Genomic DNA, 203968 nt, shown 5'->3' on the forward strand with positions numbered 1-203968 from the left:
GGGCCCGAACGGGGGCACCGGGGCGGCCCCGCCGCCGGGCCGCGCGGCGGCACCGGTCGGCGGGGCCGCGGCCGTGGGGCGCGCGGCGTCGTGCTGCGTGGTCATGACGGGTCCTCAGCTGCTCGCCGCGGCGTGGACGAGGTCGCGCAGGCCGTCGTAGCCGGCGACCGGGTGCAGCTGGTGGCTCTCCGGCGGCCGGTAGTGGTCGGCGTGGTAGGAGCCGGAGCCGTGCACGAGTACCTCCGGCAGGTCCAGCAGGTCGCGGTCGACGGCGTTGAGGACACCGGTCAAGGCCATCACCAGGGACCATTCGCGCAGCTGCCGCGGGTCGGCGGGCAGGTCGACGCCCGCGGGCTCCAGGAGCCGCCGGATGTGCGGGTACCGGTCGAGGCACTCGGCGAGGGACACGACGATGCCGCCGCCGCCCTGCTTGCGGATGATCTCGTTCATGCGCGGGGACGTCGCGGGGGTGCGGGTGTAGAAGGTGGGGTCGAGCCGCTCGTCGGGGGCGTAGGTCCGCTGCGGGAAGTGCGGGTCCGCGTGCTGGGTGTAGACCCCGTCGCCGTGCTGCCACGCGGGCCGGTGGTCGAATGCGCCGTGGTAGTAACTGGCCACCATGTCGGCCGTGTCCAGGTGCTGGACGAGGAAGTACTGGGCGCCGGTGTCGGGCCATGCGCGCCCGGTGTGCTGCTGCTGGCCGTAGAAGTGGCCGAGGAGGCCGAACGCGCTGGACACGGCGTGGGCGTGGACTCGCGGCACCGCGGGCAGGCGGTCGCGTTCGAACAGGGCCCTCGCGGTGTCCGCGACGACGTAGTTGTCGAGGTCCAGGGTGTGCCACAGACGTAACCCGTGCCGGGCGAACACCGCGTCGGCCTCCTGGTCGGCGACCGCGCGGGCGAGCTCCTTCACCTCGTGGGAGCCCGCGCTGTCGCGCACGGCGAGCGGGTTCCTGGCGCTGAGGGCCGGGTCGTCGGTCAGGGACGAGCGCCACACCTTGTGGCTGGAGGAGGTGGGCAGGACGCACACGATGCGCAGCTCTTCGGAGTCGGCGAGGCCGCTCTCGTGGGCCCGGCGCACCGCGTCGCGCAGCGCGGTGGCCTTGTTGGCGCTCGACGGGGTGATGATCATGACGGATTCGCCGGTGCGCCGGATGTGGGCGGCCGCTCGGGCCACGATCATGAGGGAGGCCAGTGTCTTGGTGGTCCGGGTCGCAGGGTTGTGCATCAGGTTCAGCAGAGTCAGCCGGGTGTCGCGGTGTGTTCCGAGGGCCTGGGCGCTGATCGTGCCCGGGGCGAAGAAGTCCTCCAACGCGGGGGTCAGGGGCGGCAGTTGCCAGCCGGGACTGAAGGCGTCGGTCCGGCTGCGCCGGCCGGTGGCGTCGAGGGTGCGGGAGAGCTCGTCGTAGTAGTGGACGAGGACGCGGAGCGGGTCGGCGTCGCCCGCCCGGGGTGCGGCGGCAGGCCGGGAGTAGGTGGTCGTCATCAGACGGCCTCCTGGGCGAGGGTGTCGCCGCGCAGGAGCGGGGACGCGGCCGGAGTGTCGGGCACATGGGCCGGGTCGGCGCCGATGTCCAGCGGGCGGTTGTTCTCGTCGACGAAGACGATGTGCGGCTGGAGCCGCTGGGCCGTCTCCTCGGGGACGGTCTTGTAGGCGATGAGGATGACCAGGTCTCCGGGCGATATGAGCCGGGCCGCCGCGCCATTGATGCCGACGACACCGCTGCCGCGCTCGCCCTCGATGACGTAGGTGCTCAGCCGGTTGCCGTTGTTGATGTCGACGACGTCCAGTTTCTCGCCCGGCAGCAGGTCGGCGGCGTCCATGAGGTCGCGGTCGAGCGTCAGGGAACCGACGTAGTGCAGGTCCGCCTGGGTCACGGTGGCCCGGTGGATCTTGCTGTGCAGCATGGTGCGGTACACGGATTCTCCTTGGGGAGGGAGACGGCTGGGGGGGAAGGCAGGCCCCCGGGGAGGGGCAGCCGGAGTAGGGGACAAGCCCCGGGAGAGGGCTGCGGGAGGAGGACGTGCGAGGGAGGGCAGCCGGTGGGGCCGCGGCTCAGGCGGCGATCTGGATGCGGCGCAGATGGCGGCTGCGGTCGCTGAAGGCGTTGCGCGCGTGCAGCAGACGCCAGTTGTCCCACACGAGCATGTCCCGCTCGGTGTAGTCGATGGCCACGTGCTCGCGGTCGAAGGCCGCGTGCCACCGCTTTTGCAGTTCCACGGCCGGGTCGTCGTCGTCGCGGATCAGGTTGTTGCAGCTGAAGCGCACGATCAGCCCGCCCTCGTGCTCCTCCAGGAGGGGGTGGCGGGTCTTGAGGTCGAGGCCGAGCCGCTGCACGCCCTCGGTGGTCTTCCAGTCGTAGGCGTCCGTCGTCATGCGCTCGCGCTCGGCGGGGGCCAGGGACTGGACCCAGGGCCTGGTGTCGGCGAGCGTCGTCTCGCCGCCGGGGCCCTCGGCGGGGGTGACACACCACAGGGCGATGTAGCGCGGCGGGACGACGGCGAAGTCGTACCCTTCCGAATGCGGGGTCAGCGGTCGGGTGTTGCCCGCGTGGTAGACGTCGTCCATGCCGGGTTCGGGGCGCACGTCGCCGACGACGGCGCCGGTGTAGTTGGGCACGAACCTGCCGAGCCGGCGGCAGAAGCGCACCGGGTCGAACTCCTCGGGGACGTTGCACATCAGGACGTAGCCGTGCTCGTCCATGAGCTGGTGGAACGTCTTCATGAGCAACTCGTCGGTGAGCGGCTCACCGTTGAAATCGACCTGGGAGAGAATGCTGATCGGAGAGTGTGCCATTTCTGCTCCGGTGAAAAGGCAGGGCTGCGCGCGGCTCGGCGCGCAACCGGGGGTGGGGGGATTGTCAGGCGGGCCGACCGACTGTCGAGTGCCTGATCATTTCGTGGCAATTCTGTGCTGCGTCGCCACGATAGCGGGCTTTAACGCGCTCCTGTCAAGCTGTCCCGAATTTTCACCCGGCGTATGCGGGCGGTGATTTCGGAATCCGTAATTCCGTAGAATCTGCTGGTCAGAGTGTTACCGACTGGTAGCTTTAGATCGTCCAAGGGGTACGGAAAGTAATCCCGTTTACCGCTGGAGGCCAGGGGTACTCGCGCTCCGTTCTTTGTGGCCCGCACGCGATGGCGACTTCCCGCGGCCGAAACAATGCGGCCGGGAAGGCGCGAAAATGGCCTCGTTCCCCTCGGGGCATGACGTACATCGCGGTGTCGGCCGTATCGCCGTGCGCGCACGCGGAAACATGAGGAAGAAAGGGCGCCTGCATTGAGCCGAGAACCCGCTCGCGAGGACACGGGCGAGCACGCCGGTGGTGACACGGGCGAGCACGCCGGTGGTGACACCGGTGACCGTCCGACCGTCCGCCGTCTCCTGCTCAGCGAAGGGGTGACCGCGTTCGGGGACGGCCTCTGGTTCAGCATGTGGGCGGTCTATCTGACGGTGATTCAGGGAGTACCAGCGGCCTCCATGGGGCTCGCCATGGGCATCGGCGGCGGCATCGGCCTGCTGGTCGCGCTGCCCATCGGCACCCTCACCGACCGCCTCGGCGCCCGCGAGGTGCTGCTCGCCGTCACGGTCCTGCGCGCGGTCTTCTCCCTCACCTTCCTGGTGCTGCACAGCTTCTGGCCGCTGCTCGTGGCGGCGGCCCTGTTCACCTCGATGGAGACCGCGGCCAAGGGCACCAAGGTCGCGTTCGTGTACCTGCTGATGCCGGCGGGCGCGTGCATGCCCGTCCTCGCCCGCGCCCGTGTGGTGCAGCATCTGCTGTACGCGGCCGGCGCGGGGGCGGCGGCCTGGGTGCTCTCCCGCTCGGACGCCGCCCCTTACCACGGTGCCGTCGTCGTCAACAGCCTGACGTTCGTGGCGGCGGCGGCCGTCCTCATGCGGCTGCCGCACGTCCCGCCCGTGCCCGCCGCGCGCCGCCCCGCCGGGACGGTGGCGCTCCGCAATCTGCCGTTCGTCGCCATCATGAGCAGCACCGCCCTGCTCGCCCTGTGCTGGGCGCTGCTCTCCAGCGGGCTGCCGCTGTGGCTGAAGGACGACACCGCCGCCCCCGTGTGGATCGCACCCCTCGCGGTGCTCGTCAGCTCCCTGCTGATCGCCCTGTTCCAGATCCGGGTCACCCGCAGCGGGCAGCGCCTCGTGGGCGCGGTGCGCTCGTCGCGGCGGGCGGGCCTCGCCCTCGCGGGCTGCTGCCTGGTCTTCGCCGCGGCGGCTTGGCCCGCGAGCCCGCTGGTGGCCTGCCTGCTCGTCCTGGGCGGCCTGGGCCTGCACGTGGTGGGCGAGCTGTACTACGTCGCCGCCCGCTGGGGCCTGTCCCTCACCCTCATGGCGCCCGGGGCCCAGGGTCAGTACCAGGCCGTCGCCGCCAGCACGGAAGGAGCGGTCGTCGCCGTCGGCCCCGCGTTCATCACCACCCTGGTCACCGGCGCGGGCGGCACGGGCTGGAGCGTCCTCGCCCTGGTCTTCCTCGTCTGCTCGCTCCCGGTGGCACGGCTGTGCCGTCCGGCGCTGCGCCGGGCGGCCGATCCGGCGGGCGCGCGGGAGCGATCCGCCGCGTGAGCACTGTGTGGCCCGAGCAAATGTCAGTCCATGAACCAAAATCAGGTGGTTCCTGACGGGGGCAGATGAGGTCGTACGGGTCTACGGTGAGGGCGGCCAATCGCCGCCCCTCCCCGCGATTGGTGGGCCGCCCGGCGCTCGCCCCCCGACGCCGGGCGGTCATGATCCGCCCGGGGCCGCCCCGTACGCGGCGACGGCGATCTCGACGAACGAGCGGATCAGGGGATCGCCGTCGCCCGCGTGCCACGCCACCACCACCCGGCTCGGCGGCATGTCGGTCAGCGGCACCACGGCGAGCCCGGGGACGGGTGCGTGGTCCAGGGTCGTCACGCCGACCGTGCCGTTCCACAGGACCGCCTGCCGGCACTCCACGACGGCGCGCACCACGGGCCCCGAACGGGGCTCCCCGCCGTGCCAGTACGACTGCCAGGCGGAGTCGGTGCCCTCGGGGAAGCGGAACCAGCGGCGTGCCGCCAGCTCGTCCTTGCGCAGGCTGTCGCGGGCGGCCAGGGGATCGTCGGCGCGCAGCAGCGCTCCCACCGGGTCGGCGCGCAGCGTGCGGACGGTCAGGCCGGTCGTGTCGAAAGGACCGCGCGTCAGGGCGATGTCGACCGCACCGGCGTGCAGCCCGCAGGTGGGATCGCTCAGGTCGGTCTCACGGACGCGGACCTCGACGTGCGGGTGCCGCCGGCGGTAGGCGTCGGCCAGCCGGATCGCGGCCGGGTCGGTGGCGTCCCCGAGGAACCCGACGGTGACGGTCGAGGCGCCTGCCGCGCCGGCCACGCGCTCCCGCGCGCGCTCGGCCCGGTCGAGCAGGGCCCGCGCCTCGTCGAGCAGCACCGTGCCCGCCGCGGTGAGCGCGACACCGGCCGAGGTCCGGTCGAGGAGGACGGCGCCGAGCTCCGTCTCCAGCTGCTTGACGGCCCGGCTCAGCGGCGGCTGGCTCATGTGCAGCCGGGACGCGGCCCGGCCGAAGTGAAGTTCCTCGGCGACCGCCACGAAATACCGCAGCGTGCGCAGCTCCATGCCGCGACGATACTCGTACACATGTGCTGAGCGCATACCCCCCAAGGAACGGGCATTACCCGGATCGCGCCGACCGCTCATACAGTTAAAGCGGCCCAAGACGCAATGCATGTCCGTGCAAACCTGTAGCAAGTTTTCAGCGAGCCTCCGGCCGGTCCCCCCTGTGCATTCCCGCGGGAGGCGTGCGCGAGAACCCTACGAGAGGAGCAAGGCGGCAATGCCCGTTTCTGTCCCGGGCGACCAGCAGGAAATACAGAAGCTGGTCGTCGACTGGTTGTGCGAGTACCTAGAGATCCCGGAAGTCTCCTTGACCGACAACTTTCTCGACCTGGGCGGTCACTCCCTTCTCGCCATGAACATCAACGCGCGTGTTCAGCAGCAGTACGGTCAAGAGCTCGACGTCAAGACCCTGTTCGAGCAGTCGATCGGCGAGGCCGTCGCCGAACTCCACACGCGGTTGACCGCCGCGAAGACCGCCGCGTGAACCGTTCGTCAAGACGATTCCGACCAGCAGCTGGAGTAGCCGTGGGTGACCAGACGTCCGACTTCCGACTGACCCCCGACGAACTCGCCAGGTTCGAGGAGCAGGGATTCATAGGGCCGGTCAAGATCTATGAACCGGAGGAAATGGAGAAGCGCTGGAACGAGATACGCCGGGCCATTCCCGACCGGTCCCGGGCCATCTATCCGGAGGACTCGCTCGGCGCGGTCACCAATCTCTCCAACTACGACCGGCACCTCGACATCGATCTGCTCAGCGAGCACATCATGCAACGGGCCATCGTCGAACGGGTCTCGTCCATCCTCGGCCCGGACCTGCTCTGCTGGCGCACCGAGTTCTTCCCGAAGTACCAGGGCGACGAGGGCACGGACTGGCACCAGGCGGCGACGTTCGCCCACTCCAGCGGCAGCCCCCAGATCCAGTGGCCGTCGGAGAACGACGCCCCGGCCTTCGGCGGCACGATCACCGCCTGGACCGCGTTCACCCACTCCACCAAGGAGAACGGCTGCCTCCAGCTCATGCCGGGCACGCACCGGGTGATGAACTACGACGAGTCCCTCGGCATGGACTACAACCCCGAGACGATCAACCAGCGGGAGAAGGGCAGCGTCAAGCGCGGGTTCTTCGGCTACGACTACCGCGAGCTGCAGAAGGACCCCGACTGGCGCCCCGACGAGTCGAAGGCGTTCTCCCTGGTCATGCAGCCCGGCGAGTGCGTCATCTTCTGGTCGACCCTGATGCACGGCTCGCTGCCGCACACGGGCAGCAAGAGGGACTACCGCATGGGGTTCGCCACGCGGTACGTGCCGACCCAGGTCAAGGTCTACCCGGGCAGCCAGGACGTGTCCGAGTACGGCGGCACCATCCCGCTCGACAACTACGGCGCGGTGCTCGTCTCGGGCCGCGACGAGTACGGCCACAACCGGCTGACCGACCAGAACCGGCGCGGCCACCAGTTCACCCCGTGGAACTTCGCGCAGCCTGTCGCCGGCTGACGTCCCGCGACCTTCCGTCGCGGCGCACTCGTCCACGCACGTCCGCGTGCACACGTACACGTACGCCCACAAGCACACGTACACGTACACGTACGGCTGTACGCACACGTACACGTACGGCTGTACGCACACGTACACGTACGCCTGCACGCACCCGCACGAGCGCACGCACGAGCCCCGCCCCGGAGCCGTGCGACCGGCCGCGTCCCTCCCGGCGCCGGTCGCACCGCTCCGGGGCCCCTCCCCGCATCCCGGAAGGCCCCCCCGATGGCCGTGCTCGCCCTGTTCCACCACGCCGGCGGTTCGGCGGCCGTGTTCCGCCGGCTGATCCGGCTCCTGCCCGACCACATCAGGCCGGTGGCGGCCGAACTCCCCGGCCGCGGCCGCCGCTGGCGCGAACCCACCCTGCACACCGCCGACGACGCGGTGCGCGACCTCACGGATCTGGTGGTCCGCGAGGTCGGCCCCGACGAGGACCTGGCCCTCTTCGGCCACAGCATGGGCGCCTACCTCGGCCTCGGCGTGGCGGCGGCGCTCGAACGGCGCGGCGGACCGCGCTGCCAGGTGCTCTTCGCCTCGGCCAACCTCGCGCCCCAGCTCGCCTCGCCGCTGTTCGCCGACGACACCGCTCCCCCGTCCGACGAGGAAGTGCTCGACCGCGCCGCGCGGTTCGGCGCCCTCGACGCCGGACTGCTGCGCGACCCGCACATCGCCGCGCGCGCCGCCGACCTGCTGCGGGCCGACTTCGACATCTGCGACTCCTTCGTCCGCACCATGTCCTGGACGGTGACCGAGAGCCCCGTCGTCGTCTGCCGCGGCCAGGACGACGCGTTCGGCGACGAGCACACCGACCTGTGGCAGTGGAGCAGCGTCCAGCCGCTCACCACCTGCACCTTCCCCGGCGGCCACCTCTACCTGGAGTCGGCGGGAGCCGAACCGCTCGCGGCGAAGATCGAGTCCGTCGTCACCGAACCGGCGCAGTCCCGCACCTGATCCCCGGCCTGGGAGCTCCCGATGACCGACCTGACGACATCCGACGCGAGTCCCCCGCTCGCCCACGAACTCTTCGAGGCCCGGCGCGCACTCCACCCCGACCTGCCCGCCGTGATCTGGGGCGACAAGGACCTGACCTACGACGATCTGGGGCGCGACTCGGACAGGCTGGCCCGCGCGCTGCGTGCGGCGGGCGTCGCGGACGAACCGGTCGGGGTGTTCTTCGACCGCGGGTTCGCCGTCGCCGTCGCCGTCCTCGGCGTGCTCAAGGCGGGCTGCGCCTACGTACCCCTCGACCCCGCCTACCCGGACGAACGGCTCGCCGCCATGCTGCTCGACAGCGGCGCCCGGATCCTGCTGACCGACAAGGCCGTCCTCGACCGGATCCCGGTACCGGACGGCACCCGCGCCACCGTCCTCGAGGACGCCCTCGCGGCCGTCGGGGACGCGCTGCCGGGCGTCGCGGACGCGCCCCGCACAGCGGCGCCCGCCGTCGGGCGGGACTCGCTCGCGTACGTCATCTACACCTCCGGGTCCACCGGAGTGCCGAAGGGCGTGGCCATGCCCCACGGCCCGCTGGCCAACCTCGTCGACTGGCAGTGCGGCCACTCGTCGTGCGGCACCGGCGACCGCACCCTTCAGTTCTCCGCGCTCAGCTTCGACGTGTCCTTCCAGGAGATGTTCAGCACCTGGGCGTCCGGCGGCACCCTGGTGGTGGCCGACGAGGCGACCCGCCGCAGCTGCCAGGCACTGATCGAACTCATCGACCGCGCCTCGGTACGGCGGATGTTCCTGCCGTTCGTCGCGTTGCAGGCCCTGTCGGAGCACGCCCGCGCGGCCGGGGTCTGGCCGACGTCCCTGCGCGAGGTCGTCACGGCCGGCGAACAGCTCCAGGTGTCCCCGGCGGTGCGCGCCCTGTTCCAGCACCTGGACGGCGCCGTCCTGGTCAACCAGTACGGCCCGTCGGAGACCCACGTGGTGACGTCGCTCGAACTCGGCGGCGACCCCCGGACCTGGCCGGACCGGCCCAGCATCGGCCACCCCGTCACGCACGCCGAGGCCTACGTCCTCGACGAGGACCTGCGACCGCAACGGCCGGGCCTGACAGGGGAGCTGTGGATCGGCGGCCCCGTGCTCGCACAGGGCTACCTCGGCATGCCCGAGGCGACCGCCGAACGGTTCCGGACGGTGCCGGGCGTGGCCCGCGGCGGCCGGATCTACCGCACCGGCGACCTGGTCGCAGTGCAGCCGGACGGTGCCATCCAGTTCCTCGGCCGGGCCGACGGCCAGGTGAAGATCCGGGGCCATCGTGTGGAGATCGGCGAGGTCGAGGCGAGCCTGCGGGCACTGCCGGAGATCGCCGACGCGGCCGTGGTCGTACGGGAAGGGCCGGGCGGCGGCAAGCAGTTGGTGGCGTTCTGCGTACCGGCGCACGGCGCCGAGGTGGGGGCCGCCGCGGTGCGCCGCGGCCTGTCGGCGCGGCTTCCGGGCCACATGATCCCGTCCTCGTTCCGCGCCCTGCCGTCGGGCCTCCCGCTCACCCCGAGCGGCAAGGCCGACCGGAGGGCACTGGCCCGGCAGCTGTGACCGCCGGTTCACGGCCCGTTGGCCCTCACCTCGCACGCGTGTCCTGACGGCTGCGGCCGTCCCCGTCCCGAAGAGGCAGGAGGAGAAGAGTGTCGACGCACGGCTCGGCCATCGGCGCGGGGGAGAGCGGCAGCGTATCCGGAGTGGTCCTGGTGGACCTGGCTCTGGTCCTGCTCACCGCCCTCCTCTTCGTCAGCTTGGCCAAGCGGGTCAGACAACCCGCCGTGATGGGCGAGATCGTCGCCGGGGTGGCACTCGGGCCGAGCCTGCTCGGACTGCTGCCCGGCGACCCGCACGAGGTCCTCTTCCCCCCGGAGGCCCGCCCCTACCTGGAAGTCCTCGCCCAACTGGGCCTGGTCCTCTTCATGTTCGGCGTCGGCTACCAGCTGAGCCTTGCGCACGTGCGCGGCGTCGGCAGGCACATCGGCCTGGTGTCGCTGAGTTCGGTGGCGCTGCCGTTCGCCCTCGGGGCCGGTCTCGCGCTGCTCCTGTACCCCTGGCTCGACCAGTCCCAGCTGACGACGGACGGGACGCTCGGCCCGGCGCTGTTCCTCGGCGCGGCGATGTCCATCACCGCCTTCCCGGTCCTCGCCCGGATCATCACCGAACGGGGCCTGCAGAAGCACCGGGTGGGCACGGTGGCCCTGGTCAGCGCCGCCATCCAGGACGTCATCGCCTGGAGCGTGCTCGCCGCGGTCGTCACGATGGTGTCCGCGGCAGGACCCTGGTCGTTCGCGCGCACCGCCGGTGGCGCGGTGCTCTTCGTCCTCGTGCTGCTCCTGGTGGTGCGGCCGGCCCTCGCCTGGCTGCTCGCCCCGGAACGCCGGTGGGCGGGCAACGGCATGACCGTCCACGTCGTGCTCTGCTCCGGTCTCCTCGCCGCGGCGTGGGTCACCGACGAGATCGGGCTGCACGCGGTGTTCGGCGCGTTCCTGTTCGGCGCCGTCGTGCCCCGCCACCACATCGACGTGACCGCGCCCGAGGTGCCCGAACGCATCGACCAGACCAGTCTGCTGCTCCTGCCGGTGTTCTTCACCGTGACCGGGCTCTCGGTGGACCTCACCGCGCTCGGCGCGCAGGGGCTCGTCATGGTGCTCGCGATCGTCACGGTGGCCTGCGCGGGCAAGTTCCTCGGCGCGGTGGGCGCGGCACGGCTCACCGGGACGGGCGGCCGGGAGGCCACGGTCCTCGGCATCCTGCTCAACACGCGCGGTCTCACCGAACTGGTCGTCCTCAATGTGGGCCTGAGCATGGGCGCACTGGACACCCGCCTGTTCACCGCCATGGTCGTGATGGCCCTCGTCACCACGCTGATGACCGGACCGCTCCTGAGCCGGTTCCCACCCGGCGCCGAGCGGCCCGTGAAGGCCGTGCGGCAGCCGGTGGAACACGCGGGGGAGGGCGCGGTCCGATGACGGCGATCACCATGAGCGACATCACGACGGCACCCCCCTCGCCCGTACCGGCACCCCCTTCATCCGTGCAGGCACCGTCCTCCTCCGCGTCTCCACCGTCCGCCCCCGCCCCCGGCCCGCCCGCGGACGCCCCACCGCCCCCGCTCCGGCTGCCGCTGCGCGGCCGTGCGGACGAGATGGCGCGGGCGCTCGCGGCCCTGGAGTTCGGCGCCCGCGGCGGCTGCGCCCTGGTCGCGGTCGAGGGCCCTCCGGGGTCCGGGAAGAGCAGATTCCTCGACGAGTGCGTGAGCGCGGCGGAGCGGCTCGGCTTCGTCACGGGGCACCGGTGCCCGGTCTTCGGCCCGGCCGCCCCCGCGGTCGCCGACGCGACCGACCGGCCCCGCCTGATCGTGCTCGACGACGCCGACTTCCTCGGGGAGGAGGCGAGCGACACGCTGCTCGCCCGGCGGCACGCCCAGTACGGGAGCAGGGCCGTGGTCTGGCTGGTCGCCCGCCGGTGCGGGACGGGGGCGCGGAGCCTCGACGCGCTGGTCGCGGGGTCGAGCGGGCACACCGAACGGATCACGCTCGACGTGCTCCGCCCCGCCGCCGCGCACCAGGTGGCCGCGGACGTCCTCGGCGTCCCCCCGTCCGCTCCGCTCGCCCGGGTCCTGAACGGCGCGGGCGGCCACCCGAAGCTCCTGGTGGAACTCCTGTGGGGCATGCGCGAGGAACACACCGTCCAAGTCGGCGCCCACGAGGCGCACCTGGTCGAGGAGCGCATTCCGCAGCGGCTGCGGACGCTGCTGCGGGACATGCTCCAGGACTATCCGGACCAGTGCCGCCACCTGCTGCGGGTGGCGGCAGTGCTGGGCCGGGAGAGCACGGTCGACGACCTCCTGCCGATCCTGCACATGCCGCCGTCCGCGCTGCTCCTCGTCCTGGACCGGGCGTCCACCACCGGAGCGCTCGCCGTCGGCAGCACCCGGATCAGCTTCCCCAACGAACTCCTGTGGCGGCTCATCGCCGACTCGGTGCCGGTGACGCTGCGGCAGGCACTGCGCCGCCAGGTGGCCGCGGCCCGGCCGCCGTGCCCGCCCGAGGCCCGGCCCGCCCCTCCCGCGCCGGAGCCGGCCGGGCCGCCGGACCTCAACGGCCAGGAGCACGAACTCGTCCGCCTCGTCGCCGAAGGGCTGACCAACAAGCAGATCGCCCGGCGCCTCGCCATCTCCCCGCACACCGTCAACTACCACCTGAAGAAGCTGTTCCGGAAGGCCGGGGTGAACTCCCGCATCGCCTTGCTGCGCGAGATCGCGGAAGGGCACCCCGGACTCCCCGGTCACCCCGGTGACACACCCGGGACACCGCGGTGACTCACCCGGCCCGCCCCGGTGCCGCACCAAGGCGGGGCCGTGCCGCCGCCCACGGCCGGGCCCGTTCGAAGGCGGCGGCGAGGCGGAGCAGCCGGTCCTCGGCCCCGGGAGCGCCCACCAGTTGGACGCCGACGGGCAGATTCCCCGCGGCCCACCCGGCGGGCAGCGACACCGCGGGCTGCCCGGTGATGTTGAACGGGTACGTGAACGCCAGCCAGTCCGCGTACTCGCGCCACCGCTCCTCGAACCCCGAGCCCGCCGGGGCCTTCCCGAGCGGCGGGGGGAGCACGGTGAGCGTGGGGGTGAGCAGCACGTCGTACCGCGACCAGAAGCGCACCACCTCCGCCGCGCGGCCCTGCGCGGCGGCGAGGGCCGCGCAGTAGTCGGCGGCCCCCAGCCGCTCCCCGTACAGGGCGATGTCGAGGGTCGTCGACTCCAGGTCGGACAGGTGCTGCGGCGGCACGCCCCGGACCATGGCGGCCACGTTCGCCGCGATGACCGTCAGGAGGGGGTCCAGGAGCCCGCCGAGGTCGGGCGCGGCCTCGGTCACCTCGGCCCCCATGGCCTCGAAGACTGCCACCGCCTGCTCGAACAGCTCCCGCACCGCCGGATCGACGGTGCCGTGCGGCGGCGCGGCGGTGAACGCCACCCGCAGGCGCTCCGGCGGCCGGTCGCAGACGGCCAGGAACGAACCCGGGGGCTCCGGCAGGCCGTAGGGCTCGCCGGCGACCGGGCCCGCGAGCACGTCCAGCATCAGGGCGGCGTCGTCGACGGTGCGGGCCATGGGGCCGTTGATGACGTACCCCGCCCACTGCTCCTGGGACGCCGGTGCCCACGGGGTGCGCCCGCGGGTGGGCTTGAGCCCCACGACCCCGCAGGCGGACGCGGGCGCGCGGCCCGAGCCCATCCCGTCGGCGGCCAGGGCGAGCGGCCCGATGCCCGCGGCCACGGCGGCGGCCGCGCCGCCACTGGAGCCGGCCGGGCCGTGCGCGGTGTTCCACGGGTTGCGGGTGGCGGGGAAGGCCCGGTTGTCCGTCGTGATCCGCACTCCGAACTCCGGCATGTTGGTGCTGCCGATGAGGATGCCGCCCGCCCGCCTCAGCCGGGCCACGACCTCGCTGTCGAAGCCCGGCCGGTATCCGGTGAAGGGGAGCGAGCCGTAGGCGACCGGCAGGTCCGCCGACTCGTTGACGTCCTTGATGGTGAACGGCACCCCGTGCAGCGGACCGTGTTCGTCCGGCGGTGTCGCGTCCGCGGCGCGCGCGTCCGCGAGCGCGGCCTCCGCGCGCACGGCGACCACCGCGTTCAGGAGCGGGTTCACCGCTTCCAGGTGCGCGAGGACCGACTCGGTGACCTCGACGGCGGACAGTTCCTTGGTCCGTACGAGATCACGCAGCTCGCACGCGGAGGTGAAGACCGGCGCCGTCATCGACTGCTCACCTGCTCTTCCACGGGGTCGGGTGCCAGGAGGGCGAGGACGGTCTCCACGCACAGGTCGGCGAGGCGCGCCGCGCGCTCGTCGGAGACGATCCCCTCGGCGTACGTGAAGTTCCAGACGAGCTGGTGGTGGCTGGAGTTGACGGTGGCGACGAACGCGCCCACCACCGACAGCGAGGCGACGAACTGCGCGCCCGTGAGCCGCCACGGCCCGATCGTGTCCGGGAACGGGAACCGGCCGATGTTGGAGACGCAGAAGTTGATCGGCCCCTTCTCGTCCAGGTGCCGCACGAAGGGCATGCTGTCGGCCAGGGCCACGGGCCCGGCGGCGCCGAGCAGACGGATCATGGAGAACTGCTCGCCCCGGTCCTTGCGCTCCCTGAGGTCGGCGCTGATCTCCCGGGCCGTCGACCACAGCGGCCGGGCGGCCTCGTGCTCCACGAGGGAGGGCAGGGTCGCCACATAGCTGCCCACGTCGTCCGGTGCCACCGGCGGGTCGAGGTCGTCGCGGAAGTCGACGGGGGAGCCGATCGAGAACCACGTCGCGTCGGGGGCCCCGGCGTCCGTGGCGACCGCGCGCACCATCGCGGCGGCGAGCACACCGTGGATCGTGACCCCGTGCGCCCGGCAGGCCCTGGCGAGACGGTCGAGCGCGGGGGCGTCCAGGGACCGGTGCAGGAACCGGGTGCGGCGCTGCTCGAAGGGCACGGCCAGGTCGGCCTCGACACGGTGCGGCCGCAGCCGCAGCAGGTCGCTCTCGTCCCGTTCGGCCTTCGCCTTCGCCGGTACGTCGCCCGCCGCACCGGCGTGCCCCGCCGGGAAGAGTTCCTCGGCCGCGGGCAGCACGGCACGCGCCGCGACCGCCTCGCCCGCGGCGAGTTCGACCCACTGCCGGAGCAGCGAGACCAGTGTGGTCCCGTCCGCGACGACGTGCAGCAGGCTCAGGATCAGGTCGTGCACGTCGCCGTCGGGCCCCGGGCCCGAGAGCACGGTGGCCGTGGCGAGCGGCCCGGCGCGCCAGTCGATCGGGCCGTTCACCAGCTCCGCGTCGATGACGTGCGCCCAGTCGTGCTCCGCGTCCGCCGCCGCACGGCGGACGCGGTGGTCGAGCGGCACGGGCCGGTCGGGTACCGGCACGAACCGCGGATCCCGCCCGGCCGCGTCGTCCTCGATCGCCACCCGCAGCAGCGGGTGGCGGCCCTGGAGTTCGGTCAGCGCCGCGCGCAGCGCCGTCGCGGAGAGCGGGCCGTGCACGCGGACCCGCCCGATGACGTTCAACGGTGAGATCTGGTCGGCTATCCAGTACCAGCGCTCCAGCGGGCTCAGGGCCCGCCGCACCACTCGTCCGGACGGGGGTGTCGAGGTCATGGGTGCTCCCACGGGTCAGTCGACGGGCGATCCGGGCAGCGGCCGGAACATGGCCGCGCTCGCCCGGGTCGCCTCGGTGGTCTGCCAGGGCGGGTTGGTGCCGAAGGCGAGCAGGACCTGTTCGCCGTCGGCCCGGAACGCGACCGGGTCGCCCTCCTCCACCCACACCAGCTCGTGCGGGCCCGCGGTCACCGAACCGCCCTCGAAGTCCACGGCGAACCTGCCGGACAGGACGACGATGAACTCGTCGTAGCTGGGCACCCACTCCATGACGTCGCCGGGGTGCAGCACGGCGAATCCGGCGCCCATCGACTTCGGGACCCCGTCGTCGGCGAGGTCACCGATGTAGATCTTCGTGTCGGCGAACTGCTGCCAGTTCGCCCGCTGGGTGTCGTACGTGTACGCGGCCATGACCGTCTCCCGTCTGTGGACCGAGCGTCCTACCGGTGGCGAGCTCCTGAAGTGCTCCGCTGCGCAGTTCCGCTCCCGGGCGTCACACCAGCGGAGAGATCTGCTCCTCGACGCCGAGCAGCGCCTTGCCGTACAGCTCTTTGATCACCGCGGGCTGGAGGATGGCGTGCCGGGCGGCGATGCCCGCGTCCCGCCAGATCCGCTGCAACGGGGCGGAGTCGGCGAAGCTGCCCGCGCCGTGCGCGGTGAGCAGGAGGTCGATCGCCTCGGTGACCTGCCCGGCCGCGTGGCTGAGGCCCGCGCGCGCCCGGGTCCTGCCGAGGGCGTCCAGGGCGGTGCCGCGGGCCGCCGTGTCGATGGCGTCGACGGCGTGGTGGACGTGCAGCCGCGCCGTGTCGATCTTGAGCGTGGCCTCGGCGATCTGGAGCTGGAAGGCCGTCGAGTCGCGCTGCTTCTCGAAGAAGGTGAAGGTGACGGCCTTGTCGGCGGCCTTGCTCCTGACCAGTTCGAGGGCCGCGCGCCCGAGGCCGAGTTGCGGGGCCACCAGCGGAGCGCCGGTGAGGAACTGCGTGAAGGCCGCGCGGGCGAGGGGCGTGCCGGACCGCTGGACCGGGTAGTCGCCGGCCAGCGCCTTCGGCACCGACAGGAGGCGGTGCTCCGGTACGAAGACGTCCTCGGCCACGACGGTGTTGCTGCCGGTGGCGCGCAGGCCCGCCACGAACCAGCTCTCCTCCACCGTGTAGTCGGCGGCGGGGATCAGCGCGATGCCCTGGTCGACGATCTCCCCGGTGGCGTCGGGGACCGGGAAGCCGATCACGGCCCAGTCGGCGTGCCAGGCACCCGACGCGTAGTGCCACCGGCCCGAGACCCGGAAGCCGCCCTCGACCCGCCGGGCGGTGGCGCTCGGCGTGAGCACCCCGGACACCTTCGCCTCCGGGTCGGCCCCGAACACCTCGTCCTGCGCCTGTTCCGGGAACAGACTGACGATCCAGGCCACCGAGTTGCTCACCGCGACCACCCACGAACTGCTGCCGTCGCCCTCGGCGAGGACGTCGGCGACATCGACGAGGGTGCGCAGGGGCGCCTCGTGACCGCCGTACCGCTGGGGCACGGCGAGCTTGAACAGGCCCGCGTCCGCGAGGGCCTTGACGGATTCCTCGGGCAGCCTGCGGTCGCGCTCGCCCTGTTCGGCGCCCCGCGCGAGCAGCGGCACCAGGTCGCGGGCGGCGGACAGCACGTCGGACGAGGTGGGGGACGCGGGGTCGGACGGCTCGGGGGACGTCGGTACGGGGCCGGCCTGGGTGACGGTCATGGGGCTTCCTCTCAGCGGGCGAACGCCGCGATCTGATCGGTGATGGACAGGGGCTTCTTCGCGGTGAAGGCGGAGTGCGTGCCGAACGTCCGGTGGCCGTGGACGAGCGGTGCGGCGGTCCCGGGGCCGGAGACGTGCCCCACCAGGCTGAGGATCAGCAGGTGGTCCCCGCCCGCGACGAACCGCTGGGGGTGGCACACGAGCCAGCCCGGCGCGGCCCGCAGGCGCGGCAGGCCGGTGTCCGCGTACCAGTCGACCTCGCCGAACCGGTCGGCGGCCGGAGAGGCGAAGACGGCGGCCACGCCCGCCTGTCCGGCCCCGAGGAGGTTCACCCCGAACCGCCCGGTGCGCCGGATCCGGGGCAGCAGCTTCGATCCGCGGTCGAGGGCGATGGTCACCATGGGCGGGCGCAGCGACAGCGAGGTGAGCGAGCCGACCGTGGTGCCGTGGGGCACGCCGCGCTCCATCGTCGTGACGACGGCGACCGGGGTGCAGACACCGGCCATGAAGTCCTTGAACTCCCGCTCCGAGACCATCACTCACCCCCGGCGGGGGACGCACCGGTGGCGGGCACGGCGGCGCCCGCCGCACCGGAGCCCGCCGCTCCCACGGAAGCGGTGATCCCGCCGAAGCGCCGGTCGAGGAGCGCGTCGGGGAGCAGCCGCGCGAGGCGGCCCATCCGCCGTGCGTCCGCGCCGACCCAGTACCGGGCGCGGGGCCGGGTGTCGGTCAGGGCGCGGGCGACCGCGCGGGCGAAGTCCTCGGGCGACGTCCTGCTCGCGAGGGCCTGCTGCCCATTGCCCTCCATGAACGCGAGGAAGGAGGCCCGGTAGCGCTCGGCCACCCCGGCGGGCGCGTCCCGCAGCACCTGCTCGCCCGCCGCGGACACCTTGGACCAGATCGGCGTGAGGATGGCGCCCGGCGCCACGACCGACACGCGCACGCCGCTCGGCCCCAGTTCGCGGCGGAGCGCGTCGCTCAGCGCCTCCTTGGCGAACTGCGCCGTGGAGTAGGCCCCGAGGTAGGGGACCGCCGCCTTGCCGAGGCCGGAGGTGACGTTGACGATCCGCCCCCGCGACCGGCGGAGCAGCGGCAGATGCGCGCGGACCACCCCGAGGTGGCCGACCACGTTGACGTCGAGCTGGCGGCGGAACTGCTCGCTGTCCACGCACTCCAGCGGTCCCGGGACACAGATCCCGGCGTTGTTGACCAGGCCGCGGAGGGCGCCGTACGCGCGCTCCGCGAACTCCGCCGCGGCCCGCACCGACGCGTCGTCGGTGATGTCGACGACCGTGTAGTGCAGCCTGCCGTGCAGCGACTCGGCGAGGAGCTTCTCGCCGTCCTCGTCCCGTCGCACCCCCGCGAGGACCTGGAAGCCGCGGTTCTCCAGGTCCAGGGCGCACTCCCGGCCGAGGCCGGAGGAGGCGCCGGTGACGAGCACCGCTCCGCCCGCAGGGAGCCGCCCGCGCACGGTACGCCCGCTCATCGGCCCGCCCTTCCGCCCGCGCCGGGGAGAGGACCGGCCCCCGGTGAGCCTGCGCCGGGAACAGCGCCCGCGCCGGGAACAGCGCCCGCGCCGGGAACAGCGCCCGCGCCGGGAAACGTCAGCGCCGGTTCGAGCTTGCCCACCAGCGTCCGGTGCGGCATCAGCCGGAAGTACGCGTCGCGGAACCTGCGGCGCAGCGGACCCTGCGACTGCTCGAACTCGCTGATCGACCGGGTGGCTTCGACGATCATCCGCGTACGGTCGTACCGCGCCGCCTCGTAGGAGCGCAGACCACCGGCCACGTCCGGGGCGTGCTGCACGTGCCGGGCGAGGACGGCGGCGTCCTCCATCGCCATGGCGGAGCCCTGGCCGAGGCTGGTGAGCATCGGGTGGGCGGCGTCCCCGAGCAGGGTGACGGGGCCGGTGCCCCAGGGCCGCAGGAACGGGCGGTCCCGGGTGTTGAGCGTCAGCAGATCGGCGGGCGGCGTCACCCGGATCGCCTCGCGCACCTCGTCCGGCCAGCCGGAGTAGGCGTCGAGCACCCCGGCCTTGCCACCGCTCCAGGTGCTCGACTCCGCGTACGGCATGTTCTTGGTGCCCCACCAGTACAGGCGCCCCCGGCCGATGTCGACCAGGCCGAACCGCATCCCGTCGCCCCACAGGTGCACCACCGAGCCGGGGGCGAACCGCGGATGGCTGTACTCGGTGATGCCGAGCCACGCGATGTACCCGCTGTCGCGGACGGTCTCGCCGGGCCCGGTGAGCTGGCGCCGGATCGCCGAGTTGAAGCCGTCGGCGCCGACCAGGAGATCGGCCTCGGCCCGCCGGCCGTCCGTGAAGTGGACGCGCGCCCGGTCGCCGACGACCTCGAACCGCTCCGCGGCCGCGTTCAGGGTGACGGGGATGTCCGCCGCCGCGTCGAGGAGCGCGGCCAGCAGGTCGGCGCGGCTGATGCACACGCACGGCACCCCGATGCGCCGGGTGATCTCGGGGAACGGGAACTCCCGGATCAGCCTGCCCTTGTGGTCCTTGACGTGGTACGTCTCCATCACCCGGCCGCGCTTCTCCAGGCCGAGGTCGATGTCGACGGTGGCGAGCGCGGCCGTCGCGTTGCTCATCACGGACAGGCCGAACCCGGCCGCCCGGAGCTCCGGGGCCCGCTCGAACACCTCCACGTCGAAGCCCACCTGCCGCAGCGCGACGGCCGCGGTGAGACCGCCGATCCCCGCGCCGACGACGACGGCTGTCCGCCCTCCCGGCCGCTTCGCTCCCGTGCTGCCCATGTCAGTCCCTCCCGCTGTCGTCGGCCTGGAGTCCGATGGCCCTGAGCACCTCGCCGACGATGTCGGCCACGCGCGGTTCCTCCATGATCGTGAGATGGTCGCCCTCGACCTCGATCACCGACAGGCGCCCCGCGGTGCGTTCCTGCCAGCCGTTGGTGGGGTCGGCGTGCATGCTGTCGATGGCGGTGTGCATGTCCAGGAGCACGCCGGGCAGCGGATCCCTGGCCCGCACGAGGACCACGTCGTGGTCCACGACCTCGGGGCGGTAGTCGAAGGCGGAGCGCCAGTTCGCCTCGTACAGGCGGAAGAGGCGGCGTACGACGGCGTCGCCGCTGCCCGCGGGCAGCACGCCCTCGGCGACGGCGAGGCCGGTCATGAACGCGAACTTCTCGTCCAGGGTGGTCAGGTCCGGTGGCAGCAGGTCCCCGGCCGTGGCGCTGCCGTGCTGGAGCCAGAGCAGCTCCCAGAAGAACCAGCCGAGCAGCGCCTCGTCGTCGGTCCAGGGCCGCCGCCCCGGGTTGAGCGCCGTCGTGTCGAGCAGGACGAGCCCGCCGACGCGCTCCCCGGCGGCGTGCAGCTGGCGGGCCATCTCGAAGGCGACGAACCCGCCGAACGACCAGCCGCCGATGTGGTAGGGCCCGTGCGGCTGCACCCGGCGCATCGCCGCGATGTAGTCGGCCGCGAGGCGCTCGATGCCGCGCACCGGCTCCGTGCCGACGTCCGAACCGGCCGCCTGGAGCGCGTAGAAAGGCTGGTCCTCCGGCAGGTGCTTGGCGAAAGGGACGTAGCAGAGCACGTTGCCGCCCATGGGGTGCGCGAAGAACAGCGGCGGCCTGGTGCCCTCGGGCCGGATCGCCACCAGCGGGTCGAACGCGGCCGGCACGGTGCCCGTCGCGCGGAGCCGCTCGGCCAGTTCGGCCACGGTGGGCGCCACGATGAAGTCCGACAGGGGGATCGCGGTGCCGAACCGCTCCTCCGTGAGGACCACGAGACGCATCGCCGTGATCGAGGAGGCCCCGAGGTCGAAGAGGTTGTCGTGCACGCCGACCTCGGGCACCTGGAGCAGATCGGCCAGCATCTCCGCGAGAGCCCGTTCGTGGACGTCGCGCGGGGCGACGCGGTCGCCGCGCTCCTCGCGGGCCAGCGGCAGGTCGCGCAGCGCGGCCTCGTCGCGCTTGCCGTTCGGCGTGAGCGGGACGGCGGGCAGCCAGGCGAAGTGCGCGGGCACCATGTACTCCGGCAGCTTCGCGCGCAGGTGCCGCCGCACCGCGTCCAGGTCCGTCCGGGCGGGGTCGCCGACCAGGAACGCCGCGAGGAAGACGTCGCCCGCCGTGTTCCGCCGGGGCACCACGGCGACGTCGGTCAGGGCGTCGGGATCGCCCGCCGCGGCCTCGGTGACGACCAGTTCGACCTCCGCGGGCTCGACCCGGTAGCCGCGGACCTTGACCTGCCGGTCGGCGCGGCCGAGGCACACCACGTTCCCGTCGGGCAGCACCATGCCGACGTCACCGGTGCGGTAGAGGCGCTCGCCGCCGTCCGGGGCGGTGACGAAACGCTCCTCCGTCAGGTCGGGGCGCCCCGCGTACCCGGTGGCGAGGCCGGCGCCGCCGACGTAGATCTCGCCCCGGCACCCGACGGGCACCGGGCGCATCCGGGCGTCGAGGACCAGGAGCCGGGCCCCGTGGATGGGCCGCCCGACCGGGGGCAGCGCGGGGAAGGACCGCGGGTCGCCGGTCATCTCGTAGAAGGCCGCAGCGTGGGTCTCGGTGGGGCCGTAGTGGTTGTCGAGGACCACCTCGCCGAGGGACGCGCAGAAGCGGCGGATCTCGTCCGTCATCCGGAACTGCTCGCCCGAGGAGCACAGGACGCGCAGGTCCCGGGGCACCAGGCCGAGGGTGTCGGACGCCTCCGCCATCTGCTGCAGCGCCACATAGGGCAGGTGGACCCGGTCCACGCGCTCCTTGTCGATCAGGCGGAGCAGCCCCGGCATGTCCCGGCGCAGTTCCTCTCCGACCAGGACGAGGGCGCCCCCACCGCACAGGGTGGCGTACAGCTCCTGGAACGAGACGTCGAAGCTCAGCGGGGCGTACTGGAGGGTCCTGCTGTCCTCGGCGGTGCTCGGTATCGCGTTCTGCCAGGCCACCAGGTTGGCCAGCGAGCGGTGCGGTGCCGCGACGCCCTTCGGCCGTCCCGTCGAGCCGGAGGTGAACAGCAGGTACACCTCGTCGTCGCCGCCGATCTCCGGCAGCGCGGACCCGGCACCGGGGTCGGTGTCCGCCGCGGCCAGGGACTCGTACGATACGAGGCGGGCCGTGGTGTCGAGGGCGTCGCGGTGCGCCTCGTCGACGACGACGCACGCGGGCCCGCTCTGCTCGATCATGTCCCGCAGCCGGGCCGCCGGATACGCGGTGTCGAGCGGCACCGTCGAGCAGCCGGCCTTCGCGGTGGCGAGGGTCGCGGCGACCGTCTCCGGCGTCCGTCCCATCGCGACGCCGACGCGCTCGCCGGGGCGCACGCCCGCGGCGAGGAGGCCCCGGGCGATCCGCGTGGCGGTCCGGTCCAGTTCCGCGTAGCTCCACGTACGGCCGTCGGAGACCACCGCCTGCGCCTGCGGTGACCGGCGTGCCCGGTCCTCGAAGGCGCGCACCACATCGGTCAGGGGCTCCGTGGCCCGCGCGGCGGGCGCGGCGGGCGCGAGCGGGCTCAACTCGACCGCGCTGTCCGGCTGTTCCACGATCCAGCGCAGGATGCGCAGGTACGTGTCGGTGTACAGCTGCCCCTGCGTGGCGGTGAACGACCGGCCGGAGAAGTCGAGGCGGAGCCGGATGGAGCCGTCCACCGGGTCGACCATGGCGTTGACGACCAGGGAGAAGTTGGTCTCCTCCCAGACGCCGAAGCCGCGGCTGCTGATGCCCGGTGTGCGGAAGACCGCGCCGAGCTGCTGGAAGTGGATGTAGTTGAACAGCGTGTCGACGAGCCCGGGGCGGCCGAGGTCCTCCTGGATGACGGCGAGCGGCACCCGCCGGTGCGGGTGGCTCTCCCGCTCCCTTTCCACCACGTGCCGTACGACGTCGAACCAGGTGGCCCCCTCCGCGTCGACGCGCACGGGCAGGGTGTTGAGGAAGAGGCCGCAGGTGCGTTCGGCGCCGTCGACGTCCGGCCTGCCGTGGGTGACGAGCCCGGTGGTGACGTCCGACCGGCCGGAGAAGGCACGGAGGAGCAGGACGTGCGCGGCGAACAGGACCGCCTTCACCGGGACGCGCCGGTCGCGCGCGGTGGTGCGCACGGTGTCGACGAGCTCGGCGGGCAGCGTCAGGTCGTACTCGATCCGTTCGTCGGAGGCGGGGGCCTCGTACGGGCGGAAGCTCTCCAGGTGGGGCTGCGCGGCCCCGGTGAGTTCCTTGCGCCAGTAGGCCCTGCCCGACTCCGACTCGACGGCGGCACGCTCCGCGGCGACGTGCAGCGCGGCCGAGGGCGGCAGGGTGTCCGGCACCGGTTCGAGGTCCATCCCGAGGAGGTGGCCGTAGTCCCGCAGGAGCTCCGACACGAGGTTGGCGACGCTGCCGCCGTCGAGGATGGCGTGGTGGAAGCTGAGGACGAGCTCGACCGTGTCGGGCAGGACGAACGCCCGGAAGTGGTACAGCGGCGCCTCGTCGAAGCGGTAGTCGTGGCGCCGCCGCCGCGCGACGTGCTCGTGGATGGGCGCCTCGGCGCCGTCCGGCGTCGAACCGCGCAGGTCGGCGACGCTCAGCCCGCCCTCGACGGTGGCGTGGACGATCTGGAGCGGCTCGGAGTGCCCCGCGAGCGCGAACGACGAGCGGAGCACGGGATGACGTCGGACGAGGCGGGCGAAGGCCTCCCGGAAGGGGGCCTCCTGCCACGGCATGGCGAGGCTGTAGCGGAAGACGTCCTTGTACGTCGCGGAGTCCTGCCGCTCCCGGCTGTGGAACAGCAGGCCGAGCTGGAGCCGGGTCAGCGGATAGGCGTCCTCGTACGTCTCCAGGCGGGCGCGGTCCACGGGGGAGACCAGGGCGAACGGCTCCGGCGCGGCGGCGACCGCGTCCGGGTGGCCCGCGCCCGGCGCCGGTGCCGCGGAGATCTCGGCGGCCGCGGCTAGGGCCGCCACGGTCGGGTTCTGGACGAAGTCGTCCATCGTGAACCGGATGCCCGCCTTCGCCGCGAGGGCCCGTACCCGCAGCACACTGATCGAGTCGCCGCCGATGACGAAGTAGTCCGCGTGCACACCGACCCGGTCGGTGCCGAGCACCCGCGCCCAGATGTCGGCGAGCACGGCCTCGTGCGGAGTGCGCGGCGCGTCGTCCTCGCCCGCGTACGCGCCGACGGCCGGAGCGGGCAGCGCCTTGCGGTCGGCCTTGCCGTTCGGGGTGAGGGGGAGGGCGGCGAGCCGTTCGAAGTGCGCCGGGATCATGAAGCCGGGGAGCACCTCGCCGAGGGCCGAGCGCAGCGCGCCGGTGTCGAGGTCGTCGTCGGCCGTGCAGTAGGCGACGAGGACCGGGCCCCGGCCGCCGCCGGGCCGGTGGTCGACGACCACGGCGTCGCGGATCGCGGGCAGGGAGACCAGGGCGTTCTGCACCTCGCCCAGCTCCACCCGGTTGCCGCGGATCTTCACCTGGTCGTCGGTCCTGCCGAGGTACTCGACGGTGCCGTCGGCGAGCAGGCGGGCAAGGTCCCCGGTGCGGTAGAGGCGCCCGCCGGGGCTGAAGGGGTCCTCCACGAAGCGCTCGGCGGTCAGTTCGGGGCGGCCCAGGTAGCCGCGGGCGACCTGGACGCCGCCGACGCACAGCTCGCCGGGGACGCCGACGGGCTGCGGCCGGTCGTGCCGGTCGAGTACGTACAGCGTGGTGTTCTCCACCGGGCGGCCGATGGGCACCCGGGTGACGGGCCCGTGCGCGGCGGGCGGGCAGTCGAAGTACGTGACGTCGACGGCGGCTTCGGTGGGCCCGTACAGGTTGACCAGGCGCGGCGCGTCCTCGTCGCCGAAGACCCGCTGGAACTGCGTGACCCGCTCCGGCGGCAGTGCTTCGCCGCTGCAGAACACCGAAGCCAGCGAGGCGGCTTCGCGGGACCGGTCCGGGCTCTCCTCCAGGAGGTCGAGGAACGGGCCGAGCATCGACGGCACGAAGTGCAGGACGCTCACGCGGTGTACGCGCACGACCCGGGCGATCTCCGCCGGGTCCTTCTCGCCGCCCGGCGGCAGCAGCACCACTCGGGCGCCCTGGACGGCCCACCACAGCAGCTCCCACACCGAGACGTCGAAGGAGATGGGCGTCTTCTGCAACAGCGTGTCGCCCGGACCGACCGGGTAGCGGCGCTGCATCCACGTCAGCCGGTTGACCACCGCGTGGTGTTCGACCATGACGCCCTTGGGGCGGCCGGTGGAACCGGAGGTGTAGATGACGTAGGCGAGGTCGTCGGAGCTTGAGGTCGGGCCGAGCGGCTCGGCGGAACCGCGGTACAGCTCGGAGATCCGGAGCACCGGGGCGTCCGTGTCCGGGGCCGCGGTCCCGGCGGCGGCGCCGTCGCCGCGCAGCACCAGCTTCGCCCGGCAGTCCGCCAGGAGCAGCTTGATCCGCGCGGGCGGGTAACCGGGGTCGACGGGCACGTAGGCGGCGCCCGACTTCAGGATGCCGAGCAGTCCTGGCAGCAGCTCCGGGCCGCGCTCGGCGAGGATCGCGACCCTCTCGCCGGGGCCCGCCCCGTGCGCGCGCAGCGCCCGCGCCACCTGGTTGGAGAGGCGGTCGAGCGCGGCGAAGGTCAGGGTGGTGCCGGAGACGTCGTCGACCACGGCCGTCAGGTCCGGGGTGCGCGCCGCCTGCTCGGCGAAGAGCTGGTGCAGCGTCTTCTCCCGCGGATAGGGCGCCGTCGGGCCCTGGCGGCGGCGCACGACGTCCTCGTACTCGGCGGCGGTCAGCATGGGGAGCGCCGACAGCGGCCGGTCCAGGGGTTCCAGGCCGTGCCGGAGGATCTCGTCGACGTGTCCGGCCAGCGCCTCCGCCGTGAGGTCCCCGTCGAACACGTCGTCGGCGTAGTCCAGGTCGACGCGCAGACCGGGCTCGTCGTCGAAGGCCTGCACCATGACCGACAGCGCGTCGGCCGCGTGGACGGGGGCCATGACGGTGGTCGTGCGGGCCACCCCCGGTATCTCCCGCGGCCGGGGGAAGCGCAGATAGGACACGGTCACGTCGAACAGCCTGCGTCCGTCGGCGCCCTGCGTGGGCGCCTGCCGGAGGATGTCGCCGAACGGCAGCCGCTCGTGCTCCTTGAGCGTGTCGACGCGTGCGCGGACGCGCTCGGCGAGGGCTAGGAGGGGCTCGTCGTCCGCCACCGCGATCCGCACCGGCAGGTTGTTGGCGAACTCCCCGACGGTCGCGCGCTCCTCGTCGGTCCTGCGGTTGGAGAACGGCACACCGAGCACGACCTCGTGCTCCCGGTGGTAGCGCGAGAGGCACACCGCGATCGCCGAGAGCAGATACGGGAAGGGCGACGCCCCCGCGTCGACGACGCGCCCGACGACTTCCTCCCCGACGGTGAAGGAGTGCCTGCCGCGGCCGGGTTGCCGCGCGGTCCGGGAACGCGGGAACAGTGCGGGCGCCACCCCCGCCAAATAGTCGCGGTAGAACGCGCGGTCGCGCTCGCGGTCCGCTTCCGCCGCCGTGTCGGACGGCGCGGCCAATTCTGCAATGGATTCCCAGTACGAGGATTCCTGGTACGAGGGTTCCGGGGTCGGCGATTCCTGGGCCGACGATTCCTGGGCCGGTGATTCCTGGCTCGAAGAATCCGGGTGCGCGGGCGATTCGGTCTGCCGCGCCGCGCGCTCACGGTAGTCGGAAAGTATCTGCGAGGTCACCGCGTTCAGTGCCCAGGCATCGGCCACGATGTGGTGCGCGGTGAGGACGAGATGGACGGCGTCCGGCCCCTCGCTGAGGAGCGCGGCCCGGAACAGCGGGCCGCCGCCCCGGACGTCGAGCGGCCGGCCGAGCTCGTGCTCGCACCAGGTCAGGGCGGCGCGGCGGGGGTCCGGCCCGCCCGAGAGGTCGACACGCTCGAACGACGGCGCCCAAGCCGCGGGTCCTGCGGGGATCCGCCGGACCCGGGGCACCCCCTCGTCGTCCTCGCCGAACCGCAGCCGGAAGGCGTCGTGCCCGCCCAGCGCACGGACCAGGCAGGCGCCGAGCAGGTCCCGGTCCACCTCGCCCGTCAGCCGCTCGTGAATCGTCACATTGAATTGGCAGTTCCCCGGTGTACGCGCTTCCGCCGCCCAGATGTCCCGCTGCTGGCCGGTCAATTCGAGAGTTCTGGATTCCGCTGCGATCCCCACGAACGCCACTCCTTCGCCTGCCATTCGTGCGCGAATAGACAACGCCTGCGGACAGGCTAGGCGAGACATACTTTTAGCGGCTACTGCGTGATCGAGTAGGGCGTCCGAACAAACGGGTAGTCGCCGAATGGCGGGCGGCCACCGGTGCCGCGCGCGTACTCGCGGGGGCTCGCGGGGACCCCGCGGGCCTGCGGGGCGGGCTCGGGCACGCAGGGGTCTCGCGCAGCGGGTTCAGGCCCGCGGGGATCCTGCGGGGCGGGCTCAGGCCCGCGGCACAAGACGCAGTTCCGCGAGCGCGGCCGCGGCACCGGCCGCGTGGCCCGACGAACAGCCCTTGGCGAGCGCCCGGTTCAGATGCCGCTTGGCGGCCTCCCGGTCGCCGCGCAGACGCGCGGCGAGCCCCAGGCCGGTCTCGGCGCGGATCTCGCCCCGGCTGTAGGCCCGTTCGGCCGAGACGGCGAGCGCGCGCTCGTACAACTCCGACGCCCGCTCGGCGTGCCCTGCGGCGAGGGCGGTCTCGCCGAGCCACGACAACGCCTCGACGACCTCGGTCCACAGCCCGAGCTCCTCGGCGACGAGGAGCCCTTCCCGGTGCAGGCGCTCCGTCCGGGCGTGGTCGCCGTCGCGCTCGGCGGCCAGCGCCAGGGACCGGGTGGCCCGCAACTGCCCCCAGCGGTCGCCGACTTCGTGGAAGAGGGCGGCCCCCAGCTCGGCGTGCGACTCGGCGCGGTCACGCACGTGGCCGGCCAGCTCGACCAGCGCCGCGGCCTCGCCCCAGCGGTCGTCGGCGGCACGCGCGCCGGCCAGGCTCGCCTCCACCAGGACGCGCCCCTCGCGAGTGCGGCCGAGGCCGGTCAGGCCGGTACCGACGAACCACTGCAGCCGGGCCCGCAGCACCGGATCGCCGAGACCGGCCGTCGGGTCCGCACCGGGCTGCACCGGCGCGGTGCCGGCCGACGACGTGCGCAGCTCGATGCCGGCCAGCCAGGACCGAGCGGTCAGACGCGCGAGGGGGGCAACGTCGCCGGGGGCGGCGAGGGCCGACTGGAGCGACCTGCGGGCCTCGGTGAGCCGTCCCCGCAGGAACCAGTACCACGTCAGGGCGTTCACCAGGCGCAGCGCGTACCCGGTGGCGTTCTCGGCGGCCGCGAGGTCCAGGGCGCGGCGCAGGTTGACCGTCTCCGCGTCCAGGCGCTCCAGGCAGTGCCGCTGCTCCGGGCCGCGCAGGAGCTCGGCCTCCCGTTCGGCGAGTTCCGCGTAGCACCGCAGGAACCGCGCGCGGACGGCGCCGGCCTCACCGGCCTCCGCGAGGCGCTCGGCGCTGTAGGCGGCCACCGATTCGAGCAGCCGGAACCGGTCCGACTCCCGTACCACCAGGGAGCGGTCCACCAGGCGCGACAGCAGGTCGGGCACCCGCTCGGCGGGCAGGTCCGGTCCGGCGCAGACGGCCTCGGCGGACCTCAGGGTGCAGCCGTCGGCGTGCACGGACAGGCGCCGCAGCACGGTCTGCTCGTCCGGGGTGAGGAGCTGCCAGCTCCAGTCGAGCATGCCCCGCAGGGTCTGCTGCCGGGCGGGCAGGCCGCGCGCCCGGACCTCGGGCCGGGTGAACCGGGCGTCCAGGCAGGCGGCGAGCTCCTGCGGGCTGAGCGTGCGCAGCCGCGACGCCACGAGTTCCAGGGCCAGCGGAATGCCGTCGAGGCGGCGGCAGATGGTGGCGACGGCCGGTGCGTTGTCCGTGTCGAGGGCGAAGCCGGGCGCCGCCGCCGCGGCCCGCTCCAGGAACAGCTCGACGGCGCTGGACCGGGCGACCGCCGCCGGATCGCCGGTCTCCGGCAACGCGAGCGGCGGCACCGGATGCACCACCTCGCCGGGGATGTCGAGGGCTTCCTGGCTGGTGACGAGGAGATGCCCGCCGGGCACCGTCGACAGGACGGCACCGGCGAACACGGCGACCGGCTCGACGAGATGCTCGCAGTTGTCGAGGAGGATCAGCAGGCGCTTCCCGGCCACCGCCTGGCACAGCCAGCCCACCAGGTCGTCCAGGTTCGGCTCCGTCGCCGCGGTGTCGCACAGACCCAGCGTCGTGATGACCCGCTCGGCGATGTCGTCGGGAGCCGACGTCCCGCCCAGACCGGCCAGTTCGACCAGCCACACCCCGTCGGTGAACCGCTCCGTCATGCCGCGCGCCGCCGCGATGGCGAGCCGCGTCTTCCCGACCCCGCCGAGCCCCGTGAGCGTGACGAGACGGGTGTGCGCGTCCGCGCCGAGGCGTGCCCGGACCTGCCCGACCGCCTCCCGCCTGCCGATCAACGAGGTCAGCGTCGTGGGCAGATTCGTACGGCACGACGACGACTCGACGGACGGCGACGCCAGGTGCGGCTCCTGGCGCAGGATCGCCTCGTGCAGCGCGGCGACCGCGGGACCGGGCGACGCCCCCAGCTCCTCCACCAGATGGCGCCGCAGCTCCTGGAAGCTCTGCAACGCGTCGCTCTGCCGTCCCGACCGGTACAGCGCGCGCATGTGGGCCATCCGCAGGCGTTCCCGCAGCGGATGCCGCGCCACCAGGTCGCCGAGCTCCGCGGCGAGCGCCGTGTGGTCGCCGAGGGTAAGCCGCACCTCGGCCTGGTCCTCCACCACGGTCAGCCGCAGCTCCTCCAGACGGGCGATCTCACTGCGGGCGAAGAGGGACTCGGCGACGTCGGCGTAGGCCGGGCCCCGCCACAGCGCGAGCGCGTCGGCGAACAGGTTCCCCTTCACCGCCGGTTCCTCGTGGGCGCGGGCACGCTCCGCCAGTTCCTGGAACCGCACGGCGTCGACCACGCCGGAGGGCCCGCCCGACCCGTCCGTGCCGTCGGCGCCCCGGGTGCTGCCGGCGAGGAGCAGCCGGTAGCCCGCGGGCTCGCGCACGACCTGCTCCCGGCCGAGCACCCGGCGCAGCTGGGAGACCTTGGTCTGCAGCGTGTTGACCGACCCGTCCGGCGGATTGCCCGCCCACAGGTCGTCGATGAGCCGGTCCGCGGGGACGGGACCGCCCTCGTGGATCAGCAGGTTCGCCAGCAGGGCGCGCACTTTCACTTCGGGGACTTTGACCGGCCGCCCTTCGGCGTCCCAGACGGCCAGCGGGCCGAGCACCCCGTAACGCATGGGCGCAGTGTATCGGCCGGGGACCGTCAGGAAATCGTGCGCGCCGCTCGGCACAGTGCCTCCGCAGGTTGTAGACATCGCCACGCTTGGGAGTGCCATGAGCCCATCGACCGCAATCAAGGCCGGCCCGCGGGAGTGGGGAGGCCTTGCCGTCCTCTCGCTGCCCACGGTGCTGCTCGGTCTCGACGTCACCGTGCTGTACCTCGCGCTTCCCTCGCTGGCCCAGGACTTGCGCCCGAACGGCACCGAAGAGCTGTGGATCATGGACGCGTACGGCTTCCTGATCGCCGGTTTCCTGATCACCATGGGCACCCTCGGTGACCGGATCGGCCGCCGCAAACTGCTGATGATCGGGGCCGCCGCGTTCGGGGCCGTGTCGGTGGTGGCCGCCTACTCGGGCAGCGCCGAGATGCTGATCGCCGCGCGCGCGGCCCTCGGGATCGCCGGTGCCACACTGATGCCGTCCACCCTGGCCCTGATCAGCAACATGTTCACGGATCTGCGGCAGCGCTCGCTGGCCATCGGGGTGTGGGCGACGAGCTTCGCGCTCGGCATGGCCCTCGGCCCCGTGGTCGGCGGCGCGATGCTCGACCACTTCTGGTGGGGCTCGGCGTTCCTGCTCGCCGTGCCGGTCGCGGTCGTCCTCCTGGTGGCGGCGCCGGTCCTGATCCCCGAGTACCGGGCGCCGCAGAACGGCCGGTTCGACCTGCTCAGCGTCGGCCTCTCGCTGCTCGCGATCCTGCCGGTGATCTACGCCGTGAAGCGGTTCGCCAAGGACGGCATCGGTGTTCCCACGCTCACCGCCACGGTGCTCGGCCTGGTGTTCGCGGTGCTGTTCGTCCGGCGCCAGGGCAAGCTGGAGAGCCCGCTCCTCGACGTGCGGCTCTTCACCAACCGTACGTTCAGCGCGGCGCTGAGCGTGCTGCTCGTGGGCCTGGTGGGCGTCGGCGGCTCGATGCTGCTGATCACGCAGCAGCTCCAGCTCGTGGAGGACCTGGCGCCGGTCGAAGCGGGGCTGTGGATGGGGCCGCCCGCGCTGATGATGTTCGTGGCCGCGATCGGGGCGCCGCTGGTCGCGCGCCGGGTGCCGCCGGGGATCGTCGTCGCCGTCACCTTGGTGCTGTCCACGGTCGGATACGTGCTGCTCACCCAGGTGGACTCCTCGGGCGGCATCGCCCTGATGGTGATCGGTTTCGGCCTCGTCTACCTCGGGCTCGGCGCGATCGCGGCCCTCGGTACGGACCTGGTCGTGGGAGCCGCGCCACCGGAGAAGGCCGGTTCGGCCTCCGCGATGTCGGAGACCGTGCAGGAACTCGGCCTCGCCCTGGGCGTGGCCGTCCTGGGCAGCCTGGCCACCGCGGTCTACCGCGGCCGCATCGACGACAAGATCCCCGCCGGTACGCCCTCCGACGTGGCCGACACGGCGGGCGACAGCCTCGCGGGCGCGTCCTCGGCGGCGGACCGGATGCCCGCGGGCTGGTTCGACCAGGCGAAGGAGGCGGCCACCTCGGGGCTGAACGTCGCGATGCTGGTCGCCGCGGTCTGCACCCTGGTGCTCGCGTTCCTGTCCGCCGTGGTGCTGCGGCATGTCGGCCTCATCGGTGACGAGGAGTCGGGAGACGTGGCGGGGGACGGGTCGGACGGACCGGGTGACCGGCCGGACGGGTCGGGCGACGAGCGCGGGACCGGCTCCGGCTCCGGCATCGGCTCCGGGTCGGGCACCGAGTCCGTGTCCGGGGCCTCGCCCGGTGACGGGTACGGGACCGGGCGGCGTGCCGACGAAGGCGGCGCCGCGGTGGGCGGGCCTGCCGCCAGGTCGGAGGTCTGACTCAGCCGGACCCGCACCCATGACCACGCCGCGCCTCCTCCCCTTCCCGTTCCTCTCCCGCCCTCGGCTACTCGGCGACTTCCGCCACCACGTTCCGCGCCAGCTGGATGAAGGAGTGCAGAGCCGGATGCCGGTTGTTGGACGCCCAGACCAGATAGACCGGCACCGGCGGCGCGTCGGGAACGGGGAGGTAGCTGATCTCGGCGTGCGGGTGCATCCAGGCGGTGGAGGCCGGTGTCACCCCGATACCGACACCGGCGGCGATGTAGCTCTGCCAGTCGTCGATGGTGTCGACCTCCACCGCCACCACGGGCTGTCTGCCCTCCTGCCACAGTTCGAGGTTGGTGGTGCCGGAGAAGGAGTTGATCACCAGCGGGTAGTCGGCGAGGTCCGGCAGGCATATCTTGCCCCGCCCGGCCAGGGCACTGCCCGCGGGCACGGCGACCACCCGCGGCTCCATCACCAGGAGCTCCTCGCGCAGGTTCCGGCGCTGGGCGTGGGTGCGCATGATGGCCACGTCCGAGAGGCCGCTGGTGAGTCCGCCCGCGGGGTCGTCGACCCGCTTCAGGCGCACCATCACGTCCGGGTTGACCTCCTGCCACCGGCGCAGGATCTCGCTGGTGTACACACCGGCGGCCGACCAGGCGTAGCCGACGCGCAGGGCGCGCACGCGGTGCATGTCGGTGCGCATGGCGTCGTCGAACGCGGTGACGGCGGCGTCGGCCTTGGCGCAGAACATCTTGCCGGCCACCGTGGGCTGCACGCCTTCCGCGGAACGCTCCAACAGGGGTTGTCTCACATGCCGTTCCAACTCCGCGAGCCTGCGGGAAACCGCCGACTGGGCCATGTGGAGCCTCGTGGCCGCCTTCGAGATGCTGCCTTCGTCGACCGCCATGAGGAACGTCCTGAGGTGGTGAATTCCAACGGCCATGAAGCCGGTTTCCTTTCGCGGAGGAAGTCGTGGGGGCGCGCGGAAGCCGTTCTGCGCATGTCCGCGCTCGGCGTCGTTTCCTCGGTGCGGATTCGCCGGGCCGGGCGGCCGGGGGAAGGGCTCGGTGGCGGCGGCGGACAGGTGGGAGCTCGACAGGACCTTCCCGGCCCCGGGCGGCGGCGGGCGCACGGCGCTCGACGCACCCCGCGCAGGGCCCAGGGGCCCGGGGTCCAGTGCTCCCGACTCCGGGCTCAGGCGGTTCTTCGGGTTCTCCCGGGCGTTCCCCGGACTGCCGGTGGCCGCGGTGGGAACCCCGCGGTCACGGCGCGGAACGCTGTCCGCGGTCCCCGCCCGGCTCGGCGAGGAGTGCTGTCGGGCCGCAACATGGAATCCCTGGGAACGGGCCGTACCCATGCCCCACGAAGGACCGGGCGACGCCCCCGGCACGTGCCTCGGCGTCCGCGCACTGGACTCCGGTCATGTGCCTGCTCTCCTCTCGGTACCACCGCTACCCACGTCAGCTGTCACTCGCGCGCCACAAGGCGCGGAGGAGGCCGTCGGTACCGTCCTCCGACCGGAGAGTCGTCCACATGTGACACCCCGCCATGGGCACAGAGAAATGACGATTACCGGGCCGTGGCGGACGAGAGAGCCGTCGTGCCCCAGCCTGTGCCAATGGCGGCCACGAACATCAGTGTGGCCTGTGAATTTTGCGGGTTCAACAGCGCTTCATGGAAGGGCTGATACGCACCTAGGTGAAGCGCTGATGAAGGGCTGCGCGGAAGTGACGAGCGAGCTGCCCGACGCAGGTGAGGTGCGGAGCGCTGTGGGGAAACGGAATGGATCTACGGCGCCGCGAGAGCCGTTCCGGGTGGCGAGATGCGCATGGTTTCGCGCGCGGGATTCCTGTGCGAAGCCCGCACTCGGATCCTGTTCACGCACCCGCTCATATGCGCGCCAGAACCTCAACGGCAGCCGTGAGATTACCAGTTTCCCAGCGGCACGAGCCCCGCTCGGCCATTGTCGGCCGAACGATGCGGTCGAGGGCCGCAGCCGACTCCCGCCCCCGGCCCGATCGCCGCCGCCACCCACCGGCAGGCCCCCATGGGCACGGCGGGCGGCAGTCGTGCTCGTCCGTGCGGCGACCGCGCCGAAGGCGCCGCGGGCAGCGGTTTTCGGCCGAGTCGGGTGAATGTCGCCCCACGCCCCAGGCCCCGCGCCAAGGTGGTGGTCCGGGGCCCTGCGGACCACTGTCGACGACTGTCGAGGCAGCGGGTCGTCGAAGGGAGCGCCGGGGCGGAGGGTTCGATGCCGTGGCCGTGCGGTTCACGTTGCTCGGAGACATCGAGGTGCTGCTCGACGGCCGTCCGCTCGCGGTCGGGCATCTGAGGAAGCGCGGTGTCCTCGCGGCACTTGTGGTGGACGCCCCGCGCGTCGTGCCGGTGGACCGGCTGGCCGACCGCGTCTGGGCGGACCGGCCACCGCAGCGGTTCCGCTCGACGCTCTACAGCTACCTCTCACGCCTGCGGCAGGCCCTCGCAGCGGTCGAGGAGCACGGCGTGCACATCGGCAGGGAGCCCGGCGGGTACCGTCTCACCGTCGACCGGTCGACGGTCGACCTGCACCGGTTCCGGGACCTGGCGGCACAGGCTCGGGCCGCGCGGGACGCCCAGGACGGCGAACGCGCCGCGGGACTGTTCCAGCGGGCGCTCGGGCGTGGCAGGCGGAGGCCTTCGCCGGTAGGGACACGCCCTGGTTCAACGAACTGCGCGACACCCTCGCCCGCGAACGCCTCGCCGCGGAACTCGACGGCAAGGACATCGCGCTGCGGCAGGGACGCCACAGCGAACTCCTGGCCCCGCTCACGGCGCGCGCCGCCACGTACCCGTTGGACGAGCGGCTCGCGGGCCAGCTCATGCTCGCCCTGTACCGCGCGGGACGGGCGGCCGACGCCCTGGCGCACTACCGGAACCTCAGGGAACACCTCGCCGAGGAACTCGGCGTGGACCCGTCCGGCTCCTTGCGGGACCTGCACCAGCAGCTGCTCACCGGAGATCCCGGCGCCGCCGCGCCGGGATGGCGTACCTGGCCGTCTGGCGCACCGCCCTGACCGCCGCCGAACGCCACGGCGACGCCCCTTCCCCCCAGGGCGCTCGCCCACTGGCGCTACTGCCACGCCCGCGCACTGACCGGCGACCACAGCGAGGCCCTCGACCACCTGGGCCGGGCCCTCGCGGTCGCCGGGAGCACCGACGACCTCGCCGGGCAGGCCCACATCCGCCGCACCCTCGGCCGGGTCTGGGAGCAGCACGGCGACAACGAACGAGCCCTGGAGCACGCACAGCACGCCCTCGCCCTCTACCAGCGCCTGGACCACCCGGTCTGCCAAGGCCAACCAGCTCAACGCCGTCGGCTGGATGCACGCCCGACTCGGCGGCTACGCCGAGGCCGAGGCCCACTGCGAGGAGGCCCTGCGCCTCTTCCACGTCCACGGCCGCCCCACCGACACCGCATCCACCCTCGACAGCCTCGGCTACATCGCCCACCGCACCGGCAGACACACCGAGGCCCTGGACCACTACCGGCGTGCCCTCGCCCTCTTCCGCGCGTACGCGGACGCGACGAACGAGGCCGACACCCTCGCCAACCTGGCGGAGACCCACCACGCCATGGGCGAGCCCGCCCCCGCCCGCGAGGCCTGGCAGCAGGCCCTCGCCCTGTACGAGGCGCAGAACCGCGGCACCCAGGCCGAGCGCGTCCGCGCCCGACTCCGGTGACCGGCAACGGAGTCGGCCGGTGTGCCCCGGCGGCCCGCTGCCGCGTCCGGACGTTGGTTAGGGTGGGCGAGTGGTCAACGACCGGCACATGACCGAACGGCCAGAGCCCGCGGTGCTGCCCTCATCGGTGCTGCCCCCGTCGCTGCGCGCGAGCCTCGCGGCGCTCGCCGCCCTCGCCGCGCTGGTGGTCGTCGTGATCGGGGTCCTGTACGCGGGGCACAGCGAGCCCGGCAGGGTGGACAGGTGGTTCGTCGACCCGACCGCGGACAGCGTGCGACCGCCGTGGCGGAACGTGGCTCTGGCCGTCGACTTCTGGGGGGAGCCCGCCGGAGCGGCGCTCCTGGTCGTGGCCGCCGTCGCGGGCTGTCTGCTGCTCAGGCACCGTCGAGGAGCGGTGCTCGTCGTCGCCGGCGCCGTCCTGGCCGTGGGCGCGACGACACTGGTCAAGTCCCTGGTGGGGCGCACCATTCACGGACCCGACAACCTGTCCTACCCGAGCGGGCACACCGCCTTCGCCACCGCGCTCGCCGTCGCCGTGGCGCTGCTCGCGACCGGCCGCCTCGGTCTCGGCACGGCGGCGGGCACCGCACTCGTGCTCGCCGCCGCGCTGGCCGCCGGAGCCGCCATGGGCTGGGCCCAGGTGTCCCTGAGCGCGCACTACCCGACCGACGTCCTCGGCGGCTGGTGCACCGCTCTCGCCGTGGTCCCGGCGACCGCGTGGCTGGTCGACCGGGTCGCCGGCACCGGCCGGCGCGAGCGGCCCTGACGTCACGCCAGGCGGCGGAACACGGGCTTCACGGGGCGCCCGCCCAGCCAGGGAGCGGGGCCGCCCGCGTCCAGCGCCTTCCGGTACACCGCGCAGGCCTGCGCCACCACATCCACGGTGTGCTCGATGTCGGTGTCGTCGAGCGCGTCGCTCACCACGAACGACGGGGCGAGGACCCCGCCCGCCAGGAGCTGCCGCAGGAACAGGGTGCGGTACTCCTGCGACGGCCTGCCGTGCTCGTCGAGGGTCGCGAACACCAGGTTGCTGGCCCGGCCGCGGACGACGACGTGGTCACCGACGCCCATGCCGGCGGTGGCCTCGCGGACCCCGGCGGCCAGCCGCTCGCCGAGGGCGTGCAGCCGCGCGGTGACGCCCTCCTCGACATAGGTGGTGAGCACGGCCGCCGCGGCGGCCAGGGAGTGTGTCTCCGCGCCGTGCGTGGTGGACAGCAGGAACACCCGCTCGCCCGCGTGGCGCAGACCCCCGCGCTCCATCAGCTCGCGGCGCCCGGCGAGCGCGGAGACCGCGAACCCGTTGCCCAGCGCCTTGCCGAACGTGGAGAGGTCGGGGACGACGCCGTACAGGCCCTGCGCGCCCGCCTCTGACCAGCGCAGACCGGTGATCATCTCGTCGAAGACCAGGACGCAGCCGTGCCGGTCGGCCAGCTCCCGCAGGCCCGCGAGGTAGCCGGGCGGCGGTTCGGTGTGGGTGGCGGGTTCGAGGATCAGACAGGCCACCTCGCCCCGGTACCGGGTGAGCAGCTCCTCCGTGGCGGCCAGGTCCCCGTAAGGGAACGTCACCGTGAGGTCGTTGGTCGCGTCGGGGATGCCCGCGGACATCGGTGTGGAGCCGATGAACCAGTCGTCGACGGAGAAGAACGGGTGGTCCCCGCAGAGCGCCACTCGCGGGCGCCCGGTGGCGGCGCGGGCGAGGCGCACCGCGGCGGTGGTGGCGTCGGAGCCGTTCTTCGCGAACTTCACCATCTCGGCGGTCGGCACCGTGGCCAGGAAGCGCTCCGCGACCTCGACCTCGACGACGGAGGGCCGGACGAAGTTGCTGCCGCGGTCCAGTTCACGGCGCACCGCCTCGGTCACACGCGGGTGGACGTGCCCGAGGCTGACCGACCGCAGCCCCGAGCCGTACTCGATGTAGCGGTTGCCGTCGACGTCCCACACATGGGCACCGCGGCCGTGGCTGATGACCGGAGCCAGGCCCTCGGGGTACTGGTCGTCGCCCTTGGCGTAGGTGTGCGCGCCCCCGGGGACCAGGGCGTGCAGCCGCTCGTTGGCCCGCCGCGACCTGGGCAGGCTGAACTCCGCGGTGCTGCCGTCGCCTTCGGCGGCTTCGTTGCGTTCGGTGTCCACGGCGGGCCTCAGTTCTCTCGGTGCTTCAGGACCTCGGCGAGGCTCGGTGCCTCCCGGTCCCGTTGCGACATCAGGGTGACCGGCAGCGGCCACGGCACGGCGAGCTCCGGATCGTCGAAGGCGATCGTCACGTCCTCGGCCGGATCGTGCGGGCGGTCGATCCGGTACGAGGTGTCGGCGGTCCCGGTCAGCGCCTGGAAACCGTGCGCGCACCCCGCCGGGATGTACAGGGTCACCTGCGTCTCGCCGGACAGCTCGAAGGTCGCCACGCTGCGGTACGTCGGCGAGTCCGGCCGCAGATCCACGACCACGTCGAAGATCTTCCCGTACGAGCACCGCACCAGCTTGGCCTCCCCGGCGCCGGAGCGCAGATGCAGGCCGCGCAGCACGCCCCGGACCGAGCGGGACACGCTGTCCTGGAGGAAGGCGTGCGGGTCGAGCCCCACCGAACGGACCACGTCGGCGTCGAAGGTGCGGCAGAAGAAGCCGCGTTCGTCCGCGTACGGCGTCGGCTCGAACAGGTACGCGCCGGCGATCGTCGGGACTTCGGTCGCTCTCATCGGTTCTCCCGCTGGTTCATCGCTTCTCCCGCTGGTTCATCGGTTCTCCCGCCGGGCGGTCGACGGACGCGTCGACGGGGACGACGGGAACAGGGTCGTGGTCAAGTCGGCGAACTGGCGGTCGAGTTGCCGTGCCGCCTCTTCGTTGCGGTGGGCGAGGGCACGTCGGGTCTCCGCCGCATGCTTCTCCAGGGACCGGAACTGGTCGAGGAGCCGGTCGGCGTCGACGTCGCGGGCCGGGTGGCAGTACGCGCCGAGGCCCATCCGCTCCATGAGCGCGTCGCTCTTCGCCGCGTAGCTGAGGGCGAGCGTCGGCGTGCCCGCCTTCAGGGCGCAGACCAGGTTGTGGTAGCGGGTAGCCACCACGGTGTCGGCGGCCGCCGTCTCCTTCATCAGGTCGGCCAGAGAAGCCGCTTCGGAGGCGGTGACCAGCGGCGAGTCCACCGCGTCCAGGATCGCTTCGACCACCGACGCGTCGCAGGCGTCGCCGGTGAGCAGCCGCACAGTCCGGCCGTCCTCGACCAGCGCGCGGACGAAGGCGGTCGTCCCGTCCAGGTAGCGCCGGTGGATCTCCTCGGCGCGGGCCCGGTCGTCGTTGCCGCCGTGGAAGTCCATGACGCCGACGCAGACCGTGCCGGGGGACGGGGCCGCCGAGGGGGTCGGCAGGGCGAACGCGAGATCCGGGTAGACCTCGTCGCGCGCGGTGTCCACGCCCGTCGCCCGCATCGCGTCGCGGGACAGCGTGTCGCGGTACGAGCGGTACGCGGCGAGCCGCGCCGAGAGGCGCACCAGGGCCCGGGTCGGCCGGTCGCGGATCGGGGCGGCGCCGACGCCGACCAGCGCCACCCGGGTGCCGAGCAGACGGCCGCTCGCGCAGAGCAGGAACAGCGAGTACGGGAAGCCCCAGGGCCGCAGCGGCAGCGTGGCCTCCAGGACGCCCATCCCCGGCACGATCACCACGTCGTGGCGGCGCACCCAGGCGGCGGTGCGGAACACGTCGACGAGCTTGCCGAGCCCCTTGCCCGCGATCGCGCCGAGGCGTGACGCGGTCCGGTACTCGCCGCGGTACCAGTGCAGCCGCGTCGCGGGAATCCCGTACCGGGACGCGACGACCTCCGGCCCGCCGCACAGCGCGTCGACGGCCGCCCGCGGATGCTCGGCGCGGAGATAACCGAGCACGGCCTCCAGGGACCCGTCGTTGCCGAGGTTGCCGGAGCCGAGCAGGCCGAACACCCCCACCCGCGTACGGGGCGTCACGGCTGCCGCCCCTCGCGGCCCGCGACGAGGTCGTCCACGGACACGGCGAGCGCCGCCGGGTCGACCGGGGCGCGGTCCTCGACCCGCTCGCCCGCGCCGGGCCGGGCCCTGCTGGTCATCCACGCGGCCAGGTGGCGGTAGCAGGCCTGCCGGTCGGCCGCGGACAGCGGCGCCCGCCGGATCGCCGCGACGAAGCCCCACACGTACTCGGCGAGGAGCCGGGGCGTCGGGTGCAGCAGCCCTGCCCTGCGCGGGTCCAGGTTGACGCACCGGGAGCGCTTGCCCGGGTTCGCCCGCTCGGCGCGCGTGGGGTGGTCGCGGCGGAAGTAGAGCAGCTCCGGCACCTGGTGGAAGGGCCCGTGCAGGCCGATCTCCGCGACGAACGTGCGGTCCGCGTGGTGGTAGCTGTCGTGCGGCTTCACCCGGCGCAGCACGTCGGCGCGTACGACCCCGTAGAAGTCGTCGCCGCCGGGCTCGAACAGCATGCTGCGGAAGCGCTCCGGGGCGCGCGGCGAGGCGGTGGCGAGCGTGTACTCGTAGGGCACCTTCACCTTGCCCTCGCCGTCGATGACCGCCTGGTCGGCGTGCGCGAGAATCACCTCGGGACGCTCGTCCAGGGCCTCGACGCAGCGCCGCAGCAGGTCGCGGGCGTACAGGTCGTCGTGCGATGCCCACTTGAACAGCTCGCCGCGGCACTGGGTGAACACATAGTTGTGGTTGGGCGCCGCGCCGACGTTGCGGGGGAGCCGCAGATAGCGGATCCGCGCGTCCTGCGCTGCGTACTTGCGGCAGATGTCCTGCGTCCCGTCGGTCGAGGCGTTGTCGGTGATGACCAGCTCGAAGTCCTCGTAGGTCTGGCCGAGCAGCGCGTCGAGCGACTCGGCGAGGTACTCCTCGCCGTTGTACACGGGCAGGCCGATGCTCAACCGGGGGTGGGCGTTCATGGGGTCCTCACTTCGGGGATGGAAAGGCGGTGGTGCTCGCGCAGGGCGGACCGCAGCTGAAGCCACCACACGGCCGAGCCGCAGGCCGTCGCGGCGGCGACGCCCCAGGCCGAGCCGATCGTGCCGGCCGCGGCCGCACCGCCGAGCCCGCCGCCGACGTAGCAGGCGGAGGCGAACAGTTGGCAGCGCAGGCTGCGCCGGGCCGCGGCGAGCGCACGCAGGCCCGCCGCCGCGCCGCTGCCGAGCCCCGCGCCCGCGACGGCGAGCGTGGCCGGCACGATGAGCTCCGACGCGGAGGGCCAGACGTCGCCGAGCACGAACTCCCCGGCCCGGTCCGGGAGCAGCAGCAGCGCGCCGCCCCACAGCAGCGCGGCGACGGCCTGCCCGCCGCCGAGGAGGAGACAGAACGTGCCGAGGCGGTCCGGTGCCCGCCGCAGCACCCGTGCCGCCTCGGCGACGGTGACCAGCGAGAGCCCCATCAGCAGGGCGAGGAACGGGCCGAGCAGCAGCTCCGCGCCCCGGACCGCGCCGACCGCGCCGACACCGACGATCGCGCCGAGGCCGTACGCCCGCAGCTGGCCCGCGCCGCTGAGGCTGACGTTCTCGACCAGGTACCGGTAGCCGAGGTCGCGCTGCTCGCGCAGCCACTCGCGCGCCTGCGTCACCCGCGGCCGGATGCCGGACTGGAAGCAGCCGAACACCGCGGCCACGGCGGCGGCCGCGCCCCAGGCGAGCACGAAGGCGGCCACGCTGTCCACGCCGCCGTCGACGCGCGCCGCCAGCACCATGGCGGGGACGAGCGCGACGCCCCACACCACGTCGTTGACGAACGCCTTGCGTCCCTGCCCGGCGGCGAAGAACGCGAACCGCCAGGCGTCCTGGAGGAGCAGCGCGGGCAGGACGACGCCGAGACAGACGAACGCGGGCCCCACCCGGCCGCCGACACCGAGCCCGACCAGCAGGCACACCGCGCCGACGGCGGTGCCGACGCCGAGCGCGGCACCCGAGGAGCGGGCCGCCGCCGCCCGCCAGGACGCCTCCGGCACACCGCTGAAGCGCACCACGAGCGGGTCGGTGGCAAGGCCGCGGGCGACGTTGAGCACCACGCCGTAGGTCAGCCAGGCCAGGCTGAACACGCCGAACGCGGAAAGCCCCAGCGAACGGGCCACGTAGATGCCCACCGCGAAGTTGGTCATGCTGGAGGCCGCCTGGTCGGCGAGGCCCCAGGACAGCCGGCCGACCATGGCCCGCTTGCCGGTCCGCGGGGTCGTGCCGTCCCCGTCCGCCGGCGTCGTCGGCTTCTCCCCCTCGGTGGGCATCGTGGTCATTCCTTGATCAGCCCGGCGTCGTGCAGGGCGTCCGCCGCGGCGGCGACGGTCGCGAACGGCAGCCCGGACCGCTCGGCGACGTCGAGCAGACCGTGCTCGCCGTCGGAGAGGCTGAGCACCCACAGCATCGCCATCTGGGCCTGCTTCGCGTCGCTGCGGCCACCGAGCGAGTCGTACAGCCCCCTGCGCCCCAACTGCGGCTCGCCGTAGGGGCTGAGGTTCACGTACCGCCGGTTGCGGTCGAGCACGCCGAACGCCTCGCGGCAGACGGCGAGCGTATCCGTCATCGCCTCCGGGGAGACGAAGTCCGGGTTGTCCGCCGACGTGTGGTACTCGGGGTACCCGGCGTAGGGGGTCCGGCTGAGCGAGCCCACTCCGAGGTCGAAACCCGGCGAGCAGTACTGCCGCTCGTCGTATCCGTACGGGGTGAACTCGGTGACCCGGTGCGGGCGTTCGGAGGCGGCGAGGACGTGCCGCAGGACCCGGTCGATCTCCGCGTCGCCGCGCCTGCTCTGCTTGTACGTCAGCTGCCCCGAGTCCCCGGCGCAGGCGAGCACGAGCCCGTGCTTGACCCGCTCGATCCGCTCCGCGTTGCGGGCCAGCCACGTGATCGCCCCGATGGTGCCGGGCGCGTAGACGAACCGGTAGGTGTAGTACGGGGATTCCTCGGCGAGCGCCCGCGCCAGGTACGTCGCCACCGCGATCCCGGCGAGGTTGTCGTTGGCCAGCGACGGGTGGCAGACGTGGCAGGAGACGATCACCTCGTCGGGCACCCGCCCCGGGACGACGTGCTCGGCGTAGGTGAGGTGCCCGTCCTTGAGGGTGGAGTCGATCCGCACCTCGTAGTCGCCTTCGGGCAGCGCGTCCAGGGTGTCCTGCGCCAGGCAGAACCCCCACTCCGGCTTGTAGTAGCTGGTGCGGTACGGCACCCAGGACGGACGATCCGGCAGGGTGTGCAGATGGGCGCGCAGCTCCGCCAGCGGCATGGTCCGCGCCACCGGCACGCTGTAGCCGAGGACGTGCAGGCTGGACGCGGCGAAGTCGACGACGCGGTTGCCCGCGCCGTCGGCGACGTAGGCGTCCCGGATGTTCCACTCCTGCGGGACCGTCCAGTCGAGGACCTGCGTCCCGGTCGGCACCTCGTGCACCTGGAGCGGAACGTACTCGCCGACGATGTCCAGGGTGGCGCGCACCCCGTCGCCCGTGATGCTCCGGCAGAGCGGGTACAACCGCTCCACCAGGGCGTGCATCTCCTCGCCCGCCGAGGTCATCGGCGCCACCGCAGGGTGTCGTCGACGGCCCCGGCCTCGGACGCCGCGCGCAGCACGGCGAGGCGGGTGAAGCGGTCCTCGAAGTCCTCCCGGGTCAACCCGTGCTCGCGGTAGGCGTCGGCGAGTTCGACCGCCCCCCGCGCGACCGTCCACTCGCAGTCGAAGCCGGGGATCGCCGCGCGGAACCGGGAGAAGTCCACCCGGTAGGACCGCGGGTCGGCCCCCGTCTCGCCGGTGATGACCACCTTGGCGCCCGCCACCGCGTCGGCTACCTGCTCGGCGATCTCGGCGACGGTGACGTTGTTGGCCTCGCTGCCGATGTTGAACGCCCGGTCGTGCACCGCCTCACGGGGCGCGGTCAGCGCGGCCGTGAAGGCCCGCGCGATGTCGGCGGCGTGCACCAGCGGGCGCCAGGGCGTGCCGTCGGAGAGCACGAGGACCTCGCCGGAGAGCAGCGCGTGGCCCACCAGGTTGTTGAGGACGATGTCGGCGCGCAGCCGCGGCGAGTAGCCGAAGGCGGTCGCGTTGCGCATGAACACCGGGGTGAAGTCGTCGTCGGCCAGGTCGTGCAGGTCGTCCTCGACCCGCACCTTGGACTCCGCGTACGGGGTCACGGGACGCAGCGGGGCGTCCTCGCCCACCAGCTCCTCGCCGCCCGCGGCCCCGTACACCGAGCACGTCGACGCGTACAGGAAGCGCCGCACCCCGGCCTCCCTGGCGAGCCGGGCGAGCGTGACCGACGCGTGGTGGTTGATGTCGTAGGTGAGGTCCGGCGCGAGGGCGCCCAGCGGGTCGTTGGACAGCGCGGCCAGGTGGATCACGGCGTCCACCCCGGCCACGTGCTCGGCGGTGACGTCCCGCAGGTCCACCCGGTGCCCCGGCGGGTCCGCGGGCGCGGGGCCGAGGACGCAGTCGGCGAACAGGCCGGAGTCGAGACCGACGACCTCGTGCCCGGCGGCGGCGAGGACCGGGGCCATCACGGTGCCCAGGTAGCCCTGGTGGCCGGTCAGCAGTACGCGCATGGTTCAGTTCCCCAGGTTCAGAGTGAGTTTGGTGACGGCGAACGCCTCGGCGTAGCGCGCCTGGCATTCGATTCCGCGGATCCGGGCGAGGCCGAGGAAGGCCTCCCGGTCGTACCAGGGCCGGTGCCGCTGTGAGGGGTAGTGCTCCTGGAGCAGCCGCACCTTCTCTTCGGCGGTCTCCGGCGACAGCGGCTGGTACGCCACCGGGCGGCCGAGGTCGCCGTCCCACTTGACGATCTCGTAGCCGAGTACGAGGTGGTCGCGGAACGCGGTGGTCATCAGCTGCGCCAGGCCGCGGTGGTCCTGGTGCGCGTCGTCGGTGCGCGGGGCGAGGATCAGGTCGGGGTCGGTCCGCTCGCGCAGCTCCTCGACCGCGGCCTTGGCCTCCTCCCAGTGCGCCGGCATCCGGCCGTCCGGCAGCTTGAGGACGGTCAGGCGCAGGTCGGCGCCGGGGCAGAAGGCGGCGAGCGCGGCCTGCTCCTCCTGCTCGCGCTCGCTGCCGCCGCCGGAGAGCACCAGCGCGTCGACGCGCAGGCCCGGCCGGGCCGTGCACAGCGCGAGGAGGGTGCCGCCCGCGCCGATGGCGATGTCGTCGCAGTGCGCGCCCACCGCGGCGATCCGGTCCAGGCGCGCGGCCCCGAGCCCGATCACGCGCGCGCTCCCGCGGTGTCCCCGCGGCCGGCCGCGCCCGCCCCGGCGGCGTCCCGTTCCCACACGGCCCACGGGCGGTCGCCCACCGCGTACGCGGCGTCCAGCGCGGCGCGCTCCTTCACGGTGTCGGTAGGCTTCCAGAAGCCGCGGTGCTGGTGCGCCACGAGCCGTCCGCGCTTGGCCAGTTGGGCGCAGCCGTCGGCGACCAGGTCCCCGTTCTCGGGGATGTGGTCGAAGACCTCCTGGCGGAGCACGAAGTAGCCGCCGTTCTCCCACAGCGGCAGCTCGCTCACCGCGGTGATGCCGCCCACCAGGCCGTCCTCGCCCAGCTCCACGCAGTGGAACGAGGACTGCGGCGGCACCACCATCATCGACGCGCCCGCGTCACGCCGGGAGAAGGAGTCGATCATCTCCGGCAGCGGGGCGTCGGTGAGCACGTCCGCGTAGTTGGCGAGGAACATCTCGTCGCCGTCCAAGTGGTGCCGCACCCGGCGCAGGCGCTCCCCGATCGGCGACTCGATGCCGGTCTGGGCGAACGTGATCGTCCAGTCGGCGATGTCGGTGGAGAGCAGCTCGGTCTGCCCGCCGCGCAGCACGAAGTCGTTGGACGTGGTCTCCTCGTAGTGCAGGAAGAAGTCCTTGATGTGGTGGGCGCCGTAGCCGAGGCACAGGATGAACTCCTTGTGCCCGAAGTGCGCGTAGTAGCGCATGACGTGCCAGATCAGCGGGCGCGGGCCGACCATCGCCATCGGCTTGGGCACGTCGTCGGACGCGCCGCTGCGCATCCGCATCCCGTAACCGCCGCAGAACAGGACGACCTTCATGCTGTGACCTCTCTCACGCCATCGGTCTCGACGATGCTCAGTTCCGGGATGGGGAAGACCAGGCGGCCGCCCCACTCGTGCACGAAGGACAGCTGCTCGACCAGCTCGGTCCGCAGGTTCCACGGCAGGACGAGCACATAGTCCGGCTTGTCGGCGGCTATCTGCTCGGGCGGCAGGATCGGGACGCGGGTGCCCGGCGTGAACCTGCCGTGCTTGTAGGGGTTGCGGTCGACCGTGTACGCGAGCAGGTCGGGGCGGATGCCGCAGTGGTTGAGCAGGGTGTTGCCCTTGCCGGGGGCGCCGTAGCCGACGACGGTCTCGCCGCGTTCGGCCGCCCCGACGAGGAACTTGAGGAGGTCCCGGCGCACCTTGGCCACGCGGGCGGAGAACTCCGTGTACCCGGACAGCTCCTGGAGCCCGGCGGCCTTCTCCCGCGCCAGTACGTCGGTGACCTGCCGGGACGGCTCGCCCGCCACCTCGGCGGGGCGGGCCCACAGCCGGATGGAGCCGCCGTGCGTGGGCAGCAACTCGACGTCCACGAGCGTGAGTCCGCCGCTCGCGAGGGCCCGGATCGCGGACGCCACCGTGTAGTACTGGAAGTGCTCGTGGTAGATCGTGTCGTACTGGTTCTCCTCGATCAGGGTCAGCAGGTGCTGCACCTCGATGGAGACCCAGCCGTCGTCGGCGACCAGGGCGCGCAGCCCCTTGGTGAAGCCGACCACGTCGGGGATGTGCGCGTACACGTTGTTCGCCACGACCAGGTTCGCGGGGCCGTGTTCGGCGCGGACGGCCGCGCCGGTGTCCGGGTCGAGGAACTTCGTGAGCGTGGGGACGCCCGCCTTGCGTGCCGCGGCGCCGACGTTCACCGACGGCTCGATGCCGAGGCAGCGGATCCTGCGCTCCACGACGTGCCGCAGCAGGTAGCCGTCGTTGCTGGCGACCTCCACCACGAAGGCGGCGGAGCCGTCGGCGCCGAGCCCGACCCGCTCGACGGCGTCGGCGACGAACGTGCGCGCGTGCTCCACCCAGGAGGTGGAGAAGGAGGAGAAGTACGCGTACTCGCTGAACGTCTCCTCCGGCGTGATCAGCGGCGGGATCTGCGCGAGCCAGCAGTCCGTGCAGACCCGCAGGTGCAGCGGGTACGTCGGCTCCGCCCTGTCCAGTTGGTCCGCGGCGAGAAAGCTCTCGCACGGCGGGGTCGCCCCCAGGTCGACGACGCTCGCCAGCGCCGTCGAGTCGCAGAGTCGGCATCGTGTCATCTACGTCCCCCATTTCTGCTCGCGCGGTGCCCCCACCGCGAGCCTGTGCTTCCATCCCCTGCCGGCGGCGGGACGTCCCCGCCGCCGGACCGACCCGCGATCGCGGTGCGGTACCCGTCCGTCAGGCGCTCAAGGCCGACAGCCGGGCTGAAACCCTTCTCGTAACGGAGCCGGGCCGCCTGGCCGAGCTCCCGGTTGCGTACCGGATCGGCCACGATCCGGCGCAGACAGGACGCGAGCGACGCCGCGTCCTCCGGCCGGTGGAGCAGGCCGGTCACCCCGTCGTCGACGAGTTCGACGAAGGCGCCGTGGGCGGCGGCGACGGCCGGTACCGCGGCCGCCATGGCCTCCGCGACCACCAGGCCGAACGTCTCCTTGGCCATCGAGGGAGCCACCACGGCGACCGATCGCGCTACGGCGTCCCGGCTCTGGACCGGGTCGTACAGGCCGACGAACCGCACGTCGTCGCGGCCCGCGGCCCAGGCCCGCACCTGAGCCTCCAGCGGCCCCGCCCCGGCGAGCACGAGCGGCACGCCGATCCCGCCGTCCGCCGCGATCAGATCCCACGCGGCCATGAGCAGCGGTATGCCCTTGGTCTCCGCGAGCCGGCCGAGGAACAGCAGGTGTTCGCCGTCGCCCACGCGGCGGGCGCCCGGGTCCGGCACGAAGTTGTGCTTCACCGCGAGGCGCTCGGCCGGCATGCCGGACCGCACCAGGATGTCGCGCTGCGCCCCCGAGATGCAGAAGAACCGCTCCACGCCGGACCACCACCGGCGCCGGTTGACCGCCATGCTGAGGGCGAGCGGCACCGTCGCGAGACGGGAGTTGCGGTAGCAGCCGTGCCGGACGGCGGGCAGCGCCGTCCTCGACCCGACGCACTCGGTGCACTGCCGGCCGTCGCGGTGCAGCGTGCCCGGCGGGCACACCTGCGTGTAGTTGTGCAGCGTGGCGACGGCGGGCACACCGGCGTCGGCGCAGGCGGCGACCACCGCGGGCGACAGGAGCGGGAAGACGTTGTGGATGTGCACCACGTCCGGCCGCTCGGCGCGCAGATGGGCGGCGAGCTCCGTGCGGACCTTCGGGTTCCACGGCACGAGCAGCGGCACCGCGGCCTTGCCGGGCAGGGACCGCGCGGCGATGTCGTCGCTGCGCCGCTCGAACACGTCGACGCGGTGACCGGCCGCGCGCAGCAGCGCCACCTCCTCGTCGACGACTCTGTTCTCGCCGCTCGGCTGCGTCGAGGAGTAGCGGTTGTGCACCACGAGTACGTGCAGATCGCGCGTGCTGTGCGCGTCGCGTGTGCGGTGCGAGTCGCGTGTGCCGTGCGAGTCGTGCGTGCTGTGCGAGTCGTGCGTGCCGTGCATGCTTGAGGTCACCTCCGGGCCCATCTCGGGATACGTCGTCCAGGGACTGCGGCCGCCGAGAGGGACGGGGCCCCGGCAGGGGCCGCCGCGGATGGCTCGGTGGGCACCGCGAGGAGCGCGGCGGCCAGGGCCAGGTGCAGCAGATACGGCGAGGCGTCGCCGAGGCCCGCCTCGGTGTACGAGGAGATCGCGCAGTAGCTGATCAGGAAGATCGCGCAGGCCCGCGGCAGCGACGGCGGCCGCAGCAGCGCGACACCGCCGAGAGCGACGATCATCAGCGCCACGAGGGTGACACCGATCAGGCCCTGCTCGTGGTAGACGGCCAGCCAGCTGTTGTCGATGGGCAGGCCGCCGAAGGACTTGTCGCTCAGGCCCACGCCGAACACCTTCTCGCCGGTCGACCGGGGCGCCGCGAGGAGGGCGTCCCAGACCTTGGCCCGGCCGGTGAGGTTGGAGAGGCTCTCCTGGTCCTGTCCGCGCAGGAACCACGCCTGCACCGCGGAGGCGAACACCACAGCGGCGACCGTGGCGCACAGCACCGTCCAGGCGAAGAACCGGCGGGCGGCGGCACTGGTCAGGACGAGCGAGCCGATGGCCAGCGTCAGGCCGACGAGCAGACCGACCGTGGCCGTACGGGTGTGGGTCAGCGCGAGCAGGACGAGCGAGACCACGATGACCAGGGCGGCGCTGCGCCCGGTGGTCCTGCGGCCGAGCAGGAGCAGCACGGTGAGCCCGATGATCACCGCCGAGTACTGTCCGATCTGCGGCGGGGTGAGCGGCCACAGCGCGCCCACGAGGCGCCCGCCGTAGTACTCGGGCATCGCCGTGCCCGGCGCGACGATCAGTCCCGCGGCCACCAGGACGAGCACCGCGAAGTACATCCGGATGTGGTACCGGACGAACGTCAGACCGCCGTCCCACCAGCGGCTGAGCAGCCACAGCGTGCCGACGAAGAGGGCGAGGCGGAAGCAGCGGAACAGCGCGCCGTACCCGACCTCCAGATTCGCGCTGGCGATCACGCTCGGCACGAGCAGCAGGGTGAGCAGGAACACGAAGGCGCTCGGCCTGATCCGCAGCCGCAGGTTGAGCACGAGCGCCAGCGCGAACGCGGACACCAGGGCGCCCATGGTGGCCATCTGGATGAGGGAGCGGGGCAGCGGGACGACGGTCTTCGCTCCGGCGGAGCCCAGCGTGTTGAGGCCGAGCAGCGCCCAGGCGATCCCCACGGCCTTGGGCGTGCCGCCGGGGTGTGCCGCGGCGGCGGGCCGGGCGCCCGCCACGTCCGGACTGCCCGGCGGCGGCCCGGCGTAGCGCAGGTCTCCGCTCATCTCACTCACCGGCCTGTGCGTCGAAGGTGCTGCCCTCGTCCTGGTGGTAGGGCGTGCTCTGCCACCGCCCGGCGTCGAGCTTGCGGCTGGTGTCCCCGGCGACGAAGTTCCACGGTCCGCGGTAGACGTTGCCGTGCCAGCGGTTGCGCTGCTCGTGCGTGATCGCCTCGGCCACCCGCTTGCCCTTGTACGGCGACCAGTCCGGATAGGTGCCGTAGTTGGCGAGGACCGCCATGCGGCCGCACTCGTCCGTGCACTTGACGACCCTCGGGTCCAGGACGAAGCGGTTGTCGTGGATGTCCACCCGCTGGGTCTTCCACCGGCAGTCGGAGTAGAGCGGAGCGGAGGCGATCGCGGGACGCTTGCAGCGGGCGGTGTCCCGCACCAGCAACGTGCAGTAGCCGGTGGAGGTGTTGGCCGGGCTGTTGCAGAACCGGTCGGCGTTCTCCCACAGGGTGATCCCGTTCCAGTTGTTCTCGAAGACGTTCCGGTAGATCTCGACCTTGTCCGTGCGGGCCCGGATCCGTGGCTCGCCGCCCGCCTCGGACACATAGACGGTCGCGTACGGGAAGTCGTCGCCCCGGTCGGCGTTCCTGCGGCCCTCGACCCAGTTGTTGCGCCGGATCGTGTTGTTCCGGACGATCGCGTTGTAACTGGTCTCGTACATCAGCGCGGCACCGTCGTTGGCTTCGATGACGTTCTTCTCGATGCGGAAGTCGTTGTTGTTGTTGTCCGCCCACAGCCCGGCCCCGCGGTTGTCGTGCACCCAGTTGCCGCGGACCTCGGCTCCGTTCACGGCCCAGAACTTGACGCCTCCGGTGCAGCCGCAGCCCGGCCGCCGCCGCTCCCAGCCGTCGGTGTTGTTGCCCACGATCTCGTTGCGCTCGACGACCAGGTCCTTGATGGAGTCCCCGGTCTTGTACGCGTTCATCCCGTACTGCCCGTTGTCGCGCAGGCAGTTGGAGCGGACCCGCTGCCGGGCACCGGCCATCAGACCGGCACCGGAGTTGTACTGGATCTTCGAGTGCTCGATCACCCATCCGTCGGCCATGTCGTGGTTGACCACGCCCTCGTTGTGCGGCGCGACGAATCGCTGCACGGTCAGATGGCGGATGGTGACGTCACGGGCGGTGCCGCTGAACGCGTACTGGTTGACCTTCCGGCCGTCGAGCACGGCGCCGGGCGCGCCGAGGTAGCGGTTCCCCTTCTTCGGCTCGACCTGGGCGTAGCGGTCGGGGTCGAGCCTGTGCTTGCCGGGGCGGAGCCAGAACGTGGTGTGCGGAGGGTTCTTCCTGGTCTTCGCGGCCAGGTCGCCGACCACCGCGGGGTCGACCGGCACCGCGCCCGCCGGTGCCTTCGCGGGCCCGGCGGCGGGCGCGGCGCACATCCGGGCCACGGAGGCGGCGGGCGCCCCGGACGAGGGCGTACCCGTCGACCCCGCCGGGGAGTCCGACGTGCCCGTACAGCCGGTCGCCGCCAGCAGGACCGCCGCCAGCGGTGCCGCCGGCAGGCCCCACCGCCGCCACTTGAATCCCACGGGTTCTCCCCCCCTCTCCCTCTGGTGCTCTCTAGCCGCGGAACCCGAGTACGGTGGTGAACCCCTGTGCGCCGCCGGTGAATCCGGTGCCGACCAGCGTCGTGGTGGGTTCCTTGCGCCCGAAGCCGGGGGAGTACCAGCCGAGCGGCGGCCCCGTCTCGCCCCGGTGCGCCCGCCAGCTCAGCTCCCCGGGCAGGTCGAGCACCGCGGCGCGGTCCTCGCCGTCCCTGGCCCAGGTCAGCGCCGCCCGGTTCCCCGCCAGGTCCGCGGTGACGGTCGGCCCGAGGTGGAACGCCAGGCGCACGGCCCGGCGCGGGCCGCGCACCTCGTCGAGGACGCGCACCTCCCGGCTCGCGGCGACCAGCTCCACCTGGCGGCGGTGCACGGCGTCCTGATAGCCGTCGTGCTCGGCACGCCAGCAGGACGTCCCGCCGTCCGCCGCGCCGGTGGTGTCCGCGACCAGGACGCGGCTGCGGGCGTGCCGCGTCCACAGGAACGGCCCGCCGGAGACGGACTGGTCGGTGCCGTCGAGCTCCAGGGTGTTGTGGCCGAGGGTCGACCGGAAGTACTGCCGCCACTCGGGCTCCCCGTGGTAGCAGAACGTCCCGGGGTCGGCGAGCACGTCGACCCCGTCGTGCCGCACCTCCACGGACAACGCGTCCGCGTGGGCGTGCGCGGCGATCGACAGGAAGCCGTGCGGGCCGCCGTCGCAGCGGCACCAGATCTCCCCGGGCCCGCGCAGGATGGTCATGCCCGCGTCGCCGAAGTGGGCGGGCCTGCTCGCCGGGCGGGACACCGCGGGCGCGGTGCCGTTCCTCCCGTACGGCCGGATCAGCGCGGCGAGCAGCGGGGTGCGCACATCGGTGCCGGTCGCCCGCGGCCACCAGGCGAGCCGCCCGAACACGGCGTCACCGGTGGCGAGGAGCGAGCCCCAGCGGTCGGTGCCCGCGCCGTCCACGACCAGACCGTGCCCGTCGTCCGCGTCCCCCTGGCGCGGCGGCCGCAGCCGGTTGTCGACCACGGCCGCGAGCGCGTCGCACATGCGCAGCAGCACGAGCCGGACGGACGCGGGGACCGGGACCCGCGCGGCATCCGCCTCGGCCAGCGCGGCCAGACCGAGTTCGAGGACCAGTCCGTGGTACTCGGTGGCCAGCTCGCGGTTGAGGCCCGAACGGAAGGTGTTGTTCCGTAACTGCCGTTCCAGGGACCGCAGCGCGTCGGCCCGCCAGCGCCCCGAAGCGGGGAACCACCCGAACGCGCAGGCCGCGGCGAACTGCCCGGCGGCCTCGGCGACGACGTGGTTGTTCGCCGATGACCCCCGGCTGGGGAACGCGGCGAGCCAGCGCTGGTGGTGCCAGATCTGCGTCCGCGCCACCGGGTTGTCCTCGAAGAGCGAGGCCGCGCCCGGCCAGCCGTCGAGCAGACGGCGGATCCACACCCACGAAAGGAGACGGATGCCCAGCTCGATGCCGCTGATCCAGTGCACGCCGCGCAGCGGCGGATTGGCCGCCCACCACGACCGCAGGTGCGCGGCCACACGCTCGGCGTACCGCTCGTCCCCGGTGACCGCGTAGGCGGCGGCCAGCACGGTGAGGTACTGGTGCCGGGACGGCTCCCAGATCTGCTTGATGTCACCGACCGCACCCTCGTCGCGGTACGGCACGTCGAAGGCGTAGCCCGACGGGGCCCGGCGGCCGGTCTTCGGGTCGTACCACCAGTCCGGGTCCGCCAGGTCGTCGCGGTCGACGCCGAAGAACTCGGCGTGCCCCGCGAGGAGCCGGTCCGCCTGTGCGACGAGGCGCTTCGCGGCGTCCGGCGGCACCGCGGCGATCGTCCCGGCGGGCAGGACCGCGGTGAACCGGGTACCGGTCACGGCAGGGACGGCCGGTTGCGCCGTCCGCCACCGGCGCCTGCGCACCGTGTCGCCCACCCGGCCGCCGACCTCCCGCGGCCGCATCCTGGAGAGCCGCCGCAGGTACCAGCCCGCGCTCCCCGATCGCACGGTCATCGGGCCTCCGCCAGCGTCACCGGTACGCCCGAGGACAGGCCCGCCCGCACGGCGAGCGTGGCCGCCGTGGTGGCGGCGAGCGACCGCAGCGGCACCGGCATCGGACCGCCGGTCCGCACGGCCTTGACGAACGAGGCGAGCTCGGCGTTCTGCCCCTTGTCGCGGGCCTTGGGCAGCCGCGAGCTGACCCACCGCCTGCGGCCGACCCCGCCGTCCGCGAACACCGAGGCACGCACGAAGTCGTCGAGCCGCAGCACCTTGCCGTCCGCGACGAGGTCCAGGGTCTCCTTGGGGTAGGAGGCCGCGCCGGTGGTGACGTAGCTGATGGCCGCGGTGGACCCGTCCGGGTAGCGCAGCACGACCTGGAGGTCCTCGTTGCCGGCCGGGGCGGTCGCGTACACCGACACCGGGTCGGCGCCGAGTAGCCAGCTCGCCGTGTCGATGAAGTGCCCGCCCTCGCCCGCGAACCGCGAGCCCTCGGTGCCCTGCTGGAGATACCAGCTGCCGTGCTGCAAGCGGCCCGCGTTGATCAGGTAGCGCAGGCTCGCCGGGCCCGTCCTGGCCCCGAACCGCTCCTTCGCCTCCTGGAGCAGCGGCGCGAACCGGCGGTTGAAGCCCACCTGAAGCCGGTCGTTGCCGGTCTCCGCCACCGTCGCGAGCACCCCCGCGAGCTCCTCCTCGGTGAGGGCCAGGGGCTTCTCCACGAACACGGCCTTGCCCGCTTCCAGCGCCTTGCGGGTCAGCTCGGCGTGCGAGCTGTGCCGGGTCACCACGAACACCGCGTCGACGGACTTGTCACCGAGGACGGCGTCGAGGTCGGTGGTGGCCTCCGCGAAACCGAACTTCCGCTTCGCGTTCGCCGCGGAGAGCGCCGTCGTCGTGACGACCGTCGACAGCTCCACGCCCTCGCGCCCGGCCAGGTGCGGAAGGAGCATCGACGTCGCGTAGTTCCCCGCGCCGACGAACGCGACGCGCACCGCGCCGGTGCGCCGGGCCGGTGCGGACGAGGTGCCGCCGCTCCGCACGGCGGGCACCGTCACCACCGGGGCCGCAGTCTCCGTGGCCTCCGCGGTCTCCTCGGTGTGCCCGGGGTACCGGAACAGCACCGCCACGGCCTTCAGGTCGCCGTCCTTCAGCCGCTGGTACGTCCCGACGGCGTCGTCGAAATCGGCGACGTGGGAGATCAGCGGCTCCACGTCGACCCGGCCGCGGGCGGCGAGGTCGAGGAAGCACGCCAGGTTGCGGCGCTCGGTCCAGCGCACATAGCCGATGGGGTAGTCGCGGCCCTGCAACTCGTACTCCGGGTCGTAGCGCCCGGGACCGTACGACCGCGAGAACCGGACGTCGAGCTCCTTCTCGTAGTACGCGTTCCACGGCAGGTCCAGGCGGCACTTGCCGATGTCGACGACCCGGCCGCGGTCCCGGCAGAGCCGGGCGGCCAGCTCGACGGGCTGATTGCTGCCGCCGCCCGCCGCCAGGTACACCTGGTCCACGCCGTGGCCGTCGGTGAGTGCGGCGACGGCGGTCTCCACGGCCGTGGATGAGGGATCACCGCAGGCCGCGGCGCCGAGCCGCTCCGCGAGCTCACAGCGCTTCGGGTCGGGGTCGGCGCCGACGACGCGGACGCCCGACGCGGCCAGGAGCTGCACCACCAGCTGCCCGATCAGGCCGAGGCCGATGACGAGGGCCACCTCGCCGAGCTGCGGCTCGCCCTGGCGGACGCCCTGCATCGCGATCGACCCGACGGTGCCGAAGGCCGCGTGCTGCGGCGCGAGGCCGTCCGGGACCGGGGCGTAGAGGTTCTTCGGCACCCAGTTCAGCTCGGCGTGCAGCGCGTGCTCGTTGCCCGCGCAGGCCACGAGGTCCCCGGCCTTCACGTCGTCGATCCCGGCGCCGACCTGCTCGACCACCCCGCACAGCGAGTAGCCGAGCGGCGTGTAGGAGTCCAGCTTGCCCATCACCTTGCGGTACGTCGCCGGAAGCCCGTTCGTGGCCACGCTCTGCGCGACCTTGGCCACCTGGTCGGGACGCGAACGGGCCTTGCCCACCATCGACATGCCGGCCTCGGAGACCTTCATCATCTCGGTCCCGGTGGATATCAGCGAGTAGGCGCTGCGCACCAGCACACCGCCGGGCTTGCAGCCCGGCACCGGCACGTCGAGCAGCGCCAGTTCGCCGCTCTTGTAGTTCTGTACGACCTGCTTCACCCGAACTCCTCTGAATTTCCTAAGCCGTCAACCGAGTGCTCTGGCCGGACCCAGAGGTCGCGCCGCGATACCAGTACTCGAGAGTCAGTACGTGCCACAGATGCTTGGAGAAGTCCCGCTGCCCGGCGGCGTCCTCGGCGACCATGCGCGCGAGCGCGTCCCGGCGCAGCAGCCCGGAGCCGACGAGCACCCCGTCGTGCACCACCTCGCGCACCAGCGGCGCCAGATCCCGGCTCATCCAGGCCCGCAGCGGGGCGCTGAACAGGCCCTTGGGCCGGTACACGATCTCCCGGGGCAGGACCGAGACGGCCGCCTCCTTCAGGACGGCCTTCCCCTGCCGTCCGACGATCTTGCGGTCGCCGGGCACGGCGAACGCCGCCTCGACCACGTCGACGTCCACGTACGGCACCCGGACCTCGGTCGACGCGGCCATGCTCGACCGGTCGGTGTACGCGAGGTTCAGGCCCGGCAGGAACATCCGGGCGTCGCCCAGGCACATGCGGTTGACGAAGTCGTCGAGGTCGTTGTCCTCGTAGACGTCCGCGTGCTCGGTCAGCACGTCCTCGACCGCCCCCGCCAGGTCCGGATCGACCAGGGCGAGCAGCTCGTCCTGGTCGTACATGGTGTAGCTGCGCCGGAACGCGGTCTCCTCCGGCAGCTCGGCGAAGGACAGGAACCGCTTCGCGAACCGCACCGACCGGTAGCCGCGGCGGGCCGTGGCGACCGGCAGCCGGTCCACGGCGCTCGACAGACCGCGCCGCAGGGGCCGCGGTACGCGCTGGTAGCGCAGCGCGAGCAGGTTCGCCAGATGCTTGCGGTACCCGGCGAACAGCTCGTCGGCCCCCATCCCCGACAGCATCACCTTCACCCCGGCCTCCCGGGCGGCCGAGCAGATCAGGAACGTGTTGATCGCCGCGGGGTCGCCGATCGGCTCGTCCAGGTGGTACGTCATCTCCGGGAGCAGGTCGAGCACGTTCGGGGCGATCTCGATCTCGTGCAGATCGACGCCGAACCGCCCCGCGACCTGCCGGGCGTAGCGCAGGTCGTCGGGCATCGCCTCGAACTTGGCGTCCTCGGCGCGGAACCCGATCGTGTACGCGGAGATCCCGGGCTGATGGCGGGCGGCGAGCGCGGTCAGATAGCTGGAGTCGAGACCGCCGGAGAGGAAGGTCGCCACGGGGACGTCGGACAGCATGTGCTGGCGCGTCGACTCCTCGACGACGGCGGCCAGGTCCGGCAGCGCACCGCTGCGGGCCCGCTCCCGGCCCGCGGCGGCGACGTCCTTCAGCCGCCAGTAACTGCCGCGCTCCTCCCGGCCGTCGGGCCGCAGCCGCAGCCAGCTCCCCGGCGGCAGCTTCTCCGCCTCGCGGAACGCGCAGCGCGAGTCCGGCACCCAGTAGTAGAGGAGCGAGGCCACGAGCGCCGCGTGGTCCACCTCCAGGGACCCGCCGGTCACCGCCGCGAGCGCCTTCAGCTCGGAGGCGAACACCAGGCCCGCGCCGCGCCGGAGCAGGAACAGCGGCTTGATGCCGAGCTGGTCGCGGGCGAGCACCAGCTCACCCGTGCGCTCGTCGAAGACCGCGAACGCGAACATGCCGCGCAGCCGGGGCAGACAGTCCGTGCCCCAGCGCCGCCAGGCCTCCAGGAGCACCTCGGTGTCGGAGGTGCCGCGGAACCGCACCCCCGCCGCGACCAGCTCGGCACGCAGCGCGGGCGCGTTGTACAGCTCACCGTTGTACGTGAGGGCGAGGCCGTCCGAGACCATCGGCTGGGCGCCCGTCTCGGACAGGTCGATGATGGCGAGACGGCGGTGCCCGAGGTGCACCTCGCCGTCACCGGCGGGGTGACTGTACCGGCCCGTCCCGTCCGGGCCCCGGTGGGCGAGGACGTCGGTGAGCCGGTCGGTCACCGCCTTTCCGTCCGGCCACCGGTAAGTGCCTGCGATGCCACACATGATCTACCGCGCCTCCTGGTCGCTGTTCGGGACCCGTGCGGCAGGCACCGACGGTCGTTCCGTACGCGGCTGCCCCGTCCCGTTCTGCCGGGCCGGCCGCTTGAAGGGGCCGCGCAGCGCGGTGTGCAGACCGTCCCAGAGGGTGCCGTCGGTCCTGTCCCGCGGATCGGGATCGACAAGCACCACACCGATCACGGGAATGCCGAGGTCCGCGAGCTGCCGCGCCACCGTGTGCAGCCATGCGGTGCTGCCGTGCCCGGCCTGGACGACGAGCACGGTCTGGGTGCCGAGGAACCGCAGGTCCGTCCACGCCGTGCCGGGCGCCACCGAGCCGACGCCGAGGCGCCGCCCCTGTCGCGGCACGGACTCGGCCTGCTCACCGCTGACCACGTCCGGGTCTCCCGGCTCCTTGCGGAGGTTCGTGAGCTGCGGCCCCGGCAGCCCGTCGACGATCTCCACCGCGCCGTCCGCCGCCAGGGCCCTCGCGACGTCCAGGGCGATCGCACCCGCGCTGTGCGCACAGCCCAGTTCGAGGAGCGACACCGGTTCCGACGAGCCGCGCACGGCGCGGGCCAGTGTCGCCGTGACCCTGGTCCGTTCCGCCCGGACCCGCCGGCGCCGCCACGGCACGACCGGGCGGCGGGACACCCGGCCGAGCTCCCCGATGACCGAGGCCCCCAGATTCCCCGCGATCTCCCGGCGCAGCACGGGACGGTCCGCCACCACCGTGCCGACGGCGGCGAGCGCGAGCCCGAGGACGAGCCCGAGGACGAGCCCGATCACCGCGCCGGTGGCGGCGGCCCTGGGCAGGGAGTGCTGCACCGCGCGCGCCGCGTCCACGATCTGCGTCCCGGCGACGAGCTGGGGCGTGCCGACGCGCGCCTCCTCGGCCCGCTGGTCGAAGTCGGCGATCCGCGAGGTGAGTTCGGCCCGGCGGGAGAACAGCGACTCGATGCTCGCCGAGGACTTCGGGTCGCTGTCCGGCGACCGGTTCCCGATCGACTTGTTGACCCGGACGAGTTCGTCCCGCATCCGGTCGCGCTGGTCGAGCAGGGCCTCGGCCTCGGCCTTCGCGGAGTCCCGCATCCGCCGCACATGGTCGGCGACGAACGCCTCGGCCAGCGCCCTGGCCCGCGCCACCGCTTGCGCGTCGGTGTCGGCCGTCACCTGGATCTGCAGCAGGTTGTTGGTCACACCGGTGCCCTGGTAGGTCCCCATGAAGTCCTCGGGCTTCTCGGAGGACTTCAGGGCTTCGAGGGCCTTGCCCGCGATCCGGGTGGTGCTGAGCAGCTCCACGTCGGTGCGGATGAGCGTGCCGGTGTCGTTCGGCTGGTCCGCCTTGTGCGCGACGAGGACCTTGGTCACCGCGGTCGGCGGGGGCGGCCGCAGGACCGCGAGGGCCGCGCCGACGAGGAACCCGACGAGCGCCAGGGACGTCCAGAGACGGCGGCGTCTGCGCACCGCCACAAGGAGTGCCCGCAGGTCCACCAGCGGAGCGCCCGCCGACGATTCCGTAGTCGTGCTCATGACTCGGAACCTCCCGTCGAGGGACCGCGCACCGCGAGCGCCAGCTTGGCGTTCTCCGGCGGCCGGGCGTCGGACCGCGCCGGACGGGCCCGGACCGTGTCGGCGACGACGATGCCGACGACCTCGTGTCTGCCGTCCGCGCACGCCCCGGCGACGGCGGCGAGCTCCGCGGCGGTCCAGTTGCCCGCGCTGATCACGACCAGGGCACCGGACTCGGCCTCGCGGTCCGGGACCATCGGCTGGGACACCGACACTTCCACCACCCGCAGTTGGGGGTCGCTCTTGGCCTCGGCGGCGAGCTGCCCGGCGGCCCGGAGCGCGACCTCGTCGCCCTCGGGTACGACGACGAGCAGGCGCCGCGGGGCCGGGAGCCGGTCCCGCAGGCGGGCGCACACCCGCCGGTAGCGGGTCCGTCTGCTCGTCTCGTCGCCGGAGCTCCGCGGCGCGGGCAGGTCCCACCGGGTGTCGAGGCCGAGGAACCGGCGGACCCCGGCCCGCGGACCACTGCCCCGCGGCCGGTCCGCTCCCCGTTCACCGGGCACGTCGACGGTGCCGATGAGCGCCGCGCCGAGAGCCGCCGCGATCTCCGGTTCGGTACGCGGCCGACGGTTGACCCGGGCGGCGCCCAGGTGCCCGATGACCGTGAGCACGAAGGACAACAGCGCCCCGCCGGCGACGAGTTGCGTCCGTGTCGGCGGCGCCTCGCCGGTCGGCCGGGGCGCGGGCCCCATGACGACCAGGCCCGCCCTCTCGGCCGCCGGGTCGGCCTCTTCCAGCTTCTTCATGGCCTCCGCCAGCTCGATGCGCAGCTTCTCGAGCGCGGTACGGGCCTGCACGCTCTCCACGGTCCGTCCCGGGTCGGCCGACTCGGCCAGGTCGGTGATGCGGCGGTTGGTCTCCTCCACCTTCCGCCGCAGGGCCTCTGGGCCCGTGGCGCCGCCGGAGTCGCTGCCGTCACCCGCGATCCGCGCGGTGAAGCCCACGAACTCCTTGGCGAGCCGGTCGGCGAGCTGCTGTGCGCGCTCCGGGGTCCCGGCCGTACCCGAGATCTTGAGGATGTTGCCTTCGGAGGCTGTGGCGCTCACCTTGCCCCGCAGCTCGCTGCCGCTGCCCGCCCAGCCGAGCGTGGCGGCGGCACGGTCGACCACCGACGAACTGGTGGCGATCTCGGCCTGCGTCAGCAGTTCCCGTTCCTCCCACTGTCCCGGCAGCAGCACCGACGCCGACGCCGTGTAACGCGGCGGGAACAGCACCGAGGCACCGAACCCGACGAGTGCGCCAAGGACGGCGATGGCGGCGAGCAGCCGCCAGCGCCGACGGAGGATCCGCCCGATCGTGACCAGGCGAATCGTGTCCTCGCTCAACCGCGCGGCCTCCAGCCTGTGCGGACCTGGCGGCCCGCCGCCACCGGAGTGCGGCCACGGCAGGCGGCGTCGTAGGCGGCGAGCAGCGCGGCTTGCGAGTTCCGCCAGGACAGCGGACCGCTGACCCGCTCCTGGCCGATCTTGCCCATCCGGGCCCGCTGCTCCGGGTCGTCGAGCAGCAGCGTGATGAGCCGGGCGAACTCGGCCTCGTCGTTGGCGGGCGCGTACACGGCGGCGTCACCGGCGGAGACGCGCGCCTCCCTGAGGTCGAACGAGACGATCGGGCGGCCCATCGCCATGTACTCGAGGACCTTGTTCATGGTGGACACGTCGTTGAGCGGATTGCGCGGGTCGGGGGAGAGGCACACATCCGCGGTGGACAGATAGCGGACCAGGTCCGCGTCCGGTATGCGCCCGGTGAACTCCACCTGCTCGGTGAGACCGAGCTGCCGGGACAGGTCCCTCATCGCGTCGAAGGCGTCGCCCGCGCCGACGAACACCGCGTGCCAGTCGCTCCGCCCGAGCTCGTCACGCAGCTTCGCCAGGGCCCGCAGGGCGTAGTCGACCCCGTCCTGCGGCCCCATGACACCCAGGTAGCAGAGCAGATGGGGCTTGCCGCGCTTCAAGTCCGGCTCGGGCGGCACGGGTTGGAACCGGTCGACCGCGGGCGCGCTGCGCACCACGAAGACATCGCCGGGCCGCTTGCCGCCACGGCTCACCGCGACGTCCCGGTAGCTCTCATTCGTGGCGATCACGATGTCGGCGGCCCGGTACGTCAGCCGTTCCAGGGCGCACACGGCGCGGTAGAGCAGGTCCTTGCCGCGGTCGAAGCGGGACAGGTACAGCTCGGGCACCAGGTCGTGCTGGTCGAAGACGAACCGTGCGCCGCGCCGTGTCAGCCACCGTGCCGGCAGGAACAGCAGATCCGGTGGATTGCAGGCGTGCACCACATGGACCGGGCCGACCCTGCGGGCGAGCCGGGCCGTGTGCCACAGCGCCGCTCCGTACTCCCGCAGATAGCCGGCCGGACCGCCGGTGGCCGCGCGCAACGGGTAGCGGTGGATCCGCACCCCGTCGATCACCGCCTCCGGCTCCGTGTCCCGCTTCGTACCGCGCGGGCAGATGACGTCCACCGTCCAGCCCGCGTCGCGCAGTGTCGTGCACTCCTGCCACACCCGCCGGTCGAAGGGCACCGACAGGTTCTCCACCAGGATCAGCGCGCGCCGGTTCGGCTTGTCGCTGTCTTCTGCATTACCAAGCAAGGCCCATGTACCCCGGTTCGGTCCGGCGCTTCTCGGCGTCGGGTAGGCGGATGAGATCGACAATCACTGGTCCGTCGCCGTGCGGCAGCGCCGCGAGGACGGCCGGATCCCTGGTCCCGACCAGGCACACCTCGGCGTGGTCGAGCACGTCGTCGACGGAGTCCGCGAGCAGCTGCGCGAGGTGCGGAAGGCGGGTCTCGATGTACTCGCGGTTCGCACCGATCAGGCGGGACAGGCTCACGTTGGCGTCGTGGATCTTCAGGTCGTAGCCCTTGCCGAAGAGCCGCTCCGCCAGTTCGACCAGCGGGCTCTCGCGGAGGTCGTCGGTGCCGGGCTTGAAGGAGAGACCGAACAGGCCCACCCGGCGCTTCCCGGTGCGCTCGACCAGCTCCACCGCGCGCTGCAGATGGTCGGCGTTGGAGGGCAGCACATGGGAGAGGATCGGCACCGAGATGTCGGCCCGCCGCGCCGCGTGGACCAGGCTGCGCAGGTCCTTGGGCAGGCAGGAGCCGCCGAAGGCGAAGCCGGGGCGCAGATAGGCGGGGCTGATGTTCAGCTTGCGGTCGGCCAGGAACACGTCCATCACCTGGTGCGAGTCGACGCCGAGCGCCTGGCACACCGCACCCAGCTCGTTCGCGAAGCCGATCTTGAGGCCGTGGAACGCGTTGTCCGCGTACTTGATGGCCTCGGCCGTCGGGACCGGCACCCGGAACACCTCGCCGGGCAGCCCCTCGTACAGCGCGAGGACCGCGTCGCCGCTCGCCGGGTCGAGTTCGCCGACGACGGTCTTGGGCGGGTCGAAGAAGTCCCGCACGCTGGTGCCCTCGCGCAGGAACTCCGGGTTGACCGCGACGCCGAAGTCCACCCCCGCGGTGCCGCCGACGTTCTTCTCCAGGATGGGCACCAGCAGATTCAGGCAGGTGCCGGGAAGCATGGTGCTGCGGAACACGACGGTCTGCCGCCCGCCCCGCTCGGCCAGGGCCTTGCCGATCTGCTCGGTGACCCGCTCCAGATACGTGGTGCACAGGGCGCCGTTGGGCTCCGACGGCGTGCCCACGCAGATGAGCGACACCTCACTGCCCATGATCGCCTCGCGGACGTCGGTGGTGGCGCGTAACGCCCCGGTCCGTACGACCTCGGCGGTGAGCTCGCCGATCCGCTCCTCGACCACCGGGGCCTTGCCGTCGTTGACCAGGTCGACCTTCACCTGGTTGACGTCCACCCCGATGACTTCGTGCCCCATGCTGGCCAGGCACGCGGCCGACACGCAGCCCACGTAGCCGAGCCCGAACACGCTGACTCTCATGACTCGTCCCTCCCCCCAGGCAGGCCCTTCGGGCCTGCGGTCCGTGTGCCGCCCGGTCGACGGATCGCGCACATCAGTAGGCCCCCTGACCGTGGATCACCGCACGCAGCGTCTTCCACAAGATCACTGTGTCCAGGGCGAGCGACCAGTCCTCGACGTACCGCAGGTCGAGGCGGACCGCCTCCTCCCACGGCAGGTCGCTGCGGCCGCTGATCTGCCACAGGCCGGTGAGCCCCGGCTTGACGAGCAGCCGCCGCCGGATGTCCGGACCGTACGCGGCGGACTCCTCCGGCAGCGGCGGCCGCGGGCCGACGAGCGACATCGATCCGGTGAGCACGTTGAAAAGCTGCGGGAGCTCGTCGAGCGAGTACCGGCGCAGGACCGCCCCCACCCGGGTCACCCGCGGATCACTGCGGAGCTTGAACAGCAGCCCCGCGCCCTCGTTGCGGTCGGCGAGCTCGGCACGTACCGCGTGCGCGTTGCTGACCATGGTGCGGAACTTGAAGATGGTGAACTCGCGGCCGTCCTTGCCGACCCTGCGCTGACGGTAGAGCGCCCCGCCGCGGCTGTCCACGAGCACCATCAGGCCCACCAGCACCATCAGCGGCGCAAAAAGAACCAGCAGGATCGCCGCGCCCAGCCGGTCGACGACGCCCTTGACGGCCCGGCGGCCCCCGGTGAAGGTCGGCATGCTGACCCGGAGCAGCGGGATCCCGAGTACCGCGTCGACGTGCAGCCGCGGCCCCGCCACCTCCATCAGCACGGGCGCCACGACCATCTCGGTGTCGCAGCCCTCCAGGTTCCAGGCGAGACGCTGCAGCCGGTCCGGCGACCAGTGCGGGTCCGGGGTGACCGCGAGGACCCGGTAGCCGTCGCGCTGCACATGGGTGGCGACGTCCGTCAGCCGCCCGACGACGGGAACACCGTCCAGCTGGTCACCGTCGACCCCGAGGCCGTCCGTCGTGCACACCGCGTCCACGCGCCAGCCGAGGTGCGGGAACTTGCGGGCACGGGCGATCAGGTCGCGCACGGTCTCCGGGCTCCCGGCGGCGAGCACCGGTCTCAGGCACCGCCCCTGGTTGCGGTGTCTGTGCAGGCGCAGGCGCAGCAGATACCGCGCCGTCATGGTGACGAGCGCGATCGCGGGGATCGCGACGAAGATCCAGAGCTTGATGTTGCGCGAGGTGAGGGCGATCCCACCCAGCGCCAGGACGACGGCCGCCATGAACAGGGACCGGCCGAGCCTGCGGAACTCCTCGGCGCCCTGGCCGAGCACGGCCGGGGCCCACGAACGGCTCACCGCGAGCGCCCCCAGGACGAGGATCTCGGTGCCGCACGCGAGGATCGTCCACTTCTCGTGCCAGTTGGCGGCGTCCCGGGCGCCGAAGAAGGAGCCGATCGACGCGACCACGAAGGCGGTGGCCACGGTGTCGCTGGTGATGACAGTACGGCGGTATCGCTGCTCCCAGTCGCTAGCGGGCCGGCTGACTCCTCCGTTCGTCAGACGCCCGCGCGCCGACGGAAACGGGCTGGCTAATTCCCCCTGCTGCACAGAACCCCCCCAGGTCGCCAGAGGTTGGCCGTGTTCGCCCAACCCTGTCCATCAGGGAGCCCCTCGCCCCCCGTGTCGCCCTGTTCCTCCCCCTCGGGAAGCCCCCGCCCCCCGCGCCGCGCCGCTCCTCCCCTCGGCAGGCCCGCGCCCTCCGCGCAGGCCTCCGGGATGATTGAGCGCACAGTGCAACTCGCCCTGACGGCACCCGACTTCGCGAGCACAGCCAAGATCGTGAGCTGCGTGGAAACCCCTCGAAACCTGGGTGTCCCCGCACCCGGTTCCCCCCTCCAGGGCCCCTGGAATCGACCACCCCCACGGTCGGCGCCCAAGACGTGACTCCTGGCTTTTCTCAGGCTCCGAACCAATAGATCATTATTTGTCGCTTCGTGTCCGCATAGCTGAAGCACGGTCAATTTAGACCATCGAGGCGGGTGTGTAGAGGGGGTGTGTGTAATTTGTGGTCAAGCTTTGAGACCCGGTACATCCAGCGGTTTCCGAGCGCGGCAGCTCCGCTGATGTGCATATGCCGCGTGACCTGGGGTTACGGGAGTTCCACGGGCAGTTGCGGCGGGCGTGCCCGGGGCGGCCAGAAGCTGGCAACTGGTTCCCGAGTCGCCCCTGTTGGGGGGAGCTGCTGGGGTGTGCGATGCGTAAGTTGCGGCTGTGCGGCCCTAGTTGAGGCTATTTGCGTCAACCTTGAGCCGTGCGGCCGCCAGCGGTGTTGACGGGAGAGTGGCGACGCCGCTCGCGGGCGCCCGCCTCCCGTCAATCGGGGTTGACGCGCTCGCTCATGTCAACGTACGTTGACGCCATGACCGAGGCAACGGATCTCGCAGAGCGGGCCGGGGATCACGATCCACGCATCGGGCTGCGGGCGGTCGCCGCGCTGCGGCGGCTGCTCGAACAGCTCGAGACCGTCCAGGTGCGCAGCGCCCGCAACCAGGGCTGGTCGTGGCAGGAGATCGCCGCCGAGCTCGGCGTCAGCAAGCAGGCCGTGCACAAGAAGTACGGGAGGCGATGATGTTCGAACGGTTCACACAGGGCGCCAGGGACGTGGTGGTCGGAGCGGTCGCGCACGCCGAGCGCGCCGGTGCCGCCACCGTCACCGACGAGCACCTGCTGCTCGCCCTCCTCGATGCCGAGGGCACCAAGGCGGCCTTCGCCCTCACCGCTCTCGGTGCCCCCGACCGCCGCGACGCGATCACGGCGGCACTCGCCGACGCCCGCCGTCGCGGGGGCGTCTCGCGGGCCGACGAGGAAGCCCTGGCCGGGCTCGGCATCGACGTGGACGCGATCGTCTCCAGCGTCGAACAGGCCCACGGCGAAGGCGCGTTGGCCCACACGGGCGTCCCCGGCCGCGCCCCCCCGCCGCGGCCGCCGCCTCCTCGGCCGCACCGGCCACCGCCCGTTCGCCCCCGAGTCCAAACGCGTCCTTGAACAGGCACTGCGGGTCGCACTCGGCCGGGGCGACCGCAGCATCGGCGACGAACATCTGCTTCTGGCGCTGACTGCGCGGCCGGGGGTTGTGCGGGATGTTCTGCGGGGGCGGGGGGTTTCTTATGAGGGGGTGGTTCGGGTGCTTGGGGGGTGAGCTTTTCCCTGCCGCCGGGTGTCTTTCCGCACCGCCGCGTACGCGGCATCGACACTCGGCGTGAGGGGCACCGGCCATGTGCGAGGAAGTTCCCTGCGCCACGTGAGCCGCAACATCTGCACCGGCACGCCTACCCCCGACGCTCCTCGCCTCGCACCGCGGACGAAGCTCGCCGACTCCGCTGTCGTCGTCGAAAGCTCCTGAAGCCCCACCCGTCATACAAGTGGGGCTTCAGGTTTTCTGAAGCAATGGCTCCGAGATGCGGTCAGGGCTGATCAACCCTGTTCTGGGTGCCCTGCGGGTGTCGGATCACCTACCCGCCAGCGGCCCGAGCTTGATCCCGCAGTTCTGGCGACAGCACCTGCGAGGCAGCCATTTCGAGAAGAAGCTTGCGAGTGATCTCTTATTTGAACTCCTCTCGCCGAACCATCTCGGTAGCCCAAACTGTAGCCAGCTCCATCCAGTACGACCGACCGGATTTCCACGCCGTCTCCACTGTCCGTTCGATGAGATTTTCAGGGGTCGGAACGCCGCCTTGGCCGAGGTGCTCCCACGAGCGGCAAAAAGCGGCCAAGCATGAGGGGAGGTCACGCTCCAGGTATGGCCACATGGGAACGAATCCCGATCCCTCGAGAGAGGACCGGCCTTCTGACTCCACGCCTACGCCGATACGACCATCGGGCATGATCCCAATCCAGGCCCCGTCCCCCCGATACACCACTGGATTCCAGTTCCCCATCTCAACCCCACGGCCTGTAGTCGAAGTCGATCCCTTGATCGCTCATGAACTGCTAAAAGTGCTGGAACTGCTGGAATTGCTGGAATTGCTGGCGTGTAGAGTCCGTCCACCTGTGGCCGTAGCGACCGCTGTTCTCCGTGAACACCAGGCAGCCGTTGTTGGGAAAGAGCGTGCCACCCAGCACTGTTCCTCTGTCCATACAGTGCGACGCCACCGACGCCCTCGGTGCCGTGCTCGTCGGCCGGGAGGCCACCAAGACGGCACGCTCCGACGCCGACGAACCGCCACCCTGCGCCTCAGTCGTCTGCTGACGTTGCCGTCAACCACTGCTGTCAGACCGCGCAGAAGCCCCGTCAGGACGCATCTGACGGGGCTCCGCTTTACTTGCGCGAACCTGCAACAGCTATTCGAATAGCTCCGCCTCAATGCGATATTCGCGTCTCAAGTCCTCCACCAGCCGCCTACGCGCAAATTTCACCACGCCGCGCGCCCACCAGTATTCCGCGGGGATCCTTGGAAACGCATCCGGAATGAGGAGTACACGGAATCTTGAGTCTACCGCTTCCACTTCTACGCGAAGTAGCACAAGCTCGGGAAAGCTTTGCAGTTCCGCAGAACCCAAGGCCCTTGCCAGAGAATCCCTTGACGTCAGATCATTGAAGTAGTCTTCGGCGTCACCCCGATATCCCTGTTCGCACTCTTCGACGAACGTCCTCCAGCGGGACAGGAGCGCCTCCGGTTCGACGTCACGCCACCGACCTGACTCTCTGACAAAGCTGGAGAACGCGTCGCGGAAGTTCTCGGTGTCATGCGTCACCGGGCCGCCTCCCGCTGGAAGTATGCGAGCGGATCATCTGGCCGGAAATAGGTGGTGATGGTATTTCCGTTCCTCATTCCTATTCTTCCCTGGGAATCCATTCGAATGATGACGCCGTCACTTCTGACAGCTTCACGAGCGGCGGCAGGGCAGCTACCGGGACACATCAACGCCTGCGCGTCCGCGACGTACCTTTCAAACCCATCATCCGTGTCATATTCCGGCATATCAGGCCTACGGGTGGGGTTTCCGGAATCATCGAGACCCAGGACATGTTTGTCGTACTTCTCGTCCGCAACACCAATCTTGAAGTCGCAGTTGCTGTTGTGAACCAATACTGGAGTCCTGCCCGCCAGTACATAATACGTGTGCAACCCCTGAACAGTGAGGTTGTACGTCCGCTGGCGGTCCAGGTACTGGCGTGCAGCCGTCACGGTGACGGTATCGCCGTCGTCCGTGCGGAGGGTCATGCCGGGCCTCAGATCTCCGGCTTCGACCCAGTCCTGCTCGGAGACCGACCAGAACGGATGCTCGTAGGTGGCGGTCAGTTTCTCTGGGCCGTCGGGGGTGGCGATGGTGAGTTCGGTGAATCGCTTGTCGTCGTCGGTGACGATCGTCGCGGTGACCTCGCGCTCACTGGTCTCCCCGGTTTCCGGGTCGGTCGCCCGGACCTTGTCGCCGAGTTCGATGTCCTCGATCTTCTTGGTGGAGCCGTCGGCCATGACGACGCCGGTGCCGGCGAGGAAGCACTTGCAGCCGGACGGGAGGCTCCTGCCTGCCCTGCCTGCCGCTTCCTCCCCCTTCGCTGCCTTCTTCAGCCCCTTGATCGCGCCCTTGAGCGGTTTGAGGACCTTCCCCCACGGGAGGAGATCCATGGCGGTCTCGCCGCACTCCATGGTGACGCCGGGGTGCGTACCGCAGGTCTTCCACGAGTTGAGGTCGGGAAGCATCATCTTCGGCACGTCTTTTGCACCACCGGCGCCGAAGAATCCCCTGAGGTGGGAGAAGATTCCCTTGTCGAGCGGAGCGAAAGGATTGATCATCCCTGCCGGAGCCATGCGGCTGCTGCGGCCACCGGTGTACAGGGCATTGGTTGTGTAACCGCCTCCACCGCCGTAACCGCCGCCGCTGTACCCGCCGCCCCCGCCGTATCCGCCGCCCCCGCCGAAGCTGCCGCTGGACTGGCTGTCTGCCCGATTCCGGGCGATAACTCGGTCGTATATTTTCTTGCCCGTCTTGTACAGGCCGATGATGTCGAAGATCGAGAACTTGCCCGACGGGTCGGAATACACCAGCGGGCTGTTGTTGCCGTAGGCGTACCCGTTCATCTGCTGCGAGTCCGACAAGTCCATGACCGGGTCGACGGAGATGAACCGGCCGATGGCGGGGTCGTACTCGCGGGCGCCTAGGTGGGTCAGGCCGGTGGAGGGGGTGTCGTCGGTGCCGCCGACGAAGCTCTTGGTCCCCGGCCAGGACGTGGGGCTCTCGCCGCGCTGCCCACCGAAGGGCAGGGTGCGGCGCTGGGCGAGCTTCAGATCGGCCGCAGCGACCGAGAGCTGGCCGGTGCCCTGGTGGTCGGCGGTGATGAAGGAGACGGAACCGTCGTCCTGCGTGACGGCCTCGTGGCCGCCTCCGAGAGGTGTGTAGCGCGTGGCTCTGGTCTTGGCCGCCCCCTTGGGGAGCGTGACCTCCGAGTGGCCGAGATAGAGCGTGGTCTCCGAGGGTGTGCGCGCGATGAGGCGGTTGCCCTCGGTGTCGTACAGGTACTCGGTGACCTTGGTCTTCTTGGTGCTCTTCCTGTTCTTCGTCTCCTCGGCGGGCTCGGTGACCTTGGTCAGGTGGCCTTCGGCGTCCCACTGGAGTGACTGGGTGGTGCCGCGCAGGGTGCGGCTTACGGTGTTGCCGGTCTCGTCGTAGGTGTAGGAGTCCTTGGTGGCGGTTCCGCCGGGCAGCTGCGAGGTGACGGAGGTCAGCGTGTGCGGCTGCGGGGTGCCCGGCTTGGGGTACTCGTAGCTGCGCTTGGTGTCCTTCGCCCGGTCACCGACGGCGCCACTGGTGTCGTGCAGGGTTTCGCCGAGGCGATTTCCCGACTTGTCGTAGGTGTAGGAGTGCCAGTACGGGGCCGGGCCGCCGATCTTGTCACCGGCCGGGGCGTCGGCGCAGTTCTTGTCGCCCTGCGTCCAGGCCTCGGTGAGACGGCGGAGGTAGTCGTAGCCGAAGCACTGGGTGTCGGTTCCCGTGCGGGACACGTCCGAGACGGACAGGACGTTGCCGGCCTGGTCGTAGCGGTAGGTGTCGTGCTGGTCGACGCCGGGCTGATCCTCGCGGTCGACGCGGGAGGTGGCCAGGCGCTGGGTGCCCCACTCGTAGGTGTTGGTGACCCAGGTCTTCTTGCTCGCGCCATTGGCTCCCAGGGCGTACTGGAGCGGCTTGCCGGTCAGCGAGTAACTGGTGTCGGCCTGGAACCCGCTCGCCAGGATGGACGTCGGACGAAGGGTCTCCTTGTCGTAGGAGGTCGAGTACCCACCGCCCGGCAGGTTACCGGCCGCCGAGTAGCTCACACCGCCTACCAGGCCGGAGGGCAGATAGCGGGTGCCGCTCTGGTACGTTCCGGCCAGTGCGCCTTCCTTCTCCGGGATCTCCAGTTCGGTCTTCATGGGCCGGTAGAGCCGGTCGAACATGGTGACCTTGCTGGTGTAGGCCGCGCCGTCCACATAGCGGGTGGACTCGGCCAGTTGCCCCTTGGCCTCCTCGACGGTGTCGTAGACCCACTTCGCCCGCAGGGCTCCCGTGGAGCTCTTGTCACGGAGCTCGGTCTTGCGGCCCAGGTTGTCGTAGACGCTGGCCAGAACCGTGCCGCGGGCGTCCTCGGTGGTCGTCAGCTGCCCGCGGTCGTCGTACGCGCTGCGGGTCGTTCCCTTGTCGGGGTCACTGGCCTTGGTCTGGCGGCCCAACTGGTCGTACTCGTACCCCCAGGTGTTGTCGGCCGGGTCGGTGACCCGGGACAGCTCACCGCGTGGGCTGTACTGGTACTTCGTGGTGTCGTACGGCGCGTTTGCGCTGCGGCTGTGATGCTGACGCAGTTCGGTGGTGCGCCCACGGGCGTCGACGAGGCTGGTCGTGGCGTTCTCGCCCACGGGCGGGACGACCGTGGTGCGGTCGCCGCCGTAGGTCGTCCGGGTAGTGGCAAGGACCTTGCCGCCGTCGCCGTTGCCGGCGAGCCGCTTCTCCTCGACCGGGCGGCCGAGGCCGTCGAACTCGGTACGGGTCTGGGACTCCACGCTCAGGGCGTTGTCCGGTGTGAACAGAGTCCGCTGGGGCGGCCCTTCGGTGTAGTAGGGCGCGAAGGCCTTGGCCGCGAGCCCCCGTTCGTCGTAGAAGACGTCCGTGAGCAGTCGGCCGCCGTCGGGGCCGACCGCCTGGGTCTGGCGTTCGCGCAGGAAGCCGTCGTACAGCGTGTACGACGGGATCTGCCCCCCGTTGTTGTTCAGTGTCTGGGTACGGACCGCGACCGGCTTGCCCTCGTCCACGAAGTACGTGAATTCGTAGCTGGGCACCTGGCTGGTCCTGCGGTCCGCCAGCCACACCTTGTGCGAGCGGCCGAGTGCGTCGTACGTGAGATCGGTCCGCTTGTCATTGGCGTCGATTTTCGCCTGCGGCTGGCCGCGCAGCGGCTCCAGTTCCGTGACGGTGGTCAGCGCCGATCCGGGCTCCGCCGCCTTCGTCGGTGGCGATGTCTCCGTCACCTTGGTGGGAAAGCCGGTGGCCGGTGTGTAGGACGTGGTGGTGGTGCGGCCGTTCTTGCGCGGAGTGCGCACCGGATCGCCGTCGCCGGTGACGGTGACGTCGGCGGTGAGGTCGGTGGTCGTGAGCTGTCGCCCGTAGTCGTCGAAGGTGGTGCCGGCCTCCAGGTAGGTGGCCTTGGTGCCGTCGTGCTTCTTGAGCGTGGCCGTCGCGGTCGCGTCACCCCTGGCGGGCGCTGCGCCGTAGGCGCCGCCGTCATAGGCGGTGCGCACATCCGTGACCACGTCCTTGGCGCGGTCGGGCGTGTCCGCGCATGCCCCGGTCACCGTTTCCTCGCGTGCGGGCAGCGTCAGGATGTTCTTGTCGGTGTTGGTGGCGTACGTGGTACGGGTGCACTGGTTGTCGGAGGCCGTGTTGCTGTCCCCGCGGTCGTCGACCTGGACCGGGCGTCCTGCGACCGTGTCGTATTCCGTCGCGACGGAGGTGGTGCGCCAGTCCTTGCCCGCGCCGTCGTCGAGTGAGGTCCAGGTCTTGGAGTGGGAGGTTCCGGTGAAGTTGGACGTCACCGTCCCCCAGTCGCGGACCTTCTTCGCCGTCTGGTGGTGCCAGGGGCGCTCCACGGTCTTGGACAGGACCTTGCCGCCCGGTCCGGAGTAGGCGACGGTCTTGTAGGGGAAGCCGGCCGCGGACTCGTGGTCGGTGATGGCGTCGCCCTCGCCGTCGTCGAGGGCGACGCTGACGGCCTTGGTGCCGCCGGAGGGTTCCTTGCGGTCACCGTCCATACCGCGCAGAAAGTAGGTGTCGGCCTGCGTCTTGAGGGCCGCGTCACCGCCCTGGCCGCCTGTCTTGACCCGCACGTGACCGTAGCCGCGCCACTGGGACCAGGTCTTGAACTTCTTCTTCGTCAGGCCGTCGTCATCGTCGAAGTGCCAGGCGGCGTCGCCCAGGTACTCGTACCGGGTGACCGCGTCGGGTGCACCGCCGGTGCGGTCCGTGGTGGTCGTGGAGGTGACGACGTACTTGTTGAACCACTGCTTCTCGGGGTCGTCCTCGGAGTCACCGCCGATGAACTGGGGGAAGCAGCGGGTGGGGTTCGACTGCGGGCTGGGTAGATCGCCCCACTTGCACGCCGGAGCCGAATAGTTGACGTCGACCTGGCCGCCGGACTCGTCGGCGATCGTGGACAGGCGAGCCTTGATGAAGGGGGCGTAGCCGTCGCCGGTCTTGTCCAGACGATTTTCCAACTGCGTGTAGTCGAAGGTCGTCCTCGGCAGGGTCACGGCCGGTTCGGCGGTGTGGCCGGTGCGCTCCACGGAGTCGAGCAGGAGCTGGTAGTCGACGTCCGCCTTGCCCCAGCGGTGGGAGAGCTTGAAGGAGTCGACCTGGTGGTAGGCGTCGCCGTCGAGGACCTGGGTGGTGACGCCGGTCAGGCGTTTGCGGGTCCAGAAAGAGGGAGCGAGGCGTCCCTTGTCACACTTGCTGCCCGCCTTGCAGTTCAGGTCCCACGGCGTGTCGTACCAGTAGAAGGAGTCCTTGTCGATGTCCTTGCAGTCCGTCTTGTTGTCCACGATGCAGCGCTCAGCGGTGGTGAAGTCGACCTTCGCCAGCGGCTTGCCGCCGTACATGGACGAGGACTTCAGGCCGTACTCGATACGGTCGAGGGAGCCGCCGCGCGTGTAGGGAGTGTCGTCCTCGGCCTTGAGGTTGCGGCCGTAGGAGTTCCTCTCCTGGTCGTAGTAGTACGCCATCGCGTTGCCGCGCGGGTCCACGACGTAGTCGAGGTTCCAGCGCCACGCCTGCTGGCACCAGGAATCGGCGAAGGAGTCCTTGTGGCACGGTTCGCCGCTGTTGTTGCCGAAGACCGGCAGCGTCCAGGTCGAGTCGGTCGTCGGTTTCCCGTCCTTCCAGCCGGGCAGGCGGTGGTAGCCGAAGTAGTAGCGCACACCCTCGGGGTCGGTCAGGCGCCAGTACTCGCCGTCGTCGTCACCGTTGCCACGGTTGGCGGAAGCCAGTCGCGTGATCAGGGTGCCGTCGTCCTGCTTGAGCTTGAACTCGTCCTTCTTGCCGGTCGGAACCAGTTCACCGCCCTTGCCGTTGAGGGTGAGGAAGGCGTTGTCGTAGTCCCAGCACTGATCGCCGGGCTTGACGCCGTCGGAGTGCTTCTCACCGTCGTCGGCGCACGGCTTGTAACGGCGCTCGATGAAGCCGGACCACAGGTCGAAACCGTCACCGACCCAGGACGACTGGTTGTTCGTGTTGCCGGTCCGGCCGTCGACGTTGCCGGAGGAGTACGACAGGCCCACCTGGGGCTGCAGCCCGCCCGGTACGTCGGGCACCGGCATGTCGTAGGACCAGTCGAAGTCGCCCGTGTTGAGATTGGTGTCCCACGTGGCCGACGCGGACAGCGAGGTCGCCTTGTAGTCGCTGTTCTCGCTCTTGTCCGCGGTCACTGCGGCAAGGACCGTGGGAGCCGCAGCGCGCACAGGGACCGCGGCCGCCGTCAGGGTCTGCTTCTCGGTGTCGTTGACCGTCTGGACGGGCCGCGCCGTGCGGCACCGCTCCTCGGCCGGAGTGCGCAGAGCGCACGCCGGGAGTTCGACGAGGGTGAGCCGCGAGGCGTAACCGCCGCCGAAGGTCCCGGCAAAGCTGGAGTAGTCGAGTTCCGCCCGGACCGTGCCCGGCTTGTCGCGCTGCCTCTCTCCCGATGCGAGGGTGAACACAGGGCCGTTGACGCCTGCCTGCTCGGCCGCCTGCCGGCTCAGCACCCGCGCCTTCACCGTGCCCGTCGCCGCCGGAGCCGATGGCGGTGACGCCTTCGCCGCGCGGGCCTTGCCTCGCGGTGCAGCCGCCTCCGGTGCGGCCAGCGAGAGCGGCAGCCCTTTCGCCCGGACGGGACGGGTGTCGGCCCGACGCTCGGAACCGGGGATGCTCACCACGGTTGAGCCGGCCTTGGGCCAGTGTGCTCTGGGTCGCTGAGCAGGAGTCCTGGGGCCCTTGGCCACCTTGCGCGGCCGGAGTTTCGCTCCGTCGCGGCCCTCGACCGGCTGCTCCGCCGACGGGAGTCCGGGTCGGCCCCGCCCGTCGGCGTTCGCCTCCGGTGCCAGCACCGCCTGGAGCAGCGTGCCCACCATCACGGTGGACACGGCCAGGGCGATCCTCCGCCGCAGCGCGAGGCCGCGGGGTGGTCCAGCTATGCCATTCATGTGTGTCAGATCTCTGATAGGCCGCCGTGGGGCGGCATGACGGATTGCGCCGCGCAGCATGAACCGCTGCGTGGCCTGCTGAGATGAAGTGAGATGTGCGGCCCGGGCGGGCCCTGTGCACCAGGACCCGCCCGGGTGGGGAATCAGGCCGCGGGGATGTCGCTCGGTACGTCGGACCACTGTCCGGCGAGCCACTCGACCTGGGCGTCGGTCAGGGCACCCTGGAAGGTCCACACGTCGTCGACCGAGCCGGGGAAGTACGCGCCCCACGTACCGTCGTTCCTCGCGCGCCCGACCTGGAACGACTTGGTCGCCTTGAAGGCGAGAGTGTCCTCCGACCAGGAGATGAGGTCCTCGCAGCCGGTCTCGTCGGACTCGCCGTCGCCGTCGTCATCGCCGCAGGCGACCTCCTGCAGTTGCCCGTTCACGTACAGGCGGGCCTCCTTGGCGAACCCGTCGTAGACGACCGCCAGGTGATTCCAGTCGTTCACATCGAAGAACTCGCTGTGGGCGACGGTTTTGACGGACGCGTCGGTGTCGTCCTTGTCCGGCACCGCCAGCTCCCAGCGACCGAGGCTCTCTGGCTCCCTCCTGTCGGGCTTCTCGGGAACGAAGCGCACGGTGAACGCGCTCTGCCGCGAGCCCTCCGCGCTGACGAGTGCGGCCGTACGCTTGGGCAGCGCGGCCGCCTTGGCCCACGCGGTCACGGTATAGCTGGCATCGGTGTTCATCGGCACACTGCTGGTGGACGCGTACCCGCTGGTGCCGTTCAGCTCCAGACCGCCGTCATCGACCATGCCCTTACCGGCCTCGGCCCCGCCGTGAAGGATCATCGACCGCTCCTCGTCGGACGAGTCCGGAGTGGTGACCGGGTTCGTGCCGGTGACGGTCTCGAAGTTCCAGCGGCCCTTGACCAGCGGCCGCTGCTTGAACATCTGGCGGACTTCGCCCGCCGAGACCGGACGGTCGAGGAGGCGCACGTCGTCGATGGTGCCGGGGAAGTGGTTCGCGACCTTGCCGTCGTAGGAACCGGCGCCGATGTACATGGACTGGTCGGCGTAGAAGGCTCCGGCCAGCTCGGTCTCGCCGGCTTCCGTTCCGTTCACGTACAGGGTCAGGGAGTCGGCGACCGTGTCGTGCACGCCCACCAGATGCACCCACTCACCGACGTGTGCCCTGTCCCCTTCGGGCTGCATGGCGCGGATGGGTTTGGCGTCGGTCGCGTCGGCGGAGTACTGGTTGACCGCCCACCGGTCGTAGGCGGCGGAGTAGTACAGCTCGAACCCGGGAGCCTTCTGGCCCGCCTGGGCGGTGATGATCGCCGCGCCGTCCGGCCTCTTGCCGAGCTTGGCCCAGGCGGAGACGGTGAAGCTGCGCGAGGTGCTCACGTGCGGGCCGCTGCTGCGACCGATCCTGGCGTAGTCGTCGCTGCCGTCGAACCGGGCCGCCTTGCCCGCGATGCCGCGTACGCCGGTGGTGACGCCGCCGTGGTACTTCGCGGGCAGCACGCCGCCGTGTCCGGCGATCTCCGTCGCGTCGGCCGGCTCGTCCAGGCCGAAGACGGCGAGGGCGGGACGGCCGGGGTCGCCGACGCTGTCGTGGGAACGGAGCTTGTCGACGTCGTCCTGGCCCAGCGGCTTGTCGAAGAGCTGCACCTCGTCGATCGCGCCCGGGAAGAAGTTCGCGGGCGCGCCGCTGTAGGAGCCTGCTCCCAGCTGGAATCCGCGCCGGGCCTCCCACGGATCGGCGTACGGGGTCTCGCCCACGAGCTTTCCGTTGACGAACAGCTCCAGGACGTCGCGCACCGAGTCGTAGGAGCCCACCAGATGCGTCCACTTGCCAATGCTCACACCGCCCGGCTTGTCCGCCATGACCCGGGCGATACCAGGGTCCTTGCTGTCGGCCTTGTACTGGTTGAACGCCCACCGGTCATAGGTCTTGGTGTAGTACAGCTCGAAGCCCGGGGCGTGGTTGCCCGGCTGGGTCGCGATCACCGCCGCCCCGTCGGGCATCTTCGACAGCTTCGCCCATGCCGAGACCGCGAATCCGCGGCCGGTGTCCACGACCGGGATGTCGGTGGCCGCGTAACCGTCCGTACCGTTGAACGACAGCGCCGAGCCGTGCGCACCCGTGACACCGGACGTGGCTCCGCCGTGCAGCCGCGCGGTGCGCGAAGGCGTCGACCCCTCGGCTTCGTCCGCCCCCTTGGCCTCGTCCAGCTGCCAGGTGGCGCGCTCGGGCCGGCCGGCCTTGACCCGGTACTCGTAGGTCCGGATCTCGCTGCCGTTGCCCGCGGCGTCGAAGGCCTGGGCGGTGACGAAGTTCAGCCCCGGCGCACCGGGCAGCACGTTCACGCTCTTCGCACCGCCGTCGGACGTGGCCACCTTGTGCTTGGAGCTGGGGTCGCCGTTGACGCCGTACCGGTAGGACACCACGTCCTTGTCGGCGCCCTTCAGCTCGAACGAGCCGTACTTGCCCACCCCGTCGAACCAGGGGTCCTCAGGATCCTCGGAATCGGACGCCGGATACTCGCCCGAAGAGATCGCCGGAGCCCTGGGGACCTTGGTGTCGTACACGAAGTAACACCCCGTCGGGTCCCCGGCGTACGACCACGACGAGTGCTGTGCGCCGTCGTAGGAGCGCACGTACCAGTGCACTTCCTTGTTCGTCGGAATCGACTTGGGAAGACCGATGACGAAGTCCGAGCCGGACTTCTTCGCCGATGTGCGCTCGGGCTTCCAGCGGGCGATGGTCCCCTTGCCGTCACCGGCATCCCACTTGGCCTGGAACTCCACCGACACCTTGTCCTTGTCGGGGTCGGTCACGTTGTTCGCCCGTATCCTGCCCAGCGTGCGCACCCGTGCCGCGGATCCGGGCTTCTTGCAGACGCCGCCATACTCCATCGTCAGCTGCGACATCTTCACCTGCGGCGGCGGACGGTTGTACTTCACCCGTAGGAACGCCTTGTCCGAGAAGCGCTTCCAGCCGTAGGCGTCCGACTCGCTCCCGGCCCGCAGACCGAACGTCATGCTGTTGTCCCTGCCGTCGGCGGCGTCCTGCACGGCCGACTTCACCGAGAACTCGGCGTCCTTGGCCGCACAGCCGTCGAATCCGTACGCGAAGGACTTCGAGGACAGCTCCTTCTTCCAGAACCCGGAGTCGTTCTGTGAGTTCCACGTGGTGGACGAGGAGATGTCCTTGGTCTGCCACAGTTCGACCGAGCGGTCCGAGCAGGACGCCGACCACGTGTTCTTCACCACGAACTCGGCCGAAAGGATCGACTTGCCCGCGAATTTCGACACCGGGATGCGGTAGAAGAGCCGCTTGGTGTCGAACGGCTTGCAGTAGTACCAGTTGCAGTAGCCCATACCTGCGGTGCTCTCACCGTTGAACTTCCACTGCGGCGAGTCGGCCCAGTACTTCGACGCCATCGTCCACGCCGTCGCCCGCGGCGAATACCACTGCGGGTCGATGAACACCGGATACTGCGTGTCCCTGCCCTTCAGCACGTCCTCGTCCGGGGTGAGCACCAGCTCCTGTCCGCTCTCGGGGACCTCCACGTCCACGGGCGCGAGCTTGCCGGACTCCGCGGCCTCGGGCTCCGAGTGCTTCTGCGAGGCGACGCCGCGCAGCGCCTCGGCCCGGGAGCCGGTGGCCTTCCGCTGCCCCGGGTCATCACCCAGGCTGGAGTCCCACATCATCGGACGCGGGGCCTCGAAGACCGCTCCCTGTGCGCCCTTGTCCGTCGCCTCGAGTCCGCCCTCGACGGTCTCCTTCACGTCCATGCCGTCCGCCGCGAGCTTCAGACGCACCGTGGCGAGTTCCGAACCGGCCGCCGCCTCGGCGGACTTGACGACGAGGAGTTGGGTGAAGCCATCCTCCTGCGCACCCATTCGCAGGTCCACATCCGGCAGTACGTCCTTGTACGTGGCGGTGTCGCCGTCGAGCGTGGGCTCCGGCAGCTTCCCGGGCCAGGAGAGGGCGAGCTCGCGGCCCACCTTCGTCATCCGCACCAGCGGCCCGTCGCCGCCACCGGAGAACGCAAGACCCACGGTGGTGACCTTCGGAGTCACCGTCCCGTCCGCGGCCTTTACCAGATCGGTGTCGACGGGCTTCCAGCCGTCGCCAGTCCGGGCTCTCACGGGACGCACGTACTCCCGCGCTTCCAAGTTCCCGTCAGCCGTGGCGTAGACGTCGCTCGCCTCGCCGCGCAGCGAGGTCACCTCGACCGGCTCGCCCGTGCGCCTGGCCCGGTCCTGCGCGGCTTCCGCGGTCGCCGCTCCCTCGGATGCCCCTGTCCTCGTGGCTTTCGTCGCCGTCTCTCCTGCCGCAACCGGATCCGCTTGCGCGACCGGTGCGACACCCGTCAGCAAGGCTCCGGTCAAGAGCCCCGCCAACGTCCCTGCAACTCCGCGCGAGCGCGCGCGTCTCCACATACTGAACCCGTTTCGGACACAAAGATGAAGATTCCCTGAATGGGTAATCGGGCGACGACTCTATGCAGTCGACGCGGGAAGATCGGCGGGGACTGTTGGGGTGTAACGGGGATAACGGGCTTCCTGGATGTGTCATTGATCATGGTTGCCCATGGTGCGGGATCAGCTTCATAACAGTTGCCATATGCAAGGGAGTTGCGGAATGGGTACCTCCACGGGCGTAGCCCGGCCGATACCCATACGGCATCGACCCCACCGAACAGGTCTTGGACAGCCCCACCACCCCTGCCGTGAAATCGAGGCATGACCGACACGACGCAGACCAGCGCGCAGACGAGTGCGCACGCCAGTGCGCAGACCAGCGCGGCCACCAGTGAGTCGACCGTCCTCCCAGCCGACCCGGCCGTGTCCGTGGTCCGCCCGGGGGAGGGGGAGACGATTCTTCTGGGCAGCACCCGTATGCGGGTGCTCGAGGACGGGAGCAACACCGGGCACCGCATCGGCATCGCCGAGTCCGTTCTCGCCCCGTACACCCCCGGGCCGCCGCAACACCGGCACGCGCGGCACGACGAGGGTTTCTACGTCGTCTCCGGGACGGTGCGGTTCACGGTGGGGGAGGAGGACCACGACGCCGCCGCGGGCACCCTCGTGATGGTGCCGCGCGGAGCCCCGCACACGTTCGCCAACGTGACCGGCGAGCAGGCCGTCATGATCAGTACGTTCACCCCGGATCTGTACGTGCAGTACTTCCGGGACCTGCGGGACATGGCCGACGGCGAGCGGGAACTCACCCCCCGGACGAACGTCGACGCCATGCGTCGGTATGCCACCGAGCCCGCCGTCGAGCTCGTCCCGCAACCCGGCCCCGGGCCCGCCCCCCGACCCGCCGCCGATGCCCTGTGAACGTGGACGTCGTCCATGGGGACGTCGTCCACGGGGCCGTCGCCGGGCTGCTCGCCCTCTTCTATCTCTACGGAGGCGGGCTCAAGCTGGCGCGGAGCCAGGAGGAGCTGCGGCCGATGATGGCGTGGGTGGACAGCACGCCGATGCCGGCCGTACGGGCCATCGGGGCGGTCGAGGTGCTCGGCGCGGCCGGGCTGCTCCTGCCGCCGCTCACCGGCATCGCGCCCGTCCTCGCCCTCGCTGCCGCCATCGGGTTCGTGGTTCTGCAGATCGGTGCCATCAGCGTGCATGTGCGGCAGGGTGACCGGCAGGTCGCCATGAACGTCGTCCTGCTGCTCGCGGCGGCCGTCACCGCCCTGCCGGCGGTCGTCCGGCTCTGACGGCACGCCGTTCCGGCCGCTCCGGGGACGTAGGGTGGCGGTGTGTTCGACTCGCCCGACTTCGACCTGGCCCCGTACGCGGGCGTCGTCACGGAGAAGTCCGTACGGCGCACCTACTGCAGCTGGCACGACGCGGGCTGGCGGTCGCTGCTCGTGCAGTGCTTCACGCACGCCCAGGAGGCGGCCGAACTGCCGCTGCCCGGGGTGGCCGACCTGCATCTCGTGCTCTGCACGGGCGGCGACGCGGACATGCGGACCCGCAGCGGGGGCCGGGCGAACCGGCGGCGGTGGGTCCCCGGCCGCCTGGAGCTCATGATCCCCGGCCACGCGACCGTGCGCAGTTACCGCGCGGCCTCGGCACTGCGCACCGTGCAAGTGCACATCCCGCGGGCCACGGTCGAGCGGACCGCGGCCGAACTGGGCGGGCACGAAACGGACTTCGAGGCGCTCTTCGCCGTCCTGGGCGCGGGCGACCCTCTCGTCGAGCACCTCGTGCGCGCCCTGCCCGCCGCCGGGGCCGACGCGGACGACCTGTACGCGGAGGCCGCCGGGGCCTTCCTCGTGACGCATCTGCTGACCCGGGGACGGGAGCACCGGGACCACCGCTCCTCGCGGGCCCCAGGCCACGAACACGCCGCCGTCCGCCAAGCCGTCGCCGTCATGCGGGAACGCCTCGCGGAACCGCTGACCCTCGCCGAGGTCGCCGCCGAAGTGCGGCTCAGCGTCTACCACTTCATCCGCGTCTTCCGCGAGGCCACCGGCGAGACACCGCACCGGTTCCTGACCCGGCTGCGGATCGAGGAGGCACGGCGACTGCTCAGCCGCACCGGCCTCACCGTCGGCGAGATCGCCGAGCGCTGCGGCTTCGCCGGGCCGGGGAGCCTGTCCACCGCCTTCCTCGCACACGTCGGCGTCCGGCCGTCCGCGTACCGGAAGTCGTGACCGCGCCTGCGACGGCGGGTCCCGACCGCAAGATATGACCGCCAGGACGGCAATCCGGCGCATTCCCACCCCGGCGGCAGCTTCATAGCGTGGCGCAATGCCGTACAACTACGCCGTCACCGCACACTCCCCGGCACGTCCCACCACTGTTTTCGACGTGCTCCTGCGACCGGGGACCTGGCCGTCCTGGTCGCCGATCGAAGTCGCCGAGGTCGAGGGCGACGGCGACCCGGACCGCCGCCAGCAGATCGGTGACACACGCATCTTCAGCATCGGGCGGAACGCGGCGCGAGAGCGCATCACCGGACTGGTGCCCGACCGCACGTTCAGCTACGAGAACCCCGGCGCCCCCTTCCGCACCTACCACGGCACCGTCGCACTGGCCGAGGCACCAGGCGGCGGCACCGACATCACCTGGAGCGCGGTCTTCGAGCCGAGACTGCGGTTGGCGGGCCCCTTCTGGCGGTGGTACCTGAAACGCTTCATGCAGGGGATGGCCGACGGCCTCGCCGCGTACGCGGGAAAGGCGGCGGACCAGGACACCGCTCCCTGAGCGCACCCGGACCCTCGGCCACGGGGCCGCGCGCGGAACGCCGCACAATGGGTGCCGGTTGCCCGCTCCCGGTAAGGAACCCCGTGAACAGACCCCGCACGTTGATCGTCGGTGCCGGAATCTCCGGTCTCGCGCTGGCGAAGGCCCTCACGGACCGAGGAGCGGAGGTGGAGGTCGTCGAACGCCGCGCCGACGGCGGCGGGGCCATCGGCGCCGGTCTCTACCTCCCGGCCAACGCCGTCCGGGCGCTCCAACGGCTCGGCGTGGGGGACGAGGTGGCCGCGCGGGCGGCGCCCGTGACGCGGCAGCGGATCCACGACCACCACGGGCGCCCGCTCACCGAGTTCGAGGTCGGCCGGATATGGGGCGAGGTCGGTCCCTGCCGGGCGATCACCCGGGGCGACCTGCACGAGGTGCTGCGCACGGCCGTCGACGAGGGCCGTGGCGCCCCCGTCCGCCCCGGCACCGATGTGACCGGGGTGACCGACGAGGGGGCGGTGACCTTCGCCGACGGCACCACCGACACGTACGACCTGGTGGTGGGCGCCGACGGCATCAACTCCACGGTCCGGCGCACCCTGTTCGGCGGCCCAGGACCACGCTTCCTCGGCCAGCTGTGCTGGCGGTTCATCGCCGACGACACCACGGTGCCCGGCATCACCGACTGGACCGCACGCGTGGGGGACCGGGGCCGCACGTTCCTGACCGTGCAGCTCGGCGGCGGCCGCGTCTACTGCTACGCCGACATCAACAGCCAGATGTCCACTCCTCCGGCCGGCGACTGGCGCGCCCTCTTCGCGGACTTCGGCGCGCCGGTGCCCCAACTCCTCGCACAGGGGGAGGGCGCCTACTTCGCCGCCCTGCACGAGAGCGAGAGCACCGTGTGGACCCGTTCGCGCACCGTCCTCGTCGGTGACGCCGCCCACGCGTTCTCGCCCAGCATGGCCCAGGGCGGTGCGATGGCCCTGGAGGACGCCCTGGTGCTCGCCGACACCCTCCGCGCGGAGCCCGACGTCCCCTCCGCACTCGCCGCCTACCAGGCCCGGCGCGCCGGCCGGGTCGCCTGGGTGGTCGCGCAGAACCACCGCAGGGACAAGGCCCGCAACCTGCCCACACCGCTGCGCAACCTCACCTTCCGGCGCGCCGGTGAACGCCTCTTCCGGTCCAATCACGCGCCCCTGCACGCCCTTCCGTAGAGTGGCCGGATGCCGCTCGTCGAAGTCACCCACGCTGCCGATGTCGCCGACTCCACGCTCCGCGAGCTGGGGTCCGTGCTGCCCCACTTGGTCTCCGTGGCCGTGGAGTGCCCCGAGGAGCCGTACGACCACGATCTGCAGCCGGGCGACATCGAGATCCGCTTCCGGAAACTGGGTCCGCTGGACCGCAGCGGCCTCGACGTCGTGATCGAGGTGCGGTCCAAGTACTTCGAGAGCCGGGCCGAGAACCGGCAGGAACGCGTGGACGAACTGCACGAGGCCGTCACGGCCGCGACCGGACTCCGGGACTTCGGCATCTACTTGTCGCTGCCGGTCGCCGCGTGGTCCCAGGGGGACTGAGCGGGACGCAGCGGGGTTGAGCCGGACCGAGGCGCGGCTGGGCGGTATCGAGGATCGGTATCGGGGGGCGGTATCGGAGGCCGGTATTGAGGATCGGGACTGGATCGAGACGACCTGCACTCCGGATCGAGGCGACCTGTACTCCGGATCGAGGCGACCGACACCCCGGATCGAGCCGACCGGCGTGGCGGGACGGGCTGTCCCGCCGTACCCGGGCGGCCTGATCCGGCTCTTGACGGAACTCCGACCCGCGGCCGATCCTCCGTTCGATCGAGAGTCGATCGAGAGTCGATCGACTGCGATCGACTTCGCACAGCGAACGGGAGATCCGCAGCATGTCCGCTCCGCACGCCGATCGGTACCCCGACCAGCCCTCCACCTCATCGATGTCCCGGCGCGACGCAGGCCGCCTCTTAGGAGCCGCGGCAGCCGGTTCGCTGTTCGCCGGTGCGACGTCGACAGCAGCATCCGCGTCCACGGCGGGCAAGGCCGACCTGGTCCTGCGCAACGGCGACGTCCTCACCATGGACCCGAAGCACCCGAGAGCGTCGGCTGTGGCCGTACGGGCGGGCAGGATCGTGTACGTCGGGGACGACGCCGGGGTCCGGGCGTTCGCCGGGTCCCGCACCGACGTCGTGGACCTGCGGGGCCGCAGCCTGCTCCCCGGCATCAACGACACCCATCTGCACGCCGCCGTGTACCGGCTCAACCTGCCCCCGTACGCCCTGGACTGCGGACCGGCCGCGGTGAAGTCCGTCGCCGACATCGTCGCCGCGGTGGCCGCGGAGGCGGGCCGCACCCCGGCCGGGGAGTGGATCCGCGGCGCCGGGTGGAACCCCGGCCGGCTCGCCGAGGGACGCGAGCCCACCCGGGACGACCTCGACGCGGTCTCGCCCGACCATCCGGTCTTCCTCCAGGACAGCGGCTACCACGTCAGCGCCGTGAACTCCCGCGCCCTCGCGCTCGCCGGCATCACCGACGTCGGGCCCGGCGATCCGCGCAAGCCCGGCGTCGACTACGACCAGAACGGCCGCCCCACCGGAATCCTGCGGTACGGAGGGCAGGCCCTGGTGCAGCTGCTGCTCCCGTCCCGGCCGGGGAAGCAGTTGCGGGACGCGGTCCAGGACGTGGTCGCCCGGCTGCACGCGCAGGGCATCACCAGTTTCACCGACCCGGGCCTCGGCCCCGGCGGCGAGGGGCTCGGCGGCGGCACGCAGGGCACGGCGACCCTGGACGCGTACGCGGACCTGGCGAGGGCCGGAGGCCTGCATGCGCGGGTGAGCGCGCTGTTCCTGCCCTGCTCCCAGTCCGGCGGCTCCGCGGCCGCGGTCGACGCGGCGCTGCGCGCGTTCACACCCCCGGCCGGCGTCGACCCCCGGCGGCTCGCGGTGCGCGGGGTCAAGCTGTTCTCCGACAGCGGCGGTGAGCTGCTGGTCGCCGGGGACACCCACGAGGAGCGGGTCGCCGAGCTCACCGAGATGATCCGTGTGGCGCACGCCGCCGGATACCAGGTGGGTGTGCACTGCTACCGGTGGGTGCCCACCGTCGTCGACGCGATCGTCGCTGCGGGGCGGCGCCATCCGCGGGCCGGTGCGCGGCACGTCGTGATGCACGGCCCGTTCGTCCCCGTGAGCCTCCTGCCCACCATGGCGGAGCACGGGATCGGCCTCGGCCCGCAGGCGCAGAGCTGGGCGAACGTGGTCCACCGGGCCGCACAGGGGCCCGAGGGCGACGCGTTCCTGCCGTGGCGCTCGGTCGTCGACGCCGGGGTGCCCCTCACCGGCAGCTCGGACACCCCGGTGAACGATCCGGACTGGCGCGCCGGTGTGCGGGCCCTGATGACCCGGCGCGGCGCCTGCGGCGAGGTGCACGGACCGGAGCAGCGGCTGAACCTGGACCAGGCCCTCGCCGCCTACACGACCGCGGGTGCCTGGCAGGACGCCGCCGAGTCCTGGAAGGGCTCGGTGACCGTCGGCAAGGTCGCCGACCTGTGTGTGCTCGGCGGCAACCTGCGGACCACACCCGCCGAGGAGATCACCTCGGTGCCCGTGGAGACGACCGTCTTCGACGGCAGGATCGTCCACTCGTCCTGACCGGGCGGACGCCTCGTACCGCCATCTGCTTGCTGCGCGCAGGCAGTTGTGTGACACCGCGTCCGGGGGGAATGTGCTGCTCGAACCGGCACCTCGTACATTTCTCCCCAGAGGTCGTTGTTTCCGGATCCCAGACCCTGAACCGGAGAGGACAGTGTGTGACTCGCAAGACACTCGAGCCGAGGAGCCCGCGCAGGTGCCGCGGGAGCAGCTTGTCCGACTCGAAGAGGAGGTCGATCACCTCAAGCAGGCCGTGACGTCGCACGCCACGGTCGACCAGGCGATCGGAGTGATCCTCGCCGTGGGGCAGCTGACGCCCGCGCACGGGTGGGACGTGTTGAAGGAGGTATCCCAGAACACGAACATCAAGCTCCGGCACATCGCGGAGCTGATCGTGACGTGGGGGCGCACCGGCGAGCTGCCCTCGGAGGTGAGGTCCCAGCTCGAGTCGAGCATCGATCGGCGTTCCGGTCCCTCGGCCGAGGACGGCGCGGCTTCCTGAGCGGACCCCCTTCTGCCTCCGGGCGGGAGGGGGCTCCGTCGTCCCGGTAGTGGTCGTCCCTGGCCGTGGCGCCCCTCGGTGTTGGCCGTCCCCGGTCGTGGGGGCCGGGTCAGGCCGGTCAGCGGGGCTCGGGCGGCGGGGGACCGGCGTGGCGCATGCTGTCCGCGGCCTCGTCGGTGAGGGCGATGTGGGCGGTGACGCGCTTGCCGTCCGGCACGGGGGAGACCTGGAAGTGCCGGGCCACGGCCGTGACGATCTCCAGGCCGTGCTGCCCGACCCTGCGCGGGTCGACGGAACGGGCGGACGGACCGGCGCGGACGCTGTCCTGCACGGTCACCTGGACGGTGCCGCCCCGGATGCACAGCTCCATGAGCAAGGGCCCGGGGGCGTACTTGCACGCGTTGGTGACCAGCTCGCTGACCACCAGCTGCGTCAGATCCATGGCACGCGCGGAGACGGCCACGTCCTGGTCGGCGCGGGCACAGCTCAGGAAGTCGGCCGCGAGGTGCCGCGCGGTGGCGATGCAGGCGTCGTCGCCGCTCAGCGCCACCGCGGTGGCAGCGACAGCGGTGCCGCCCGGCACCGCTGTGTCGTCCCTCCCGGCTGACTCCACGCGTTGATCACCCTCGTTCCCGTTGTCCGCCAGCTACCCCGCCCGGCCCGTAACATGCTGTTCTTTTTTCCCGCCGTCCACCATCGCTTCGCGCGGCTCCCCGCGGGGTGTCCGGTCAACGGGAACGGGGCCCTGTTCACGCCCTGCGCAGATGGCCGATTTGCGGCGGTATCCGGTGAGACAGGCGGCACTGACCGACCGGACTTGATGCGGTCATGGACGTGGTACTGATTCCATTGACAGGTCCACGGACCATACTGGTCGCGTCCCGATCACCCACAGAACGACTCCATGGCCAAGAACAGCACCTCACCGAACGCCGCCCCCGACACCGCGTGGCTGGGGCGCGGGCGCCACCTCGGGCCCGAGCCCGAGCAGGACGTCCGGCGCAACCTGATCGCCCTCAAGGCGGCCGGGGTGCTCGACGACTTCCTGGACCTCGACCCCGTCGAGGCGGCGCGCCCCACCGTCCTGCACCCGCGGGACGAGTCCGCCGACCCCGGTCCGGCGGCCCGCCGCCTCTTCGAGGCCCGCTGGCGTGCGGCCGACGACGTCACGGTCCGCGCGCAGCTGACCACGTATGACCCGGAGGCCCGCCGCAAGGAGGGCGAGGGCGTCACCTGGGTCGTCGCCGCCGAGGCGGACCGGGCCTGGGAGGCGCACTGGCCCTCGCCCGCCACCATGTTCTGGCCCGACAGCGACCGCGTCCCCTGGGACAACGACACGGTGCCCGGTGTGCGGCTGCGGACGGCGAACCATCTGCCGAAGGACGACGACGAGCTGCGCCGCCTGCTGCGGGACTGCACCCGGCAGAGCTGGTACGTGCACGTCGTGGTGCACGAGGCGATGACACCGGACGCGGCGGGGCAGCAGCCGGTCTCCGCGTTCCTGCCGCCGAGCCTGCGGCACCGGGTGATCGAGCACCGCGGAACGCCGGAGCAGGCCCAGATCGCCGACTTCGCGATGAAGCGCGAGCTGAGCGTACGGATGCCGCGCGGCGGCGCCGTCGTCCTGCCCAGGGCGCCCCATGACCCCGACTACGACGCGGAGCGCTTCACCGTGCGCAGCGTCTTCCTGGACGGCTCGGAACCGACCGAACTCCTGGACCGCGTCGAGGAGTTCGCGGCCCTGCCGCGACCGCTGCCCGAGGAGGCCGAGCGGGCCCTCACCCGGCTGCGCCAGGGCTGGCACCTGCTCACCCCGGACGAGGAGCTGGTGCACGCCCAGGACATGGTCGCGAAGTACGCGGAGGCGCTCGACAAGATGACGACGTCCCGCGACCTGTACCGGGAGGCCGCCGAGGCGGCCCAGGCCGCGCTCGCCGAGGTGGGCCACGGCTCGCCCGGCTCCGCGGCGCCGGGGGCGGCCAGGGCGGAGGGCTCGCCGCTGAAGGCGTTCACGAAGGCGTTCGGGCGGTTCCGGGACTCCGGCAAGTAGGGCGGTTCCGGGCTCCGGCAAGTAGGGCGGTTCCGGGCTCCGGCCTGCCGGGGCGGAACCCCGGCAGGTGGCGCGCGGCGCCCGGAGCCCGTCATCGGAGGTCAGGACGCCCTTGAGGACGCGTACGTGGCCGTGCGGGTCCTTCAGGACGCGTACGTGGCCGCACGGCAGGTCCGCGTGGAACACGCCCTGCTCCCCGCCGACGTCACAGGTCGCGGCCGAACTCCAGCCGATCGGCGAAGTTGTCGTAGCCGGCCCGGGTGAACGCCTTCACCATGGCGATGTTCGCGGCGTCGCAGTCCCCGCGGATCTCGGTGGCGCCGTTCGCCGCGAGGACGCGCGTGCCGCGGATCGCGACGGAGGTCGCGTATCCCTTGCCGCGGTGGGCCGGTGCGACGCCGACGAAGCCGAGCACCGGCATGGACGGGTTCTCCGCGGGAAGGCTGATCACTGCCGGTGAGCCGTCGGCGTCGTAGCCGATCTCCCACCACCGCGGGTCGTACCGGAACTGCCCCATGTGCTCGAAGAGCTGCTCGGCCGCCCCCCGCGCCCCGAACCGCTCGACGTCGGCGCTCAGCCGGGCGTCCGCGGTCCGGGTGAGCAGGCTCTCCAGGAGGTCGATGAACGGGCAAGGGCCGAGGTCGGCGAGGCTGCGGAAGGTCAGCCTGGGGTCGTCGGCGGGCAGCTCGGCGGGCACCCGCAGACGGAATCTGCGTCCGTCCCGCAGGACCCGGAAGCCCGCCTGCCGCAGCAGCTCGCCCCGCCGCCGCGGGTCACGCTGGAACTGGGGCGGCTGCGCCGGTGAGTCGACGACGTGCCCCAGCTCCGTCGCCCCGAGGGCACGCGCCTGCGCCATCGCCGCGTCCAGGAGGGCGGGTGCCACTTCGGCCGGGTCCGCGGGCGCCTCGAACAGGACGACGGAGTCGGGTACGTCCTGCCCCGGCAGGGACCACAGGACCACGCTGCCCACGAGACGCCCCCCGCCGTCCTCGGCGACCAGGCACCACTCGGGCCTCGTGCACTTCGTGTCGAGCAGCTGGACGAGGTACGCGCTGGTCGCCGCGTTGCGCTCGGCGTCTCCGGGGTGTTCGACGAGGGCGGGGATCTCATGGGGGCGGGCGGGACGTATCAAGGTCATGGCAGCCTTTGCAGCATAGGGGCAGGGGGTGTGGGGCCGGAGCGCGTCAGACGGCGGTGAGCAGATCGTCGAGCGGTGCGGGGACGCGGTCCGGGTCGAGGGCTTCCACGAGGACACGGCCGTAGTTGATCTTACGTCCCTTCTTGGTGCCGAGGAAGCGCCGGAGCTGCTGGTGCGGGGTGCGGTCCTGCTGGGCGGGCTGGCGCTGGAAGGTCGCGAGGGCGCGCAGGTCGCCCTCCGCCGCGACCAGCTCCCGCACGCGGGCCACGCCGAGCGCGCGGATGAGCTCGTCCTCCAGGTCCGCCGCGCAGACGAAGAACTCGGGCTCCGCCGCGCCGGCCCCCTCAAGACCGCGGGCGTAGTAGCGCCGCTCCGCCTCGTCGCACAGTCCGGTGAGGCGCAGGCCGAGGCCCGGCGGGCCGAGGAGCCTCGCGAAGCGGGCGACGCTCATGGCGCCGCCCATCGACAGGACGCACACTCCTTCGGCCGCCAGGTCCCGGCCGCGCCCGGCGGCGAGCGCGTCGACCGCCGCGACGTCGCTCGGCCCTTCGAGCAGGACGACCGTCCGCACACGCAGCCGGTCGGCGGACTCGCGCGCGGGGGCGTCCGGGCCACCGGCCGCCCACGCGGTGACCGCGTCGCAGAACGATCTCATGTCAGCCATGAGAGGAGTCTCCGCCCTTTGCGGCCACCGCGGTAGGGAATTTCCTCCGGGCGGGCCGGCGCTCCGCGTGTCTCAGTGGCTCCGCGTGGCTCGGCGGCACAGAGCCCCGTCCACGAGCCCGTCCACGCGCTCCATGACCCTCTTGTCGCTGGGCTGCGTGGTCACCGCGATATTTGCGGCGGCCCGCAGGTCGCCCCTGACACCGCCCCGCGTCTCGTATCCGGTGGTGCTGCCGCCGTGGCCCCAGTAGCGGCCGCCGCACGACAGCGGCCTGCTCACGATGCCGAGGCCGTAGCGGGCCCCCGGCCCGAAGTACTCGGCGGGGACGGTGGTGCGCATCTGACGGAGCTGGGCCTTCGGGAGGAGATCACCGGACAGCAGCGCCGTGTAGAACCGGTTGAGGTCGGAGTTGGTGGAGATCATCTGACCTGCCGCCCAGGCCCAGGAGGGGTCGAGCTCCGTGCCGTCGCGCAGCGGCGCGCCCGGGGACTCCTGGTAGTAGCCCTTGGGGTGGGCTTCCCGGATCTTCACGTCGCCGGGTGCGGGGAAGTAGGTGTGGCGCAGCCCGGCGCGCTCGATGACGCGGCGGTGCAACTCCTCGCCGAGGGGGCGCCGGGTGACCTTCTCGATGATCATTCCCGCCAGTACGTAGTTGGTGTTGCTGTACTGCCAGTCCTCGCCCGGTGCGAAGACGGCCTCGTGCCGCAGGGCGATGTCGACGAGGTCGCCGGGAGTGTAGGGGCGGACGTCGTCGTCGAGGTACGGGACGTAGTCGGGGAGTCCGCTGGTGTGCTGGAGGAGCCTGCGGACGGTGATGCGGTTCCCGTCGATCCCCTTCCCGTGCACGAGGCCCGGCAGATAGGTCTCGACCGAGGTGTCGAGGCCGACCTTCCCCTCCCCGACCAGTTGCAGGACGGCCACCGCGGTGAACGCCTTGGTGTTGCTGCCGACCCGGACCTGGCCGTCCCTCGGCACCGCCGAGCCCGTGGCGAGGTCGCCGACGCCCGCCGTGTAGGTACGCGTGTGACCAGCGCGTTCCCTGACTCCTGCCAGAGCGGCGGGCACCCCGTCGGTACGCACCAGCGCGTTCAGGCCCTCCTGCACGGCGTCCGCCCTCGCGGAGCCCGTCCTGGCCTGGTGGGGCCCGGTGGTGGCCGACGCGGCGGGCACCACCAGGGCGCCCGCCGCCATGACGCCCGCGGCCACCGCGGCCGCGGCCGCCACGACACCACGCTTCTGCCTTGCCTGTTCACGCACGTGCTGACTCCTACGGAAAGAGGGACCGGTGACATGTGCTGCCGGGCTCCACGTTTCCGGACGTGATCACTCGGTGCGATCCTGCTGACCGCCCGTTCCGGGTGGGGCTAGCCCCCGGTGCCCGGTCGGCCCGACGGCGGCGTGATGGTGGCGCCGTACGCGGTCAGCGCCTCGGTGACCGGCTGGAAGTAGATGGGGCCCTTCCTGCCGCCCCCGCAGCCGACCGTGCCGCCGGAGGCCAGGCCGAGCGCGGTGTCACCAGCGAACATCGAGCCGCCGCTGTCGCCCCTGTCCGCGCAGGTGTCCGTCTTGATCAGGCCGGTGACCTTCCGTCCGCCCTGGTAGGTGACGGTGGCGTTCAGCGCCGTCACCTTGCCGCCGCGCAACTGCGTGGTGCTGCCGCTGCGCTGGATCCGGAGGCCGACCGTCGCCTCCCCGGCCCTGGTGATCCGCTGGGTCGTGCCGTTGTAGAGGTTGACCTCGCTGGGGTGCGGGACGTCCTGGGTGTAGCGCACCAGGGCGAAGTCGTCGCCGGGGAACCGCGAGTCCTCGGTCACGGCGACCGCGGAGTCGCGGGTGGGACCCCACTTGGTGCCTGCCTTGCCGCAGTGCCCGGCGAGGAGGAAGTGCGGCTTGCCGTCCTTGACGACGTTGAAGCCGAGGGAACAGCGGCCGCCGCTGCTGTACACGGCGTCGCCGCCCGACATCAGCGGGGTCAGCTCGCCGGATATGCGGGTGAGAGTCGCGCGGTCCCCGAGCCCGGCGACGAGGTGCCGCAGCCTTGCCGAAGTGCTGCCGGTGACGGTGCGGTCGGCCTCGACGGCGATCCGGTTGGTCCTCGGGTCCATGGCCCAGGAGGTGCCGGGAACGACGGGCGCGTCGTCCAACACCCGCTGCGCGGAGTCCAGTTCGGCGAGGGAGTTGTCGACGAACCGGGCCCGCGCGCCCGCGTCCTCGGCCCGTGCGGCGGCGGCCCGGTCCAGGACGTTGACGACGAGGGTCCTCCGTTCGGCGTCGTAGTACGAGCCCGCGTCGCGCGCGCCGAGGGCGTCGTCGAGCCGGTCGGCGAGGCGGGCGGCGGCCGCCGCCGACAGGGCGTCGGGGCCGTCCGCGGCGGGCGCGGAGAGCGCGGCCGAGGCGCTCGCGTCGGGCACCGCCGACACGCCACCCAGCAGGGCGAGAGAGGCGATGCCGGTCAGCGTCGCGCGCCGCACGGAGCGTGGGTTCCGGTGCAGGTCGGACATGGTGGTGACCTCCGAGGAGAGGGAGACGGAAAGAGACGTGCGGGAGTGCGGGAGTGGCCTGGGACCCGTGGGACCGCGCGCTGAGGCGCGGTGAAGTGAGGTGAAGTGCCGTGAGGGTGAGGGCAGGCGCCGGGGCGGCTCGTCGCGACGGGCGGGGCTCAGCCCGTGGTGACCGTGGGGGACACTCCCCGGAACATCCGCCGGGGACTGCCGGACCCGTCGGCCGGTACGGCGAAGACCGTGGGCGCGCCGTCCGCGCGCTTCGCGTACGCCACCGTGCGGTCGTCGAGCCAGGACGGCTGGTCGTCGACGGTGGCGGATTCGGCGAGCGCGGTGTCCGTGCCGCGGCGCAGATCGAGCACATGCAGGCGCCAACGCCCCTCGCCCAGACGCTTCTTGTAGGCGACGCGGTGGCCGTCGGGGGCCAGTGAGGGGCACTCGACGCCCTCGCGCACGGCGGTCAGCGTCCGCTCGCGCAGATCACCGCGCATGAGCCAGGTGCGGCCGCGAGATCCCATCGTGGCGTAGAAGGTGCGGTCGTCCCGGGCGAAGGTGACGCCCCAGTGGTTGACGTCCTCGGCCGTGTAGGGCTTGCCGTCGACGAACGGCCGGAAGTCCTCCAGGGAGCCGTGGTGGGTCCCGTCGCGCAGGTCGTAGATCCCGGCCGTGGTGGAGAACGTGCCGGTCTTGGCGTACGAGTCGCCGGAGCGGAAGACCGTCCACGCGACCAGGTTCCCCGACGGCGACACGCGCGCCCGGCTCGGGTCGCCCCACACGGAGAGCGTGACCTCGGGCTCGTCCTTCCGCCCGGTGTGGACGCGGACTTGTGAGGTCATCGGGCCGGACAGGGCCCGGACGCAGATCAGCGTCGAGGCGGCGACCGCCGCCCGGTGGCAGGCGGGCCCGGCGCCCACCTCCCGTCCCGTACGCGTCACTTGACGCACCCGGCCGTCGTCCCGGTCGACGTACACGACGGTGCCGGCGCGCCCGAAGCGCAGGTGCTGTGCGTCCTGCCCGTGGGCGACCGCGCCGCGCCGCCACAGTACGCAGCCCACGGCCGTGGCGACGAGGGCGACGATGAGCAGGGTCCCGAGGAGGGTGCGTGCGCGGGTCATCGGTTCCTCCAGGGTGATTGCAGTGCGCTCGCCGTGAGGAGGGCGAGCAGCAGGGCGAGCGCGAAACCGCCGAACGCCGTGCCGAGGCCGCCCAGCGCGGCCGCCGCCCCGAAGGCGACGGCGCCACCGGACCGCGCGAGGGCCTGGGCGGTCTGCACGACGGCGAGCCCCGTGGTGCGCACCCGGGCGGGAATGGCGGGGCCGATATGGGCCATCAGGACGCCGTCGCTGGCGGCGTAGAACAGCCCGTGCAGGGTCAGTACAACGGCGGCGGTGGCGGCACCGGGCCAGGACCGCGGGGCACCGGCGACCAGCAGGTAGCCGCACAGGAGCAGGAGGTGGCCGAGGAGGAAGAGGCGCCAGCGGCCGACGCGGTCGGCGACGCGCCCGAGGGGCACGGCGGCGCTCATGAAGACCAGCGCGGTACCGACCGGCAGCAGCGGCAGGAGTCGCGACGACAGGTCCATGCGCTGCTGGAGCGCGACGTAGAAGAACATGTCGCCGACGGTGGTCAGGCCGAGGAGCGCCGCCGCGAGCACGGTGCGGCGGTTGCCGGGGATCCACAGCGGGGCCAGGCACGCGCGCAGCCCGCGGACCCGGGCACGAGCCATCGCCGCACCCCGGCTGCGGGCTGCCGCACTCCCGCCCGCAGTCGGCGCACCCCCGCGCCCGCCCCCGTGCGGTCCGCACAGGTCGTAGGGGCACTCCGGCCGGTCGGCCCGTACGAAGAACGCCAGCAGGACCATCCCGGCCGCGGCGAGGCAGAAGCTCACCAGGAACACGGCGTCGTAGTCGCCGGGCAGGGCGAGCAGGACGGCGAAGGCAAGGAGCGGACCCAGCATCGCCCCGAGGGTGTCCAGCGCCCGGTGGACTCCGAAGGCGCGCCCCAGGTGCGCCTCCGGCGCCGCCAGGGTGATCAGGGTGTCCCGGGGCGCGGTGCGGATGCCCTTGCCCGTGCGGTCGGCCGCGAGGAGCAGGCCGACGCTGCCCGCGGAGGCGCCGATCAGCGGGAGACCGAGCTTGGTCGCGGCCGAGATCCCGTAGCCGCAGGTGGCTACGGCCTTCGGGCGGCCGAGGCGGTCCGCGGCGTAGCCGCCTGCGAGGCGGAAGAGCACGGTGGCGCCGGTGTAGAGGCCGTCGAGCGCGCCGAGTTGGAGGTAGCCGATCCCGAGGCCGTACATGAGGTACACCGGCAGGATCGCGGTGACCATCTCGGCGGATGCGTCGGTGACCAGGCTGACGAGGCCGAGCGTCACGACGGTGGCGGGTACGCGGGCCCCGGCCCGCCCTCCGGCCCCGGCACGGGGCCCGGGGGAGTTCCCGAGGCGGTGGACGGCGTCGGCCGTCCGTGTGTGCGAGAGATACATCGATCATGCTCCGATGCGCGGTGGGGGAGGGCGGGGCACGGCGCCCGCGGGCACCGCGCCCCGCCGGTGAGGCGGGCTCGGAGTGGGAGGCGGAGCCTGCCCCTGTCGGGGGAGCCGGGCCCTGTGGATGAGCCGGGCCCGGTACGGGAGCAGGCCCTAGGGTCGGGGCTTGGCGTGGCAGGTGCCCTGGGCGGAGTCGGTGAAGGTGCGGCCGTCGACCGGCCGGAAGGTGAACTTGTAGCCCGTGGCGGACAGGTCGAACTGGCCGACGCCGAACGTCTTGTTGTTGAAGACCTCGGACGGTCCCTTCGACTTGTGGGTGCTGCTGTAGAGGCCGCGTCCGCCGGTGCCGATGACGAACTGGCGCAGGCCGTTCGCCTCGTCCTTCTTCCCGTCGACCGTCGCGGGCGCGAAGCGCTCGTAGTGGTGGTCGTGCCCGTTCACGACCACGTCGGCCTTGTGGTCCGTCAGGATCTTGTAGAGGTCGGCGGAACCGCTCTGGTCGCCGTGGTCGCCGGAGGAGAAGCGCGGGTGGTGCCAGTACGCCATGGTGCAGGGCTTGGTGCTGGCGGCCAGGTCCCGCTTGAGCCAGGTGCCCTGGGCGCTGGACGCCGAGCGGGAGATGTTGGAGTTGAGCGCCACCAGGTGCCAGTCGCCGACGTCGAAGCTGTAATAGCCCTTGCCCCGGCCGCCGGTGGGGGCGCCGGCCGCCTCGTAGTAGCCGAAGTAGCCGGACGCGCCGCTGGTCCTGTACTCGTGGTTGCCCGGCGTCGGGCGCACGATCTTGTTGAACCTGCCCCAGTGCGGGTCGTAGTTCTGCCGGTACTCGGAGGACGAGCCCTTGTCGTACGCGTTGTCGCCCGCCGTGATCAGCGCGGCCGGGTTCATCCTGGTGACCACGTCGTCGGTCTGGTTGCAGGCGGACCCGCAGATGTCCCCGACGGCGGCCAGCACGACGTCCGCGCGGGCGAGGGGCTGCGCACCGGCCTGGTAGGACGCGATCGAGTAGCGGCTGCCGGTGTCGTCGACGCGGGGCGTCAGGGTCACGCAGCCGCCTTCGAGGGCCTTCGTGTAGAAGGCCTTGCCCTGGGCGTTCCGGCTCGTCAGGACGGTGCTGCCGGAGCCGGAGCCCTTGAGGGTGAGCGTGTCGTCCCCGCGCAGGGCGAGGTCGTCGAAGCCGATGCGCAGCCACTTCGCGCCCTCGTGGCAGACGCGCCGCGCACCGGCCGCGGGGCCGTCGGCGGCGACACGGGTACGGACCGTCCGTACCCCCGGCTCGGCGGTCTGCCGCACGTACCGGGACGTGGCGACGGTCCTGCCCACGTTCTCGTCGGGTGCAGCGGTGGCCGCGCCCCGGTCGGTCCCGGCCGACGGCAGGGTCACGGCCAGGCCGCCTCCCACCACCGCGATTGCCGTGGTCATGACAAGTAGATGGCGCGTGCGTGTGTGCGGGGTCATCGATCGCACCTCCGTCAGGGCCCTGAATGGCTGCTGCGAGGTAGGCAACTACCGACTGCGCGGTAGGTAAAGAAATTCTCCGCCGGAGGCTGGATAACTCTGGACGGGTTCCGCTTGGATACGGCGCCATGGAATTCCACGGGGCTCTCCGGCTGGCGCTGACGACCAGCGGGCAAAGTCTGGACCAATTGGCATGCCGACTGCGGGAACGGGGGACACCCGTGAGCGCGAGTACGCTCAGCGCTTGGCAGACCGGCCTGAGCCGACCGGAAAGGGCGAGTTCTCTCGCGGTGGTCTCCGTCCTGGAGGAAATCCTGGAACTCCCTCCGGGACGCCTGCTCGGCACGCTGCCCCCGCGGCGCCCGCGCGGACGCCGGGCCACCGCGTTCGAGGCGGGCACGGTCCGCGACCGGCAGTGGGGGAACCGCGCGGATTCCATCGGCGCCGCCCTCGCGCGGCTCGGCGCCGACTGGGGCGACCTCGCGAGTCCGCCGGTGCTGTCCTACCGCGTACGGATGCAGGTGGGCCCCGACGGCGGTGAACTGGCCCTCCACGTCACGCGGATCCTCCACGGCGGCTCCCGCGGCGGCGCGCGCATGGTCTACGTCACCCGGTACGCCTCGATGCCGCACGCGCCGCTCCTGACCATGACGCACGGCTGCCGGCTCGCCCGGTTCCGGGGCGACCCGGCAGCGGGAGTCGCCGCCTACGAATTCCTGCTCGATGATCCGTTGTCGCCGGGGGAGTTGGCGCTCACGGAGTTCCGTATCCAATACCCCCCGAGGCAGACGGAGAAGTACACCGATATCCGCGTCTATCCGGGGACACGGGAGGTCGTCCTGGAAACCGTCTTCGACGCGGCGTACGCGCCCGCCGCGTGCCAGGCGTTCCACAGGGCGTCCCCCGCGGCACCGGTCCGGATTCTCAAGGAGCGCTCCGGTTCCGAAGCGCGCGGCGGCTTCCAGTACATCCAATTCAACCCGGCACCGGGCATTTACGGGATCCGCTGGGAGTGACCGGACGCCCCTTCCCCGGGGGTCGAGTAGCCTCGGGGCCCATGAGCACCGAGACACTGCAGATCCCCACCCCCCACGGCCCGGCCGACGCGTTCGCCGCGTTCCCCGACGGCGGCGGGCGGCACCCGGGTGTGCTGCTCTATCCGGACGCGTTCGGCGTGCGGCCCGTCATCGAGGACCGGGCCCGCGAACTGGCCGGGCACGGGTACTACGTCCTCGTACCGAACTTCCTCCACCGGCACGGCCCCGCACCGGTCGTCGACGTCCCCGAGCACATCGACGCGGCGGCCCGCCCCGGCCTCTTCGCGCGGCTGATGCCCATGATCGAGGAGCTCACCCCCGCACGCGTCCGCGCCGACGCCGACGCCTACCTGCGGTTCCTCACCGCCCGGCCCGGGGTCGGCGCGGGCCCGGTCGCCACGGTCGGCTACTGCGTCGGTGCCGTCCTCGCGCTGCGCACCGCGACGGCCCACCCCGACCGGGTGGCCGCCGTCGCCGGATTCCACCCGGGGCAACTGGTCTCCGAGGCGCCAGACAGCCCGCACCGCGGCGTCCCCGAACTCACTGCGGAGGTCCATCTCGGCCTCGCCGAGGGCGACATGACGGACGAGGCGCTCACCGAGTTCACCAAGGCGCTGGACGCCGCGGGCGTCGACTACACCACCGAGCTGTACCCCGACACCGTCCACGGCTTCACCATGCCCGACACCGACGCCTTCAGCCCGACCGCGCTCCAGCGCCACTGGGACCGGCTGCTCCCCCTCCTGCACCGCACCCTCTCCGACGACTGAGACCCCTCCGGCCGCCCGCGGGTCAGACGGTGGTGACGTGCACCGGAAGGTGCTTGATGCCGTTGACGAAGTTGGAGCGGACCCGGCGGACGGGACCGCTGAGGCGGATGTCGGCGATGCGCGGGACGAGTTCCTCGAACATGATGCGGATCTCGGTGCGCGCGAGCAGGTTGCCCAGGCACAGATGCGGGCTCGACTTGCCGAAGGTGAGGTGGTCGTTGGGGGTGCGGGTGACGTCGAAGGCGTACGGGTCGGGGAAGACGGTCTCGTCCCGGTTGCCGGAGGCGAACCACATGACGACCTTGTCGCCCTCCTTGATCTGCTTGCCGCCGAGTTCGGTGTCGCGGGTCGCGGTGCGGCGGAAGTGGTAGACGGGCGAGGCCCAGCGCAGGAACTCCTCGACGGCGGCGGGGATCAGGGCGGGGTCCGCACGGAGCCGGTCGAGCTGGTCGGGGTGCTCGATGAGGGCGAGCGCGGCGTGGGAGATGGCGTGCCGCGTGGTCTCGTTGCCCGCGACGACGAGGAGCAGGAAGTAGTTGTCGAAGTCCTGCGGGGAGAGCGGCACGCCGTCGCGGGGACGTTCGTTGACGAGACGGGAGACGAGGTCGGTGCCGGTGCCCCCGCGGCGCTGGCGGGCCAGCTCGCGGCCGTAGGCGAAGACCTCGGTGGCCGCGGGGGAGCGGAAGGGGAGGTGCCGGTAGCGCTCGCTGTCCGCGCTGTCGAGCAGGACGTCGGCGTAGTCCGGGTCCGTGTTGCCGATGAGGCGGTTGCCCCAGGCGATCAGGCGCTTGTTGTCCTCGGGAGGCACGTCGAGGAGGCGGGCCAGGACGTTGATGGGGAAGTCGGCCGAGACGTGCGTGACGAAGTCGAACGTGCCGCGGGGCAGGGCGGCGTCCAGCGTGCGGGCGGTCAGGCCGCGCAGGAAGTCCGTGTAGCCGCTGATGACGCTGTGCCCGAACTGCTTCTGGAGCAGGGCGCGCAGGGCCCGGTGGCGGGTCCCGTCCAGTTCCAGGATCGAGGCGCGCAGGGCGATCTGGTCGTCGTCGACCTCTTCGAGGTTGACGAACCTGGTCGAGGTGAACGTGCCGGGGTCGCGGTCGACGCGGGTGATGTCCTGATGACGGGTGAGGGCCCAGAAGCCGGAGTTGGGCGCGGCCTCGGGCTGCCAGTGGACGGGGTCCCGCAGGCGCAGGGTGTGGAACATGCGCCAGGGGCTGAGGCCATCGGTGAAGCGGTCGAGGTCGGTGAGGTCGACGTCGCCGAGGGGCAGGGGCTCCACGGCCGGGGGCGGTGCCATCGAGGGCTCCTTCTGGGCGTGCGCGGTCCCGCCGCGTCGGGCGGGGCGCGGGTGCTGACGGTTACCGGTGACTGGTCACAGGTGGTAGGCGTATTCGATGAACTCCCAGTCCGTCACGTACTGCTGGAACCGTTCCACCTCGTTGCGCTTGTAGGTCAGGTAGGCGGCCACGAAGTCCTCGCCCAGGAGGCGGGACAGAGCGGTGTCGGCCTCCAGGGCGTCGAGCGCGGCGGGCAGGCTCGTGGGCAGCAGGGCGGCTCTGGCCGTGTCGTAGCCGTAGCCCCGCAGCGGCTCGGGCGGCTCCCGGGCGGCTTCGACCCCGAGCAGAACGGCGGCAAGCGCGCCCGCGACCAGGATGTAGGGGTTGGCGGCGGCATCGCCGAGGCGCAGTTCGACGCGGGTGCCCTCGCCCCGTTCGGGCGGGATGCGGATCATGGCGCTGCGGTTGTCGAGGCCCCAGTCGATCAGCCAGGGCGCCAGGGTGTCGGGGCCGAAGCGCTTGTAGGAGTTGATGGTCGGATTGAGGAGTGCGGCGAGGGCCGCGGCGTGGTCGAGCAGCCCCGCGACGGCGTGCCGGGCGAGGCTGGAGAGGCCGTGCGGGGCAGTGGGGTCGTCGAAGGTGTTGCGCCCGCCCGCGTCCCCCGCGTCCTTGCGGGTGCGCCCGCCTGCCGTCCCGTCTCCGTCCGCGGGGGTGCACGACTCTCCGTCCGCGGGAGTGCACGACAGGTGGAGATGGAAACCGGAGCCGCCCGCGTCGTTGAAGGGCCTGGCCATGAACGTGGCGAGGCGGCGCTCCTTGCGCGCGAGTTCCTTGACGGCGCACTTCAAACGGAAGGCGCGGTCGGCGGCGGCCAGGGCCTCGGAGTGCCGGATGTTGATCTCGAACTGCGCGCCGTCGAACTCGTGGTTGCCGGCCGTGACGCCGATGTCCAGGTCGCGCAACAGCCGCAGGAGGCGGAGCAGGTGGTTGTCGGGGTCGGCGCGCAGCCCCGCCGTGTAGACGGCGCCCTTGGCCGCGGAGTAGCGGCGCCAGCCGCCGGGGGCCGCGGGATCGGCCTCGCAGAGGAAGTACTCCAGTTCGGGTCCCACGAGGGGGCGCAGACCGTGCTCGGCGCAGCGGGCGAGCACCGCGCGCAGCAGGTCGCGGGGTGATTCGGGGGCGGGCCCGCCGCTCTCGGGGTCGGTGACGTCGCCCAGGCAGGTGGCCACGCCCGGTTCCCAGGGCAGCGCCTGCAGGGTCGTCAGATCCGGTCGCACGAGCACATCGGGCAGGCCCGCGTCGAGACCGCCGGCGACCGGGACGACATCGCCCTGCGGGGTGGTGTGGAAGACGGCACGGCAGAAGGCGAGGCCGTGCGCGCAGGCCGTCGGCAGGTGTTCCAGCAGCACGTCACGGGCCCGGTCGGAGCCGAGGAGATCGGGATAGACCACGCGGACCACGTCGATGCCCTCGTTGGTGAGCCGGTCGATGTGTCCGCGGATCACGGAGGGGTCGTCAGCGCTCACCGCTGCCTCCTCGACGCCATTTGTTTGAGGTCAAACGATGTCCTGACGGTAGAGGCGGCGATGGTGTCCCGCAAGGCCGCGTGCATCAACTCGGCTTGCGGAACGGGGCATTGACCACCGTGTGGCCGCTCTCTATGTTGTTTGGTACCAAACGACATACCTCAGAAGGGCCCGTGAGCATGCGGCGAGCCCGGAAGGACGGTCCATGAGGGTCGTAGTCGACAAGAACAGCTGCCAGGACCACGGGCAGTGCGTGTTCGCGGCGCCCGGCGTCTTCCGCCTCGACGACCAGGGCCACCTCGAGCACCTCACCGACGCCGACGAGGCGGTGCGCGAGGAGGTCGAGGACGCCGCGGACGTCTGCCCGATGCAGGCCATCCGGATCGAGGACTGAGCAGATGGCCGGGCCCGTCCTGGTGGTCGGTGCTTCCCTCGGCGGCCTGCGTGCGGCCGAGCAACTGCGCGCCGCGGGCTGGCGCGGACCCGTCAGCGTGGTCGGCGATGAGCCACACATGCCGTACAACCGCCCACCGCTGTCGAAGGAAGCCCTCGTCGGCGCCGCCCCGTTCGCCTCCCTGGCCTTCACGCCGCGTTCGCACGCCGCCGACGTGCGGTGGCTGCTCGGACACCGGGTGGCCGCGGTCCGGCTGCGCGACGGTGTCGCGGTCCTTGACGACGGTGCGGAGCTCGGCTTCGCGGCCCTGGTCGCCGCGACCGGACTGCGGCCCCGGCGGCTGCGCTGCCCCGGCCCGGCCGGCCCCGCGAGCGGCCGCCATGTGCTGCGCACCCTCACCGACGCCCGGGCGCTGCGCGCCGAACTGCTGCGGCCCGGGATCCGGCTGGTGGTCGTGGGGGCCGGTTTCATCGGATGCGAGGTCGCGTCGGCCGCCGTGCGGTCGGGGGTGCGCGAGGTCGTGGTGGTCGACCCCGAGCCGCTGCCGATGCTGCGGCCGCTGGGCGAACTCCTCGCCCGCGCGCTGCTGCGCCTGCACCGCGCACACGGCGTCCGTTTCCGGCTCGGCGAGGGCGTGGCGGCGTTCGAGGGGGACGGCCGGGTGACCGGCGTGGTCCTGGACGGCGGACAGGTCCTCGCGGCGGACGTGGTGGTGGAGTGCGTCGGCGCGGTTCCCAACACCGAATGGCTCGCCCACAACGGCCTCGACCTCAGCGACGGGGTGCTCACGGACGGGCAACTGCGTATGGGAGGCCTGCCGGACGCGTACGCGGTCGGCGACGTGGCCCGCTTCCCCGACCTCCGCCACGGCGGACTGCCGCGGCGGGTGGAGCACTGGTCCATGCCCGGTGACAGCGCCCGGCACGCCGGGCGGGCCCTCGCCGCCCGGCTCGCGGGGACCGATGCGGGCCTGGCGCCGTTCGCGCCGCTGCCCAGCTTCTGGAGCGACCAGCACGGCATCCGGATCCAGGCCTTCGGCGCCCCCGAACTCGGCACCGGCGACGTCCGCGTCCTGGACGGCGACATCGACGGCGATGTCGTGGCGGGCTACCACGCGGGCGGCAGGCTCGTCGGCGTGGTGGCGCTCGGCGGACCCGGCACCGCCGCCGCGGCGGCCCGGCACCGCGCCCGGCTCCTGCGGCTGCCCCTCTCCCCGTCACCTGAGGAGCATCGCCCATGACCCGTGCCCGCGGCTGCCCCCACCCCGAGACGGCGACCGATGCCGCTTCGGTCGTCCGGGCGCCTCCCTGGCGCTGCTCGGGCGACCTGCCGACCGCCGAGCCGGACCGGCAGCACCGGCCGTGACCCGAAACACCCTCCGCGCCTGCTGCCCGGCCCCGCCGGGGAGGCAGACATGACGCGGCACACAGCGCTCGTCGCGGGTACCGCCGTCGCCACCCGGCACTGGATGACCGACCGCCGCGTGGACTCCGCCGCCACCTTCGTGGACACCGCCGCCACCTTTCCCGACCGCTCGCCCGGCGACGGCGGCCTCCTCGCCGCAGTCGTACGCGGCACCGCGGCCGAGACCGACGCGGCCGGTGAGGCCTCCCCCGAGTGGGCGGCGACGCCCCGCGAGGAACGGGCCCACGCCCTGCACGCCGGCGCCGCCGGAGCGACGGAGCGCCTGGCCGAGCCGGCCCGGGGCGAGACCGCCGACAACGGCTCCCTGCCGCACGCGCACCTGCGCTCCGTCATGCCGCGCGTGGCGCACCACTTCCGGTTCTTCGGCGGCTGGTCGGCGACCCTCGACCGGCCGGACGCCACGACGAGCACGCGTGGTTCCGCCGCGCCCCGGCACCGCAACCACGCCTCCTGGAATCCGGCAGGGCCCCGCGCGCCGATCACCCCGGTCGGCGACCCGTACCTGCCCGTCCACTACGCCACGCCGCATCTCTCGAAGTTCCTCGGCGACGGTCCGCCCGGCAAGCGGTGGGTGCCCATCGGCGTGTGCCGGACGGCCGACGCGGAGGACCACCTGCGCCCGGGCCGGGCGCAGGCCGACGGCGTCGCCGCCACCCCCGGCCGCCCCACCACCCACATCGTGAACGGGCCGACCCCCCTCCGGCGCGACGCCGGAGTGGAGCCCACCGCATCGCGGGAGGTCCACGCGACGTCGCTCGGCGGCGGTTGGCGGGACCGGGGTGTCCGGCCGGCACGCTGCTGACCCTGCGGACGGGCGGCCGTACCGGGCCTGCCACGGGGAAGCCCGGCACGGCCGCGCCCCGTCCGCGCCGACCACACCCCCCCACATTCGAGGCCCACGCCCGACACCCCCGCCCCCCGACTCCGACGTCCCCCCACCCCTGAGGAACCCGCCGTGAACCGCCCCGCACGTCCCCTGATCGCGATTCCCGCCCGCTTCTCCGCATCCTGCTCCGCCCTGCGCTACGGAGCCGAGGTCAACGCCCGAGCGCTGATCGAGGCCGTCTGGCGGGGCGGTGGCGAGCCCGCGACCATCCACCCCCACGCGCCCGGCGGCAGCGCCGACCCGGGCCTCGTGGCCGACCGTCTGTCGCGGTTCGACGGCATCCTGCTGCCCGGCGGCGGCGATCTCTCCCCCAGCCGTTACGGAGTCGACCCTGTGCACGGCAGTGTTCACGACATCGATGCCGAACAGGACGGCTTCGACCTGGCGGTCGCCCGGCAGGCCCTGCACGCCGGGCTGCCCCTCCTCGCGATCTGCCGGGGGGTGCAGGTCGTCAATGTCGCCCTGGGCGGCACCTTGGCGGAGCACCAGGCGGGCTGGCGGCGCGAACACCGCAACCTCGTCCATCAGGTCGACATCCAGGCGGGCAGCGCGCTGCACGGCATCACGGGCTCCGCTGTGGTGACCGCGTCGTGCTACCACCACCAGCGGGTGGACCGCATGGGCGCGGGTCTCACGGTCACCGCCAAGGCCGCCGACGGCACCAGCGAGGCCTTCGAACTACTGGGCAGACACGCGTGGTTCATCGGAGTCCAGTGGCATCCGGAGGACACGGCGCTTCCGGACCCCGTGCAACAGGCTCTGTTCAACGCCCTGGTGCAGGCCGCTCGGCAACGCTGGTGAGGTGCGCGGTGCTCGCACGCGGTTCCCGCTCAGCCCTCGGCGCGGGGCCGCCGGCCGCTGCGCCGGGGCGCGGGCTCGGCACCGTCGAGGAGCGCGCGGCGCCGTTCCTCGCCGTGCTCCTCGACCTGGAGGACGACCTGCCGGAGCCCGGCGGCGACGCGACGGCACTCGGTGTCCCCGAGCCGTCCGGCGACGAAGGCCTCCTCCGCGTTGAAGCGGGGGAACAGGTCCTGCATCAGCTCCGTCCCGGACTCGGTGAGCCGGAGCAGCACGAGCCGGCCGTCGTCCGGATGCCCGCCACGCCTGACCAGGCCCCTCGCTTCCAGGGTGCGGACGACTCCGGTCAGGGTGCCCTTGGAGATACCGGCCTCCTCCGCCACGTGCCGTGTCTCCGACTCGCCCCATATCCACACCACCCACAGCACGACGAACCCGGTCCAGGACAGGTCGCAGCCGCGCAGCACGGAGTTCTCCAGGTGCTGTCGGACGGCGGAGGCGGCCCGGTAGATGTTGGCGACCATGGCCATCTGGTCGTGCTGGATCGGCGCACCGCCGAGCTTGTCCCACGCCAGCTTCTCGGCTTCGGTGATGGACCGCTGACCGGGCACGGGCACCCTCTCCTTCGCTGCCGCGGGGACGCACGCCCCAAGTGTATCGTTCGGGATCAAACCACATGGGGTGCGAGATCTGCGCGTACGCGGCGCACGTACCGAACAAGAAGCGGCACTGCGGGAGTTGAGCGCCACTCGCTCGGCCCGCTCGGTCAGTACGGCCGGCACGGCCCGCACGGCGCGCTGGCCGAATCGTACGCAGTGGCCGGTCGGTCCGCGGTCGGGCGCCCGTACCCGGTGCTAGCGTCGAACGACGCGCCATTTCGTCCGCCTTCGGCCCCGGCGCGGCCTGTGTCGCCCGGGAGCCGGCGGCGAGGTGCGCGATCACCCACCATCCACTCAGGCAGAGGGGAAGAACCGTCATGAAGCGCGCCCTCGTGGTCATCGACGTCCAGAACGAGTACGTCACCGGCGGGCTGCAGATCGGCTACCCGGATCCGGCGCTCAGTCTGGCCAACATCGGCGCCGCCATGGACGCCGCCACCCGGGAGGGCATACCGGTGGTGGTCGTCCAGCACGTCGCGCCCGCCGGTGCGCCCCTCTTCGGCCGGGACGGCCACGGCTTCGCGCTGCACGAGGTGGTCGCCTCCCGCCCGCGCGACCATCTGGTGGAGAAGACCCTGCCTTCCTCCTTCGCCGGCACCGACTTCGGTGACTGGCTGGAGCGGCAGGGCATCGACACCCTGACCATCGTCGGCTACATGACCCAGACCTGTGACGAGTCCACGGCCCGTGCCGCCGTCCACCGCGGCTACTCGGTGGAGATGCTCTCCGACGCGACCGGGACGATCCCGATGTCCAACCGGGTCGGGACGCTGTCCGCCGCCGAGGTGCACCACGCGATCCTCGTGGTGATGCAGTCGTTCTTCGCCGCGGTGTCCACCACAGCCGAGTGGATTGAGGCGGCCCGCACCAAGTCCTCCCTGGGCCGCCCCGACTTCGCGGCCGCCACCGACGCCGGTCAGCTCTGACAGGTCACCCGATCCGGACTCCACGTCCGGTGCCACGGCACGGTCCTCGCGCACCGTCCGCCCGCTCCGGAGGCTTCGGCCTCCGGAGCGGTTCGTATGTGAGCGCCCGAAGTTCATGGCCGGAACGGCGTATCGAACTGATGGCCGCCGGAGAAGGCGTGGGGCGGGCGCAGTTCTGCCGGTACCGCTTTCATGCCGATGGCGGGAAACGGGTCACGGGTATTTCTGGATTCCGGGCCCATGTGTGGTGGCTGCCTGGGATTTTTGTGGGGCGCCAGAGGCAAACCTGCCCGGCGGGATTGGCCCGAACTCGGCCCGTGGTGCTCCGTCACTTCAGATGCGAGTGCAGTCGAGTGTGACGGAGGGTTCTCCGAGGTTACCAGATAGTTCGTACCCACTTTCGGACAGGCCGTCAGGAACCCTCCACCGGAGGGACGCGAAGTCCTACGGTGGTTCCCACGCCAGACCACTCCCCGCGTTTGCATTCCTTGGCATGCCTGAATTCAACATTGGGTTGAACGGAACATCTCGAAGGAGACCTCCGTGACGGAATTGCTCCAGAGCGGTCTATTGCTCGAGGCGTTCGAGGCGCAGCGGTTCCGCGAGAACGCCGAAACCGTGCTCTCCAGGCTGGAGAAACACCTGTCCGATCTCTCCATCCGTGGTCTGGAGCTCGCCGACCCGGCGCGGTTGACCGAGGCGGCACGGGCACTCATGACCACGGAACGCGAACAGTCCACCGCGTTCGACGAGGAGCGGCTCGCGGCGATCGTCGACCTCTACGTCAGGACCGGCATCCAGGTCCATTCGCCCGGCTACATGGGGCGGCAGTTCTCGGGGGTCGTGCCGCTCTCGGGAGTCATCGACTTCGTCAGCTCGGTCGTCAACCAGCCGTCGTCGTTCTACGAGGCGGGACAGTTGCCCATCGTCGCCGAACGGATCATGGCCGACGAGCTCAATCAGTTCATCGGCTGGGATCCGGGCCGCTTCGCCATGCTGACGACGTCCGGTGGCTCCCTCGCCAACCTGACCGCGCTGCTCGCGGCCCGCAACCGGGCCTTCCCGGGCATTCTGTCCCGGGGCAACTCGGCCCTTCAGGCCCAGGTCAGGCCCGCCGTCGCGGTGGGTGCCGACGTGCACTACAGCGTCGCGCGGGCGGCCGGTGTCATGGGCATCGGGGAGGACCGCATCGTGCGACTGCCGCTGGACCGCCGTCGGCGGATCGACGCGGACCGGGTGCGTCCGGCCCTGGACGAGGCCGAGGAGGCGGGCCTCACCGTCTTCTGTCTGGTGGCTTCCGCCGGTACCACGTCGGTGGGCGCCTTCGACCCCCTCGACCGGCTCGCCGCCGTCGCTCAGGAACGCGACCTCTGGTTCCACGTGGACGGCGCGCACGGCGCGAGTCTGCTGGTGTCGGACAAGCTGCGGCACCGGCTCCGTGGGATCGACCGGGCGGACTCGCTCACCTGGGACGCGCACAAGATGATGTTCGTGCCCGCACCGTGCACCCTGCTCTTCTACCGCGACCGCGAGCGCAGCCGCGGGGCGTTCCGGCAGACCGCCAGCTATGTCCTCGACGAGCGGCAGGACATCAACAGCGCACTCGACAACGGCGACAAGAACTTCGAGTGCACCAAGCGGCCCATGATTATGCCGCTGTGGGCGCTGTGGGCCATCTACGGGAAGTCCCTGTTCGCCGACAAAATCGAATATCTGTGCCGGTTGACCCAGGAAGCGCACGCGATTCTGGAGAGTCTGCCCGACTTCGAGACGATCCATCGCCCGGAGGCCAACATACTGTGCTTCCGGTACCGTCCGGAGAGAATCGGCGACGACCGTGTCCATGAATTCCAGGTGGACGTCAGAAACCGGGTGAAGGAGCAGGGGAACTTCTTCATATCCAAGGTCGACGTCGACGGAGTCGCGGCACTTCGCGTGGTCATGATGAACCATCACATCACTTCCGGACACTTTCATATGCTTCTCGACGAGATACGAAAGGCAGGCCAGCCGCAGTGATGACCTCGCAGACCGCAGCGGCACCACCGGGCGGCACCCAGGAACTGGTGAACTGGCTCATTCCCGAATGGGAACTCGTGCCGAAGTCCATCGACGACGTCGTCCGGCTTCCGTCGTTCGCGAGCAAGCTGTACGAGTGCGAGCGGGTCTGCCGGACGCCGTACGCCGAACTGCCGCACGAGACCCAGGACGCGCTGGTGCTGCGCCGGCTCCAGCAGATGTTCCACACGGTGATGCTCAACCCGCTGTGGCGGGAACGCCTGGAGGCCGCCGGAGTGGTCCGCGCTCCCGAGAGCTACGCGGCCTGGCAGCGCATCCCGCTCTCCGACAAGGAGACCCAGCGGGACTTCTTCATGGACACCCGCCCCGGCGTGGTGGTGCCGCACAGCCAGGGCGGGTTCGAGGTCGTGGCCAGCGGCGGCACCAGCAGCGGAAGCCCCCTCGAAGTCATCTACTCCCTGCGGGAGCTGCGCGACACCTATGCGGTGGCGGGCCGCTTCATGGGGGACTACCAGCTCAGCCGGTACCTCACGGGGACGGATCCCAAGTGGCTGCTCACCACCCTCGCCGACTACCAGATGTGGAGCAGCGGCACCATGGTGGGCGGGGTGCTGCAGAGCGTGCCGGGCGTCAACTTCATCGGCGCGGGGCCCGTCACCGCGCCCGTCCTCGAGCACGTCTTCTCCTACCGGGGCCCGAAGGCGCTGATGGGCATCTCGGCGGGCATCGCGATCCTCGCCGAACTCGGTGCGCACATGAACCATCGGGCGCGGGAGAGCTTCCGGGTCGCTCTGTACGGCAGCGGGGTACTGCCCCAGCGCAAGCGGTCGGAGCTGAAGGCGCTCTACCCGAACCTCACGATCCTCAGCTACTTCGCCGCCACCCAGGCGGAGACCATCGGGTTGCAGCTGTCGGAGGAGACACCCGAACTCGCCGCGGTACCCGGTCTGCACCTCGTCGAGATCGTCGACGAGAACGGGCGCTGGGTCGCCGAGGGGGAGGAGGGCGAACTGGTCGTCACCCGGCTGCACGCGCACGAGGCGCCGCTGCTGCGGCTCAAGCTGGGGGACCGGATGGTCCGCAGGCCCCGCCTCGACGGTCCGGGGCTCAAGACCCAGCGGTTCGAGTTCGCCGGACGCACGGGCGACGTCCTGCACCTCAACGACAGCCAGTACTCCGCCGTGCGCGCCTACGGCGCCCTGCGCGACGAGCTGCGGACGGCCGGAGTCGTGGACCTGGACGCGGTGGCGCACGAGATCCAGTTCGTCAACCACCGCGAGGAGAAGACCATCACGCTCTACGCCGCCGTCGACGACGTACAGGGACTGAACTACCGCACGGACACGATGCTCGGCCCGTACGGACTGCAGCGGCTGTTCGTCACCGCGCTGCCGCGCTCCCTGTCGCTGTTCAACAACGGGGAGGCCAACGCGGCATCGATCGAGAAGACCGGTTACGGCCTGCGGGTCAAGTTCGTCCCCCGGCACTCGCCGGACATCGAGCGCACCCACGTCGGCAAGGTGCCGCTGGTCCGGGACCGGGGCTAACCCCCCGTCAGGTGTCACGCCCGACACCGAAGGAGACGACGCAGGAGGAATCAGTGGCACAGAAACCGCAGATCAACATCATCGCCGTGGTCGACGTCATCGGCGCCCTCTCGGGCCGCACCCTGCAGAACGGGAACCTCTGCCTGGTGGACAACGGCGACCACTCCAGCACCGGACAGGGCACCACGGACCTGTGCACCTTCGTCAGGCCGGGACAGGTGGTCCAGTGGTCGGCTCTCGCGGTCGATCTGCAGACGCCCGTCGACATCAAGTCCATCACCTTCCTGGGCCCGGACGGCACGCCCTCGCCGCTCGGTCGGCGGGACGCGAACGGCGAGAGCGAGAAGCTCGACCTGGAGCACTGGGCAGGCATGGTGCCGCCGTTCCTGCCCCCCGGCGTACCTCACAGGTACCGGCTCGAACTGCAGATGTACGAGGGCGAACACAGCGTGCTGCACGTCGACACGCCGGCGCTGCTGCGCGTATGAGCGGGCAGGCGCGACCGAGCCGACAGGCGACGACTTAGGGACGACGAGGTGGAGTCATGGCCCAACAGCTGGCGATCATCGTGCTGGTGGACATCGGAAACGCACTGGAGACCAACACACTGGAGGGCAACACCTACCTGTTCGACAACATGAAGCTGCACGGCTCCGAGGGGCAGGGCACCGGTGATCTGGTGACCGCCATCCACGGCGCCTACTGGCGCGACGGCTCGCAGGCCACCGAGCAGGTCCTCAACTGGCTGCCGTACAGCCTCGGTTCCATCCCGCCGACGGTCCCGCGCAGCTACCAGAGCGACCGGGCCCGGCAGAGCGACGAACAGGCCCTGGCCGAACTGGAGGCGGTCACCGCGAAAGCCGGAGCCCCGGGCGCCGACCCCACGCCCGAGCTCGACCACATCCGCCAGGTGGCGGGCCGCCGCGTGAAGACCACCCGGCGCACCCGCGGCCGGCTCTCCGGCCAGAAGGTCCTGGACGTCACGGGGCAGGTCGTCACCGAGGCCACGGCGGCCTACAGCTACCCGGGCCCGGTGATCACCGACATCTACGGCCAGGCGGTCGACGAGAAGATCATGTATCCGGCGGAGTACGGGTCCCCGGACCTGGTCACCGACGGCTGGTACTGGTCAGCCACCGTCGACAGCTCCCGGCCCGGCACCTACGCGTACACGATGCGCATCCAGCTGCACAAGCTGGTGCAGCGGGGCGGTGAGACGCTCTGGGAGCCGGTCAACCTGACCTGTGAGTCCAAGCTCCTGATCACCTCGGAGCCCAAGCGCAACGGCTTCACGGGCGCCGGCCTCGGCTGGCTGCCGATCGCCCCGCAGGCCGCGCAGCCCCAGACCGCGCAGCCCCAGACCGCGCAGCCCCAGACCGCGCAGCCCCAGACCCCGCAGCCCCAGACCCCGCAGTCCGCGGCACCTCAGCCCGGAGCACCCCAGTTCCCGCAGTCCGCCGGGCAGCCGCAGGCCCCGGCGACGCCCCACTCGTAGACGAGGAGCGGCAGATGCCCCCCAAGCCGAAGCGGGACAACGGCCCCGCCAAGCGGCCGATCTCGATCACTGCCGTGGTGGACTGCGTCGGCGCCCTGGCGACCGGCAGCGTGCACGGCAACCTGTATCTGTACGACACCAACAAGGCCGGGGGATCCACCGGCCTCGGCACCGAGGAACTGCGCACCCGGGTGCGCCGCGGCGACCAGATCCTGTGGTCCGTCCTGGCCCTGGAGTGCGAGGCCTACACGGCGATCGACGGGATACTGATCGACCCCGAGGTGTGCGAGCCGGTGCGCAAGGTGTACCCCGGCACCGACGTCGCGTACTGGATCGGAACCATCAAGACGGACGCCGTCCAGCACGTCCCCTACCAGATCAAGTTCAGGCTCGGTTCGCGGGACGAGCCGATCGTCAGCACGCTGTCCCCGAGCCTCGTCGGCTGAAGCAGGAGGAGCGATGACCCTCAGCACGTCCGCCGCGCCCACCGGTGCTTCCGCCGACTCGCTGGAGCACAAGCAGAACCCCGGTCAGCTCAACTCCGTACAGCTCAACATCGTCACGTTGATCAATATGGAGCGGGCGACCGAGACGCAGTCACTGAACGACGCGATGTACATGATGGACAACAGCATCGGGGGACCGGGCCAGGGCACCAACCAGTTGGAGACCGTCTGCAAGCAGGGTCAGGTCCTGAACTGGATCGTCCGGCCGATCGACATGGACAAGCGGCTCGACGGCACCTGGCCGCCCATGCCGAAGATCAACAGCATCGTCTTCCTCGACACCGAGCACGGCGACGAGGAAGACGTGGCCGAGCGGAAGATCTTCACCGAGCTGAAGATCTACGGCGCCCCGGACCGCATGCGCGACAAGTTCACACCGGTCTACTACTACTGGGCCGGAACGGTGCTGAGCACGGCGAAGCCCGGACTCTACCGCTATCGGCTCGTCCTGGAGCTGGAACAGGAACGCTCCAAGGAGAAGCTGTACCTGAACACGGTGCAGCACCCCGCCATCAGGGTGCTCGGCGTGTGACGGTGCCACCACGAGCGGGACGGCGTCCGGCGGGCACGCGTCCGGCCGGGCGCCCTTCCCGACGGTGGCGGGCGCCCTCCCGACGGCAGGAGACGGCAGGCCCTCGGCGCAGAAGGCCACGCGTACCCGAGTGACACCCGGTGTTCGGGGGTAGAGCGCGGTGGACGGTGCGCGTGAGGGAAGGGCGACGACGAATGAACAGATCCGCCTCCAAGGGCTCGACGTGGACGGGCCTCGCCCTTGCCGCGGTCCTGACGTCGACCGCGCTTTGCGCCCCGGCGAGCGCGACGGTGCCCGCCGGTACGGGCGGAGCCGCGGGCCCCGGACGGGCGGGCGGCACCACGGCGACGACGGCCAGCGCGCACGAACGGGCCTGCCCCGTCGCGTACTTCGACCTGGGCGAGACCCTGGTGCACACCGCGGAGGACGGCAGCACGGGCTTCCAGCCAGGCGCGGCCGCCTACCTCCGCGCCCTGCGCGAGCGCCACATCCCGGTCGGCCTGATCACCAATGTGCCGCCCTCCTGGGGCGCGACCGACGCCGAGCGGGCCGCCAGGCTGCGCCAGGAGGTCGACGCGGCCTGGCGGGGGCCCGGCCCCTTCCCCTGGGAGGACTTCGGCGACCGCGTCCTGACCCCGCGCACCGAGGCGGAACGCAAACCTGCCCCCGTCCTCTGGCAGCGGGCCAAGGCGGATTCGGGCGGCTGCCGGGTCGTCTACCAGGCGGAGACGGCCGAGGAGGTGCGGGCCGCGACCGCGCTCGGCTTCATCGCGTACCGGACCGGTCGGCCGCACCGGCCCGCGTTCCTGCCGGTGCGTCTCGTCGATCTCCTGGACCGGCGGTCTCCCGCCTGACCACCCCGCTGCGCAGGAGCAGTTGGAAGACGCCGAGCAGCAGCGCGGTGGCCAGCGCGCTGTGCCACAGCAGCGCGTCCAGGCGCCCCGCGGCGAGATAGGCGCCCGCGGCGATCGCGGCGAGGGCGCACACCGCGCGGTCCACGATGCTCTCGACGGACAGCAGCGTGGCGCGCGGGGCGTGCGCGGGCACCGCGTCGTTCACCAGCTTGCGCTGGACCGGGTACGCGAAGCCGGTCGCGGCGGCGAACAGGCACAGCAGCGCGACGACGCCCCACGGCCCGCCGAGCGTCATCGCCGCCAGACTGCCCGCGAGGGCGAGGCTGAGGAGCGACACCCAGGCGACCGGCGGCAGGCGGCGGCTCAGCCACTGGGGGCGGGCCGACGCCACCGCCTCCGCCACCGTCATCGCCGCCATCACACCGCCGTGCGAGGCCTCCGCGATGCCGTGGTCGATGAGGATCGGCTGGAAGAGGTTGACCTGGCAGATCCGGGAGAGCGTGAAGATCGCCACGCCCTGCACCATCACCAGGGCCAGCCACCGCGAGGAGGCGACACAGCGCAACGCGACGCCCGCGTCCCGCAGGAACGCGCCGCCGCCGCGCCCGCCGCCCGCCTTGCCCGCGCCTTCGTCCGCCGTCCCCGGCCCGCTGTCCGCCGTCCCCGGCCCTCCGTCCGCCGTCCCCGGCCCTCCGTCCGCCGTCCCCGGCCCTCCGTCCGCCCCCGCGAGGCGGGGCAGCGCGACGGCGCAGAGGAGTGAGCCCGCCGCGCTCGCGGCACTGAGCACATACGGTGTCGGGTGCGCCACCGCCATCAGCGGGCCGACCAGCGGCCAGCACACGACCTTCGCCACGAGCCCGAGGGCCCGTGCGGTGCCCTCCGCCCGCAGATAGTGCTCGTCGCACTTCTCCGCGCGCAGACCGTCGTACAGATAGGCGCTGGCCGCCCCCGAGGTGAGGGAACGGCCCGCCGCGATGGCGAGGAAGTGGACGAGGAAGCCCGTGTAGGAGGCGCTGACCACCGGAGCCAGGTTCGCCGCCGTCATCACGACCGCGCCTGCCCGCAGGCAGTTGCGGGTACCGATCCGGTCGGCGATCAGACCGGTCGGGATCTCGAACAGGCAGAAGGCGACGTAGTAGATGCTCTGGATGCCGAAGATCTGCCCGTCCGAGAGCCCGGCCGCCTTCTGGTAGGCGTAGAACACCGGCATCCACCACAGCAGGTTGAACAGGAGCTGGAAGCCGTAGTTGAGGTGGATGATCCGCCGGGCGGTGTCCGTCGGACCGCTGTCCTCGCGGAGGCCGGGGCCGCCGCCGGGTCGTGGGCGTCCCGTGCGCGCCCTCACAGCGCGTACGGGCGGATCTGGACGAGGCGGAAGCCACCCCGGTCGGTGAGCAGCCACTCGATGTCCAGCGGCCGGTCCACGCCGTCGGGGTCATCGGAGCCGGCGGGCTTGCCGGGGCCGGCGACGGGTCCGCTGAAGTGGGACTGCAGCAGCCGCCCCGTCAGGGACAGGTCGGCGAGCCGGGCCCGGGTCGCCGCGTCGAGCCCGCCGCCCCAGGAACCCAGGGCGACCGTGCGTCCGCCGCCCTCGACGGTGTTGTACAGGTACTGCTGCGGCAGGACCGAGCCGTCGACCACCTGCTCCGGGGAGCCGGGGGAACAGTTCAGATACACGTTGCGGAAGTCCTCGCGGCGGGTCGGGTCGCAGGTCACGAGGACACCGCCGAGGGATGCGGGCACGTACTCCTGGATGATGACGCCCATGTAGGTGTCGTCCAGGGAGATGCCGACCTGGTGGCGCAGGCGCACGCTGCGCGGCGAGAGCAGCGAGGCCCACACCTGGCGTACGGCGTCCAGGAGTTCACCGGTGCCTCGGACGGTGGTGACGGAGTCGTACACGCCCGCAGCGGAGAACCCCGGCAGGTCCTCGGCGTTGGACGAGGAGCGCACCACCAGGCGGCCGTCCGGGTCCGCGGGAGCGGTCAGGGCCTGACCGATCTGCCGGGTGACCGACTCGGGGACGGGAGTGTGGCGGACCAGGTGCTGGAGCTGGAGGCACAGCGAGTCCAGGACGTCGAAGGCGTCGAGTTCCAGCGCCATCTTCAGCTTGCCGATGCCCTGCTGAAGGGCGGGGGACGAGGCCAGGAAGTGCTGCTGGAGCGCGAAGGGCAGCGCCACGCCGTCCGGGGCGTCGACGGTCCGGGCCACGAAGCCGGCCGCCGCGGCACGGAGTTCGGCGACCGTGGGCGGCGCGTCGAGGCCGAGGCGCGCCGCGAGGTGCCCGTACAGGTCCTCGCGTGGCGGCCGGGGCCGTCCGTAGAAGGCGGTCAGGTCCGCGGTGCGGCTGTCGAGCACGTGGTGCAGCTCGCCGAGGTTCGCGGCCTTGGTGCCGTAGCGGTCGCGGTCCGCGGCGCGCAGCCGGTGCAGGGCGAGCACCGGGGTGTCCTCGAGCAGTGGCGGTTCGAGACGGATGCGCTGCTGGTGCCAGGCCGGGGCGCGCAGAGCGGGTTCGTGGTCGAGCCGCTCCAGGGAGATCTCGTCCTCGCTGACCCGGTAGCGGATCCACGCGCCGTCCAGGCCGTCCCGCTCGACGAGCTGATCCAGGTCCCGCACGATCGCGTTGGGTATGCCCCAGCCGGAGGCGAGGACGTTGGTGTGGGAGAGCGGGGTGATCGGCGCGGTGTTGAGGAACCCGGCCACCCGGGGGACGTCGTCCGGCAGGCACGGCATGGCCACGATGTCCGCCCAGCCGAGCCCGGGGTCCGCCGCCGCGGTGTAGGCCGTGTAGGCGTCGTGCGTACGGAAGTACCGCAGCCGCCCGGTGGCCTCGCCGGGGTTCAGCGGCGTGCGGGTCCTGGTGCCGAAGAGCTCGTGGCTCAGGATGCGTGGCACCCGCAGTTCGCTGATCGCCGTCAGCTCCTCCTCCTGCCCGTGGTTGGCGGGCTTGAGGAGCAGCGGCAGCCTGGCGTCGAGCCGGGTGCGCACGAACTCGTAGAACAGCTCAAGGAGTTCCCCGTGCATCGTGTCGGCCTCGGTCGTCTCCAGGACGAGGAAGGAGCGTTCACGGCCGTCCGCCTCCTCGTCGGCGTGCAGGGAGAGCACACCGAGCAGGAAGCGGCGCCCTGGATCCAGGTAGACGGACGCGTTGAACGCGTCCAGGTCCGCGTCGAGCGCCGTGAGGTCCATGCCGAGGACGCGCGTCGCGATGTAGTCGACGTGGAAGGGGTGCGCGCCGGTGTCGAGCAGGTGCCAGGTGTTCTCGGCGCGGTCGACGACGACCTTCAGGTACGGGTGCCCGGCGAGGACCCCGGAGAGGGTACGGAAGAGCGGCAGGGAGAGGTTCTCGCCGACGACCGTGCGGTCCGCGGCCGGTTCGGCGGGAGGGGTGAGCAGTGGTGCGCTCATGCCGGGACCTCCTCCGGCCGGGCGGCGGGCAGTACCCGGGGCAACTCGTCGACCAGGGTCTCGAAGTCGCCGAGCACCGTCCGCGCGTCGGTGGCGGAGAGCAGGCACAGGGCGGCCATGGTGTTGGCGCCGGCCGCCGGGTCGTACACCGGGACGACCTGCCCGTCGGCGAGCGAGCTCTCCGCGACCACCGAGAGACGGCTGCCCCGGCTGAGGGGGATGTCCGCCGAGGCGGCGGGGAAGTCCCAGACCTTGCGGTCCCGCCAGGCCCGGCCGCGGCCGTCGACGGCGAGGACGACGAGGGAGCCCGCCGCGCCGTGTGCCCGCGCCGGGGTGAGGGCCCGCGCGGGCCACGCGACGGGACGGCGCAGGAGCTGGTCGACGAGCATGCCGACCAGGTCGAGCCCGAAGACCTCCTCGATCTGCGGCACGGTCATCGCGCCGCCGAACCGGGCCGCCGTCTCGATCAGCCACATGCTGCCGTCGGCGCCGAGCTTGATCTCGGTGTGGGTCCCGCAGTCGCGCAGACCGAGGGCGTCGACCGCGCGCCGGGCCAGGTCCACGATCCGCTCCTGGGCGTCCCCGGCCAGCAGGGCGGGGGTGATGCTGGCGCGCTCGGTGAACGGCTCGACCGTGGGCATCCGGCCGCTGAGGCAGACCGGGCGGAAGGTGCCGTCGGCGACGACGCCCTCGACGCTGACGTAGTCGCCCCAGCCGGGCTCGTCGAACCAGCCCGCCGCGCTGCCGGTCACGATCTGCTCGACCACGAAGTCCGCGTCGGCCTCCGCCACATGCAGTTCCGCGTAGCCGAGCTGCGCCGATTCGGCCATCACGGCACGGGAGCGGGCCCAGGCCCCTGCCACCTCGTGCGGGGAGCGGATGATCTGGTGCGCGGTGGACCCGGCGCTCCAGGCCGCCTTGAGCAGCAGCGGCCCCGGCAGGTCCCGGGCCGCCGCGTGCAGGTCCGTCTCGGTGGCGACGGGGCGGAACTCCGGCTGCGGCAGCCCGTGCCGCCGCCAGGTGTGCCGCATCAGGCGCTTGTCGCGGGCGAGAGCGGCGGCGTCGCCCGCCCCCGCGAGGCCGAGCGCCTCGCAGGCCTCGGCGACGGCCACGACCGCGTACTCGGAGAAGGTGAGCACCGCGTCCGCGCCGACGTCCCGGGCCCGCGCCACGATCAGGGACACCAGGTCCTCGCGGTGCGCGTCGGCGTCCTTGCGGAGCGCGTCGGCGGGCGTCACCACCGAGGCGCACAGTCTGCCGGCGGGGCCCGCCACGGCGGGAGGAAGCGCGCTGAGCGCCAGCAGGTGCACTTCCGCCCTCGCGGCCGCCCGGGACAGGACGTGACCGAGCGGCGGACCACCCTTGGCATGCACTAGCAGCACCTTGCTCACTGAAGTTCGTCTCCGTTCGTCCGATGGGCGCGGCTCACCGAAGCGTGGGCCGTACGCGTGCCGGGTCCGGGGAAGCCTCCGGCCCCCATGGCGGGGCGTGTTCACCCGCTCACTCAAGGGGACCAGGCCGCGACGGCCCGCGACGCCTCCACGGACGCCCGCGACTCAGGCAAACGCCAGAGTCGCGGTCCGGAATCGGATGTTTACCGCCGCTTCGGGCGGCCCGGCACTTCGGCCGACAACCGGGCATGCGCGGGCGGGGCGCTGGACATCCCACCGAAGGTGACTGAGCGTCAGTCAGTCGTATACGGACGGAGACCACTGTGGACGATTCCCGCCTCAAGGCCGATGTGAGCTGTCCCCCCGACGGGAGCCCCGAACCCCCGCGCCGGTACGCGGCCTTCGCCGACCTGGTGGGCCTCGCCCCGGCCGCCGCCTTCATACGGGACGGCGACGGACGCTACCTGTGGGCCAACCACGCCTACGCGCACCTCTACGGCACGGTCCCCGAGGACGTCGTCGGCAAGTACATCGAGGACCTCGACGCGCCTGCCGAGGCCCACCGGTTCCGCGCCCTCGACCAGGAGATCCTCAGCCGGGGCACACCGGTGCGCCACACCCTCGGCTACCGGCGCCAGGACGGCGGCGCCGGCCGGGCCGTGGGCCACCGCTTCCCCGTACGGGAGAACGGGCAGACCTGCGTCGCCGGGATCTACGTGGACGTCACCGACCATCTGCGCGCCACGGCGCAGCGGCAGCAGGCCGAGGAGAACCTCCAGGCCCTGCGTGACCACAGCGGCCTGCCCTGCGCGCTGCTCTCGGCGAACGGCCGCGTGCTCGAAGCGAGCGCGGCGGCCGCGGGCCTCTTCCAGCTCGGCGTGCACGACCTCGTCGGCCGCCGCGCGCACACCCTGCTCGCCCCTGAACCCGACCTCGGCCCGCTGCACCGCCGCTGGAACGGCCTGATAGCCCGCCGCACCAGGCGAGTGGAGATCTCCGCGGTCCTCGTCGACGCCCACGGCCTCCAGCGCCGCGCACAGCTCCACCTCACGACGATCGGCCACTCGGCGGGCCGGGCCCGGCACGTCTGGGCCGTCGTCACCCACCAGAGCCTCGCCCACGAGGCCCATCCGTCGCTGACCGCCGCACAGATCCGCATCCTCTCCCTGCTCGCGGAGGGCAGCAGCAACGGCGACATCGCCACCTCCCTGAAGCTGTCCCGGCAGACGGTCGACTACCACCTGAGCCGGCTGCGGCACCTCCTGGGCGCGGCGACCCGCCCCGCCCTCGTCGCCCGCGCCTATGTCCTCGGCATCCTGGCCCCCCGCGCCTGGCCGCCGCGCTCCGCGACGGCCGCCCATCCGTTCAGCGCGGTCTGACAGGGCCGGGGCCGGGCCGCGGTTCGTGCTGGCCGACGTGCGTCGTATACCAACTGCTCTGAGTAGAACGTTCGTTTCAATGACTCGTTGCGGCGCCCGGCAGCCGTGAGTCTGCCGGGCGCCCTCGACGGCGTCTCAGAGTTTCAGGCGGTCGGCCGCCGTAGACGGACCGGCAAGGACTGGTGGCCATTGCTGATGAGGGAACCCAGCGGCTGCAACTCCGCGACCGGCACGGCGAGTTCGAGGTCGGGAAAGCGCGCGAAGAGCAGCCGCAGGGCCGTGGCGATCTCCATACGGGCCAGCGGGGCGCCGAGGCAGAAGTGGACCCCGTGGCCGAAGGCCAGGTGCTCCTTGACCGGGCGGCCGATGTCGAAGGAGTCCGCGCTGTCGCCGTGCAGGGCGGGGTGGCGATTGGCCGCCGCGTAGGAGGCGAGGATCGCCTCGCCCCGGGCGATGGTCTGCCCGTCGGGCAGCTCGATGTCGGTCACCGCGTACCGCAGGGGCAGATGACGGATGGCCGGTTCGAAGCGGAGCGTCTCCTCGACGGCGTCCTCCCAGCCGACCTTGCCCGTCCGCAGCAGGTCGAGCTGGTCGGGGTGGGTGAGCAGTTGCGTGATCGCCTGGTCGATGACGTTCACCGTGGTCTCGTACCCGGCGCTGACCATGAGGAGCAGGGTGTCGCGCAGCTCGTCCTCCGAGAGACCGCCCTCCTCGTCCGTGTCGCGGGACGTGATCAGGAGGGACGTCATGTCGTCGCCCGGCTCCGCGCGCTTGGAGTCAATGAGCTGTTGCAGCGCCCCGTACAGCGCCGAGGTGTTGGCCTCGGACTGCTCGGCGGTGAGAGTGGTGTCGAAGACGCCGTCGACGACCCGGCGGAAGGCGTCGCGCTGCCCGGCGGGCACGCCCATGAGGTCACCGATGACCGCGATCGGCAGCGGGTAGGCGAGGCGCTCGCGCAGGTCCACCGTCGCACCTGCGGGAAGGGCGGCGAGGTCGTCGAGGATGCCGGTGACGACGGTGTCGATGTTCTGCTGGAGTGCGGCGATGCGGCGGTGGCTGAAGGCGGGGGCGACCATGCGGCGCAGCCGCCGGTGGTCGCCCCCGTAGGCGGTGAACATGTTCTCCACCGCGATCCACAGGGCGAGCGGCCAGCTCCGCACCGTCTCCTGGAACCGCGGCCAGTGGGCGCGCGCGTCCTTCGAGACGTCCGTGCTGGTCAGCAACTCCTTGAGGACCGCGGGATCGGAGACGGACCAGGCGGTCACGCCGAGCAGGTCGACGGGGACCGCGCTGCCGTGCCTGCGCAGTTCCCGGTGCTCGTCGTGGGCGCGGAACCCGGTCGGGTCGAGCGTGATCGGGCGCGTGGGCGGGGCCATGGCGGAATTCCCTTCAGGCTGTTGCGGCGGCGGGGGAGACGGCGGGGAACACCACGGGGAGCGCGGCCAGAGCCCGGTGGAACGGGCCGGGGCGCCAGGTCAGTTCACCCGGCGCGGTGGCGAGATCCATCTCCGGCAGTGCGTCCAGGAGGTGGGTGATGGCCGTCTCGGCGATGAGATAGGCGTGCGGGCGAGCCGGGCAGGCGTGCGGCCCCGTGCTCCAGGACAGATGCGCGCGATTGCTGGCGACGCGCTGCTCCCCGAGTGCGGGATCGTTGTTGCAGGCGGCCATCGAGACGACGACGGGCTGGTGCGCGGGCAGCAGGAAGCCGTCGACGTCGACGGGGTGGGGCGGGTAGCTGATGCAGTAGTTCGCCAGGGGCGGGTCGGTGTAGAGGACGGTGTCGAGTGCCTCGCGCACCGAGGAGCCGCCTGCGTGCAGGTCCCCGGAGAACTGGTCGTCGATGAGGATCTTGAGGACGGTGTTGGAGATCAGGTTGGTCAGCGGCTCGATCCCGGCGCCGTAGAGCGTGACGAGCTGATGCGCCATCTCGACGTCGTCGAGGTCCGCGGCGTGCGCGAGGAGCCGGGAGGTGATGTCGTCGCCGGGCCGCCTGCGGCGCAGCGCCACCAGGTCGGCGACGGCCCCCGACAGGATCTCGTTGCCGGTGGCCGCGTCCACGCCTTCGAAGATCTTGGCCATGCCGTCGGCGATCCTGCGGCCGATCTCGTCGGGGCAGCCGAGCAGGGCGCTCAGGACCCGGAAGGCGATGGGCCAGGCGTACTGGACGAGCAGGTCGGCGCCCTGCGCCGCGCGGAACTCGGCGATGGTGGCGTCGGCGACCTCCTCGACGAGGGAGCGCAGCCGGTGCTGGTCGACGGCGTCGATCGCGGCGGTGTTCGCCGACCGGTAGCGGGTGTGCGCCACACCGGTGGACCGCAGCGCGTTGGGGCGGCTCTCCATCATGGGCCGGACCGGGCAGCTCTGCGGTACGGACTGCTCCCACACCCGCGGGTCGGCGGGGAAGCGCAGCGGGTCGTTGAGGATCCGCCGGGCCTGGGAGTAGCCGATGACGAGGGTCGCGGGGACCCCGGGGACGAGGTCCACCGGCACGAACGGTCCGAACTCGGCCCGCATCCGCTCGTACGCGGCGTGCGGATCGGCCGCGAACCCGGCGTCGTACAGGGCGGCCCGGTGCGCCGGGGCCTCGGGGGTGGTGGTCGGGCTTGTCACGGGCGCGGCTCCAAAACGGATGCGTGAGCGGGTGCGTGAGCGGGTGCGTGCTGGTGGGACAGGTACTCGCAGAGCGTGATCAGGGCCAGGACACCGGAGCCGCCTTCGCGCGCGTCGCACGTCGTCAGCGGGGTCTCCGGATCCAGGTCCAGGGCCTGGCGGATCTCGTCGAGCTGGTAGTACGGGGCGCCGTCGAACAGATTGACCGCCACGGCGTAGGGCGTGCCCTGCGCCTCGTGCAGGGCGAGGATCTCGAAGGAGGCCTCCAGATTGCGGGTGTCGACGAGCACAAGCGCCCCGAGGGCTCCCTCGGTGAGCCCCGCCCACAGCGGCCGGAAGCGGTCCTGGCCGGGGGTGCCGAACAGATACAGGACCAGGGCGTCGCTCAGGTGCAGCCGCCCGAAGTCGAGACCGACCGTCGTGGTCGTCTTCCGCGGTGCCCGCGCCAGGTCGTCGACACCGGCGCTGGCCTGGGTGATCCGCTCCTCCATGCGCAGCGGCGGGATCTGGGAGACGCTGCCGACGAAGGTGGTCTTGCCGACGCCGAAACTTCCCGAGATCACGATCTTCGCGGAGCGGGTCACGCCGGGGGGCACATAGATGAGGCCGTCAGACGAGGGCGCGGAGACCACGCAGTACCTCCTGGAGCAGATCGGTTTCGGGTTGGCCGGCACCGGCGGGGACCGGCCGGGTCAGCAGGCCCTCGTCGATGAGCGAGGACACGATGATGCGGACGGCGGACGGAGGGAACTCCAGGGCGGCCGCGATGTCCGCCACCGCGAGTCCGCCGCCCCCGGCCCGGTCGAACAGGCCCATGACCGCCCGCGCGTCCGCGCCGAGGCCCGCACTCGGGCCGCTCGCGGCGAGCACCACGGTCTCGAGGCGCACATCCGGGTGGGCACGCACCCGCCCGTCGGTACGGACGTAGGGCCTGACCAGGTCCGGGTCCCGGCGCGGCCCGCTCACGTCGTCGGGAGGCCTTCGGCGGAAGGCCCCCGCGCTGCGACCTTCATCTCGTGGCCGACGCGCTGGGCCAGCTCCAGCATGTGATGGGTGATCAGGCCGATGTCGGCGTCGGGGCCCGTGGTCTGCACCGACAGCATGGTGTTGCCGCCGGCCTGGGTGATGAGGCCCACGTGGTTGGTCAGCTCGATCAGGGCCTGCCGGGTGCCACCGCCGCCGGTCTCCTCGTCGTACGCGAGGGCGGCCGCCCGCACCGCGGCGGTGATCGCGGCGAACTTCTCCGCGGCGTCCTGCCCGATGCCCGACGTGCGCGAGTGCAGCAGACCGTCGGAGCTCATCAGGACGGCGTGCCTGACGCCCTCCAGCGTGCCGAGCGAACGGTCGAGCAGCCAGCCGAGTTCATTGCCGGTGGTCACGGTCGGGCTCCTTCGTGCGGGGTGGTGGACGGGTCCGACGGGTCCTGGGTACGGGCGCTGCGCGTCCCCGCGGCCCAGGCGGCGGCGACGGCGGGGCGGCCCGGGGCCGGGTCCTGGCGGTCCGCGGGGTTCCGGGAGGGGGCGGGGCGTCCGGCCGCGGGGGCGCTGGTGTTCCGCGCCCGCGACCTGACGGCCAGTCCGCTGGCGGTGGTGCGGGGCGCGGCGGCGGGTGCCGGCCGGGGCCTGGGCGGGGCCGCGGCGGTCAGCAGGCTCTTGGGGAGGAACAGATAGACGCGGGTCCCGCCGAACGGGTTCGGGGCCTCCACGTCGATCCGGAAGCCGTAGTCACCGGCGAGGGCAGCGGCGGCCCGCAGACCGGTCTGCGGGTGCGCGCCGAGCTGGTTGATGTCGTCGCGCTGAGCGCCCGTCAGAATGGCTCTGGCCCAGAGGAGTTGCTCGTCGTTCATGCGCAGACCGGCGTCGTCCACGATGACCGAGACCCCGTGGTGCCCTTCCTGGAAGGCGACGTGCACACGGGAGGTGGAGGGGGAGTAGCGGACGGCGTTGTCCAGGAGCACCGCGAGGGCGTGGACGACGGGTCCGACGGCCCGGCTGGTCACCGCGATGTCGAGATCCTGGTGCTCGACCCGCTCGAACTCCTCGATGCTGCCCATCGCGGCCCGCACCACATCGGTCATCGGGGTGGCCGGCCACCGGCGCGACAGCTTGCCTCCAGACAGGACCACGTAGTTCTGGGCGACGAGCAGCATCTGCTGCGTGGGGTGGTCGATGCCGACGAGCGTCTCGTACGCCTCGTCGCCCTCGTGCCGCCGCACGCCCTGGCTGACGCGCTGGCTCAGCTTCGACGCCATGCCCACCATGGCGGAGGAGACGGCGCGCACGGCGGCCCTGCTGGACTCCTGCGCGGCCTGCTGTGCGCCGGTGATCTGGGTGTTCGTGCTGGTCTGTGCGTCGTACTGCACCTTGCGCACCGTGTGCGCGGCGGAGTTGGCCAGCTCCGTGAGCCGCTGTGCGAGCAGGGTGTTCACGAGCGGCTCGGGCAGTGCGAAGTCGACGCCGCGACCGGTGCCGACACGCTCGGCCTCGGCGCCGAGCCCGGGTATCACACCGTTGGTGAGCTGTGCCAGCACGTCCTCGGTGGCGCGCTGGCGGCCGGCGAACTCCGCCGCCTGCTCACGGAGGCGGTCGCCGGTGCGGCGCTCGCGCCGGTACTGGCCCCAGAACCGCCAGGCCGTGCCGCCGGCGGCCAGGGCCAGAACTGAGGGGACCACCGACGTGGCCTGTATCAGGTCTGTCATCTATGTCCTCTTACGGGTGTCGAGGGGGAGCGGGGCAGCCGGGTGCCACCGGCCCGTCCGGCGGCCGGTGGGCACACGAGGCCCGTCGAGCGGGAGGGACCGTCGAGAGGGGAGGGGCCTCGGCTACGAGGACCACGGCACGGGGTGACGTGCGGTCCCGGGGGCCGGCCCGAGGGGAGAAGCCGTCGGCGAGTGGAGCCGGTGGGCGCATCGAGGCCCTCTGGGGGGCCCGAACTGTCTCACCGCGCTCCTCAGCACTTCCGGGCTTCCTCTCGATCGCAGTGAACTTCCGGCGAATCCGGCGGCATGCATTTTCAGCCAACACGCCATAAGAACAAGCCGGTTGGTCGCCGTCCGCAAACGATATCCTGTCCTACCTGCCAACTGTTTGGCCAGGTGGCCGGTGAACTCCGTGAACAGCGCTTTAGCGTCTGAACGGGGTATAGGGCCCGTTCCTGGCCCCGCCGGGACGGCGGACTTTCCCGGTTACCCGCGCGAGCCCGCGAATGCACTGCGAAGATGAACAAATGCTTTCGAATCAGCCAGAAATTGATCGAGTGTGGCTGTTATTAGTCGAGGATGACCGAGAAACTGCGGACATGTTGGCTGATCTGTTCACGGGTGAGGGCTACCACGTCGAGGTGGCGCTCGACGGTCAGCGCGGACTGCATCTGGGCCTCGCCCGGCGGCACCAGGTGATGGTGATCGACCGCAGACTCCCCGGCATCGACGGCCTGGAACTGGTGAAGCGGATGCGGCGGGTCGGGGTGCGGGCCCGCGTCCTGCTGCTCACCGCCCTCGGCGAGCTGGACGAGCGCGTCGCCGGGCTCGACTCCGGCGCCGACGACTACCTGGTCAAACCCTTCGAAGTGGACGAACTCCTCGCCAGAGTGCGGGCACTGCACCGGCGCGAGCTGTCCGGGGCCGAACTCCTGCCTCTGGGCGCGGGGCAGCTCGACCTGAGCCTGCGTGAGGTGCGCCTCGCCGACGGGCGGCAGGTCGAACTGTCCCTGCGCGAATTCGACCTGCTCCACACGCTCGCCGGGGAACCGGGGCGGGTGCACGAGCGCGCGCGGCTGCGCAGCCGCGTGTTCCCCGACACCTCCGCCGACTCCATCGTCGACACCTATGTCTACTACCTGCGGCGCAAACTGGGCCGCGAGGTCATCCGCACCGTGCGCGGGCGCGGCTACCAGGCGGGGTCGCTGTGAGAGCGCCCGTGCGGCTCCCCGTGGGACTCGCGGAGCGGCTCTCCGCGCGGCTCCCGGCGCGGCTTCCCGGACGGGTTCCGGTGCGGCTGCCCGCACGGTTCTCCGTGCGCCTCGCCGGGCGCGAGCGGATGCCCGACGCCGAGCGGCGCAGGCTCTCGCGCGCCCAGTGGATGATCACTCTGCGGATCTCCCTGGTGATGTCCGTGATCACGCTCCTCGTCGGCGCCATCGTCTACGGCGTCGTCCTCGTCGCCCAGCGCGCCGACGCGGAGCGCGAGACGCAGTGGGGCATCGACCACAACACCATCGACTCCCCGCCCGTCTGCGTGTTCATGAGCATCGAGAGCGGCGGCGTCCTCTCCCACACCCCGGGCATGCCCCCCGGCCTTCCCCTGCGCTCCAGCATGGCCGCGGTCCGCGACGGCGCCCCGCCGAAGCTCGAACGCGTGGTGCTGCACGGCCGGCACTACACGGTGCGGACCGCGTGGCGCGGCTCGTCGGTGGTGCAGGCCGCGTACGGCGAGCGGTTCCAGCGCGCCGACCGCAGGCATCTGCTCATCGCCTTCGGGGCGGCGGAGTCGATCGGTCTCCTGCTCGTCGCCGTCGCCAGCGGCAAGCTCGCGCGGCGGGCGATGACCCCGCTGTCGGAGGCCCTGGACCGGCAGCGGCGGTTCGTCGCGGACGCCAGCCACGAACTGCGCACGCCGCTGACCCAACTCCACACCCGTGCCCAGCTCCTCGCCCGGCGCTCCGGCACCTCCGACCCCGAGGACCTGGCCGCCGACCTGGAGCGCCTGGTGACCGGGACGCGGCAGCTCGGCGACGTCATCGAGGACCTCCTCCTCTCGGCGCGGCTGCGCCAGTCGCCGGGCGCCCGCGACCCGGTCGACCTGGCGGTGCTCGCCGAGGAGGCGGTGGCCGCCGAGGACGCCAGGGCCCAGGTGCGGGGGGTGACCGTACGGCTGCGGCGCGGGCCGGGGCCCCATGTGGTGCCGGGCACCGCGTCGGCGCTGCGCCGGGTGATCGCCTGCCTCCTCGACAACGCCCTCGGGCACACCCCGGCCGGCGGCGAGATCACGGTGGCCGTGGACACCCCGGCCCCCGGCACCGTGTCGCTGTCCGTGCGCGACACCGGCGTGGGCTTCGACCGCGACGAGGCGGACCGTGTCTTCGAACGGTTCGCCCGCGGGAACACCGGCCAGGGCAGGCGCTTCGGCCTCGGCCTCGCACTGGCCCGCGAGGTCGTCGAGGCCCACCGTGGCCGCATCACCGCCGACGGGGAGCCGGGACGCGGCGCGGTGTTCACGGTGGACCTCCCGGCGGCACGGGCGGGCACGGACACCGTGCCCCGGCAGCGCACGGGCCCGGCGGGCGTGGCAGCGGGGGAACGGCGGCCGGGGGCGTTGCCGCGGTGAAAGGGAGGTGGGCGGGGATGCTGCCGTGGTGGGCGGGAGGTGGGCAGGGGCGCTGCCGCGGGGAGCGGGAGGAGGGCAGGGGCAGTGTCGGTGCGGGTGCTTCAGGGGAGATCCGGGAGAGCCCCCAGGTGCCCCCGCACCGAACGACGGGCAGGTGCGTCGCCCCGCCCGGCCTCACACCGCCAGCACCGGCCTCACACCGCCAGCAGACGCGGCCCCAGCAACTCCGGGTCCAGGGACTCCGCGAGCCCCGCCAGCGGCGACTCGGTCTTCCAGACCAGCCAGGTGCGGCGCCAGAGCGGCCCCTGGCGCACCCGGATGAGCGTGACGCCGGGCAGCCGGGCGTCCGGCGGGGCGAAGGCGCCCACCGCACCGCCCGCGCCCACGATGGCCGCCGCCGTGGTCCGGTCGGCGCCGAAGTACCGGAAGCGGGGGGTGAACCCGGCCCGCTCGCAGGCGACCCTGAGGCTCAGGCCGAGCCCGTCGGAGCGCTCGCCGGGCGCCACCCACGTCTCACCGGCGAGTTCGTCGAGGGCGACCGTCCGCCGCCGGGCCAGGCGGTGCCCGGCGGGGAGACCGATCAGGACCGGCTCCGTGCCGAGGTCGCGCGCCGCGAACTCGCGCAGGCGCGGCGGCGCGACGTCGGGGAACTCGTGCACGAGGGCGAGCGCGACCTTCCCTGCGCGCAGCAGGTCCAGTACGTCCCGGGAGGAGGGCTCCAGATAGGTGAGCTGCTCGTGGTCCGGCAGCCGGTCCCGTACGACCGCGGCGACCGCGGGCACCCAGGGGCTGTCCACCCCGCCGAGAGCGATCGCCCCGGGCGGCTCGGCGGTACGGGCCAGGGCCCTGGCCGTGGTCAGCAGATCGCCGAAGCCGTCGAGGAGTTCGCCCGCCCTGCCGAGGACGTGCAGGCCCAGTTCCGTGGGGACGACGCCGTCCGGACGCCGCCGGAACAGCGGCCCGCCGAACTCCCGCTCGATGCGCCGCAACTGGGCGGTCAGACCGGATTGGGCGATCTTCAGGGTGGCGGCGGCGCGGCTGATGCTCCCCGACTCAGCGACGACGAGCACGACCCGCAGGTGGCGCAGTCCCATGTCCATGGTGTGCCTCGTACCTCGATTCCCGCGGCCGGAGGTGGGCGACGACGAGCACGGCGCCGCCGAGAGTGAGCAGCGCCGTCCAGAAGGCGGTGACGTGCATGGCGTGCAGATAGGCGCGGTCCGCGGCGGCCAGGAGGTCCGCACCGCCCGGCGTCCCGGCCAGGGACCGGGCGGCCTCGGCGGAGTCCAGGGCGCGCTCCCGGGCCGTACCCGGCAGCCCGTCGAGGGCGGGCCGTACCGCACGGCGGTAGGAGGCGGCGAGCACCGAGCCGAGCACCGCGACCCCGAGCGCGCTGCCGACCGGCCGGGCCGCCGCGGCCACGGCCGCCCCGGCGCCGGTCTGGTGGGGCGGGATCGCGGCCATCATCTCCGTGGTCATCGGCGCGACCACGAGACCGACCCCGGCACCCTGCGCGAAGAGGAGCAGCACCAGCCACACCGGCGGGCTGTCCCCGTCGAGGAACACATAGCCGCCGAAGGTGAGGCCCGCGAGGACCGTCCCGGCGGCGGTGACCCAGCGCACCGTCAGGGTCCGGGTGAGCGCGGGGGACACCTGGTTGCCGAGCACGATGCCGCCCGCGGCGGACATCATCACCGCCCCCGCCCCCTGCGCCGAGAGGCCGCGCACGCCCTGGAGGTAGAAGGCGCAGTAGAAGAGCTGGCCCGCGAGGCCGAAGAAGAGGAGCAGCAGCACCAGGCCGCCGCACGCGAACCGGGGCTCGGCGAAGAGGCGTACGTCCAGGCCTGGTTCGGCCCGTGCGCGCTCCACCACCGTGAAGAGCGCGAGGAGGACGAGCCCGGCCGCCAGCGCCACCAGCGTGCCCGGGTCCGACCAGCCCGCCCGGCCACCGCCCCGCACGGCGCCGTACACCAGCAGCCCGAGCCCGGCCACGGACAGCGCGAGGCCCGGCAGGTCGAGTCCCCTGCGCTCGACCTGCCGGGTCCTCGGCACCAGGAGCCCCGCCCCGGCCAGGCACACCGCCACCACCGGCAGGTTGAGCAGGAACACCGAGCCCCACCAGAAGTGTTCGAGGAGCGCGCCGCCCACCAGCGGCCCGAGCGCGACGGCCACCGCCCCGGAGGAGGCCCACACCGCGAGAGCCCTGGGCCGTGCCGAGGCCGTGGTGTGCCGGGTGACGAGCGCCAGCGTCGCCGGGGTGATCAGCGCCCCGCCGGCGCCCATGCACCCCCGCGCGGCGATCAGCGCGGCCGCGTTCGGCGAGAAGGCCGCCGCGAGCGCGGCGGCGCCGAGCACCAGCAGCCCGGCGACCAGCACCCTGCGGGCTCCGAACCGGTCGGCGAGCGCGCCGCCGGGGAAGCCGCACGCGGCGAAGACCAGTGAGTACGAGGCGACCGCCCACGCCAGCTCCGCGGGGCTCGCGCCGAGCCCGGCCCCCGGCTCCGCGAGGGTTTCGAGGGCGATGTTGAGGATCGTGTGGTCGAGCAGGACCAGCGTCTGCGCGAGCACCGCCACGGACACGGTCCACCACTGCCGGGGCGCACCGGTGCGATCCCGGCCGCTGTCGGCGGCGGAGCCCGGGGGAACCGGCGGCGACGGCGCGGTCACTGCCGCAGGGCCCGCCCGCCCGCGACGCTGACATGGGCGCGTTCGGCGACCCGGCGCCCGAGGTGCTCCGCGGTGGCGAGATCCGCTTTGTGCACCGTTCCCGACCGGTCGTCCACATTCGACTGCGCCCCGGCGCCCAAGGAGAAACCGAGGCGATTCAGGTCCCATTCGCTGCCGTTCGCGGAATTCCATCCCGGCGGCAGACCGAGATTCACCCACAGCATGCCGTGCTGCGCGGCGAGGGTGGCGAAGTAGCCCAGGGTGCCGGACTTGTCGCCCGCCATGGAGCCGGAGTTGGTGAAGCCGGCCGCCAGCTTGTCCTGCCACGCGCGGAGGAACCAGCGCCTGCTGCTGGCCTCGGCGAAGGTGTGGAAGGCCGCCGAAGCCGTGCCCATGTAGGTCGGGGCGCCGAAGACGATCGCGTCGGCGGCGTCGAGCGTCTGCCACCCCGGAGTGTCGATCCCGTCCACCGGGACGTCGCTGACCTCGGTGTCCGGCACCCCTTCCGCCCCGGCCCTGACGGCCTCGGCGAGGGCGGCGGTGTGGCCGCGCCCGCCGTGGAAGGCGAGGGCGATACGTACCCGGTCGGTCGCGGATGTCACGTCGGCCTCCTGAGGGGCGCCGCGCGGGGCAGCCGCGCGGAACGGAGCGGTCCGGCACAGCCTGGCAGAGAATTCTCAGACGGTTCTCAGAGCCGCATAACCGCGGAGTTATGGAATACCGATATCCGTTCGCCACTTCCGGACTGTGTCATTCTCGGTGTCATTCTTGATCCCGCTCGATCCGTCTCGATCCGTCCGGACCCGGCCCGATCCGGCTCAATCCGGATTGTTCCGGCTCGATCCTTCGGTACCGAACGTGATCCGTCCGTTGTGGCGTTTTGGGGAGGTGTATCCGGTACATGGCCGACTCCGGCAAATCATTCCGCATGCGCAGGCTTTCAGCGGCGGGCGACGGAAGATACCTTTTCGTGCCGCTCGATCACAGTGTCTCGGACGGCCCCGTGGTGCCGCAGGCCCGCTGGGACGGTCTCATCCGGTCCCTGGTGGACGGCGGCGCCGACGCGATCGTCGTCCACAAGGGCCGGGCCCGCACCATCTCCGCCTCCATCCTGCGCCACTGCGGCCTCGTCATGCATCTGAGCGCCGGGACCGCGCACGCGGCCGACACCGACGCCAAGGTGCTCGTCGGGGACGTCGAGGAGGCCGTGCGCCTCGGCGCGGACGCGGTGAGCGTGCACGTCAACCTGGGCTCGGCCACCGAGCACCGGCAACTCGCCGACCTCGGCACCGTGGCCGCCTCCTGCGACGCGTGGAACATGCCGCTGCTCGCGATGATCTACCCGCGCGGCCCCCGCGTCACCGACCCGCACGACCCGGCGCTGCTCGCGCACGCCGTCAACGTCGCCGTGGACCTGGGCGCCGACCTCGTCAAGACCTCGGTGACGCTGCCGCTCGGGCGGATGTCCGAGGTGGTGGACAGCTGCCCCGTCCCCGTGCTCGCCGCGGGCGGACCGCTCGACGGCTCGGACCTGATCGGCTACGGGACCTCCCTGATGCGCTCCGGCTGCCGAGGGCTCGCGGTCGGCCGCCGGATCTTCTCCGCGCCGTCACCGGCCTCGCTGACGGCCCGGCTCGCCGCGGTCGTGCACGCCGTGGAGCCCCGCACGGCGGGAGCGAACGGCACGGCGGGAGCGAACGGAGCAACCTCCCCTCACCCTTCGACGATTGCGACAGGTGCCGCATGAAGTTCGCCTGGATCGACCTCCGGACCGTGCCGAGCGAACGGCTCGAGTCCGTCCTGGACGCCGCCCTGCACTCCCGGGTGCACGGCGTGCTCTGCGACGACGAGAAGCTCCTGAAGGATCTCCCGCCGACCGTCATGGGCGTGAACCCCACCGTGGTGACCGACGAGGCCCAGCTGGGCGACCTCGGCCCCGAGGCCGTCGGCTGGGTCGACGTGCACGACGACCGGACGCTGCGGCTCGCCTGCGCCGCCGCCGTCGTGCTGCCCCACACCGTGGTCCGCTTCGCCGATCCGACCAAGATCCCCCTGGAGATCGTGCTGGCCGCCGCCGACCGCGCCGACGGCCGGCTGGTCACCGCCTGCGCCGACCTGGAGGAGGCGGGCATCGTCCTCGACGTCCTCGAACGCGGCTCGGACGGCGTCCTGCTGGCCCCCGCGAGCGCAGACGAGGTCTTCGCCCTGACCCGGCTGCTCAGGGCCGACTCGCCACCCCTCGAACTGACCACGCTGACCGTCGACCGGGTGGAGCACCACGGGCTCGGCGACCGGGTGTGCGTGGACACCTGCTCGCACTTCGCCGAGGACGAGGGCATCCTGGTCGGCTCGTACTCCACCGGCTTCATCCTGTGCTGCAGCGAGACCCATCCGCTGCCGTACATGCCGACGCGTCCTTTCCGGGTCAACGCCGGGGCCCTGCACTCCTACGTACTCGGCCCGGGGAACCGCACCAACTACCTCAGCGAACTCCGCTCGGGCAGTACGACGCTCGCTGTCGACGCCGAGGGCCGCACCCGGCGCGTCCTCGTCGGGCGGGCCAAGCTGGAGTCCCGGCCCCTGCTGACCGTCACCGCCCACGCAGCCGACGGGACGGAGGTGAGCCTGACCGTGCAGGACGACTGGCACGTGCGGGTGCTCGGCCCCGGCGGCAAGGTCCTCAACGTCACCGAGCTGCGGCACGGCGACGAACTGCTCGGGTATCTGGCCACCGACCAGCGCCATGTGGGCCTGCCCATAGGCGAGTTCTGCAAGGAGAGCTGATGACCGGGCAGAGAGAGCGGATGGCCGGGCAGAGAGAGCCGGTGGGCGGCGGCCTGCCGGGCCCCGTCGACCCCGCCGATCTCGTCGGCCGGCTCCTCGGCGCGCACCCGGGACACCTGCCCTGCCTGGTCCACGGTGACCACGTCCTCACCCGCGCGGAGAACGCCGACGCCGTGGCCTTCGAGGCGTCGGTCTTCGCCGCGCACGGCATCGGCGCGGGCGACACGGTGCTGGTCCAGGTGCCGCCCAGCTACACCCAGATACAGGTCGTCCTCGCCCTGTGGCGCCTCGGCGCGCAGGTCCTCCTGGTCGACCACCGCCTCAAACCCCCCGAGGTGGCGGCCCTGCGCTCGCTGTGCCGCCCCCGGTTCGTGGTCGACAGCGGAGTGACGGGTGTCTCGCCCCTCGGCTTCCAGGCCCGCTACGAGCTGGTGACCACCCGCTGCCCGGACGGTCGCCTGCGGGCGTCCGGGCACGGGCTCGTGCAGTTCAGCTCGGGCTCGACCGGCCTGCCCAAGGCCATCGGGCGGACCGCGGCCTCCCTGGCGGCGGAGGTCGACCGGTTCACGCGTGTCGAGGGCATGCCGGTACGGGGTGAGAGCGTGCTGCTGCTCAGCTCGACCGCCCACAGCTTCGGCCTCGTCGCCGGGCTCCTGCACTCGCTGGCCGCGGGCGTCACAGTGGTGTTCGCGCGGCGCGTGGCGGCCCGGGACATCCTCGCCGCCGCCGAACAGCACCGCGTCCAGGCGGTGTTCGGCACGCCGTTCCACTACGAACTCCTCGGCACCGCCCGCGAACTGCCCGTCCTGCCCGCGCTGCGCGCTGCTGTCTCCGGCGGCGAGATCATGCCTCCGGAGACCGCCGAGCGGTTCGCCGACCGGTTCGGCGTCCGCGTCGGCGAGTCGTACGGCACCACCGAGACGGGCGTCGTCACGATGGACGTCGGCGGCACCACCCGGCCCTCGGTCGGCCGCGCGGCCCCCGGCGTACGGCTGCGGGTCCGCGCGGGCGAGGCGGAGGTGTGGCTGCCGGACGGCTCGCCGTACCTGTTCACCTCCGACGACGGCACGCACGGCGACCGGTACGAGGACCACTGGCTGCGCACCCGCGACCGGGCGGAACTCGCCCCCGACGGCACCCTGCGGCTCCTCGGCCGGGGCGACTCCGTCGTGATCGTCGGCGGCCTCAACGTCGACCTCGGCGAGGTGGAGACCGCCCTGCGCGGCCACCCCGGCGTCACCGGGGCCGTGGTGGTGCACTCCGGCGCGATCGAGGCGTACGTGACCACGCTTGCCAGGGGCGGCCCGGCCGCGGCGGAGCTCCTGCGCTGGTGCCGGGAGCGGCTCGCCGACTACAAGACGCCCCGGGTCGTCCGCGTCCTGCCGGACCTGCCCCGCACCTCCAACGGCAAGCTCGTCCGCCGCCACGACGTGCTGCTCGCCGCCTCTGCCTCCGCTCCCGCCGACAACTGACCGGCGCCCTCGGCCCCGTACCGGAAGGACTCCCCCCATGCAGACCACCTTGCAGGAAGAGATCCGTACGTTCGTCCTCACCACGATCACCGACGACATGAACCACCCCCTCGACACGGACGAGGTCACCGACGACACCACGCTGGGCTCCAGTGGCATCGACCTCGACTCGCTGAGCCTCATCGAGCTGACCATGCGTCTGGAGCGCCGCTTCGGCGTCAAGTTCCAGGACGCCGACATCGAACCCGTGGGCGCGATGAAACTGGGCGACCTGGTCTTTGACGTCATCGGCCGCGGCGCCACGGCATGACCGGCCCCGGCCGCCCGATCGGCCCCGACGCGGTACGGGAACTGCTCTCCGACCCCAAGATCTACTCCGGTCTCCCGTCCGAACTGGACGACGACACCGAGATCGCCCTGGACTCCCTCGGCCTGGTGTGGTTCCTGCACCAACTGGAGCTGCGCCACGGCCTGGTGGTCGAACCGGCCGAGGCGCACCTCACCGGCTTCACCTCGGTACGCAGCATCACCCGTTACCTCACGGGGCACGCGGCGGGGACCCAAGAGGCGGGTGCCCGTGAGACGTGAGGTGCTGCTGACCGGGTACGGGGTGCGGACCGCCTTCGGCACCGGGGCCGAGGCGCTGCGCGACGGCGTCTTCGACGGGCGGCCCGCGTTCGCCCCCGTCACCCGCTTCGACACCGGCCCGTACCGCACGGACGCGGCCGCCACCCACGGCCCGGCCGTCCCGCTGCGGGAGGTGCTCGCCGAGACCGCCGCCGCCGCGGTCCGCATGGCGGGGCTGCCGGCGGGCGCGCGGGCGGACGTACTGGTGGGCACCGCGGGCGACTTCACCGCCCTGACCCGGTTCTGGCGGACGCGGGGGCGGGACGCGGACGCGGGCGGGGCCGCCGGGAGCGACGGGGCCGGCGGCGCGGGTGTCGTGGAGACCGTGCCCGCGTGGCAGGCCGCCGCCCTGGCGGACGCGCTCGGGGTGCGCGGCACCCGGCTCGCGTTCACGAGCGCCTGTGTCGCCTCGGCCATGGCGGTCGTGCACGGCTGTCTGCTGATCTCCTCCGGCCGGGCCGACACCGTGCTCTGCGCGGGCGCCTACCTGGTGGAGGAGGAGAACCTGGCCAAGTTCGGCTCCGGGTTCGCGCTCTCCCGCGACGGCGCGGTGCGGCCGTTCTGCGCGGACCGCAGCGGGCTGCTGCTCGGGGACGGGGCCGCCGCCGTGGTGCTCGAATCGGCGGACGGCGCGCGACGCCGGGGCGCGCGCCCCCTCGCCGCCCTGACCGGCTGGGGCGTCGCGGGGGACGCCCACCACGTGGCGCGCCCGCACCCCGAGGGCGCCGGGCTCGCCGCCGCCGCGGGTCGCGCGCTGCGCGGCGCCGGGCTGCCGCGCGTCGGTTACGTCAACGCGCACGGCACCGCCACCCGGCACAACGACCCGGCCGAGACGCGGGGGCTGCGCGCGGTGTTCGGCCCGTACGCGGACTCCGTACCGGTCAGCTCCACCAAGAGCACGACCGGGCACCTCCTGGAGGCCGCCGGAGTGGTGGAGCTGGTGATCACCCTGCTCGCGCTGCGCGACGGCGTCCTGCCGCCCACCGCGGGCTTCACCGAGCCCGACCCGCTGTGCGACCTGGACTTCGTACCCAACCGGCCGCACAAGGCGGACCTCCGTGCGGCGATGACCGTCAACGCGGCGTTCGGCGGCGTCAACACGGCACTCGTCCTGGAGCGCACATGATCACCGCGATGTCCGACGCGTCGGCGCCACCCGTGCCGGGGTTCGTGGAGTCCACGTTCAGCCCGCTGGTGCACGCGGCCGTCCACCGGTGCCTGGGCGTCGCGCCCCCCGGCGACGGCGCCCGGACCGCGATCGTGCTCGCCAGCACGGTGGGGGACGCCACCACCCTGGACACCGGCAGCCGGTCGCTCGTCGCCGGGCAGGCGCATCAGCCGCTGCTGTTCATGCAGAGCACCGCGAACGCGATCCTCGGGCGGCTCGCCGTGGACCTCGCCGTCACGGGCCCGCTCCTGTCGCTGTCCACCGCCGTACCGGACGACGTCGCCGGTGAACTCCTCACGACCGGCGCCCTCCTCCTTGAGACCGGAGAAGCGGACCGGGTGGTGCTGGTCGGCGTCGAACTGGCCGCGGGCGACCGCGCCGCGGCGGCCCACCGGGCGCTCGGCACCGTGCCGCCCGCGGAGGACCTGGCCGTGGCGCTCCTCCTCGACCGCGACGACCCCGTACCGCACCTGCCCGAGCTCCCCGCGCATCCGCCCCCGGCGGCCCCGCCGGACGGATACGGCACCCTCCGCGGCCTCGTCGCACTGGCCGCCCGAAACCAAGGGACCCCACCATGATCACCAAGGAAGAACGCGCGCGGATCGCCGCCGACGCCGCCTTGGGCGCCGGGAACGTCATCCACCGCCTCACGGCGTACGGCAGGCCGTCCGACGAGCCGGTGCTGTGGACCGACGGCACCTGGCAGGCCCCGGAGGGCAGCCGCCCCGACATGCTGACCCTCGGCGAACTGCACGACGCCGTCGAGGTCTACGCGGCCTGGTACCACGCGCAGGGCGTCCGGCCGCGTGACCCGGTGGCGATCCAGACGTACTCCAGCACCGAGTTCGCGGTGAACTTCCTCGCGCTCACCTCGCTGGGCGCCATCCCGTCCTTCGTCAACGGCAACCTCCGCCCGGAGACCGCACGCGAGTACGTGCGCCGCCAGGGGGCGGTGGGCGCGCTCACCGACGAGGCGCACAGCGCCGTGCTCGCCCCTGACCGGGCGGAGCCGGGCCTCGGCTTCCACGTCACGGCGGCCGACATCCGCGCGGACGACCGCGCGCCGCTGCCCCCGGGCTACCCGTACGCCCACCACGACACCGATCCCGTCATCATCTCCCACTCCTCCGGCACCACCGGCATGCCCAAGGCCGTCCCGCACACCCACGCGACGCTGCTGTACGCGCAACTGCACCGGCTGCGTCTGTCCGTCGGCTCGTCCATGGGCAGGCTGCTCGTCGCCCTGCCCGGCTCCCACAACGCCGCCATGTCGGTCATGATGTTCGGCTTCCTGCTGCGCTCACCGGTGCTGCTCCTCTCCAGCCAGCGGGGCGCGGACGTCATCGACGCCCTGGAGTCCTTCCGCCCCACGACGGTGTTCGCCTTCGCCGGTACGTACGGGGAGATGGCCGCGCACGACCTGGCCGCCCGCGACCTGTCGAGCGTCGAGGCCTGGTACAACACCGGGGACGCGGCGCACCAGGCGCACATCCGGGCGCTGATCGAGCAGGGCAGCCACGAGACGGTCGGCCAGGACCTGAAGCGGCAGCGGGTGCGGGGCTCCGTCTTCACCGACGGGCTCGGCTCCTCCGAGACGGGCTACTCCCTGTTCCACAACGGCCACCGGCTCGGCAAGCCGTCCCCGGCGCGCTGCGTCGGCAAGCCGATGAGCTTCGCCGAGGCGGCCGTGCTCGCCGATGACGGCACCCCGCTGCCGCCCGGCGAGGTGGGCCGCCTCGGCGTGCGCTCGCCCACGCTCTCGCCCGGCTACTGGAACGACTCGCTCACCTTCCACCGGCTGCGGCTCGGCGGCTACTGGCTGACCGGCGACCTCGCGTACCGGGACGAGGACGGCAACTTCTACCACCTGGACCGGGCACCGGACGCCGTCCGCACCGCCTCCGGGGTCGTCTTCAGCGTCCGCACGGAGGAACTGCTGCTGCGCGAGCTGCCGGTGCTCGACGACTGCACGGTGGTGGCGGTGGCACCGGAAGGAGTGCGCGCCGACTGGGACGGCGACGGGACGGCCGAGGCCTGGGCGCTGCTCCAGTTCGGCCCGGACGCGCCGGAGCACGACGACGCCCACTGGACGGCCGAGGCCAACCGGGCCCTGGCGGACGCCGGACTGCCGCCGCTGACCGGGGTGCTGCGGATGGACGCGGACGACGTCGTCAAGGGAGCCACCGGCAAGGTGCTCAAGCGCGAACTGCGCGAACGCTTCCGCGCCCGCGCCCTCGCCGGGGGACCCGGCGGTGCGCGCCGGTGACCGGGACCGGCGAGCGCACGGTCCCGAAGCCGCGCACCCTGGACGTGTACCGGCAGTGGTGGACGCACGACGCGCGCTGGTACCAGGGCGTGGCCGCGAGGTTCGGCCACGAGGTGGCCAACGAGATCAACGCCGAGGCCCTGCGGTACGTGGCCGTCCAGGTGGGCCGGCGCATCGTCCGCCAGTGCGGCGGTCGGCCCGCCGGGGACCGCGAGGAGCTGCGCCGCCGCTACGACCTGTGCTCCGAGTGGATGTTCCCGAGCGAGCTGCGCGACGGCGGGACCGCGGTGCTCGCCAACGGGGACATCGAGCTGACCATGCGTCAGAACTTCGCGGTCACCATGGTGCGCATGGCCGGGTCCCTGGACGGCTACCGCTGCCCGTGCACCGACGTCCACGCGGGCTGGTCCGAGGGCCTCGGGGTGACCCTCACCCGCAACTGCGCGACCACCTGCCTGCGTTCGGGCGATCCCGCCTGCCGCCTCCTAATGCGGGTGGCGGACCAGGAGGCGGGGTCACCGCCGGGCGGATGAGGTCCCGGCGGCGGGGCCACTGGCACAGGGCGGTGTCCAGGGGCCGCTCCGTGTGGTGCGATCCCTACTCCGGGGGCGCGGCGGCGGTCCACCCCTGCCGGTGGGCGATGGCGGCGGCCCGGGTGCGGGTGGAGGCGCCGAGTTTGGCCAGGATGTGGGAGACGTGCACTCCCGCGGTGCTGGGGGAGATGTGCAGGCGGCCCGCGATCTGCCGGTTGCTCAGGCCCTCGGCGATGAGCAGCAGCACTTCGTGTTCGCGTGCGGTGAGACGCGCGGTGCCGTGCGCTGTGCCGGGTGCGTCGGCGCCTTCGGCGGGGCGTGCGGGGGGAGCGCCGTGCGACGCGGGGGCCTGGCCCGCCGCCAGGGCGATCCGGCGGCTGAGCGGTGCCGCGCCCAGGGAGTCGGCCAGCTCCGCCGCCTCCTCGAGCTGGGCCGACCCGCCGGTGAGGTCACCCGCGGCGAGCGCTGACCTCCCCGCGCGCAGCAGACACTGGGCCAGGTGGTAGGGCTGCCCCAGCTCCCTCCACGCGCTCACCGCCTGCTGCCATCCGCCGCCGCGGAGGAGGGCGTGGAGGTGGCTGCGCCGCGCCCGGTCGAGGCGACCGTACTCGGGCAACCCCGCGTCGAGCAGGGTGAGTTCGGTGCGACGGTCCTCGGCCTGTTGCGCCGTCGGGCCGTTGCAGTCGGCGTCGAGCCGTGCCTCCTGGACCAACGCTCCGGTGACCAGGACGGAGCGGGCCTCACTGCTCGGCACCCGCGTGAACCACGGGTCGGCGAGGGTGCGGCCCAGGACGCGGTCGGCTTCCTCCGGGTCGCCCTGGGCGACGGCGAGCAGGCACACCAGTTGGTAGTGCTGGAGCAAGCCGGTGCTGCGCAGCGCGTCCGCGGGCCCGGAGGCCGCCGCCGCGGCTGCCGCCACGTCGCCGCGGCACAGCGCGAGCCGCCCGACGAGACGGCGCAGATGCTGCCGGGCCGCCGGCGGCGGGTCTTCGGCGAGCGCCTCGTCGAGCAGCGCGCTCGCGTGGTCCCACCGCCCCGTCAGGATCAGGCCGTGCGCGGCGTAGCAGGCGAGATCGGCGCCCCGGCTGAGGCCGAGCCCGGAACGGCGGGCGCGGCGGAAGCCGTCCAGGGCCGCGTCGACGCCGCGCCGGTGCTCGCCGGTCCGGGTGTGCACCATCGCCTCGTACATCGGCACGGTCAGGAGCAGATCGTGGCTGTCGAGCCGCTCGGCGAGGCCCCGGGCCTCCGCCAGCGCGCCGAGGTCGCCGTCGCGGGCGCCGGTGCCGAGCAGGCCCCGGACGGTGACGGTCGCGTCGCCGGTGTGCCGGCCGATGCGCAGGGCCTCGTCGAACGCCCACCGCGCCGCGTCGGCGTCCGGCAGCAGCCCCATGGCCATGACCCCGAGCACCCGGCCCCGCAGCACGTTCCCGACGTCGTCGGGCAGCAGCCTGAGCGCGTGGTCGAAGTCGGCGTTGCCGGTGCCGCCGAGGCGGTGCCGGAGCCTGCCGCGATGTTCGAGCAGCAGGGCGGCGCGCTCGGGCGCACGGCGCTCGTCGACGGCGGCGAGACCGGCCGTGGCGTGGTCGATGCCGCGCCGGTAGTCCCCGCTGAACATGCAGGCCTCGGCGGCCTCGGTCAGGACGCCGACCAGGTCGGCGCCGCGCGGGCCGGAGTCGAGGGGGCCGATGTCGAGGGGGCCCGTGCCGCTCGGGCCGGTGCCGAGCGCGGCAGACGGGTCCCGTACACGGTCCCAGAGGTCGAGGACCCGCTCCAGCATGCGGCGCTGCTCGTCGTAGGCGTAGGAGCGGCGGGCCCGGTGCGCGGCCCGGTACGCGAAGGCCAGAGCCCGCTCGTGGTCCCCCGCGGCGTAGGTGTGCGCGGCCAGCTCCGCGTAGGCGTCGCTGTCGCGCAGGGCCTCCGCGTAACGGGTGTGCAGCCGTATCCGCTCGCCGGGCAGCAGGTCCTCGTACACGGCCTGGCGGATGAGCGCGTGCCGGAAGGCGTATCCGTCGTCGGCCGTCACGAGCAGACCCTGGTCGACCAGGGGGCGCAGCAGGGCGTCCAGCTCCGGACCGCTCTCGTCGGCCACGCTCTCCAGGAGGCGGTGCGTGACGAAGTCGCCGCCCGCCGACACCAGGCTCAGCAGCAGCCGGGCGGGGGAGGGCAGCGCGCGCGGGGCCCGCAGGAGCAGTTCGCGCAGGCTGTCCGGTGTGTGGGAGTCCCCGTGGGCGAGTGCCTCGACGAAGAGCGGGTTGCCGTCGCTGCGCCGGTGGACGCGGTGCACGGTGGCGGCGTCGGGCGCGGTGCCGAGGATCGCCGCCAGTTGCAGGCCGACATGGCCCTCGGTGAGCCGGGGCAGCCGCAGAGTGGTGGTGCGGGGGCCGCGCGCGAGCTCGGACAGCAACGGCCCGAGCTGTCCCGCGCCCGCCCCACCGAGCCGGTACGTGGCGAGCAGCAGCACGCCGGGCTGCGTCAGATTGCGGGCCAGGAACGCGAACAGCTCCCGGGAGGCGGCGTCCGCCCAGTGCAGATCCTCGACGGCGACGACGACGGGCCGGGCGGCGGCCACCTCCTCGACCAGCGCGAGGACCTCCTCGTACAGCCGGTGCTTCCCGGAGAGCGGCCGCTGCTCCCCGGGCTGCGCCTCGGGCACCTCGCCGAGCTCGGGGAACCAGCGCGCCAGCTCCCGGTACCGTCCGGCCGCAGCCGCCCCCTCCCGGACGAGACGCCGAAGGACCGCCACGAAAGGCGCGTACGCGAGCCCCTCGCCCCCGAACTCCGCGCAGGCTCCCCGCACCATCCGGACCGGGAGGTCCAGCGCGTGCTCGAACTCCGTGACGAGCCGCGACTTCCCGATCCCGGCCTCACCGGCGACGAGCGCCACCGCGGGCGCCCCCACCGCCGTCTGCCACGCCCCCGCAAGCGCCGCCAGCGCGTCGTCCCGGCCGACGAACACCGGACTGACCACGCGATCCGACACCATGGCGCCAGCATATAAATACCGAACTCGCACGATGCGGCACGGGTGTTTACCCCGCCACGCTCGACCCATGAACGCCCCGCACACGAACGCCCCGCACACGGATATCCCGCACACCATCGCCTCGCACACGAACGCCCCGCACCCCCTGCGCACCATCGAGGCCCACGAGTTCGACGCCTGGGCCCGCATGGTCACCACCACCTACGGCCAGGACTGGCGCGAGGGCGCCCTCAGAAGCGCCCGCTCGGTGATCGAACCGGCGCGCACACTGGCCGCGTACGACGGCCGGGACATCGTCGGCGGCGCGTCCGTCTACGGCCGCGTCCTCACGGTCCCCGGCGCCCGCACCCCGGTCGCGGGCGTCACACTCGTCGCGGTCCTGCCCACCCACCGCCGGCGCGGCATCCTCACCACGATGATGCGGCAGCAGCTCACCGAACTGCACGAGTCGGGCGGCGAGGCGATCGCCGCGCTCAACGCCGCCGAGGCCACCATCTACGGCCGCTTCGGCTACGCCGCCGCCTCCCACCTGGCCCGCATCCGGGGCGACAAGAGGGACATGGCTCTGCGCGCGGACGCAGACCCGGGGCCCGGCACCCTCCGCCTGCTCGACGCCGACCGCGCCCGCCCGCTCCTGGAGAAGATCCACGACACCGTCCGCCTGCGGACCGTCGGCTGGGTCGACCGGGCGGAGAAGTACTGGGACGCCCGCCTCCACGACCCCGAGCACGCCCGCCACGGGGCGACGGCCCTGCGCTTCGCGGTCCACTCGGAACCCGGAGGGGAAGCCACCGGCTACGCCCTCTACCGGTCCGGGGGACGCACCGTGCAGATCGTCGAACTCGTCGCCACCACGCGGCAGTCCTACGCGAGCCTGTGGCGCTACTTCATCGACCTCGACGCCCACGACCACCTCACCTACGAAGGGGCCGTCGACGAGCCCCTGCCCCACCTTCTGCGGAATCCGCGGGCCGTACGCACCACCGTGGTCGACAATCTGTGGGTCCGCCTCGTGGACGTCGGCCGGGCGCTCACCGCACGCCGCTACCCCGCCGGGCTGGACGTGGTCCTGGAGGTCGAAGACACCTTCTGCCCCTGGAACACCGGCCGCCACCACCTGCGCGCCGAAGGGGAGACCGTCACCTGCGAACGCACCCGGGCCCGAGCCGACCTGCGCCTGTCCGTGGCCGAACTGGGGGCGGCCTATCTGGGCGGGCCCACCCTGGCGGCCCTCGCGGCCGCAGGCCGTGTCCAGGAGCTGCGGCCCGGCGCGCTGGCCGCCGCGTCGCGCGCCTTCCGCGGGGAACGGGAGCCCTTCCACGTGTCCGGTGGTGCCTTTCCGGCCTTCTGAGTGTCCGGTGGCGCCTCCCGGCCCGCTGAAGCCGACCCTCTGCAGCCGGCCCTCTGAGGTCGGCCTTCCTCAACACCGGGCCCACAGTGCCGCACGCAGCACAGAACGGAGCAGACCCATGGAGAAACAGATGATGAGAAGCAACCGGCTCGGGAACACCGCGGTGCGCGTCACCGAACTCGGCTTCGGCGGCGGACCGCTCGGCGGGCTCTACACCCCGTTGGACGACGAGACCGCCGCGGGCGCCCTGGAAGCCGCGTGGGAGGGCGGGATCCGCTATTTCGACACCTCTCCCCACTACGGCATCGGGCACTCCGAACGCCGCACCGGCGTACTGCTCCGCGACAAGCCGCGCGAGCAGGTCACGCTCTCGACGAAGGTCGGGCGGCTGCTGGTGCCGCAGGATCCCGGGGGCCGGACGGACGAGGGCTTCGCCGTGCCCGCCACCCACCGCCGGGTGTGGGACTTCACGCGCGACGGGGTGCTGCGCAGCGTGGAGGACTCGCTCGGCCGCATGGGCGTCGACCGGATCGACCTGCTCATGCTCCACGACGCGGAACAGCACTTCGAGGACGCGCTGCGTGACGGCTACCGGGCCCTCGCCGAACTGCGCGACCAGCACGTGGTGGGCGCCATAGGCGCGGGCATGTACCACCCCGCCATGCTGACCAGACTCGTGAAGGAGACGGACGTCGACGTGGTCATGCTGTCCGGCCGCTACACGCTGCTCGACCACAGCGCCCTCGACGAACTGCTGCCCGCGTGCACGGCCCGGGGCGTCTCGGTCCTCGCGGCGTCCGTCTTCAACTCCGGCCTGCTCGCCACGGACCGGCCCCTGAAGGAGTCCACCTTCGACTACGCGCCCACCACGTCGGACATGCTGGAGCGCGCCCACCGCCTGGCCGACGTCGCCGAGGCGCACGGGGTCACGCTCCCGCAGCTGGCGATGGCCTTTCCGCTGCGGCACCCCGCCGTCGCGGGCATCGTCGTCGGCATGCGCTCCGCGGCCGAGGTACGGAAGAACCTGGCGGCGTTCCGCACGCCGGTCCCGGAGCAGGTGTGGGACGACCTGCGCGCCGCGGGCCTCCTCGACGAACGGACGGCCGCCGCGGGCCCGGCGCCCGCCTGAACGTCGAACGTCCCGTACGGCCACCCCGAGGCAGCGCTCTCCTCGCGGGTGGCCGTACGGGCGCGGGCGGGCCCGCCCGCGGTCAGTTCACGGTGATCATTCGTGCCTTGCTCGGTGTCCCGGCCGCGTCGAGTGCGAACAGCAGATAGCTGCCGGGCAGTGCCACCCCCGGGTCGGAGGGGATGGTGAGGGTGTACGACGTCGCACTGTCACGGGTGAAGGTGAGCGGCACGCGCCGCTGGTCGTTGTCCGTGGAGTGGGTCGCCGCGCCCGCCCGCACCAGGGCGAACCTGGTGACCGCCGAGTCCGTGGTCACGGGTACGGTCGCCCCGTGGCGCACGCGGGAGGGCACGGTGCCCGTGACGACCGGGCGCTTGCGTTCGGTGCCGTCGGCGTTGAGCAGATAGGGCGGGGTGAAGATCGCCCCGTCGGCGTGGTTGGTGGCGCAGTCGCCGCACAGGCCGCCGCCCCCGGAGAAGATGCGCCCGTCGGGCAGCAGATTGGCCACGCTGTGGTAGTTGCGCGGCACGGGCATGCTCGCCATCCGCGTGAACCGCCCCGTCGCCGGGTCCCATATCTCCGGTGTGAGCGCGGACGTCGCGTCGCTGAACGGCACCGGATAGGACTGCCCGCCGAACACGGCGACCTTGCCGTCCGGCATGACCACGCTGTTGCTGAAGGAACGGGCGTAGTCCATGTCGCCGGTACGCGTGGCGCGCGGCTGGCCGCCCGCACTGAGGTCGACCGTGTACGCGCGCCGGGTGGCCGTCGTGTCCTCGTAGGCGGTCGCGCCGCCGAGCGTGAGGAGCTTGCCGATGTCGTACGCGACGGCGTTGCCGTTCATGGCGTCCGGGCTGTCGGCGCGGTTGCCGGCGGCGGCGATGGAACCGTTGCCCTGGGTGGAGATCCAGTTCATCTGCTTGCTCGGCCCGAGGTGCAGGACCCGGCCGTTGGACGTCGCGTGCAGCCACTGGTGGTTGTCGGCCCGGTAGGGTCCGCGCGGGTCGCCCGTCATGGTGGTGGTCGCCGGTACACCGGACAGCTTGCGCCAGCCGCCGGTGGTCGGCGACCAGACCTCGCCGTCCTTGCCCGCGCTCGGGTTGCCGCTCCAGGAGCCGCCGAGGACGAAGGCGTCGCCGTTGGAGAGCAGGGTCATGGCCTGGTAGCCGCGGGCGATGTTCATGTCGGTCGTGGACGACCAGCTGTCGGTGGCCGGATCGTAGATGCTGGCCCGTTCGGCGTTGCTGCCGCCGGTGACGAGGACCCGGCCGTCCTTGAGGACCGCGATGCCGGGGCAGAACATGTCGTGCTTGGTGTTGTCGACGCGGCGCTGGGTGACGGCTCCCGTGCCGAGGTCCATGATCGCGGTCTGGGTGAAGCCGTTGCTCCCGCCGAAGCGGTCGATGCCGTACGCGGACCAGGCGAGCAGCTTGTTGTTGGGCAGCAGGGCGGTGGCCACGGGCACCAGCGGGAAACCGGTGACCCGGCCCCAGGAACCGGAGGTCGCCGGATTCGCCGGGCCGCTCAGCCGGATCTCCGCCGCCGAGGACCACGGCCCGCGCCCGCCCGCCTCGGTGGTCGCCGTCAGGCGTACGTACCGCGCGCTGACGGTGCGGGAGAAGGTCGCGCCCTTGACGGTGTCGTCGTCCTTCCAGGTGCCGCTCGCGACGGGCGCCCCGAACGTGGTGCCGTCCGTGCTGGTCGTGACGGTGTAGGCGCCGACGCGGCCGTTGGCGCCGGACTTGCGCGGCTGGTAGGAGAGGGCCGAGACGTCGCGGGCGCTCTTCATGTCGATGGTGATGCTGTGCGGCAGGGGCTGCGGGGTGCCGGAGTAGCGGCTGTGCCAGATGGTGTCCGCGTCACCGTCGAGGACGTTCGCGGCCCTGTCCGTCGCGCTGCTCGTCTCCTCGTCGCTTGCCGACGCGGTCCAGCCCGTCCGGGCCAGGTCGACCACGGAGGCGGGCGAGCCGGGGTCGCCGAGCAGGTTGATCTCGGCCGCCGACGACCACGGGCCGCGGTTTCCCGCCTCGCTGGTCGCGGTGAGCCGCACATGGCGGGCGCCCTGCGCGGCGAAGCTCAGGGTCTTGGCGGCCGCGTCGTCGCCGAGGGTGCCGGAGGCGACGGCCGCGCCCCAACTCGTACCGTTGGCACTCAGCTGGATGGTGTACGAACCCACCCTGCCGTTGGCGTTGTCGGTGCGCGGCTGGTAGACGAGCGCGGATACGACAGCGGTACGGTGCATGTCGATGGTGATGCTGTGCGGAAGGGGAGTGGCGGTGCCGCTCCACTTGCTGTGCCAGATGGTGGAGTTGCTGCCGTCGAGGACGTTCGCGGCGCGGCCGTTCTCGGACGCCGTCTCCTCGTCGCTCGCGGACACGGTCCAGCCGGTCCTCGGGAGCACGGGAGCGGTCGGTTCCATGGCGTCGGCAGGTACCACCGGCTCGTGCGGTGCCGCCATCGGATGCCGCGGGTCGGGCGCCGCGGCGGGTCCCGCGTCGTTGGCGGCGGTGGCCGGGCCGACTCCGGCGAGCGGAAGCAGCGCGGCGACGATCGCGGCCAGCGCCAGGGCTATGAGGCCGGTGGATCTCAGCTTGTCGGGTGGAAAGGGCTTGAGCAGACGGGTCAACATGATGTCCCCCCATAGGTGCGCGAAGGCGCGCAGATGAGGGCATGACCATGGCAACAGGGCCGAGGCGTGTAAAGAGTGTTCTCACGCCAATCGCCTCGTGTCTAGGCAGACCCGTCGGTCTCGTACGACCCGCGCGCGAGCACGGAATGGAAGGCGCTGCGGTAGTAGAGCAAGGGCTGCGCCCCCGGGCGCCGGGCGGTGTGTTCGACGCGGCCGAGGAAGAGGAGATGGTCGCCGCCGTCGTGGCTTGCCCAGGGCGTGCAGAAGAAGGTGGCCAGCGAGCCGCCGAGGGCGGGGGCCGTGTGCGGGGCCAAGCGCTCGGGCGGCGCCTGCCACGGTGGAACGTCGGGGGCGGTCTCCGCCCTGCCGGCGAAACGCAGCGCCAGGTCGTGCTGTTCCGCCGCCAGGACGTTGACGGTGAAGGGACGGCCCGGCAGCAGCCGGGCCGCCTTCGACGTGCGGTTCAGTGAGATCAGGACGAGCGGCGGGTTCAGTGAGACGGTCGTGAACGCGTTCACTGTGGCGCCGTGGAGGGCCTCGCCCACCGCCAGGCTGACGACGGTGACACCGGTGGCGAAGTAGCCCGCGCAGGTGCGGAGTTGCTCGGGGTCGACGGTCACCGGATCTCCTCGGTCGACGGGTGGACACGGCACAGCGGATCGGTGCGGGAGGCGTGGACAGATGTGGACGCGGGGCAGCGGACGGTGCGGTCAGGCCGTCCAGCCCGCGGCGGGTCGGTCGAACCAGAGGTGCGCCTGTCCGGTGCCGATGGCGTTCTCGTACGCGCTGTAGCGGCGGGCGGGGGCGGTGCACCGCGAGCCGCCGAGGGCACCGGCGAGCGTCAGATAGTGGCCGAAGCGGCCCTCGGGGGCGTAGCGGTGGTACTGCGGCATGGTGGCGACGACCCTGTCGTGACGGCCGGACTCCAGCCAGGCGATGCGCTGTTCGTCGGCGGCCCGCGCTTGCGGGGAGACGACGTTGGCCGGGTCCCCGGCCATCCGGTCACGCAGCTCGGACAGGGGCCAGAAGCGGTGCGAGAAGCCGCCGGACGCGATGACCAGCACACGTCGGGACAGCCGGGAGACGGCCTCTGCGAGGACCGCTCCGGTGCGCAGGAAGTCCTCGGCGGTCGCGGTCTGGCAGACCGACATCGACAGCCAGGGCACGCCGGGGCGGCCCAGGTGGGTCCAGAGGTTGAGCGTGGCGTAGTGGAGGGGGAGGTGGGGGTCGTCGTTCGCGGTCAGCCACAGCGCGTCCCGCTCGGCCACCGCGGCCACGGCGTGGGCCAGTCCGGGGTCGCCGGGTATGGCGTAGGGGATGCGGCTGAGTTCGCTCGGCATCTCGTCGGCGGTGAAGCACCCGGAGCGTTCCGCGTGGGCGGTGACGACGGTCTCGGTGGTGGTGGCCCAGTGGGTGTCGAGGACGAGCACGGCGTCGTGGCCGAGGGTGTCGATCACCTCGCCGCGCAGCCGGGCGAGGCCGGTGGCGAGGGTGAAGTCGCGGCCGCCGTTGGCCTCGACGCGCAGGGGTTCGGGAAACATGATGACGGGGGCGTGGGAGAGAAGTCCCGCGCCGACGATGGCGCCCATGTGCGGGTCTCCGTCCTGTCGTGACCGACGGTGGGTCTTGGGGGGGAGTCAACGGTGGGTCTTTTCTGGGCGGGAGCCGGGGTACCGGGGTGCCCCCGGGGCGGAGGGGGGCAGTCAGGGCACGAGGAGCAGCTTGCCGGTGGTGCGGCGCGCTGCCAGGTCGGTGTGCGCGTCCCGGGCCCGGTCGAGGGGATAGGTGGCTCCGACGGTGATGCGCAGCGTGCCGTCGGCGATCCGCGCGAAGACCTCGCCGGCGCGCCGCGTGAACTCCTCGACGGTGGACCTGAAGTGCTCCAGGTAGGGCCGGGTGAGGGTCAGCGAGCCGCCCCGGAGCAACCGCATCACGTCCACGGGCGGCACGGGCCCGCTCGCGCCGCCGAAGAGGACCATGGTGCCCCGGCGGCGCAGGCTGTCCAGACCGGCGTCGAAGGTGGCGGCACCGACACCGTCGTACACGGCGTGCACGCCGTCACCGCCGGTCAGGTCCCGTACCGTGGCGGCGAGGTCGCGGCAGCGGTCGTAGCGGATGACGTCGTCGACACCGTTGGCCCGCGCCATCCGCTCCTTGGTGCCGCTGGAGACCGTACCGAGCACCCGCACCCCCCGCTGCTTGAGGAACTGGGTGAGGAGCAGGCCGACGCCGCCCGCGGCGGCGTGCACCAGCACCGTCTGGCCCGCCTCGGCCGGGAAGGAGTCGTTCACCAGGTAGTGGGCCGTCATGCCCTGCACGAGCGCGGCGGCGGCGGTCAGCAGGTCCATGCCGTCGGGGACGACGACGGCCTTGTCCTCGGGGACGAGGACCTGCCCCGCGTAGCTGCCGAGGACGGTGGTCCAGGCGACGCGGTCACCGGCGGCGAACCGGGTGACTCCGGGACCCGCGGCCAGTACCGTGCCGGAACCCTCCTCGCCGGGCACCGAGGGCAGGGGCAGCGGATAGCGGCCCTCGCGGCGGTAGATGTCGATGAAGTTGACGCCCGCGGCGGCCAGTTCGACCAGGATCTCGCCCGCGCCGGGTTCGCCGGGAGCGGGCTTGTGGACGGGCAGGAGGACGTCGGGGCCGCCGGTCTCCCGGATCTCGATCGCCGGGATCACCGTGCTCGGTGTCTTGGACATCGCTTCGCTCCTTGCGGGGTGAGGGTGCATCAGCTCGCTCCTTGCAGGCCTTGTGGAGGACGGCGGTGCGGACCGAGGTCGACATCCACCCGGTAGGTGCGCAGCCAGTCGCCGAGACGGACGGTGGACTCCAGGAGGATGCGTTCGAACTCGGAGAGGGTGCCGTCGGTGGTCCTGTCGGAGAGCCGGCGTACGGCTGCCGGGTCCACGTAGCCGGCGAGCGGCGCGTCGTCGCCGGCGGTCGAGGCCCTGAGACCGGCGAGGAGGCCGCGGTCGTAGGCGGGGTCCTGGATGGAGGGGTACGCGGCCTTGGTGCGGCGCAGGACGGACTGCGGCAGGAGGTCGGCGGCGGCCTCGCGGAGCAGGCCCTTCTCCTGGCCGGTGCATGTCTTCATCGCCCAGGGGACGTTGAAGAGGTACTCGACGAGCCGGTGGTCGCAGAACGGCACCCGCCCCTCCAGGCCGCTGGCCATGCCCATCCGGTCCTTCTTGTCGAGCAGGATGGGCAGCCACCTGGTGAGCGTGAGGTGGGAGAGTTCACGGGTGCGCCGGTCCTCGGGGCTCTCGCCGTCCAGCCGGGGGACCTCGGCGAGCGCGCTGTGATAGAGGTCGGCCCGGTAAGCGGCGAGGTCGATGCCCTCCACGAACCAGGGCCGGAAGAGCGCGCCGGGGTCGAGGCCGCGGTGCGCGCCGAGCGCGAGCCACGGGAACGTCCCGGCGGCGCGGGCGGCGGGGTCGGAGAACCAGAGGTAACCGCCGAACACCTCGTCGGCCCCCTCACCGGACAGCGCCACCGGGGCGTGCTCACGGACGGCCGCGAAGAGCTGGTGCAGGGAGACGTCCAGGTCGGCGAAGTTGAACGGCAGGTCCCAGGCCGCGAGGACGCTCCCGCGCACCGCCGGGTCGAGGAGCGCGGCCCGGTCCAGGGTGATCGTGCGGTGCGCGCTGCCCACGTGCTCGGCGACCGCGCGGGCGTAGGGGCCGTCGGGCGTGGGCCTGATCAGGTCGCCGCGGAAGTGCTCCGCGTGGCCCGTGAAGTCCACGGCGAAGGTGGCGATCCGCTCGCCCTCGGCGGCACGGACACGCTGGGCCAGAGCGGTCACGGTGCTGGAGTCCAGGCCGCCGGAGAGCAGCGCCACCAGGGGCACGTCCGCGATCATCTGGCGCGGCACGATGTCGTCCAGGAGCTCGCGGACGGTGGCGACGGTGGTGGGCAGGTCGTCGGTGTGCGGACGGGCCTCCAGGGCCCAGTACCGCTCCTCGCGCAGGCCCCCGCGCCCGACCCGCAGCAGATGGCCGGGGACCAGCTCCCGCATGCCGGTGAACGGCACCCGGCCGGGCGTGCGTAGGAAGAGCAGCGCGTCGCAGAGCTCCTCGGCGGACGCGCCCGCCCGCACCAGCGGGTTGGCCAGCAGCGCCTTGGGCTCCGAGCCGAAGAGCACGCCCAGCGGGAGCGGATGGTAGTAGAGGGGCTTGACCCCGAGACGGTCACGGACCAGGAGGAGTTCCTCGCGCGCCGTGTCCCACAGGGCGAGGGAGTACATGCCGTTGAGGCGGTGCACGAAGTCCGTGCCCCACTGGAGGTAGGCGCGCAGCGCCACCTCGGTGTCGCTGGACGTGGCGAACCGGTGGCCGTGCAGGGCGAGTTCGCCCCGCAGTTCGCGGTGGTTGTAGATCTCGCCGCCGTAGGAGATGACGGCGCGCGGCAGTTCGCCGCGCGGGCCGCGTTCCGGGGTGGCCATGGGCTGGACGCCGCGCTCCGGGTCGACGACGGCCAGACGCCGGTGGCCGAGCGCGGCGTGGGTGTCGAACCAGGTCCCGCCGTCGTCCGGGCCGCGGTGGACCAGGGTCCGCACCATCGCGTCGAGCGTGGCGGACTCGGTGGTGAGGTCGCGGGAGAAGTCGACCCAGCCGGTGATGCCGCACATGGTCGTTTCCTTTCTCGGCGCAGTCCGGGTCTCAGGGCTGCTCGGGCCCGAGCCAGGGGCCCCGGCGCCAGCCGTCGGTGTCGTAGTCGTCGAGGCACTCCTGGACGAGTTCCTCGCAGCGGGCGAGGCCGCCGCGCCGCGTGGCCCAGCGCAGCGCGTCGAGGCGGATCTGCTCGCCGTTGCCGGAGTAGTGGCGCTCGTACAGCTCGTGGCGGGCCCCGAACTCGGTGCCGATGGTGTCCCAGACCAGCTTGAAGAGCTTGATCCGCTCCAGTGCGGAGGAGTCGGCGCCCCGGTAGTAGCGGTCGATGAGCGGCCGCAGCCCGGGGTCGGCGAGGTCGCGGACGCTGGCGGGGACGACCAGGGGCGCGCCGCCGAGCAGGGTCTCGAAGAGCTCGTGCACCCGGTTCCAGATGTGGGCGCTCACCATCCGCATCGCCGACGCGTGTTCCAGACGCGGTACGACCGTGCCGCCGGGGCCCGGCTCCGTGTCGTGCGTCATGGCGGTGGTGAGCGCCCCCACCAGGTCCCGCAGCGTGAGGAGTTCGCCGAGCCCGGCCCGTACTCCGCGGAAGACGTCCGTCCCGTTGGCCCGCGCGGCCCGGGACAGCAGCCCGGCCATCAGCTCCAGCTTGACGCCGAGGCGGATCGAGGACTGGAAGTTGTAGAGGTTGGGGAAGCCGGAGACGGCGTAGAAGCCGGTGGCGCGCTCGATGTCCCGGTGGACGAGCACGTCCTCCCAGGGGATCAAGGCCTCGTCCATGACGAGGACGCTGTCGTTCTCGTCGAACCGGCTGCTGAGCGGATGGTCGAAGGGGCTCTGCGCGCGCCGCTCGTACGGGGTGCGGCAGATGAGTCGTACGCCGGGGTTGTCCATCCGTACGAAGAAGACCAGGGCGAACCGCTCCGCCGCGCCCTTCTCCAGGTGGGCGGAGCCGACCGGCGCGACGAAACCGGCGTTGGTCAGCGCCGAGCCGGTGCCGAGCATCTTCGCGCCGCTGACGACCACTCCGGCGTCGGTCTCGCGCACCGCGTGCACGAAGACGTCGCCCATGTCGTGGACGGCGCGCTTGCGGTCGACCGGCGGATTGATGATGACGTGGTTGAGGTGGAGCGCCTTGGCGGCGAACCGCCGGTACCAGGCGGTGGCGTTGGCGGCGAACGGGCCGTAGTAGTCGGCGCCGGCACCCAGTCCGGCCATGAAGGCCGCCTTGTACTCGGGGGTGCGGCCGAGGAAGCCGTAGCTCGTCCTGGCCCAGAGGGCGATCGCCTCGCGGGCCCGGACGAGGTCGGCGGTACTCCGGCTGGGCTTGAAGAAGTGGTGCGTGCGGATGCCGGTGCCGGGGTCCACGCCGGTGAGCGCGCCGGAGGTGGCGGGGTCGTGCAGGGCGTCGTAGAGACGGGCGAGGGAGCGGGCCGCGTTGCGGAAGGCGGGGTGCCGGGTCACGTCCTCGACCCGCTCGCCGTCCACGTGGACGGCGCGGCCGTCGCGCAGGCTCTCCAGGTACTCGTCGCCCGTCATCAGGGTGTCGGCCCCGGCCGTCGGAGCGCCGGCCCCGGCCGTCGGAGCGCCGGCCCCGGTCGTCGGGGCGCTGGTTCCGGTCGTCGGGACGCCGACTCCGGTGGTCGCGGTGTCGTCGGCCGTTCGCGGCTCGGCGGTCATCGGACGAGACCCGGGTTGGACAGCGGCGGCGTGCCGAGGATCTGGACGCGGCGCAGATGCCGGGGCGCCCCGCTGGTGAAGGCGTTCCTGCCGTGCAGGAGGGTGTAGTTGTCCGTCACCAGCACGTCGCCGGTCCGCCAGCGGTGTGCGTAGAGGTGGGCAGGGTCGTACAGGGCGGCCCGCAGGCTCCGGTGCAGCTCGGCCAGCTCCGCCTCGTCGGTCGGGCCGGAGAACTCCAGGTCGGGATGGTTGACGAAGGCGTCTCCGGCCGCCGCGGTCGGCTCGTGGTAGCGGATGACCGGGGTGCCGTGCACCGGGTGGGCCGTGACCACCGGGGAGCGGGTGGTGCTGTCGTAGTACTCCATCTCCCGGTGGTAGGTGCCGGTGGCCCGGGACCACAGGGCGCGGCTGTCCGGGTCGGCGTCGGCGAGCACGGCGACGGTGTCGGAGAAGATGGTCTCGCCGCCCTCGTCCGAACCCGGCGCGTGGACGCACTGGAAGATCTGGAACTCGGGGATGTGTTCCCGGTACATGCCGTCCCAGTGCATCGGCATGTGGCTGTGGCCGAAGATGTGATCGGCGGGGTCCCGCTGCTGTACGAGGTCGAGGACGGTCCCGAACGGCCAGAGCGCGGGCTCGCCCCAGCGCTCGGCGTACGCGGCGAGTCCGCCCGCATCGGCGAAGCCCGCGAAGCCGCGCAGCAGGAGCAGCCGGTGCTCGTGGACGAGGGCGCGCAGCGGCGCCACGGGAAGGTCGGTCAGCGGGCGGTCGGCGTCCTTGGCGTGCAGGGCGAGCCCGAAGGGCGACAGCGCGTCGCTCCGCAGCCGGTGCGCGCCGAGCAGGTCGTGGTCAACGGGCATGGCTGGTCTCCTGCTGCGGTGTGGGTGTGGGTTCGGGTGTGAGGGCGGGGTGGGTTCGGGCGTGGGCGTGGCTGCGGTGCCGGTGGCGGTGGCGGCGGCTTCGGGCGGGGGCAGGACGAAGTGGCTGGGCCGCCCGTGGGCGGTCACCAGGCGCGCCCCTGCCGCCTCCGCCTCCGCACGCTTCATCAGGGTGAAGTGCCCGCCGCCGGTGTCCACGGCGACGCTGTGCCAGGGGGTGAGCCAGACGTCGGGGGTGTCCGCGAGCAGGACCCCGATCTTCCGTGTGCTGCACGGCTGCGGGTGGATGGACAGGCGCAGGGCGTCCGGGAAGAGCTCGCCCAGCAGCTCGTCCCAGGCCCGGCTGCGTGCGATGACGCTGTAGGCGAGCGCGCGGCTGCGGCTCTGCAGTGCGGCGCGGCTGCCGGTGTACTGGGGGGTGGACAGGTCCTCCAGGAGGAACCTGGTGATGCCCCGGTACATGGGGACGAGGTCGCCGCCCCGGCGGACCTCGGCGCGGAGCTCGTCCTCGTGTGGTCCGCGGTCCGTCGTCAGTGCGGCGCGCATCCGAGCGGGGTCGGCGCCCCGGTAGACGTCGTCCAGGGTGAACTGATCGAGGTGGTCGGCGCCGATCCGGTCGATCATGCGGTTCAGTGCGCGGGCGTAGCCGGTGACGTCGTCGTCGCTCACCCCGATGAGGTCGTTGAAGACCCGCCCGTCGGAGCAGATGCGGATGCGGGCGCCGGGCGGGTAGACCTCGGTGACGCGCGCGCAGAGCGAGTCGAGGAACTTCAGGGCGCGTTCCTCGGCGAGGTCGGGCAGCGGGCCGAGGACCTTGGCCGGGTTGGGGGACTTGGTGGGAAAGGCCGGGAGCAGGAAGTCGATCGTCCGGCCGTGCGCCATGGCCGTCTCGACCGCGCCCCGGTGGTGCCGGACGCAGCGCAGACAGACCCTGCCGGCGCAACCGCCGCCACGGAGCCTGCGCTGGCGGACGAGCACCTCGCGGACCACTTCGATGGCGGCCAGTTCGGTATCGAGCGTGGCAAGTTCGTTCACCGTGCCTCCCGTCGTGGACTTCCTTCACCTTGGCCAGCGGGGGCACACGAAACGCACAAAGCACGGCGGGGGCGGTGGGCACGACAGTCCCTGTTCGCTCGACGGTCTCGGTGTGCTCGGTGTGCTCTGCGAGCGCGGCGGGCGAGGCGGGCGAGGCGCCCTCAGCAGTCGAGGTCATCGAGGTCATCGCGGTCGTGGTGGTCGTCGTGGTCGTCGAGATCGGCCAGGTCGCCGAGATCGTCGCGGTCGTCGAGCCCGGCCAGCCGGCGTCGGGCGCGCTTCTCCCACGCGGGCATGCGCAGGACCTGGAAGGAGGCGAGCGCCGCGTCGAAGTGGCCGCGCGCGCGTCCCCGGTCGCCGAGAGCGGCGTACGCGCGGCCCTGCATGTAGGCGGTGAGCGCTGTCCCGCGGACCTCGCCGAGCTCGGCGAACACCGCGGCGGACGCGGCCAGCGGGCGGAGCGTCTCAGCGGCCCGCCGCGGGTCCCCCGGCTCCTGCGTGAGCCGCAACCGGGCGAGAGTGATGACCGCGTACGCCTCGCCGGGGCGGTGCTGCACCTCGCGGTAGTGGGGCAGTGCCCGGTCCAGATGGCGGGCCGCGGAGTCGTAGCGCCCCAGCACGATCTCCACGACGGCCAGCGTCTGCAGGACGTCGGCGAGCGCCAGCGGCTGCCCCAGCCGCTCGGCCGCTTCGAGCGCGCGCCGCAGCACCCGCTCCGCCTCGGCCTCCCGGCGCCCGGACAGGAGCGCCGAGCCCAGGCTGCGCTGCGCGAGCACGGTGCCGCGCAGGTCCCCGAGGGCGCGCAGCGCCGTTAAGGCCGCGGCGGCGTCGGCGCGGGCCTGCTCGGCCATGCCCCGGTCCCCGATCGCGAAGCTGCAGTACACGCGCAGGTAGGCGGCGAGACGCCGTTCACCGAGGGCGTCCGACCGCTCGATGGCGGAGGCGAACCAGCGCGCCGCCTCCGCCGCCCGGCCGCGTCCGGCGCCCGCGCGGGCCAGCGAACCCTCGGCCATCGCGACCCGCCGGAGGTCGCCGTCGGCCGCGGCGCGGTCGAGCGCCGCCTGCGCCATCCGCTCCCAGTCGTCCCACCAGTTGCGCAGATGGCAGATGTCGTCCAGGGCGCGGACCAGTTCGCTGGCCCGCTCGCCGTGCCCGCCGCGGGCGGCGGACTCCACGGTGGCCACGAGGCCGCAGCGCTCGTACTCCAGCCAGTCGAGCTGCGCGTCCGCCCCCGCGTGGGCCAGCGCCGCCGCCGCGTGCAGGACCCGGCGCAGCCAGCCGTCCAGGACACGGTCGACCATGTCCCGCCGCTGCGCCGGGGGTTCCTCCTCGGCGGCGCGTTCCGCGGCGTAGGCACGCAGCAGGTCGTGCAGGCGGTACCGCGGCCGGCTCTGCGTGTCGATGCGGTCGGCACGGATGAGGTTGGCGTCGACGAGCGTGTCCAGGACGTCGTCCAGGCGGTCGTCCGGTTCTCCGTCCCCGGTGTCGCCGGACATCAGGGCCGCCGGGACCCAGTACGGGACCTCGCCGGTCGGCAGCAGGCCGAGGGCGCGGAACATACGGGCGGCGTCGGGGGCGAGCCCGCGGTACGCGGTGCCGACGCAGGCCCGTACGGCCAGGTCGCCCGCGCGCAGTTCGCTCAGGCGGCGCCGCTCGTCGGCCAGCCGGTCGGCCAGCCAGCGCACCGGGCGATGCGGATGCCCCGCGAGGCGGGCACCGGCCACCCTGAGGGCCAGCGGAAGCCCCGCGCAGCCGGTGAGGAGCCCCTCGGTCGCCTCGGGCTCGCCGGCGAGGCGCCGTGCTCCGGCAATGAGGGTCAGCAGCGCATGCCCGTCCGCGGCGTCCAACGGTTCCACGTCGAGCAGGTGCGCGCCGGGAAGGGCGGCGAGCCGCGCCCGGCTGGTGACCAGGACCGCGCAGCCGTCGCCCCCGGGCAGCAGGGGACGGACCTGCGACACCTCCCGCACGTTGTCCAGGACGACCAGCACCCGGCGGCCTGCCAGCTTCGACCGGAAGAGCGCGGCCCGCTGGGATTGGGCCCGGGGAATCGCCGATCCGGGCACGCCGATGCTGAGCAGCAGGTCCGCCAGGACAGCGGCGGACGTACGGCGCGCCCTGCGGCCGTCGTCGTGGTGGACGTAGAGCTGGCCGTCGGGGAAGGTGCCCCGGAGCCGGTGGGCGAGGTGCGTGGCGGCAGCGGTCTTGCCCACCCCCGGCAGCCCGGTGAGGATGACGGTCGGCACCGCCGTCGGCGTGCTCGCGGAGTACGACACGACGTCGGTGTGCGCCGGGGTCAGCAGCGCGGCCGCACGCGCCAGCAAGGGGGCGCGTCCGACGAAGTCGGGTATCGCGGTGGGCAACTGGCAGATGGGCCAGACACCGGAGGCCGCTCGACTCGCACCGGCACGCGGAGGACGGGCACGCTCACGGGGATCCGCACCCGCACCCACTCTCGTACGCGCACTCGCAAGAACCAATGGTGATGCAGGTGACACAGGTGACGCAGAGGATGTAGGTGATGCGAGTGATATGGCTGATGTGGTCGATGTGACGGATGATGGGAGATCACGGGCTAGGACGGCCTGATGCGCCTGCCGCAGCTCTTCCCCGGGGTCGATGCCGAGTTCGTCGCGCAGCGCGCGGCGGGCCAGGGAGTAGGAGCGCAGGGCGTCTCCCGGCCGCCCGCAACGATACTGAGCGGTCATCAGCAGAACCCACAGCCGCTCGCGCAGGGGATGCGTCCGCGCCTGCGCCTGGAGGGTGGGGACCAGTTCCTCGTACGCGCCGAGCGCCAGACGGATCGCGGCGTAGTCCTCAAGGGCGGACATCCTCGCTTCCTCCAGCCTCGACGCCTCCATGTGCACCGCCTGGTGCTGCGCGAGGCTGCCGAAGGCGGTGCCGCGCCACAGGTCGAGGGCGGCCCGCAGGAACTCCGCGGCCGACCGGTGGTCACCGTCGGCGGCGGCCGTCCGGCCGCGCGCGACCAACTCGTCGAACAGCCGCAGATCCAGCTCACCGGGGAGCACCCGCAGGACGTAGCCCTGATGACCGGGGGTGAGCCGGTCACCCTCCGAGGCGTCATTGAGCACCCGCCGCAGCCCCGCCGCGTAGCTGCGCACGTTGGCCCGAGCGGACGCGGGCGGCCTCCCGGTCCACAGCACCTCGCAGAGACGGTCCACGGTGACCGGCGTGTTCGCACTCAGCAGGAAGACCACCAGAATGGTCCGCGGCTTGGGCCCACCGAGCGGAACCACCCCGCCCGCACCGACGACTTCCACGTGCCCCAGGGTCCTGAACTCCATATGACGCAAGTGCACGGCGGCAGCCCTCTCTGGTCCGGTTGAGGGGGAGCATTACCCGGCACGGGTCACATCTCCGCGGCCTCCGCGCATGCCTGGAGGTGTCCCGCCCACCAGACACCGGACCAACCGCACGCCGCAGGGGAGACCTTGACGTGAACGTCGGCGCACCTTCGACGATCACCTCTCATACTCCCGGGTACATCGACCGGGACCTGGAACTCGTCGTGGGCTTGCAGACTGATGCGCCGGGCCTTGGCGGAGGCCCGCCCCGTCCACCGAGGACGTCATTCGTGACCGGCAGGAACTGGCCGAGCAGATCAGGGCACTGGAGGAACTGGCCCGCATGGCGGCCGAGCCGTGCGGTCGGAGCACTAGCAGATCTGTCGGTACGACACTTCCGGAATATGCGTGGCCCAGTCCCGCCGCGAGATCGAGCCGCCGATGCGTCGGCAGATGTCGGTCGCTGTCTTCTCCGGAGCAACCGTGTACGTGTGCAGACGCACGTGCGCACTCGACACCCGCAGGGTGCTGCTGTCCGGGCTGAAGGAGAGGGCTCGGACCCCGCCGCCGGGGGTCGGGATCCGCGATCCCAATTGCTTGCGGGAGGCCAGGTCCCACACCTGCACCGCTCCAGTGGTGTCCGCGGTGGCCAGCAGCCGCTCGTCGGGGGAGAAGGCCAGGGTCTCCATGTAGATGTTCTTCGGGAGCTCGGTGCTGGTCAGCGCGCCCAGGCGCTGTCGCACGTGACCGTCCCACAAGGTTACGGCGTTCGAGGTGTCTGCGGCTGCCAAGTACCGGCCGCGGCGACTGAAGGCCACGGCTGTGGTGGGGTTCTCGCTCAACGTTCGACGGGTCACTTTCCCGGAGCCCACGTGGAACACCTGGTCGAGTGTGGTGACCAGGACGCGGCCGTCGGGCCTCAGCGCCATGTCTCCCTCGTCCGCGATCATTAAGGGCAGTCGGCCCGGCATGGTCCTTGCCAGACGTCGACTGCGCAGGTCCCAGGCCTCGATCCGCTGGCCGTTCAGCCGGGACACCCAGACGGTCCGCGCCTGCGGGCCGACGGCGAGTGCCGACACGTCCGTAGCGTGAGAGGCAGGCGCCGGCTTCGCTGTCATCGAGCCCCGTTCGCGGCGCCGCCCGGTGTCCCACCACGTGAAGGCCGGACCGTAGGAGTCGTTGTCCTTGGCGGCCGCGTAGCCGAAGAAGGCGCTGTCGGGGCTGAAGGCCATCACCTGGCTGATCGAGACGGCCGGGTCGAACGGGGGAGCGCCGCTCCTCGCCTGCGGGTCGGCGGGCCTGAGCCCTGCGAACGCCGTGCCGGCCCTGCCGGGACCGACGTCCCCGAGCTCGACCGTGTCCCGACCCGCGGCCCGGTGCACGGTGGCGAGCGTGCCGCCGTCCGGACTGAACAGCGCCGCGTGCACGGGTTCGTCCTGCCATGCCGCGTCGACGATGTCCCCCAAGTCGAGGGAACGCACCACTGAGACGCCCCACAGGAAGCGAAGCGTGCGGCCATCAGGATCCCATCTCAGGCTGGAGGCGGTGTTGTCTCCCCGCATCGCATGGCGCAGCACCGGGGACTTCGGATGCGTGGTCCGCCACACGAGAAGCTCGTCCTCATCCGTCGCCGCAAGGAACCGCCCATCGCGGGTGACAGTCATTTCCCGGAGACCGGGGTGGCGAACGGTCCACTCCTCCGTGCCCGAAGAGAGATCCCATGCACGGATGCCGGCACTGGTCATCAGGGCGACCTCGCGGCCGTCGGCACCGAACTGCAGCCCGTCGCACTCCGTGCCTGGAGCCGTCAAGGGGCGTGGGGTTTCGGCTTTACGGCGCTTGGCGATGTCCCACAGCTTCACGGATCGACCGTCGTCGCACAGGGCCATCCACCGGTCGTCCGGACTGACCGCCACCGGAGCGAACGGGCCCATGCCCCTCTCGTCGTCGACCGTGCTCCGGTGCTCGATCGACAACTGGCCGCCTTTGACATCCCACAGCCGAAAGACTCTGTGGGCGCCGACGCTGCTGGCGACAGCGAGACTACGCCCGCTCGGGCTGAAGTTGCCCGAACGGTACGAGGAGAGGGCGGCAGGCCGCAGATCGCCGGTGCGCCGACCGGACTTCAGGTCCCAGATCTGCATGCCGTCGTCGGTCCCCAGGGCAAGGGCGCTCGCGTCGTCGGAGATCAGCGCGGGCGGACGCCTGTCAGGCGTGCCGGTCACCTCAGTCGAAGGCGTGTCCAGCCCGAAGGAGGAGCTCAGCTGCCGATGGGCCCGCACATCCCAGCGCCGTACGCGCTCCTGGCCCACACGCACCCATGTCCGGCCGTCACCGCTCAGGAATCCTCTTGCCACGGGATCAGCATCGGGTTCGTGGAAGACGTCCTTCTCTCTTTGGGAAGCGGCTTCCACCAGGGCCGAGCGCGACTCGGGAACATCCGCCATCCGGTAGGCCGCGACGCTCAGCCGCTGCGCTGTCCTCGGGTCGCTGACGCGCAGGCTGCGCGCCACTTCGGCCACCCGACGCGCAACTGCTCGCAGTTGCTCCTGCTCACGTGAGTGTTTCTGCTGCCAGGCCAGCACCCCCGCCACCGAGGCGAGGACGAGCAGCAGCGAGAGCGCACCCGTACGGATGCGTCGGGTCCTCAAGCTCCGCTTCCGGCCCGCGACGCTGGCGTCGATGAAGTCCCGCTCCAGGGGTGTCAGGTCGTCCTGGCGTCCGACCGCACGGAAGGTCTCTTCAGTCTGGACGAGCTGCGTTCCCCGCAGCAGCCCTCCTCTGTCGCGCTGTTGGTCCTGCCAGTTCCGTGCCGAAGCCGTCAGGCGCCGGTGGCGGCGCAGGCGTTCCCGGTCCTCCTCGATCCAGGTGTGCAGGCGGGGCCAGCCGGTGATGAGGGCCTCGTGGGCGAGGTCCACCGTGTCGTCGTCGAGCGTGATCAAGCGGGCACGGGCCAGCAGGTCCAGGACGAGCGCGACGTCATCGTGGGAGGCGGTGCCGACATCCACTTCGCTGCGGTCGACCGGGCGGCGGGTGTCCGGGGAGCCCTCGCCGGGGGTGATCAGCCGCAGCAGGATCAGCCGGGCCAGCACGGCGTGAGCGGGGGAAAGGCGGCTGTAGACCGCTTCGGCGGTCTGCGCGATCGCGCCGTGCATGCCGCCTGCCGCCTCGTACGCCTCCATGGTCAGCGCGCGGCCGTGGCGCCGGCGCCAGGTCTCGCGCAAGGCGTGCGAGAGCAGCGGCAGGCCGCCCGGCTCGCCGTCGGCCTCGTCCACCAGGCGGGCGGTCAGCTCACGTTCGACGATCAGTCCGCCGGCCTGGGCAGGTTTGACGACGGCCTCGCGCAGCTCGGCCGGCTTCATCGGCCCCACCAGCAGGTTGGCCTGTCGCAGGGCGTCGGCGAGCTCGCGGTGCTCGGCGCAGCGGCTGTAGAAGTCGGCGCGTACACCGAGGACGACGCGCAGTCGGCTCGCGGGCTCGGCGGCGGTGAGCAGGAGGTCGAGGAAGCCGACTCGCTCCGCGGTGTCGTGACAGAGAGTGAAGATTTCCTCGAACTGGTCCACGATCAACCAGGTGTCGCCCTCGCCCGGGGCGGGCGTGAACACGGTGCCGTGGGTGCGCAGCGGATGCTCGCCCGGGGTGAGGATCCGCACCGCCGCCGGTCGATGCGGTCCCTGAAGCCCGCGCAGGCGGGGGATCAGCCCTGCCCGCAGCAGGGACGACTTGCCGCTGCCGGAGCGCCCGAAGACCGCGAACACCCGGTGCTGAGTCACCGCGTGGACCAGTGCGTCGGTCAGCTCGTCCCGGCCGAAGAAGAGCTCTGCATCGCCCGCCTCGAACCGGGCCAGGCCACGGTAGGGCGAGGGAACGCTCTCGTCCGTATCGAGGTCGGCCACCCGTGCCTGCTCCGCGACCGCCTCGCGCCAGCGCTCCTCCCATGCATGCTCATCGCCGCCGCACGCCCGCACGTAGGCCAAGGTCACCGACAGGGTGGGTAATTGCTTTCCGCCGGCCGCTCTGGACAGGGTGGTGACGGAGACTTCCGCCTGCCGGGCCATCCGCCGGTAGGTGATGCCGCCCGCTTCCTGACGCAGCTTGCGCAACTCCAACGCGAACCGCTGGACCGGCCCAAGCCCCGGATCGATCTGCCTCTCCGGACGCCCCATGCCGCTTCCTTCCCCCGTGCCGCACCGGGACCTACAGAGGCGTCTTGTCCCACCACGTGCCCCGCCACGGCGAAAGACACCATAACGCCAACCTGAGCCTGTGACCTGCCTCTTTCATAAACAGGCCAGTTGAAAGGCCCCCGCTCGGCTCCGGTCGGGGGGGAGGAGCGCACCTGGGCCGGCACGCGGATCGCTCCCCTTGTCGGGAGTCATCGACACACCGCACTCCCACGCAGGGGCCGGCCCGAGTGGGCGGCGTCGTGCCGGGCGGCGCAAGTGACCCCAGGGTGTACACCCACGGGACGGTGCTCGCGCGAGACGTCAACCGGTGGGCCGATGCTGTGCGGGAGGGGCAGGTGACAGCGTTCTCTTGTGCTCGCGGCCCGACGGTTGCGGCACGGTTGACGTTCCGCCACCACGGGAGGGCTCGTGACCACCACGACATTCATCAGCCATAAGGGCATGACGCGCCGCAGCGCGCTCGGAGCCGCGCTGGCCGCAGGGGCCGCCCTGCCGCTTGCAGGTGGTGCGGGCCGGGCCGCCGCCCGGCCCGCGACGGCGCGGCTCATGCTGCCCGCGCCGACCGGACCGTACCCGGTGGGTACGGTCCAACTGCACCTTGTCGACCGGTCACGTCCGGACGACATCGCGGGTACGGGGCACTTCCGCGAGCTGATGGCCACCGTCTGGTACCCCGCCCGGGACGTCCGGCGGTACCCGGTGGCGCCCTGGATGCCGGCCGGTGCGCTACAGGCGTTCCTCGCCGATGCCGGGTTCGGGGATCTGGCCCCTCTGGGGCCGCTCTCCTCCGGCCACGTGGGCGCTCCGGTGCGGCGATCGGGCCGACGGCTGCCCGTGGTTGTCTTCTCGCACGGCGCGCACAGCCACCAGGGCGACCACACCGTCACGGTCCAGGAACTCGCCAGCCGCGGCTACGCAGTCGTGACGGTGGCTCACCAGTACGACACCTACACCGAGTTCCCCGACGGCCGGATCGCCGTCCCCGTCGACGACGAGCGGGCGCCGACACTGCCCGGCGACTTCGCCGCCGATCTGCGCTTCGTCCTGGACTGCGTCGAGCAACTCGCCGCCGGGAGCAATCCCGACGTCGACCGCAGAGAACTGCCCGCCGGGCTGCTCGGCTCCCTCGATCCTCGGCGCGTGGGCGCGTTCGGCTGGTCGAAGGGCGGGACAGCCACCGCCTGCGCCATGCTCGCGGACGAGCGCATCCGTGCCGGGCTGGGTCTCGACGCCCCGATGCAGATGAACCCGCCCCTGACCGGCGACTTGGTACGGCCGTTCATGATGATGTCCGCCGAGTTCACCCGGGCCACGAACCCCGAGGTCGCCGCGTTCTGGTCGCACCTGCGGGGCTGGCGGCTGAACCTCCGGGCCCGGGGCGCCGTCCACATCTCGTACGGTGACAATGAGGCGCTGTTCCCACAGGTGGCGAAAGTGCGCGGGTGGAGCGCGCGGCAGCTCCAGGACGTGATCGGCACGCTCGATCCCGTCCAGGCGGTGAGGATCCAGCAGGCGTACCCGGCGGCGTTCTTCGACAAGCACCTGCGCCACCGCCAGGGACACCTGCTCGACGGGCCCTCTCCGGCCTTCCCGGCAGTGACGTTCGTACGCGGCACCGGATGACGGCTGGTGCGGCACCCCGCCGGGCTGCGGTCCAAGGCCGCCGGTGGCACGGTGCACTGCGCACCCCAGCCACCGGAGGCGCGGTGCCCGGCGGTGCCCCCCGGAGGGAGCGGGGACCGTCAGCTGTCCGGCCGGGCGTCCCCCTCCGCGGCCCGGTCGAACGACTGGTTCCTGTCTGTCCCGGCAGCCACCGTTCACCGACACTGCTACCGACCGGCCCTCTCACCCACACCGTCTCGGGAGCACACATGGAGGAACGTGCACGCCGTGCCCTGGGCGCCACGGCAGCGATCATCGCCGTGGCGGGTACCCTCACTCTCGCCTCACCCGCTCCCGCGAGCGCCGAGACCACCACTCACTGCACGTCCGCCATCGGCTTCCGGGACACCCTCACGCACCGCGGCACCCTGCACGCCAAGTTGGAATCCTGTCCCGGCTTCACGGACTCCGGCGCGCCCTACATCTTCACCGTCGACGCGTACTACTCCACGGAGGTGTACGGGCTGCCTCCCGTCGTCGGCCTCGTCCGCCGCGACAACCAACTGGCCGACTGCACCGCCGTCACGGTGGACGAAACACATCTGAAGGCCACCGGCTGCCACATCGTCAATCAACCGCGACCCGAAGCCGACCGGTCTTCGCGCTGAACGTACTCCTGCCCCTGCCCCGTGCCCCCTGACCCTGTCCCTGACCTCGGATCTATGATCCTTGCCCGGTCGCCTACGATCCCGTGTCATGGCGATGTTCGTGCACTTGACCTCGGCGGCGAACGCGCCGCGCATCCGGCGGTCCGGGATCCGGGCGGTCAGCCCTGATGGTCGGACGCTACAGCGACCGGGCACGGGACGCCCAAGCCACGGTTTCCGCGGCGCGAGCGGCGAGCGTCCGGGAAGCAGTGGAAGCCGGCCGCCACCCGCAATGACCACTGACCCCTGACAGGCACAGGTCACGACTGATCAGGCGCCGCGGCGGCCGGACCGCTCAGCAGCGGATGGACGACGCGGTGTCGTTCTCGTTGCCCGGGAGGTTGACGCGGAAGCCGTTCCTCATGTCGTGCGAGGCCCCCCGGAAGTGCTCGTGCTCGAACCAGTAGCACGTGACACCGGAGTCGTTGGACCACGAGGACATCTGGTCGTTCATCCGGACGTTGTGCAGCGACCAGCGGTCGTCCCCGCGCTCGAAGGCGACGCCGCCGCCCCTGAAGTTGCCGTCCTTGTAGATGCAGAGGCTGTTGGAGGGGCAGTTGGAGCCGGAGAAGTGGCGAACGGTGGTCGGGCCCGAGGAGGGTTCGGCCGCCGCGGGGCCGGCGCTGAGGCCGACAGTCATGAGCGTGGCGGCCAATAAGGCGGTGCGGAACATGGGGTCTCCCGTTCGTGGTGTAGGTGTAGGTGTAGGTGTAGGTGTAGGTGTAGGTGTAGGTGTAGGTGGAGACCGGCGCCGGCCTCGTGAAGCGGGTGCGGCCGGCGCCGGAAGGTGCGGCCAGGGGCCTACAGGAAGGCGACGGAGGAGGCTCGGTCGTTCATCGCGTCCCCGACGTAGGAGGTCGCCTGCCGGTACTCCTGGTGGGTGCCGCCCGTGCCGGGGGCGTCCCACAGTTCGAGCCAGCAGGTCACTGTGGTCAGCGAACTGACCGCGTTGTCCATGCCGCCGGTGAGGTCGGCCTGGTGGTCCCTGCCGTTGCCGCTCTGGCATCCGCTGCCTGCGCTGTAGATGACGGACGTGCCGCCGTAGTTCGAGTGCTGGTAGACGATGCCGAGCTGGACGTCCTGTGTTCCCCGGGCACCGGAGGGGGCCCTCAGCCGCTCGACCAGTCTCTGGTCGATGTCCTCACCGGATAACGGCGCGTCAGTGATGCGTCCGTCGGTGGTCGACGCGATGGCCTGGCGGAAGGTGCTGAAGCACTGCGACGTGCCGGTCTCGACATCGACGACGCAGTTGTCTGCGGGCTGCGGCTGAGGCTGAGCGGCCTCGGCCGTCGTGGTTCCTACGGCGGCGGCCAGCAGGGCGGTCGAACAGGCGAGGGCTATGCGTGATGTGTGTGACAACACGGATCACTCCGATGGGTGTGAGGTGTGAGGTGTGAGGTGTGAGGTGTGAGGTGTGAGGTGTGAGGTGCGAGGTGTCAGGTGCGAGGTGTCAGGTGCGAGATGTGGAACGTGATGTGCGATGCGCGAGGTGCTTGATGGTTGCTGTACTCGACGATCGAGGTACTCGCGTTCCACTCCGGCGCGTGTACAGCCGGGGGCGTTCACCGTTCGTCAGCAGCCGGTGCGGGCTCACTCGCCGACTCGCGGCGACTGTTGCGTCCACCGACTCGGGCTGCTCGTACCGTTCTACAACCGCCCCGCGCGGCGTGTCGCGCCCGTACCGTCATGGGAACTGACCGAGCATGACCGGCTCCGCTCCTGCTGGTTCGGCGCCCGACATGTCCGAACGGTGGCTGCGATCACGGCGCCGGCGCCCGCGCGTCGCACCGGGCTGTCCGTTCCCTGTCCGTTCCTGTCCGTGTCTTGTCCATCTTTCGCCCGTTCTCTGCCCGGACGGTGCGGGAGCTTCGGCTCCCGGGGCCTCCTCCCGATGGGGTCAGTCCAGCCTCCCGATGGGGTCAGTCCAGCCTCCCGAAGGGGTCAGTCCAGCCTCCGGAAGGAGTCAGTCCAGGAGCGCCGTCGCCTCGACCTCGACGAGGACGTCCGGCTCGAAGAGGTACTCGACGCCGATGAGGGAGGCCGGAGGAGTGGGGAGCGGAAGGCCGATCTCCTCGGCGACGGCCTCCACGCCGGCCATGAAGTCGCCGATCTTCTCCGGGCTCCACCGGGTCACGTAGAAGGTCAGGCGCAGCACGTCCGCGAACGACGCGCCCGCGCCCTCCAGTCCGACGGCGGTGTTGCGCAGCGCCTGGGCGACCTGCCCGGCCAGATCGCCGGGCGCCACCGGGGTGCCGTCGGCCTGGCGCGCGACCTGGCCGCTGACGTGGACGTGCTTGGTTCCGGTGCCCACGGCGACGTGGTGGTAGGGGACCGGCTGCAGCATGCCGTCCGGGGTGAAGCGCTGAACAGTCATGGTTCTGTCTCCTCGCAGTAGGTATATGTAAGCTACTTAGTAGGAGAAAGATACTTCAACGAGACCAGGTTTCACCATGGATACCGTCGGCGAGCTCCGCATCGAAGCCCCCCACCGTGAACTGCTCGACCAGATCCTCGACAAGTGGTCGCTCAGCGTCCTCAACGAGCTCTGCGAACGCCCGTGCCGCTTCAACGAGTTGCGCCGGGCCGTCCCCCAGGTCACACAGAAGTCGCTGACGGCGACGCTGCGACGCCTCGAACGCAATGGCGTGATCGAGCGCGAGGTCGTCTCCACCCGCCCCGTGGCGGTCCGCTACCAGATCACCCCTCTCGGGAAGACCCTGCGGCACCCCGTCGACGTGCTGCTGGCATGGACCTCACAGAACATGCCCGCCATCGAACGCGCACGCGCGGGATTCGACGCGCGGGAAGCGGGGGAGACCGGCGTCTGACTCCTCGGGCACGCTGCTCGGCGGCCAGGAAGCGAGTGACGCCGTACTCGGCCGCCGTGTCCAGCGGCCCCTCCTTGTCGCCGAACAGGCGGTAGAGGGCGGGCGGCTGCCAGGTTGTGGCCGCCGTGTGTCATCGGGGCGCTCGCTGGCCGTCAACGACGTCCGTGGTGGCATCCAGCCAGCAGCCGGCAAGCAGCCGGGCCACCATGGCGTGCGCGTCCTCCCGCTCGTAACCGGGGCCCAGGATGCAGAGGTTGCCGATGGCCCGCGTCAGTACGTACGCGTTCACGCCGGGGTCCAACCGCCCGCGAGCCACGGCGTCGTCGACGAGCAGCTCACACGCCGGTACGAGCTTCTCGAGCATCAGGGAGTGCAGCGTGTGGAGGCTGGCGTCGTCCGACTGCAGGGCCGCGCCGAGCCCGTGCTTGGTGGCCAGGAACTCGACGAACGCTTCGGCCCACCGGGACAGGGCGCTCCTCGGATCGGCCGAGCCGGCCAGTTCGGTCGCGAGGGCGGCGCACTCGTCGATCTGATGCCGGTAGACCGCGACGACCAGCTCGGCCCGATGGGGGAAGTGCCGGTACACGGTGCCCAGGCCCACCTGGGCGCGGCCGGCGATGGCGCGAATGGGAGCGTTCACGCCCTGCTCGACGAACACCTGGGCCGCTGCCGACAAGAGCGCCTGACGCGTGCGCTGCGCTCCGGCCTCCCGGGCGCCACCTTCTCTGGGCACGGCTTCTCCTTGCTTCGCGGAACACTGTTCCGCTAATGTGCGGAACATCGTTCCGCCAAGTATGCGGTACGCGTACGCGCCCTTCCGAAGCGGCGCGCCTTTCCGCGAGAGAACTTCCAGGGAGACCCAGCGCACATGTCTGTTCCCGCACAGCGTCAGACGATCGCGATCAAGCCGATCACCGTTCCCGCCGAGGGCCGGGACTTCGAGCTGCAAGTGAAGGTGACCGCCCCCGCACGGGGCGCCGACCTGCCCGTCATCGTGTTCTCCCACGGCAACGCGTGGTCGATGGACGGCTATGGGCCGCTGGTCGACCGCTGGGCCGACGCCGGGTTCGCCGTCGTGCAGCCCACGCATCTCGATTCCCGCCGGTACGGCATCGGGTTCGACGATCCACGCTTCGGCACCCTATGGCGCGTGCGCGTCGCCGACCTCCACGGTGTGCTCGACCATCTCGGTCACGTCATGGAGCAGGCGGGGCTCACCGGCAGGGTCGACCACTCACGAGTCGCGCTGGTGGGGCACTCCTGGGGTGCCCAGACCGTGGGCGCGCTCCTCGGCGCCCGCGTCCTCGACGACGCCGGCGAGCCTGGGGAGGACTTCTCCCGCGACGGCGTCAAGGCCGGTGTGCTGATCGCCGCGACCGGAACGGGGGACTCCCTGACGCCGTTCGCTGCCGAGCACCTGCCCTTCATGAGGCCGGACTACAGCACCATGAGTACGCCCGCGCTCGTCATCGCCGGCGAGAAGGACCAGTCGGAGATGTCGACGCGAGGCCCGGACTGGTTCCTCGACGCCTATCACCTGAGCCCCGCGCCGAAGCGCTTGCTGACCGTACCGAACGGTGAACACACCCTGGGCGGCGTCGCGGGGGAGGCGGTGGCCGAGACCACGGACACCGACCCCGCCCGCGTGGCCCTCGTGGCCGACGCCGTCAGCGCCTACCTGTCCGACGCCCTCGACGTCCGCACCGACTCCTGGTCCCGGTTCCGCGCCGCAGCGGAGGCCGAGCGGAAGGCGTCCGCGCAACGCAAGGACTGACGCTCCGTCGCCTTTCTTGTGGTCCGCCGCGACTGTCCGCCCCCGGCCCGCAGCCTGGGCGTGCGCGGACGGGGTGTCACGTGTCCTGGACCACCTGGGGGTTCTGGTCGCCAGGGGCGCCCAGTACACGGCCGAGGAAGCCGCGCAGGTATCCCGCGACGACGTCGAGGTGACTCTCCAGCAGGAAGTGGCCGCCGTCGATCAGGTGCACCTCCGCGTCCTTCGCGTCACGGGCGAAGGCCCGCGCGCCGGCCGGACCGAAGATCTCGTCGTTGCGGCCCCACACGGCGAGCACCGGAACGCCGCTGGTGCGCAGGAACTCGTGCAGCAGCGGGTAGAGCGGACGGTTGCTGCGGTAGTCGCGGAACAGTGCCAGCTGGACCTCGTCGTTGCCCTCGCGCGACACGAGAGCGAAGTCGTGTTCCCAGGTGTCCGGGCTGACCAGGCTCGGGTCCGGAACGCCGTGCACGTACTGCCGGCGGATGGCGTCGATGCTCAGCGCGGCACGGACGGCAGGTTCGGTTTCGGGGCCGGGATTGTCCCCGTAGGCCCAGACGTCGGCCCAGAACGGCTCGACGAAACCGTCCTCGTAGCCGTTGCCGTTCTGGGTGACGACGGCGGTGATCCGTTCGGGGTGCTGGAGCGCGAGGCGCCATCCGATGGGGGCGCCGTAGTCCTGGACGTACAAGGCGTAGTGGTCCAGGCCGAGTTGTTCGAGCAGTCCGGAGGTGAGGGCGGCGAGAGCGTCGAAGGTGTAGGTGAACTCCCCTGCGGGGGGAGCGTCGGAGTGGCCGAAGCCGAGGTGGTCCGGTGCGATGACGTGGTAGTCGCCGGCCAGCAGCGGGATGAGTGTGCGGAACATGAACGAACTGGTCGGATAGCCGTGCAGCAGAACGATCGCGGGCGCGTCGGCAGGGCCGGCCTCGCGGTAGAAGATCTCATGGCCGTCGACGATGGCGGTCCGATGGTGCACCGAGCTCATGTCTAACCCCTTCTGGCTACCTAGATGGTTAGTTCGTCATCATGCAAGCATGGAGGGAGCTAACCTGTCAAAGGTGAGTGAGGGGTTAGGTGAGGGTGTCTGTTCCACAGCAGGCCTGTGCGCCGCGAGGCGGCTACCGCCGCTGCCCGGGGCCCCGATGGGCTATGTCGTGGCCGTCAGCGACGACATAGCCCATCGCCCAGGGCACGACCTGCCGTCCACCCTTGCGATGCGGCCCTGGACACGTCCAGGACCACGGAGCGCGCCAACTGATCCACGGCGTAGCGTGTGAGGGGCGGTTGTGCGTGGGGACGCAGCCTTGCCGCCCTCTGGGCGGCGCTCGCGACGGCGCGAGCGACGGGCAGCGGGATGTGGGCGATACGGGCCCGTACGGCGTGGGCGCGCAGGACCGTGTGGATCGCCTGGTCCCGGTCGTAGGGCGTGGGGTCGGCGATGTTGTACGCGCCGGGCGGCCAGTCGGCGGCCAGCAGGCAGGCGTCGGTGAGGTTCTCGACGGCGGTCAGGCTGAGCGGAACGCTGGGCCCGGGAAGTACCAGCAGGCCGTGGCGGACGCGGGACAGCAGCCGGGGCACCAGGTGCGGGTCGCCGGGCCCGTAGACCGCCCGCGGGCGCAGCACCACGGCGCCCGCGGCGAGCGCCAGTGCTTCACCGGCGGCCTTGGTCCGGCCGTAGGCGTTCAGGTGTCCGCGTACCGGATGGTCCTCGGTGAGGGGGGAGCGGCCGGGGCCGGGTGCGTAGACACTGGCACTGCTGACCCACACCACGGGCCGGCCGGCGGCCGCCTTGAGCAGCCGTGCGGCGCCGTCGATGTTGACGGCGCGCATGGTGGCCTCGGCCGGGGAGCCGGGCACCGGGTCGCCGACGGCCGCCGCGCAGTGCACGACGAGGTCCGCGCCGGACAGGTCGGGCACCTCGTGTCCGGCGTCCCAGGGGATGTGCCGGCCGACCGGGCCCGGACGCCGGCCGACGCACAGGACATCGGCGCCGCGGGCTGCGGCCGTGGTGGCGACGTGCGAGCCGCAGAAGCCGCTCGCCCCCGTGACGGCGATCGTGGTCATGGGTTCTCCGGGGATCGGTCACCGGCGGCGCGAACGGTCAGGGAGCGCCAGCCGGGCAGGGCCGCGGCCCGGTCGACGCGGGCGTGGACGACGGCGGGGCGACGGAGGGCGAGCGCGGCGAGGGTGTCATCGAGCTGGGTGCGGGCAAGCCGCGCCCCGGGGCACGCGTGGGCGCCCGCGCCGAACACGAGCTGAGCCATGGCGGACGGCGCCGGGTGACGGGGATCGGGTAGTCGGTCGTGGGCCCGCACGGCGTGCCGGGCCACCAGGAGCAGGCGGTCCCCGGCCCGCACCGGGCAGCCGTCCAGCTCCCCGTCGGCCGCGGCCTCGCGGGGCAGCAAGGGGGAGGGAGCGGTCACCCGCAGCAGTTCGTCCACCAGGGCGGGGCGCAGCCGGTGGTCGGCGGCCTCGTCCCAGAGTCCTGCGTCGGCGCACCAGGCGGCGGCGCGCGGGAGCGCCGCGACGGTGGTGTTGACGGCGGCGACCGCCAGGACGGCTCGCAGGCCCGGCTCGGCCGTTCCCTCGGCCGCCGGAGCGAGCAACGTCTCCAGTCGGGCGGTCGCCGCGGCTGCGGTACGAGCGGTGCCCGGAGGCCGGGGGCCGGGCAGGTGGTCGCGTACGGCGGCGGCTGCCGCCGCGAGGGCCGCCGAGGCGATGGCCTGCGGGTCCCCGGTTGTGCCCAGCAGGGCGCGGACGGTGGCCCCGGCCAGTTCACGGGCCAGCGGTACGAGGTCGACGGCCTGGCCCGTGCCGAGCGGGGAGAGCCGGTGCTCCAGGACGGCCAGCCATGCCGGGCGCAGTCGCTCCACGCCTGCCGTGCCGAGATCGGCGGCGACGGCGCGGCGGGTGGTGCGGTGGCCGGTGCCCTCCTGGTCGAACAGAGCGCCGCCGGAGGACAGTTCCCGGGCGGCGCCGCCGGTGGTGCCGGTGGCGGTGCGGTCGAGCGGGATGCGGGTGAGGGCCTGCCGGTAGGGCTCGGTGCCGTGTACCAGCACCGTGCCGCCGACACGGGTGACCGGGCGTCGGCGGGTGGCGGCGAGGAGGGCGGACAGGAGGGGGTGGGAGCGGGTGTAGACCCGCTGGTCGCGGCGCCGGGCGGCACGGAGGGCGGACGAGGTGGCGGTGGGAAGGGTGGTCATCTGATGTGTACCTGCTTCGGGTCGGCGGGGCGGTAGCGGCGGTCCCAGCACCACAGCAGGGTCCGGCGGGCGCCCCAGGCCCGCAGGCGGCGCAGGCTGGTGTGCACCACCATCCGCTCGGCCCGAGCGACGCGGTCGCTGTGCAGGCGTGCCCGGTTGAGCAGGACGACGTCTTCGGCCGGTCCTTCCAGCGGGATGCGGGGCGTGCCCCCGCAGCGCAGGTAGAGCGCGGCCGTGATGGCGAGGTTGTGGCCGTGGCACAGCACGTAGGGAGCGCGGTAGCGCGGGTGCCGGTGCCGGGTGCGGCAGCGCCCGTACAGCGCGGCGGCCCGGACGACCGCGGGCAGCACGTACCGCTCGGCGGGAGAGGGCCGCTCGTCCCCGCGCGGAAGGCTGCGGCCGCAGGCCATCTCCGTGCCGCTCGCGAACTCCCGGCGCGCGGCGTCGACCCAGTCGGCGGCGGGCAGGCAGTCGGCGTCCGTACGTACGAGGAGTGCGGCGCCGTGCGCGACGGCGTACCGGCATCCGGTGTCGACGGCGGCACCGGTGCCCCGCTCCTCCTCGTGGACCAGGTGCACGGGAAAAGGTGCTACGGCGGCGAAGCGGCGTACCACGGCGGCGGTCGAGTCGGTGGAGGCGTTGTCCACGACGACGAGGGCGAAATCGGTGTCGGTCTGGGAGGCGAGAGCGGCGAGCGTGGCCCCGATACCGGCTTCCTCGTTGTAGGCGGGCACCACAACCCACATCGGGGCAGCCGCGGGAGGTGCGGTCATCCCTGTCTCCGCGCGGCGAGGCAGCGCGCGGCCAGGCGCGCGGTGGCGGCGCGGTCGGGCTTCAGGGAGCGGCCGGACAGCGGGATGTCGGCGAGCAGCACCGCGTCCGGCCGTGCGGTGCCCATGCGCTGAAGCGGTCCGCTCAAGGCTGCCCGCAGCGTCGCACGGTCGGCCTCGGGGGCAGGCTGGACGACGGCGACGAGGCGCTCGTCGCCGTCCTGGGCGGGTACGCCCACGAGCAGGGCCAGTTCGACGCCCGGCACGTGCAGTCCCGGCTCGTACAGACCGGGGTAGATGTTCTCCGCGTGCCGCAGGACCATGTCCTTGCGGCGGCCCTCGAGGACGATTCTGCCGCGGTCGAGACGTGCCTGGTCGCCGGTGGCGACCCACGGGTCCGGGTCCTGGCCCAGGTAGCGGTCGCGGGCGGCGGGGCCGGAGAGCAGCAGCTCGCCGGAGGCGTCGGTCTTGGCCGCCACCGCGGGAAGGGGCGCGCCGACCAGGTCGCCCTCGCCGGTGAAGGCGGCTTTGTCGGCCTGCTCCACGGCCGCGGCGGGGAACAGCTCGGTCAGCGCGTACACGCCCCAGGCCTCGTGTGCGCCCGCGCGTTTGACGCGGGTGAGCAGGTCGGCGCTCGCCGGGGCCGATCCGGTCCAGACCCGGCCGGTGAACCGGCCGCCGGCCGCCAGCAGCCGCCTGATCAGCGGCGGCGTCAGATAGGTGGCCTGCGGGGCGAGCCGGTGCAGCTGGCGGCGCAGGACGGGCGCGGAGCGGGCGGGGAGCGCGACCGGTGCTCCGCTCGCGAGGGAGGGAAGCAGGACGAAGAAGGTGCCGCCGAGTACGGGCTCCCCGGCCCGGGGCCGTACCAGCTCGGCCACCGTGGCCATCCCGGCGGCGAGCGAGGAGCGGGTGTGGACCACCGCGCGGGGTTGTGCGGTGGTTCCCGAAGTGAAGACGATGACGGCGTCCCCGTCCTCGTCCACCGGGGGCTGCAGCGGCGCCCTGCGCACACCGGTGTCCAGGGCGGGGGCGCAGCCCGGCAGCCGCGGCCCGATCGTGGCCACCGGACCCAGCGCTGCGAGGTCCGGGAGGGCCAGTCGGGCCCGGCGGGCGAGCGGGCGGGCCCAGCCGGCGGCGGCCTGGGCGGTGGCGTCGGCCAGGACGAGGTCGGGGCGGGCCAGTGCGAGCCGGGCGCGCAGCACATCGGGCCCGGCACCGGGATCGAGCACCGCCGCCCGGGCACCGAGCCGGTGCAGCGCGAGCAGCACGGCCAGCGCCCGGGGCCCGGGACGCACGGCGACGCCGACGGTGCTGCCGCCCGCGACGCCTCGCGCGTGCAGGGCGGTGGCGCAGGACTCGGCGAGGTCGGCGAGGTCCCCGAAGGTGGCTGTGGTGCGTACGGCGCCGGTCCGGGTGGTGCCGAGGACGGCGGGCCGATCGGGACGGCGGCGCAGGGTGTGCGCGAGGACGTCGAGCATCAGCGCGGATCCTCCCCGTGCCGGCCGGGACCCTTGTCGAGGTACCAGCGGGCGGTGCCGACAAGGCCGTAGGCGCGCAGCCGGCGGGTGGAGTTCTCCACGACCATGCTCCGGGCGTGGACGATGGCGCGGGTGTGGCGGCGTACCCGGTTGAGGAAGAGCCGGTCGGTGGGCGAAGGGCGGCGCGGCATGCCGCCGACGGCTTCGTACAGGGCGGCGGTGACGGCCATGTTGTTGCCGGCGTGCATCCGGTAGGGGGCGAGGTAGCCGTGGCGACGGTGATGGGCGGGGCGTACGCGGCCGAAGCAAGCGGCGATACGGACCAGTGCGCGGAAGGCGGCCCGCCCCAGGGGCCCGTGTTCGTCGCGGCGGGCGTCGACGCGCCCGCACACCAGATCGGCGCCGCGCGCCAGGGCCGCACGGGCACCTGCGGTCCAGCCGGGGTGCGGCAGGCAGTCGGCGTCGGTGCGGGCCAGCAGTGCCGCGCCGCGCTCGATCGCGTAGCGGAAGCCGGTGTCGACGGCGCAGCCGACGCCCTTCTCCGGTTCGCGCAGGACGTGGACGGGGAAGGGGGCCCAGCGGGCGAACTCGTAGGCGACCGCGGCGGTGTTGTCGGTCGAGGCGTTGTCCACGACGACGAGGGCGAAGTCGCGGTCGAGTTGGTTCGCGAGCGCGTCCAGCGTGCCGCCGATGCGTGCGGCCTCCTGGTGCGCGGGCACGACCACCCACAGCGTGCTCATGCCTTCTCCCAGACCATCGTCATGATGCTCACGCCGCCGCCCAGACCGACGAACAGGACCCTCTCACCCGGGCGCAGACCCTGGTGGACACGGTCGAGCTGCACGCCGAGCGTGGCGCTCGCCATGTTGCCCAGCTCGGGGACCGTGACGACGAGGCGCTCCCGGGGGACTCCGGTCAGTTCCACGAACCGCTCCAGATACGGCACGGTGACCTGGTGCACCAGGACATGGCGGAAGTCCTCCCACGCGAAACCCGTACGGTGCCGCATCCGGTCGAGCACCGAGGTGCCGACCTTCTCGAACACCTCGCGCAGTTCGCTGCCGTCGCCGCGGAAGTACGTGTGCTCGTCGCCGCGGGGGTGACGCGAGCCGCCCCCGAAGATGCCACCGACCGACCAGTGCTCGGAGTGCGTCTCGGTGTCCACATCGAGGATGCCGCCCCGATCCACTGCCTCCAGGACCACCGCGGCCCCGGCGTCCCCGAAGGTGTAGCCCGCGAACGCGTCGCGCAGGTGCCCGGGGCCGGGCGGGTCGTGGCGGACCGCGCGGCTCGGCGTCTCGCCCGTGACGACCAGGGCGCGGTGTGCGCGGCCGGCGAGGATCATCGCCCGTGCCGTGTCGATGCCGTTGACGAAGCTGTTGCACGCGTTGGTCACGTCCAACGCGTGTGCCCGGCAGCCGAGTTCATGCTGCACGATGTGCGCGGTCGCCGGTTCGGCGACGTCCCGCGTGGCCGAGGCGAACACCAGCAGATCCACGTCGTAGGGGGCGAGCCCGGCCCGCTCCAGAGCCACGCGCCCCGCCCGCGCCGCGAGCGTCGAGGCGTACTCCCCGTCTGCGGCCACCCGGCGCGAGGCGATACCGGTGACCCGCTCGAGCATGCGCGCGGGCAAGGGCAGCCCGGAGGCCGCGGATATCCGCTCCTGCAACTGCCGCGAGGTCACTTCGCGTGCCGGCAGGCAGGAGGCCACCGCGGTGATGCCCACCCGGCGGCACACCGGTTCGGAAACAGCATGGTCTCTATGCATGGGCCGGACGCTACGAGGGATTCGGGACAGCCTGCCTGAGCACAGATACTCAACTGCTCTAGGTGTCACGCGTCCGGTATGCTCGATATGTCCGGTGTCTGGTGTCCTACAGGACGCATAGTGGACGGCGCGCGGTCCGGCCGAACTGGACCATCTCCTGACAGAGTTCGCGCCGCGTCTGCTTGAATGCGGGCCATCCTCAAGTCCGTTACCGGGAGACCCGTATGCGTCGAACGCTCGCCGTGACCGCCCTCGCTGTGGGACTGCTGCTCGTCGGGTGTTCGGAGGACTCCTCGGAGCCGATCACCGGTGAGTGGTCCGCGGACGGCCCGCAGCCTTCGGGGTACTCCGACTTCGCCGACGGGGCGATGATCCGCGTCGACAAGAACGGCACGGCCGTCCTGGGCACCTCACCGGCGAGGCTGTGCGGAGACGCGAAGGTGACGACCACGGAGGAGGGCGAAAGACCCGAGTACCGCATCGCTTTCGACTCCGCGTGCTTCTCGGTGAGCGTTCCCACGAGCCTGGAGGCCGTGGTCGACGGCGACACCTTGGAAGCCACACCCACGGGCGCACAGGGGGCCGAGCCTTTCCGCTTCCGGCGAGTCGGGGAGGGTGAGGGGTAGCGATCACTGTGGTGGGGCGGAAAGGGCCTCCCGGACGAGGCCCGCTGCCGCCAACTCCGGGATCCGCTGGTTCGCGAGGGTGCCGCGCAGCAGCCGACCGGCGCAGGGGCTGTGTCTGGGCGCGGCCACCAGGGGCCGCGCCCAGCAGGGTCGTCGGCAGGCGCAGGATCAACGGCGCTTCCACAGGTAGACGTCGGCTGTGCCGTTCGTGTCACCGGGGACGACGTCCGCGTCCGGGCTGTCGAACACGATGCGGCCCCGGTCGGCGACGGCGCCGGGGACGGCGCGGGCGTGGCGCTGGACGACGGTCTCCTTGCCGCTCGGCAGATGGCGCAGGCGCAGCTCGCAGTGGGGCTCGGCATCGCCGCTCCGGTACAGCAGATGACGGCCGTCAGGGCTGAGGGCGTCGGCCCGCGCGCCCGCGAACCGGGTGGTCACGCCGGTCCGTATGTCGCGGACGTAGGCGCCGTCCACGGTGTTGACGGCGATGACGCGGCCGTTGCCGCTGAGTTCGACGAGCCGGCTCGACCCGCCGTTGTCGATCTGTGTGCGGGTGTCCTTCGCGCGGTCCGCGAGCCAGATCGCCTGGGTGCGGGCGTTGCGGTAGGCGACGTAGCGGCCGTCGGCACTGAGGGACGGTTGGTTGAGGTCGGGGCCGGCGTCGGGCCCCGGGCTCTCGGCGATGACCTCGTAGGTGTCGGTGACGCGGTCGTACACCTCGACGCGGTCCGGGATGGAGGGGTGCGAGCCGTGCTGGGTGAAGGCGACGTAACGGCCGTCGGCGCTCAGCGACGAGTCGCCGGACGCGGCCTTGAACGGGGAGTCGGTGATGAGCTTCGTCCGGCCCGTCTCCCGGTCGAGGAGCTTGACGTTGGGCAGGCGGGGGCCGAAGGCCTGATGGGTGACGTAGCGGCCGTCGTCGCTGACGGACGGGTCGCTCAGGGCGCCGTGGATCCGCTCGACCTCGCCCGTCGCGTTGTCGCGCAGGTAGACGGTGCCGGGCGGGTGCGGGGGCGGGTCCTGGGTGAGGTTGAGGGCGAGGCTGTAGAACGCGGTGTAGGCGCCGTTGCGGGAGAGGACCGCCCGTTCGGACCTGTCGTTCGCCTGGGTGCCGTCGGTGGCCACGGAGACGCGGTCCACCTGGTGCGCGGCGGGCGCCGTGCCCGCGTGGGCGGCGGTCGGGCCGCCCGCGGTGACCACGGCGGTGAGCGCCGCCGTGAGGGCGGCCCTGGAGATCCTCGACCGGGGTCCGGTGCCGGTCGTCCGCTGCTGTCTGCTGTCGGCCATGGGGTGCCCCCTACCGAACCGTGTGTACGAGGACGTCCCGCTGATGGTTCGCGTCGTCCGGGACGAAGGAGTCGTCGCCGACGAAGACGACCTTCTGCGCGCGGGCGTCCATCCGTGCCTGTGCGGCTGAGGCGGGCTTCCCGTCCTTGTCGGGCGAGACCAGGACGTCCACGCCGGACCGCACGTCACGAAGGTACAGGGCGTACACGTCGCGGTGGGCGTAAGTCTGGACCAGCAGCTTCGAGCCGTCGCCGGAGAGGGCGCGTGCGTAGAGGATGTGATCGGGTCCGGGTGGGATCTCGTCGATGCGGGTGAGCTTCCCGGTGCGCAGGTCGCGTACGAACGGGTCGGCGGTGTCCTCCGGGTCCTCGCCGGGCACCATGTTGGAGGCCTGGGAGTCGAAGGCGATGGTGGAGCCGTCCGTGCTGAGCAGCGCGTTGAAGGCGGGGCGGTTCGCGGGCCTGCCGTCGTGGGTGGTGTCGGCCTGCGTCGTGCGGCCGGTGACGCGGTCATGGACGTACACGTCGCTGAAATCGTCCTTGTCGTGCGTGGGATCGAAGCTGTCGAGCTCGTAGGCGACCTTCGTGCCATCGGCGCTCAGCGACGGCTGTGCGAGCCTTGGGAGGGTGACGCCGGGAGCGTGGGGGAAGCTGACGCGTTCGGTGCGCCGGGCCCGCAGGTCACGCACGTAGGCGGAGACTTGGACGTTGGACTCCTTGTCGTTGGCGAGGAAGGCGACGGTGCGGCCGTCCGCGGAGAGTACGGGCGTCTCGGCGTTCATGTCCTGCGCGTCGAGCCCCACGTCGGCACGTTCGGTACGGCCGGTCCTCAGGTCCCGGACGATCACTTGGCTGTTCTTCCTGCCGCGGTACTGCGAGTAGGCGAGATAGCGGCCGTCCGCGCTGAGCGCCCAGTCGGATATCGCGTACTCCGGCGCCGGCACGATGCGCTGGGTCGTGCGGTGCCGCAGGTCCCGTACGAAGAGGTCGTGCTTGTCGTTGGTGTCGCCTGGGACGAGGTTGGTGGCGTCCGACCTGAAGGCGACGACCTCGCCATCGGCACTGACGACGGGAAAGTACGACCTGCCGTTGGCCGGGCTGCCGTCGGCGGCGACACTGACTACTTCAGTGGACCCGAGGGCCGGGCCCCGGGACCCGTCCGCGGGCGTGGCGACGGCCGCGGGCAGGGCCGCGGCCGTGAGTAAGACGGCGAGGGCACCCCCGCCCACCGTCCGGGTGGCTCTGCCCCGTCTCTTCTTCCGCTTGGCTCCAGCCATGCTCTCTCCTCGGAGGGCGTGCGCCCCGGCCCGGTGCCGGGGCGCACGCGGGATGCAAGCGCACCCCGATGCCCGGGTCAATCAGACGGAACGCGTACAACCTGGACGCCGTGCCAAGCGTCCGCAGGTCTTGCGTCCGCAGACCTTTCGTCCGCAGGCCTTGCGGCTCGCCCACCGCGAGTCCCACGCATACCGTCCGCACCTGGAGATTCCTGCTGTTATCGGATTCCCCGGCGGACACTCCCGGCACGGCGTACCGTGGTGGCGCCCCCACGAGCAAGGACAGAGCGCCCCACAAGGGGCCTGACCTGGTGATACGAGGAGCTTGGCCATGGTGCCATCAGCACTGACCTCGGCCGTGGCGGCGGTTGTCCTCAGCGTGACCGGAATCAGCGCCGGAAGCGCGGGACACACCGCCGGAAGCACTTCCCCCCACGGTTCGGGTAACGGCAAGACCGACAACGTCCAGGTGCGTGCGGAGGGACGGTTCGTGCCGCCCGGCGCGCCCACGCCGTCGTCCGCGATCACGTACGTGCAGGAGCTCGTGCCCGCCGGCTCCTGGGTCCAGGTGTCGCAGCACAGCGATCAGCGCGGCACCCGCGTCGACCTGCGCGTGAAGGGACTCAAACCGGGCTACAAGTACGGCGTGCACGTGCACCAGAAGCCCTGTGGTCAGAAGCCGACCGACGCGGGCGGGCACTACCAGAACAAGCCGTCCACCGACCCCCACGACACCAACCCGGACAACGAGGTGTGGCTCGATTTCGCCGCACGGAAGGATGGTTCGGGCAAGGCATCCGCCTACCACACCTGGGGATTCCGGCGTGGTGAGGCGGCGGCGATCGTGATCCACCGCGAACAGGGCGGCGCCGGGGAGCGGCTCGCGTGCTTCAGCGTGCCGTTCGCCCCGCCCCCGGGGTCGTAGACGGCCGCTCACGAGGACGGCGGCGGCACGCGGACGGCGGCCGCCGCTCAGCGGACGGCGCCCCGTCCGGTGTCCGCCGCGCCTCGGCCGCCGTGGGCTGCTCCGCCTGAGCCTGCTTCAGGCAGGCGTGCGCCTCGTTCGGTGCGAGGCGGAGCAGCTCACACTTCATCCTGCACGGTGGTGATCTTCTCGGCCTCCTGCGCTCTCGTGTACGGGCGCGTATCCGAACCTGCCCCCGGGTGCCCGGCTCCTCATTGCACAGAGGTCATGACCTCATAGCCGCATTGGTCTTGGACGGCCCAACTCGCCGTTTATAGCGTCGAGTTGTTCGCATATGCAGATCCTTAGTGAGGAGCTTCCGCCATGGAGAACAGCAGCCGACGACCCCTGCTCAGGAAGTGCGCCGCCCTGTCGCTGGTCGCCGCCGTGGTCGGCGTCCTCGCCGTGGGCAGTGCGGCCGCCGACACCTCGGACACCTCGGGCACCTCGGACACCTCGGACAAGGACCGGACCGAGGTCATCGAACTCCAGATGCGCGACCTTGAGCAGAAGACACTCGACCTCGGTCCGAAAGGGCCGAGCCTGGGCGACATGAGCATCTTCTGCGCCACCGTCGTGGAGAACGGCCGCACGGTCGGACGCGGTGCAGGGACCGCCCAGGTCGTCTACCTCGATGGCGGGAGACGCACGTCGCAGGCGGTGATCACGATAGAACTCGAGCGTGGCTCCCTGACGATGCAAGCGCTGCAACCGAGCGACGCACGTTCGCTCGACATGGCCATCACCGGCGGCACCGGCGCCTTCAGGGATGCCCGGGGCACTGCGCACTACTGGGACATCGCCACGCCCAAGGAGAGGATGCGCGCCGAGATCCTGCACTGACGGAGAGACCCGGCGGCGGCGCACGGCTCGGCATCGATGTCCGCCCCGTCCAACGCCTGCCGGGCGTAAGCGGGTTATCGATGTCCGCCCCTTCCAACTCCCTATCACCGTACGAGAGTTCACGATCGCTCCGCGCCGCGCCGGGCCCGCGCGATGCCCCATCCCACGAGTGCCGCAGCCAGAGCCGTGAGGGTGAGGCTGGCCGCGGTGACCGCCTCGCGGAACTCTGCGGTCTGATCGGTGCTCCAGCTCGACGTGGCGATGCTGCCGGGGAAGAGCGCCGCGAGGATGGTCCCGCAGACGGCGATGCCGACCCCCGTGGCGACTTCGCCGGCGGTGTCGACCATCGCGGCTCCGCTGGTGGTGCGGTCGGCCGGCAGGCCACGCATCACGTTGGTTCCCGCAACGACACCCACAACCCGCATTCCGGCGGCGACGAGCACGAGCGCGAGGGTGATCCACACGTACCCGAAGCGCCCCAGCGACGCATGGACGGCGAGCCCGCACACGACGGTCACGGCGCCGAGCCAGGCGGCCTTGTCGATGCCGACCCGCGTGATCAGCGGACGGATCAGCGCACCGCCGGCGATGAGCACCACCACCTGCGGCAGCATCCCCGCAGCCGCGGCAGCGGGCTTCCAGCCCCGGTCGAGCTGAAGCTGAAGGGTGACGAGGTAGCCCAGGCCCGAGACCGCGAGGTTCGACGCGCCCTTGAACGCCAGGCCGCTCGACACCAACGGGCGAGCCACGAGTTCCAGGTTCAGCAGCGGATGGTGGGCATACCGGCTGCGGACGACGAACAGCGAGGCCGTCACGATTGCCGCCGCGATGGCCGGCCAAGGGAGCAGCGACGCCGCGCCCGCGTTGACGAACAGCGTCGGTGCGACCAGTGCGAGGACGATCGTGGCAGTGCCGAGGAGCGCACCCACGCCGTCGACCGGATCGTGGTGCAGTTCGTCCTCCCGGTCAGCGGGAATGCCATGCCGGACACCGAGGAACGCGAGCGCGGCGATCGGCACGTTCACCAGCAGCAACGCCTGCCAGGGAGCGAAAGCGAGGACGAAGCCGCTCACCACGGGCCCGATCGCGAGCCCCACCAGGCCCACAGTGGAGATCAGCGTCGTGGCACGGACGCGGAGCCCCTCTTCGTCGAACAGGCGAAATGCCAGGGCGAGGGAGCCGGGGGTCGTCATCGCGGCGGCGACGCCCATCGCCGCGCGGACCGCGATGAGCTGCCCGGCCGTGGTGACGAACCCCGTTGCCAGACTTGCCGCACCCAGCAGCACCAGCCCGACCAGCATGACCTTGCGGCGGCCGACCCGATCGGCCACTGCGCCGAAGGCCAACTCCACCCTCGTCGGCAGCCTCGACGACGGAGATTCCCGATTCGGCGACAACTCCTCACAACGCCCGTAGGATTTCCGGGTGTCCCAGCCGATCCGGATGAGCCCTCGCATGTGGGCGGCGGCGTGGGTGGTGCTGTGCGGAGCCGGCGTCGCCGCCACCGCCGCATTGAACGCTTCTTCGGCGTCGCCACCGGAACCCGAGAAACCCGTCAGCTCAGAGTGCGCCGAGTACATCGAGGACGTCGAGAGGCAGCTGGCCAAGGCCCGACAGAGAGACGAAGGTGATGGAGTGCTCGCCTTCACGCGAGTCCAGGTCGAGGCCGGAGACGAATGCAGGGACGCACTCCGCGACCACCTGCGTGGCAAAAGGTGAGCCTTCGCGTCGTCGGCGCGGCGGCAGAGCAGCTCTGAACGCGAGAGTGATCACTGGCAGCGACCATGACCGGACAGCGGCATGTGCCGGGACCACCGCCGCACAGGTCACTCGCCCTTGCCCTGGCCCGACAGCCTCAACGCCGAGACACCGCGCCGTGCCTCCGGTCCGGCGCCGACAGGGAACTGCGGAGCAGAGCCGGGCCATCACTCGAATGGGCGTACGTTACGGGCTTCGGCCCCGGTAGAACAGGTGGGAAGAGGCGGCCGGGCAGACCATGGTGGCGAGGGGGTCCAGCAGGCTTGCGAGGTGGTCACTGTGCAGATCAGAGCGCTGGTATCGGAGTTCATCGGGACGTTGCTCCTTGTCTTCTTCGCCGTGGGCTCGGCGGTGCTCGGCGCGGAGTTCATCGGCACGCTCGGCATCGCGCTGGCGTTCGGCTTCACGCTGCTGGCCCTCGCGTACACCCTCGGCCCGATCTCCGGCTGCCACGTCAATCCGGCAGTGACGCTCGGCATGCTCGTCGCGCGTCGCATCGACGGCCGCACCGCCGTCACCTACTGGATCGCGCAATTCCTCGGCGGTATGGCAGGCGCGGCCCTGCTCTTCCTGCTCGCCAAGCAGGTGCCGGGCCTGAAGACGAGCGAGGCATTCGGCAGCAACGGCTACGACGACCGCTCCGAGGTCGGCATCAACCTGGGCGGCGCCTTCCTCGCGGAATTGGTCCTGACCTTCCTCCTCGTCTTCGTCGTCCTCGGTGTGACGCACCGGGTGGCGGTGACCGGCTTCGACGGGCTGCCGATCGGTATCGCGCTGGCCGTCATCCACCTGGTCGGCATCCCGCTGACCGGCACTTCGGTCAACCCCGCCCGGAGCCTGGGCCCCGCCCTGTTCGCCGGGGGATCCGCGCTGTCCCAACTGTGGCTGTTCATCGTGGCCCCCCTGGCGGGAGGCGTCATCGCGGCGCTCGTGCACCACGTGACCCACCCCGCAGGTGAGGAGCGCGTCATCGCCGACAAGGCGTCCGCCACATGACCCGGAGCCGCCCGCCCCGCTGAGAGTGTCCGTGCCGACGAGGCCGCACCGGAAGCCTTCGCGGAACCTTGTCATAGCCGGTCGGTCTCGGTGTGACGAGGTCAGATGTTGGCGCCGGCCCGGGTGTCGCGGCCCTCCGGGCGCGGGCCGTGCCAGTCCAGGCAGATGACGGTGGCGTCGTCGGTCATGTCGCCGTTGCAGGCCTCGATGACGGCGCCGGTCAGAGCCCGTACGACTTCTCGCGGATGCTCACCGGCGGTGGCACGGATGAGGGCGGGCAGGTCGACGGCTCGGGCCTGGCGTTCCTGCATGCCGTCGGTGTACAGGACCAGACGGTCGTCGGGACGCAGGTCGAGGTCCTCCACACTGTAGGGAGTGGGAGAGGGGACACCGAACGGCAGATTGGGGTCCAGGCGCACCTCGCTCACGGCGTCGGCGCGCAGGCGCAGCGGCCGAGGGTGGCCCGCGTTGACGAGTTGGGTGCTGCTCCCGTCGAGAGCGATGCGCAGCAGTTGGCCGGTGGCGAGGGTTCTGCGGCTGTGGTCCAGCAGGGCCTGGTGGGCCTGGCGGGCTTGTTCGCCCAGGCTGTGTCCGGTGCGGCGGGCGCCGCGGGAGGCGTTGACCAGGAGGGTGGCCATGAGGGCGGCGTCGACGTCGTGCCCCATGGCGTCGGTGATGGACAGGTGCAGGGTGTCGTGGTCCAGGGCGTAGTCATAGGTGTCTCCCGCGATGTGGTTGGCGGGCAGCAGCGCGGCGGCCAGGGTGAACTCGGCGGCCTCGCAGGAAGGGGCCGAGGGCAGGAGCTGGCGCTGGATCTCCGCGGCCAGACTCACCGGGATCGTGCGCTGCCCCCAGAAGTAGCGGTCGGTGAAGCGGCGGTCGGTCACGATGATGTAGGCCAGAGCGTGCGCGGTCTCCTCCACCTGCTCCAGCACGTCCTCCGTGACGTGGGGCAGGAAGAGTTCCAGGACGCCGATGGTGTCGCCCCGGTTGGTGACCGGTGCGATCACCTGGTGGCCCTGCGCGCCGCGGGGGACCAGAACCGGCTTCTGGCCGCGCAGGACGTCGTCGTAGTCGCTGCCCACGAGGGGAACGCGCTCGGCGTGTGCGCCCTGGCGGACCTCGCCCTCCGTACCGACCCGCACCATCTGCCGCCCGACGATGTCGACGAACAGAAATGACACGTACCGCGCGTTGAACCGGTGGCGCAGGTCACGCGCCACTACGTCCAAGGACGCACCCGGTGCGGCGTTCTCCGCCGCTGTGAGGATCTCGGCGAGCTCGGACCGGTTCTTTGCCATGTGCGGTCTCCTTACCTTTCGTGATCTCCTTCCCGCAGTTGTCGCGGTCTCACAGGCCAGGCGGGGGACACAGCGACTGCGCGGGCCGCCGCGCCCGGGTCGGGCACCCGACACGCTGCCCGGATGAGCGGTGCGGACGAGGGCGGTGCGGACGAGGCCGGGCCGGACGACGTACGAGGTCTTCCCGGCTGACGGGTGCTTGTCGTCGGGGGTGCCCCGGGGATGGGCAGGACCGCCGTCAGCGGGGAGGGGACCCGACGGCTCAGCGTCACGCGTCCTCCTCCGTCCGCTGGGCTGCACCGGGGGGCCCGCTCCGCCGTCCGGGGCCCCCGGTGCGGTGGTGCCGGGCCGCCACGCCCGCCAACAGCGTGCCCACCCCCAGGACGATCAGCCCGCGCAGCCACACCTCCCGCTCGACCTGTGTCGCAAGGACCACACACGAAAGGGCGCCCAGGGTGGGCACGAGCGCCGGGGCCCGGAAGTGGTCCCGCTCGGCCGGGCGGCGGCGCAGGACCAGGACAGCGGTGTTGACGAGGAAGAAGACCACCAGGAGCAGGAGCACCAGGGTGGCGGCCAGCGTGGCCACGTTGCCGGTCAGGGCCAGGAGCAGGGAGAGCGCGGTGGTGGCGGTGATCGCGGCCCAGGGCGTGCGGCGCCGGGGCAGGACACGGGTCAGGACGTTCGGCAGCAGACCGTCACGGGCCATCCCGAAAGCGAGACGGGAGCTCATGATGCCGGTGAGCAGGGCCCCGTTGGCGACCGCGACCAGGGCGATGGCGCTGAAGAGGCGGGGCGGCACCCCGCCGGCGGCGTTGACGACTTCGAGGAGGGGGCCGCTGCTGTCCACCAGTGTGTGGGTGGGTACGGCCGCCGCGGTGACGCAGCCCACCAGCACGTACACCGCCCCGGCGGTGAGCAGCGCGCCGAACAGGGCACGGGGGTAGGAGCGCCGCGGGTCGCGGGTCTCCTCGGCGACGTTGACGGAGGTCTCGAAGCCGACGAAGGAGTAGTAGGCCAGGACGGCGCCGCTGAGCACCGCCGCCGCGGGCCCGCTGTCGGGGGTGCCGACCTCGGTCAGCCGCCCCAGGTCGGCGTCGCCGCGCGCTACGATCCAGACGCCGAGCCCGACGACCAGCAGCAGCCCGCCCACCTCGACGAGCGTGGCGACGGTGTTGGCGCGGGTGGATGCGCTGATGCCGCGCAGGTTGAGCAGGGCGAGCCCGCCCAGGAAGACCAGGGCGACCGGCACCAGGGGCAAGGAGACGAACGCGGTCAGATAGTCCCCGGCGAAGCCACGTGCCAGCGCCGCCACCGACACCACCCCCGCCGCCAGCATGCAGAAACCGGCCAGGAAACCGACGAAGGGGCCGTAGGCCAGGGTCGCGTAGTGGGAGGCGCCGCCCGCCCGGGGGAAGCGGGTGGCCAGCTCCGCGTAGGAGGCCGCGGTCAGCAGGGCCAGGCCCAGGGCCACGATCAGCGGCAGCCACACGGCGGGCCCCGACTCGGCGGCCAACTGACCGACCAGGACGTACACCCCCGCGCCCAGGACGTCCCCGAGGATGAAGAAGTACAGCAGGACGGTGGTGAGGGCGGGGCGCAGCGGGGAGCCGTCCTGGTCGGTCGCGGGGCCGGGCCGGGGAGAAGGGCGGAAGTCGGTCATGGGCCACATGTTCCCGCTCCCGACGAACCCGCCCGCCATGAGCGTGACCGCGCCCGTACAGCCGCACGTTCAGCCCGGCCGAGTCGCAGTACGACACCGTGGACGCCTCCAGCACGATCAGGCGGCCCTCCCAAGTGATCAGCTTCGCGAGGCAGGCTCGCAAGAAGCGCTCGACCTCATCCGGACCAGCCGCAGCAGTGCCTGTTCTGCGGCGCTGGACATCTCACTCGGGACACCCAGGGAGTCCAGATGGCCGACCGTCGCTCGCATCTCGGCCGACCGGCGCTCAGCGTGCTGCCAGGTGCCTGTGAGGAACCGGTCGATCATGACCGGTCCGTCGGCGCCCAGCTGGTCCGTGATCTGCTCGCGCATCCACTCTTCGCAGCCCGCCGCGCGAGCGGCCTCGACTGCCTCACATATCACCAAGGCGAGCGGCTTCATCAGCACGCTGCGCAGCAGTTTGCGGACGGCGGCAGCACCAGGGGGAGACGTCAGCAGCTCGACGGGTGCGCCAAGTCCCTGTAGCACCCCGGCGACGGCGGGGCCTCCGGGCCCGCTGGCGACCACAGCCGTACGTGCGCCCGTGAGCGGTACCGTGCCGAGGATCGCGACATCGGCGAAGGGCACCGGCGCGTCGGCGAAGACCTCGGCGGCTTCGGCCATCGTTGCCGGGGAAGCCGCGGTCAGGTCGGCCCAGCAGGTTCCCGGGGCGAGAGCGGGGCGGGCCTGCGCCGCCAGGCGGACACTCATCGACGCCGAGGTGAGCAGCAGCACCAGTTCGGCGTCGCGTACGGCGGCGGCCAGGTCCGCCGCGCGGTGGACACCGTCAGGGGTGGCGACGGAGCCGGGGTCGAATCCGGTCGTCTCATGCCCGGCGGCGGCCAGGGCCGTTGCGTAACGGGAGCCGGCCTCGCCGAGGCCGACCACAGCGATATGCATCATCGTCTCCTCCAACGGTGGTGAAGCGGCGCTCCCCGGCTGTCGACTTCAGGAGCCGTGATACCGGGCATCGACTCGTTCACGCTCCTGCTGGCTCACCGCACGCTCCGGTCGTTCCGGCACGGGCTCCGGCCGTTCCGGCACGGGCTCCGGCCGTTCCGGCACGGGCTCCGGCCGTTCCGGCACGGGCTCCGGCCGCCCTGTCGCACTCAGGATCACACCCGCCAACGCCATTGCTCCTCCCATCAGTTGGGACCAGACCAGCGGCGACCCGGTCAGCACCGCGAACAGATAGCCGACGGCTGGGATGCCGCCTGTGAACGTGCCTGCGACGGATGCCTGCACCTTGCGCAGCGCGAAGGTCCACAGCAGCAGGGTGAGGCCGGACGCCATGACACCGAGGTAGGTGATCGCGAGCCAGCCGGCGGTGGACGGCGGCCGGAACCCCTTCTCAGCGATCTCCCACCCCAACCACGGTGTCAGGAACACCAGGCCCCACACACTGGATGCCGAGGCCAGAACGACCGGCTCGATACAGGTGCAGAAGCGCCGTACATAGGCGGTGTAGTACGCATACGCGGCGACACCACCGAGCACGATCACATTGCCGAGCACGTCGAACCGGGGCCCGCCCTGCCGGACCACGAGCAGCACGCCGAGCACCGCGAGCACCAGTCCCGCTGCCCGACTGGCGGGGAGCCGCTCGCCCAGCCACAGCAGACCCAGCATCGCGGTGAGTACCGGCAGTGCCGCCTGAAGGAGCGCGGCACTGTCGGGTGAGGTGAACAGCAGTCCCACGTTCTGCAGGCCGTAGTACAGGGCGACGCCGGTGAGCCCGCACACCACGTACGCGGACCGAAACAGGCCACGCATCCGCAGCCCACCGGCGATGCCGAACGGGAGGAGCACCAGGGCCCCGATGGCGAACCGAAGGAACGTGAGCTGGGCCGGCCCGGTCTCGGCCAGCACGCGGTCGCTCACGATGAAGGTCGAGGCCCAGATCAGCACGGTGGTCGACAGGGCGAGCAGCGCGGAGCCCCGCCCCTTCACTCCTCCTCCGGCACCAGTTGCAGCTCCCGGCGCACTCTCCTCACCGAGTCCCGCAGCTCGACGAGGGAGGTGCCCTGCAGATGGAGCTGCGCGAGCCAGTACGGCTGCTCGTGCACCCGGTCCTCGACGACCCAGCCGCGCTCCCGCTCGGCATAGCCCGCGATCCGCACCGTCCGGTCCAGAAGCTCGGCCGGGTGTACAGCGAAGCCGCCGAACCGGACGGGGGTCCGATGGGGGCCCAGACACTCGCTGCCATAGAGATGGACGGTGGCCGCGGCCCGCGATGGCTCCGATCCGGGATCGAAGCGCCGAGCGGAGCACGTGCCGTGCAGCAGCGCGTCCGCGAGCGCGCCGACCAGGTCGCAGCCGTGGGCGAAGTCCGTCTCCGGGATGATCGTGCGGCCCGCGTAGCGCGCCGCGATCTCCACCACGGCACAGCTGCCGTCGGGCATGAGCTTGAGCTCGACATGTGTGCCGCACGTGTCGAGGCCCAGTGCGGCGACGGCCCGTCCGGCCGTGTCGATCACTCGGCGGCGGGCGTCCACGTCCATGGACGTCGGTGAGATGTGACCGCTCTGTGTGAGCGGAGGCACTTTCGGGGTCACGTCGGTGATGGCGACCGGTACGTACTCGCCGGCCACCACCAGGCCTTCGACACAGACCTGGTCGCTGAAGCCCGGTACCGGGTACCACAGGTCCGGGTCGCCGCGGAGCAGTTCCTCCACCAGGAAGGCCCCTTCGGTGTCGGCCGGAACGTCGAAACCGGCCAGCGACTCCCGTGCCGAGGCGAACACCTGCCGCGCCTGGTCGGCGCGATCGACGCGCTGGATGCCGGCGGCGGACATACCGCGCCGTGGCTTGATCAGCACGGGACCGCCCACTTCGGACATCAGGGCGACGATGTCCTCCTCCGACCGCAGCGGACGGTAGCGCACATTCGTCAGCCCACCGGCCGTGAGAGCGTCCCGCATCAGGAGTTTGTCCCTGGCGCGTGCGGCACCGGCGGTGCCGGGACCGCGCAGCCCCAGCTTCTCTGCCGCGCCGGCCGTCTGAGTGGCGTAGAGCTCGCTGAAGCACACCAGAGCGTCGGCCTGCCAGTCCTGCGCTGCCGCGACGACGCGTCGCTCGGTCTCCCGCTCGTCCCGCCGGTCCCATAGGTCGTCGTCCAGGAGAACGCGTTCCGCTCCGGTAGAGAGCAGAGCATGCTCCACCGGGTCGAGGCGTTCGGGGCGCGGCACATAGACCGAGATGCGGGCCCGCGCACGCAGTACGGGAAGGAAGTACGACAGCGGCGGGCCGCCGTAGTCGTAGACGACAAGCACCCTCATGACGCGACCCCCGTGTAGTAGTAAAAGGCTCGTTCTTGCGGCACGTGCGGGAACAGCGCCGCCCGCATCACGTCGTAGGTTGCCCAGTCCGCCCAGTGCACCAGCGCCGACTCCTTGCTGCGCTTGGTGTGCTCCCCTTCGACGGAGTGGGTCGCGATGATGTGCACCACCTCGGTCGGCAGACCCATCTCCTCGGCCAGTCGCGCGCCTGTGTAGGGGTGGCGCAGCAGCAGCGGCTGACGCAGCACCGGCACCGCCGGTTCGGTAGGGCTCTTCGGTCCGAAGAGCTCGAACAGGCCGACGTCGTGCAGCAGCCCGCCGACCAGGACGTGGTCCACCACGGTGCGGGAACCCACGACCCGGTTGCACTGCTCCGCCATGTCGGCCGCGGCAGCCGCCACCAGCCGGAGATGATCGACCAGCTTCACCTCCGTGCGGACGGCCGGTGGCGCTCCGGACGCGGTCTCCTCGACGTACCACATGATGCTCGGGTCGGCCCAGCCACCGCGCCGCGCGGCCTCGGTCAGCACGTCGACCGTCCTGTCCCGCAGGCCGTCGTCACCGATCCTGGCGAGCTCGGGCAGCCACTCCGCCCACTTCACGAGGGATCCCTGGGGGCGGACGTGGTGACCCGCGACCGGGTCGCGACCATCTCGTCATCCATGACGGACAGCTGATTGCAGACCTCGGGCAGGAGATAGCCGGGTCCCCTGCCGGTGGCCGCCGCCAGCTCACCGGCGATGCCGTAGGCGCAGACCCCGGTGACCGTCGCGGTGAACATGTCCGCACCTGCGACGGCCGCGAAGGCGCCGAGCACCGCGGACCGTGCGCTGCCGGTGCCGACCACCTGTCCCATGACCGGATGTCCGTTGGTGATCGCGGCCAGCTGCCGTCCGTCGCCCACGTAGTCGGTGCGGCCGGAGACGGCGGCGATGACCTGGGCGGACTCCGCCAGCTTCATGCACACCTCGTCCGCTGGTGCGGTGGCGCTGACGGCGTCGGCGCCACGTATCACCGACGGGACACCACACAGGTCCGCCAGCTCGGCGACATTGCCGGACACCATGCGGACGGCTCCGGTGTCGAGCAGCGCCCTGGCGAGGCGCGAGCGGAACCGGCTGGCCCCGGATCCCAACGGGTCGAGGACGACGGGGATCGACCGTGCCGCACAGGCCTCGGCGACCTGTACCGCGGTCCGGTCCATCCCCGGCACGGAGGTCCCGACGTTGAGTACCACGGCGTCCGCCGTCCCGGCGATCTCCGCCGCCTCCTCGGCCGCGTGCGCGAAAATGGTCGCGGCGCCCAGCGACTTCACGGTCTGCGCACAGGCAGCCATCGACACCAGATTGGTGATCATGTGTACGAGCGGGCGGCGCTCGCGGATCGTGGCGATCAGCCCGTCACCTGCCGGCCCGCTCATGGCGCCGTCCGCAACTGACCGGCACCCGTCACGACGAATTTCCTCGACGTGAGATCGGTGACACCGATCGGCCCCCGCGCGTGCAGCTTCTGCGTGGAGATACCCAGCATCGGGCCGAGGCCGAACTCGTAGCCGTAGGTGAACCGGGTCGACGCGTTGACGAAGACGGCGGCCGCGTCCACCGTGTACTGGAACGCGCGGGCGTTCTCCAAGTCGGCCGTGACGATCGCCTCCGAGTGCCCGGTGCCGTACGTGTTGATGTGGTCGACGGCGGTCGCCAGGTCCGGCACCACGCGCATGGCCACGGTCGGGCCGAGGTACTCCGTGCACCAGTCCTCGTCGTCGGCCCTGGTGGCCTCGGGGGCAGCCGCGCACACCTGGAGGCAGCCATGCACAGCCACCTCGGCGTGGCGCAGTTCGGTGACCAGCCTGCTGACGTAGCCCGGCGCGTGCGCGGCGTGCACCAGCACGGTCTCCACCGCGTTGCACATGGTCGGCGCGGAGAGTTTCGCATTGAGCACGATCCGGGTCGCCGAGTCGAGGTCTGCCGACTCGTCGACGTAGACGTGGCAGTTGCCGCCGCCGGACGCGAGAACCGGCCAGGGAGAGCGCCGCCGCACCTCAGCGATGAAGGCGTCGCTGCCCCTGGCCACGACCAGGTCGATCCGGCTGTCGCCGCCGAGCAGGTCCCACAGCGCCTCCCGTGACGGATCGTCGACGTACCGGGTGATGCCCGGTGGGACACCGACGTCCTTCAGGCAGTCCTGGATGATCCGCACCAGTAGCTGGTTCGTCCGCGTCGATTCCCTGCCCCCTCGGAGAACGATGGCGTTGCCGCTCTTCAGCGCGATCGCCGAGGCCTCAAGGGTCACCTCAGGGCGGCTCTCGTACACGGCGGCGACGACTCCGAGCGGAACGCGCATCCGGCCGACCAGGAGGCCGTTCGGCTGCGGGCGGAGTTCAGAGATCTCTCCCACCGGATCCGGGCTCTCGGCGAGCCACCGGACACCGTCGATGATCCGGTTGAATCGGGGGCGCTCCAGCAGCATCCGCCGCACCGCCTTGCCCGTGACGGAGCCCGCCCGCTCCGCGCGTGCGCACTCCTCCTTGTTGGTCGCCGCGATCTCGCCGAACCGCTCCGCCATCGCCTCCGCCACCGCGTGCAGGGCGGCGCGCTTCTCGTCCCCTGTCAGCCGTGCCGCTGCCGCCGCGGCCGACCTGTCGAGCAGTTCCGTGGTCACCGGCGCACCACCTCGTCGAACACGGCGAGCGTGGTGCTCTCCAGGAGCTTCAGGTCCTCGGCGGTGATGTTGAGCGGCGGGGTGAGACGGACGACCGAGCGGTGCTGGCCGCCGATGCCCACGAGGACGCCGCGCGCCATCATCTGGCGCCGGAACGCCATCGCCTGAGCGGGTGACTGCCACTCCAGGCCGATGAGCAGTCCCTGCCCGCGCACCTCGACGTCAGGCGGCGCCGCGGAACGCAGGGCGTCCATCAGCTGGTTGCCCGCTCGTTCCGACGCGTCTGCCAGGCCGCCCGCGGTCAGCTCACCCAGCACCGCCTTGCCCACCGCACCCACCAGGGCGCCGTTCCCGCCGAAGGTGGTCGAGTGGTCGACGGGTGCCCAGCATGAGCCGAGGTCGTCCGGGGTCAGGACGGCGCCGACCGGTAAGCCGGCGCCGAGCGGCTTGCCGACCACCAGGATGTCCGGCCGCACCCCGGAGCGCTCGAAGGCGAACGTCGTGCCTGTCCTGCCGAGTCCGGTGAAGATCTCGTCGAAGATCAGCAGCGCATTCCGTGCATCGCACAGTTCGCGCAGCGCACGGAGGAAGCCATCCGGCGGTACGATCACCCCGCCCACCCCCAGCACCGGTTCTGCGACGACGGCGAGCAGGTCGTCCTGGGACCGCGCGTCCAGTTGGCGTCCCAGCTCGTCGAGGTCCACAACGCCGGTTCGGGGCACCGGCAGGTGCACAATGCCCGGATAGAGACTGAAACCGGGCAGACCAGTCTTGTATACGTTCATTCCGGTGAGCGCGAGCGCTATACCGGACCGCCCGTGATAACCGTTCTCCAGCGCGGCGATGGAATGGCCGAACCTGCCACGAGCAGCCTGGAACTTCTTCGCCAGCTTGACCGCGGTCTCGATCGCTTCGGAGCCGCTGTTGGCGAAGAAGACCCGTTGGAACGAGCCACCAGCCAGTTTGGTGAGTTCCTGCGCCAATTCGATGACAGGTTCATTGAGTTGGAAACTCGAATGAACGAGTTCACTTGCTTGCCGCTCGATCGCCGAGATCACCGCCGGATGGCCGTGACCCAGTACGTGCACACCAGGCCCCGCGACACAGTCCAGGTAGCGGTTTCCCTCGATGTCGACGAGCCAGGAGCCGCTGCCCCTGCGCATGACCGGACCATCGAGCAGGGTGGCCACCAGCGCGGGATGCGTCATCGTAAGCTCCCGGCCGTCTCCTCGCCCGCGACCCGGGTGGAAACCGCGTTCACCGGTGCTGGTGCCCCTGCGGGACTCTGCGTGAATTCGGAGGCGAACCGCTGCACCATCTCCAGCGTGATGGAGGCCTGATCCGCCATTCTCTCGCCGTCCTCGGCTCCGGTGAACTGGCCGTGCGCACCGACCACTGAATTTCCCGTCTTCAGGTATACCGGCCGTGCGACGCGTACGATGTCGGGCGCCTCGAATGTTCGGATGAACCCGCCGGATGACGGTGGGTTGTCGGTATGCACATCGAGCGGCACGGCAATGCGCTGCCGGACAGCCGCGATGGCGGGCAGCGGGAGATCCCTGACCGGGTTGATGCTGTCGGCGCCGAGTTCCTCCAGCATGGAGATGCTGATCGGATTGGCGTAGCCGAGGTGCGCGGAGGCCTTGAACGTGGTGTCTGCCGGCAGCAGACCCCCCTTCCTGGCCTGCCCGAGCGTCTTCAGTAACCCCTCGTCGTACACGACGAACGACCGGCAGCCCAATTCGAGGCCGCGCAGCACGTCGTCGAGCGCGCGCCGGATCTGGTCGACCCCGCGCAGCCGGTAGCCGAGGAAACTGCCGTGCGGAGTCAGCCGGGTGGGGCTCGTGTCGTACGTGGCGCGCGGGCCCACCGAGAAAGCCGTGGTGATGCCTTCGTCCGCGGCCAGCCTGAGATAGTCGGCCAGTTCTTCCCTGGTGTGCCGGAAGAGGCCGACCGTCTCCGTCACTCTGTTCACGGTCATGCCCCTGTGCCGGGCCTGTTTCATCAGTGCTCGGAAGGTGTTGAAACTGTTGACAACCGGTACTTCAACCCGGAAGTCGGCACCATCCGGGAAAGAATGAGGTGAAAAACTGAGGCTGTAGTCGTCCTGCTCCGGCAGTCCCAGCTTGCGTAAGATTTCTATGCCGAACAATGAGTGCTCCCTTCGCGAGCCCGAAAGGGGGTTGGGCGGATGACGGGTGGACGCTGATGGCTGCGTCGGCCGGGACCCGGATTCCACTTTCTCGCCTTCCTCGGTATCCCCAACCACTGCTATGGAGCCAAAATATTTGAGGAATGCCACCCTCAGAGCCTCTTTTTGAGCCATCACGAGAGGCGGCGGGACATTGAGCTTTCTCGCCCTGGCGGGGGGGCGACGGCTTGCGGAAATGAAGAGCAGGCGTAGCCCGTCCGGTACCACTGCATGATGTGGCCGTGTCAGCGTTCGCGTCAGTCACCAGAACGGAATCGGCGGAACGCGCTCCTTCAGAATGAAAGACCTTTTACTGCTCGGCTTCCGCGTCCGGCCCGTGCCGGTCGTTTCCGGCCGCGCGCGGTGGGCGCGAGCGCCCCGGTTACTGTTCGACCTGGACCGGCAGGCGCTCCCCGCTCGTGCCGTCGTACCTCCCGAGCGGCGCCGTGGTGTCCAGGCCGTCGCGGTCGGTGACCCGGACGGCGATCGTGTGGGTTCCGGAGCCGGTGGAGCGGACGTCGAAGGAAGTGCCGGTCGCCGCCGCCCGGCCGTCGACGACCCATGCCACGTCGGCGCCGGTGATCGGGCCGTGCTGCGGCGAACTGCCCTGGGCGTTCAACAGCGGGCCGTCGACGGCGCCGAGCAGCACCTCGGGGGGTTGCGCAGGGAGGGCGAACGGCGGGGTCTGCACGTACGACGTGTGGTAGCCGTTGGTCGCGATAACCTGGGCCACGCACCTCTCGTGCCCAGGCATCGCGCGCAGGTCCAGGTCGAACGACGTGCCGCTGAGGTTGACCCCCGGGCGGGGCGCGAAGGTCCCGTCGGCGTTGGTGAACCGTACGAAGTACGTGTAGGCGGAGCGCGGTTCGGGCTCGCCGACGTCCAGTCGCTGCCAGCGCAGGTGCAGGACACCCTCGGTGTCGATCTCCGGTGCGGACAGCGGCGTGTTGAGAACGAACTGCGGCGGGCCGGGCGGTACGAGAAGCGCGCCCAGCTCGGTCCCGTCGCGACGCAGGACGACCCGGTGGGCCCGCGCGGTGTAGGGCAGTCGGGCGCTGAACGCTGCTTCCTGTTGCTCGCGGCGGTCGAAGACCACGACGGTCGGCGCGTCGGCCAGGACCTGCCCGGACGCGTCCTCGACGGACACGGTGTGGACGGGGCCTGCGGCCGTCCGCGGTGGCGACGGTTTACGGAACGTCCGCAGGCAGGGCTGCCAGCGCACGGCTCCGGTGCGGGTGACTCGGCCGCGCACCCGCACGTACTGGCCCGGGAACGGCCGGCTGGTGGTGGTCAGCGCGGCGGGCACCGTGCCGTGGGCGGGGCGCTCGGGCGGTGCCGCGTCGGCCTGTTCGCCGCGCACGGACAGGGTGTTGAGCAGCCGCAGCCAGTGGTATCCGCTCATCCAGCGGTCGTCGCCTCCGCAGTAGCTCATCAGGTCACCGGCGTCGGCCGGGTGGATGATGCCGGTCAGCGGTTCCACGCCGACCTCGCCGGTGCGGCCGTCGGGCGGGGTGAAGTCCTCGTCGGTGTGCTCCGGGCCGCCGCAGGGAGCGTGCAGGAGCCCCAGCAGATGGCCCACCTCGTGGGCGAAAGTGGACTCGGAGTCGCGCCCGAACGCCACGTGGTCGACGTACCGTGCCAAACCCCCGATGTTCATGGGCGCGGCCTGGTCGAGCATCGCGTACAGCAACTGGTCGTCGTTGCCGTGGTCCTCCTGGATGTCTTCCAGGTCGTCGAGGAAGTCCTCCTGCCCGTCCTCGTCGGTGAGGTTGCGGGTGGTGTGGATCTCGGTGAGGCCAGGAACCGTGTAGTAGACGATCCCGCCCGTGTCGGCGATGGGGTAGCGCCGGGGGAGGGCGTCGGAGACGGTGCGGTAGCGCGCCGCGCCGATCGCGGGGACGGTGGGGGTCGACACCCGCACCATCCAGATGGTCACCGGTCGAGTCGCCCGGAAGTCGGCTGTGATCTCCATGGGGTTGCTGAGGGTGCCCGCGACCTCCGCCTGCACCTGGATCTTGGCCGTGCCGGCCGTCACCCGGTCCGCGGGGATGAGGAAGTTCAGGGTGTGCGCGAGCTGTTCCCGGTCGACCTGCGCGATGGGCCGGGCCGTGATCGGATTCAGGGAACGGACGGTGAAGGAGCCGCCGTTGAGGGTCAGCGTCCCGACCACCCCGGCCACGGTGCCGCCCTCGCGCGGATCGATACCGGAGTCCAGATAGACGCGGACCAGCGTGGCCTTGCCCGCCGCGAGGGCGTGCTGGGGGCCGCCCGCGGGCGGGGTGAAGTGCTGGGTGGCCTGGGTGACCTCGACGCCGGTGATCTCCAGGTTCGGGGCGGCGTCGGGAGGAAGGAGCTCGCTGCTCATCGTGAGCAGGAAGCCGTTGTGGGTCTGGTCGGTCTGGGTGGGGCCGAGGGCGTGGCGCCCGAGGGTGTCGGGCTCGTTCGGGTCGATGGTGATCATCGCGCGGCCGAGGAAGTTCTCGTAGACGCCGCCGCTCGGCCAGGACTCGTCGTCATGGGTGTACGCCTCGACCCAGATCCGGGTCGGCCCGCCCACGGCCAGTGTGGTGACGGGGGAGGGAAGGCCGCCGGCGAGCGGGAAGAGCGCCTCGTCGAAGACGCGGTCGCCGCTGTTGTTCCAGCGCAGGAGTTCCTGGTCGATGGCCTCGGCGTCACCCTGTGCCGGGGCGAAGGCACGGACGTACAGGCCCATGTGCGTGAAGTCGCTGTTCTCGTCGTCGAAGACCACCACGTCCTTGAAGACGAGTCGTACGTGCCGGAATCCGCGTGGCGGTACGGTTTCGAGGAGGCCGGTGACAACATAGCCGCTGTTGCCGTTGTCGGTGATGGTGGGGCCGAGCAGGACCTGGCCGAGCTGGCTCGGCTCGCGGGTGTCGAAGACGACATCCGCCTCGCCGAGGAAGTTCTCGTGATGGCCCTCGTCGGGCCAGCGCTCGTCGTTGTCCGTGTACGCCTTGACGTGCAGGCGGCCGATGCCGCCCGGTTCGCCGCCGATGTCGAACACCAGGACGCTCGGGTATTCCTGGTCACCGTCCAGCGGGTACTGGAAGTTGTCCTCTACCTCGCCGTTGCGTCTGTTCCAGCGGAACTCCGCCACCTGGTTGCCGGCGTTGTCGAGTACGCGGACGTACAGGCCCATGCGGGTCGAACCCGACTCCTCATCCTCGAAGAGGTAGACGGTGTTGAGCGTGAGACGCATGAGGGTCATGAGCGTCACCTCTGATCGAGGGTTGATGAGCTGTGCCAACGCGCTCGTGCGGCAGGGGCGCGGAAGGGCGACTATGTCAAGGTGCGCGGGTGAGGGCCAGCGTCCGTTCCGCTCAATGGAACAGCGGCCGTGCCGTACGGCGAAACCACCCGATCGTGTGACCTCTGGGGCGGATCAGAGGCACGGTGGTCGCGCGCGGCGCGCTGGCTTCCCGGCGGGCGCGCCCTCGGGGACGGCTTCCAGCTCCTGGTACCCGTCACCGAGCACGGCAGCATGGTGCCCACTGGGCGGTGCTCGTGGTGCCTGGCAGCACCATCGCGTACAGCCCGCCGGAGTGGCGGCGTACGACCGGTCCGCCTCAAGGAAGGCACCGGCCGTACACCGTAGCCGTTCCCTGTACCTCAGCTACTCACCCCGGGGTACGTTCACGCCGGCCGGGCTGCGGTGAGCGCGTCCTCATTCGGGGCTGCGGCCCGTTTCGTGCCGGACTCGGTGTCGAGCACCGCTTTCAGCGGAAGCGCCAGTCGGGCACTGTCTGTCAAACCCTGCGGAACCGGCGGGAGCCATGACCGACCTGCTGGCGCAGGAACCGGTGCGGAACAGGTCGCGGACCCTGCAAGTCGGCAAAGGCTCAGTTGGCAGAAGTCGGCCAGATGTGAGCCCCGATCGTGACTACGGTCAGCGCCACCAGTACGACGGCCGTGATGCGCAATCTCCGTTCCAGGATCCTGGCGCGCCGCTGGTGAAGATCAAGTCTCGGTGCGGGGTCCCACCGCTGTTTCTCCGCCTCCCACCTGTTCACGCGAGCATGCCGGTGATCGTCTGGGCGGCTACCCCCGCCGCGGTCTGCCCGCCCACGGACCCGGCAGCCTGGGCCGCGAGTGTAGCGAGCCTTCGCAGCCGTCCCTGCTCCACCCTGTTGGTGGCTTGGATCTCCTCTTCGGCCAGGGCAGCTTCCGTGCGCAGTTCACCTGGCTCACCGCGCAAGAGCAGGAGTGCCTGCATCAGTTCCGGCGTGGCCTCGAAGAACTGTTCCGAGCGGTGGGTGGCCCGGGCGTCGGGGCCTGAAGCTGCCGCGCCCCCGGTCATCCGTCCGATGGAGATGCCTCCTGGGAGCGGTGCGACGACAGGCGCGGACGGCGCACCAGTGTCAGCCGGCCGACCGATCTGTCTGCCCGATTCCTCGGCCTGCGCCCGCGGTCCTGCGGCAACGGCTCCTCCGCTGAGCTCACCGATCACGAGGCCGCCCGGCGGCTGGGCACCCGATGGGCCCTCGTCGGCCTCCGCACCGCGGCCGGCACCCGCCACACCGTCCGTATGTCCACTCACGCTGCCTCCCTGTTCAGTGTTTCTGCCGCATGCCTTGTCGCCTCTTCACACCCGTTGCCGTCTACGGACGCCGGCCCTCCTCTGCCGTATGCCACCGACGGTTCGTGCCCGTGCGCCCTGCCCCTCCGCCACCGCGCCCCCGTTCATCGTCCCGATGAAGATCCCCTGGTTGTTCACCTGAGCGACTTGTTGCTCCAACTGCGTGGTGTCGTAGCCCTTTTCCCTCATCGCTCGGACTGCCCCGGTGCCGATGCGCTCCACGAGTGCCTGGAGATAGCGGTTGACATCTGTGTCCAGGATCGGAGACTTCTCCCACACGGCCGCGAGTTCACGCACTGAGCTTGAGGCCCCCTCGGACGGGGTGTCCCAGCCGTTCCGGCGCTCGAACCGTCGCTTCACGGAGAGCGTCGCGTCTCCCGCCGAACCCACGAGGGACAAAACGGCGGTGACTCCGGCGGCCGGAGCGGCGAGGAGGGCTCGTGCCATCGAGGACGCCGGCAGATCAGGGCTCCGTTCGGCGATGGCGTCCACGAGCTTGAACTCCGGCTGCAACGGGTCCATGACGTAGAGACAGAGCTCCAGCGTCAGTGACTTGCCCTGGGTGTAGACCCGTACCAAGGCAGTGACCACCACCTGCTGTTCCCACGCACCGATCCGGGCCCGCAAGTAGTGTCGCCGGGCCTCCCCGCCTTCTTCGACCGCCTCGCGGAGGTGCCCTTCGACAGCCGCCTGCCCATGGTCGACCGAGTCCCTCGGCAGCTCCGCCGGCAGGTAGACCAATTCGTCGACCCGTATCTCCTTGAGACGGTCCACCTTTGACCGGGGACCGGCCCCCTCACGGAATTCCCCCAACTCGTCCCGAAGACAGCCCAGTACGTCGGCGGTGGTGAGGGCCTCGGAACCGGCGTCCGGCTTGCGCTTCAGGTCCATCACGAGAGGCGTGGGATCCAGCACCACCCGGCCCAGTCCCGCGAACCCCCGGCCCACGTCGTACAGGACGATCTTCGAGTCCTGTTCCTTCTTGATGACCTCTCCGACGGCGCGGAGCCACGCGGGACCCGTCAGCCTCTCCGGGGGTCGTTGTCCCAAGACACCTGAACGGAACTGATCACGCATCGTCCGCTCTACGGTGCGGCGATGTACCCACACAGGGGCGGCCAGCAGAAGCGGGAATACCACCGCCACCCAGTGGACCGGGTTTCTCAACACGGCGACGAACGCCGTGGCCCAATAGGAGACCAGCACGCCAGAGGCGACCACGGCAGGCAAGAACCCACCCCGCTGTGCAGACGCCAGGCCACTCGGCTTGTACGCGCTCTTGCTGCGGCGCGAGATGCTCCCGGCCAACCACAACAGGAGGCACACGAGAGTGTAGTTGATCACCCAGAAACCGTTATCCATCCCACATTTGGGCGAATCCCCCACTATATCGATGAGGTCGTAGGGGACCCCAAAGACGGATGCGACGACACTCGGGAAGTCCCAGCTCGAATCCCCGCCTTCCCTGCCTGCTCCATTCTTCGCGTGGCAGATGAAAGGCGCGTGCGGGGGAAGGAGATCCGCCAGTGCGAAGAGCGCCCACAGCACGGCGACCCAGACACCCGTTGTCCGCTCAAGCCTGTCGGCTCGTCTCGCGTTGGCCAGCACCGCGAGTACATCGACACCGGCCGCCGGCGCAAGCGTCCTTTCGTCGTGCCTGACGAGCAGTTGCACGACACGACGCCGAAAGCGAGTGGAGAGATAGGTCCCCGCGCAAAGGAGACGGGTGGTCTCGTCATCGGAGCATGAGCACGGACGTCGCGGCGGCCCGTCAGGAGAGGGCGGGTCGGGGTGTAATCGAGCAGGAACTGTCAAAGTGCCGTGACCTCCATGTACTGCCGAAACCGCCATCCACGTTCTCGCCCGGAGCCCTCGTCGGTGTGTGCCAAAACCGCCATCCACGTTCTCGCCCGGAGCCCTCGTCGGTGTGTGCTGACTGGCCGGACGGCTCGTCGCCCACACCAGGCAGGACAGCTGTCCGGCGTCCGCAACCCTGCCGAACACCTCCCATGTGGCGCCCCGGGCGCCGCGTCGCCTGCTGGCGCTCTCCGCGCACCATCCGTAAACCGATCAAACGTACCGGCTGGCTTGTACACGAAGCTGGGCATTGATCAGAAGTGGCCGGATCCACGCTGCGCCGGCGCCGCACGCGGGATGCCTGACTGATCTCATCCTGACTGGTCTCGTCCTGACTGATCTCGTCGCTCGGTTGCAGCGCGCCGCAAATGAGAAGAGCAGAGCAGAGAAGAGCAGAGTAGAGTCGCGGCCGCGGCCGAGTCGTGGCCGAGTCGCCCTCTCGCCCTCACCGCGGTGGCGGAGATCGGAGGCGAGGGGCCGGGTGAGGCGGAGCTGGGTATGGGCAGCGACGACGATCCAAGTCCACCGGTCCGCCGCCTCGGGGGTGCGGAGTTGCGGAGTTGGGGACGCGTCGGAAATGGATGCGGTTCCAGGCCATCGCCTGCGCGGTGCCGTACCGGTCGGTGACCTGCACGGTTCCGCATCGGGTTCGCCCGAGGTGGCGGGCTTGGCGAAGTGGAACTCCTGGCCGTGCCGCGGGGGCCCCAGCCCTGCGGGTAAGCCAGGGCGTACTCCCTGAGCGAGGGCGCTGGACGGCGCATCACCTGATCCGGACGCAGCCGCCCCATCACGTCCACGGGCAGGCCGGTAAGCAAATAGGCCATGCGCGGGGCGTCTTAGACGATGTCCTACGTGGTGAGACGGACGTAGAATCCGGTATGGGGCGGGGTACTTGGAGTTGGATCGTTCCGGATGGGCTGTGGGAGATCGCGGAGCCGCTGATCCCACCATCAAAGGTGCGCCCGCAGGGCGGCGAAACGCGGGACACGCCTGATGAGACGCTGTTCGCCGCGATCATTTACGTGCTGGTCAGCGGCTGCGCTTGGCGAGCCTTGCCGCCGTGCTTCGGCATCTCGAAGTCAACCGCGCATCGACGGTTCGTGATGTGGTCCAGAGCCGGTGTCTGGGGTCGGCTGCACTAGGCCGTGCTGCACCGGCTCGACGACGCCGGCCTCATCGATGTCACCCGCGTCGTGCTGGACACCGCCCACGTTCGCGCTAAAAAAGGGGCGAACACACAGGTCCGAGCCCCGTGGACCGGCGCAAGCCGGGTTCCAAGATGCACATCCTGTCGGACGCGAACGGACTGCCCCTCCTCGTCGGCATCTCGGCCGGCAACGTCCACGACAGCCAGGGCCTGAAGCCCATGGTCGAGGGCCACCAAACGCAACACGACCCTTACCGAGGCCGGTACTTCAAGCCGCAGCGGCTGCACGCCGACAAGGCGTACGACGTTCCCCACCTGCGGCGATGGCTTTGGGGGAAGCACATCGGCGTGCGCATCGCACGCAAAGGCATCGAGTCCAGCGAAAGACTAGGGCGCCGCCGCTGGGTGATCGAGCGCACCCTGTCCTGGCTGTCCGGCTACCACCGCCTCAGCCCCCGCTACGAGCGCAACCCCCGCAACTACCTGGCGTTCCTCGGACTCGCCGCCGCCCTGTGCTGTTACAAACGCCTCGTCCGCCTCACCACGTAGGACACCGTCTTAGAGGTCGTTTTCTCCTGTTGTTTCATCCTGGGATTAGGGGTTGATCCTGATTTATGGGGTCGCGCCAGGAGATGGTGGCTTCGCCGGTGAGGCGGCAGGCCATGAGGTCGGTCATGGCGAGGTGGATCATGGCTTCGGAGCGGGCCGGGAGGACCTCGTAGTCGCGGGCCGGGCGGCGGTTCAGCATCAGCCATCCGTACGTTCGCTCTACCGCCCAGCGTTTTGATATTGGGGTGAATCCCCTGGTCCCGGGGGTGCGGGCGGTGATCTCCATGTCGATGCCGAGGGTCGCGGCGTGTTCGACGAAGCGCTTGCGGTAGCCGCCGTCCACCCAGGTCTTGCGGATCGTGGGGTGGTCGGCGGCGACCTGGTCGAGCAGGTGGATGCCGGCTATGGAGTCCTGCACGCTGGCCGCGGTCACCAGGACCGTCAGCAGCAGGCCGAGGGTGTCGGTCACGATGCTGCGCTTGCGGCCCACGATCTTCTTGGCGTTGTCCGTGCCCTGACCCGTGGCGGGGACACTGGTGGAGGTCTTCACGCTCTGCGCGTCGAGCACGCAGGCCTAGG

The 203968-nt window shown here is 71.9% G+C and carries 157 protein-coding genes and 6 pseudogenes; 62 read left to right on the plus strand and 101 right to left on the minus strand.

Annotation, left to right across the window (positions count from 1 at the left end):
• Window positions 1-114: 114 nt before the first annotated feature.
• The 3 genes from GPA10_RS29080 to GPA10_RS29090 form a co-directional block, all read right to left on the minus strand.
• Window positions 115-1482, minus strand: a complete 1368-nt coding sequence (locus GPA10_RS29080) for a DUF6002 family protein (RefSeq protein WP_157168102.1) — start codon at window positions 1480-1482, stop codon at window positions 115-117.
• Window positions 1482-1916, minus strand: a complete 435-nt coding sequence (gene panD, locus GPA10_RS29085) for an aspartate 1-decarboxylase (RefSeq protein ID WP_058848982.1) — start codon at window positions 1914-1916, stop codon at window positions 1482-1484. Before panD ends, GPA10_RS29080 begins: the two co-directional genes overlap by 1 nt.
• A 136-nt stretch (window positions 1917-2052) precedes the next feature.
• Window positions 2053-2793 carry a TauD/TfdA family dioxygenase gene (locus GPA10_RS29090; protein WP_157168103.1) on the minus strand — a complete coding sequence of 247 codons (741 nt, stop codon included), beginning with the start codon at window positions 2791-2793 and terminating at the stop codon, window positions 2053-2055.
• Between the two features lie 483 nt (window positions 2794-3276).
• Here GPA10_RS29090 and GPA10_RS29095 point away from each other — a divergent pair, with 483 nt between their 5' ends.
• Window positions 3277-4572 carry an MFS transporter gene (locus GPA10_RS29095; RefSeq protein ID WP_157168104.1) on the plus strand — a complete coding sequence of 432 codons (1296 nt, stop codon included), beginning with the start codon at window positions 3277-3279 and terminating at the stop codon, window positions 4570-4572.
• Between the two features lie 159 nt (window positions 4573-4731).
• Here the strand turns inward: GPA10_RS29095 and GPA10_RS29100 are convergent, their stop codons facing one another.
• Window positions 4732-5598 (minus strand): LysR family transcriptional regulator, encoded by an 867-nt coding sequence (locus tag GPA10_RS29100; RefSeq protein WP_157168105.1) that lies wholly within the window; start codon window positions 5596-5598, stop codon window positions 4732-4734.
• A gap of 217 nt (window positions 5599-5815) precedes the next feature.
• Between GPA10_RS29100 and GPA10_RS29105 the strand changes: the two genes are divergently transcribed.
• From GPA10_RS29105 to GPA10_RS29130, 6 genes are all read left to right on the plus strand, one after another.
• Window positions 5816-6082, plus strand: coding sequence for a phosphopantetheine-binding protein (locus GPA10_RS29105; RefSeq protein WP_058848986.1), 267 nt, complete (start codon window positions 5816-5818; stop codon window positions 6080-6082).
• 41 nt (window positions 6083-6123) lie between these two features.
• A complete protein-coding gene (locus tag GPA10_RS29110; RefSeq protein ID WP_058848987.1) occupies window positions 6124-7095 on the plus strand; it encodes a chlorinating enzyme in 972 nt (323 codons plus the stop codon).
• A gap of 267 nt (window positions 7096-7362) precedes the next feature.
• Complete coding sequence (locus GPA10_RS29115; RefSeq protein WP_157168106.1) at window positions 7363-8088, plus strand: thioesterase II family protein; 726 nt, start codon at window positions 7363-7365, stop codon at window positions 8086-8088.
• Window positions 8089-8109: 21 nt separating this feature from the next.
• Window positions 8110-9675, plus strand: a complete 1566-nt coding sequence (locus GPA10_RS29120; protein WP_157168107.1) for an amino acid adenylation domain-containing protein — start codon at window positions 8110-8112, stop codon at window positions 9673-9675.
• Window positions 9676-9764: 89 nt separating this feature from the next.
• Window positions 9765-11090 carry a cation:proton antiporter gene (locus GPA10_RS29125; RefSeq protein WP_058848990.1) on the plus strand — a complete coding sequence of 442 codons (1326 nt, stop codon included), beginning with the start codon at window positions 9765-9767 and terminating at the stop codon, window positions 11088-11090.
• Window positions 11087-12442 (plus strand): helix-turn-helix transcriptional regulator, encoded by a 1356-nt coding sequence (locus tag GPA10_RS29130; RefSeq protein ID WP_157168108.1) that lies wholly within the window; start codon window positions 11087-11089, stop codon window positions 12440-12442. The genes GPA10_RS29125 and GPA10_RS29130 overlap by 4 nt, the downstream gene beginning before the upstream one ends.
• A gap of 1 nt (window position 12443) precedes the next feature.
• Here the strand turns inward: GPA10_RS29130 and GPA10_RS29135 are convergent, their stop codons facing one another.
• The 9 genes from GPA10_RS29135 to GPA10_RS29175 all read right to left on the minus strand — a co-directional run bounded on the left by GPA10_RS29135 (window position 12444) and on the right by GPA10_RS29175 (window position 30222).
• Window positions 12444-13871 (minus strand): amidase, encoded by a 1428-nt coding sequence (locus tag GPA10_RS29135; RefSeq protein ID WP_157168109.1) that lies wholly within the window; start codon window positions 13869-13871, stop codon window positions 12444-12446.
• Window positions 13868-15247 (minus strand): phthiocerol/phthiodiolone dimycocerosyl transferase family protein, encoded by a 1380-nt coding sequence (locus GPA10_RS29140; RefSeq protein ID WP_157168110.1) that lies wholly within the window; start codon window positions 15245-15247, stop codon window positions 13868-13870. The genes GPA10_RS29135 and GPA10_RS29140 overlap by 4 nt, the downstream gene beginning before the upstream one ends.
• Before the next feature lie 15 nt (window positions 15248-15262).
• Complete coding sequence (locus GPA10_RS29145; RefSeq protein ID WP_058848993.1) at window positions 15263-15658, minus strand: hypothetical protein; 396 nt, start codon at window positions 15656-15658, stop codon at window positions 15263-15265.
• A gap of 82 nt (window positions 15659-15740) precedes the next feature.
• Entirely contained in the window at window positions 15741-16970 is a 1230-nt protein-coding gene (locus GPA10_RS29150) for an acyl-CoA dehydrogenase family protein (protein ID WP_157168111.1), read from the minus strand.
• A gap of 11 nt (window positions 16971-16981) precedes the next feature.
• A complete protein-coding gene (locus GPA10_RS29155) occupies window positions 16982-17506 on the minus strand; it encodes a flavin reductase family protein (protein WP_058848995.1) in 525 nt (174 codons plus the stop codon).
• Window positions 17506-18456, minus strand: a complete 951-nt coding sequence (locus GPA10_RS29160; protein ID WP_157168112.1) for an SDR family NAD(P)-dependent oxidoreductase — start codon at window positions 18454-18456, stop codon at window positions 17506-17508. Before GPA10_RS29160 ends, GPA10_RS29155 begins: the two co-directional genes overlap by 1 nt.
• The gene (locus GPA10_RS29165; RefSeq protein WP_157168113.1) at window positions 18453-19739 is read right to left on the minus strand and encodes an FAD-dependent monooxygenase; all 1287 of its coding nucleotides are present in this window, start codon (window positions 19737-19739) and stop codon (window positions 18453-18455) included. Before GPA10_RS29165 ends, GPA10_RS29160 begins: the two co-directional genes overlap by 4 nt.
• A gap of 1 nt (window position 19740) precedes the next feature.
• Entirely contained in the window at window positions 19741-27147 is a 7407-nt protein-coding gene (locus tag GPA10_RS29170; protein ID WP_425505828.1) for an amino acid adenylation domain-containing protein, read from the minus strand.
• A gap of 192 nt (window positions 27148-27339) precedes the next feature.
• Complete coding sequence (locus GPA10_RS29175) at window positions 27340-30222, minus strand: AfsR/SARP family transcriptional regulator (RefSeq protein WP_157168115.1); 2883 nt, start codon at window positions 30220-30222, stop codon at window positions 27340-27342.
• 97 nt (window positions 30223-30319) lie between these two features.
• On the opposite strand from GPA10_RS29175, the gene GPA10_RS29180 reads away from it, so the two are divergent.
• Window positions 30320-32050: an MFS transporter gene (locus GPA10_RS29180; protein WP_246259998.1), complete on the plus strand. Its 1731-nt coding sequence runs from the start codon at window positions 30320-30322 to the stop codon at window positions 32048-32050.
• A 67-nt stretch (window positions 32051-32117) separates the two neighbouring features.
• Here GPA10_RS29180 and GPA10_RS29185 read toward each other — a convergent pair whose 3' ends face one another.
• Complete coding sequence (locus tag GPA10_RS29185) at window positions 32118-32981, minus strand: LysR family transcriptional regulator (RefSeq protein WP_063803599.1); 864 nt, start codon at window positions 32979-32981, stop codon at window positions 32118-32120.
• Window positions 32982-34015: 1034 nt separating this feature from the next.
• On the opposite strand from GPA10_RS29185, the pseudogene GPA10_RS42860 reads away from it, so the two are divergent.
• The 5 genes and pseudogenes from GPA10_RS42860 to GPA10_RS29205 all read left to right on the plus strand — a co-directional run.
• Window positions 34016-34513: pseudogene (locus tag GPA10_RS42860) on the plus strand (AfsR/SARP family transcriptional regulator); the annotation flags it as partial.
• Window positions 34447-35091, plus strand: a complete 645-nt coding sequence (locus GPA10_RS42865) for an AfsR/SARP family transcriptional regulator (protein ID WP_246260026.1) — start codon at window positions 34447-34449, stop codon at window positions 35089-35091. The pseudogene GPA10_RS42860 and the gene GPA10_RS42865, both read left to right, overlap by 67 nt.
• A gap of 75 nt (window positions 35092-35166) precedes the next feature.
• Window positions 35167-35286 (plus strand): annotated as a pseudogene (locus GPA10_RS44135) (hypothetical protein); the annotation flags it as partial.
• A gap of 112 nt (window positions 35287-35398) precedes the next feature.
• Entirely contained in the window at window positions 35399-35758 is a 360-nt protein-coding gene (locus GPA10_RS29200; RefSeq protein ID WP_157168118.1) for a tetratricopeptide repeat protein, read from the plus strand.
• A gap of 88 nt (window positions 35759-35846) precedes the next feature.
• Window positions 35847-36524 (plus strand): phosphatase PAP2 family protein, encoded by a 678-nt coding sequence (locus GPA10_RS29205; protein ID WP_157168119.1) that lies wholly within the window; start codon window positions 35847-35849, stop codon window positions 36522-36524.
• 2 nt (window positions 36525-36526) lie between these two features.
• On the opposite strand, the gene GPA10_RS29210 is transcribed toward GPA10_RS29205, so the two are convergent.
• The 21 genes from GPA10_RS29210 to GPA10_RS29310 all read right to left on the minus strand — a co-directional run bounded on the left by GPA10_RS29210 (window position 36527) and on the right by GPA10_RS29310 (window position 64413).
• The gene (locus GPA10_RS29210; protein ID WP_343041438.1) at window positions 36527-37888 is read right to left on the minus strand and encodes a glutamate-1-semialdehyde 2,1-aminomutase; all 1362 of its coding nucleotides are present in this window, start codon (window positions 37886-37888) and stop codon (window positions 36527-36529) included.
• Window positions 37889-37896: 8 nt separating this feature from the next.
• The gene (rfbC, locus tag GPA10_RS29215; RefSeq protein ID WP_157168120.1) at window positions 37897-38448 is read right to left on the minus strand and encodes a dTDP-4-dehydrorhamnose 3,5-epimerase; all 552 of its coding nucleotides are present in this window, start codon (window positions 38446-38448) and stop codon (window positions 37897-37899) included.
• Between the two features lie 36 nt (window positions 38449-38484).
• The gene (locus tag GPA10_RS29220) at window positions 38485-39705 is read right to left on the minus strand and encodes a polysaccharide pyruvyl transferase family protein (RefSeq protein WP_343041439.1); all 1221 of its coding nucleotides are present in this window, start codon (window positions 39703-39705) and stop codon (window positions 38485-38487) included.
• Window positions 39702-40649, minus strand: coding sequence for a glycosyltransferase family 2 protein (locus tag GPA10_RS29225; RefSeq protein ID WP_157168121.1), 948 nt, complete (start codon window positions 40647-40649; stop codon window positions 39702-39704). The genes GPA10_RS29220 and GPA10_RS29225 overlap by 4 nt, the downstream gene beginning before the upstream one ends.
• Window positions 40646-41968 (minus strand): MATE family efflux transporter, encoded by a 1323-nt coding sequence (locus tag GPA10_RS29230; RefSeq protein ID WP_425505829.1) that lies wholly within the window; start codon window positions 41966-41968, stop codon window positions 40646-40648. The genes GPA10_RS29225 and GPA10_RS29230 overlap by 4 nt, the downstream gene beginning before the upstream one ends.
• A 5-nt stretch (window positions 41969-41973) precedes the next feature.
• Window positions 41974-43257 (minus strand): DUF4910 domain-containing protein, encoded by a 1284-nt coding sequence (locus tag GPA10_RS29235; protein WP_343041440.1) that lies wholly within the window; start codon window positions 43255-43257, stop codon window positions 41974-41976.
• Window positions 43245-44270: an NAD-dependent epimerase/dehydratase family protein gene (locus tag GPA10_RS29240; RefSeq protein WP_058849008.1), complete on the minus strand. Its 1026-nt coding sequence runs from the start codon at window positions 44268-44270 to the stop codon at window positions 43245-43247. Before GPA10_RS29240 ends, GPA10_RS29235 begins: the two co-directional genes overlap by 13 nt.
• A 3-nt stretch (window positions 44271-44273) precedes the next feature.
• Window positions 44274-44921, minus strand: a complete 648-nt coding sequence (locus GPA10_RS29245) for a PIG-L deacetylase family protein (RefSeq protein WP_058849009.1) — start codon at window positions 44919-44921, stop codon at window positions 44274-44276.
• Entirely contained in the window at window positions 44918-45745 is an 828-nt protein-coding gene (locus GPA10_RS29250) for a sugar phosphate nucleotidyltransferase (RefSeq protein WP_058849010.1), read from the minus strand. Before GPA10_RS29250 ends, GPA10_RS29245 begins: the two co-directional genes overlap by 4 nt.
• Window positions 45742-47004 carry a class I SAM-dependent methyltransferase gene (locus GPA10_RS29255; RefSeq protein ID WP_157168124.1) on the minus strand — a complete coding sequence of 421 codons (1263 nt, stop codon included), beginning with the start codon at window positions 47002-47004 and terminating at the stop codon, window positions 45742-45744. The genes GPA10_RS29250 and GPA10_RS29255 overlap by 4 nt, the downstream gene beginning before the upstream one ends.
• Window positions 47001-48278 carry a glycosyltransferase gene (locus GPA10_RS29260; RefSeq protein ID WP_157168201.1) on the minus strand — a complete coding sequence of 426 codons (1278 nt, stop codon included), beginning with the start codon at window positions 48276-48278 and terminating at the stop codon, window positions 47001-47003. The genes GPA10_RS29255 and GPA10_RS29260 overlap by 4 nt, the downstream gene beginning before the upstream one ends.
• Before the next feature lie 98 nt (window positions 48279-48376).
• Window positions 48377-49696, minus strand: coding sequence for an O-antigen ligase domain-containing protein (locus GPA10_RS29265; protein ID WP_157168202.1), 1320 nt, complete (start codon window positions 49694-49696; stop codon window positions 48377-48379).
• 1 nt (window position 49697) lies between these two features.
• Window positions 49698-51233: a right-handed parallel beta-helix repeat-containing protein gene (locus GPA10_RS29270; RefSeq protein WP_343041441.1), complete on the minus strand. Its 1536-nt coding sequence runs from the start codon at window positions 51231-51233 to the stop codon at window positions 49698-49700.
• Window positions 51234-51264: 31 nt separating this feature from the next.
• Window positions 51265-53241, minus strand: a complete 1977-nt coding sequence (locus GPA10_RS29275) for a heparinase II/III family protein (protein ID WP_157168125.1) — start codon at window positions 53239-53241, stop codon at window positions 51265-51267.
• Window positions 53238-55448 (minus strand): bi-domain-containing oxidoreductase, encoded by a 2211-nt coding sequence (locus GPA10_RS29280; protein ID WP_343041442.1) that lies wholly within the window; start codon window positions 55446-55448, stop codon window positions 53238-53240. The genes GPA10_RS29275 and GPA10_RS29280 overlap by 4 nt, the downstream gene beginning before the upstream one ends.
• Window positions 55449-55467: 19 nt before the next feature.
• Window positions 55468-57402, minus strand: a complete 1935-nt coding sequence (gene asnB, locus GPA10_RS29285) for an asparagine synthase (glutamine-hydrolyzing) (RefSeq protein ID WP_157168126.1) — start codon at window positions 57400-57402, stop codon at window positions 55468-55470.
• A 3-nt stretch (window positions 57403-57405) separates the two neighbouring features.
• Window positions 57406-58929 (minus strand): Wzz/FepE/Etk N-terminal domain-containing protein, encoded by a 1524-nt coding sequence (locus tag GPA10_RS29290; protein ID WP_157168127.1) that lies wholly within the window; start codon window positions 58927-58929, stop codon window positions 57406-57408.
• Window positions 58926-60293 carry a Wzz/FepE/Etk N-terminal domain-containing protein gene (locus GPA10_RS29295; RefSeq protein WP_157168128.1) on the minus strand — a complete coding sequence of 456 codons (1368 nt, stop codon included), beginning with the start codon at window positions 60291-60293 and terminating at the stop codon, window positions 58926-58928. The genes GPA10_RS29290 and GPA10_RS29295 overlap by 4 nt, the downstream gene beginning before the upstream one ends.
• On the minus strand, window positions 60290-61555 hold the full coding sequence (locus tag GPA10_RS29300) for a glycosyltransferase family 4 protein (RefSeq protein WP_157168129.1): 1266 nt from the start codon (window positions 61553-61555) through the stop codon (window positions 60290-60292). The genes GPA10_RS29295 and GPA10_RS29300 overlap by 4 nt, the downstream gene beginning before the upstream one ends.
• Window positions 61545-62861 carry a nucleotide sugar dehydrogenase gene (locus GPA10_RS29305; protein ID WP_058849020.1) on the minus strand — a complete coding sequence of 439 codons (1317 nt, stop codon included), beginning with the start codon at window positions 62859-62861 and terminating at the stop codon, window positions 61545-61547. Before GPA10_RS29305 ends, GPA10_RS29300 begins: the two co-directional genes overlap by 11 nt.
• Before the next feature lie 73 nt (window positions 62862-62934).
• Window positions 62935-64413, minus strand: coding sequence for a sugar transferase (locus GPA10_RS29310; protein WP_343041443.1), 1479 nt, complete (start codon window positions 64411-64413; stop codon window positions 62935-62937).
• An 811-nt stretch (window positions 64414-65224) separates the two neighbouring features.
• Here GPA10_RS29310 and GPA10_RS29315 point away from each other — a divergent pair.
• Both GPA10_RS29315 and GPA10_RS29320 read left to right on the plus strand, forming a co-directional pair.
• Entirely contained in the window at window positions 65225-65434 is a 210-nt protein-coding gene (locus GPA10_RS29315) for an RNA polymerase sigma factor sigma-70 region 4 domain-containing protein (RefSeq protein ID WP_058849022.1), read from the plus strand.
• Window positions 65434-66004, plus strand: a pseudogene (locus GPA10_RS29320) (Clp protease N-terminal domain-containing protein). The gene GPA10_RS29315 and the pseudogene GPA10_RS29320 overlap by 1 nt, the downstream one beginning before the upstream one ends.
• A gap of 791 nt (window positions 66005-66795) precedes the next feature.
• On the opposite strand, the gene GPA10_RS44140 reads toward GPA10_RS29320, so the two are convergent.
• From GPA10_RS44140 to GPA10_RS29340, 4 genes are all read right to left on the minus strand, one after another.
• Window positions 66796-66942 (minus strand): polymorphic toxin type 43 domain-containing protein, encoded by a 147-nt coding sequence (locus GPA10_RS44140; protein ID WP_425505831.1) that lies wholly within the window; start codon window positions 66940-66942, stop codon window positions 66796-66798.
• Between the two features lie 204 nt (window positions 66943-67146).
• Complete coding sequence (locus GPA10_RS29330; RefSeq protein ID WP_198351739.1) at window positions 67147-67560, minus strand: hypothetical protein; 414 nt, start codon at window positions 67558-67560, stop codon at window positions 67147-67149.
• Window positions 67557-74507 carry a polymorphic toxin-type HINT domain-containing protein gene (locus GPA10_RS29335; protein ID WP_246260000.1) on the minus strand — a complete coding sequence of 2317 codons (6951 nt, stop codon included), beginning with the start codon at window positions 74505-74507 and terminating at the stop codon, window positions 67557-67559. The genes GPA10_RS29330 and GPA10_RS29335 overlap by 4 nt, the downstream gene beginning before the upstream one ends.
• Window positions 74508-74650: 143 nt before the next feature.
• Complete coding sequence (locus GPA10_RS29340) at window positions 74651-78943, minus strand: LamG domain-containing protein (protein WP_157168131.1); 4293 nt, start codon at window positions 78941-78943, stop codon at window positions 74651-74653.
• 303 nt (window positions 78944-79246) lie between these two features.
• On the opposite strand from GPA10_RS29340, the gene GPA10_RS29345 reads away from it, so the two are divergent.
• The 8 genes from GPA10_RS29345 (at window position 79247) to GPA10_RS29380 (ending at window position 85872) form a co-directional block, all read left to right on the plus strand.
• Entirely contained in the window at window positions 79247-79846 is a 600-nt protein-coding gene (locus GPA10_RS29345) for a cupin domain-containing protein (protein ID WP_157168132.1), read from the plus strand.
• Window positions 79847-79848: 2 nt separating this feature from the next.
• Window positions 79849-80226: a DoxX family protein gene (locus tag GPA10_RS29350; protein WP_343041444.1), complete on the plus strand. Its 378-nt coding sequence runs from the start codon at window positions 79849-79851 to the stop codon at window positions 80224-80226.
• Window positions 80227-80268: 42 nt separating this feature from the next.
• Window positions 80269-81168: a helix-turn-helix domain-containing protein gene (locus tag GPA10_RS29355; RefSeq protein ID WP_343041445.1), complete on the plus strand. Its 900-nt coding sequence runs from the start codon at window positions 80269-80271 to the stop codon at window positions 81166-81168.
• A 97-nt stretch (window positions 81169-81265) separates the two neighbouring features.
• The gene (locus GPA10_RS29360; protein WP_157168133.1) at window positions 81266-81721 is read left to right on the plus strand and encodes an SRPBCC family protein; all 456 of its coding nucleotides are present in this window, start codon (window positions 81266-81268) and stop codon (window positions 81719-81721) included.
• An 83-nt stretch (window positions 81722-81804) separates the two neighbouring features.
• The gene (locus tag GPA10_RS29365) at window positions 81805-82917 is read left to right on the plus strand and encodes an FAD-dependent monooxygenase (RefSeq protein ID WP_157168134.1); all 1113 of its coding nucleotides are present in this window, start codon (window positions 81805-81807) and stop codon (window positions 82915-82917) included.
• Window positions 82918-82926: 9 nt separating this feature from the next.
• Window positions 82927-83277, plus strand: coding sequence for a hypothetical protein (locus tag GPA10_RS29370; protein WP_157168135.1), 351 nt, complete (start codon window positions 82927-82929; stop codon window positions 83275-83277).
• A gap of 335 nt (window positions 83278-83612) precedes the next feature.
• On the plus strand, window positions 83613-85370 hold the full coding sequence (locus GPA10_RS29375) for an amidohydrolase (RefSeq protein WP_246260004.1): 1758 nt from the start codon (window positions 83613-83615) through the stop codon (window positions 85368-85370).
• Window positions 85371-85566: 196 nt separating this feature from the next.
• Window positions 85567-85872, plus strand: a complete 306-nt coding sequence (locus tag GPA10_RS29380; protein ID WP_343041446.1) for an ANTAR domain-containing protein — start codon at window positions 85567-85569, stop codon at window positions 85870-85872.
• A 118-nt stretch (window positions 85873-85990) separates the two neighbouring features.
• Here the strand turns inward: GPA10_RS29380 and GPA10_RS29385 are convergent, their stop codons facing one another.
• A complete protein-coding gene (locus tag GPA10_RS29385) occupies window positions 85991-86485 on the minus strand; it encodes an ATP-binding protein (RefSeq protein WP_343041447.1) in 495 nt (164 codons plus the stop codon).
• A gap of 291 nt (window positions 86486-86776) precedes the next feature.
• Between GPA10_RS29385 and GPA10_RS29390 the strand changes: the two genes are divergently transcribed.
• Window positions 86777-87922, plus strand: coding sequence for a hypothetical protein (locus GPA10_RS29390; RefSeq protein WP_157168136.1), 1146 nt, complete (start codon window positions 86777-86779; stop codon window positions 87920-87922).
• Between the two features lie 205 nt (window positions 87923-88127).
• Here GPA10_RS29390 and GPA10_RS29395 read toward each other — a convergent pair whose 3' ends face one another.
• From GPA10_RS29395 to GPA10_RS29425, 7 genes are all read right to left on the minus strand, one after another.
• Complete coding sequence (locus GPA10_RS29395; RefSeq protein WP_157168137.1) at window positions 88128-89060, minus strand: GNAT family N-acetyltransferase; 933 nt, start codon at window positions 89058-89060, stop codon at window positions 88128-88130.
• Window positions 89061-89106: 46 nt separating this feature from the next.
• Window positions 89107-89724 (minus strand): TOPRIM nucleotidyl transferase/hydrolase domain-containing protein, encoded by a 618-nt coding sequence (locus GPA10_RS29400; RefSeq protein ID WP_157168138.1) that lies wholly within the window; start codon window positions 89722-89724, stop codon window positions 89107-89109.
• 72 nt (window positions 89725-89796) lie between these two features.
• The gene (locus tag GPA10_RS29405) at window positions 89797-90981 is read right to left on the minus strand and encodes a serine hydrolase domain-containing protein (RefSeq protein ID WP_425505832.1); all 1185 of its coding nucleotides are present in this window, start codon (window positions 90979-90981) and stop codon (window positions 89797-89799) included.
• A 107-nt stretch (window positions 90982-91088) separates the two neighbouring features.
• Entirely contained in the window at window positions 91089-92225 is a 1137-nt protein-coding gene (locus GPA10_RS29410) for a S1 family peptidase (protein ID WP_157168139.1), read from the minus strand.
• Window positions 92226-92383: 158 nt separating this feature from the next.
• Window positions 92384-93340, minus strand: coding sequence for a TolB-like translocation protein (locus GPA10_RS29415; RefSeq protein WP_157168140.1), 957 nt, complete (start codon window positions 93338-93340; stop codon window positions 92384-92386).
• Window positions 93337-94707 (minus strand): MFS transporter, encoded by a 1371-nt coding sequence (locus tag GPA10_RS29420; protein WP_157168141.1) that lies wholly within the window; start codon window positions 94705-94707, stop codon window positions 93337-93339. The genes GPA10_RS29415 and GPA10_RS29420 overlap by 4 nt, the downstream gene beginning before the upstream one ends.
• Before the next feature lie 156 nt (window positions 94708-94863).
• Window positions 94864-96129 (minus strand): metallophosphoesterase family protein, encoded by a 1266-nt coding sequence (locus GPA10_RS29425; RefSeq protein WP_157168142.1) that lies wholly within the window; start codon window positions 96127-96129, stop codon window positions 94864-94866.
• A gap of 257 nt (window positions 96130-96386) precedes the next feature.
• Between GPA10_RS29425 and GPA10_RS29430 the strand changes: the two genes are divergently transcribed.
• Entirely contained in the window at window positions 96387-97181 is a 795-nt protein-coding gene (locus tag GPA10_RS29430; RefSeq protein ID WP_157168143.1) for an XRE family transcriptional regulator, read from the plus strand.
• 41 nt (window positions 97182-97222) lie between these two features.
• Window positions 97223-97972, plus strand: coding sequence for a dienelactone hydrolase family protein (locus tag GPA10_RS29435; protein WP_157168144.1), 750 nt, complete (start codon window positions 97223-97225; stop codon window positions 97970-97972).
• Window positions 97973-97994: 22 nt separating this feature from the next.
• Here GPA10_RS29435 and GPA10_RS29440 read toward each other — a convergent pair whose 3' ends face one another.
• Both GPA10_RS29440 and GPA10_RS29445 read right to left on the minus strand, forming a co-directional pair.
• Window positions 97995-99269, minus strand: a complete 1275-nt coding sequence (locus GPA10_RS29440) for a cytochrome P450 (protein WP_157168145.1) — start codon at window positions 99267-99269, stop codon at window positions 97995-97997.
• A 75-nt stretch (window positions 99270-99344) separates the two neighbouring features.
• Window positions 99345-100775 (minus strand): glutamine synthetase family protein, encoded by a 1431-nt coding sequence (locus tag GPA10_RS29445; protein WP_343041448.1) that lies wholly within the window; start codon window positions 100773-100775, stop codon window positions 99345-99347.
• A gap of 205 nt (window positions 100776-100980) precedes the next feature.
• On the opposite strand from GPA10_RS29445, the gene GPA10_RS29450 reads away from it, so the two are divergent.
• From GPA10_RS29450 to GPA10_RS29465, 5 genes are all read left to right on the plus strand, one after another.
• Window positions 100981-101169 (plus strand): ferredoxin, encoded by a 189-nt coding sequence (locus GPA10_RS29450; RefSeq protein ID WP_058849043.1) that lies wholly within the window; start codon window positions 100981-100983, stop codon window positions 101167-101169.
• A 4-nt stretch (window positions 101170-101173) separates the two neighbouring features.
• Window positions 101174-102409: an NAD(P)/FAD-dependent oxidoreductase gene (locus GPA10_RS29455; protein ID WP_157168146.1), complete on the plus strand. Its 1236-nt coding sequence runs from the start codon at window positions 101174-101176 to the stop codon at window positions 102407-102409.
• A complete protein-coding gene (locus GPA10_RS43495; protein WP_281364855.1) occupies window positions 102406-102534 on the plus strand; it encodes a hypothetical protein in 129 nt (42 codons plus the stop codon). Before GPA10_RS29455 ends, GPA10_RS43495 begins: the two co-directional genes overlap by 4 nt.
• A 49-nt stretch (window positions 102535-102583) precedes the next feature.
• A complete protein-coding gene (locus GPA10_RS44145; RefSeq protein WP_198351740.1) occupies window positions 102584-103396 on the plus strand; it encodes an aldehyde dehydrogenase family protein in 813 nt (270 codons plus the stop codon).
• A 153-nt stretch (window positions 103397-103549) separates the two neighbouring features.
• A complete protein-coding gene (locus tag GPA10_RS29465; protein WP_343041449.1) occupies window positions 103550-104281 on the plus strand; it encodes a gamma-glutamyl-gamma-aminobutyrate hydrolase family protein in 732 nt (243 codons plus the stop codon).
• A 29-nt stretch (window positions 104282-104310) separates the two neighbouring features.
• On the opposite strand, the gene GPA10_RS29470 is transcribed toward GPA10_RS29465, so the two are convergent.
• Window positions 104311-104889 carry a MarR family winged helix-turn-helix transcriptional regulator gene (locus GPA10_RS29470; protein ID WP_343041450.1) on the minus strand — a complete coding sequence of 193 codons (579 nt, stop codon included), beginning with the start codon at window positions 104887-104889 and terminating at the stop codon, window positions 104311-104313.
• Between the two features lie 365 nt (window positions 104890-105254).
• On the opposite strand from GPA10_RS29470, the gene GPA10_RS29475 reads away from it, so the two are divergent.
• The 8 genes from GPA10_RS29475 (at window position 105255) to GPA10_RS29510 (ending at window position 112816) form a co-directional block, all read left to right on the plus strand.
• Entirely contained in the window at window positions 105255-105863 is a 609-nt protein-coding gene (locus tag GPA10_RS29475) for a cysteine hydrolase family protein (RefSeq protein ID WP_058849047.1), read from the plus strand.
• A 543-nt stretch (window positions 105864-106406) separates the two neighbouring features.
• The gene (locus tag GPA10_RS29480; protein WP_157168148.1) at window positions 106407-107882 is read left to right on the plus strand and encodes a pyridoxal-dependent decarboxylase; all 1476 of its coding nucleotides are present in this window, start codon (window positions 106407-106409) and stop codon (window positions 107880-107882) included.
• A complete protein-coding gene (locus GPA10_RS29485) occupies window positions 107882-109429 on the plus strand; it encodes a phenylacetate--CoA ligase family protein (RefSeq protein ID WP_058849049.1) in 1548 nt (515 codons plus the stop codon). Before GPA10_RS29480 ends, GPA10_RS29485 begins: the two co-directional genes overlap by 1 nt.
• 53 nt (window positions 109430-109482) lie before the next feature.
• Window positions 109483-109917 (plus strand): hypothetical protein, encoded by a 435-nt coding sequence (locus tag GPA10_RS29490; protein WP_058849050.1) that lies wholly within the window; start codon window positions 109483-109485, stop codon window positions 109915-109917.
• A 56-nt stretch (window positions 109918-109973) separates the two neighbouring features.
• Complete coding sequence (locus tag GPA10_RS29495; RefSeq protein ID WP_157168149.1) at window positions 109974-110924, plus strand: hypothetical protein; 951 nt, start codon at window positions 109974-109976, stop codon at window positions 110922-110924.
• Window positions 110925-110938: 14 nt separating this feature from the next.
• Window positions 110939-111370 carry a hypothetical protein gene (locus GPA10_RS29500; protein WP_157168150.1) on the plus strand — a complete coding sequence of 144 codons (432 nt, stop codon included), beginning with the start codon at window positions 110939-110941 and terminating at the stop codon, window positions 111368-111370.
• Between the two features lie 13 nt (window positions 111371-111383).
• Window positions 111384-111962, plus strand: a complete 579-nt coding sequence (locus tag GPA10_RS29505) for a hypothetical protein (protein ID WP_058849053.1) — start codon at window positions 111384-111386, stop codon at window positions 111960-111962.
• Window positions 111963-112156: 194 nt separating this feature from the next.
• Window positions 112157-112816 carry an HAD family hydrolase gene (locus tag GPA10_RS29510; RefSeq protein ID WP_157168151.1) on the plus strand — a complete coding sequence of 220 codons (660 nt, stop codon included), beginning with the start codon at window positions 112157-112159 and terminating at the stop codon, window positions 112814-112816.
• Here GPA10_RS29510 and GPA10_RS29515 read toward each other — a convergent pair.
• Genes GPA10_RS29515 through GPA10_RS29525 form a run of 3 tightly spaced genes read right to left on the minus strand, consistent with a single transcriptional unit; the run spans window position 112728 to window position 117606 of the window.
• Complete coding sequence (locus tag GPA10_RS29515; protein WP_425505833.1) at window positions 112728-114161, minus strand: MFS transporter; 1434 nt, start codon at window positions 114159-114161, stop codon at window positions 112728-112730. The two genes, GPA10_RS29510 and GPA10_RS29515, sit on opposite strands and share 89 nt — an antisense overlap.
• Window positions 114158-116224, minus strand: coding sequence for a PEP/pyruvate-binding domain-containing protein (locus GPA10_RS29520; protein WP_157168152.1), 2067 nt, complete (start codon window positions 116222-116224; stop codon window positions 114158-114160). Before GPA10_RS29520 ends, GPA10_RS29515 begins: the two co-directional genes overlap by 4 nt.
• Window positions 116221-117606 carry an ATP-grasp domain-containing protein gene (locus tag GPA10_RS29525; protein WP_425505834.1) on the minus strand — a complete coding sequence of 462 codons (1386 nt, stop codon included), beginning with the start codon at window positions 117604-117606 and terminating at the stop codon, window positions 116221-116223. The genes GPA10_RS29520 and GPA10_RS29525 overlap by 4 nt, the downstream gene beginning before the upstream one ends.
• A gap of 332 nt (window positions 117607-117938) precedes the next feature.
• Here GPA10_RS29525 and GPA10_RS29530 point away from each other — a divergent pair, with 332 nt between their 5' ends.
• Window positions 117939-118994, plus strand: a complete 1056-nt coding sequence (locus GPA10_RS29530) for a PAS domain-containing protein (protein ID WP_241845111.1) — start codon at window positions 117939-117941, stop codon at window positions 118992-118994.
• A gap of 143 nt (window positions 118995-119137) precedes the next feature.
• Here GPA10_RS29530 and GPA10_RS29535 read toward each other — a convergent pair whose 3' ends face one another.
• The 6 genes from GPA10_RS29535 to GPA10_RS29560 are packed head-to-tail and all read right to left on the minus strand — an operon-like array spanning window position 119138 to window position 124302.
• Window positions 119138-120370 carry a cytochrome P450 family protein gene (locus GPA10_RS29535; protein WP_157168153.1) on the minus strand — a complete coding sequence of 411 codons (1233 nt, stop codon included), beginning with the start codon at window positions 120368-120370 and terminating at the stop codon, window positions 119138-119140.
• 13 nt (window positions 120371-120383) lie between these two features.
• Window positions 120384-121604, minus strand: a complete 1221-nt coding sequence (locus tag GPA10_RS29540) for a cytochrome P450 family protein (protein ID WP_343041452.1) — start codon at window positions 121602-121604, stop codon at window positions 120384-120386.
• Window positions 121601-122236, minus strand: coding sequence for a GTP-binding protein (locus GPA10_RS29545; RefSeq protein ID WP_343041453.1), 636 nt, complete (start codon window positions 122234-122236; stop codon window positions 121601-121603). The genes GPA10_RS29540 and GPA10_RS29545 overlap by 4 nt, the downstream gene beginning before the upstream one ends.
• A complete protein-coding gene (locus GPA10_RS29550; RefSeq protein ID WP_107450322.1) occupies window positions 122214-122570 on the minus strand; it encodes a DUF742 domain-containing protein in 357 nt (118 codons plus the stop codon). Before GPA10_RS29550 ends, GPA10_RS29545 begins: the two co-directional genes overlap by 23 nt.
• Entirely contained in the window at window positions 122567-122983 is a 417-nt protein-coding gene (locus GPA10_RS29555) for a roadblock/LC7 domain-containing protein (protein WP_058849061.1), read from the minus strand. The genes GPA10_RS29550 and GPA10_RS29555 overlap by 4 nt, the downstream gene beginning before the upstream one ends.
• The gene (locus GPA10_RS29560) at window positions 122980-124302 is read right to left on the minus strand and encodes an ATP-binding protein (RefSeq protein ID WP_157168154.1); all 1323 of its coding nucleotides are present in this window, start codon (window positions 124300-124302) and stop codon (window positions 122980-122982) included. The genes GPA10_RS29555 and GPA10_RS29560 overlap by 4 nt, the downstream gene beginning before the upstream one ends.
• 527 nt (window positions 124303-124829) lie before the next feature.
• Between GPA10_RS29560 and GPA10_RS29565 the strand changes: the two genes are divergently transcribed.
• Window positions 124830-125513 carry a response regulator transcription factor gene (locus tag GPA10_RS29565; protein WP_157168155.1) on the plus strand — a complete coding sequence of 228 codons (684 nt, stop codon included), beginning with the start codon at window positions 124830-124832 and terminating at the stop codon, window positions 125511-125513.
• A gap of 8 nt (window positions 125514-125521) precedes the next feature.
• Window positions 125522-126928, plus strand: a complete 1407-nt coding sequence (locus GPA10_RS43825) for a sensor histidine kinase (protein WP_343041455.1) — start codon at window positions 125522-125524, stop codon at window positions 126926-126928.
• 194 nt (window positions 126929-127122) lie between these two features.
• On the opposite strand, the gene GPA10_RS29575 is transcribed toward GPA10_RS43825, so the two are convergent.
• The 3 genes from GPA10_RS29575 to GPA10_RS29585 are packed head-to-tail and all read right to left on the minus strand — an operon-like array spanning window position 127123 to window position 130197.
• Window positions 127123-128028, minus strand: a complete 906-nt coding sequence (locus GPA10_RS29575; RefSeq protein ID WP_058849063.1) for a LysR family transcriptional regulator — start codon at window positions 128026-128028, stop codon at window positions 127123-127125.
• Window positions 127982-129595: an MFS transporter gene (locus GPA10_RS29580; RefSeq protein ID WP_343041456.1), complete on the minus strand. Its 1614-nt coding sequence runs from the start codon at window positions 129593-129595 to the stop codon at window positions 127982-127984. The genes GPA10_RS29575 and GPA10_RS29580 overlap by 47 nt, the downstream gene beginning before the upstream one ends.
• Window positions 129592-130197, minus strand: coding sequence for a flavodoxin family protein (locus tag GPA10_RS29585; protein WP_343041457.1), 606 nt, complete (start codon window positions 130195-130197; stop codon window positions 129592-129594). The genes GPA10_RS29580 and GPA10_RS29585 overlap by 4 nt, the downstream gene beginning before the upstream one ends.
• Window positions 130198-130496: 299 nt before the next feature.
• Between GPA10_RS29585 and GPA10_RS29590 the strand changes: the two genes are divergently transcribed.
• From GPA10_RS29590 to GPA10_RS29630, 9 genes are read left to right on the plus strand one after another with little or no spacing between them, the layout of a single operon-like run.
• Window positions 130497-131342: a 2-amino-3,7-dideoxy-D-threo-hept-6-ulosonate synthase gene (locus GPA10_RS29590; RefSeq protein WP_157168156.1), complete on the plus strand. Its 846-nt coding sequence runs from the start codon at window positions 130497-130499 to the stop codon at window positions 131340-131342.
• The gene (locus GPA10_RS29595; protein WP_157168157.1) at window positions 131339-132379 is read left to right on the plus strand and encodes a 3-dehydroquinate synthase II family protein; all 1041 of its coding nucleotides are present in this window, start codon (window positions 131339-131341) and stop codon (window positions 132377-132379) included. Before GPA10_RS29590 ends, GPA10_RS29595 begins: the two co-directional genes overlap by 4 nt.
• The gene (locus GPA10_RS29600) at window positions 132379-133851 is read left to right on the plus strand and encodes a class I adenylate-forming enzyme family protein (protein ID WP_246260009.1); all 1473 of its coding nucleotides are present in this window, start codon (window positions 132379-132381) and stop codon (window positions 133849-133851) included. The genes GPA10_RS29595 and GPA10_RS29600 overlap by 1 nt, the downstream gene beginning before the upstream one ends.
• A 37-nt stretch (window positions 133852-133888) precedes the next feature.
• The gene (locus tag GPA10_RS29605) at window positions 133889-134161 is read left to right on the plus strand and encodes an acyl carrier protein (RefSeq protein ID WP_157168158.1); all 273 of its coding nucleotides are present in this window, start codon (window positions 133889-133891) and stop codon (window positions 134159-134161) included.
• Window positions 134158-134439: a hypothetical protein gene (locus GPA10_RS29610; protein ID WP_058849067.1), complete on the plus strand. Its 282-nt coding sequence runs from the start codon at window positions 134158-134160 to the stop codon at window positions 134437-134439. Before GPA10_RS29605 ends, GPA10_RS29610 begins: the two co-directional genes overlap by 4 nt.
• On the plus strand, window positions 134429-135604 hold the full coding sequence (locus GPA10_RS29615) for a beta-ketoacyl-[acyl-carrier-protein] synthase family protein (RefSeq protein WP_343041458.1): 1176 nt from the start codon (window positions 134429-134431) through the stop codon (window positions 135602-135604). Before GPA10_RS29610 ends, GPA10_RS29615 begins: the two co-directional genes overlap by 11 nt.
• Entirely contained in the window at window positions 135601-136224 is a 624-nt protein-coding gene (locus GPA10_RS29620; RefSeq protein WP_157168159.1) for a beta-ketoacyl-[acyl-carrier-protein] synthase family protein, read from the plus strand. Before GPA10_RS29615 ends, GPA10_RS29620 begins: the two co-directional genes overlap by 4 nt.
• A complete protein-coding gene (locus GPA10_RS29625) occupies window positions 136221-137912 on the plus strand; it encodes a class I adenylate-forming enzyme family protein (RefSeq protein ID WP_157168160.1) in 1692 nt (563 codons plus the stop codon). Before GPA10_RS29620 ends, GPA10_RS29625 begins: the two co-directional genes overlap by 4 nt.
• Window positions 137909-138445, plus strand: coding sequence for a hypothetical protein (locus tag GPA10_RS29630; RefSeq protein WP_343041459.1), 537 nt, complete (start codon window positions 137909-137911; stop codon window positions 138443-138445). The genes GPA10_RS29625 and GPA10_RS29630 overlap by 4 nt, the downstream gene beginning before the upstream one ends.
• 64 nt (window positions 138446-138509) lie before the next feature.
• Here the strand turns inward: GPA10_RS29630 and GPA10_RS29635 are convergent, their stop codons facing one another.
• Window positions 138510-141428 carry a helix-turn-helix transcriptional regulator gene (locus GPA10_RS29635; protein ID WP_198351741.1) on the minus strand — a complete coding sequence of 973 codons (2919 nt, stop codon included), beginning with the start codon at window positions 141426-141428 and terminating at the stop codon, window positions 138510-138512.
• Window positions 141429-141495: 67 nt separating this feature from the next.
• Here GPA10_RS29635 and GPA10_RS29640 point away from each other — a divergent pair, with 67 nt between their 5' ends.
• Window positions 141496-142779 carry a GNAT family N-acetyltransferase gene (locus GPA10_RS29640; protein WP_157168162.1) on the plus strand — a complete coding sequence of 428 codons (1284 nt, stop codon included), beginning with the start codon at window positions 141496-141498 and terminating at the stop codon, window positions 142777-142779.
• 133 nt (window positions 142780-142912) lie between these two features.
• Window positions 142913-143908 carry an aldo/keto reductase gene (locus GPA10_RS29645; RefSeq protein WP_157168227.1) on the plus strand — a complete coding sequence of 332 codons (996 nt, stop codon included), beginning with the start codon at window positions 142913-142915 and terminating at the stop codon, window positions 143906-143908.
• Between the two features lie 82 nt (window positions 143909-143990).
• On the opposite strand, the gene GPA10_RS29650 is transcribed toward GPA10_RS29645, so the two are convergent.
• The 9 genes from GPA10_RS29650 to GPA10_RS29695 form a co-directional block, all read right to left on the minus strand.
• Complete coding sequence (locus GPA10_RS29650; RefSeq protein WP_157168163.1) at window positions 143991-146537, minus strand: discoidin domain-containing protein; 2547 nt, start codon at window positions 146535-146537, stop codon at window positions 143991-143993.
• A gap of 101 nt (window positions 146538-146638) precedes the next feature.
• The gene (locus GPA10_RS29655) at window positions 146639-147157 is read right to left on the minus strand and encodes a flavin reductase family protein (RefSeq protein WP_343041460.1); all 519 of its coding nucleotides are present in this window, start codon (window positions 147155-147157) and stop codon (window positions 146639-146641) included.
• A gap of 90 nt (window positions 147158-147247) precedes the next feature.
• Window positions 147248-148126: a DODA-type extradiol aromatic ring-opening family dioxygenase gene (locus tag GPA10_RS29660; RefSeq protein ID WP_157168164.1), complete on the minus strand. Its 879-nt coding sequence runs from the start codon at window positions 148124-148126 to the stop codon at window positions 147248-147250.
• Between the two features lie 114 nt (window positions 148127-148240).
• Window positions 148241-149239, minus strand: a complete 999-nt coding sequence (locus GPA10_RS29665) for a quinone oxidoreductase family protein (RefSeq protein WP_157168165.1) — start codon at window positions 149237-149239, stop codon at window positions 148241-148243.
• A gap of 29 nt (window positions 149240-149268) precedes the next feature.
• The gene (gene asnB / locus GPA10_RS29670; RefSeq protein ID WP_157168166.1) at window positions 149269-151167 is read right to left on the minus strand and encodes an asparagine synthase (glutamine-hydrolyzing); all 1899 of its coding nucleotides are present in this window, start codon (window positions 151165-151167) and stop codon (window positions 149269-149271) included.
• A gap of 31 nt (window positions 151168-151198) precedes the next feature.
• On the minus strand, window positions 151199-152830 hold the full coding sequence (locus GPA10_RS29675; protein WP_281364856.1) for a 4-hydroxyphenylacetate 3-hydroxylase family protein: 1632 nt from the start codon (window positions 152828-152830) through the stop codon (window positions 151199-151201).
• The gene (locus tag GPA10_RS29680) at window positions 152827-154743 is read right to left on the minus strand and encodes an L-tyrosine/L-tryptophan isonitrile synthase family protein (protein ID WP_157168167.1); all 1917 of its coding nucleotides are present in this window, start codon (window positions 154741-154743) and stop codon (window positions 152827-152829) included. The genes GPA10_RS29675 and GPA10_RS29680 overlap by 4 nt, the downstream gene beginning before the upstream one ends.
• A 161-nt stretch (window positions 154744-154904) precedes the next feature.
• Complete coding sequence (locus GPA10_RS29685) at window positions 154905-158045, minus strand: AfsR/SARP family transcriptional regulator (protein WP_157168168.1); 3141 nt, start codon at window positions 158043-158045, stop codon at window positions 154905-154907.
• Between the two features lie 371 nt (window positions 158046-158416).
• On the minus strand, window positions 158417-162211 hold the full coding sequence (locus GPA10_RS29695) for an nSTAND1 domain-containing NTPase (protein ID WP_157168169.1): 3795 nt from the start codon (window positions 162209-162211) through the stop codon (window positions 158417-158419).
• 429 nt (window positions 162212-162640) lie between these two features.
• Between GPA10_RS29695 and GPA10_RS29700 the strand changes: the two genes are divergently transcribed.
• Together GPA10_RS29700 and GPA10_RS29705 are read left to right on the plus strand one after the other, a co-directional pair.
• On the plus strand, window positions 162641-163855 hold the full coding sequence (locus tag GPA10_RS29700; RefSeq protein ID WP_343041461.1) for an alpha/beta hydrolase family protein: 1215 nt from the start codon (window positions 162641-162643) through the stop codon (window positions 163853-163855).
• A 248-nt stretch (window positions 163856-164103) separates the two neighbouring features.
• Window positions 164104-164502: a hypothetical protein gene (locus GPA10_RS29705; protein ID WP_157168170.1), complete on the plus strand. Its 399-nt coding sequence runs from the start codon at window positions 164104-164106 to the stop codon at window positions 164500-164502.
• A gap of 334 nt (window positions 164503-164836) precedes the next feature.
• Here the strand turns inward: GPA10_RS29705 and GPA10_RS29710 are convergent, their stop codons facing one another.
• The 3 genes from GPA10_RS29710 to GPA10_RS29720 form a co-directional block, all read right to left on the minus strand.
• Complete coding sequence (locus GPA10_RS29710) at window positions 164837-165214, minus strand: peptidase inhibitor family I36 protein (RefSeq protein ID WP_157168171.1); 378 nt, start codon at window positions 165212-165214, stop codon at window positions 164837-164839.
• A gap of 128 nt (window positions 165215-165342) precedes the next feature.
• Entirely contained in the window at window positions 165343-165900 is a 558-nt protein-coding gene (locus GPA10_RS29715; protein ID WP_157168172.1) for a hypothetical protein, read from the minus strand.
• Between the two features lie 604 nt (window positions 165901-166504).
• Window positions 166505-166915: a RidA family protein gene (locus GPA10_RS29720; protein WP_058849084.1), complete on the minus strand. Its 411-nt coding sequence runs from the start codon at window positions 166913-166915 to the stop codon at window positions 166505-166507.
• A 76-nt stretch (window positions 166916-166991) separates the two neighbouring features.
• Between GPA10_RS29720 and GPA10_RS29725 the strand changes: the two genes are divergently transcribed.
• Entirely contained in the window at window positions 166992-167369 is a 378-nt protein-coding gene (locus GPA10_RS29725; RefSeq protein ID WP_157168173.1) for a winged helix-turn-helix transcriptional regulator, read from the plus strand.
• 130 nt (window positions 167370-167499) lie between these two features.
• On the opposite strand, the gene GPA10_RS29730 is transcribed toward GPA10_RS29725, so the two are convergent.
• Window positions 167500-168102: a TetR/AcrR family transcriptional regulator gene (locus GPA10_RS29730; protein ID WP_343041462.1), complete on the minus strand. Its 603-nt coding sequence runs from the start codon at window positions 168100-168102 to the stop codon at window positions 167500-167502.
• Window positions 168103-168237: 135 nt separating this feature from the next.
• On the opposite strand from GPA10_RS29730, the gene GPA10_RS29735 reads away from it, so the two are divergent.
• Window positions 168238-169143 (plus strand): alpha/beta hydrolase family protein, encoded by a 906-nt coding sequence (locus tag GPA10_RS29735; RefSeq protein ID WP_157168174.1) that lies wholly within the window; start codon window positions 168238-168240, stop codon window positions 169141-169143.
• Window positions 169144-169219: 76 nt separating this feature from the next.
• Here GPA10_RS29735 and GPA10_RS29740 read toward each other — a convergent pair whose 3' ends face one another.
• The 7 genes from GPA10_RS29740 to GPA10_RS29770 form a co-directional block, all read right to left on the minus strand.
• Window positions 169220-170125: an alpha/beta fold hydrolase gene (locus GPA10_RS29740; protein WP_157168175.1), complete on the minus strand. Its 906-nt coding sequence runs from the start codon at window positions 170123-170125 to the stop codon at window positions 169220-169222.
• A gap of 176 nt (window positions 170126-170301) precedes the next feature.
• Window positions 170302-171204, minus strand: coding sequence for an NAD-dependent epimerase/dehydratase family protein (locus tag GPA10_RS29745; protein ID WP_157168176.1), 903 nt, complete (start codon window positions 171202-171204; stop codon window positions 170302-170304).
• Window positions 171201-172343: a cytochrome P450 gene (locus GPA10_RS43500; RefSeq protein ID WP_157168177.1), complete on the minus strand. Its 1143-nt coding sequence runs from the start codon at window positions 172341-172343 to the stop codon at window positions 171201-171203. The genes GPA10_RS29745 and GPA10_RS43500 overlap by 4 nt, the downstream gene beginning before the upstream one ends.
• A complete protein-coding gene (locus GPA10_RS29755; protein WP_157168178.1) occupies window positions 172340-173116 on the minus strand; it encodes a glycosyltransferase family 2 protein in 777 nt (258 codons plus the stop codon). Before GPA10_RS29755 ends, GPA10_RS43500 begins: the two co-directional genes overlap by 4 nt.
• A complete protein-coding gene (locus tag GPA10_RS29760) occupies window positions 173113-174591 on the minus strand; it encodes a class I adenylate-forming enzyme family protein (RefSeq protein ID WP_157168179.1) in 1479 nt (492 codons plus the stop codon). The genes GPA10_RS29755 and GPA10_RS29760 overlap by 4 nt, the downstream gene beginning before the upstream one ends.
• Entirely contained in the window at window positions 174591-175331 is a 741-nt protein-coding gene (locus GPA10_RS29765) for a glycosyltransferase family 2 protein (protein WP_157168180.1), read from the minus strand. The genes GPA10_RS29760 and GPA10_RS29765 overlap by 1 nt, the downstream gene beginning before the upstream one ends.
• Window positions 175328-176359 carry a 3-oxoacyl-ACP synthase III family protein gene (locus tag GPA10_RS29770; protein WP_157168181.1) on the minus strand — a complete coding sequence of 344 codons (1032 nt, stop codon included), beginning with the start codon at window positions 176357-176359 and terminating at the stop codon, window positions 175328-175330. Before GPA10_RS29770 ends, GPA10_RS29765 begins: the two co-directional genes overlap by 4 nt.
• A 224-nt stretch (window positions 176360-176583) precedes the next feature.
• Between GPA10_RS29770 and GPA10_RS29775 the strand changes: the two genes are divergently transcribed.
• Window positions 176584-176985 carry a hypothetical protein gene (locus tag GPA10_RS29775; protein ID WP_058849094.1) on the plus strand — a complete coding sequence of 134 codons (402 nt, stop codon included), beginning with the start codon at window positions 176584-176586 and terminating at the stop codon, window positions 176983-176985.
• Window positions 176986-177153: 168 nt separating this feature from the next.
• Here GPA10_RS29775 and GPA10_RS29780 read toward each other — a convergent pair whose 3' ends face one another.
• Window positions 177154-178272 (minus strand): TolB-like translocation protein, encoded by a 1119-nt coding sequence (locus GPA10_RS29780; protein ID WP_157168182.1) that lies wholly within the window; start codon window positions 178270-178272, stop codon window positions 177154-177156.
• A 10-nt stretch (window positions 178273-178282) separates the two neighbouring features.
• Window positions 178283-179548 carry a TolB family protein gene (locus GPA10_RS29785; protein ID WP_157168183.1) on the minus strand — a complete coding sequence of 422 codons (1266 nt, stop codon included), beginning with the start codon at window positions 179546-179548 and terminating at the stop codon, window positions 178283-178285.
• Between the two features lie 331 nt (window positions 179549-179879).
• Here GPA10_RS29785 and GPA10_RS29790 point away from each other — a divergent pair, with 331 nt between their 5' ends.
• The gene (locus tag GPA10_RS29790; RefSeq protein ID WP_058849097.1) at window positions 179880-180473 is read left to right on the plus strand and encodes a superoxide dismutase family protein; all 594 of its coding nucleotides are present in this window, start codon (window positions 179880-179882) and stop codon (window positions 180471-180473) included.
• Between the two features lie 363 nt (window positions 180474-180836).
• Entirely contained in the window at window positions 180837-181355 is a 519-nt protein-coding gene (locus GPA10_RS29795; protein WP_157168184.1) for an allene oxide cyclase barrel-like domain-containing protein, read from the plus strand.
• Window positions 181356-181474: 119 nt separating this feature from the next.
• Here the strand turns inward: GPA10_RS29795 and GPA10_RS29800 are convergent, their stop codons facing one another.
• Entirely contained in the window at window positions 181475-182935 is a 1461-nt protein-coding gene (locus GPA10_RS29800; RefSeq protein ID WP_246260013.1) for an MFS transporter, read from the minus strand.
• A 457-nt stretch (window positions 182936-183392) separates the two neighbouring features.
• On the opposite strand from GPA10_RS29800, the gene GPA10_RS29805 reads away from it, so the two are divergent.
• Window positions 183393-184109, plus strand: a complete 717-nt coding sequence (locus GPA10_RS29805) for an MIP family channel protein (RefSeq protein ID WP_343041463.1) — start codon at window positions 183393-183395, stop codon at window positions 184107-184109.
• A 101-nt stretch (window positions 184110-184210) separates the two neighbouring features.
• On the opposite strand, the gene GPA10_RS29810 is transcribed toward GPA10_RS29805, so the two are convergent.
• From GPA10_RS29810 to GPA10_RS42905, 14 genes and pseudogenes are all read right to left on the minus strand, one after another.
• Window positions 184211-185410 carry a PP2C family protein-serine/threonine phosphatase gene (locus GPA10_RS29810; protein WP_157168185.1) on the minus strand — a complete coding sequence of 400 codons (1200 nt, stop codon included), beginning with the start codon at window positions 185408-185410 and terminating at the stop codon, window positions 184211-184213.
• Between the two features lie 268 nt (window positions 185411-185678).
• Window positions 185679-187070, minus strand: a complete 1392-nt coding sequence (locus GPA10_RS29815; protein ID WP_157168186.1) for an APC family permease — start codon at window positions 187068-187070, stop codon at window positions 185679-185681.
• Between the two features lie 138 nt (window positions 187071-187208).
• Window positions 187209-188012: an NAD(P)-binding domain-containing protein gene (locus tag GPA10_RS29820; RefSeq protein ID WP_246260016.1), complete on the minus strand. Its 804-nt coding sequence runs from the start codon at window positions 188010-188012 to the stop codon at window positions 187209-187211.
• A 45-nt stretch (window positions 188013-188057) separates the two neighbouring features.
• The gene (locus GPA10_RS29825) at window positions 188058-189059 is read right to left on the minus strand and encodes an EamA family transporter (RefSeq protein WP_198351743.1); all 1002 of its coding nucleotides are present in this window, start codon (window positions 189057-189059) and stop codon (window positions 188058-188060) included.
• Window positions 189056-190387 carry an ATP-grasp domain-containing protein gene (locus tag GPA10_RS29830; protein WP_157168188.1) on the minus strand — a complete coding sequence of 444 codons (1332 nt, stop codon included), beginning with the start codon at window positions 190385-190387 and terminating at the stop codon, window positions 189056-189058. Before GPA10_RS29830 ends, GPA10_RS29825 begins: the two co-directional genes overlap by 4 nt.
• Window positions 190384-190989 carry an HD domain-containing protein gene (locus GPA10_RS42895; RefSeq protein ID WP_157168189.1) on the minus strand — a complete coding sequence of 202 codons (606 nt, stop codon included), beginning with the start codon at window positions 190987-190989 and terminating at the stop codon, window positions 190384-190386. Before GPA10_RS42895 ends, GPA10_RS29830 begins: the two co-directional genes overlap by 4 nt.
• A complete protein-coding gene (thiM, locus tag GPA10_RS29840) occupies window positions 190986-191807 on the minus strand; it encodes a hydroxyethylthiazole kinase (protein ID WP_157168190.1) in 822 nt (273 codons plus the stop codon). The genes GPA10_RS42895 and thiM overlap by 4 nt, the downstream gene beginning before the upstream one ends.
• Window positions 191804-193048 (minus strand): glutamate-5-semialdehyde dehydrogenase, encoded by a 1245-nt coding sequence (locus GPA10_RS29845; RefSeq protein WP_157168191.1) that lies wholly within the window; start codon window positions 193046-193048, stop codon window positions 191804-191806. The genes thiM and GPA10_RS29845 overlap by 4 nt, the downstream gene beginning before the upstream one ends.
• A complete protein-coding gene (locus tag GPA10_RS29850; RefSeq protein WP_157168192.1) occupies window positions 193045-194256 on the minus strand; it encodes an aspartate aminotransferase family protein in 1212 nt (403 codons plus the stop codon). Before GPA10_RS29850 ends, GPA10_RS29845 begins: the two co-directional genes overlap by 4 nt.
• Entirely contained in the window at window positions 194253-195200 is a 948-nt protein-coding gene (locus tag GPA10_RS29855; RefSeq protein ID WP_246260018.1) for a peptidase, read from the minus strand. The genes GPA10_RS29850 and GPA10_RS29855 overlap by 4 nt, the downstream gene beginning before the upstream one ends.
• 421 nt (window positions 195201-195621) lie before the next feature.
• On the minus strand, window positions 195622-198468 hold the full coding sequence (locus GPA10_RS29860; protein WP_157168193.1) for a zinc metalloprotease: 2847 nt from the start codon (window positions 198466-198468) through the stop codon (window positions 195622-195624).
• 798 nt (window positions 198469-199266) lie between these two features.
• Window positions 199267-199557: a hypothetical protein gene (locus GPA10_RS42900; protein ID WP_246260020.1), complete on the minus strand. Its 291-nt coding sequence runs from the start codon at window positions 199555-199557 to the stop codon at window positions 199267-199269.
• Between the two features lie 285 nt (window positions 199558-199842).
• Window positions 199843-201510, minus strand: a complete 1668-nt coding sequence (locus GPA10_RS29870; protein WP_343041464.1) for a hypothetical protein — start codon at window positions 201508-201510, stop codon at window positions 199843-199845.
• Window positions 201511-202101: 591 nt separating this feature from the next.
• Window positions 202102-202529 (minus strand): annotated as a pseudogene (locus GPA10_RS42905) (transposase); the annotation flags it as partial.
• Between the two features lie 42 nt (window positions 202530-202571).
• Between GPA10_RS42905 and GPA10_RS29875 the strand changes: the two are divergent.
• Window positions 202572-203389, plus strand: a pseudogene (locus GPA10_RS29875) (IS5 family transposase).
• Window positions 203390-203423: 34 nt separating this feature from the next.
• Here the strand turns inward: GPA10_RS29875 and GPA10_RS29880 are convergent.
• A pseudogene (locus tag GPA10_RS29880) lies at window positions 203424-203963 on the minus strand (transposase); the annotation flags it as partial.
• Between the last annotated feature and the right edge of the window lie 5 nt (window positions 203964-203968).

It is taken from the genome of Streptomyces typhae, from assembly GCF_009755605.1.
Classification (GTDB): Bacteria; Actinomycetota; Actinomycetes; order Streptomycetales; family Streptomycetaceae; genus Streptomyces; species Streptomyces typhae.

Excerpts from the sequence above, each read along its gene's own strand:
- GPA10_RS29080 (WP_157168102.1), bottom strand. The coding sequence starts at position 1,482 with ATGACGACCACCTACTCCCGGCCTGCCGCCGCACCCCGGGCGGGCGAC.
- GPA10_RS29090 (WP_157168103.1), bottom strand. The coding sequence starts at position 2,793 with ATGGCACACTCTCCGATCAGCATTCTCTCCCAGGTCGATTTCAACGGT.
- GPA10_RS29100 (WP_157168105.1), bottom strand. The coding sequence starts at position 5,598 with ATGGAGCTGCGCACGCTGCGGTATTTCGTGGCGGTCGCCGAGGAACTT.
- GPA10_RS29105 (WP_058848986.1), top strand. The coding sequence starts at position 5,816 with ATGCCCGTTTCTGTCCCGGGCGACCAGCAGGAAATACAGAAGCTGGTC.
- GPA10_RS29115 (WP_157168106.1), top strand. The coding sequence starts at position 7,363 with ATGGCCGTGCTCGCCCTGTTCCACCACGCCGGCGGTTCGGCGGCCGTG.
- GPA10_RS29120 (WP_157168107.1), top strand. The coding sequence starts at position 8,110 with ATGACCGACCTGACGACATCCGACGCGAGTCCCCCGCTCGCCCACGAA.
- GPA10_RS29130 (WP_157168108.1), top strand. The coding sequence starts at position 11,087 with ATGACGGCGATCACCATGAGCGACATCACGACGGCACCCCCCTCGCCC.
- GPA10_RS29135 (WP_157168109.1), bottom strand. The coding sequence starts at position 13,871 with ATGACGGCGCCGGTCTTCACCTCCGCGTGCGAGCTGCGTGATCTCGTA.
- GPA10_RS29140 (WP_157168110.1), bottom strand. The coding sequence starts at position 15,247 with ATGACCTCGACACCCCCGTCCGGACGAGTGGTGCGGCGGGCCCTGAGC.
- GPA10_RS29145 (WP_058848993.1), bottom strand. The coding sequence starts at position 15,658 with ATGGCCGCGTACACGTACGACACCCAGCGGGCGAACTGGCAGCAGTTC.
- GPA10_RS29150 (WP_157168111.1), bottom strand. The coding sequence starts at position 16,970 with ATGACCGTCACCCAGGCCGGCCCCGTACCGACGTCCCCCGAGCCGTCC.
- GPA10_RS29155 (WP_058848995.1), bottom strand. The coding sequence starts at position 17,506 with ATGGTCTCGGAGCGGGAGTTCAAGGACTTCATGGCCGGTGTCTGCACC.
- GPA10_RS29160 (WP_157168112.1), bottom strand. The coding sequence starts at position 18,456 with ATGAGCGGGCGTACCGTGCGCGGGCGGCTCCCTGCGGGCGGAGCGGTG.
- GPA10_RS29165 (WP_157168113.1), bottom strand. The coding sequence starts at position 19,739 with ATGGGCAGCACGGGAGCGAAGCGGCCGGGAGGGCGGACAGCCGTCGTC.
- GPA10_RS29170 (WP_425505828.1), bottom strand. The coding sequence starts at position 27,147 with ATGTCTCGCCTAGCCTGTCCGCAGGCGTTGTCTATTCGCGCACGAATG.
- GPA10_RS29175 (WP_157168115.1), bottom strand. The coding sequence starts at position 30,222 with ATGCGTTACGGGGTGCTCGGCCCGCTGGCCGTCTGGGACGCCGAAGGG.
- GPA10_RS29180 (WP_246259998.1), top strand. The coding sequence starts at position 30,320 with ATGAGCCCATCGACCGCAATCAAGGCCGGCCCGCGGGAGTGGGGAGGC.
- GPA10_RS29185 (WP_063803599.1), bottom strand. The coding sequence starts at position 32,981 with ATGGCCGTTGGAATTCACCACCTCAGGACGTTCCTCATGGCGGTCGAC.
- GPA10_RS29200 (WP_157168118.1), top strand. The coding sequence starts at position 35,399 with ATGCACGCCCGACTCGGCGGCTACGCCGAGGCCGAGGCCCACTGCGAG.
- GPA10_RS29205 (WP_157168119.1), top strand. The coding sequence starts at position 35,847 with ATGACCGAACGGCCAGAGCCCGCGGTGCTGCCCTCATCGGTGCTGCCC.
- rfbC (WP_157168120.1), bottom strand. The coding sequence starts at position 38,448 with ATGAGAGCGACCGAAGTCCCGACGATCGCCGGCGCGTACCTGTTCGAG.
- GPA10_RS29225 (WP_157168121.1), bottom strand. The coding sequence starts at position 40,649 with ATGAACGCCCACCCCCGGTTGAGCATCGGCCTGCCCGTGTACAACGGC.
- GPA10_RS29230 (WP_425505829.1), bottom strand. The coding sequence starts at position 41,968 with ATGCCCACCGAGGGGGAGAAGCCGACGACGCCGGCGGACGGGGACGGC.
- GPA10_RS29240 (WP_058849008.1), bottom strand. The coding sequence starts at position 44,270 with ATGCGCGTACTGCTGACCGGCCACCAGGGCTACCTGGGCACCGTGATG.
- GPA10_RS29250 (WP_058849010.1), bottom strand. The coding sequence starts at position 45,745 with ATGAAGGTCGTCCTGTTCTGCGGCGGTTACGGGATGCGGATGCGCAGC.
- GPA10_RS29255 (WP_157168124.1), bottom strand. The coding sequence starts at position 47,004 with ATGACACGATGCCGACTCTGCGACTCGACGGCGCTGGCGAGCGTCGTC.
- GPA10_RS29265 (WP_157168202.1), bottom strand. The coding sequence starts at position 49,696 with ATGAGCGGAGACCTGCGCTACGCCGGGCCGCCGCCGGGCAGTCCGGAC.
- GPA10_RS29275 (WP_157168125.1), bottom strand. The coding sequence starts at position 53,241 with ATGACCGTGCGATCGGGGAGCGCGGGCTGGTACCTGCGGCGGCTCTCC.
- asnB (WP_157168126.1), bottom strand. The coding sequence starts at position 57,402 with ATGTGTGGCATCGCAGGCACTTACCGGTGGCCGGACGGAAAGGCGGTG.
- GPA10_RS29290 (WP_157168127.1), bottom strand. The coding sequence starts at position 58,929 with ATGAGCACGACTACGGAATCGTCGGCGGGCGCTCCGCTGGTGGACCTG.
- GPA10_RS29305 (WP_058849020.1), bottom strand. The coding sequence starts at position 62,861 with ATGAGAGTCAGCGTGTTCGGGCTCGGCTACGTGGGCTGCGTGTCGGCC.
- GPA10_RS29315 (WP_058849022.1), top strand. The coding sequence starts at position 65,225 with ATGACCGAGGCAACGGATCTCGCAGAGCGGGCCGGGGATCACGATCCA.
- GPA10_RS44140 (WP_425505831.1), bottom strand. The coding sequence starts at position 66,942 with ATGGACAGAGGAACAGTGCTGGGTGGCACGCTCTTTCCCAACAACGGC.
- GPA10_RS29335 (WP_246260000.1), bottom strand. The coding sequence starts at position 74,507 with ATGAATGGCATAGCTGGACCACCCCGCGGCCTCGCGCTGCGGCGGAGG.
- GPA10_RS29340 (WP_157168131.1), bottom strand. The coding sequence starts at position 78,943 with ATGTGGAGACGCGCGCGCTCGCGCGGAGTTGCAGGGACGTTGGCGGGG.
- GPA10_RS29345 (WP_157168132.1), top strand. The coding sequence starts at position 79,247 with ATGACCGACACGACGCAGACCAGCGCGCAGACGAGTGCGCACGCCAGT.
- GPA10_RS29360 (WP_157168133.1), top strand. The coding sequence starts at position 81,266 with ATGCCGTACAACTACGCCGTCACCGCACACTCCCCGGCACGTCCCACC.
- GPA10_RS29370 (WP_157168135.1), top strand. The coding sequence starts at position 82,927 with ATGCCGCTCGTCGAAGTCACCCACGCTGCCGATGTCGCCGACTCCACG.
- GPA10_RS29375 (WP_246260004.1), top strand. The coding sequence starts at position 83,613 with ATGTCCGCTCCGCACGCCGATCGGTACCCCGACCAGCCCTCCACCTCA.
- GPA10_RS29390 (WP_157168136.1), top strand. The coding sequence starts at position 86,777 with ATGGCCAAGAACAGCACCTCACCGAACGCCGCCCCCGACACCGCGTGG.
- GPA10_RS29395 (WP_157168137.1), bottom strand. The coding sequence starts at position 89,060 with ATGACCTTGATACGTCCCGCCCGCCCCCATGAGATCCCCGCCCTCGTC.
- GPA10_RS29400 (WP_157168138.1), bottom strand. The coding sequence starts at position 89,724 with ATGGCTGACATGAGATCGTTCTGCGACGCGGTCACCGCGTGGGCGGCC.
- GPA10_RS29410 (WP_157168139.1), bottom strand. The coding sequence starts at position 92,225 with ATGTCCGACCTGCACCGGAACCCACGCTCCGTGCGGCGCGCGACGCTG.
- GPA10_RS29415 (WP_157168140.1), bottom strand. The coding sequence starts at position 93,340 with ATGACCCGCGCACGCACCCTCCTCGGGACCCTGCTCATCGTCGCCCTC.
- GPA10_RS29420 (WP_157168141.1), bottom strand. The coding sequence starts at position 94,707 with ATGTATCTCTCGCACACACGGACGGCCGACGCCGTCCACCGCCTCGGG.
- GPA10_RS29425 (WP_157168142.1), bottom strand. The coding sequence starts at position 96,129 with ATGACCACGGCAATCGCGGTGGTGGGAGGCGGCCTGGCCGTGACCCTG.
- GPA10_RS29435 (WP_157168144.1), top strand. The coding sequence starts at position 97,223 with ATGAGCACCGAGACACTGCAGATCCCCACCCCCCACGGCCCGGCCGAC.
- GPA10_RS29440 (WP_157168145.1), bottom strand. The coding sequence starts at position 99,269 with ATGGCACCGCCCCCGGCCGTGGAGCCCCTGCCCCTCGGCGACGTCGAC.
- GPA10_RS29450 (WP_058849043.1), top strand. The coding sequence starts at position 100,981 with ATGAGGGTCGTAGTCGACAAGAACAGCTGCCAGGACCACGGGCAGTGC.
- GPA10_RS29455 (WP_157168146.1), top strand. The coding sequence starts at position 101,174 with ATGGCCGGGCCCGTCCTGGTGGTCGGTGCTTCCCTCGGCGGCCTGCGT.
- GPA10_RS43495 (WP_281364855.1), top strand. The coding sequence starts at position 102,406 with ATGACCCGTGCCCGCGGCTGCCCCCACCCCGAGACGGCGACCGATGCC.
- GPA10_RS44145 (WP_198351740.1), top strand. The coding sequence starts at position 102,584 with ATGACGCGGCACACAGCGCTCGTCGCGGGTACCGCCGTCGCCACCCGG.
- GPA10_RS29475 (WP_058849047.1), top strand. The coding sequence starts at position 105,255 with ATGAAGCGCGCCCTCGTGGTCATCGACGTCCAGAACGAGTACGTCACC.
- GPA10_RS29485 (WP_058849049.1), top strand. The coding sequence starts at position 107,882 with ATGACCTCGCAGACCGCAGCGGCACCACCGGGCGGCACCCAGGAACTG.
- GPA10_RS29495 (WP_157168149.1), top strand. The coding sequence starts at position 109,974 with ATGGCCCAACAGCTGGCGATCATCGTGCTGGTGGACATCGGAAACGCA.
- GPA10_RS29500 (WP_157168150.1), top strand. The coding sequence starts at position 110,939 with ATGCCCCCCAAGCCGAAGCGGGACAACGGCCCCGCCAAGCGGCCGATC.
- GPA10_RS29505 (WP_058849053.1), top strand. The coding sequence starts at position 111,384 with ATGACCCTCAGCACGTCCGCCGCGCCCACCGGTGCTTCCGCCGACTCG.
- GPA10_RS29510 (WP_157168151.1), top strand. The coding sequence starts at position 112,157 with ATGAACAGATCCGCCTCCAAGGGCTCGACGTGGACGGGCCTCGCCCTT.
- GPA10_RS29520 (WP_157168152.1), bottom strand. The coding sequence starts at position 116,224 with ATGAGCGCACCACTGCTCACCCCTCCCGCCGAACCGGCCGCGGACCGC.
- GPA10_RS29535 (WP_157168153.1), bottom strand. The coding sequence starts at position 120,370 with ATGGCCCCGCCCACGCGCCCGATCACGCTCGACCCGACCGGGTTCCGC.
- GPA10_RS29560 (WP_157168154.1), bottom strand. The coding sequence starts at position 124,302 with ATGACAGACCTGATACAGGCCACGTCGGTGGTCCCCTCAGTTCTGGCC.
- GPA10_RS29565 (WP_157168155.1), top strand. The coding sequence starts at position 124,830 with ATGCTTTCGAATCAGCCAGAAATTGATCGAGTGTGGCTGTTATTAGTC.
- GPA10_RS29575 (WP_058849063.1), bottom strand. The coding sequence starts at position 128,028 with ATGGACATGGGACTGCGCCACCTGCGGGTCGTGCTCGTCGTCGCTGAG.
- GPA10_RS29590 (WP_157168156.1), top strand. The coding sequence starts at position 130,497 with ATGGCCGACTCCGGCAAATCATTCCGCATGCGCAGGCTTTCAGCGGCG.
- GPA10_RS29595 (WP_157168157.1), top strand. The coding sequence starts at position 131,339 with ATGAAGTTCGCCTGGATCGACCTCCGGACCGTGCCGAGCGAACGGCTC.
- GPA10_RS29600 (WP_246260009.1), top strand. The coding sequence starts at position 132,379 with ATGACCGGGCAGAGAGAGCGGATGGCCGGGCAGAGAGAGCCGGTGGGC.
- GPA10_RS29605 (WP_157168158.1), top strand. The coding sequence starts at position 133,889 with ATGCAGACCACCTTGCAGGAAGAGATCCGTACGTTCGTCCTCACCACG.
- GPA10_RS29610 (WP_058849067.1), top strand. The coding sequence starts at position 134,158 with ATGACCGGCCCCGGCCGCCCGATCGGCCCCGACGCGGTACGGGAACTG.
- GPA10_RS29620 (WP_157168159.1), top strand. The coding sequence starts at position 135,601 with ATGATCACCGCGATGTCCGACGCGTCGGCGCCACCCGTGCCGGGGTTC.
- GPA10_RS29625 (WP_157168160.1), top strand. The coding sequence starts at position 136,221 with ATGATCACCAAGGAAGAACGCGCGCGGATCGCCGCCGACGCCGCCTTG.
- GPA10_RS29635 (WP_198351741.1), bottom strand. The coding sequence starts at position 141,428 with ATGGTGTCGGATCGCGTGGTCAGTCCGGTGTTCGTCGGCCGGGACGAC.
- GPA10_RS29640 (WP_157168162.1), top strand. The coding sequence starts at position 141,496 with ATGAACGCCCCGCACACGAACGCCCCGCACACGGATATCCCGCACACC.
- GPA10_RS29645 (WP_157168227.1), top strand. The coding sequence starts at position 142,913 with ATGAGAAGCAACCGGCTCGGGAACACCGCGGTGCGCGTCACCGAACTC.
- GPA10_RS29650 (WP_157168163.1), bottom strand. The coding sequence starts at position 146,537 with ATGTTGACCCGTCTGCTCAAGCCCTTTCCACCCGACAAGCTGAGATCC.
- GPA10_RS29660 (WP_157168164.1), bottom strand. The coding sequence starts at position 148,126 with ATGGGCGCCATCGTCGGCGCGGGACTTCTCTCCCACGCCCCCGTCATC.
- GPA10_RS29665 (WP_157168165.1), bottom strand. The coding sequence starts at position 149,239 with ATGTCCAAGACACCGAGCACGGTGATCCCGGCGATCGAGATCCGGGAG.
- asnB (WP_157168166.1), bottom strand. The coding sequence starts at position 151,167 with ATGTGCGGCATCACCGGCTGGGTCGACTTCTCCCGCGACCTCACCACC.
- GPA10_RS29675 (WP_281364856.1), bottom strand. The coding sequence starts at position 152,830 with ATGACCGCCGAGCCGCGAACGGCCGACGACACCGCGACCACCGGAGTC.
- GPA10_RS29685 (WP_157168168.1), bottom strand. The coding sequence starts at position 158,045 with ATGGAGTTCAGGACCCTGGGGCACGTGGAAGTCGTCGGTGCGGGCGGG.
- GPA10_RS29695 (WP_157168169.1), bottom strand. The coding sequence starts at position 162,211 with ATGGGGCGTCCGGAGAGGCAGATCGATCCGGGGCTTGGGCCGGTCCAG.
- GPA10_RS29705 (WP_157168170.1), top strand. The coding sequence starts at position 164,104 with ATGGAGGAACGTGCACGCCGTGCCCTGGGCGCCACGGCAGCGATCATC.
- GPA10_RS29710 (WP_157168171.1), bottom strand. The coding sequence starts at position 165,214 with ATGTTCCGCACCGCCTTATTGGCCGCCACGCTCATGACTGTCGGCCTC.
- GPA10_RS29720 (WP_058849084.1), bottom strand. The coding sequence starts at position 166,915 with ATGACTGTTCAGCGCTTCACCCCGGACGGCATGCTGCAGCCGGTCCCC.
- GPA10_RS29725 (WP_157168173.1), top strand. The coding sequence starts at position 166,992 with ATGGATACCGTCGGCGAGCTCCGCATCGAAGCCCCCCACCGTGAACTG.
- GPA10_RS29735 (WP_157168174.1), top strand. The coding sequence starts at position 168,238 with ATGTCTGTTCCCGCACAGCGTCAGACGATCGCGATCAAGCCGATCACC.
- GPA10_RS29740 (WP_157168175.1), bottom strand. The coding sequence starts at position 170,125 with ATGAGCTCGGTGCACCATCGGACCGCCATCGTCGACGGCCATGAGATC.
- GPA10_RS29745 (WP_157168176.1), bottom strand. The coding sequence starts at position 171,204 with ATGACCACGATCGCCGTCACGGGGGCGAGCGGCTTCTGCGGCTCGCAC.
- GPA10_RS43500 (WP_157168177.1), bottom strand. The coding sequence starts at position 172,343 with ATGACCACCCTTCCCACCGCCACCTCGTCCGCCCTCCGTGCCGCCCGG.
- GPA10_RS29755 (WP_157168178.1), bottom strand. The coding sequence starts at position 173,116 with ATGACCGCACCTCCCGCGGCTGCCCCGATGTGGGTTGTGGTGCCCGCC.
- GPA10_RS29760 (WP_157168179.1), bottom strand. The coding sequence starts at position 174,591 with ATGCTCGACGTCCTCGCGCACACCCTGCGCCGCCGTCCCGATCGGCCC.
- GPA10_RS29765 (WP_157168180.1), bottom strand. The coding sequence starts at position 175,331 with ATGAGCACGCTGTGGGTGGTCGTGCCCGCGCACCAGGAGGCCGCACGC.
- GPA10_RS29770 (WP_157168181.1), bottom strand. The coding sequence starts at position 176,359 with ATGCATAGAGACCATGCTGTTTCCGAACCGGTGTGCCGCCGGGTGGGC.
- GPA10_RS29775 (WP_058849094.1), top strand. The coding sequence starts at position 176,584 with ATGCGTCGAACGCTCGCCGTGACCGCCCTCGCTGTGGGACTGCTGCTC.
- GPA10_RS29780 (WP_157168182.1), bottom strand. The coding sequence starts at position 178,272 with ATGGCCGACAGCAGACAGCAGCGGACGACCGGCACCGGACCCCGGTCG.
- GPA10_RS29785 (WP_157168183.1), bottom strand. The coding sequence starts at position 179,548 with ATGGCTGGAGCCAAGCGGAAGAAGAGACGGGGCAGAGCCACCCGGACG.
- GPA10_RS29790 (WP_058849097.1), top strand. The coding sequence starts at position 179,880 with ATGGTGCCATCAGCACTGACCTCGGCCGTGGCGGCGGTTGTCCTCAGC.
- GPA10_RS29795 (WP_157168184.1), top strand. The coding sequence starts at position 180,837 with ATGGAGAACAGCAGCCGACGACCCCTGCTCAGGAAGTGCGCCGCCCTG.
- GPA10_RS29800 (WP_246260013.1), bottom strand. The coding sequence starts at position 182,935 with ATGTACTCGGCGCACTCTGAGCTGACGGGTTTCTCGGGTTCCGGTGGC.
- GPA10_RS29810 (WP_157168185.1), bottom strand. The coding sequence starts at position 185,410 with ATGGCAAAGAACCGGTCCGAGCTCGCCGAGATCCTCACAGCGGCGGAG.
- GPA10_RS29815 (WP_157168186.1), bottom strand. The coding sequence starts at position 187,070 with ATGACCGACTTCCGCCCTTCTCCCCGGCCCGGCCCCGCGACCGACCAG.
- GPA10_RS29820 (WP_246260016.1), bottom strand. The coding sequence starts at position 188,012 with ATGATGCATATCGCTGTGGTCGGCCTCGGCGAGGCCGGCTCCCGTTAC.
- GPA10_RS29830 (WP_157168188.1), bottom strand. The coding sequence starts at position 190,387 with ATGAGGGTGCTTGTCGTCTACGACTACGGCGGCCCGCCGCTGTCGTAC.
- thiM (WP_157168190.1), bottom strand. The coding sequence starts at position 191,807 with ATGAGCGGGCCGGCAGGTGACGGGCTGATCGCCACGATCCGCGAGCGC.
- GPA10_RS29850 (WP_157168192.1), bottom strand. The coding sequence starts at position 194,256 with ATGACGCATCCCGCGCTGGTGGCCACCCTGCTCGATGGTCCGGTCATG.
- GPA10_RS29860 (WP_157168193.1), bottom strand. The coding sequence starts at position 198,468 with ATGACCCTCATGCGTCTCACGCTCAACACCGTCTACCTCTTCGAGGAT.
- GPA10_RS42900 (WP_246260020.1), bottom strand. The coding sequence starts at position 199,557 with ATGACCGGGGGCGCGGCAGCTTCAGGCCCCGACGCCCGGGCCACCCAC.